A 230,686-nucleotide genomic window follows, 5' to 3' on the forward strand; every position below is an offset into this window, starting at 1 on the left:
AAGAAACTAACACATCTGCGTTATCGCTTTCTGTATAGCCTCGTATAGCCATCTGCTTTTCTATCTCTTCTTTAATCACCATTTCGTTTAACGATGACTTTGATTCCTGTGGGCGACTCACTTCTTGAACTATCGCAAAAGAACGATTTTCGGTATTTATTTCATGAAAGTCGTTATTGGCTTTCACTTGTATTACTTCCCGAGTACATGAAGTAGCAAGAAGTCCAACAATGAATGTTGTAACAACTATGCGTTTCATTAATTTTTAAGATTGTTTTTGGATATTGGCGTTTAAGCCTCTACAAATGTAGTAGAAAAAATATTTAAAATATAACTTTATTTACTTTTTTTTTAACTAATTGAATTTTAATCACAAATTTTAGCTTTAATAATTCTATAATTTACAATGTGATTTTTGTAAGTATTTTATTTTGAGGGGGTTATAAAAAAAATAAATCCCTTCCCCAAAGGAGAAAGGATTTACGGAAATATCCAAAAACAATCTCAAAAAATTAAATATTTTTATTTCTTTAAAACTACTACTGAGTTTACCAGATAACTATTTTTCTCTGTAATTAAATTATAAACTTTGTTTACTTTTCTAGTTCCAGCTTTGGTAATAAATACGTTAAACTTCTTGAACTTTCTAGTTTCATTGTCGTAAACAAATACACTTTGACCCACCTTTAAATCAGCAATTGTTGTTTTGCCATTTTCAGTAAAAATAGGATGATTAGCTGTCGCTTCAAGTTCTTTTAATCGATACTTTACTGAAACGGATGCCGTAATCATCTCACTTGGATCTACCAATAATACCTTTACAATATCAAATTCGCTGTTCTCGTGAATATCAACTTTTTGAATAATAGTAGGCTCAGCTATCTTTTTGTTGGTATTATATGATGTCACAAAATCGCCAGCTTTCACTTCGCTAATGTTTTTGATTTCTCCATTAGCCATCGTTACTTTTGCTTCCGCAGGAAAGCAGTACTCGTATTTGTCCTCTTCTTTGCCTTTTTCTCCAGCAACGCCCGAGAACTCTTTGGCTAAAACAAACGCAACACATGATGAAAATCCTGAAACTGATTTTTCGCCATCTTTCAAATCATCAATATATTTACCCCACGTTTCTTTTTCTGCTAATGGATTAGGGACAACTAAACTGATTTTCTTTCCGTCTTTTGGCGTTGTAAAAATCATTAAATTGGCAATTTCTTTCATGCCAGCTACTTCTAAAACTTTGTACAAATAAATTCTTCTTTCTAAACCATCCGAGAATTTAAAAACATACGGAGAAGTACTGTTATCTAAAATAAAATTACCATCCTTTACATAAGTATCCTTGTCTAAGTTTTTGATAGCAATTTTCTTTACTGCTTCAAATTCGCTTAGTTTAATACCCATTTTTTCGCCTTCTTGTGCGAAAACGTTAATTGATAAACAAAGTAAGGTTATAAAATATATAATTTTCTTCATGCTGAAATCTTGTTTTACGAAACAGAAACCTAAGCTCCGTTAACTCGTTTATGAATTTGTGTTACTACCGAATTTGCTGACTCTAAAGCACCAGCCATCCAAGCTGTAAGGTGAGAAGTGTGTTCACCTGCTAAATAAATTTCATCATCTGGCTTAATGAGGGAAGGGTAGAAGCGTTTTCTAGCTGAGTCGCTGTATTCTGCCCATCCTCCTTTTGAATAATTAATTTTCTGCCAAGCTAATGAAAATGAGTTTTCAAATTCAGTTTTATACTGTGGATGAATTTTTCCACCTTGTTCTAAGGCTGCTTTCTCTCTATCGGCTAAGCTTAGGTTTCCCATTCTTAATGCCCTATCGTGAAAGTTGTAATAACCTTTTAACACCCCTTTTTTACCCATAAAATTATAAGAAGGATAAAAAATTTGTGTGATATCCATATTGGTTTTAGAAATCCCTCCGAATATGTTATCGTCTTCCTCCCAGAATCTCCTTTTAAATTGTAATCCGATTTTACCAGTATTCATATAAGGTACAAAATCAGCCGCTCTACGAATATCCGATGATAAATCAGACGTAATACCTTTTAAAATAGGCAAAGGGATTGTACAAATACAGTAATCGCCTAATATTTCTTTAACAGTACCCGTTTTGTCTTTGTAAATAATTTTAACACCAGGAGAGGTTTTTCTTATTTCTTGCACCTCAGCCTGAAATTGAATTTTACCTTCTAATCTTTTGGCAAAAGCATAAGGCAAAGCATCCATTCCACCAACAGGTTGTAACATGACGGGCTGTTGATTGAAAGTATATTCACCAATATTTGAAAAAGCAGGATGAAAAAGCCCCGATTCAATAATATCATGCAATAAATGTGGTGAGGCTAACTCAGGAGTTTGTTCTCCGTATCCACCTTGACGTTTATATCCGTGACGTTCAGAACCTTTGTACTTCTTCATAATATCCAAATCGCCCTCTTCTTTTAAGTATGCACTTAATTTTTCAAGGTCTTCTTTGGTTACTTCTTCGTCAAGTGCTTTTTTATCAATTGACTTTGATAACAATTCATAAGTATATCCACGCACGTCGGCATGAATTTCTCTTATTTTAATGGGTTTGTTTGATAATTTACCAGTTCCTTCTGAATAATAATAAGCTCCTTCATTTACGTTCATGAATATCTCCAAGGGGATATTAAATTCACGGCAATAGTGTAAAGAAAGCGTATGATTATGTGGAATTCTGGCTGCTCCACCATTATAATAGAGACCTTTATCAAACTTGCAAACCTGTGTTGTGCCACCAATCTCAGTTTCTGTTGTTTCCCCTCTTACTGTCCAAACTCTTCCTCCTGGGCGACTTCTTGCTTCTAAAATGGTGACATCGTATCCTAATTTTATTAATTCATAAGCACTTGACATTCCAGCTAAACCAGCACCTAAAATAACAATCTTTTTATTAGCCTTATTCCGCTGTAAATTAAGTGGCTTTGCATTGGCTTCAGGTATTAAGCCGAAGCCGAGCATGGTTAGGTAACTGGCCGAGCCAGTTTTTTCGATAAAATCTCTTCTTGTCATCTGTCGCAAATTAGTAATTCCTTGTGAAAGGGATATTTAATGCGATTTCACAAGGAATTACAGAACTAAGAAATAACCTTGGTAAAGGCGTCGGCAAATGCCTTCATTTCGTCCATAGTTCCGATTGAAACTCTGCACCAATGTTGACGCTCAAATTCCCATTTTCTAAGCATGACACCTTCTGCTGCCATTTTTGAAAGCATATCAGAGCCTTTCATTTTTAAAGGGAAAATCACGAAATTGGCAGATGACGGTATGTATGTATATCCAGCTTTGGTTAAGAATGAATACAAGTATTGTTTTGACTCTTCAGTATTCTTTAAAGTCAATTGTTGAAATTCTGTATCTTTAAATGCTGCAATGGCTGCGGCAAAAGAAGGAACAGACATATCAAAACCACCAGAGCAGTATGGTTGAATCATTTTTAGAATCTCTGGTTTAGCAATCGCATAACCACAACGTAAGCCTGCAAAAGCATATAGCTTTGACATCGTACGCAACACTAAAACATTTTTACCTGCTTTTACAGCGGGAATCATTGATGCTGTTTTAGGGTCTTTGGCGTAATCAATATAGGCTTCGTCTGAAAGGATAGTGATTTTGTCTGAAACCTTATCAATGAAAGCACTGAATGATTCAGAAGGGAGTACCGCTCCAATTGGATTATTAGGATTAGTAACATATACCAAGCTTTGAGAACCATTAATTCTGGCAGCAGTAGCATCTAAATCGTATTGATAATCTTTGGTCAAGGGTACTTTTTCCATAGGCACTCTTTCTTCATTGCCTGAAATATAGCAAGGGTCACCAACCAGAATCTTTCCTTTTTGCCCATAAGCAACCAAAGAAGCGGTAAGTAACTCTGAAGAACCAGCACCTAATAAAATATAATTTTCAGGAACACCTTCTTTTTCAGCAATCGCTTTGATTAAATCACCACGAAGTTTGAAAGCATATCGGTTTGAATCACCGATGGCACCTATTAATGCTTGTCTAGTTTTTTCTGATGGCCCCCAAGGGTTTTCGTTAGCACTTAGTCTAACAAGCGTTTTGGCAGGTACAGGTATATTAGAATATTCTTGTTCTAGTAAAAACTCAGGGAGAAGGCTATATTGTAGTTCTTGTCTAACTACAGGATTAGCAGCAGCTTTTTGGATGAATGCACTGGCTGTACTTAAACCAGCAGTTGCAAAAAGACTTTTTTTAAGCCAGTTACGGCGATTCAGATTCGATGACATTTCACACAACGTTTAAGAGTGAATGAATTGATTTAATGATGAAGTTAATAAAGCTTATTACAATACTCAATTAAAACGCTACAAGAAAATTATCTGAACTCCTACGGGGTGATTAACCCCGTAGAATTCGGAAATTGATTTATATAAGTTGATGAAGTATGATTGTTGTACTATTTTTATTTAAAGGTAATTTAAAGTTTTTAAAATCAAAATTGATTTCGGTAATTTTTTCGTTTAAAAATGTATTGATAAATGATAATATATTTAAAAATACTTCTCTTTTCGGTGATAAAATTACTAATTATTTAAATTACTTTGCAAAAGTACATAAAATAAGTTTTTATTTAAATAGAGAGAAACACTCATTTATGTAAAAAATGTTGTACAAAAATAATATTCACGACTTCAGCCTATAGACTTTCTTGGTACGTTTTGTTATTTAACGGATGCTCTTGACAAGCGTGTAAAGGACTGACCTTTGTAACTACCACTCCAATTGAGAGGAATACTGTTGCCAGATGCTGGTGCAGAAAGCCCTAAAGCTAACCAAGTTTTCTCAACACTTATTTTACCTTTGGCATCTGTTGTTAGCTCGGCCACTACAGCGCCAGTATTACGCAAAGTGATGGTGATTTTAGTATTGGCTACAGGAAGCGAGTCAATTCCTTTTTTATAATCTAAAAGATTGGTCTTATCTAATTCAAGGATTCTTGCTGATAAAACCACATTTCCAGTTTTTGTATAACTAATGGTTGGCTCGGTAGCAAAGTCTCCAGGGGCAGTTCCATCAATAGCTACTAAAACAGGAGATACTACTCTTGGTACAAAAGGGTCGTCTACGTTTTTACAAGATACCATCGTTAACAATGCAAAAAGAGCTATTAGAATAATTGGGGGTAATTTATCTATGTGTTTCATGATTGTTCTAATTTAATGTTTAATTCAACTACTGATTTTGCCTTATTTTTCTGCCCACCAAAGTTTAGTTTTCATATCATTGGGTCCGCCGTTTAATTTTTCACCTTCTGCCACATTTTTAGCATTCAACGAATATTCAGAACCAGGATAAGGTAATCTTGTTGGAATGACTGCACTGTTTTCAAAAACAGCTCTTGGGTCAGGCGATGGCATTACAGGATACCCAGTTCTGCGATACTCCGTCCAAGCTTCAATACCTTGTCCGAATAATGAAATCCACTTTTGGTCAAGTATTTTTTCACGTGTTGCTGTGCCCAACTTTGTAATTAAATCGCTAGCACCTGTGATACCAAATTGTGAAAACGACGCCGTGATACCTTTTTCAAAATACGATTGAGCATCTCCAGTAATATCACCATCAATGCTAGCCTCTGCCAAAATAAATTGCAATTCAGAATAAGTCATGATTACTTCGGGCGAAGCCGCAGCCGTAAAAAAGGTTCCGATGGTTGAACTGCTTTCAAGATAAGTAGTAGCGATAGCATCTGGCAAGCCGTTAGCATGTCCTTCGTATTTACCTGATTTATTAGGGTTACCAAATACTTTAATTCTAGCATCACTTACACCATTCATTTTATCAACTAGCGTTTTACTTAAATTCCAGTCGGTTCTACCATCTTGGATAAGTACCTGATTCCACTCATTATTACTTGGTAAAATAGTGGTACATTTCAAGGAAGCATTATCATCGTTGCTCGTGAAGATTGGATATTTAGTAGCATCTGATAAAATCTCACGCATGATTGCTCTTGACTCAGCAGATTTTTTAGCTGCCTGACGGTTGGCTAAACGCAGACGTAAAGAGTTAGCAAATTTTTTCCATTTTAAAATATTCCCACTATAAAGAATATCCCCAGAAACGGCTGGACCAGCTACATTCAATTTTTCATTGGCAACTTTCAAATCTTCAAGCATTCCTGCATACACTTTTTCCATAGAATCGTAAGCAGGCGTATAAACAGGGTCTGATGCTGTACCTTTTAAGGCTTCACTATAAGGAATAGCGCCCCACATATCAGTGATGATAGAGAATGTCCAAGTACGCATTACCAAAGCAATACCTTCATAGTTGGCATTCGGAGCAGTTCCTTTTTCTCCAGAAATAACCATGATTCTATTGAAGTTTGATTGCGCATCATTAAAAAAGCCTTTCCAGTTGTTTAATGGTAATGCTTGCGAAATACCATAATTGTCGCCTTCGTTTGAATAAATATTTCTTGTAAGATGTTGTACCCAAAGTGCTGCACCATCTAAGTTTATTCTTTCAAAACGGGTTCTATGTCCCCAGTAGCGGTCGATGGAGCTTTCAATACCTGTTGGTAAAAGAAACTGTGGTGTAATCGACGACGGGTTGTTGGGGTCAACATTCATTTTGTCGAAAGTACTCGTGCAAGACCCTGACCCTAAAATAATGCAGGTAGCCAGAAGGTATATTTTGCTATATTTTCTCATGTTGTAATAATCTTTTTAAATGAATCCGAGCTTTGTAATTTAGATTAAATTCAATACTCAGAATGATTAAAGTTTATCGTCAGGTTTTGCCTAGAAGCTAAAAGATAAGTTAGCGCCTAAACTTCTTGTTGAAGGTAATTCACCATAGCCAAAGCCTTGTTTGTTGCCACCATTGGCATCGATTTCTGGGTCTTGGTGTGGATGATTTTTAAATATCATCAACACGTTACGACCAACTGCTGAAATTTTTGCTGATTGGAAACCAAGTTTTTTAACAAGGGCTGTAGGGAGCTTATAGCCGAATGATACCTCACGAAGTTTTACATAGCTACCATCAAAAATAGCTGCTTCATGATAACGACGAGGGTTGTTGTAGCCATAGTATTGGTTGGCACTTACGATGATGTCGTTTGGTGCATATACCTTTGTTCCATCGGGATTAGTAGATACTACCATAACACCCTTGCCAATTACGCCTTCTTCACGACCAATGGCTGTTTCTGCATACTGACCCGTCCAACGTGCATTAGACGTTCCTTCATCAAAAATATCACCACCCATGCGTACATCAATCAAAGTAGCCAATGAGAAGTTTTTATAAGAAAATGTGTTAGTGAAACCACCTATCCAATCAGGCTGAATATTCCCTAATATTTTTTGTGTTGTTGAAAGTTGTGGCAATCCATTAACCATCAATAATTGTCCGTCTGGGGCTCTCTCAAAACCATAGCCATATAATGTTCCGTAAGGCTGTCCAACCCTAGCTTCGGATGTTAAACCGCGACGCTCGTTAAGGATATAGGTAGTTAAGCCTTCTGCTAATTCAACCACTTTATTTCTGTTACGAGCAAAATTGAAGCTTACATCCCAACCAAAACCATTCGATAATTTTAATGGAGTACCAGAAAGGGTGATTTCAATACCAGAGTTGGTGATTTGACCAGCATTCAAAATACGAGTATTGTAGCCCGAAGCTTTTGAGATTTCTACGCCAAGAATCTGGTTTTTAGTTTTTTGCTCATAATACGTAAGGTCTAAATTTAATTTCCCTTTGAACAAGCGGAGGTCTAAACCAGCTTCAAGTCCAGTAGTAATTTCTGGTTTAAGGGTCGAGTTAGAAATTGTAGTGTTTTCTGCAAATTCAGGCGTCGCTCCATTCCATGAAGTACCAGCACGATAGGTTTGTGAAAGCTGATAAGGGTCTGCATCGTTACCTACTTGTGCTAAACTGAAACGAGCCTTACCGAATGAAAGTACATCGCTTTTAATACTCTCTATTAAATCAGTAAATACTACACTCAATGAAGCTGATGGGTAAAAGTATGATCTATTGTCGGCAGGTAAAGTAGACGACCAGTCATTACGCGCTGTTAAATCTAAGAAAATAGCATTCTTGAAGCCTAAGTTAACTGCACCGAAGGCACTTTGTACTTCACTTTTGGTAATAGTAGAAGCAATCGTGTTTTGACTTGGCACTGCGTTCCCTGCATTATACAATCCATCAATTACTAATTCACCTACATACAAATAATTCCTTTTATAATAGTTTGTTCTTACGATTCCTCCAACCTGTGCATTAATAGAGAAATCTTTATTAACGTTTGTGTTATACGTTAATATCGCATCTGTGTTAGTTTCTTGTCTACGCAGTACTTCCTCTGAGAAACGACCAGGTGTGCGGTTCCCATTTCTTACTCTTTCAAAGTTTACAATGTTAATACGGGTATCAGACCAAACATCTGTTCCTGTTCTTAACATCACACTCAACGAAGGCAATATTTTGTAGTTCAAAGCAATGTTACCTACTAAGCGATCTTTGTCATTAGAATAGGGAAGTTTTTCTTGCGTATAGTATGGGTTAGTAAAGAAAGTATGTTGCCAGTTTGGTGGGTCATTATCAGGTAGTTTTCCTGCAACAGCACGTTGAATATGGGTAGCAGTGTACGACTGCCAGTCACGTAGTTGGTCCCACGAAACGTGTCTATGCGACCAGATAAATTCCTGTCCAGAAGCATAACTACGGTTATCAGCCCAAGACTTAACATATTCGGCAGATAGTGTAACATTAAATTTGTTTGTAAAATTGTACCCAGAGTTGAATTTGAAGTTATTACGATGAAAATCATTGAAATACATGATTCCTTTTTGGTCAAGATGACCTAATGATAAGCGGAAATTACCTTTTTCGTTCCCTCCTGAAACAGCCACATTGTTTGTAAAAGCCGTACCAGTTTGCCAGAATTCTTGATAATTATTCGGTTGTGGTGTAAGCGGTGCCACATCTTTACCTGTCCACCATTGACGTACTAAACGACCATCCATTGGCGCACCCCAGCTTTCATCAGTACCTTCAGTGCCACTCAATGGCGAATTTGGACCATAAGCCGCTCTGTATTGAGCAGTCTCTGTAGGGTCTGTGATAGAACCACTCCAACCATCATTATACCAAGTACGGTAACCATTACCACCCCCATAAGTATTTTGAAAATTGGGTGAAATAAAGGGTCTTTCTGCTACGAAATTCGAGTTTACCTCAACCCCGATGCCTTTCATCCCAGCACCGTTTTTGGTAGTAATCAAAATAACCCCATTGGCCGCTCTTGAGCCATAAAGTGCTGCCGCATTTGGCCCTTTTAAAACTGCAATATCTTTGATGTTATCAGGATTTACTTCTGATAATCCAGAGCCAAATTGTTTGTCGAAAGATTGTTGAATAGGTACCCCATCAATAACAACCAAAGGCTGGTTATTACCAGAAACGGATGAAGAACCACGAATCTGGATAGTAGCAGCAGCACCTGGGCCTGAACTTGTATTTACCCTGAAACCTGCTATTTTACCAGAAAGTCCGTTGGCTACGTTTGAAGACCTAGCTTCTGTAACACTCTCACCTTTAAGTTGTTGTTGTGAAAAGCCCAGTGCTTTTTTATCTCGTTGAACACCTAGTGCTGTAACAACTACTTCGCTGAGTTGCATAATATCAGGTTTCATTTTTACAGAGATGGATGTCTGCGAACCCACGGGTACTTCATAAGGTGCCATGCCTACGAAAGTAAAAACCAATACATCTTTAGATTGACAAGCTATGCTAAATTTACCTTCACTACTTGTATTTGTACCACTTGTAGTTCCTTTGATTAATACGGTTACTCCTGGCATTGGAGCTCCATCTTCAGAAGAAGTGACCGTACCTGTCACACTTTGTTTTTGAGAAAAGACCGTGGACGAAACCAACAGTATTCCCCATAAGAAGAGTAAAGTTTTGTTCATAAATATTAGTTGTTATATGGTTGGTAATCTAATAATGCACTAGTGATTCAATAAAGGAAATAGAATATCAGGCCAGAGATTTTGACATCAAAGGCAATGGTAAATTGGTAGTTAAGATTTTTAAATCAATAGGAACAGCCACACCACTTTGTAAAGAAAAGTGGGGAATTGTGATTTAATAAAATTGTATAAGTTGAAGCGTTGTTTTTGGAAAGTATTATAAATAAAGGAATTAGTTAGTTTGACTTTTGGAAGTCGGGAAATGGTATTCTTTTAGTTTGTTGGTTTATGTATGAGAAATTATACTTAATGTAAAATTCAAAGAGTTTTATAGAAATGCCTAATAACAGTTTTTTATTTCGCTTTTTATTTATTTCTAAGTACGATTATAATGGATTTATTTAAAATGCCAAACATAATTCCAATAATTTTTTAAATACAGCATTAAAAAAATATTTTATTATTTAAAATTTTATAATAAATATAATGTTTCTAAGAGTGATTAAAAGTTTATTTAATAAAATGATAATTCTTATTTTTTGATTGATAGCATAAATACGCTTTTATTATTAGTGGTATATGTTAGTGTAAACTACTTAATTATCAAGAAGATATATATTGTTTATTTAACCAATTGAATTTTCGATTATATTGTATTTCGAATACAATAACAAAAACAATATTTATGGAAAATCTATCCTTAGAACAATTGCGTTATCCGATTGGAATATTTAGTAAGCCCGATGAAATTACAGATGATTTATTGAAATCTTGGATTGATGATATTTCAGAACTTCCTACATTACTTAAAGAATCAGTTGAAGGACTGACCGAAGAACAGCTAGAATTACCCTATCGCCCAGAAGGCTGGACCATCCGCCAAGTGATTAATCATGTGGCAGATTCGCACATGAATGCCTATTGTCGTTTTAAATTAGCCCTGACCGAGGATTCTCCTACTATCAGACCTTATGAAGAACAATTTTGGGCAGAACTAGAAGATGGTAAAAATGGCCCTATTGAATGGTCTCTGACGCTTTTAGAAGTACTACATAAGCGATGGATTATGATGTTAGAGTCTTTGACAGAAGAACAATTTGAAAGAATATTTATTCATCCAGCCACTATGCATGCCAATAGTCTTCGTACAGTTACGGGAATGTATTCATGGCATGGCAGACATCATACAGCCCATATTACCGAACTAAGAAAGCGAATGGAAATATAATTTTATAAGAAAAGCGAGAAGCTGAATCTTGTTAAAATACAAAAAATAACCATGACGTTGTTTTAGTTTTCAGCATTTATCGCCTTTCATCTTTTTTCTCTTATCTTTAACCTTTCATTCAACAACCACTTTAAAGATTTGGTATTAACCCTTTGTACATGGAACGTTTCACAGGACTTATTGGAATAGTATTAATTTTAGGAATAGCCTATTTGATGTCAAATAATAGAAAAGCGATTAATTACCGAACAGTCGGGGTTGGTTTAGCTTTACAGTTTGGTTTGGCCGTTTTTATTTTACGAACTGATATTGGGAAAAAACTCTTTACAAAGTTAGGAGAGATGGTAAATCAGCTCTTAGAAAAAGCTGACAAAGGAGCAGAATTCGTATTTAGTTCTTTGGTTCAACCAGAATTAATGACTAAAGCATTTGGACCAGGGCATGATTTTGTCTTCTTTTTTAAAGTAATTCCAACAATTGTATTTGTAGCCGTTTTGGTAAATATTCTTTACCATCTTGGAATTATGCAAAGAGTGATTGCTGTACTAGCTAAAGGGATGCACTGGCTGATGGGAGTAAGTGGAGCAGAAGCCCTTTCAAATGCAGCATCTGCGTTTGTGGGGCAGGTAGAGGCTCAGATTATGATTAAGCCATATTTAAAAGGCATGACCAAATCTGAATTATTAGCTTCAATGACGGGTAGTTTTGCCTGTATTGCTGGCGGTGTAATGGCTACTTATATTAAATTAGGCGTACCAGCATCATATCTGCTTGCAGCAAGTATCATGGCGGCTCCTGGGGCTTTGGTGATTTCTAAAATTGTGTATCCAGAAACTGAGAAATCAGAAACACAGGGTTTTGTTCAACTAGAAATTAAGAAAGTACATTCAAACTTAGTAGATGCTATAGCTTCGGGTGCTTCTGAAGGACTTAAAGTAGGTTTTAATGTAATTGCCATGTTGATTGGCTTCATTGCCTTAATTGCTTTGATAGATTCAATTTTGTGGCACATTGGTTTTTACGTTTTTGGAATGGCAAACTTAAGTATGAACTTTATCTTAGGAAATGTATTCTCTGTTTTTGCATGGGCAATGGGTGTACCTAGTAAAGATACGCAAGTAGCAGGTGCTTTGATGGGTACTAAGATGGTAGTAAACGAATTTGTAGCTTACTTAGATTTAGTTAAAATTAAATCAACACTTGATGCGAAGACGCTTGCTATTACAAGTTTTGCATTATGCGGGTTTGCTAATTTTAGTTCGGTAGCGATTCAGATTGGTGGTATTGGCGAGTTGGCTCCTGAACGTCGTACAGACTTAGCTAAATTAGGTTTTAAAGCATTAATTTGTGGTACATTGGCTAGTTATTTATCAGCTACTTTAGCAGGATTATTGCTATAAGAATATTGATAGGACTTCATAAAAAACCCTGACGTTTAATAAAGCGTCAGGGTTTTTATGTTATGTTTCTATTAGCTGGCGACTTAAGTCGCCAGCTAATAGAAAGAATTTGAGCAATCGTTTTTATACTTGAAATTATTTATTCATTTACTTAATATTATCAAGATTGTAATGTAAGCCTCTGTTTTCTTTTCTGGCCCTTGCATCTTTAATGACTAAATAGGCTACATTAATCATATTCCTTAATTCATTGATTTGAACTGATATTTTTGATTGTCTGTAAAGTTCTTCGTGTTCTATATAAATTAGTTCCAGACGGTCATAGGCTCTCTTCAAACGTCGGTCTGTTCTTACAATACCTACATAGTTACTCATAATTGACTCTAGCTCGCGAGCCATCTCAGTAACTAATACTAATTCCTCTGGATGCGTCGTTCCTTCATCATTCCAATCAGGAATATTCGTTGGAAGTATATTTTCTTCAAAGGTTTCTATTGATTTCAAGAAAGCTCTATGGGCATAAACAATGGCTTCGAGTAACGAATTTGAGGCCAATCGGTTAGCACCATGCAGTCCTGTAGAAGAACATTCACCTGCTGCAAAAAGGAAATTAATGTTCGTCTGTGAATGTTCGTTTACTTTAATTCCTCCGCACAAATAATGTTGTGCAGGTACTACGGGAATCATGTCATCGCCAGTAATGTCTAAACCAAGGTTATCTTTACAATAATCATAAATCATAGGGAAGTGATGCCTGAAATCCTCTTTTTCAAGATGACGAGTATCCAGATACACATGGTCAACACCATTTTTTTTCATTTCAGAGTCAATCGCTCTGGCTACAATATCACGTGGTGCTAATGACAAACGTTCATCATACTTTTCCATGAAAGTAGTCTCGTCGATATTTTTTAAAATACCACCATGACCACGTACTGCTTCCGAAATTAAAAATGAAGGCTTTTTGCCTGGTTGATACAAGGACGTAGGGTGAAATTGGATAAACTCCATGCCTTCTACAAAGCCTTTGGCACGATACGCCATTGCAATACCATCACCCGTGGCAATGGTTGGATTAGTAGTACTTTGGTAAACTTGTCCGATTCCACCAGTGGCCAATAGCGTAGTTTTAGCCAAAAAGGTTTCAGTTTTCCCAGTAAGGGTGTTAAAAATATAAGCCCCAAAGCATTTTTTGTCAGGAGTATCCTTTGTTACTTTTTCACCTAAATGATGTTGAGTAATAAGGTCGATCGCGAAGTAATGCGTAAAGAAATCAACACTTTTAAACGACTTTACTTTTTCTAATAAAGCTCTTTCAATTTCATTACCAGTGGAGTCTTTATGATGTAAAATTCGTTGGTCTGAATGCCCACCTTCTTTCACCAAGTCATAAGAGCCATCATTTTTCTTGTCAAAATTTGTCCCATAAGAAATTAACTCTTTTAGGCGTTCAGGCGCTTCAGTTACCACAATTTCCACAGCCCTTTTATTCGACATAAAATCGCCCGCAATCATTGTATCATTGATATGTTTTTCAAAAGAATCATCATCTTTCCAAACAGTAGCGATACCCCCTTGGGCATATTTTGTATTGCTTTCTTCTTCAATGGTTTTAGTGAGGATAGCAATCTTGATATCTTTCCCTTTTTCCTCAAAATAGGTAGCAATTTTTGCTGTATATGAAAGCCCTGCGATGCCTGAGCCGATAACTAGAAAGTCGTATTGGGGCATAATGATGAAAACGGCTTGCCGCCCGCATTTTATAAGTTAATGTAAATTTTTAATGTCATGAATAAACAAAGTTATTTTAAAAACTTCTTTATTTATACTTTGAGTTGGAATTTATATAAAACAATGCTTTTCGATAGATGGCTAACCCTTGTATATACTAAGTGAAATGTTAGGGAATGAACAGTAGTTTCTAAGATAGAATACATATTTTTGTAAAAAGTAGGCATCAATTTTGCAGGGAAGAAGGTAATTAGACGTTAAAATTTTAAACTTTTATTCGGTAAATCAGGATAAAAAACATAGATAAATGTAAGATATTCATGCATGTTTTAGCAGCCAAAGTACCTTAAATAGTATAATTAAAGGCTTTTTGACTGTGAACTTTCCAGTTAAAAATTTCTCTAAACCAGTCGGAATTATTAAATTCGGAAACTCAACGAAATTATTAGGTTAGCCATAGACTAGTGCTTACCAAAATTTAAATTATTTATGGAAGAGACAACAAAAGGTAGTAGCATTTGGAAAGCGGTGACGGGTTTTTTAGCTATTATAGTGGGGATTCTTGCCTATTTGTTGTTTGATGCTAACAATTTTAAGAAGAATCAGGACGTAATTATACATCAAAAAGCAAAAGAATTATCTGCAACAAGTATTCGATTAGATTCTATCGGTATTCAGTTAGATGCCAAAATCGCTCAAATAAAATCACTAGGAGGGAAGGTAGAAGATTTGGAGGCTACAAAAAAGCAATTAGAAAATGATAGAATGCTATTACGGAAAGCAAATAATGTATCGGTTGCCCACTTTGAAAGTAAGATTAAGGATTATGTAAGTTTATTAGCCAAGAAGGACACCGAAATAAGTAAATTCAAAAAGGAAAATAGCAAACTAGCAGAAAAGAATAGGAGTCTATCTGGTGAAAATGCCTTGTTGTTTACTGAAAATATCACTTTGAGGATAGAAAAACAAGGACTGAGTGATTCACTAGATGCTTATACCAAAAGAAACCAAGCCCTCACGGCAAAAGTAAGTTTGGCATCAGCCCTACAGGCTCAATCAGTAAAAGTGATTGCTATTTCAAGAAAAAATAAAGAAAGAGATAGCGGTGTTTATAGGGTATCGAAGGTTGATAAAATCAAGATAGTGTTTCAATTACAACCTAATCTGATTGCTAAACAAGATGTAAAATCTATTTATGTAAGAGTGCTAGACCCCGATGGAGCGGTTTTATACGACAGTAATGCAGGTTCTGGAAATTTTGAGTTGGCAGGAAAACAAACCAGTTATACTGTTAAGAAAGATATTTTGTATCAGAATAATGGGCAAGGAGTAGAGCTTGTGTATGCGCGAGGTGGTATGGCTAAATACCGAGTAGGACATTATACAATAGAAGTATATTGTGAAGGATATAAAATAGGAGGAGGAAGTTTTGAAATTAAATAAAGTAGCCAATAAAATATCGTATTAATATGGATAGCCCTTTCATCGCAAAGGGCTTTTTTTATGGAAATATCTTTAAAGACATACCAATTTAAAAGTGGAGAAACCATTGCTTCTATTGGGGCTAGTGGAGGTGTGTGGGAAATATACTTTGCCTCACAAGTAGAAAATCTAACGTTTTATCTTCAAGATATTGATGCAGATTTATGCAATGAGCAGGAAATAAACGAAGGAGTTTTATTCTATGAAAAAATGATGAAAAAGCCAATTAAGGGGAAATTTATCCCTGTCATTGGCACAGAACATTCAAGCTTGCTCCCTAAAAATATCTTCGACAAAGTATTGATTATTAATAGTCTTCACGAATTTTCGTTTCCTAGTGAAATGATTAAAGAGAGCTATGAAGCATTGAAAGCAGACGGATTGCTTTTTATTGAGGAACAATTAGCCACCTATTCAGGCGAAATACATGAAGGCTGTTTAAAACCATTGTTTTTGGAAAGTGCGTTAATTGAATTGGTAGAAAAGCACGATTTTGTAATAAATGAAACTGTTGATAAAGGGAATAATGTGAAGATTTTTTGTTTTAGAAAGGATAAATTTCAATATAAATGTATGCTACTTTAAATAGCTTTCCTTATCTGAGAGAAGAGAAAAGAAATAGATTATTCCAAGAAATTTACCGTTCAATAAGTTTTTTGTTACTAGAGAATGTGATGTTTTTTGTTTCTTTTTGGAATGGGTAAATTTGAGGTTGAAAATCTTGAGGCAATATGAAATTACTTTACAATTTGTGACAACGCAACTCAATAATAATCTATACATATAGCAAAATCAAATAAAATACACTATGAGAGAATATAAAATAGCTAAAGGATGGGTAATTTATATGTATGCTGGTGCTACATTACTAATTGCATTGTTTTCTTGGGTTCTAATGATGCCTTTTATCCCTTCAATGAACGAAGATATGAATTCCACTGCTTATTGGTTTATTATCTCAATTCCATTAATAATGATTGCCTTGAAGGTAGTGGGTATAATAGACACATATAGAAGTAAGTTCGTGATTGATAAGGAAAAAGTTTTTACTGTAAGTACATTTTCAAATAGAGAGTTGATGTTGAATGAAATTATGGGATATAGAATTACCGATAAATACATCATCATAGAATCAAATAATGAGCATAAAAAGCAAATCAAAATCAGTAAATATTTTGAAAATACCAATGAAATTGTAGTATGGTTATCAAAAAACTATTCAGACCTTGATGTTGTTGAATCTGAGCAAAAAAAGGAAGTAATATTGAATAATGAAGAGTTTGGATGGACTACAGAACAGAGAGAAGAGCAATTGATAAAAGCTCAAAAGACCGCAAAATACCTAAATTGGATAGGATTAATAATAGGAGCTTGGACTATTTTTTTAGCCAATCCTTATGAATATGGAATGACTGCTTCAATTATTTTTCCAGTTATTTGTGTATATGTAATAAGGTATTTTAAAGGCTTAATTAGAATTGACGATAGGAAAGATACTGCTTACCCAACAGCTTTTTTGGCAATATTTGCTCCGAGTGTAGGCCTTTGTCTAAGGGTTTTGCTTGATTATAATATTTTTGACTATTCAAATGTCTGGACACCAACTATCATAATAGCTCTAACTTACATCGCAATTATGACAATTGGAAATAAACAATTTAAGTTTAACACAGTAAAAGACTATTTGAGAATTTTTGGGTTTTCGATTTTTCTATTCGGCTATGCATACGGTGCAGTAATTGCTTTAAATTGTATATATGACCAATCGGTACCCGAAAACTTTAATGCAACAGTCTTGAGTAAAAGAATTAATTCAGGGAAAATGAAAACTTATCAATTAGAATTGACCTCTTGGGGATACCAAAAGGGAATCAATGAAGTAACGGTTCCAGAAGAATTATACAATCAACTTGGCAAAGATGACAAAGTAAATATTTATTTTATGAAAGGTCAATTTAATATTCCTTGGTTAGTAGTATCAGAATAAATAAACAGGGATACTTTTTCCTTTACACTTGTCTGTACAAGAAACCTAATCATAAGTAAATACCAAAAAGCTCCAACAGAGTCGAAAAAATCAATTTTCGATTCCGTTGGAGCTTTTTCAATATAAAGAAGCTCTTTACTTTTTACCCATTGCACTAATCCACGCAGCTATTTTCTTAACATCGCCTTTTGGTAAGTGAGCCATCGGTGGCATTGGTGTTGCGAACTCTGGCCAGTTTGAAGGCTTTGGTTCATAAATCAATGCTTCGATTTGAGCAGCCGAATATTTTCTTTTTGAGATTTCTTGATATGAAGGACCAACAGCACGTTCATTCACTTTATGGCAAGCCAAACAAGTACTTTTGCTTAAAAGCTTCATTGCTTCTGCATCTGAAATTACGCTTGATGTCATTTTTGCCTTAGCCTTTTCGCCAGCAGCCGTTGGCATCGCTTCTTTCATTTGGTTGTCTGGCGTATTTACTTTAGCACCAGCATCGATACGCTCGCGTTGTGCACGAGTTTTTGGTGTTACCAACGTAATGTTAGCTTTTGCACCTTGTGGAATACTGTTCAGCGTATAGTATGCCGACCCGTGTAATAAATTCAAATGTGAAGTTGCTGAAAGTACACCTTCTGGCTTAATGTCATGAATATAACCTTCACGTAAATTATCTACTACTATTCTTACTTTCAAACCATCTTCACTTGCTTTTGCACCTCTTACTGCATTATCTTTTCTGTCAACAATTGGGCTACCATACACAGGGTGATACTTATATGTATAGCTAGAAACATCATAATTGTTTACATTCTCAGCTGTTTTCTTATCAACTGGCAAAGTAAATTCAATCTCGAAACCGTCTGGCATCGCTCTCACAGCTTTCATTTCGAAAGGCGTTTTTCCAGAGAATACTAATCTTTCTAAACCGAAAGCTTCTTTTCCTGTTGAACCCCAACCACGGTTCGTTCCACCTACGAACATAGCTTTGTCTGTTCCCCAAGCCATTCTTAAAACACCTGAACGGAAACCACTTCTGAAATCAAATGAAGCACCTTGGAATTTACCATTTACTTTTTCTAAAAATACACGTGCAATTTTAGACATCCCTTCATCACCTACAAAAACCTGACCTGCGAAAGGGCCAAAACCACCCTGTGTGTCATCCTGAATAATTTCTGATGTAGAAACTCCCAATACACCGTGTGGTAACCAAACTGCTGGCGACTTAATGCCCATGTTTGGATATGTAGTTTTGCCCATTTCGTAAATCGTAGTCATAGGCTCATTCTTCACATATTCAGGTTTGATTTTCGGATTATCTCGTGGGTCAACTTTTGAATAAATCATGTCAGCACGCATTTTTACCGATGATTCTGGACGACCAGCCCAAGCCAATGAAGCTGGGTGACCCATAAAGTCTCCTTCTTCAACTTGTGAAATAAAACCAGAACCCATCCAGTCGCCTTGGTTATCTCCGTAGAAGAATTGGCCATCAATCATCCCAATTCCGCATGGAGAACGCATACCAGCAGCATACGGCGTCATTTTGCCATCTTCCGTAATCTTCATTGTCCAGCCTCTCCAAGGCACAAACGATTTTCCTGCCCACCAGTCAGAGTTACCAAAACCTACGTTGCCTGTTACATAAAATGAACCATCTGAACCAATTTTTGGACCAAAAGAGTATTCATGATAATGTCCAGAGATTGGCCAAGAGTAAACAGTTTCATAACGATCTGCTTTACCATCTCCATTTTTATCAACTAGCTTTGTCAATTCACCTCTTTGTGCACAATAAAGATTTCCATTTTTGTAAGCAAGTCCTAGAATCTCGTGCAAACCACTAGCAAACTTGCGAAATACTGGCGAGCTAGAATTTGGGTTTTCGATAATATATACATCTCCACGACGAGTAGAGGCTGCCAAATCACCATTTGGTAAAGTAACCAAACCACCTACTTCTAAAACGATTCCTTCTGGAATGGGAAGTTTGGCAATTTTATAATAATCGTTTTCAGTTGGACCATCCTGTGCGAAAGCTCCAGTAGTCATTGCCAAAGCTAAACCTATTTTGGTAAGTGAATGGCTGAACGACTGTGTTATATTTTTGATATTCATTTGATTTTTCAGATTAAAACCTCATTTGGTTGAGGGATTTTACCACATTACAGAATATTGTACTTTGTCTTTTACTGGTACTAATAATATTGTATCATTACCAGATTTTTCGATAGTAGCATTTGATGCTTTGATGTAATAGCTTTTGCCATTTACCTCATACGTATCATCCGTTAATTTTGTGATACTTTTTCCTACAGCCAAACGACACATTAAAGCATTGTTTGCCTCTGGATTTTTAAGCGTTAGCGAACGCGTAATGTATTTCCCGTCGATTATTCTGATTTGGTCTTCTACTTCTGTACCATAAATTTGATAACGGAAAGTTGGTAGATTGTCAGCATCTAAATCATAACCCAACGTACGGAACCCTGCATTTGTGCCCAACGCATCACTTGCTTTTGACTCTCCCGAAACGATAAGAGGAATATCTCCTAAACTTAAGATTGGTCCTCTCGGACGTGACGAGCCATCACCACGGTCATCCCACATGGGTGAAGTATTCAAGAAATCACCTTTCCAGATTTGTGCGATAGCACCATTATCTAAATCGTACGTATAATGCAATTTGGCAGGGTTACCTACATTGATGGCATGAACGATACGTTTAGCATAAGGAGTATTTCTGTTGATGTCTGAGAAAGAACGCAATAACGTTGGTTCTGTGGCATCTAATAAGATAGGGTCTGATGGAGTACCCGCTAAAACTGACCCTAAAGAATGAAAAGGAACAGCACGGAAGTTTGGTCCTTGTACTTCCATTCCTAGAATCGGAGAAACCCAACCATCAGTTTTATAAACCGTAATCTCAACAGGGATATTACCAGCTGGTAAATCCATTGATGCACTACGTTTATCACGTGAAGTCGTCCATTCGTCTCCAAGTAATTCTTTCCCGTTTACATTCACATAGTATTTACCACCCGCTTGGAAAGTAAATAAGTGTTTTCCAGCTTCAGGAACCTTTAAAGTAGCATTGAAAATCTGAGCAAAATCGTTGGTTTTAGTACCTACTTCCCAAGTAAGCTTGTCTAGTGTACCTGTAGCGTCTGGTTTTTTACTCAAGAAATCTTTAGGCTCTCTGAAATTTCCATAGAATACTTTATAGGAAATATTTGAAAGCTCTGCTGGTTTTCCGCCAAAATTAGAAACCTTTAAATTACGGAAAGCTACTGGGCCGTGGTCTCCTTGAATCATGAATGGACCAGTTGGCGCTTCTGTTTCAGAAATTGGACCGCCAGTTGGACCTGTCAGTTCTACATTTTCTTGGATAGCAATGCCATTAAGTTTGATTGAAATTACTTTAGCATTCGCAATCTTCTTACCAGTAGTATCAAAACGAGGAGCTTGGAATGAAATATCGATATGTTGCCAAAGCCCAGGAGCAAGGCAAGCATTTAAGCGAGGAGCGTGTCCATCATAAAGCACTTCTTTGCCATTTTCATAACGACGACGCTTATAGATACCTCCACAGTCACCAGTTGATGGGTTTTTCACACCCCAACTATCTAATAATTGTACTTCGTATCGTCCCATCAAGTAAAAACCTGAGTTAGAATGTACAGCCATCATAAAATCGAATGATACATCTACATCTGCAAATTCTGCTACTGATTGTAAATTAGAACGATTTTGTGCATTAGGTAAATTAGCGAGTACGCCTTTACCCGCCGTTAAGACCATTGTTTCAGGTTTTAATATGTCTGCTGTGACATCTCCAGCAATTTGCCAGTTCGTTTTGTCAGATGATTTCCAATAAGACATATCGTCTAAGGAAACACTTTGCTGAGCAGTTGCAAGCATCGGAAAACACAATGCTGAAACGAGCCAAGCTTTCTTCATAATTTGTAAATTGGACATTTTTTTAGGATAATGTTTGTAAAAAAGAGGCTAAATATAGCACTCAAAAACTATAGTTTTATCCTTTATTAAATAGATTTTGTTTCTGCTTATACTCATTGCTTACGATTTGCTTAACTTTGTTTTAACGACTTTAATCGATTTTTTATGGAAAATAAACCATTTTTTGCAGCCAATACTTCTGTAATGGGGCAGGTTACGTTTGGCAAAGATGTTTCAGTGTGGTATGGTGCTGTCATTAGGGCAGATGTAGAGGCCATTCATATCGGAGACCGCTCAAATATTCAAGATACTGCGGTGTTGCATGCTGACCTAGGCGACCCAACGATTATTGGAAATGATGTGACAATAGGACACGGAGCCATCGTTCATGGAGCAACAATTGGTGATTTTTCCCTGATAGGGATGCGAGCTACCGTATTAAATAAGGCTAAGATTGGTAAATATTGCATCATTGGAGCGAATGCGTTAGTGCCAGAGGGAATGGAAATACCAGATTATTCTTTGGTAGTGGGTATACCAGCAAAAGTGGTTAAACAAATCTCTCCTGAGCAAGCACAAAAACTACCTTTAAGTGCTTTACATTATGTAGAAATGGCAAAGAGGCATCAGGCTGGAGAGTTTCCTTTGATGGAGTAGTTATTAGCTTTGAGATTTAAGCAGTGAGATTTTTATAACCGACTGGTCTCGACTGGTCGTAAGTTTTCCTACGACCCAAAACGCAGAAGAGCGTCTCGCTCGTTCTAAGATTTGGAAATGATAAAATGTATCACCGAAGACTTAGAAAGGTATAACTAATTTCGAGCGAGACGCTCTTCTGTGTTTTATGTATTCGGACAACCAAGACTAGTAGAGACCTTTTTTTGTCATAAGAAGAACTTGTAGTTTTCAATCCAGTACTTTTTTATAAATCCCCATTTACCATCTTTGAATTTATGAACTACATCAATGGGTAATGTTTTAAATAGAAATTTTTTCCCTCCACTAAGCTTGTTGATAAAAAGACCATCTTTTATTCCGCTGTTCTCACATTCTCTTCCAGCTATATTTGCGATTTTTATTGCCTTAAAGTCTTTTATATAAAATAAGTCGCTGTCCCAATTCATGTCAGCACAACCACTTCTATGATAGGAGTAAAAATACTTTGTCCCGTGTATGTTTTCAGGAGCTGGGAAATATTCAAAATCTTTTACTTGTCTAAATAACTTTGCTGACGGAACATAAAGTAAAAGATCAAATCTTTCTGGAGTATTACCACCTTTGTCTAAATAAATGTCTTTATATCCATCTTTGTTAAAGTCTTTAAATTTCCAAGTAAAATAATCAGCTAAATGTGTCAAATAGATTTCATTTTTTGAGTTTAGTAATTGAAATCCGTTTGATGTCAAGAAACCACTATATATTTTTCCTTGAATTGTCACAACCTGTTGAGAATAGATTGTTGAAGCAATATGAAGCGACCTACTTTTTTGAGCAAATAACTGAAAGGAAGTTATCATTAAATAAATAGTTGATATTACTTGGAATCGTTGTGTCATAAAATTGCCTAAGACTCGCTAATTTGTGAAAATTTTATAGTAATTGTTGTATCGTTCAACTAATCGTAGTATTTCCTAAAATCAGTAGGAGACAAAAACAACAGAAAAACTACCATAGTTTCCACCAAGATTTTTTTAATAATTTGTTTGCTTGTTCGTGTTGTGCTTGAATGGTGGCTTCGATTATAGAGTTATCAAGCCATAACTCATACCAATTCAAAAAAGTAATAGTGTCTTCATTGCCAAGTTCGTAGGAAGGATAAATGCCATTTCCACTACCTCTATCATCTGTCCAAATGTGACCATACTCTTTCCCATTTACGACTAAATTTAAACTAACTGCACATCCATAATTGCAAATTGCAAGTACACCATTCATTTGTTCATTGTCAGAATACTTATCTTCAAATTTATTAAGTTCATGTTGATATTCTTCTTCATTTTCATCCGCGTCAACAGATGGCTGAAATTTTAAATTCCAAGGCTCTGAATGTAAAAAAGGTTTACTTGGATTAAGTAATGAGTCGGGTCTTTTATAGTGAAAATCATCAAACAAAGAGTCCTCTATTGGTTCAAGCCCATAAAATGGCCCTGCACCACCATTCCCAATATTTGTCAAGAACTCAACATAATCAGTTGGTAATTTTACTTTGTGAGCTGATTCAAATTGTCGGATTTTGTCTAATGAAATTGCTGGGTTGAGTTTATATTTATGCTTATTTGCACCAAACAATCTATAATTCTTGTCCAACTGTTTTAGTTGTTCAAGTTTGTTTTTTATGCTATTTATTTGTTCGTTCATGATTGATATACAAGGTTGTGCTTGACTCGTCGTAGTCTCTTCTACGACCCAAAATAGCAAAGAGCGTCACGCTCATATCTTGCAAGAAATTTGAAGTCTCATAAAAAAGTACAATTTTTACAATGATCTTCAAACAGAGTAAAAGGAGTATCCTGAGCGTCACGCAAACACGTTCTTACAAGTAACGATATAGTCATTCGAGCCAAGTCTCCTTTTATTTTCTTTTCAGCGTTAGGACTAAGTACACAAGGAAATAGCGCTGTTTATTATCCTGTATTAATGAGCAAAAACGATAAAAAGTTGTCTGATTTGAAGAGCTGGTTTTCAATCAATTCAAATCCTTATCGTCATGAGTAAATTCTTAAAGTATGCCGTTGGACTAGATGTTTCCAAAGACAGTTTCCATGTTTGTTTATCCGTAATTGACACGTTACAAAAAGTAACAATTAAAGCAAGTCGTAGTTTTGCTAATCAGTCAAAATGTTTTCAAGAGCTTGCACAATGGGTTAAAAATCATCGTAAAGATGAGGATATTCCTATTGTTTACCTGATGGAAGCTACTGGGACGCATAGTCTGGGGTTTACCACGAAAATTTAGCATGGTTTCTCCATCATTTAGGCTGTCATGTAACCATTATTTTACCTAAAAAAGCCAAGCACTACTTTAAGAGTCTTGGTCTAAAAAGTAAAAATGACACCATTGATGCCAAAGGTTTAGCCCAAATGGCTGCCGAACAAAATCTTGATGTTTGGAAACCCATAAGCCCTCAAATAGAGGAGTTAAAGGCATTAACTCGTCATTATTCTAATTTACAAGAACAAAAAACAGTTTATAATAATCAAATTCATGCTATCGAAAGCAGCCACCATCATGACAAATTAGTGTTAAAAGACCTTTATGAATTAGTCGAATTAATGGAAACTAAACTTGTTGCCATTAAAAAACAAATTGATGTCGTTATTGAAAAAGATCCTTTTTTAAAAGAAAAATTTGCCTTAGTTTCACCCATTCAAGGAGTAGGTACTCTTACAATAGCCACCATCGTTGCTGAAACAAATGGATTTGAGTTTTTTGACAACCAAAGACAAGTAACTTCTTATGCGGGTTATGATGTAACGGAACGGCAATCAGGTAAATTTATTGGTAAAAGAGCCATCTCAAAACAAGGGAATTCTCGAATTAGAAAGATTCTACATTTACCAGCTTTTAATGTAGTAAGATTTCAACAACAACCCTTTACAAATCTTTTTGAACGTGTTTATGAACGAACTAATATGAAAATGAAAGGCTATGTTGCGGTTCAAAGAAAAATTTTAGTGCTTATTTTTTCCCTTTGGAAAAAGAATGAAAAGTATAATCCAAATAAAGTAGCCTCGATGAACGAGGCTACACTGGATGAAGTTCAAGAACTTCTCCTTCAAGAGTAGCAAATATAAAAATAATTATATTCAAAAATTAGTTTTTTCAGACAGTACCTCGTTCTAAGATTTTGGAATGATAAAATGTGTCACCGAAGACTTGAAAATTGAAAATGTATAGCTAATTTCGAGCGAGACGCTCTTCTATGTTTTAGGTCTTAGGAGAGCCTAAGACCAGACATTTATAAAAAAATGGCTAATGCTATTTACAACATTAGCCATTTTGCGTCCCTAAAAGCGTCTATATTTTACTTCTTAAATATCCCACCAAAATTTCAAGTCCTTTTTCGAAGTGAGTATTGTTTGGAATAACAATATCAGATGTTTTACGATAAGGCTTTACATATTTTTTGAAAGCTGGCTCAACGTGATTATCCCAACGATACATTACATCTTCTTTTTCACCGTATCCTCTTTCGGCGGCATCACGCCTGATTCTTCTATCCAGTCTGATTTTGCTTTTGGCATCCACAAAGATTTTTAAATCTAATAAATCCGCAATTTCCTTGAAGTAAAAAACGAACAAACCCTCAACCACGATAATTGGCTTTGGTTGAAATGTAATTATTTGTGGAACGATATCTGGATTATTAAAGGTGTATTCTTTCCGTTGGAAAGATTGACCAGAACGAATCGTTTCAACATCAAGTGCATACTGATGTAACTCTAACGATTCGGGTTCATCAAAATTGATGTAGCCATGTTTATCGATAACTTGCTCGTGTCTGTTTTTGTAATAATTATCTTGTGAAATCAAACAAATTTCATCTTTTGAAAAAGAATGAAGTAATTGATTGAGAAATAATGTTTTACCCGAAGCACTGCCTCCGGTGATGCCTACGATAAATGGTCGTTGGTCTGGTCTCATAAAATGATTAAAGTCGTTGAAAAATTTTAGCAAAGGTCGGAAAGATTGTTACAACTTGTATTTTAATTCTGACTCTTTTCTTTTTCAATCTTAAAAAGGAGGTCTTTTTCCTGTAATAATTTTACCATCGAGGATGGCCCATACCTGATTTTTGTAAGTATCGCCCAGCGGAATATTAAGGTCTTTGTCTAAATAAATCTGATTTCCTTCAATAAATTCTATTTTACTCAAGGAAATAATATAAGAACGATGCACACGTGCGAAACTTTCTGAAGGTAAAGATTCTTCAAGGTCTTTAACATTCAAAAGAGTGATAAATTTCCCTTTTTCAGTATGAATCGTCACATAATTTCCCAAGCCTTCAATAAAAAGTATTTCAGAAAGATTTATTCTTTGGATTCTATTGTCAGTTTTTACAAAAATAAAATTGTCTGGATTGAGTGGATTATTGGTGCTTTCCTGAGGCTGACTGACCGATAACTGTGGAATCTGAACTTTTTGTAAAGCCTGTAAAAAACGTTCAAAAGCAATGGGTTTTATCAGATAATCAATAGCATTATTATCAAAACCTTCGATGGCGTATTGTCTGTAAGCAGTAGTAAGAATAAACTTGCATTTGCCTTTTACAAGTTTTATAAAACTAATTCCTGAAAGCTCAGGCATTTGAATATCAATAAAAACTAAATCTATTTTTTGAGTATTGACAATATCTAGTGCTTCTAGTGGATCAATACTAGTTGCTACAAGATTTAAGTAAGGAATGTTTTTGATATAACTTGTTAGAATATCAATTGCAGCTTGCTCATCATCAATTATTAAACAATTTATACTCATAATGGTGCTCATTCAAGGGTGTAAAAATTCATCTGTTAGGTTAGTTAAGATGAATTCCGTTGGATGTTAATTCAATTTTGGATAATTATTTTAAGTTTTTACAACCGTATAAAGCGATGTGAAAGCATGGTAAATAAATTATTTTTACTATCAATTATTGAGTTTTTCTTACAAAGTGTCAGATTAGCTTTTAAAGGCTATTTAAGCCACTTTATGCGTTTTTCAATACAAAATTACAGATTGTAATCTAGATTGTAGTGCTTGATAATGAGGATAAAAAACTGCAAAATACTGATAATTGAGTTTACCCTTGAAAAGAAGTAGTTCGTCATTTTTTAAGAGGAGTTGGTGTAAATAATTTTTGCAATCAATTGATAAGAATAAAATTTGAACTTATAAGTTCTATGCGTAAACGTCATTCTAGTAGATGGTCTGCCTATTATATTCACCTAGTTTTCATCTAATCAATGAAATGAAAGGCTCGTCTTTATGATGTGCCTTTTGTGTTTTATAAGGTGCCGATAGCCTTCGGTTACAGCTTAATAAAAAGATTTACTTGATAAAAATGAGGGTCATCGATGATGTCTAATTGATGGCATCCAGCGTAGCCTAATTGAAGTCTTTTTTTAGTATTTTCAAGTCCTATTTTTCCTGATTGAATTTCTATTGGTCCTTGGCGTTTATAATTATGAGTCATAAACCGCAATTCATCTTTGTCAACGTTTACTGTAATTTTTAGAGGTTTCAGGTTATTATTCAACTCTCCATGCTTGAAAGCATTTTCAACGAAAGTAATTAAAATCAAAGGCATGATTTGTTTATCCGAGAGGTCACCAAGAACGGTCAAAATTATTTGTAAACGATTATCATAACGTAGCTGCTGAATCTCGATATAATTTTGAATATGCTTTAGTTCAGATGCCAAAGGCACTTTTTCTACTTGATAATTATCATGAAGGGTATAGCTCATCATCTCAGAAAGCAAGGTTATTGCCCTCGAAAGATTACTGGAATGGGTCTTGGCTTGGAAATAGAAAAAGTTTAGGGTATTGAATAGAAATTCTGGATTTATTTGATTCTTGATGCTCGAAAGTTCTGACCTCACGATAATTTTCTCTAGCTCACTTGTTTGTTTGGCTATTTCTTGCTGTTTTTTTTCTTGAATGATTGTTTTTTCAGCATACCAATATACAAATGCTGTAGGAATCATAATCATTAAATACCATGACCTCACCATCACATTGATACTCCAAAAAGGAGTTACATGAATGTTGGCTTCAGTGATAGGCATTAATGTTTTATCAATCCATACACCTAGGTTCGCAATTAAAAAAATGGATAAAAAAATGATGATACTTAGCAGTATAGGCTTTTTCTTGTCTAGTAAAAAAGGAAAAATTACTTTTAATGACAGGTAAAAAGTTGCCATTTTAAGTAGAATATTATAAAGGATAATTCCGAAACTAACAAGGTTGATTTGTGTGTCGAAATTTGAATAATGTATAATGCTATGAAACAAAAAATCTAATATCCAATAGTAGTAGTGGTACTTTATTTTAATAGAATTCATAAACTTAATTTCAGGAAGATTTTATGAATATGTTCTGAATGTTCAAATTTGACGACGTGATTATTAAAATATATAATGTAAAGCCTCCTTCGTATTTCTATCAAATCATCATATACTTCACTTTCATTTACTTCTTTTCTTCTTAAATAGATAATGGTTAAAAATAAATCATTTTCCTGTGTCTCAATTAATACTTTTATCGGACGTTCAGTACTATTTAACTCTCCATTTTTTAGGGCATTTTCTATGAATGGACTTAGCGTTAAAGGATGAATACGCCTGTAATTGATATTTCCAATGATGTCTACCTGAATCTGAAGTTTTTCACCAAACTGCATTTGCTGAATGGCAAAATAGTTTTGTATATATTTTATTTCTTGTTCTAGCGGCACTTTGCCTTCATCGTCGTTTTCTTTGATGGTATATCGCATCATTTCAGATAACAACATGACCGAATCCGAGAGCCTTCTTGATACTGGTAGCGCCTGAGCGTACAGAAAATTCAAAGAATTATAAAAAAAATGAGGATTGATTTGGTTCTTGAGTGATGAAAGCTCGGCTTCTAAAATTGATTTTTCAAGGATACTTTTTTGTAATTCAGCTTTGCTTTGTTCTCTTACATTCTGAACGAAATTAGTAGCAAACCAATAAGCTAAGGCAAAATGTATTGATAAGTAAAAGTTATTTAACCCAACCGTACAGGATTTATAAAAACTAAATGTGTTATTAGTGATGAAGGGATTATAAAGATAAACAAAAAAAGCATTCCCCAATGAAGATAATGTGGCTAACGTAATTAATAAAAAAAACAGTGTTCTATATTTTTTGGTTGGTAATGTATGGGGAAGAATGCGGTGAATCAGTAAGTAAAAGCAAATAATTATTTCCGAGACTGAGATAACAACATTTTGCATCATGTCGTGTGACTGAGCAAATTTTTGAGGTATGGTAATGAATCCAGATAAAAAAAAGTAGAAAGCATAAGCTATCCAAAAAATAATATGGCTACTTGTTTTTCTCATTCAATTACGCTCCTTTTCATTTCAAATTTACCTAGGAATAGGCTTTGATTGGGTTGTTTTTGCATGAAATGGTATATTATAATGCTGAATCAGCTTTATGTCAGTTTGAAAATGTTATTTCAAAAAATCTTTTTAAGATAGAACATTCATTAAGGGGATATTTTTGATGAAAGAATAATCTGTCAGAGAAAGTAGCTTAATTACAGAATGTGGAGGGATTTACAGGCAACTATTTTATAATGAATTCACCTTTTTTAATTTCACATCTCTCAATTCCGAACTTCTGAGTTATCTTTGTCGTTCAGTTTTATTAGAAGTGTTTATATGATTTAATAAAGGATTTTCAAAAGTTAAATGGACTGATTTTTTGAAAAAGCGTAACCTTTAACACATAAGAATGGGCGATTTAAAAATAAAAAAAGAGGACATCATTAGGGCGTTATCAACGGTACAAGAACCAGATTTAAAGAAAGATTTGGTTACGCTCAATATGATTAAAGACATTGAATTAGGTATTGGTGAGGTTCGTTTTACAGTAGTATTAACAACTCCTGCTTGCCCATTAAAGGAAAGAATTCGTAGAGAATGCGTTGAAGCTATCCATGAGCATGTGGATGAAAACCTAAGTGTAGTAATTGACATGACGGCCGATGTTACCTCTTCAAGAATGGGAACAGCATTGTTACCTAATGTCAAAAATATCATTGCAATTGCTTCTGGAAAAGGAGGAGTAGGAAAATCTACAGTAACAGCCAACTTGGCGATGGCGCTTAAACTTTCAGGAGCTAAAGTTGGAATTATTGATGCTGATATTTCGGGACCTTCTATTCCTGTTATGTTTGGTGCAGAGGACATGCAACCTTTGGTGAGTCAGATTAATGGTAAAAACATGATTCAGCCAATTATGCAATATGGCATCAAAATGATTTCGATGGGCTTTCTGGCTCCACAAGATAATCCAGTGCCTTGGCGTGGACCAATGGCTACGCAAGCGTTGCGTCAGTTTTTTAGTGATACCCATTGGGGCGAGTTAGATTATTTATTGATTGACCTCCCTCCGGGAACTTCTGATATTCACCTTTCATTGGTGCAACTTGTACCAGTAACTGGTGCGGTAATTGTAACAACACCACAGAAGGTAGCATTGGCTGATGCTACGAAAGGATTGATGTTTTTCCGCCAGCCACAAATTAATGTACCCGTGTTGGGCGTTATAGAAAATATGGCCTACTTTACGCCTGAAGAATTGCCAGATAATAAATATTATATTTTCGGAAAAGATGGCGGCAAGAACCTAGCGATTAAATACGAAACAGCATTATTAGGCGAAATTCCTTTGGTACAAAGTATCAGAGAAGCAGGTGATGAAGGTAGACCAGCAGTCATGAGTGACAGCATTATTGCCACTGCTTTTAAGCAATCGGCAGAATTGTTGGCTCAGCAAGTGGCTATCAGAAATGCAACAAAAGAAAAGACTACTCCAGTACAAGTAAAAGTGTAGTTTTTCTTGTATATTTGAGATAATTATTACCATTAAAACGCAAATGAAGTATTCTTAATTTGTGTGATATATTTTATGGAAACAACATTCGAACATCCTTTACAGGAAAAAATAGAAAAAGCCTTAGATAAAATCCGTCCGTATCTCGAAGCAGATGGAGGAAATGTACGTGTCCTTGAAATAGTTAATGGCAATACGCTTCGTCTTGAATTAATAGGTGCATGTAGTTCATGTTCGATGTCTGCCATGACATTTCGCGGAGGTATTGAAGAAACAATTTTGCGTGAAATACCCGAAATTATCAAGGTAGAAGCCGTAAATATGTAATTCAATATGAATTCTCAATAAATCAAAAACCCTTGTAGCATGTAATGCTACAAGGGTTTTTTCTTACCTTTGCTTATGGTGTAGACTATTGGGATACAGTCATCAGCTTTCGGTTTTAGGTGATATCTCTTGATTTACTACTATACCATTTCCCATTTTTTATTTCATCCATATCAACATCAAAAATTAATTCCCTTTTATGAAAATAGGCATCTTCTTTGGCGGTCCTGCCCGTGAGCGTGAAATCAGTTTTGCTGGAGGTAAAACCGCAATGGAAAATATTGATAAAACGTTGTTTGAACCAATTCCTGTATTTGTGGATGGGTTAGGAAATTTTATTTTACTAAATCCTGATTTAGTCTATTCTGCTTCGATTCGGGATTTCTATCCACCAAAGTCATATCAAGGAGATTACAGTATTTATGTTGAATCTTTAGGGCAATTATCTGATGAAGCATTGAATGAAATAATTTCGAAAGTTGGTGAGCGAATTAGCCCAGAGCAGTTTTCAAAGAAATTTGATTTTGTTTTTATCGCGATGCACGGTCCAGCTTGCGAAGACGGAAGTATCCAAGGATTATTAGAATGGTATGGTGTTCCTTATTCAGGGCCAAGTTTGATGGGCTCGTCGATAGGAATTGATAAAATTGCACAGAACGATTTAATTCGTTTGTCTGTCGGATTAGATAAAAAAACGACAAGCATCAGCCGTGAATATTTTGAAAGCAAAGATGCTACAGTACTGTTTGAAGAAGTAAAGGCATCAGTAGGTTTACCGTTTGTAGTTAAAGCCCCACATCAGGGTTCATCCATCGGAGTAGCTTTTGTGAAAAAAGATTCTGTTGAGGATTTTGTGAAAGCCGTTAAACAATGCTTGTTTATCAGAGAGGTTTCTTTAGATGAATGGAATTGTACTGAGCATACAGCCTTCGTACAGACGATGGCGAATTTAGATGAAGGTATCGGTTTGCCCGTTTCGATGAATGGAGAAGTGGTGTATCATCCAGTTGAACTATTAGCAAAAATTACTGCACATTTTGAAAACTCACAGGAAAATGTAGCCTTGATTTCGATGAATTCAGAAGATGCCGTTTTGATTGAAGGTTTTGTAAAAGGGCAAGAGTTTAGTTGTGGCGTTATTCAAAATCCAGACTGTGAGTCTGTGGCTTTACCACCGACTGAAATTGTAGCCAATGTGGAGGTATTTGACTTTAAAGCCAAATATCAATCGTCGGCTACTCGCAAGAAAATCCCGATTAGAACATCTTTAGAAAATAATCAACAAGTACAAGCGGATGTAAAAAAAGCATTTGATTCACTAAAGTTTGGTGTGTGTACGCGTATAGATGGTTTTGTTACGCCAGAAGGTAAAGTGCTTTTGCACGACCCAAACACCATTCCGGGGATGTCGCCAACGTCTATTATCTTTAAGCAAATGGCCGAAATTGGTTTGAACGTAACCGATTCTATTACATATTTCATTCGCCAGTCAATTCGCGAAAGAATGCGTACAGGGAAAAATACGTTTAAGTTTCAGCAGTTATTAACTAAACTCGATACTGCAATTGCTAAGCGTCTTGAAGAGATGGAAGATAGACAGAAAGTAGCGATTATTTTCGGAGGGTTCTCGGCAGAAGAGCAAGAAGAAAGTTTTGTAAAAGCCAGAAAAGTGTATGCTACCTTGTCGGCTTCAACGGAATATTATCCAGTACCAGTTTTTGTAACAGGTGAAAACCACCTTAGCGAAGAACTATACTTGTTACCAACCAATTTGATGTTTAAAGAATTTGCTGAAGATATAAATAAAGCACTAGATGGCTCAATTCACCCATTGATTGTTGACACCAGAAAAAGTGCGGAAAAAATCACATTGCATTATACTGGAAAACTAGTAGGAACAGTAGAAGCAATTAGTAGAGAGAAATTGCATGAAATAGTAGATTTAACATCTATTTGTACAACTGATATTGCAATTGATTTACCTGTTTATTTGTAAAAGTCAATTTATAAAGATGTACCAAAAGCCAGAGAATGAAATTTTCACTGGCTTTTATGCTATTAGCAAGAAAATAATCTAAAAATAATCATTGTATTCTGATAAAATTGAAGGAAAATACTATGAAAAATACAAAATCTATTAATTTTGTACCTTCGTTTGAACAATCTTTGAGTTAATGGGTAAGTTCCTGTTGCTCAGAATCCCAAAATCATGTCTTCCAAAAAAATACAATCAGCTCTTATTTCGGTTTATTACAAAGACGGACTCGCTCCGATTGTCGAATTACTTCATCAAAATGGAGTAAAATTATACTCGACAGGTGGTACGCAAACTTTTATTGAAGAATTAGGTATTCCTGTGACAGCAGTAGAAGACCTGACAAGTTATCCTTCTATTTTTGGAGGAAGAGTAAAAACCCTTCACCCAAAAGTTTTCGGTGGTATTCTTTATCGTCGTGACCATGAAGGTGACGTAGCTACAGCGGCACAATACGAAATTCCTTCAATCGATTTAGTGATTGTTGATTTATATCCTTTTGAAGAAACAGTTGCAAGTGGCGCATCTGAAGATGATATCATCGAAAAGATTGATATCGGTGGTATTTCACTAATCCGTGGTGCTGCTAAAAACTTCAATGATGTGTTGATTGTTTCGTCTCGTACTCAATACGCAGAAGTACTTTCTATTTTAGAAGCTAAAAACTGTAGTACAGATTTATTAGATCGTAAACGTTTTGCGATGTTGGCTTTTGGTACATCTTCTCATTACGATACTGCCATTCATACTTATTTTAATGGTAATACTAATGATATTTACGATTTCAAATCTTTACCACAAAGTACGCTTCGTTATGGTGAAAACCCACATCAATCGGCTACTTTCTATGGTGACTTAGAAGCATTGTTTGATAAATTGCACGGTAAAGAATTATCGTATAATAACCTTGTCGACGTAGATGCTTGCATTACTTTGTTAGATGAATTCAAAGAAACATCTTTCGTTATCATCAAACATACCAATGCTTGTGGCGTAGCGTCTGCTGAAACGGTTCATCAAGCATATTTGAATGCTTTTTCTTGTGATACTATTTCTGCATTTGGTGGAGTATTGGCTACTAATGGAACAGTAGATAAAGCATCAGCTGAAGAAATGAATTCATTATTTTTCGAGATTTTGATTGCTCCGGATTTTACTGAAGAAGCTTTGGTAATATTGAAGTCTAAGAAAAATCGTATTTTATTAAAACGCAAACCTGTACAAAATTCAACAATGATGTTCAAAACATTATTGAATGGTGTATTGGAACAAGATAAAGATTTAGCTACCGAAACCGTTGCTGATTTTAAAACCGTAACGACCAAAGCACCGACTGATTCAGAATTACGTGCGTTGGAATTTGCTTTGAAAATCTGTAAGCATACTAAATCTAACACTATTATTTTAGCAAGAGAAGGACAGTTATTGGCTTCTGGAGTTGGACAAACTTCAAGAGTAGATGCTTTAAAACAAGCCATTGATAAAGCTGCTGAGTTTGGTTTTGATTTGCAAGGTTCTGTAATGGCTTCTGATGCTTTCTTCCCATTCCCAGACTGTGTGGAGATTGCTCATAAAGCTGGTATTACTGCGGTTGTTCAGCCAGGAGGGTCGATTAAAGACAAAGATTCAGTAGCTTATTGCGACGCTAATGACTTGGCTATGGTAATGACAGGTGTTAGGCACTTCAAGCACTAAGAATCAGCCTTTTAATATAATTTTTATAAGACCTCGTTCATGTTTTGAGCGAGGTTTTTTACATTATTTTAGTTTATAAAATCTATACTAAAATTTCATTTCATCAATTCTGTAAAAAAGCCTGTTTTTTAGCCCAAATTCTACGCAAAAATCAACAAACGTTAGATGATTTGATAGGTTTTTTGTATTTTTACTTTTTAATTGGAAATAAAGCAAATTGGGCGGATTAAACAACACGTTACAAAAATCTTCAAAAAATATAAATGAAAATGGAAGTGAGGGTTTTGTCGTTTAGTATATAAAATATTGATGACATCCAAAATCAACCTTCCAAAATCAAATAAAATATGTCAGAATATCAGGAACTAGAAGAAAATAGTAGAGCTAATTATGATGCCGATAACATTCAGGTACTTGAAGGCCTTGAGGCAGTAAGAAAACGTCCATCCATGTACATTGGGGACACTGGATTTAAAGGTCTCCACCACTTAATTTGGGAAGTTGTTGATAACTCAATAGATGAAGCCTTAGCAGGTCATTGCGATTCGATTAAAGTAACTATCAATACTGATAATTCAATTACCGTTGAAGATAATGGCCGTGGTATTCCTACAGGAATGCACACTAAAGAGAAAAAGTCAGCTTTAGAGGTTGTAATGACGGTTCTTCACGCAGGAGGTAAATTTGATAAAGATACTTATAAAGTATCAGGTGGCTTACACGGTGTAGGGGTTTCTTGTGTGAATGCTCTTTCAACTGACTTAAAAGTAACCGTAAATCGCGATGGAAAAATCTTCCAACAAGAATATAAAATTGGTGTTCCACAATACCCTGTAAAAGAAGTAGGTGAAACAGACCGTACAGGTACAACCGTTACATTCAAGCCTGATGCTACTATATTCACGGTAACTGAATATAAATATGAAACAGTAGCTGGTCGTTTGCGTGAATTGTCGTTCTTGAACGCTGGTATTCAAATTAGTTTGACCGACCTTCGTGATTTAGATGAAAATGGTACTCCTAAAGGCGATTTATTCTTCTCAGAAGGAGGTTTAAGTGAATTTGTATTGTATTTGGATGCAAGCCGAGATAAAATCATTGAAGCGCCTATCTATATGGAGGGTGACAAAAATGGCGTTCCTGTGCAAGTAGCGATGATGTACAATACTTCATATACTGAAAACGTAGTGTCGTATGTAAACAACATCAATACGATTGAAGGTGGTACACACGTGGCTGGTTTCCGTGGTGCTTTAACACGTACTTTGAAAAATTATGCTGACAAATCGGGTGCTTTAGATAAACTAAAAATTGATATTGTTGGTGATGACTTCCGTGAGGGGTTAACTGCTGTTATCTCTGTAAAAGTAGCCGAACCTCAATTTGAAGGACAAACCAAAACCAAATTAGGGAATGGTGAAGTATCAGGAGCGGTTTCGGCGGCGATGTCTGATATGTTAGAGTCGTGGTTAGAAGAACACCCGAAAGAAGCTCGTCAGATTGTGGCTAAAGTAGTATTGGCGGCTCAGGCTCGTCATGCAGCTCGTAAAGCTCGTGAGATGGTTCAGCGTAAAACAGTATTAGGTGGAAACTCTTTGCCAGGTAAACTAGCTGACTGTTCTGACAATGACCCACATATCTGTGAATTATATTTAGTAGAAGGGGACTCAGCAGGGGGTACAGCCAAACAAGGTCGTAACCGTGCATTTCAAGCAATTTTACCACTAAGAGGTAAAATCTTGAACGTAGAAAAAGCCCAAGAATATAAGATTTACGAAAGTGAAGAAATCAAGAATATGATTACGGCTTTGGGTGTAAGTTTTGGTAGAGATGGAGACGAAAGAGCCTTGAATACTGAAAAATTACGTTACCATAAAGTAATCATCATGACGGATGCCGATGTTGATGGTTCTCACATCAGAACCTTGATTTTAACTTTCTTCTTCCGTTACATGAAAGATTTACTTGATAAAGGCTATATCTATATCGCACAACCACCATTATACCAAGTGAAGAAAGGACAGCAAATGGAATATTGCTGGACAGAAACACAACGTGAGCAAGCTATCAAACGCATTGCAGGTAATGGGAAAGAAGATTCAGTAGGAGTACAACGTTACAAAGGTCTTGGAGAGATGAATGCTGAACAATTGTGGGAAACTACGATGAATCCAGATACACGTACTTTGAAACAAGTAACGATTGAGTCTGCTGTTGAAGCTGATCATTTATTCTCAATGTTGATGGGTGATGAAGTTCCACCACGTCGTGAGTTTATTGAGAAAAATGCAAAATATGCTAAGATTGACGTATAGTTATTCTTTGTTAGAAAATATAAAACCGAGATTCCTTTTGAAGAGAATCTCGGTTTTTGTTTTATAATAGAAAATTCGATTTAAAACATTCCCAACTGCTCATTACTCCCCAATTTTCCAGTATAATAATCATTTACATCTTTATATTCATCTGGAAGATTTTTTCTAGTACAAGAGATATTAAAATGTGTAAAAATCTTCTCTAATTCCTCTGCTGCCTTATGACCTGCTTTGTCGTTATCTAAATAAAAAACTACGTTCACTCTTTTAAATAATTTTGCCCATTCTTTTTTGAAGATATTAGCTGTTCCTAAACTAACTGCTGTTTTGCCTTCCTGCACCAATCGCATACAGTCGAAAGCTCCTTCTGTAATATATACCGTTTCGCCTGTTCTAGTTTTCTTTAATGTATCGGCATTAAAGAGCGTTAAAGGCTTATTATTCAAAAAACAATATCGATTCGTACCTTCAATAGGTTTATCAACCACACGGCCTTGTAAATAAACAATTCGACCTTCGCGATAATAAGGAATGATTAATGAATGGGCGTAAAAAATAAGGTTGTTTTTTGTATTATATAGCCCTGATTCTTGTAGGTCGAGGGTTGCGAAATGTTGTTTTAAATACCAAGTTACTTCGGTATAATCTTTAATGACAAACAGATTAAAATCTTTAATGGTTTTATCAGTAAACCCACGATGTTTTAAATATGCAAGAGCTGATTGAGACAATTCATTTGATTTTTGTTGCAAACAAAAATTACGAAAAGCTTCATAAATCTGAGAATGTATTTCTTCGGTTGGCTTTTCTTTTTCTTGTACTCGTCTGATGGCGGCAACATCAAACAAATTGCTAGTAGGTAGTTTTTTCTTGGTGTATGTTGAATGCTTTTCAAAACCTGGAATATATTCTACTGCCATTTCTTGAATGGTAGATTTTATATCCATTTTCTTGATTTCTGAATACAAACTAATGCTATTGCCAGTTTTGGCACAACCAAAACAATAAAAACTATTGGTATGTGGATATAGCACCAACGATGGCGTATCGTCATCATGAAATGGACAAATCATCCGCTGTCGCTTAACGTCAAGTCCTAAATCTTCTGCTATTTGCAAAATAGATATTTGGTTAAGCTCGTCTAAAATGTTCATGAGAAATATGATTCTTTTTTAAAACAAAAAACCCGTAAGAATAAGTTCTAACGGGCTCTTAGTTAATATATTTATCAATGATAATTAGTTATTACTAAATCTCATTTTCAATTCATTAAGTTTTGATTTTACAGAAGTATCAATCTGACGATCGTTTACTTGAAGGATATATCCACCAATCAAATCTTCTTCAATTTTCTCAATGATTTCTACATCTTTTCCAGTTGTATTAGCAACAATCTGCTGGAATTCAGCTTTTTGTGCTTCTGTCAGTGGAGTAGCTGTAGTAACATAAGCTTTCTGAATACCTTTGTATAATTCATATTGAATAAGGTAATCTTCAGCAATTAGTTTTAATACTGATTCACGATTTTTTTGAGTAATAATTTCAAAAATAGACATCGTTGAATCATGTACTTTACCTTTGAAAATTTTTCTAAGTATCGTCAATTTATGATAGTGAGATACGATAGGATTTTTCAACAGTAAGTAAAACTGATGGTTTTCGTCGCAGACTTGGTTGAAGAGTTTCATGTCTTCATATACCTGAGCTTCAACGTTTTTTTCTATCGCCAAATCAAGCAAAGATTTGGCATATCTGAATGCAACGGTTTGCTGGGACATTTTAATTTTGGATTTTTGATGTTGAATTTAGATAATAAGTATCCTCCTTCTTTATTCAAATCGTAATATCAACTAATCGATATTAGTTTAATTTAGCATCAGCTAACAAAGTATTTACCAAAGCTTCTTGAGCAGCACGGTCAGCTAACTGAGTACGTAATACTTTTTCTGCAATTTCAAGTGATAAAGTAGCAGCCTCTTTTCTTAATGAAGCCACAGCACTTACTTTCTCTTGGTTGAAGGCAGCACGAGCTTTCTCAATTTCTTCTGCACCAGCTTTCTGAGCTTCAGCTCTAGCTTGTACAATCATTGCTTCGCTAGCTTCTTTAGCTTCTTTTAAAACTCTGTCACGCTCAGCACGTGCTTCTGCGATTAGTTTTTCGTTACCAGCTTTCAATTCCGCCATTTCTTGACGAGTTTTTGCTGCTAAAGAAAGAGCATCTTCAATTGATTGTTCTCTTTCTTGTAAAGATGCCATGATTGGTTTCCAAGCAAATTTTGATAACAAGAAAAACAAAAGACCAAAAATTACTAATTGCCAAACTATTAGACCAAGACCAGGGGTAATTAAATCCATCGTTGTCTGTGATTTTGTATGTGAAAATTTCTATGAATGCTTTCTAAAAACGTAAACTAACTTTCTGACTTAGAGAATGTATAGTGCACATTTGATATTTTTTAAGATGAAAATCAGCAATAGCCTAATGCTTTACTTGCTGATTTTCAAATTTTGCTTTTGATTAAGATTCAGCTACCAAAAAACTAATTTTTTCAGATATGAATACTAATCAGTTGGTCTTGAATTACTTCAATGTTACCAACAAACAGATTACCGCTGCGAAAAGAGCTACGGCTTCAACGAATGCTGCAACGATCAACATAGCACCTTGGATTTTTCCAGAAGCTTCAGGTTGACGAGCGATAGCTTCCATTGCAGAACCACCGATACGACCAATACCTAAACCAGCACCGATAGCTGCAACACCAGCACCTAAACCAGCAAGACCTAAACCTAAAGAAACTTCTCCTAAGATTGACAAAAGTGACATAATTGTAATTGTTTATTTGTTAAATTAATTTGAAAAACGTTTGAAAAAATATTAATGATGGTGCTCTTCAACAGCTGAACCAATATAAGTTGATGTCAACATAGTGAAGATATATGCTTGTAATAAAGCTACCAATAATTCGATAAGGTTCATGAAAATAGAGAAACCAACGATGATTGGGCTAATTGCGATACTTTCAAAGATAAAAATTAATGAAATTAAGCTCAATAAAATGATGTGTCCTGCACTGATGTTAGCAAAAAGACGAACCATTAAAGAGAAAGGTTTCATGAACAAACCGATAACTTCTACGGGTGTTAACAATATCAATAACCATTTCGGTACGCCCGGCATAGCAAAGATGTGTCCCCAATAAGTACTTCTTCCGTTAAGGTTAGTTACAAAGAAAGCAATTACTGCTAAAACTAATGTTACTGCGATGTTACCAGTTAAGTTGGCACCACCTGGTAATAATCCTAAAAGGTTGTTAATCCAGATAAAGAAAAACAATGTTAATAAGTATGGCGTAAAGCGTCTGTAATGTTTTTCACCAATGTTATTTTTTGCGATTTCGTCACGAACAAAAATGATGATTGGTTCTAATAACGACTGTAATCCTTTCGGCGCTTTTCCTTCACGTTCTTTATAACCTTTGGCTACTGAGAAGAAAATAGTCAATAAAAGCACAGCGCTTAATAATAATGATGCTACGTTTTTAGTGATTGAAAAATCAAAAACTGGAGAACCATCTTCGGCAACAATATGGTGATGTTCTAATTTTAGTCCTTCGTAAGAAACAAGCTCATGGTGTTCATTTTTGAACTTACTTGAAGAGAATACCTTTACTCCACCTTTGTTAAAAACGATACAAGGTAAAGGGATTGAAACATGTGAATGTCCAATAGTAGCAAAGTGCCATTCGTGTTCGTCACCGATGTGTTCAAGGATAAGTTTACCTGGCTCGAATTTCGCTTCGCCATGACTTTCTTCATGCTTGCCTTCTACGGCTTCTGTGCTAGTTTCAGTAGTAGGCGTAGCTGTTGTATCAGCACTATGCTCATGCTGAGCAAAAGTTACTGAAGAGAACAAAAATAAAAAAGCTAAAATATTTGAAAAATACACTTTCTTCATCACGGCTTCTTGGAAGTATATGGTTGTTTTTTGAATATTCTTAATAATAATCTTTACTCTTGGTTGGTGATAATCAATACTTTATAAATAAAACTAATTGATTCACCTCTAAAAGTGTCGCAAGTTACGATACAATCCGTAAATTTCAAACCCTGTGTAACATAAATAGAGTACAAAAAAATTGGTAATAAAGATATAGATGTCTTTTGTACCCATATAAGCAATTACGCCAACGAAAATCAGACTTAGAATTAACCTTGTTACAATACCACCTAAATAGAATTGCACAAAGTGCTCGCGATTGTTAGCAAACCCCATTTGAGCCAGCAGATGATTCAGGTAAGAAACCGCAAAAAAGAAAGCCAATATTATCCATTTATAAGAATGAAGATATTGGGAAAGTCCTATTTGTGGCGAAAAATAAAATACCAAACCCAAGACAATCGTTAGGATAATGATTCTAAGCATAATCAATAATTTTTGCAAAGGTAGGCAAAGACTAACTTTCAGAAAAGGAGAATCATAAAAAAAGCTACTCAACGAAATACGTTAAGTAGCTTTTTTATTTTTTGAGCTAATCCTTACTTTACTTGATAAGTATTTTTAGCGATACCAATGCCTCCGCTAAATGCTGTTCCTTCTACCACAATGTTGATACTTGTCTTTGCATCTGTATTCCAGTAAGTTAAGGTAGCTTTCCCTGTTGAATCCGTTTGAACATTAGGAGCCCAATGGAGTGTAGAGCGAAAATCTGGACGAACATTTTCTGGTTTATCTACATCGTATTTAGGCGCATAGAATTCGCGGGCTACATGATAGCCAAAACGCTTTTGAAGAGCAACTCCTAATGCAGGGTCTTTTGAATAATCATAGTTTGCTCCCCCTCTTTTTGTTAAAACGGATATTACTCCATTGCCAGCTCTTGATCCAAAAATAGCAGCATCTGCGCCTTTTAAAATATCAATTTCATCTACATCACAAGGATTAATACCTGTTAAAGCATCTATAGTTGTCGCCATCCCATCTAAAACAACAAGTGGGTCATTACTTGCGTTTATAGAGCCCATGCCTCTGATTACTACACTATATCCTCCATTACCATCAGGCGAAATTTGTACGCCTGCTACTCTCCCTTGTAGCATTTGTAACACGTTGGTAGCACCAGCACATAAAATATTATCCACTTTTAGGGTATTACTGGCCCTACCATAAATTTTACGAGAATCTTGTGGCGTTTCTTTTTTAGCTTTCACTACCACTTCGTCTAACATCTGAACTTTATCAAGTTTAAATTTCTTCTCTAGTTCAATAGCATCCTTCGCTTTTTTCAAGAAATCAGCAAGTTCTTTGGCATCAAATTCAATAGGATTAAAAGGCGTTCTTATAATCTGTACTTTAGGCGGACTTTGTTGTGGGTCTATAGATACCTGAAGGTTCTTACTTCCTTTATCTTTCATGCCTTGTACAAAAACTTGCGTGCTATCATTAAAATCAATGCCATAAAAAGCATAGTTTCCTAAAGAATCTGCACTTCCCATTAAAATCTGAGGATTTTCTTTTTGCGTTTTCAACATCAATGTCAAGCTTACATTATTAGCAGGCTTGCCATTTGGACGTAATGCTTTTCCTGTTACACTCAATCCCGTTTCTAAGATATGCTGAAAATTAGGTCTTTTATTTTCAAGAATATCCTTCCATATAAATCGCCTCCAGCCTTGTGTTAACATCAATATATCTAAATGTCTAGCGGCATTCTCATTGTTAGATTCAAAATAATAAGCAGGCTGTTCTATATTACCTTTTATACTTGAATAATATTCGCCTGTTTTTTTCTCAGCAACATCTGAACTCAACAATAAATATGTTAATAAATTACCCTGAAATGCATCAGGAATTACTTGTCCAGCATCAGTTACGGCCACTGAAAAATCGCCTTTCAATGGTTTTCCTGTTTTATCTGTAGCTTCCAAATTCAGCGTTACTTTTTCTCTGTTTTTATAGATTGCCTTATCTGTACTAACTTTTAAATTTATCTGTTTGTCTTGCTGTACAAAAACAAGGCGTTCGCATCTTGGTTCGCCTTTTGCATCGAACATCGTAATTTGTATAATACCATCATCAGGAATTTTTTCCTTAGGAATGCTTACGCCAAAAGATTTTAGTTTTTCAGAACCCTTCGCCACAAAACAGATTTGTCCTCTTTGTTGTGCTATAATGACAATATCCTTGGCTTTATCGACAGGGGTGGGGGTACTATTTGAGATAAAAACTTTTATCTTTTCTTTGTTAGAAACATTATCTATCGCCATCGTGTAGCCTTGTTGATAGGCTGTAGGTAAAACAAAAGACTTTAATGTACCATCTTTTTGCTTGACGTATGCGGTATAGGTTTCTAAATTTTCTGGCGTAAAGTTAAAATATCCCATTCCTAAATGTTCAGAATTGAAGGCAGCAGCGGTGTCTTTAGTACTGCTTAGTACAAACCCCTCGTGTTCTACTCCTTTTCCTGCAATATTTACAGCCTTGAAACCTACTCGCGTTTGAAGACCCACCACTAAATTTCCGCCTTCTGGAAAAAATTGTAAATCAGCAACTTCCTGTAATTTGTTTCCTGCGGTTTCGGTCAGTTTGTTTTTTGAAGCACCTTCCCAAATTTTTATTTCTTGCCTGAAAAAAAACTCTTCTGAGAAGTTTCTCATATAATTAGTATAAGCCCTGATTTGATAACTTCCTTCTGCTAAAGAATCAGGAATAAGAATATCACCAAAGGTTGAACCATCAGATTTTAAAGTACGCTGTGCAATAATTTTGCCTTTTGACTCATCTATTAAGTCAACATATAACACTCTGCTGACAGAATCTATTCTATGATAAGTAGCATCAAACAAGTAGCCCTTGAACCAAATGGTTTCACCTGCTAAGTAATAAGGCTTGTCAAGGTGTAAATAAACTTTTTCTTGTGGGTTTTCATGATGGAATTTCTCGAATTTGGCGACTAATTTTTGAATAAAGTCGTCTCCATCTTCCATAAAAGTAAAGGCAGAGGTGATAAAGAGTGTGATAGATAGAAAAGTAAATAGCTTGCGATTCATGCGTTTAGGTGGGTTTTGTTGTAATACCTTTTAAACGATTCAAATATCTTAGTTGGTGTTTACAAACACAATTATTTTGTGATAGGTGGGGTTTAATGAGGTACAAAAAAAAGATGACCACAATTAATTAAAATTGAGGCCATCTTTTTATTTATATTTAACACTACAGTGTTGTAAGGTCGAAACCGTCCATGAAGGCAGTGGTGAAATTTCCAGATTTAAAACGTTCGTCATCCATTAATTTAATATGGAATGGAATAGTAGTTTTAATTCCTTCAATCACAAATTCTTGCAAAGCACGTTTCATACGAAGCAAAACTTCTTCACGGGTTTGTCCCGATACGATTACTTTCGCAATCATTGAATCGTAGTTTGGTGGAATAGTATAGCCAGAATACACGTGGCTGTCGATTCTCACACCACGACCACCTGGAAGGTGAAGATTAGTGATTTTCCCTGGAGACGGACGGAAGCCGTTTTTAGGGTCTTCAGCATTAATACGGCATTCTAAAGCAAACAATTTAGGGAAATAGTTTTGCCCTGAAATAGGTTCGCCCGCTGCTACTTTTATTTGTTCTTTGATTAAGTCAAAATCAGTAACTTCTTCAGTAATCGGGTGTTCTACTTGGATACGTGTATTCATTTCCATGAAATAAAAATCTCCGTGTTTGTCAAGTAAAAATTCGATTGTACCAGCTCCTTCGTAACCAATAGCCGAAGCACCTTTGATGGCAGCTTCACCCATTTTAGCTCTTAGCTCAGGCGAAAGGGCAGGTGAAGGCGTTTCTTCACACAATTTTTGGTGACGACGTTGGATAGAGCAGTCACGTTCTGATAAGTGACAAACTGTACCGAATTGGTCTCCAACAATTTGAATTTCAATGTGGCGTGGTTCCTCTACATATTTTTCCATGTAAAGCCCATCGTTCCCAAATGCTGCTGCTGATTCAGTTTTAGCATCTGTCCATAATTTATCAAATTCTTCTTCTTTGCGGATGATTCTCATACCACGGCCACCACCACCAGCAGTTGCTTTGATGATAACAGGGTATTTGATGTCTTTCGCTAAAGCTTTTGCTTCTTCTACCGTATCAATCAATCCATCTGAACCAGGAATTACAGGAACTCCTGATTTTTTCATAGTGTCTTTAGCTGTTGCTTTATCACCCATCGAATTGATTTGATCGGCGGTAGCTCCAATAAATTTGATACCATATTCAGCACAAATTCTTGAAAATTCAGCATTTTCAGATAAAAACCCATATCCTGGATGTATCGCATCTGCACCAGTAACTTCGGCAGCAGAAATAATAGCAGGAATATTTAAATAAGATTGACGACTTGGTGGTGGGCCTATACAAACGGCTTCATCAGCAAATTTTACGTGAAGGCTTTCACGATCGGCAGTTGAATAAACAGCTACCGTTTTAATGCCCATTTCTTTACAAGTCCTGATGATGCGAAGAGCAATCTCACCTCGGTTGGCAATTAATATTTTTTTAAACATGATTCAATTTGAGCATTTGAAAACTTGAGAATTTATAATTTGATAACTAAAGGTTTAGCAAATTATTCTATCTTCAAATTAAGCCAGTTCTACAACAAATAATGGTTGGTCAAATTCAACTGGCGTTGCATTTTCAACCAAGATTTCAACAACTTTACCTGAAATCTCAGATTCAATTTCGTTGAATAATTTCATTGCTTCAATGATACAAACGGTTTTACCTTTTGTGATTTCTTTGCCTATTTCAACAAAAACTGGTGAATCTGGGCCAGAAGAACGATAGAACGTTCCAATCATTGGTGATTTGATAGTAACTCTATTGGCATGAACTACTGGAGCTGCCGCAGGAGTAGCTGGTGCCGCAGGAGCTGCCGCCGCTGATGTTGCAGGAGCCGCCACTGGAGCAGCCGCAACTTGTGGAGCTGCTACTTGCTGAATTACTGGTGCTGCACCATAACGTTTAACAGATAATTTTAACTCCGAAGTTTCGATATTTACTTCATCAAGGGTTGATTGTGCAATAAAATCAAGGAGTTTCTGAATTTCTTTATTTTCCATGTTAGGACTGTTATAGGGATTACTTTACTCTTTCAGCGTACTCGTATGTACGAGTATCAACTTTAATTTTTTCGTCTGTTTGGATGAATAATGGTACGATAATAGTTGCTCCAGTTTCTACTGTAGCTGGTTTTTTCGGCGAGTTAGCTGTGTCTCCTTTGATACCTGGTTCAGTATAAGTTACTGTTAACTCAACAAATGGAGGCATTTCGCAAGAGATAGGCAATTCAGTTTCGGCGTTAATTAAAATCTCAACTTCTTGGCCTTCTTTCATCAAGTCGGCAGCTTCAACCATTTCTTTATTAAGGGTGATTTGTTCGAAAGTGATGTTATCCATGAAAGTAAAACCAAACTCTTCAGCATAAAGATATTGGAATACTCTACGTTCAACACGAACAGGGTAGATATTTACACCTGAGTTGAAGGTATTATCAATAACTTTTCCAGAAGTCAATGATTTCAATTTTGTTCTTACAAAAGCAGGTCCTTTACCTGGTTTCACGTGCAAGAATTCAATAATTGAAAATAAATCATTATTGAATTTAATTACTAAACCGTTTTTGATGTCTGCAGTATTTGCCATTTTTTATAATTGATATTAAAATAATGATTATCAGTACTGGTAATCATCTCAGCAATATCGCTATTATTATTTTAAATAAATTTTGTTACTATGAATAAAGTATCTGCAAAATTAATCTTTTATTGATAAATAGTAAAATAAATAAATACTAGAAATTTTGCGAGGTACATAGTGGTCAATTTAGGCTTAATATGCCCATTTCAGATAGATACTTCCCCAAGTAAATCCTCCACCGAATGCTGCTAATACTAAATTATCTCCTTTTTTTAATTGAGATTCATAATCCCACAAACATAAAGGAATTGTAGCGGCTGTGGTATTACCATATTTTTGGATAGTCAACATTACTTTGTCTGGTCCAATTCCCATACGGTTTGCCGTAGCATCAATAATTCTTTTATTGGCTTGATGAGGCACTAAGAAAGCTACATCTTCACCAGTAAGCTGATTACGTTCCATAATTTCAGCTGAAACATCAGCCATTCTAGTGACGGCAAATTTAAATACAGCTGGACCTTCTTGATGAATATAATGCTGACGTTGGTCAATTGTTTCGTGAGTAGGAGGATAAGCACTTCCACCAGCCTTTTGGATTAAGTGGTTAGCTCCTGAACCATCAGATTTCAATATGAAATCTTGAATACCCAAGCCCTCTGTATTAGCTTCTAATAAAACAGCACCAGCGCCATCGCCAAATAGTACACAGGTAGTTCTGTCAGTATAATCAACAATGGAAGACATCTTATCTGCACCCACTACTACTACTTTCTTATATCTGCCCGCTTCAATAAACATAGCACCCGTAACAAGGGCGTTTAAAAAGCCAGAACAAGCAGCTGCTAGGTCATAAGAACCAACATGAGGTATGCCTACTGCCTCACAAATAATATTAGCAGTAGCTGGGAAAAAATGATCAGGAGAGATAGTAGCACAAATTAATAAATCGATTTCCTCTGGCTTAGTGTTTGTTTTGGCTAATAAACCCTTAACTGCCTCTATTGCCATTACAGATGTACCTTTTCCTTCTCCACGTAGAATATGACGTGTTTTAATGCCCGTTCGGCTTACTATCCATTCATCAGTGGTATCAACAAATTTTGCAAGGTCAGCGTTGGTCAATATATCTTCGGGTACATAACCTTGTACTCCGGTAATTGCTGCAGTGATTTTGGTCATGGTTATATGGGAAATGCTCGAATAATAAAATATTTGAAAATCAACGTAGATTATCCAAAATCTTTATTCGCTCATTCTTATTACTTTAAGCAAACGCTTTTTTTATTTTTTCAGTTAGCTTAGATTCAACGATGCGATGACAAAGATGAACCATGTTTTTGGTGGCAAGTGCCGACGAAGAACCATGTGCTATAACAACGTTTCCGTTTACGCCAATAATCGGGCTACCCCCAACGGCTTCATAATTTGTTTGGTCTATGAAGTCGTCTTTAATTCCTCTTTCAGACAAAATTCCGTATAGAGATTCTCCCATTTTCAAGAGAATATTACCTGTAAAACCATCTGTTACAATAACATCGGCTTTTGCCTTGAAAAAGTCTTTGCCTTCAATGTTACCAATGAAGTTTATTTTTCTTTCTTCTTGGAGTAACTTATAGGCTTGCTGAACGATAACCGAACCTTTTTCGGGTTCTTCACCGATGTTCATCAAAGCTACTCTGGGCGATTCAATCCCCATCGTTGCTTTAGCATAAATAGAACCTAAAAGACCAAACTGTGCTAACATTTCAGGTTTTACATCAGCATTGGCACCAATATCAAGAATTACGGCCAAATTGCCGTCTATCTGTGGTGCAAAACCAGCAATAGGAGGGCGTTGAATGCCTTCTATTGTTTTGATAGAAAACAACGAACCTACCATCATTGCCCCTGTGTTGCCCGCAGAAGCAAAGACATCAATTGCTCCTGTCTTTAAAAGTTTAAACCCAACTCCGATACTGGAATTGGGTTTAGACTGTAATGCTCTTACAGGATGTTCACCCATTTCTATTGTTTCATTTGCTTCCACAATTTCAATGTTAGAACCCGTAAAATTTTGGTTATCAATTATCTGCTGAATTGCTGCCGTCTGACCAATCAAAACGATGGTTACACCAGCAGGTAATTCTTGAGCTGCCAATACTATTCCTTCAACGATAGCTTTTGGGGCGAAATCTCCACCCATTGCATCAATCCCTATCTTCATTCAATTATTATTTGGTTATTCACTAACGGAATGACAAAAATAACATTTTATGAAGTGTGAAACAGCGTTTTTGTTTGAAAATAGTTTTGAAAACTGATAGTTTTTTGTCAATTCTTCGTTTGAATGTTGATATTCAGCACATTAAGAGATAGACAATTGCCAAAATCAATTAATTATGCTTGAACAGCATAACCTTCTACAACCATTTTACCTTTGTAAAATAAATTTCCTTCAAATACGTGAGCACGGTGACGTAAGTGAATTTCTCCAGTTGTTGGATCTGTAGTGATTGTTTTTGGAGTTCCAAAATCGTGTGAACGTCTTTTATCTCTACGAGTTGTCGAGTGTCTGCGTTTAGGATGTGCCATTTGCTTATTTCTTTATTATGTTATTCTTTATTTATCTAAAAACGTAATTTGCCAGTATGGTGGCTAAATTATTAATTATTATTCAATTTCTTTAAAATAGCCCAGCGTGGGTCTATTTCAGGTTCATCTTCGTTTGTTTTTTCTTCATCGTCGTCATCATCATCTGAATCTCCTGTTGAAGTAGAATAAACAATTTCTCCTTCGTCATCATCTTCCCAAATTGAATCTTCAAAGTCTTCGTCTAAATCATCATCATCCAAACTTGATAAAAATGTTTGTTCTTCAACTTGAAAACGGGGATGAAGCTTTTTCATTGGAATCTGCAAGCCAATGAATTCATAAATATCTTGAGCTACGTTGATATACTGTGTATTTCTATCAATCAACATCAACTCATCTGTAATCTCCTCAGTGTGGTCAGAAAACTTTAAAATCATTTTCTGAGTAATATCAATAGGGAAATCAAAAGTATCCAAGCTACGGTCACAAGTGAGTTCTACAGAACCTACAATATGATATAATAATTGAATCATTACTTCCGATTTATCTAAAGTAACGGTTGCTTTAAAATTCCCTTTTTCGATTAAATCTTGCTCTAATGCCACAAAAAAGTCATCACCTCCCTCAAATTCATGCACATAATGCTTGTTTTCAAGGCGGAAGATGTCAATCTTAAATGTATTTAATACGCTCTTATTCACTTGGTTTCATCGAAAAGACTGCAAAATTAGGGACTATTTTTTACAATGACAAGTATTGAACAAAATATTACAAGTACTTATTGCCAAATATCTTTTGGATAACGACCTTTGTTCCATGAAACAGATTATAAAAAACAATCCTTTATATTTTGGCTTGTATATCGTTGTATGGCTTATAGGGCTTGTATGGGTGCTTAGTACCAACAAATTTGACCAAATGGTATTGATTAACCGATATAATGCTTTGTGGGCAGACTCCTTTTTTGTAATGGCTACACAATTGGGTGAAGGATGGTTTTTTGTGGCTATAATCCTAAGTTATTTATTTATTAGTTATGATAAAGCACTGATACTTACGGCTTCTCTGGGTTTAAGCTCTCTAGTTTCATTTTTATTAAAACTTAGTTTTGATAATCTCCGTCCCATGGCTTTTTTTGCAGATAAGCATATAAAATGGTATTTTGTTGATGGAGTAAAAATTAATATCCATCTCAGTTTTCCTTCTGGGCATACCACTACTGCCTTTGCAGTTTTTACATTGCTTACTATCTTTCTTATCAATAAAAAGTGGTCTGTACTCTTTTTATTACTGGCTTGTTTGGCAGGTTATTCAAGATGTTATCTTTTCCAACATTTTCCTGAAGATGTTTTGGCGGGCTCTGTCGTAGGAACAGTTAGTAGTATGGTAGTGTATATATTGGTTAATAAAATGCTTGAGAATAATCCCAAAGACTGGCATAGAAGAAGACTGATTCCTCCTAAGAAATCCTGATTTCTTAGGAGGAATTTAGTGATTTAGCGAATGAGTGATTTAGTGATTGGGGCATTTAAATCGTAGTAAAAGACAGCTCAAAACTCATTGCTCAAAGCTTACAGCTACTAGCTATTGTTCTATCAAATTCTTCCTTTCCAATTTCTTAAAGAAGTCATACATCGGGTTAACATCTAGTTTAACAAACTTCTGCCATAGTTTAATAGCTTTAGTAATTAATTGACTTTCTATCAAAAAACCATCGTGACCATATAGAGAATCTAAGGCTTGGAAAGTAGCTCCAGGGATATGTTTTGCCAAAAAGGCTTGTTCATTAATTGGGAAAAGGGCGTCAGACTTTATACCCATTACCAATGTTTTAGCCTTAATCTGCGATAATGCCTGAATAGCTCCGCCTCTACCACGACCCACATCCTGCGAATCCATCACCTGCGAAAGTACATAATATGAAAAAGCATTAAACCGCTGAGCTAGTTTTTCTCCTTGATAACGTTGGTAGCTCATCGCACGATGCACTTTGCCCAAAGACTCATCTTTACGGGCTTGTGTTACGCCATAGGTTTCATAATTTCTATACGAAATCAAGGCGGTAGCTCTGGCAGCTTTCATGCCTTCGATACCTGCTTGTGGGTGACTTTCTTTCCAAGTCGGGTCTACTTCAATCGACATCCTTTGCGATTCGTTAAAGGCAATTCCCCACGGTGAATGTTGCGCATTGGTAGCAATCAAAATCAGGTTTTCAATCAAATTAGGCTGAGAAATAGCCCATTCTACACATTGTTGACCACCCAAAGAACCGCCAATACACGTTTTGATTCGAGTAATTCCAAGATGCTCGCGAAGTAAATCAAAAGAATTGACAATATCGCGGATAGTAATAAAAGGGAAGGTATGGAAATAAGGTTCGCCAGTAGCTGGATTGATAGAAAGAGGGCCAGTACTGCCATAATGTGACCCTAATACATTTACACAAATGATAAAATGTTTATCAGGGTCGAATAGCTTACCTCTGCCTACTAACCCTTGCCACCAATCTTCTACATCATGACTACCCGTAAAGGCATGACAAACCCAAATTACATTAGAGCAATCAGCGTTTATCTTACCTAATGATTGATAAGCTAATGTTACTTCTGGTAAAATACCTCCTGCCTCTAGTTCAAAGGCTTGATTATATTTAAAAAGATTATTCAATGTATAAAAGACTTGAGCACCAATACTCATTTGAGTGAAACCTTTATTTAAGCAATCAAAAGCGAATGATAAGATAATTGCTTTTGTAACTCGTCGAAACTTTCTTCATATTCCCAGTACATCAATCGTCCATGCGAGCCCGTCACCAAAATATATTTTTCAGAAATAGACTGTATGCGGTTGATAGCTACCACCTTTACCATTTTCTGAGCCACGGTTACTTCTTCGATGATTTCCTTATTGTTGGCGTCGAAGCCATGAACAATGAGGTAATTGCCCGTTGTGATTTTAATAAATTTTGACATAATAGCTGACAAATTTGGTCACGACAAAATCATGACGATAAACGAAAATAAATCGTAAACCTGACGAATACTTTACAGCATGGAAAAATGACTGGGAGAGTACTTCGTAATTGGTTTATATTTCCTAAAAAATAGTCAAACGACTATACAATTTCTAGGTAGGAATTAGCACCTTGCCTTTACGAGCGGTAGGTTGCCAGAAGTTCATAGAGCCTATTCTCTCCCTTCTTCTTTATAAATCAATTACCTGTGGAGGTCGAAACCTCAGAGGAAAATTGACTTGATGATGCAAAGTAAATCGTGAAAGCTTGAAAAAGCAAATTTTTTAGGCTTTCTCCCCAAAGAATCTTCTTTACAGGGTGAAAAAATAGGTTGTACATCCTTTCTATTAGCCGGCGACTTAAGTCCTAATGATTACCCATATATCTATAAGTGCTTGATAGTTAAATTCTTATCCCTAGTGAGGGACTTAAGTCCCTCGCTAGGGATAAGAATTTAACGTAGTCAGGCTATGACAAGAGACGACCAAAGCTCGGTTTGAAAGGCGATTTAAGCCTATTTGAACCAATTTTATCAATAATTACATCTTCATTTCAACTTTTTTAAAAGATGTTGGTAATCACTTTAAGTCACCGACTAATAGAAATGGATGTTGATAATTATCTTACTTAAAGGTCAAAAATAATAACTTAACATTACTGAATACCTTTCGACAAACCATCCATTAATGCATCAACATCGTTCATGTCATTATAAAGATGTGGGGCAAGCCTGATAGATTGCCCTCGGAACGAAACAAAAACTTTGCGTTCTTGCAAGGCAGCTTGAATTTTTTGGTAATCGACATGCTCAGGAATCCTAATGCCTACTAGATGGCTACTTCTATAAGGTTTTTCTTCTACCCAATAGCCATGTGCTTGTAAAATTTCTAAAGGTTCTTTCAGCAATTCATCACAATAATTATTGATAGCATTCACTCCCCAAGCATTGATTTGTTCTATCGCCGCAGTAAGCATAGGATTTAAGATAAAATTGCTTCTTTCGCCCATGTTGTATCTATCTGCTTTGGCTCTATACTGAGTTTGATAATTAATCAAATTTTTAAAATCTTCAGAACCTACCCGATTTATCCAATTACGTTCTAAGGGATTGCCTTCATCAAAAAAAGCTCCGAAATAGGCTACTCCTGCTGAATAAGGGCCTAAAAGCCATTTATATCCGGGATTGATGATGGCATCGGGTTGCACTTTTTGTACATCAAAAGGCATCGCTCCGATAGACTGTGTGCCATCCAATACCAACAATGCACCTACCGAACGGCAACGTTGACCAATGATTTCGGTATTAAAAGAAGTGCCATCAGCCCAATGAGTAGGCGATACTACTACTAAACAAGTGTTGCTAGTGATGGCTTCCAACAATTTTTCATTCCATATTTTACCCCTATTTTCTAAGGATGCTGGTGGATGAACTACCCTCATTTTTAAACCCAAATTGATACAAACCTCTTCCCACGCATATACGTCGGAAGGGAATTCTTCGCTGACCATCACAATTTCTTGCCCTGCTCTTATATTGGGTTTTCTATACAAGTTTTTAGCTACGATTGCCATGCCGTAGGACGATGAAGGCAATAATACAATGCGTTCAGGGTCTGGACAATTAATTAATTTAGCATAAGCATTTTTAACGGGTTCAGTCGTTTCAAAAAAACTTTGTGAAGTAATGTTTTGAGGTTGCGTTTTTCGCAAAATTCCTTGAATGCCAGCTTCTTCTACTGATTTAAGATTGGGTGCCATGGTGGCACAATTGATATAATGAATACCTTCTTCAAGGCTAAAAAGATGTTTTTGACAGGATAAACTCATTTTGTTGATGTTATATTGAAAGGTTTTCAAAAATACATATTCTTGACGATTTTAAGCTATAAATGATTTGTACAACACAAAAAGGTGTAATTTTGAGTATGCGTATAGATGAATCAACCATAGAACGAATCCGACAAAGTGCTGATATTGCCGATGTAATAGGCGATTATGTTTCTTTGAAGAAGAAAGGAGCAAACCTTTGGGCTTGTTGTCCATTTCATGGAGAAAAATCACCGTCGTTTTCAGTATCGCCTGCTAAGGGTATTTATAAGTGTTTTGGTTGTGGAAAAGCTGGGGATGCTATCCGTTTTATCATGGATATTGAAGGACTGGGCTATGGAGAAGCTTTGCGGCATTTAGCCAAAAAGTATGGCATTGAAATCCAAGAAACGCACCTTACAGACGAACAACAACTAGCACAAAATGAACGTGAAAGTTTACTCATTGCCCTGAATTATGCTAAAAATTATTATCAAGAGAATCTTTTTCAGCATGAAGAAGGGAAAAATATAGCCTATCCATATTTTAAAGAAAGAGGGTTTTCTGATAAAACCATTCGTACGTTTGAATTGGGTTATAGCCTTGATAATTGGGCTGCTTTTACGAAAGAAGCCTTGAAGAATGGCTATAATGTAGATATTTTAGTAAAGGCTGGCTTGACGATTTTGAAGAGCAATGAGCATGAAAATGTTCAGCAAAATCAGAAAACCTTTGATCGTTTTAGAAATAGAGTAACCTTTCCAATCCATAATGTTTCGGGAAAAGTAATTGCTTTTGGTGCAAGAATCCTGAAAAACGATAAAACACAAGCAAAGTATTTAAATTCGCCTGAGACAGAGGTTTATCATAAATCGAATGTACTTTACGGAATTTACCAAGCCAAAAATGCTATCCGTACCAAAGACGTTTGTTATTTGGTAGAAGGTTATACGGATGTTATTTCTTTGCACCAAGCGGGTATCGAAAACGTTGTGGCATCATCTGGAACGTCTTTGACGATAGAACAGATTCGTTTGATTGCTCGTTTTTCGCAGAACATTACTGTTTTGTACGACGGTGACCCCGCTGGTATTAAGGCGTCGTTGCGAGGAATGGACATGATTTTGGAAGAAGGACTTAACGTAAAGTTGGTTGTTTTTCCAGAAGGCGAAGACCCCGATAGCTATGTTCAGAAAATAGGTTCGGATGCTTTTGTTGATTATATCCAAAAAACCGCTAGCGATTTTATTACTTTTAAAGCAGAATTATCACTCAAAGAAGCTGGAAGTGACCCTTTCAAAAGAGCTGAGTTGATAAAAGATATGGTAGCTAGTATTTCTAAAATACCTGATTCTATTAAAAGGTCGGTATTTTTTCAGAAAACTGCTAGTTTGATGCAGATTGATGAAGGGATTTTGATTGCTGAAAGCAATAAGATATCTTTAGAAAGAAGCAAGCAAAGAGAAAAGGATAACCAAAGAGATGCCAATCGTCAGCGATTACAAAACGATTTACCGTCAGGTGTAACCCTTAGCAAACCTGAACCAAATGTAAATTTTGATGATTTACCAAGCTTTTCAGAAGAAGACGAGTTTTCGGGTTTTCCAACAGATTTTACACCGAATAATCGTACAACAAATGTACAAAATATACAGCCTAATATTCCCGTTAGTTCCCCAAAGGTGCTTACTGGTATCGCTTTGCAAGAAAAAGAATGTGTACGCTTGCTGATTAGTCATGGCATTAAGGAAGTAGACCCAGGGGTTGCGCCAGGCGTTACATTGATGCAGTATATTTTATCAGAGATTGATGGAATGAATTTTGGTACGCCTATCTACCACGATATTCTGACAATGTGCCGAGAAAGATTTACGCAGGGAGTAGTATTAGATACTAAGTTTTTTATTAGTCACAGCAACCCAATTATTCAGCAAGAAGCTATTAACCTTGTTACTGAACGTTATTCAGCTTCTGAGGCTTGGTTGAAATATGAAATTATTGTTCCTACTGAAGACGATAAGCTAGCAGATTTGGCTTATCAGAATATTTTACGATTAAAAAAGGCTTTCAATGACCAACAAATGAAAGACTTGATGCAACAGCTTGCCAAAACTTCTGATGCCGATGAGCAGACTCATTTATTGGGTTTATTTATGAAAGCCAAAGAAATTGAAAAGCAAATATCCAAAGAATTAGGAACCGTAGTTGGAAGATAGAAACAAAACAAAGACAATGACAAAGACATTATATTTGGTTCGCCATGCCAAAGCATCAGAGTCAGTTAGCCCTGATTTAATCCGTCCACTAACATCAAGTGGTATGATTGATGCGGCTAGAATGGGCAGAAATTTATTGCCTAAAATCAATCCTATTGATTTAATCATTACTTCTAATGCCGAGCGTACACAAATGACGGCTAAAGTACTTTCGGAACAATTGGGTATTGCTGATGAAAAAGTACATGTGTTAAGTGATTTGTATGAAAGCTCGCCCAAACACTATTTAGATGCAGTAAATGCTATTCCTGAAAATATAAACGCTGTAATATTAGTTGGACATAACCCAAGTATCAGTTATTTCGCAGAATACCTTACCCATGCTGATATTGGCTCAATGCCTACTTGTGCAGTTGTAGGGATGAAGATTGAAAATTTGACTTGGGCAGAAGTAGGCAAAAAATCAGGAGATTTGATATTCTATGATTCGCCTGAGAGTATTTTGGGGTATAATATATAATAGTTGAAGAAGCTGTAAATAATACGATAAGTTCCTCGTGCTATATAATTCTTACTATTAGCTGGCGACTTAAGTCGCCAGCTAATAGTAAGAATTGGAGTAATCGTTTTTATACTTGAACACTATTACTCATTTACTTAACCCATATTTCAAAGATAAACTATCTCTTAATGCTACATCTTTTGGACTATATTTTGTCCAATAATCGCTGAGAAGCGTTTTCTTCAAAACGGCTTTAGTTGTCCAATTTTTTCCTTTGTTGACGTTACTTTCCGTCCAACCCATAATTTTATGTGGAAAAGCTTCTTGAAAAATAATTTCTATAGAACGATTTTTTTCTGGGTAATTGATAGAGAAAACCTTTAGCTTTTTCTCTGTAAAATCTGTTCCTACATAATCTTTCAATGCAGCTTTGGCCGACAATACTGTTGGTAATTGATGGGTTAATTGTGAATAACTTAAACTTGGAATCATCTCAATATCACCATCAGGTAAAGTTTCAGGCGAAAGGCGGATTGTATTCCAAATTTCATCTTCCAGCCAAGCTCTTTTTAATTCAAAATCTTCTTGTACTTCTTTTTCAGCATAACTTTTCCCTTCTATTTGATAAGCCCTGTTTTTATGGTTCAATTGCATATAAGCCATTCCATTCCAATCTTGTATTGAAGTCGCTACTTTCAAGGCATGGGGAAAAGCTTTTGTATCAACGCCTGAAAAAACAGAAGTCATCACACTATAATCATTAATACCTGTCAGGAATTTTTCTGTAATATTTACTTTCAGCACACTGGTAGCCTCTGATTTACTATCCGACGCTAGTTTTACTTGTTTATCAGTTCTAAAATTTTCTGTCACAAAAATCATCATGGCTTCTCCCAAAGAGCTTTGTCCATTATTATCTTTTTGCAAAGCATAACTATTGATTTCAGCTTTGTTTTTATACCAATAGTCTGCAAAAAATTTATCAGAAGCCGTAGGCATTGAAAGGCAAGTAACGTCGGGTTTTTTAGGCTCTTGTTGGTAAATAGTAGCACCTTTGGCAAAAGCATATACAACTGCTAAGGTAACACAGATGGCTAAAAAGTTATTTCTGATGAAGTGATTCATAAAATAGGAATTTCGATGATTGGAATGAGCTTCAATTTACACATTTTAGATAAATTCCGTATCTTGGAAAATGAATAATTACTTCTTACTATTTCATTCAACATTCTTCAATTATTAATTAAAATGAAAAAATATTTACAGTACTTTATTGCCTTCTCGGTTTTAATATTAACTGCTTTTCAAGCTTATTCCCAAATAGAAAAAGCACCACCGAGGGCAGAAGGCGAAGGTCAATACAATCGGATGATTATCCGTGGTGTAAACCTTATCAATGGTACAGGTTCTCCGATGCAAGGCCCTTGTGATATAGTCGTCGAAAAAAATAAAATTGTTGAAATCAGAGTAGTTGGCTACCCAGGTGTTCCGATAGACCCCAAAAGTCGCCCACAGTTAAAAGAGGGCGATAAAGAATTAGATTGTACGGGCATGTATATGTTGCCTGGTTTTGTAGATATGCACGGGCATATAGGTGGGAAATCGCAAGGGACACCTGCTGAATATGTATATAAATTATGGTTGGGACACGGTATTACTACCATCCGCGACCCTTCGGCTGGGAATGGTTTAGACTGGGTTTTAGACCAAAAAGCAAAATCTTTAAAAAATGAAATTACTGCACCTAGAATTTTGGCATATACAGCTTTTGGAATGGGAGCTAAGGAAACGATTTCAACCGCAGAACAAGCCAAAACTTGGGTAGAAGAAAATGCTAAAAAAGGTGCTGACGGTATAAAGTTTTTCGGAGCAAGACCAGAAGTAATAGAAGTAGCGATAAAAAGAAATAAAGAATTAGGCTTACGTTCGGCGTATCACCATGCACAAGTAGACGTAGCACGTTGGAATGTTTTGAATTCAGCCAGAGCAGGGCTGACTTCTATGGAACACTGGTATGGTTTGCCTGAGGCACTTTTTGAAAGCCAGACTATCCAAGATTATCCTGCAGATTATAATTATAGTAACGAACAAAATCGTTTTGAAGAAGCAGGAAAGCTTTGGAAACAAGCTGCCAAGCCGGGTTCGAAGCGTTGGAATGAAGTAATGGACGAGTTGCTCAAACTAGACTTTACTATTGACCCTACTTTTAATATCTATGAAGCCAATCGTGAATTGATGTTAGCACGCAGAGCCGAATGGCACGAAGAATATACGATGCCTCAATTATGGCGTTTCTATCAGCCTTCACGTATTTCGCATGGTTCATACTGGCAAGAATGGGGTACAGAGCAAGAAGTGCAGTGGAAAGAAAACTATAAACTTTGGATGGCATTTATCAATGAATATAAAAACAGAGGAGGGAGAGTAACGGCTGGGTCTGATTCTGGTTATATATTTCAACTATATGGCTTTGCCTACATCCGTGAGTTAGAGCTTTTGCGTGAAGCAGGTTTTCACCCTTTAGAGGTAATTAGGGCAGCAAGTTTAAAAGGTGCAGAGGCATTGGGGATGGCTGATAAAATAGGGAGTATTGAGGTCGGTAAATTAGCAGATATGGTAATTTTAGAAGAAAATCCACTAAAAAACCTAAAGAATCTTTACGGAACAGGGGCTATTAGGTTGACTGATAAAAATGAGGTAATTAGAGTAGGAGGTGTAAAATATACCATTAAAGATGGTGTAATTTATGATGCTAAAAAACTGTTGGAAGATGTCCGCAAGATTGTAGCTGATGCTAAAAAGAAAGAAAACTTTGAGATTTTTCAACCAGGATTAGAGAAGAAAACAGGAGCAAAGGTACAGGGGAGTAAGGAGTAGAGATAAGATTGTTAAATTCTAATTCTTACTATTAATGGGTAATTTAAGTCATAAATGATTATTTATATGTTTGTAAGTCTCTGATATTCAAGTCTTATCACTAGCGATGGACTTAAGTCCATCGCTAGTGATAAGACTTGAATACTAATTCTCTATTTGAGACATTTTCCTCTTTACATGCAGCTCAATCGCCCACCATCTACAGGTAAGTTAACACCATTAATATAAGCTGCTGCTGGACTACACAAAAATGCTACAGCTGCTCCAAATTCTTCTGCTTCGCCGAATCTCCCTGCTGGAATATCCGCTTGAAAAACTTTTTCCATCGCATCTTTTTCCACTCCTGCTGAATTGGCTCGAGAATTTACCACAAAATCTAAGCGTGCTGTTTTAGTATAACCTGGCAATACATTATTCACGGTAATACCAAATTGTCCCAATTCATTTGCCAAGGTTTTTGACCATGAAGCTACTGCTCCACGAGTAGTATTAGATACTCCTAAACCATTAATGGGCTGTTTTACCGAAGTAGAAATTACATTGATGATTCTACCAAAACCTGCTGATTTCATACTTGGAACACAGGCTTGCACCAAAATATGATTACAGATTAAATGGTTGGAAAAAGCTTGTGTAAACTCCTCAATCTTGGCATCTATGATAGCGCCACCTGCAGGACCTCCTGTATTGTTAACCAATATATGAACTACGGGATTGGCTTCAAGGTGTTTTTCGATACCTACTTTTACTTCATCAGGTTTAGAAAAATCAGCTACGAAATAAGAATGTTGTTGTCCTTTTGAACTATCTAGGCTTTGAAGAGTTTCCTTGAGTGTACTCTCGTTACGGGCTACTAAAGTTACGTTAGCACCTAGCAGTGCAAGCTCAATGGCCGAAGCACGACCAAGTCCTTGGGTACTGCCACAAACAATGGCATTTTTATGGGTTAAATCTAAATTCATGATTTGAGGAAATTAAATATATTAAACTATTTTTACTTTTCACTTTGCCCATGTGGCGAATACTCATGCCATGACTCAAAGTCATGGCATGAGTAGAACGATGAGTATTCACAACAAAGATATGCCAGATTTATCATTTAGAAGTACAGAAAAAGAACTGATTGACGACTTAGATTTAGATAATGATGCCCTCAGACAAAATTTGGAAGAACTGGCTATCATCAATAAATATTTAGGAGGTAATCAAGTAACGATTAGTGGACTTGAGACTGTCTTCAACAATTTGACTAATCAAAAATCAACCTATAAAATAGCTGATTTGGGCTGTGGTGGAGGCGATATGCTGATGGTAATAGCAAAGTGGGCAAAGAAGAAACAGATAAAAGCTGCATTGATAGGAATTGATGCCAATGATTTTATGATAAAATTTGCTACAAAAAGGACGGTTCAATTTCCTGAAATCCAGTATTTATATCAGAATATTTTTTCAGAAGAATTTCAGCAACATTCTTTTGATATTGTAACAATGACATTATTTTGTCATCATTTTGATAATGAAAGTTTGATACAACTATTTAAGCAACTCAAACAACAAAGTCGCCTAGCTATTGTTATTAATGATATTCATCGCCATTGGTTTGCCTATCATTCTATTGCTTGGATTACCAAACTATTCTTAAAATCATACTTGGTAAAAAACGATGCCAAGCTATCCGTTTGGCGAGCTTTCCGAAAAACAGATTTAGAAACCATTATCCATCAAGCAGGCTTTACGAATTATTCTATCAAGTGGAAATGGGCTTTTCGTTGGGAAGTGGTTTTGTTTTGTGAGGACAATAATAAATGAAATGATATTTTAACCGTTCACATTCAAAAATCAAATATTCAGCATAGAAGTAGTTTAAGCGTTAAAAAAATATCTACATTTGAAACAGTAATACGCAATGGCATAATTATTTTACCACTGTATTACATCACATATTCACATTAATTAATTAAAACTATGTCAAAAGGACTTCTTATTGGATTAGGCGTTGCTGCATTATTGTTATTCTGGGGTATTGGTGTCAGAAACGGCATGGCGACAGAAAATCAGGAGGTTGAAGCGGCTTGGGCGAAGGTACAAACTGCTTATCAACGTCGTGCAGATTTGATTCCAACTTTGGTAAATACAGTAAAAGGGGTAGCAAACTTTGAAAAAGAGACACTTACCGCTGTCATCAACGCACGGGCAAGTGCTACACAAATTAAATTAGATGCGAAGGATTTAACACCTGAAAATATGAAGAAATATCAAGAGGCTCAAAGCCAATTGTCAGGCTCGTTATCTCGTTTAATGGTCGTAGCAGAGAAATATCCTGAATTGAAAGCTACTGAAAATTTCTCTGAATTACAGTCACAATTAGAAGGTACAGAAAACCGTATCAAGGAAGAACGTGATCGTTTTAATGATACTGTAAAAGGGTATAACAACAAAATTGTTACTTTTCCGAATAGCTTAATTGCAAGCTTCTCTGGATTTACAACGAAAGGCTATTTTGAAGCCGACGCAGGTGCATCAAAAATGCCAACGGTTGATTTTAGTAAATAGTTTTTCGATGAAATAGTACAAGGCGAAAAGCAGGAAGCAATATCAATCTTCGCTTTTCGCCTTGTGCTATTTAGTGAGTTAATGATTGAGCGAATTAGTGATTGATTTAGTTGTGAATTGTCAGTTAGTGAATTGTGAATTTAATATTCATAAAATCACTAAATCATAATTCACTTATTGAAAAAATCACAATTCACTAACTCACAACTAAAAAAACAATCACTAATTCACAACTCACTCAATCACTCAATGTTATGCCTCAGAACTTTTTTAATGAAGAGCAAAAAGTACAGATTGTAAAGGCCATACAGGCGGCAGAATTGAATAGTTCTGGCGAAATTCGATTACACATCGAACAGAATTGCCCTCATCCTAATGTGTTAGACAGAGCCGCCGAAGTATTCCAAACTATTGGTATGACCAACACTGCACAACAAAATGGGGTGCTTTTTTATTTGGCCGTTGACGACCGAAAATTTGCTGTAATAGGTGATAAAGGAATTGATAAGGTTGTGCCTGACGACTTCTGGGAAACAACAAAAGAATTGTTAAGAAGCCATTTTTCACAAGGACTTTTTACCGAAGGTTTTATCAAGGCTATCCACTTGGCTGGCGAGCAATTAAAACATTATTTTCCTTATCAGAAAGATGACACGAATGAATTACCAGACGAAATTTCGTTTGGATAAATAAGCCCAAACCTTTTCTGTAAAGGGAAGGGATTTTTTTATGAAGATGTTTAAGAAACTTTCAATTTATATACTTTGTACTTTCTTTAGTTTATCACTATTGTCTGTACATTTTGTCTTGCACGCTCAGGATATACCTGCCAAACCGAGTCCACAAAGGTTGGTTAATGACTACGCAAGTATTTTAAGTAGTACCGAACGCGAATCATTAGAACAAAAACTTAGAGGATATGCAGATTCCACGTCTACACAGCTAACCATTGTCATTGTAAAAAATACAGGCGAATCTGACCCTTATGATTTTGCGATGAAAATTGCCAAAGATTGGGGCGTAGGACAGAAAGATAAAAACAATGGTCTGGTACTGTTATGGGCAACCGATACCCGTAAAATCAGAATCGTGACAGGCCGTGGCATGGAAGCGACTATTACAGATGCCATTGCCAAAAGAATTATCAACAAGATATTATCTCCAAATTTTAAGGCTGGATTATGGTATCAAGGATTGGATGAGGCTACTACCGAAATGATGAAAAGGGCTTCTGGTGAATACAAAGCCGACCCTAAAGACGATAGTGGAAGTCCTTTTGGTTTTTTAGCGATAGTTTTTGTATTGGTAATCGTAGTACTTATCATCGTTGCTCGTAATAGACGAGGTGGTGGCGGAGGTGGTGGCTTCAATAGTGGTGGCTGGGGCGGTCCAATCATCTTTACTGGAGGTGGTTTTGGCGGAGGACACTCTGGAAATAGTGGAGGCGGAGGTGGCTTCGACTTTGGTGGCTTTGGTGGTGGCGACTTTGGCGGTGGTGGTGCTGGCGGAGACTATTAAGAAAAAATAAATATGTATTCAAAAGGCTTCGTTTCGACGAGGCCTTTTCTATTTAGTAGGCTAGTACAAGAAGTTTCAAGTAATGTTTTGTAATTTTGAAAGATTAGTAAAATAAAAACAGAAAATTCGTGATTGATATTATTGCCCAAGAACTTAATGAAGCACAAATAGTACTTCAAAATTTTATTGCAAATCCAAAGAATCTTGCTGATATTCAGGAGGCTGCCGAAATAATGGCAGAGGCCATTCGTTCAGGAAATAAAGTGATTTCTTGTGGAAACGGTGGCTCACATTGTGATGCCATGCACTTTGCCGAAGAATTGTCGGGGCGTTATCGTGACGACCGCCGTTCATTAGCAGCGATTGCTATTTCAGATGTTTCCCATATTTCTTGCGTAAGTAACGATTATGGATTCGACCATATCTTTTCTCGATTTATTGAAGGCTTAGGAAATAAGGGAGATGTATTATTGGGAATTTCTACAAGTGGGAATTCTGCGAACATTATCAAAGCCGTAGAAGCTGCAAAAGCCAAAGGCATGAAAATTGTATTGCTAACTGGGAAAGATGGTGGGAAATTAGCAGGTAAAGCAGATGTTGAAATCAGAGTACCACATTTCGGCTACGCCGACCGCATCCAAGAAGTACACATCAAAGTAATTCATATTTTGATTTTATTGATTGAAAAGTTGGTAATTTAGTTTAAGATTTGAGGACTTAATGACTGTAAGACTAAAGGACTTTAGATAAGATTTAAAGACTAAATCTATATGTAATACATTTAGTCTTTAAAAATATATAGTGCTTGAGTCTTATAGTCCTTAAGTCCTCAAGTCAGTGCCAAAAGAAAAACCCTAAAGTCTATAGAAACCATGAAAAAAGTCTTAATTATTCTTCTATCAATTATTACTTTATTTTCAGTAATTCTTTTTGCTGTTCCTTTCTTTTTTAAGGATACTATCCAAGCGAAAGTAAATCAAGAAATTCAGAAAAAAGTAAAGGCAAAAGTTTATTATAACGATTTCGACTTGTCTTTTTTCAAACATTTCCCTGCCTTAACGATTTCTCTGAAAGACTTTGGTGTAGTGGGCTACTCGCCATTTTCAAGTGATACTTTGATTCAAGCAAAAGAGTTTTCATTGGCAGCAGATTTAAAATCAATTATTTCTGGCGATAAAGTAGCGATTAATTATATCGCTATTGAAAGTCCCAAAATTCTGATTAAAGTATTACCTGACGGCTCTGCCAATTATGATATTTATAGAACAGACTCACTACAGGTTCAACAAGAAGAAACAAAAACTAAAAGTAATTTTAATGTAGGAATTGACTCTTGGAAATTGACAGACGGACAAATTACGTATGATGATAGGTTGAAAAATACTTTTGTATTACTTCAAAATATTAGCCACGAAGGCTCAGGAAATATCGGTTCAGAAATCTATGATTTGACGACTAATACACAAATAGGAAAAGCCTCAATTAGCTACGGAGGAACGGAGTACTTGCATGAAAAAACGTTGTCGGCCGATATGAAGATTAATATCGACCAAGCTAAAAATAAGTACACGTTCACTAAAAACACTTGGAAAATCAATGATTTTACCCTCAATTTTGATGGCTCAGTAGCCATGCCTGATACCTCAAATATTGTATTAGATATCACCTATGGCTCACCAGAAAACACCTTTAAAAATTTACTTTCATTAGTGCCTAATATCTATACTGACAAGTTTAAAGATGTTGATGCTGATGGTAAGATGAAATTCGATGGTTTTGTAAAAGGAACCATGAATGCCACTTCGTTTCCTACCTATGCCTTCAATTTATTGGTAGAAAATGCCATGTTTCAGTATCCCGATTTACCTACTGCGGTTACAGGAATCAATCTCGATTTTAAGGCAAGTAATACCACCAACGACCTTAATAATTCGGTATTAAATATTAAAAAGTTTAACCTGAATTTGGGTAAAAATCCAATCAATGCTCGTGCTTTGATAGAAGGTTTAGTAAAGTCTAAAGTAGATGCTGACGTAGTAGCTAAAATAGATTTACAGCAAATAGGACAGATATTCCCGATGAAAGGTTTAGCAATGCGTGGTTTATATAGCATGGATTTAAAGGCTAAAGGTACTTATGATACCGTTACCAAAGCTTTTCCGCAGGTAAATGCAGTAATGAGTTTGGTAAATGGCTACATAAAGTCTGATAAATTCCCAGAACCTATTCAAGACTTGAACGTAAAAGCTAATTTAGTTAATACAAACGCTGCTTTAGCCTCTACGCGTTTGGCAATCACTGAATTGAAGATGGTATTAGATGGAGAACCTTTTACGGCTAATGGTGTGATAGAAAACTTCGAGAATTATAATTGGGATATTAAAGCCAAAGGCAAAATAGATTTAACGAAGATTACGAAAATATATCCCTTGGCTGATATGACTTTGAAGGGGAAAATCGATGCTGATATCGAAACCAAAGGAAAAATGTCGGATGTTAAAGCCAAACGTTATGCTAGCTTGCCAACTTTTGGAAAGGCTACTATGCAAGGGTTTGAATTTGTGTCAAAAGAATATCCACAAGGTGTAAAAGTTACTTCAGCTGATATGACTTTTACCCCAACGGCTATTAAAGTGACTAATGCAAAAGGCTTTTTGGGGACAAGTGATTTTGTTGCTGATGGGACATTTACCAATTACATGGACTATGCCTTAAACAATGGTACTGTAAAAGGTAAAATGAACGTAAAATCGCAGAAGTTCAATGTAAATGAATGGATGACTGATAGTCCTAAACCAGTGGCAGGTACTGCAGGAACCTCTGCCCCTTTACAAGTAGTTGAAATTCCTAAAAATATTGAATTAGTACTGGATTCTGATATTGGCGAAGCTCAATACAGTATGATGAAATTGCAAAATATCAAAGGTGCTTTAGTGGTTGGGAACGGTGCTGTAAAAATGCAAAATGTGGCTTTTCAATCATTGGGTGGAAAATTTACTACTAATGGTACTTATAATACCTCAAATTTGGCTCACCCATTATTTGACTTTGCGTTGAACCTTGAAAACGTAGAGATTGCACAGGCTTATCAACATTTGAATATTGTAAAATATTTGATGCCTGTAGCTCAATACTTAATTGGTAATGTAACCTCTAAAATGCAAATAGGAGGAGAATTGGGACAAGATATGATGCCCAAATTGAACACCTTGAGTGGAGATGGTTTGATGAAAGTGTTACAAGCAACAATTTCTGAGAGCAATCCATTAATTCAGAAATTGATTGAAACTACCAAAATTGCTAATTTAAAAAATAGTAAGCTGAGCAATTTGTTAATGCAGTTTGAAATAAAAGATGGAACATTTGCTGTAAAGCCTTTTGATATTAAGTTTGACGATTATAAAATAACAGCTAGTGGTCGTCATGGTCTGACGGGTTCAATGGATTATAATTTACAGATGGACGTACCTTCAGGGAAAATTGGCGAGGCTTTTGGGAATGTATTTCAAAAATGGACTGGCAAAAGTCTACAAGGTGCTGACAGAGTAAAATTCGATTTACAATTGGGTGGAAATCTTAAAAATCCAGTTTTTGGTTTCAATGGAAGTAGCACCGCTAATTCATTAAAGGATGTAGCAAAAGCTACTTTACAGGCACAAATTAATGAACAGAAAGATAAACTCTTAGAAAAACTAAATGTTAAAAAAGATGGTTTGCCATCGCAAGTAATTCTAGACAAAGATGCCATGGAAGCCAAAGCCAAGGCTACGGCTGATAGTATTAAAAAAGTAGCTGCTGATAGGGCTAAAAAGCTATTGGAGGAACAAAAGAAAAGTGTATTAAATGGACTTTTTAACAAAATAAAACCAGCAAAAAAAGATACTGTGTAAGTGACTGGTAATTAGTGATTGGTGATTAGAATTTTAAGTACATTAAACATGAGTATAAAACCGTCAACCCATTTTAGGCAAGCACATACTTAAACAAGGCATCGTATGTTAGGCAATGACAAATGATAATTCACAATTCATCACTCACAATTCACAACTTTTACTTAGGTCTAATCACCAATCACTAATTACCAATTACTAACAAAATGATTACTTTCTCAGCATTGCTTCAGAAGTTTGATAAAAAAGGAGAGAAAACGGGCTGGACGTACTTTGAAATCCCTGCAGATATTGCTCAACAGATTAAAGCAAATACTCGTGTGAGTTTTAGGGTAAAAGGGAAAATAGATAATTTTTCAATAAAATTGACAGCTCTTATCCCAATGGGAGAGGGTGACTTTATTTTACCAATTAACGCAACCATCAGAAAAGGCATCCGAAAAGTTGAGGGAGCGACAGTTCAAGTAAGTTTAGAAGAAGATAAAAGTGAACTGACAATTAATGCGGAGCTATTACTTTGCCTAGAAGATGACGAAAAAGCCTCAAAAGCTTTTCATGCCATGCCCAAAAGTCATCAGTTTTATTATAGTAAATGGATAGAATCGGCTAAAACGATAGAAACTAAAACAAAACGGATTGCAATGACAGTCCAGAGCCTAGCAATGGGTATGGATTATGGACAAATGTTGAGACATTTCCGTGACTTGGGAAAGTAAAATCAAGACCTAATAGGGCGATTATAGATAAAACTCCCTTCAAATCAAATCTTGACTTATACACTTTCTTAATACCATTCTTGGTCTATTCTACCAAGGTATTGTACTACTTTATTCCCTTCTAGAATAGTTTGCAAATCCTCCGCTATGTTGGGGTACATCGCTAAGCTTTTTAAGGTGGCAATCGGTTGCCAAACAACTTCTAAGGCAGAGGTTTCCTTAGGATTTAAAATAGGCGTACCATCAATAATAGTAGCCTTGAAGACACAATGAAGCACATCCGTTTTTTGCTGAGGTAATATCACTTCACCCGCTACCAACATTTCTGCCACCGCTATTTGGATGCCTAATTCTTCTTGTAATTCCCTAATAAGTGTATCTGTGAGGGTTTCTCCAGGGTCTACATTCCCACCTGGTAAATTAAACACATCTGTATCACCATAACGATAACGCATTAATAATACTCTTTCATTTTCAACAATTGCAACACTTGGGCGTACTTTCATAGGGTATTTCTTTATCAACTAAATTTGCAAATAATCATCAAAGATGAAACGGATGATTATTTTTATATCTTAACTTTCTTAGCATTGATAATTTTAATTTTGTTATCATTAAAAATTACCAAATTACCATTGTTTTTCTTCTTAGCTTCAATCATTTTAGAAGCTGATATTTTTAAGCCTTCAACAATTCTATTTTGTAATTCTAAGATTTTATACTTTTCCATGTTGGATAATTTTAAGTTTTGTGAAATCACTTATTTCTACTTCTTCATCTTTCACTTTTTTCATAACCAAAATAGGCATTTTATCTGAGTTATCAAAAAGCATAGTATTATCACACAAAGGTAAATATGTTTCAAATAAATTGTTTATACCTCTTTGATAGCGTCTTTCTATAACATCCTCAGGAATATTATGTCCACCTTCACTTACTCTAATTTTTACTCTCTGTTTTGCGAGCTCAACGCTTTCTAGCCAAAAAAATAAAAGTGTAACGAAATATCCTTTTCCCTGGGCTCTTTGAATGGTTTTAGCGTAAGCTTTTGATGAAAGAGTCGTTTCTAATGCAAAATCTAAATTCTTTTCCAATAATTCATCTATTCGATTGAGCATTATTTTCCCTGCTTCAAGGCTGACTTTTTCTGGCTGAAATGGTGACAATCCCTTGGCAATTTCATCAGCATTGACAAACTCTTTACAATCAAGCACATTTGGTAGAATATAGAATGAAGCAGTTGTTTTTCCAGCTCCATTACATCCAGCAATAATATATAGATTTTTAGGCGTCATTACTTTTATGAAGAGATTATCATTATCTAGCACTATATAGGGGTGAAAGAATATCTTATTGTCTATACTTCAACAAACATAAAACTTAAACGCTTTATTTATATGAAAACCTCGCAAAAAACTTTAATAATGGCTTTATCGCTATTTATCCTTACTTCGCTTTCGTCCTGTTTTATTCATATAGAAGACCCTTTGCCTGCTTATCGAGAACAACAAGAGTTTTTTTATTTAAAAAACTTTGATCAATTAAAGATGGGAAGTGCCTTTCACGTAAATGTTTCCCAAGGGAATAACTATGGGATACAAGCCATTGGTGATGAAGAAGACCTTAATGATTTAGATGTATATTTACGAAACGGCGTTTTGTATGTTGAGTACATAAATTATAGAAGTCGCAGATACAATATGGATATCAACATTACGATGCCAACGTTGAGAAGTGTAGATTTTTATGGTGCTTCCAATTCTTATGTTGAAGGGTTTTCTGTCAAAAACCTAACTGTTTATCTTTCTGGCGCTTCCAAATTGGAAACAGACTTGGATGCTCAGAACTTAAATTTTGACATTTCGGGAGCATCACAATTGGTAATGAAGGGAAATGGAGAAAAAGTAATAGGTTCTGTCTCAGGGGCTTCTCAGGTAAGTAACTTCAATTTTATTACAGATGAACAAACCTTAGATGTCTCGGGAGCAAGTAGGGTAAGAGTAACAGCCTTACGGTTTTTGAGAGTATCGGCTTCGGATGCTAGCAATGTAAGATACAGAGGAACACCGACACTGGAAAGAAGTGTTTCTGGGGGTAGTTCAATTGAAAGAGATTAATTTCTAACCCTAAATTATAAAAAGGGGCAATATATTGTTGCTCCTTTTCTATTTTTGAGGCTGTATCCAATTTCAATAACATAGAGCTCATGCCAAGCATCAAAGATATTACTAATTATTTAGAGCAACTCGCACCACTAGCCTACCAAGAAAGCTATGATAATGCAGGTTTAATTGTAGGGTCGCCCGAAACCACTGTTACAGGAATATTGGCTACGCTCGATTGTACCGAAGATATTATCCATGAAGCGATTAAGCGTGACTGTAACCTTATCGTAGCACATCATCCTATTGTTTTTAAAGGATTGAAACGTTTTAATGGGAAGAATTATGTGGAACGTGCTGTAATGTTAGCTATTAAAAATGACATTGCTATTTATGCTACACATACTAATTTAGATAGTGTAAAAGGTGGTGTAAATTATATGATTGCTGAAAAGTTGGGCTTAGAAAATGTAAGCATCCTTTCGCCTAAAAAGCAAATCTTAAAGAAGTTAGTCACCTTCGTTCCCATCGAAAATACCAAAGCAGTATTAGAGGCACTCCATACCGCAGGGGCTGGACAAATAGGAGAATATAAAAACTGTAGCTTTTCCACAGAAGGAACAGGAAGATTTACCCCTTCGGGTAGTGCCGACCCATTTATTGGAACCTTGAACGAAGCAGAAGAAGTATCAGAAAATAGGATAGAAGTAATTTTTGATACACATCAGGAGTTTCAAATATTGAGAGCGTTAAAAAAAGCACATCCTTATGAAGAAGTAGCTTATTATGTAAGCATTTTAGAAAACGAAAATCAAGAAGTAGGCTCAGGCGTTATCGCAACGTTGCCTGAAAGTTTATCAGAAATTGATTTTCTGAAGGTGTTAAAAACTAAAATGGATTTAAAAGTGGTTCGCCATACCCCGTTATTAGGCAAAGAAATTAAGAAAATTGCGCTTTGCGGAGGAGCGGGTGGATTCTTGCTAAAAGATGCTATCCGACAGGGGGCAGACGTGTTTATTACAGCAGATTACAAATATCACGAGTTTTTTGATGCCGAAAATCAAATTATTATCTGCGATATAGGACATTATGAATCAGAAGTTTATACAAAGGAGTTAATTGTTAGGTATTTGTCTGAAAAATTTAGTAATTTTGCGGTTCTCAAAAGTCAGGTCAATACAAACCCTGTACAGTATTTTTGAATTTAGTTATCAGTGATTTGTTATTGGGCCGAATAGATTAATTATCTTTCCGTAAAATCGACGATATTTAGTCTCGTTTCAACAATAACTTAATACCGATAGCGGTTACACAGATAAAACCGAATATAACCAATGGCAGCAGTAGCAACCGAAACAACCATTGCTCAGAAATTAGAAGCTCTTTTGAAGCTTCAAAACATAGATTCAGCCTTGGATGGCATCAAAAAGATGCGTGGCGATTTACCCGAAGAAGTACGTGATTTGGAAGATGAAGTTGCTGGTATTGAAACCCGTATTAGCAAATTCAACAAAGAAATCGCTATTTTGGAAGAAGACATTACAAAAAACCGTAATGCAAAGAAAGAAGCTGAAAAGTTGGTAAATAAATACAAAGACCAACAAATGAATGTGCGTAATAACCGTGAGTATGATGCAATCTCTAAAGAAATTGAATTGCAACAACTTGAAATGGAATTAGCAGATAAGCGTACGCGTGAATTTGAATTCAAGATTTTGAATAAAAAAGATGACGTTTCTGAAACAGAAACTCGTTTGAATACTCGTAAAAAAGACCTTGATGCAAAAAGAAAAGAACTAAGTGTTTTGATTGCAGAAAGCGAAGAAGACGAGCAAAAATTGATGAGCAATCGTGAAAAGGCTGTAAAATTCGTTGAAGAACGTTTATTACGCCCTTATGATAAACTACGTGGAAATTATCCAAATGGTTTAGCCGTTGTTTTAGTAAAACGTGGTGCTTGTGGAGGTTGTTTTAGTGCAGTACCACCACAACGTCAGGCTGATATTAAAGACAAGAAAAGAATTATTGTTTGTGAACACTGCGGCCGTATTTTGGCAGATGTTGAAGACATCGTTTTCATTTCTAAAAAATAAGCCCTTAGGTTTGCTATCAAAAAAGCCCGTAACATAGTAGTTATGGGCTTTTTTCATATTCATCAACCAATGATTATTGAGTATAATAGCAGACAAAGCCATTAAATATTATTGCATAAATTTCGTTTGTACGATAATAAACTTATTTATTACAATGATACAAGCCTCTTTGAACCTCCCTAATATTATTGCCAATAGGTTTGCTAAACTTATTTCCAAAATCATTTATCTATGTTTTGGAATATATACTTTGTTGTTTTCTTTTCAAGGTAAATCCTCGGATTTCAATATGAATGCATCTATGCAAAAGGCGTATTCAGAAATTTTGAAATTGAAGCTTGCCAGTGGTAGAAGTATTTTGGCCAATGATAAGACTGTCAATGGCGTGAATCCCTATTTAAAGAGTTATGCAGATTTGATAGAGTTGATGATAACAGAAGACAAATCGCTCTATGAAAAATTCATTGACAATCAAGACCAACGATTAGACTTTATCGAAAATCTAGATAAAAAATCTCCTTATCAACGTTTTCTAAAAGCAGAAATACACCTACATAGCGCTTTTGTGAAATTAAAATTCGGACATGAAACCAAAGGCAGTTGGGAAATAATCAAAGCCTACAAGCTTTTGGAAGCCAATGCTAAAGAATTTCCAGACTTTCTGTCCAATCAAAAATCATTAGGTTTACTTCATATTTTAATTGGCTCGACTCCTGAAAATTACCAGTGGGTTATTAAACTAATTGGACTAAAAGGCAATGTAAAATTAGGGTTAAGTGAAATCCAGCATGTTGTTCAGAAAGACAGTATTTTTGGTGCAGAAGCACAGTTGGTTGATTATATTGTTCATGCCTACATTTTAAAATTCAATTCAAAAAAACTCAGTGAGTTCCAGCACTTTATCCATCACCATCAAGATAATTTATTATTTCAGTTTTTGGGAGCAACTACTTTAATGAAAGAAGGTAAAAGCGAGGTAGCTTATAATGTCATCGAAAACTGCCCTGAAGGAAACGAATATGTAGCATTTCCATTTCTGGAATACCTCAAAGCAGATATTTTACTGCAAAAGGGGCAATACCAATTAGCATCAAAAGGCTTTCAAAGTTTTTTGCCTCGATACAAAGGCTTTAACTTTGTAAAAGATACTTATTATAAAATATTTCTTTGTTATTGGCTGAATAATGAAGATGCGAAAGGACGAGCTTTTTTAGAGCGAGTAAAGGGTTCTGGAGAAAATATTGTGGAAGCAGACAAAGCCGCTACTAAATTTGCTGAGAATTTTTTAACAGATAATCCTAAAAAACCTATTAGTCAGAAAATCCTGATGAAAGCTCGTTTGGCTTGTGATGGTGGTTTTTACGACAAAGCTTTGGTAATTTTAGAAAAATATTCTGAGGGCAATTTTGAACTAATTCAAGACCGAATGGAATTTAACTACCGAAAAGGAAGAATTTTGCAGTTATCAAACAATATTCAACAAGCAATTCCTTTTTATGAACGTACTATTGTATTATCTGAACAACAGAACGTATCTTTTGGCGCTAGTTCAGCTTTGCAATTGGGCTATATTTATCAGGCAAAAGGAGAGAAGACAAAGGCAAAAAGCTATTTTGAAAAAGCTATTTCTTATAAAAAACACGAATATAAAAATTCTATAGATAACAAAGCAAAAGCTGCTTTGAATGAATTAGGGTATTGAGGAGTGGGGAGTTTCAAATGATATATTAGCTGTAAAGATTATACCCGCTGATTTTCGCTGATAAGGCGTATCAGCGAAAATTAGCGAAGAAATCTGCAATATCTGCGGAAAATAAATAAGAAAATAAAATATACTAACAGAATAAATAATCAAAACCTAACAATCAAATTCATGAAACTATTAAAGCTATTTTTAATAATCTTTATTTTACAATTTTTTACTCAAAAAGTTAGTGCACAAGCTATCAGCTATTATCCATTCAGTAATCAACTTTCTGTGGCTACCAATCCTACAAAAGTTATTTGGATGGATTTCCGTTTTCAGATGAATTCTTTTATTTCATCTTTGAATACAGAACCTGCTTTGATGGTTAATCTTGGCTATACTAAAAACACCAATATTTATGCTGGTGGCGGAGTGAATTTAGGAATTGTAGCAGCCATTGTCGACAAACAGGATGTCGTAAAAGGCTATTTTGGAAGTGTCGGTATGCGTTCGTATCCTTTTGAAAAGACACCTAAAGTAAGCATTAACTTTGAATTAAGCCCTTATGTGAATTATGACGGAACAGCGGGTACTTTTAGGGCATGGTTAGGAGTAGGATATCATTTCGGAGGAGGCAATAAATAATTTTAAGGTCAACAGAATGGTAAAAACAAAGTCCCTAGCATGATCAAATATGCTAAGGACTTTATTTATAAATAGCGATAACAATTAATTGATTTTAAATTGTACCCTTCTATTTTTTGCTTTATTTTCATCAGTATCATTCGGCACTAGCGGTTGGGTTTCACCATAGCCTTTGGCAGTCATGCGGTCAGCCTTGATACCTTTTGCTGTTAGATAATCCACGACAGCCTTTGCTCTTTTTTCTGAAAGCTTTAAATTAGTATCATCATTTCCAACATCATCTGTATGAGCCGAAATTTCTACTTTGATAGTTTTGTTGCCATCCAATAACGTCACCAAACGATCTAATTCTTCGCCTGATTCAGGCTTTAAGTCAGCCTTGCCAGTCTCGAAAGTAATATCTTGCAATTGTACTACTACATCTTTCTTCAATACTGCCAAAGGCACTTTCTTTAAACGGTCGCGGAAAGCATCCAATGTATCAGGCTTGAACGCACGAGAGAAAAAGGCATATCCCAAAGCATTTGCAGCAAATTTATAAGGCTTTCCAATTTCAAGCGTCACACTAGCAATATCCTTATCTACTTTTACCTCTAATAGTTGTTTCGTTTCGGCATCCATTACTTTTACTTTCGGCTCTTTCAGAATAGCCTTCGTGTCTTTGTCTAGTAATTGGAATTGGAAAACCAGTTTCTTCGGAATTAGCTCAATGTTCTTCTCGATGTTATCCGTTTCTTTAGCATTAGTCATATCCATTTTACCACGATAAGGCAAATAATCAGCCAATGGCGATGTAGTAATATCATATTTGCTTCCTACGCGATAAATAATAGAGAATAGACCGTTGGCATCCACCACCGTATTAATAGCTCTTTCTTTTACATTAGAACTCTTTGAAGTCAACTTTGTAGCGATTGGCTGTTTTGTAATCGCATCTATTACTTTTCCATCAACTGTTACTAATTTATATTTTCTGTATTTATCAGGAATCGTTACGGTATAAATATCACCAGCAGTATGATAATACATTAAATCTCCAGCCGCAGAAACTGAGGCAAATTGATCATCTTCCTCAGTATTGATGTATTCCAAGTTGATAGGCGTACTCCAAGAACCATCATCTTCTTGAAAAGATTGGTACAAATCAAAGCCGCCTACACCCTCTTTACGAACAGAACTAAAAATCAACGTACGATTATCAGCCATTATTCTAGGGGCTTTCTCGCAATCCATATTGATAGGTGCAGGAAGTTTCTCGGCTACACCCCAAGTATCATCATCTTGTTTTTTAGATACCCAGATGGTATAACACAATGCTTTATCCTTTCTTTTTGAGAAATTATCACGGATAAAATACATTGATTTTCCATCAGACGAAACAGAAGGAAAACCTTCATAAGCTTTAGTATTGATATTCGTACTGGCAGGTTTTGGTTCAGACCAATCTGTGCCATTCCATGAAGAAGAATATATGTCCATATCGCCTTGACCACCTTCAAAAGAGGCAAAGAAATATAAAGTCTTACCATCATAAGTAATAGAAGGGCCACCAATTAAATCATTGTCTTTCCCTATTTTATTAATGTTGACAATAGGCTTTGGTGGAGTCCATCTATTTTTTTCATTTTTTGTGGTATAATACAATTCCCATTTTCCTTCCCCAGCACGGTCGGTTTCAAAAATCATCGTTTTGTTGTTGGCGCTGATAGAAGGGGCATATTCATTAAAGGTTGGATGGTTTACAGGAGGGCCTAATGAGCGACGTACTTGGGCAAAATTTATAGAGATATTGCACAGTAACAACATCATAGAAAATAGTAATGAGTTAAGACGATTCATTGAAATTTTTGGTTTGGTTGTATGAAACTTTCTAGGCTTAAGGGCAAAATCCAAAGATTTAAAAATACCAAATGTGCGGCATATCGGGGCTGGATTTCTAAACAAAAAACATGGATTAAAATATATAAAAAAGCACTGAATAAAGCACAAAATGCAAATACTTCTACTGTATTTAAATGCTTTTTTCTCAATAGTTTAACAAGATAAATGCCATTACTGAGATAACTGACCAACACCGTAAGCGTTGATAGCATAAAAATGGCTTTGAGTAATAAATTCCAAATGGGATTCGTATTAGGCGGAATGCTTTTCGCAAAAAACCAGTAAGAGGTAAAATAAGGGACTAACAAACGCATTGCTCGCTGTGGAGATTGACGAATGTTTTCTAGCCAATTAGCCTTTACTCTTTCAATAGCTTTTGGTTTTAATATTGTTCGTAAAGTTTCACCATTCCAGTCAAATGGTTCCGCAATTTTCTTAAATTGAATAATGTCTTCAGCATTATAGCTTCCTTTGGCTTTGGCATTAAACCCTACATAAATGCTCCAAAGACCATTTTGCGGGGGTTGATAAGCCCATTTTTTCGATATATTGTGATATAAGCCTATCGAAACAATCAAGAATACTATAAAGACAAGTACATATTGCCAAAGTGTTGCTTGTATCACAGAAAGTTTCGTTTTTGGACTAAACCACTTTAGGTAAGCTAGTCCTATTCCAAAAAAGAGTAAATAATAAAAACTTAGTGGACGGACAAACTGAGCTATTCCAAAAACTAAAGCAATTGATAAAAGTAAAAAAGTTATTGGTAAAATACCAAAAGAATTTCCTTTTTGCAAATACTTAATTAATAGAAAATTACCCAGTACAAAAAAGAATAAAAAATTAAACTCTGCTGCTAAAAAGCCCATTAAGCTTAGATAGGATACACAGATGGAGAGACTGATGGTTCCAAGGTATTTTATCCATGACAACTGCGTTTTAAAGCTTAGGTATGTAAGAACAATGGCAGTAAGGTATTGGCAAAGATTAAGGAACTGTATCAGAGAAGGGTTGGATGAATGAAATATACGAAAAACCTCACTTATCAGAAATGGGTGCCCAGGGGCTTGAAAGAAAAGAAACTGTTTAGACATCTTGCCCATTGTTAGAAACAAAAGTGCTTCGTCATAATAGTTTTTAAAATCTGAGATTTGTGTGTAATTCCATTGAGTTATCAATAATGTATAAAAGACAGAAATTATAATAAAAAAAACACCAAAAGGTTTAAGTTCAAAAGAACTCAAAAAAGGTTTGTCTTTAGAAATTTTCATTAGTGATTGATGGAAAATATTACAATAGTTACGTACAATAAAAAACTATCTTACTAGCAAGATAGCACCTTTAAATATTAAATCATTATTTGATTTTACCACATAAGCGTATGTTCCTTCACTGAGTGGGCTATTTTTGTAAGTACCATCCCAGGGAGTTGAATATCCCTTAGAATAGAAAATTAATTCTCCCCAACGGTCATATATTTCTACAATTACATCAGCATTGTTTTTAATTCCATATATCTCCCAAGTATCATTAACACCATCGCTATTTGGGCTAAAGGCACTAGGAATCAATATTTTATCAGATGATATACACTCTTTTATGGTAAACGTTTGTTCGTTTTTTGAGGGCTTTTGAGGAAAGCAAGGCTCACCATCAGTTACCTCAACAGCTACTTTTACTTGATAATCTCCCGTTTTTTTAGTGAAAATATAATCTAAGGTCTTTGATTTTGATGATTGGTTTACATCATCTATCTTCCACAGATATGTAGAAGTAGCACTACCTCCATTTGCTGTAAAAGTTATTTTGTCTCCTCCACAAGGAGAAGCACTATTGTTAGTAATCATAATTGTTGGAGGTGTATTGCCATCATAAAGAGCCTTTACTTCGGCAGCATTAAGTGGTCGATTGTAAAGGTGGATGTCGTCTAATGCACCTTTGAACCCTTGTACTCCACCATTTCTTATTCCAAACCTCGCTTTTTCAATAGCATCACATCCATAATATGGTTTTGTATTATTTGAAGAAACGCTCTTGGCAAGCACTCCGTTAATATATAGATTTAAAGTAAAATCATCTCTTACGGCTGTAAGATGATACCATTTGCCAATTTCAGGAAGTGTGCCTATGGCTAATGGAGTATTAGCAAGAGCTGGTTTATTATAAACGCCAAAATCAAAACCGACAGCATTAAAATAATTATAGCTTAAAGCTAATGTTTGGTCTCCGCATGCTCCTCCAATAGCAATCATTCTATACGAATTTCCACTAGTTGGAATATCAGTTACATAAACCCACATTGCGTAAGAATAATTATCAAAAGAAAATTTATTATCTGGGAGGTCAATAGAACTATTTCCATCAAAACGATAAGCACTATTAGCATTGCCAAACCTATCAACTGTCAAGGTGGCACCATTTACAATTCCATTATTATTATTTCCAGATTCGTCTTTTACATTTGCGTTGAAAGGGTAACAGCCTACCAAACCATTTTTTAGATTGACTTGACCAATAATTGAGGTTGAAAATAAAATTAATAAAAGTAGAATACGGTATACTTTTTTCATATTAGGGGTTGAAGTTTTTTAATACTCTCAAAATTAGTAATTTTGTATTTTAAAACAATTCTAATGAACGAAAGAGAAGCAGGTTCCGAGCGTCTATATCCTTCTATTTTTGGTAAAATGGCAACGAGATATTATTATTTACGCCAACTTCGCCAAAAAATAGAAGAAGTAATCCATCTTTTTGTTGCTAATAATTCTCATAAATTAATTTTGGCAGATTATGGTTGTGGTAATAAACCTTATGAGATTTTAATCAAACCCTTTGTAGACCAATATATTGGAATAGATTTACCCGAAAACACTGTTGCAGATATACATATATCACCAGAAGGGAGAATTGATTTAGCAGATAATACTTTGGATGTAGTGTTATCTACACAAGTACTTGAACATGTTGTAAATCCCACATCGTATTTAGCTGAAGCTCAAAGAGTATTAAAAAAAAATGGGAAATTAATATTAAGTACTCACGGTTACTGGATGTTTCACCCAGACCCCACAGATTTTTGGCGTTGGACATCTACAGGATTACAAAAAGTAGTATCAGAATCAGGGTTTGAAATTATTTATTTCAGAGGAATTATTGGACGTTCGGCTATGGGCTTACAGTTGTTTCAAGACGGAATAATGTTTAAACTTCCAAAATTCCTACGTCCTGTTTTAGCTTTATTGATGCAACCTCTAATTATATTTTTTGATAAAACTACTGCTCAAGTAACCAGAGATAAAGATGCTTGTACGTTTATACTAGTTGCTAAAAAGAAATAGAATTTTATGAATTTATGTATTACCCGTTCTAATAAGTATTCATATTCAGAAACATTTATTGATAATCAAATAAAAGCACTGAATCCAAAGGTGTTACTATGGGAAGGATGGTATCCTTCTATTTTACCAAATGGAAAGTCTTTTTTACGATTTCCATTAAATTACTTATTAGTAAGAGGAAGCTTAAGGAATCTATTACCTAGCTTATATCATAAATTATATACAAAGTCTTTAGCTTTATATTTACAAAAAAATCAAATCAATGTTCTATTAGCAAATTATGGACCAATGGGGGTAGCTCTGTGTGATGCTTGTTTAGAAGCCAATGTTAGACTTTTCGTCCATTTTCATGGGTTTGATGCTAGTGAGAAAAAAACGCTTGATAAATATCAAGAAAAATATAAAATACTTTTTGAGAAAGTTACTGGTATTATTGTGGTATCTAATGATATGAAAGAGAAGATACAGCTTTTAGGTGCAAAGCCAGAAAAAATATTTTTGAATCCTTATGGTGTAAACTCAGATGAGTTTTTTGGAGCTAATCCTACAATAAAACAACCTGTTTTCATCGCAGTAGGTAGATTTACAGCGAAAAAAGCACCTCAATTGACAATTAGAGCATTTGCAGAAGTATTAAAAAGACAACCTGATGCTAGGCTTATTATGATTGGAGATGGTGAGCTATGGGAGGAGTCTCAACAATTAGCTAAAGATTTAGGTGTTGATTTAAATATAGATTTTAAAGGGAAAAGAACACCTGAACAAATTTCAGAGTTGTTGCGAAATGCTCTGGTTTTTGTTCAGCATTCCCAAATTGCTCCCAATGGTGATTCAGAAGGTACTCCGAACACAATTTTAGAAGCTTCGTCATCTTGCTTACCTATTGTAAGCACTCGTCATGCGGGTATCAAAGACGCTGTTGTTCATGGTGAAACAGGTTTTTTAGTAGAAGAGGGAGATTGGGAATCTATGGCAGACTACATGATTAAACTAATTGAAGACTCAGCGCTTGCAGGAAGGATGGGGAGAGCTGCCCGTAAACATATTGAAGAAAATTATGAGATGAGTAAACGAGTACAAACTTTGAGAGAAATTTTAGAAAAATAATTATATGTCGATTATCAGTAAATATATATTGAAACCTTTGGGCTTAAAAATTTCAAAGATTCAGGAAGATGAAGAATTTGTTCAAGATTCTGTTTTTTTGAATATCTATAAGCAATGTAAACCCTATACAATGACAAGCATTGAGCGGATGTATGCACTTTATAATGCTGTTAGATACACTGTTCATAATAATATCGAAGGTGATTTTGTCGAATGTGGTGTTTGGAGAGGAGGGAGCTCTATGATGATAGCACTCACTCTGTTATCACTAAAGGTAAATGATAGAAAAATTTTACTTTATGATACTTTTGAGGGAATGTCTGAACCAACAGAGAATGATGTAGATTTCAAAGGGGGAGATGCCGATAGTTTACTTAAACAGAATATCCAGAATAAAGAAAATTCTGTTTGGTGTTTAGCGGATTTACAAGATGTTCAAAATAATATGACTCTAACACAATATCCGCTTGAAAATATTCAATTTATAAAGGGTAAAGTAGAAGAAACCATTCCTAAAAATATCTCAGAAAAAATCGCTGTTCTTAGGTTGGATACAGATTGGTATGAATCAACTGCTCATGAATTGAAATATCTTTATCCTATTTTAGCTAATAAAGGCGTTTTAATTATTGATGATTATGGACATTGGGAAGGATGTAAAAAAGCTGTAGATGAATATTTTTCTCAAAACACTTTACTATTGAATCGTATAGATTATACTGGTAGAATAGCAATTAAATCATAATGGGCATCGTCATACGTCAAAGCATCAAAAGTTCAATCGTTACTTACGTTGGAGTAATAATTGGAACGGTCAATGTTTTGTTTCTTTATAATAAGTTTTTATCACCTCAGCAATTAGGGCTATATACTGCCTTGATTGGTTTTCCACAGGTATTTGCTGCTTTTTCAAATTTAGGTACGCCCCATGTAGGAGTAAGGTTTTTTAGTAGATTTTCTGACCCAGACAAACAGCATAATGGCTTTTTGGGCTATCTGTTGCTCGCTCCATTAGTAGGCTTTGTCTTATTTTTAATCGCTTATGTAGGTGTAAAGAGTGTCTTTCAGTCTGTTTATATGGACAACTCACCTTTGCTGATTCAGTATTATTGGTATTTGCCCTTTATTACCTTTTTTCTTTTATATACCTCTACCTTAGAGACCTACAGCAAAGTACATTTGCGGATTGTAGTACCGACTATTCTAAGAGAAATTTTCCTGAAATCTTCCAACTCAATTTTAGCACTACTCTTTGGCTTTAAATTTATTACTTTCGACCAATTGATTAATGGAATCATATTAGTCTATTTCTTGAATATCTGTTTCTTATTAATTTATATCAAAATCTTAGGTAAGCTTTACCTTCATTTCGACTTTAGTTTCTTGAAAAAACCAATATTCAAAGAAATGTATATGTATGGCTTATGGACGATTTTGGGTGGAGCAACAGCAACTATTTTACCCAACATTGAAAAATTAATGCTTCCTGCTTACAAAGGTGGATTAGATAGCACAGCCATTTTCTTTATAGCCTCAAGCATTGGTATGGTGATAGCTATTCCCCGCAATGCCATTGCTTCTATCAGTGAACCCCTTTTAGCGGAATCTTGGAAGAATAATAATCTAGCACATATTGAAGAAATTTACCAAAAGTCAGCTCTGAATTTATTGATTGTAGGAGGCTTTTTATTTCTTGGTATTTGGACGAACATCGATGCAGTTTTTCAAATTATTCCTAATGCAGCAACGTATAGTCAGGGGAAATTTGTCGTGTTGATGGTGGGTTTATACAGCGTTTTCGATATGGCAACGGGACTCAATTCTGAAATTTTAAAGAACTCCCCTTATTATAAATACGACTTTGGGTTTTATATCATTCGCTTTGTAGTACTCTTGTTAGTCAACCTTATTTTTATCCCCATTTACAGTTACAATGGTGCTGCCTTAGCAATGTTAGTTTCCGTAGTAGTATATAATTTGGTAAAGTTTTTCTTTATCAAGCACAAGCTTCAACTACAGCCTTTTAGCTTAAATACCGTAAAAACTATGTTGTTAGGATTACTTACGTATGGCATTACTTTATTGATTCCGAGTTTTGAAGGGGATATTTGGATGAGCTTTGTAAACATTGCTATCAAATCAATTTGTATAACGATTGTTTTTGGCGGAGGAGTTTTATTTTTTAGAATTTCAGAAGATTTAAGTAGAACAGTAGAATCTTTGTTTCGTAAAGTGATTGGTAATTAGTGATTAGATGTGCTTGCCTAAAATAGGTAAACTAAATATTGACTTATTGCTAGTATGTCTAATCACTATTTACCAATCACTAATCACGTCTTAAAAAATGAAAATATTATTTACTTTCGGTGGCTTGCCACATTATTATAACTTGGTGCTCAATCGTTTGAATCGTATTGAAGGACAAGAAATCGTTGTGATTGCTCCAAAAAGTGGTGGAAAAACCGTTGGCTCTGGCGTACATCAAACCTTAGATGGCATAGAATTCAAAGTACATTTCTTAGAAGAATACAAAACACTTTGGGGAAAACCATTCTTTAAAAACTTTATCGAAACGATAGAGGCTGAACGTCCCGACGTAATCGTTACGATTTGGCCATATATCTTGGCTTTTGTGTATAATCCATTCTTGCTTTGGAAGATAAGAAGCATGGGAATCAAATTGATTTTGAAAGAGATTCCATTTAATATCCCCAAGTTTAAAGAAGCATTAGACTATTATGCCAATGGTGGAGTAGCCTCTGAAACGATGCAGACTAATTTAAAGCCAGATAGTTTGGCTTTTAAATTAAAATATACCTTGCTAAAATATTCCTACAAAAGAGCTTTTAATTTGGTAGATGCTCATGTAGATTATACCGAGGAGGCTTATGAAATATTTGGTAGCTATGGCGTGCCTAAAGAGAAAATTTTTGTTATTTATAATTCCCCAGATACCGATTTGATTTTAGCAGACAAGGCTAAAATTGAAGGAGTTAATACTGTTTTGCCAGAAAATCCTTTACGATTGCTACATGTAGGTAGATTAGTAAAGTGGAAAAGGGTAGATATGCTCATTGATGTTTTTAAAAGATTGCTAGTACAGTTTCCTACTGCTGAGTTAGTCATTGTGGGAACTGGTCCTGAAGAAGAAAATCTCAAACAACAAGCCATTGCTTTAGGCATTGAAAAGCAAGTTGTTTTTACGGGCGGTGTGTATAAAATGACAGAACTCGGACAATACTTTAATGCATCTTTAGTGTATGTGTTGGCTGGGATGGGCGGTTTGTCAATCAACGATGCCATGTGTTTTAATAAACCAATCGTCTGTGCCGTAGCAGATGGAACAGAAAAGAAATTAGTACGAGATGGCTACAATGGTTATATTTTTGACGATGGGAATGCAGATGATTTATTTGAAAAATTAGCCGTACTTTTGTCAGACCCAGCAAAAACTCGTCAAATGGGGCTAAACTCTGGACAAATTATTAGGGATGAAGTCAACATTCATGTAGTAATTAAAAATTACCAAAGAGCGTTTGAGAGCTGTCGGCCATCGGCTGTCAGCAATCGGATTTAAGTCGTTTTTAATTTTATGCTACTGAATTAATTGAATTGACAAATCTGCGTAAATCAGCGGTTTTTAAATCTCTGAAAATCAGCGGGTAAATAGTTAGTCCTATATTAAAGACATAGAGTTGATAAGCTGTTTTAACGAATCACCGTAAATCAGCGATTTTAAATCTCTAAAAATCTGCGGGTAAAAAACTATACGTAAAAATCAAAAAAGCTGAAAGCCCAAAGCCGACCGCTGATGACCATATTAAAATGTTTGTTTTAAAATACATATTAAAAGGACCATATCATGCTTTCAGGACGCCTGAAAGTCGTGAATTACTTAGACTTTTTAGGAAATATGGTGATGTAAAGCGTTACGAAGCACGTGAAATAACCTTTCAAGGAATGACATTCCAAGTGCCAGACTGTATGTCTTTCCTTTTCCAATTCCAAGAAATTTTCGTTGAACAGTTTTATAAATTTAATACTACTTCTGCGCAGCCAGTGATATTAGATTGCGGAGCGAATATTGGTTCTAGCTGTGCATTTTTCAAAAGAGAATACCCCAATGCAAAGATTACGGCCTTTGAAGCAGATGCGAAAATTGCACAAATCTTACAAACTAACCTTAGCAAAAATGGTTTCTCAGATATAAATGTAGTTAACAAAGCAGTTTGGATTGACGATAAAGGCATTGAATTTGCTTCTGAAGGTTCGGATGGTGCGTCTATTTATGGCGAAGGTACTAAAGTAAAAGTAGCATCTTTTCGTCTGAAAGATGTGCTTAATGCCACACCAAGTATCGATATGCTAAAAATGGATATTGAAGGGGCAGAAACAGCCGTTTTGAAAGATTGTGCCGACTCGCTAAAGCATGTGAAAAACATCTTTATTGAATATCACGCGTTTCCAGAACAAGCTCAGGAATTAGGAGAAATATTGAATATCATGGCTAACAATGGTTTCAGATATTTTATCAATTCAGCCCAAGACCGTACAAAACCCCTCATTAATCATCGTTATAAAGGCAATGATTTAATGGATTTGCAATTAAACATTTTTGGGTATCGTCCATAATATGAAAATCACGATTTTAAGCACATTTGATACTTTTGGCGGAGCATCTATCGCAGCCTCTCGCCTGAACAAAGCCTTAAATGGCAATGGCTTATTATCAAAAATGCTTGTACAGGACAAAAAAGGAAATGCATCTAATGTTGAAACAATAGCTCCCAATTGGTTTTTAAAGAAAGTTGCCTTAGCTAGATTTGCTTTAGACCGCTATCAGTTTGCTTGGTACGAAAAATCAAAAGCAGTAAGGTTTATCTTCTCTCAGGCAAAGATTGGCGTTGATATTAGTCAACACACGTTGATTAAAGAAACAGATATTATCCATTTGCATTGGATAAATTTTGGGTTTCTTTCGCTGAACTCTATCCAAAAACTTATTGAATCACAAAAGCCTATTGTCTGGACTTTGCATGATATGTGGGTTTTTACGGGAGGCTGTCATTATTCAAGAGACTGTCACAATTATGAAAATAGTTGTGGTAATTGTTTTCAATTTCTCAAAAACTCATCTTCAACCGACCTATCACATCAGATTTGGCAAGCCAAACAAAAGATTTTTCAAGATGCCAATATTACCATCGTTGCTTGTAGTAATTGGCTAGCAGACATAGCACGTACAAGTACTTTATTACAAGGCAAAAGAATTATATCCATTCCCAATCCAATTAATACCGATTTGTTTAAGCCTACGCCCAAAGCTGTAGCACAAATGCATTTTGAATTGGATAACAACAAGCGGTATATCCTTTTTGCTGCTGCAAAAATCAGTGATGTTCGAAAAGGGTTTATATATTTTAAAGAAGCCTTAGAGATACTCAATGAAAAGTATGCGGTTGATAAAACCAATATTGAATTAATTATTTTTGGACAAGCGCAAGCATCCGATTTTGAAAACCTTCCCTTCAAAGTAAATGTGTTGGGCAAGTTATCAGATTTATCTACGATTGCCTTAGCATATTCAGCAGCATCGGTTTTTGTCGTTTCTTCTTTAGAAGATAACTTACCTAATACAATTATGGAATCGATGGCTTGTGCTACGCCCGTAGTTGGTTTTGCCACAGGAGGTATTCCAGAAATGATTAATCACCAAGAAAATGGCTATTTAGCAACATTCAAATCTGCGGAAGAACTTGCTCAAGGAATTTATTGGACATTATTTCAAGCTGATTATGCTACTGTTTGTGAAAAGGCAAGGCAAAAAGTAGTAGAGCATTATGCCGAAGAAGTAGTTGCCAAACAATATAGAGCCTTATACGAATCATTACAATGAAACTAAGTATTATCACGATAACTTATAATGCTGAAAAATTTCTGACGAGGACAATTGAAAGCATTTTAGCACAAACCAATCAAGATTTTGAGTATATCATCATAGACGGAAAATCTAAGGATAATACTTTGACTATTGCAAAATCTTATGGCGTAAGAGTAAATCTTTTGGTGTCTGAGCCTGATAAAGGTTTGTACGATGCCATGAATAAAGGTCTGCGACTAGCTACAGGAGATTTCGTATGGTTTATGAATGCGGGGGATGAAATTAATGATAGTCGAGTAGTTTCAACTTTTATGCAGGCGTTGGAAGATACTAAAGCAGATGTATTTTATGGAGATACTTATTTTGTAGAAGAGAATGGGAATATTCAAGGGTTACGCTCAGAAATCACACCTCATCGTTTGCCTAAAAACCTCAAATGGCAGGATATGAATTTGGGTATGTTGGTATGTCATCAAGCTTTTATAGCTCGTAGGAGCATTGCTCCATTTTATTTAGAAAACAACCTCAGCGCTGATGTTGACTGGGAAATAGAATGTTTAAAAAGGGCTAAAAAGATACAATATTTAGATACCGTCGTAGCTAAATACTTGGTAGGAGGGATTTCTAATAAGCAATTAAAACGTTCTTTGTTAGATCGCTATGATGTACTCAAAAAACATTTTGGACTATTGGGGGCCGTTTGGGCTCATGTACTGATTACTATCCGTGGCGTAAAGTTAATCCTTAAAAAGAGAGGGAAGTATTGGTAGGCATTACCAAAAAAGTTCTGGCTTCTAAGGATAATATTTCTTCTTTTTGATAAAATAACAAAGCTCTGTCACGGAGAGCATATTCACTGATTAAAAAGGCATTGCAGGTTTCTATTAATGTTTTATCTCTACCAAATCTATCTAGAAAAGCATCTACTGTCTTGAGCCAAAACCATGTAAGGGTTTCGTGATAACCTCTTTCAAAGCCGATAGGCCCTCCCACTGAACTATTGAATAGAATAATCCTTTGACGCACTAATAACATTGCCTGTGTAAGGTTGTATTGACGCAAATACCATACGCCCATTGCTAGATGAGCTTCATGAGTCCAAGCCTCTGCTGGCAAAGTACAGGTATTGAATTTTTCTATTAGGGTTTCGATGTCGGAATCAGATTGGAAAAGTTTCATAGGATTTAAACTTTTTACTGGCGACTGAAGTCGCCAGCTAATAGAAATGAAATATATTTATTCAGCTAGCAAATTAATCATTTCAAGGAGTTCATCGTCTATATTTTTAACCTTATGATGATTTTCTTGATTAAAAATATATCTTTTTACTTTTCCTACATTTTGTGGACTTACCGAAAATACTCCATAGCCATCTTGCCATTGAAAATGATTATTCACAAATCCAGATTCATTTATCCATTTAGAAGATTCTCCTTTTAAAACTTTGATTATTTCAGCTACTGTTTGAGTCGATTTCATCTTGAAAAGACAGTGTAAATGGTCTTCCACTCCATTGATTATTTCAAGTTGGATGTTTTTATTATGAGCATGGTTTCTGATATGCTCAAATAGTTTGTACCGAAAAGATTTGTGTAAACAGGGTTCTCTGTGTTTTGTTGTCCAGATAGTATGGACATAGATGTAGATTAAATTTCCTGTCATAGGATAATGTTTTTGAGGTGTATCTTTTACTGGCAAAATAAATTTCTATTAGCGTGCGACTTAAGTCGCACGCTAATAGAAAAGAGGAATTAAATACCTAAAATTTTCTTATTCAATTCCACATCAGCACCACCGCCAGCAAAATCATCAAATACTTTCGATGTTGCCTGAATAATGTGTGAATCAATAAATGGAGCACCTTCAGTAGCACCTTGAACAGGATCTTTAATAGCACATTCCCATTCTAACACTGCCCAACCATCATAACCATATTGTGTTAATTTAGAGAAAATAGAGCCAAAATCAACCTGACCATCGCCTAAAGAACGGAAACGACCAGCACGATTTACCCATGACTGATAACCACCGTAAACACCTTGTTTTCCTGTTGGATTAAACTCAGCGTCTTTTACGTGGAACATCTTGATTCTTTCGTGATAGAAATCGATGTATTGTAAATAATCCAAGCATTGCAATACAAAGTGAGATGGGTCGTAAAGCAAGTTAGCACGTTTATGATTGCCTACTTTTTCTAAGAACATTTCGAACGTAACGCCATCATGCAAATCTTCACCTGGGTGGATTTCGTAGCAAAGGTCAACACCTGCTTCGTCGAAGGCATTCAAAATTGGTAACCAACGATTTCCTAATTCTGTAAAGCCTTGATCAACTAAACCAGCAGGACGTTGTGGCCAAGGATATACTGTATGCCACATCAAAGCACCAGAGAAGGTAGCATGAGCATTCAAACCTAGGTTTTGAGAAGCTTTCGCTGCCCATTTCAATTGCTGAACTGCCCACTCTGTACGTGCTTTAGGGTTACCTTTTACTGAATCTGGAGCAAATCCATCGAACATCACATCATAAGCAGGGTTTACTGCTACTAGCTGTCCTTGTAAGTGTGTTGAAAGCTCAGTGATTTGGATACCCTTATCAGCCAATTTACCTTTCAGCTCATCACAATACGTTTTTGATTCTGCCGCTAATTGTAAATCAATCGCACGAGCATCCCAAGTAGGAATTTGTACACCTTTGTATCCCAAATCAGCTACCCAAGAAGTAATTGAATCAAGGGTATTAAAAGGTTCTGTATTATCTAAAAATTGAGCTAAAAATATAGCTGGTCCTTTGATTGTTTTCATGTGTTTATTGAGTGATTGAGTGAGTTGTGATTGAGTGATTATTATTAATAAACACAAAATCGGCAAGTCATTAAAACCTAAAAACAGAATTTTATTTACTATTTATGCTAACAGTTTTTCTAGCCTTAGCGAGTATTTTCAAAATTTCATAACCTTCATTTATTAGACTTCTAACTCGTTGATCTTCATAAAACTTGGCATCTACTGCATATTCCAACCAAAATAGCTTTCATCAAGCTCTTCAATGACAATGCTAATTTTAGCATAGAACTCATTTTTACTTCTAGCTCTTCTTACAGCCCTATAATTTGCCACTGATGAAGAAGAACTACGAATAAGCTGTTTGGCAATATTTTTAGCAGAAACAGTTTTTGAAAATAAATTATCACACAAAGTCATACAGCGTAATCCAAATGCTTTTATGCGTGTAAAGACGAGTTCTGCAAATTCGTCTTTTGGAAGATAATCATTATTGTCCATAAGTTTGAAGGTGTAAAATAAGATTGGTGATTCAGTTAATCACTAAATCACCAATCACTCACTCACTAAATACTAAACCTTCACCCAGCTTTGGCTTCTGTGGCTATCAAGGATTCTTTCGCAGATTAATAATTCTCTGTAACCGTCTGCAAAAGTAGGATAGTTTGGTTTTTCTGGTTGTTTGCCCTCGGCAATGGCAGCATATACTTCTTTGAACAATTGTTTAGAAGTATCAGGGAAGCCCTCGTTGTGTCCACCAGGGAAAGTCATCAAAGCACTAGCTTCTGGATAAGCTAAAGAAGGGTCACGCATTAACGATTGGTTGTAACCATCACGGTTACCAATCCAAAGCTCGTTTGGTGCTTCTGAATTGAATGCAAATGTTTTTTTGCCACCAGAAATTTCTAATTTCAATTGGTTTTTACGTCCCGCTGAAACTTGTGATACCGTTACTGAACCACGATTTCCGTTGTCAAAACGCAATAATACGTTGGCGTGGTCTTCAGTAGTGATAGGTACATCAGCATAATCTTCTGGCTGAAGCATTTTACCTGAATAGGTTTCTACTGGCTTCAATGGCTTCTTACGAGTTTTGTGGATAGTATTAAAATCAGCCATTACTTCAACTGTTTTTAAGCCAGTAATATACTCGATAATATCCATTAAGTGCGAACCAATATCAGCAATAGCACGCGAATCACCAGATTTGTCTGGTTCTAAACGCCAGTTATAATCTGTTTCATAAAATAACCAGTCTTGTAAATAAGAACCGATTACTGAATATACTTCACCTAAATCACCTTTTTCACGCATTGTTTTCATTTGGCGAACCAAAGGATAATAACGCAAATTGAAGTGAACCGCATTTACCAAGCCTGTTTCAGAAGCTAATGCTACTAATTCTTCTGCTTCGTGTAAATCTTTGGCTAATGGCTTTTCGCAAACAACGTGTTTCCCTGCCAATAAAGCAGCTTTAGATTGCGAATAATGTAAGAAGTTTGGCGTACAGATATGAACACAAACAATGTCTTCCATTGCTAATAGTTGTTCAAATGTACAAGGACGTTCGATGCCTAATTGTGTAGCCTTGGCAGTAGCTAATTCGATATTTACTTCACAAAGAGCAGTTACTTCCACATTCGGAAGTCTTCTAAGAGCTTCGATGTGCGCGGGTCCAATAAAACCGGTACCGACTACACCAACTTTAATTTTTGACATGAGTTAAATATTTGGATTTGGGGATAATAAATTTATTTTGATTGTTTTATATGTGTGTTTCTCGTGAATATATCCACAAAAAATACTTTTATTATTTAGAAATTAAATTGGAAACATCCCAAAGTTGCCACTTTTTCTTTTTGATATTACCTTCATTTTTTTTCAGAAGTGATAGAAAAAGAGATAAACCCAGAGGCTCATTACCATTTGCATGCACTAATACTAAACTTCCCTGTTTTATCAACTGACCTTTCGCAAGCCATGCGTCACTACCGAGGGGCAATAGTCCATAAGAAAGAATCTGGTCAAAGATAGGCTTGCTAGAAACCAAACCCGGAAATCTAAAATATATTGAGGGAACAAGACCGTTTATTAGCATGGCTTGTTCGTTTAAAAATACTTCGTTGGCAATGACTGTTCCTTTTTCAAGTAAGAAATTATCTATCAACGGTAATTTTGGGTCATAATGATGATTGAAGCTATGGTTAACCCAAGTAATCTCTAAATTCCCAGCAGTTTCCTGACTAATCAACCATTTCAAATCATCCTGATGGCTTTTCATCCATAATCCTGTTACGGTAATCGTAATAGGCACAGGGCGTTCGGACACTTCAAAACCTTTGATGACACTCGTGAAAAAGTTTCTTGCCAGAGGTTTGGTAGAAGGACATAAATCTACAGTCAAACTAAACCCATTGAGGGTTGAATCGCTTTTTTCGATGCCAGCATCTTGTAGTCTATAATCCTTTCCCTTTTCAAAATTCCACGCTTGGATATATTTACTTTTTTGATACCCTTGCAATATCTCTTCCCATTGGAGGGGTTGTACAGCTACATTTCTAACAATACTGGTTTTTAATGTATTAGAGTTAATACCCAGATACATCACATTACCATTTTGCACCCATTTCCGCACAATCAAACCTTCTGAGTATTTCCCAAAAAACACTTGATAATCAGCAAGCTGAGCCAATGATTTTGTAAAACATACAACTGTAAGCGTAAAAATTAAGCAATATTTCATCTTAAATAGAGATAGATTTTCTTCAATTTCAGATTGCGTTCACACAAAAATAGAAAAGACTTTAAATAAAATTATGTTGTTTTGTCTGTTCAGTTTTATGAATAATTTTCAAATTTACAGAATAAATAATACCCTGCTAATATTTTTTAGAATTAGCAGGGTATATTAATGTATCAAAACGATAAAATGATTTTTCTTCCTTAATAAAGCTAGTCTAGCATACTTCAACCAAAACGCTAGCTATTACTTTATTTCACCAATATTCCTCTTTTTATTTCTACTCTGTCAGGCAAAATCATGGCTGAAGGATAGCTTTCTTTGATGTTTACAAAGTATCTTTCGGCATCCATTCTATTGAGGAAATCGCCAATTTTTACTTTATAAATGGGTTGTTGATAACTAAGGTAAGGGAATATCTCTGGGTAAGTTTGGTAAGTATAAATTTTAGCATCATCAGCCGCTTTTCTATCGTTACCCACATAAATTTGAATGCGGAAACCATTAGCATAGCGTACTCCTTTGTTTCTGACTGAAATAGTATCTAAAATAGCATCCAGTTTCTTATTGATGTGCATGGGTTGTTCTGTTAAATAACCCTTTTTTGACTTATTTTTATCATCACTTAAGGTATCCCCAGCTTCGTTTAGTTTTTTATACTTGGGTAAATATTCCGACAAATCCTCCTCATAAATTTTGTCTAATTTTTTATGAGATGTTTTTGAATTAGAAGCACCCGAGGACGACCCTTTGCTAGAAACTACCTTCGAAGAACAAGCACTTAGAATGACTAAAAATATGTATAAACAAATTGAAAGGAAACGTTGCATATAAAATTGAGTTTTTCAAATAGACTTTTGGTGGCATTAGAAAAGAAGAATTCATCAAAGATACAATTTTTGACAAAAACTTGAAATACCCTTTACTCATTGTAACTTTGTTTGCTGTATTGTACTGAGTTAATCCTGATTTTTGATTTATAAATACCCATGAATATTCAACAAAATATTTCTTTAAAACCCTTCAATACTTTTGGTCTGGAAGCTTCTGCACAATATTTCGTTGAAGTAAGTACAGTACAGGATTTAAAAAATATACTTCAAAATCCTGATTTCAAGAAACTTGATAAATTATTCTTAGGCGGAGGAAGCAACCTTTTACTGACTAAAGATTACGAAGGATTAGTAGTAAAAATTGCCTTGAAGGGTATAGAAAAAGTTTTTGAAGATGAAAACCACATTCATATCCAAGCTGGTGCTGGAGAAATTTGGCATCAATTTGTGATGTATTGTGTTGAAAATAATTATGCAGGCATTGAAAATCTTTCTTTGATTCCTGGTACGGTAGGAGCGGCTCCTATGCAAAATATCGGTGCTTATGGGGTGGAAATAAAAGATGTTTTTCAAGAATTGCAGGCACTTAATTTAGAAACCCTTGAAATAGAAACATTTAATTTAACCGATTGCCAGTTTGGTTATCGTGAAAGTGTGTTTAAACATACTTTAAAAGGTAAGTACGTCATTACATCTGTTACTTTCAAACTAAACAAAGTACCAACTTTTAAAATAGCCTATGGTGATATTCAGAAAACTTTAGCGGAAATGAATGTCACTGAACTGTCTATCAAAGCTGTCAGCGATGCCGTAATAGCTATTCGTAAAAGCAAACTGCCAGACCCTGCCGAAATTGGTAATTCTGGAAGTTTCTTTAAAAACCCAGAAATTCCGCTAACGCAATATCAAAAATTATTGATAGATTTTCCGACATTGCCAAGTTATCCAATTAACGAAACCACTGTAAAAGTACCAGCAGGTTGGTTGATAGAACAGGCAGGTTGGAAGGGCTTTAGGGATGGACAAATTGGCGTTCATGTTCGTCAGGCTTTGGTTTTAGTAAACTATGGTGGCGGAAATGGGAATGATATTAAAGCCCTTGCCGAAAAAGTACAGCAATCAATTGTGGATAAATTTGGTATCAAATTGAGTCCAGAAGTAAATTATATATAATAATATCTCAAAACATGAATATCCCAAAATTAAAACATACCGAAACCAATAATTTTTTCTTAATGGCAGGAAGTTGTGCTATCGAAAGCCGTGATTTAGCCTATGAAATTGCAGAAAAAATTAAAGGACTGACAGACCAATTTGGTATTCCTTATATTTTTAAAGGGTCGTACCGTAAAGCTAACCGTACTAAATTAGATTCTTTTACAGGGATTGGTGATATCGCTGCTTTAGAGATTTTACAGGAAATTGGTAATCATTACGACTTACCAACGGTGACAGATATTCATGAGTCGCAAGAAGCTGAAATGGCTGCGAAGTATGTAGATGTATTGCAGATACCTGCTTTTTTATGTCGCCAGACAGATTTATTGGCTGCTGCTGCACGTACGGGCAAAGCAGTAAACATCAAAAAAGGACAATTTATGGCAGGTATTTCTATGAAATTTGCGGTTGAAAAAATCCTTCATGAAAACCCTTCAGCACAGGTATTTTTAACAGACCGTGGTAATTCTTTTGGTTATGGCGATTTAGTCGTAGACTACCGTAATATCCCAGAAATGCAAGCACATGGTGTGCCTGTAGTGATGGACTGCACACACTCTTTACAAAGACCCAACCAAACAACGGGCGTAACGGGTGGTCAACCAAAAATGATTGAAACTATTGCGAAGGCGGCTATTGCTGTAGGAGCAGATGGTATTTTTATCGAAACACACCCGAATCCTGCTATCGCAAAATCTGATGGGGCAAATATGTTGCCTTTGGATAAATTAGAAGAATTATTAGAAAAATTAGTGAGAGTACGTCAAGCAGTGATTTAAGTGATGAGTTGTGAGTTTTGAGTGATGAGCTAGTGTATTAAAGTGTTGATATGCTGTGATTTATATTAACATTATAACAATGTTTATTTTACATTGACCACTTAATTATTAAATTAGGGATTGTTTGATTATTTTTATCTAAGGTATATAAGTCGAATCATAAGAAGAGCAATGAGTATGGATTACTCTTGCTCTTTTTAGATTAGGTATATTCAATTCATTCAAGTTATTTTGTTTTTCAACGCTTATTCTTCAAAAACAATGTTCAGAAAATCCTTTTTACTAGCTTCTATTAGTGTTTTCCTTTCTTTTTGCACCATCAGTGCTACGATACCTCATGGCTTAAATAGCAATTTTCAAGAGCCTGTAACCAAAACCGCAAAAGACTTTCCAGAGAAGTTTGAAACTGCCTCAAAAGGTCGTTATGAAACTGATGTAATAAGTACTGCTGCGGGTGAATGGAATTTGGATAATGCCATGATTGGTAGTGCCGAAAACGACTTGAAAAATGGGGAAAAGTCTGTCAGAATGAAAGAGAATGCCAAATTGACGATGAACTTTGATATTATAACAGGTATTCAGCTAGTGAAATTCAAGTATGGCGTTTATGGAGCAGATGAGGAGGCAAGTTTTGAGCTTTGGATTTCGACCAATGCGGGTAAGACTTGGATGAAAATGGGAAAGGCTATCAAGACTAAGGATAAGAAGTTAAAATCAGTATCTTTTGAAGTAAATTTCACCAAGCCAAGTAGGATTGAAATTAGAAAAACAGATGGTACAGCCAATCGATTAAATATTGATGATATTAGCATTGTTACCTATTCAAGCACTGCTAAACCAAGTAATGTTGCTCCTGTTGCCACGACTACAGTTCAAGAACCAGTTACAGTTAATGTAGTTTCTAAGCCTACGCGTGATGATAATTTAGCGTTAGGTAATCCTTCAAAAGCGGTGACTAATACGTCATCCCCTAATAATTATTTATTGTCAAAAAATGCCTACACACTTTCGTATAATAAAAGTAAAAACATTGCTAATTGGGTTTCTTGGCATTTAAGCAAAGCTTGGAAAGGCGATGCCGCTCGCCAAAATAATTTCCGACCAGATAATACTTTGCCAACAGGATGGTATCAAGTTACTCCAAGAGACTACTCGGATGCAGGATTTGATAGAGGTCATTTATGTCCTTCGGACGACCGTGATGGAAGTCCAGAAGAAAACCAAGAAACCTTTTTCATGACAAATATGGTTCCACAAGCGCCTGAGAATAACCGTGGTATCTGGAAACATTTAGAAGAATACACACGGACTTTAATTGACCAAGGCAATGAATTATACATATTAGCAGGTACTTTAGGTGAAGGTGGTACTGGGAGCAACGGAAGTGCCAAAGCAATTGGTAAAAATAATAATATATTGGTGCCAGCGTCTATCTGGAAAATAATTGTGGTATTGCCTGTTGGGGATAAAGATGTGGCTCGTATCAATGCTAAAACTAGGATAATTGCTGTAAATATGCCCAACCATAATGCAATAGGGGCAGACGACTGGAAAAAATATAGAACATCGGTAGATGAATTAGAACGCCTTACGGGCTATGATTTTTTGTCTAATGTACCAACGAGCGTCCAAGCAGTTATTGAAGCAGGAGTTGATAAATAATGATTGTTAGCTAGATAATTGAAATAAAATGCCAAAAATCACATTAGAAACCATCATACAATCAGATATTGAAATCTGTTTTGATTTATCTAGGAGCATAGATTTACACAAAATTTCTACTGCTCATACGAATGAAAATGCGATTGATGGAACAACGACAGGTCTTATCAATTTGGGAGAGACTGTCACTTGGGAGGCAAAACATTTTGGTATCAAACAACAATTGACATCAATCATAACAGCATTTAGTTATCCAAATCATTTTAGAGACGAACAGCTTAAAGGTATTTTTAAATCATTTGTTCATGAACACTTGTTTGAGGTAAAAGGGGAAAACGTTATGATGAAAGATGTTTTCACCTTTGAATCTCCTTGTGGAATATTGGGTGAAATTGTCAATAAGATAATACTCACAAAGTACCTTACTAAATTACTGGAAGATAGAAATAAAGTTATTAAAGAATACGCTGAAACAGATTTGTGGAAATTAGTGTTGAATAGAAAATAATATTTCAAAGATGCCGTATAAATTCCTTCAAGTAAATAAAATATTTTAAGTTTTTTTAAGAAAAAATCAGGGGAAAAGTATTTTAAATTGTCGTGATTTTAACAATTAAAGAATTAATTTTGCGTTTGTATTTAATTGAGAAAATTATATCTCATTATTGCCATTGTTATATGAAACGATTTATACTTTTAACCACCATAATATGCGGTTCATCTTTGGGTGTTACTGCCCAAACTGTTGATAGCCTGAAGTTTATCACAATTACGCCGACTGGTGCAATAAGAAATGTAAATTGGTTAGAAAAAAATACAATAGGCGAAATAGGCGTTGAATTAAAGCTTAAACCAACTAAAAAATTAAACGTTAGTTTTGGTACAGCTATTTTTAAAACAATAGGCCAGAGCATCATCAACCCATCACCACCGCTTGCTTTTACTTCTGTTTTTGATAAACCTGGAAGTGGTAGCTTTCTTTCTTCTTCTCCTAAAACAGCCTATAGTGGCGGTTTTATCAATGTAGACGTAGGAGTTCCTTTTAAACTAAGTGATAGCTCTCATGTTTCTATTGAGCCTTTCTTAGGACTTGAAGCTAAAATATGGGGACGTTCTACCGATTATGGTACAGAGACCAGTCCTTTGCTAGTTGAAGAAAAATACAAATTTCTCTCTCCCTCTTTCGGAGCTAAGTTGAATTATGCTACTAAATCTAAAGTGAAACTTTCTTTAAGAATATCAGGTAGCTATCCACTTATCTCAAAATTGAAATTGGATGAAAAGAATCTTAACTTGCCCAATGCAGAATTAGACTTAAAAAGACAATTATCTCCATCCGTAGAAATTGGGGCAAAAATCAAAAAGCTAACGATTAAGCTTCGTTATGAACGAATCAATTTTGGTTCGTCAGATTCTTTAAGAGGTTTTGCTGCACCTGCTTCAAAAGCCAATGTGTCTGGCGTTTCGGTTAGTTATGATTTCTAGCTGTTTTAGCTTTAAGCTATCAGCAATGAGCTTTGAGCTTTTAAAAGAGCATAAACTCAATACTTAAAGCTAAAGGCTCATTGTTCCTTTTTAGCTTTTTATTAAAATAGCAAGAATTAAAATGAAATTTACCCATGAGTCTAAACGCTCATAGCTCATAGCTCATAGCTCATAGCTCATAGCTCATAGCTCATAGCTAGTTCTGCGTTCCCTGCTTAATCGACTCATAATCAGTTTTCAAGCGACCCATTTCTCTAGCAATAAATGTTTGCAATTGTGTATTAAATGTCTTTTTGTCTTCCTCGTTCAAAGAAGCATAAAAATCTTTTAATTCTTGATTGATAGCGGCACGTTCCTCTGCTGAAGCAGCATTAATTGAACGCATGTGATATTGTTTGAAATTAAAATCCATGAAGGTTAATTTGAAAATTTGAGATATGTTGATTTGAAATAGTCAAAACCAACAATTCTGAAACGAGTTAGCTTAATTTTTCGAACTACAAAGTTAGAATATTCACTGTAAATAAAAGAGATTATTGAACGATGATTTCGAAACAGAGGTATTCCTTACCCAAAATATGAAGCCTAAATCCTCCTCTTATTGCTCCCAAACCAAAAGAAAAGCTAGAACCTCTCTCTTTAAAGCTTAATGCTGATAAATTTTGTTGTAAATTGCAGGCTAATTCAGAAAATGGCTAAAAATATATCTTGTATCATCTTTTGAATAAAGGGCTGACGCTTATTTAGATAACAGCTTGCTATTAACCGACAATCCGTGCCAAAGCACACATAATTTCCCACTGAATTTGGGTTCGTTGAAATGAAAACTAAAACATTACGTAAGAATAAAGTAAATATAGTAACACTGGGTTGTAGTAAAAATCTAGTGGATTCAGAAGTAATTTATACGCAATTAAAAGGCAATGGCATGAATGTTACGCATGAGTCTAAAAAAGACGATGCCAACGTTGTAATTGTAAATACTTGTGGATTTATTGATAATGCCAAACAAGAATCTATTGATACTATTTTAAGATATGTTGATGCCAAAGAGTCAGGTATTATCGATAAATTATATGTAACTGGTTGTTTGTCACACCGTTACAAAGATGAATTAGAAGCTGAAATTCCTATGGTTGATGCTTTCTTTGGTACAAATGAATTGCCACGTTTACTAAAAACATTAAAGGCAGATTATAAGCATGAATTAATTGGCGAACGTTTATTGACTACGCCAACACACTATGCTTATCTGAAAATTGCGGAAGGTTGCGACCGCCCTTGTTCTTTCTGTGCTATTCCTTTAATGCGTGGTGGACACGTTTCTCGTTCTATCGAAGACTTAGTAATTGAAGCTAAATCATTGGTAAAACGTGGTACGAAAGAATTGATTTTGATAGCCCAAGATTTAACCTACTACGGATTAGATATTTACAAAAAGCGTAATCTTTCTGAATTATTAGAACGATTTGCTGATATTGAAGGGCTTGATTGGATTCGTTTACAATATGCTTATCCAGCAGGCTTCCCAATGGATGTATTGGATACGATGGCGAAATATCCAAACATCTGTAAATACTTGGATATGCCTTTGCAAAGTGGCTCAACAGAAGTATTAAAGAGAATGCGTAGAGGAATTACCCGTGAAAAAACCGAAGATTTAATCAATATTATTCGTGATAAAGTGCCTGGAATTGCTTTAAGAACGACTTTGATTTCAGGACACCCAGGTGAAACAGAAGCTGATTTTGAAGAAACATATCAGTTTGTAGAGAAAATGCGTTTCGACCGTCTGGGCGTATTTACCTATTCGCATGAAGACGACACACACTCACATTCTTTTGAAGATGATGTACCTGCTGAAGTAAAACAAGAACGTGCTGATGAGATAATGGCTTTACAACAGGATATTTCGATGGAACTAAATCAGCAGAGAATCGGGAATACTTATAAAGTATTGTTTGATAGAAAAGAGGGTGGATACTTTATCGGAAGAACACAATTTGATTCACCAGAGGTAGATAATGAAGTATTAGTTCCTGCTAGTCAATATGTACGTTTGGGTGATTTTGCTAATGTAAAAGTAAATCGTGCCGAAGAATTTGATTTGTACGGGGAAGTGGTTTTATAATTTGAAAATTTGAGGATTTGAAGATTTGAAAATATTATAAAGTATGGATGTTTGATTTTTATCATCTTTCCTCGCATTTACAATTTTCAAATTTTCAAATCCTCAAATTTTCAAATTTTCAAATTTTCAAATCAAGTATTTATCCTACCAAGTTACGATAATCTTCACGAGATTTGATGATGATTTGGTGAGCAACTTCTGCACCATATACCTCATCAATATCAACCGCTACTTGCTCTTCACCTGGAATATTTTTATACGTCAAGAAATAGTGAACCAAACGATCAATAATTGGTTTTGGGCATTGAGAAATGTCTGTCCAACTTCCATACAATGAATCGCCTTTCAATACCGCAATAATTTTATCATCAGCTTCTCCTTTATCAATCATTCTGATTCCACCGATTGGAATAGCCTGACAGATGATATCTCCATGCGTAATAGTACGTTCAGAAAGCACCAAAATATCTAATGGGTCACCATCGCCAGATTCAATCACTTTTCCTGATTGCTCACGAGCAAACTCTGCTGTGTGTTCTCCACAATAAGTCTGAGGAAGGAAGCCATACAAGGCAGGAACGATGTTAGAGAATTTTTGAGGACGGTCGATTTTCAAATAACCAGTCTCTTTGTCGATTTCATACTTTACAGTATCAGTCGATACAATTTCGATGAAAGCAGTCACTACTTTCGGCATGCCGTCTCCAATCTGGATACCATGCCACGGATGGGCTTTATAAAAGTTTCTTTGCATACTAATGGGTTGGTAGTGGATGGATGGTGGTGTGTGAGGAATACCTGTTTTAATCACTTTCTCAACCGGCTTTTTAACTCTTGGTTTTTTTTTCATACCACGCTCGAATCGGCACTTACTACTTTTTTGAAATTTTGTAATATTTGTTCTTGTAAAACTTCAACAGGTTGCGTTAAATAGGTTGAAGCATGGGCAAATATAGTCGAAATAAAACAAATTTTGTCGTCTGTTTCTAAAAATAACTGTTCAATTGGAATAGATGAAATGTTTTTACTAGCGTTGGATTGAGAATTCAATAAGGCACTTCCTAAGGAAATATAAAATTGATGCTGAACTAGTTGAGCACAAATCTGGCTATTATTATTAAATCCATGAACAATGAGTGGAACTTTGGGCTTTAATCTCTTTTTCAAGGTAATTAACTCAGAAAATGCCTTTACACAATGGATAATCACAGGTTTTTGTAACGTTTCAGCCAAATGTATTTGCCGGATAAAAACCTCCTCTTGAATATTCATATCCAAATCTATTAGCCTATCCAGCCCGCATTCGCCTATGGCTAATACATTGGGGTGCTTTGCTAATTGTGTTAACTCTTCAAAATCTTTATCTATACTTTCTTTTTTTATATACCATGGATGTAAACCTACCGAAAACTTTCCCTTAGATAAATCTAGCCAACCCGAGTCTGTTTGAGCATTTACAACAGATAGCGTATCCTTTTCTTCGGAAAAATGGTGAGTATGGATATTAATACAGGTTGGCATTTGAAAAATTGAGAAGGATTAATTATGCAGAAAGTAAAAAATAATCTCTGTAAATCTGCTAAAACAATCAGCGTGAATCTGTGGGTAAAAATACTATATAAATACAAGAGAATACCCATTTTTTACATGTAATCAATACATTCTATTTCAAAGAGGGGTAAGCATTCACAATTTTTCATTTAACAACGAAGAAAGAAAAAATAAACCTTTTCCGTAACTTTGTAAGAAGATTTGGAAATGCAAATCACATACATAACCAAACGACGTATTTCGTCGCATTCAGAAAACTCAGAAAATGATTTATCCTATAGTTGCTTACGGTGATTCCGTGCTTAGAAAAGTTGCCGTTGATATAGAAAAAGGCTCGATTGATGTAAAGAAGTTATCAGAAGATATGTTTGAAACCATGTACAATGCTTCTGGTGTAGGCTTAGCTGCTCCGCAGATTGGTCTAGCCATCAGAATGTTTGTAGTAGATGGTCGTCCTTTTAATGAAGGAGAAGATTTAGACGAAAGAGATAAAGACCCATCATTGGTGGATTTCAAAAAAGTATTTATCAATGCCGAAATCTTGGATGAGGATGGTGACGAATGGGCTTTTGAAGAAGGATGTCTGTCTATTCCAAATATCAGAGAAGACGTATATCGTCCAGAATTTGTTAAAATTAAATACCTAGATGTTGATTTTAAGGAGCATATCGAAGAATTTGAAGGCTTAGCTGCCCGTATTATTCAACATGAATACGACCATATTGATGGCGTACTTTTTACAGACCATTTAAGCCCTGTAAAGAAGAGAATGTTGAAAAATAAACTTGCTAATATTACAAAGGGTAATGTAAAAGTGGATTATAAGATGAAGTTCCCTAAGTAATCAAGTAGTGAGTTAAGAATTGTGAGTTGTGAATGACAAGCTGTCATTGCCTCTGTTCAGTGTTTATTTTATATAGATTACTTAAATTAACAAAGGTCTCATGAGAATAAAATCATGAGACCTTTGCTATTTACAATAGTTGCCTGTATCATTTCAAAAAATGGGCTTTCCTAATACAGAACAGGATTATTTATTGATTAGTTTTTGTTAATTTGTTAAAAACAATCAGCTTTTCATCCTTAATCATCCTGTAATGAGAAAAATATTTATTCTCCTCTTCGTCAGTTTTCAATTGTTGGCTCAAAAGCCAGTTGTTCTTCCAAGAAGTACGCCCGAAGCAGAAGGCGTTTCATCTGAAGCCATTATTAATTTTCTGGATGCTGCTTCAAAGAGCAAACACGAATTTCATAGTTTTATGATGCTTCGCCATGGTAAAGTAGTGGCCGAATCTTGGTGGAATCCTTATGCCAATGATTTAAAACATACGATGTATTCGGTCAGTAAAAGTTTTACGGCTACCGCTATAGGCTTTGCGGTAACAGAAAAAAAATTGAGTGTGGATGATAAAGTAATCTCTTTTTTCCCAGAAGATTTACCAACACAAATTAGTCCATATCTAGCAGAGCTAAAAATAAAAGATTTACTGACCATGAGCGTCGGACACGCAACTGACCCTACAGGCGAAATTGCTGGCAAAAATGAAAACTGGGTAAAAGCTTTCCTACGTACACCTATTGCCAATAAACCGGGGTCTAAATTTTTGTATAATTCAACGGCTACGTATATGCTATCAGCTATTGTACAGAAAGTAACAGGTCAAAAAGTCATTGATTACTTAAAGCCAAGACTTTTTGAACCTTTAGGCATTAGTGGGATAGATTGGGAAGTGGACCCTAAAGGCATCAATACGGGTGGGTGGGGATTACGCCTCAAAACAGAGGATATGGCTAAATTCGGTCAATTATTTCTACAAAAAGGAATGTGGAAAGGGAAGCAGGTCTTGCCAGCATCATGGGTTGAGGAGGCGTCGACTATGAAAATTATGCAAGACCCTAATGCCACACAAGCTAAAAAAGACTCTAGTGATTGGTTACAAGGATACTGCTATCAAATGTGGCGTTGTAGAAACAATGGTTTTAGGGGTGATGGAGCCAATGGACAGTTCATTATCGTTTTGCCAGAACAAGATGCCGTAATCATTGTTACAGCCGAAGCACCCGATATGCAAGGCGAATTTAATTTATTATGGAAGTACCTTTTACCTGCTTTCAAGGACAAAAAATTGCCAGCTAACCCTACGATGTTAGCTAAACTGAAAGAAAAAGCAGCGTCTTTGGCATTGGCTATCCCTAATAAAAGTAATAGTTCTGGCATAGAAGCGAAGGTTTCGGGCAAAACATTTGGGATGATTACGGGCGATAGAAGCTTTGAAAATATACAATTTAATTTCAGTGACGGTATTTGTAAGGTAGCTTTTAAAACTGATTCAGCAACTCATCAAATTCCTTTTGGTGCTGGAAAATGGGAATTGTCTGAAACTACCAAATTCGGGCCATATTTAGTAGCAGGAGCAAAAGCCAATAGGGTAGGATTGCCAGCCTTCAAAGTAGCAGGAAGTTATACATGGAAAGATGAAAATACCTTGATATTAACGCTACGCTATATCGAAAGTCCGCATACTGAAACCATCGTTTGTATTTTTGATGGCGAAAGTGTATCGGTTGATTTCCAGAGCATATTTACCATTAACCGAAAAAGAAGTATCTCTAAAGGCATTTTATTCAATAGTAGGGCGAATGCACCTAAGTTAATCGTCAGAGGTGATGATATGGGTTATTCACATTCAGGCAATGAAGCGTTGATAAAATCTTATAGAGAAGGTATCGAAACATCCATTGAAGTGATTGCGGCGTCGCCGTGGTTTCCAGAAGCTGTGAAATTATTAGCGGAAAATAAAACTGTGGACGTAGGATTGCATTTTGCCATTACCAGCGAATGGGATAATGTAAAATGGAGACCCCTCACTGAGGCAAAAAGCTTACGAAATGAGGATGGATATTTTTACCCAATGCTTTCTCATAATAATAATTACCCTAAACAAGCGGTATTGGACAACGATTGGAAGCTTCAAGACATTGAAAAAGAACTAAGAGCCCAAATTGAAATGGCATTGAAATATATTCCACGATTGAGTCACGTTTCTGGTCACATGGGTAGCACAGGCTTTACTCAGGAAGTAAAAAACATGGCAAGACGTATAGCCAAAGAGTATAAGCTGACGATGGTAGATGTAGACTCGATGAAGGATATTAATGTGGCTTATACTGGTTTTGACTTTAATAATAAAAGCACTGAGGATAGAATTGAAGCCTTTATTGCTATGCTAGATAAGCTACAAGATGGCAAAACCTATGTGTTTGTGGAACATCCTGGACTTGATAACGACGAACTTCGTGCTGTATATCATATCGGTTATGAAGATGTAGCCAAAGGGAGACAAGATGTGACGACTATTTTTACGAGTGAAAAAGTAAAAATGGCTATTCTAAACAAGGGGATACAATTGGTAAGTTATAAAGACGTAATTGAGGGAAAAAAATAAATAATAATCAATATTAATTTCCCTATATATACGATTTTAGCATCAATAAGGTACACTTTTACGCTAAAAAGATTCAACTTTGAAACTGATTTAGCCTAGTATGGCTTATTAAAGTATAAGAATCGTATTGAATGAAAAATATTATTATAGGGTTGCTTTTTGCAATGCTTTGGGCATCAGCATCAGCAGCCACCAAAATAGGGCTTTTATCAGCCCAACCTTTCGTAATCGGTAGTTGTAGATTTTTCTTGGCAGGCATTTTAATGTTAGGTTATAGCCACATTGTCAAGAAAAATCCCCTACCAAATACCCAAGAGTGGAAAAAAATCGCCATTTATGGTTTTTTGAATGTCACGGTATATTTAGGATGTTTTGTTGTAGCACTCAAACATGTGTCAGCAGGCATCGGAAGCTTAGCTGTGGCCACAAATCCACTCATTATTAGTGTTTTATCTGCCTTTTGGCTTGGTCGGTCTGTAAAAAGAACAGAAGTTTTTGGTTTAATACTGGGTATTTCAGGGGTAGCTATCGCTACTTACCCACTTTTGCAACAGAGTTTTGCCGATGTTGAGGGATTACTCATTCTTTCAGCCAGTATGATAGCCTATTCAGTAGGGACAGTTTATTATTCCGCTCAAACATGGCATCTGTCATTATCTACCATTAATGCTTGGCAAGTATTAATAGGAGGGTTTTTCCTATTGCCAATTACTTATTTCTTTACTGACTGGTCGCAGAATGTATATGACTTTAAATTTACGATGTCTGTGCTTTGGTTGGCTATTCCTGTATCCATCGGTGCAGTACAATTGTGGTTATATCTCCTCAAAATAGACCCCATAAAAGCCTCACTTTGGCTTTTCCTCAATCCGATTTTTGGTTTTATTTATGCATCATTGATTTTAGATGAACCTATTACCAGTTATACTTATATCGGAACGTCGTTAGTGATTGTTGGGTTATATTTAGCCCAGCGTGATAAACTAAATGCTTGAATTAATTGCCTGATTAGCTATTTTCTTGTATTTTGGTATAAATATTCCTTAATACTTTATGATCATATCTGCCTTACTCTTAAGAAATCTTTTGAAAATACTTTTTGCCTCGGTTTCCTTATTTGCTTGTAATTTGATTGATAATACATCAAATCTGTTTAAAAATGACTCTTGGCAAGATTTAACTTGTGATACAACTCAGTATGTAGATCAGTTGAGGGTGTATACACTTACCCAACCATTCTATTTAGCAGATACTTTGCTGAAACAAAATCTGAAAGCGAGGAATATTTATGTCGCCTTTGTCGACACATTGGGCAATATTCAGGCTACTGCGCTACAGGCAGGAGATGATGATGAAGATTCGGAAATTATCAATATGACGGGTTTCCCTGACTTGAATATTACTTGGCAAGAACAAGCTTATCTGTGGGCATTAGTAAAACAGCCTAGTTATTTATATAACCGATGGGAAAATATGCTTGGCGACGAACGTAAAACCTTTCTTGAAAAAAGAGATTCTGTATTGTCTATCATGAAACGCAAGTATCGCTCTATCAAAGTAGTTTCTGATTTGCGTTCTACAAGCCGTCAATTACATTATTTAGGGAAAAACAAAACGGCTACGCCAGTTTCAATGCACAATTTCGGTCTAGCCGCTGATTTTGCAATTTATAATCGCAAAGGACGGATGTCGAATAACTTAGTTTTTTATCGTCCTTTAGATAGCTTAACAGAAGCATTTGGTCTTACATGGGGAGGTAATTTTGTGGGCTTTATCGATTCAGGGCATATACAGTTGTATAAAAACGGAGCGGAATTACTAAGAAAATATCCTGATTTAGTATTTGAATTTGAACCTTTCAGACCAATGTACAACACATGGATGAACAAAATGATAGGCTGGGGCAAAGAAGAAAAAGCAGGGGATACGAAGGAACTATTGCAGGAACTGAATAAATTAAAGCAAGATAAACCATGCCAATGTATGGATAGCCAAAGTGATTTGCCTAATATTTTGATTGATAAAATACAATTACAATTGGCTACTTCGGATGGCTATCAGACAGAAAACGACTTATTATTGATTGGGGATTTATCTTCACAAACTGTAAGTTTAATTACGGCCAAAAGTAAAATTGCTTATCCTTTGGGTTTGTGGAAGTAGGGTTATTCAGGTTTAGAGATTAAACGGTAATAATAGGTAATATATTGAGGTTTAGAGAATATTAAGGTTTAGAGATTAAACAGAGGTAGAAAATAATTGGCAATAAGGGAATATCCTATGCCAATCATAGTAAAATATATTCTTACAAAGAAAGAGATTTCTCGATTTTAGTGAAATCCAAAGGCTTTTCTATAAATGAATCTGCACCTACACTCGTAGCAATTTCAAATAAATTCCCCATCGCACTAATCATAATAATTTTAGACTCGGGTGAAAGAGATTTTATCTCTTTTACACGGTCAATTCCATACCCATCTGGCAAATTGTTATCTAAGAACAACCAGTGAGGTTTTACCTCCAAAGCTTTTCCAATCCCTTCTTGGAGCGTCAAAGCATAAAATGAGGAAATACCTTTTCTTTTAAGAAAGTGTTTTAATAAAAGGCAGGTGTCTTTTTCATCATCGATAATTAAAGCTACGTTTTTCATGGCATTTGGCAGTCCAAATTTTAGTCTTGTCAGCCTTTTAAACACTAATGGTTATAGGAAACAGCATAAGATTTATGTTGAACTTTTTAAGTTTTACATATATGTTGAACAATAATAAAAAATCATGCCAGTGTAAAATAGTGATTATTAAAGTCAAAAGATAAATTCCACAATTTGAGGATTGTGTACCTCAAAACTATCCAAAAAAATAAGCATTTGATTGAGGTATGAAAATTTTAAGATGAGAAAGAAGAATAACGTTTTTATAGCTTTTACTATAGTCTATAAGACGAAGATATTAAAGATTCACACTAAAACAATTTTTATCATGTCAAACAACGCAAAAATTATTGTTGGAATTGCAGCGGCCGCAGCGGTTGGTGCAGCAATTGGGTTAGTATTCGCTCCTGAAAAAGGTTCTGATTTAAGAAAAATTGTAAAGAAAAATGCTAACACTTGGGCTGATGAATTATTAAGCATGATTCAGACAAGAGGAAATCAAGCTAAAGCCCTAGTTGAAGATGCTGAAAGCAGAGCTAAAAGTTGGAAGAACAAAGCTAAAGATGAATTTGAGCAAATAGCAGATAATACTGTTAACACTGTTAAGACGGCACAAAGAGATGTAGCAGGAGCTTAGTAGGATGTGAGCTGACCAAAAAAATACCTTTGGTAATTCCTTTTGGTCAGCTCGAACTTATTTAGGAGCTGTAATGCCATCGCATTACTTGTCAATTATTATCTCTAATCAAGTTTTACTCAATAAAATTATGACAGTTTTCGAACAAGTTAAAGATACTTCTGAAGACATCTTTGAACACGCTAAAGAATATATTGAGGCTCAGTGGAAGTTAGGTGTATTGAACGCGTCTTATAAAGCGGCAGATGGCATTACTAGTGCTGCTACAGCTTTGATTTTTATCGTAATAGGTATGATTGTATTATTGTTTATGAGTTTTTCTCTGGCGTTTTTTATTGGGCAACACTTCAATAGTTTCGCTCTTGGTTTTTTATACGTCGGAATTTTATATGTTGTGGTAGCTATTTTATTGTGGCTTTTGAAAGATAAGTATATAAAAGTGCCTTTAATAAATTCTTTTTTAAAGAAATTTTCTAGCGGAGATGAAAATACAAAACATTGAACAATATAGAGCTGAAAAGCTACGTCTTGAAAACCAAATAGTTGTTTCTAAAGCTCAACTAAGCCAGAGTTTTGAAAATCTTAAAGCTGAAATAAACCCAGTTCGTCAGATTGCAGGTGCTTCTCAGCAACTATTTGCTCAGAGTAATAAAAATAATGCACTAGTCAGTTTTGGGCTTAATATAGGCGTAGATGCCATATTGAGGAATTTAGTGTTGCGCAAAGCATCATGGATTACTCGTTTGGTCATTCCTTTTTTTGCCAAGAATCTGTTAAGTAATTACGTGGCCAACCACAAAGGCAATTTGGTGGAGGAGTCTGTTACATGGATTAAGGAAAAAGTAGCTCCAGCACATAAAGCCATAGAAATTCCATCAAAGCCTCGAAGAGGTTTGTTAGAAAAAGCATTAATGTGGGTTAAGGATGTTACTAGTGAAAAGCCTGAACCTGTGTTAAGAACAATATCAATAGATAACGTACCAATAAAAAAGAATAATCACCACGTAAGGAAAACTGTTTAGCTATTGACAGAAGGAAGTGTCGCGATTTCTAGCCAAAACTTTGTGAGGACTGTAATAATATCAGTAAGCTCAGTAAACGAGTTTGGTTTAACGATGTATGCATTGGCTCCATAAGAATAGCATAAGTTGATATCTTCTTGGGCCTTTGATGTTGTCAATATTATTACTGGTATATTTTTTAATAATGGATTTGCTTTTATTTCTTTAAGCGTTTCACGACCATCTTTTTTGGGCATATTCAAGTCCAAAATAAGGACTGAAGGCCTTGGAAATTCATGCTTATCAGAAAATTGACCTTCATTTTTTAAATACTCCAATACCTCTATACCATTTTCAACAAATTGAATAGGGATGTGTGATGCACAGTCATCAAAAGCAGATTTTACTAAAAACTTATCATCGTCATCGTCGTCAGCAATTAAGATTTCGTATCTTTTTTTCATTTTATAAATTATTAAGCAGTAATTGGGAAATAAATACTAAAAGTTGCTCCATCATACGATTTGCCCTCGGCAAAAATAAAACCGTTGTGATTATTCATCACTCTTCTGCAAATCGCTAAGCCAACTCCAGTACCCTGATAGGCATTGCGGTTATGTAATCGCTGGAAAATTACGAAAATTTTCTCACAATATTCCTCTTCAAAACCAATTCCGTTATCCTGTACTGTAATTTTATGGAAAAAACGGTCTTCATGCACGCTTGAGAGTTGTGCAATGCTAGTTCCTTGGACAGTAGAATATTCAATATTTATTTGAGGACGAACCCCTTCTTTAGTATATTTTAATGAGTTGCTGATAATATTTAAAAAAAGCTGTCTCATTTGAAAACTATAAACTTTTATTTCTGGCAATTTAGCAATTGAGAAAGTTGCATTTTTTTGATTAATTACTTCTGAAAAATCACTCAAAACATCCTCAATAATTTTATTTAAATTAACATTCCCCAGTTCCTGTCTTTTAGGGCTTACCAATCTTGAAAAATTCAATAAGTCATCTATCAATATTTGCATACGGGTAGCCGATGCCGAAATCTTATCAAGTGTTTCCTGGCCATCTTCGTTTAAGAACATTTTTTGTCGTACCAATAGTTTATCACAAAAAGCCCTGATTTTTCTGAGGGGCTCTTGCAAATCATGGGATGCCACATATGCAAATTGTTCTAATTCACTATTGGAACGATTGAGCTCTTCAATTTTATTTTCCAAAGCAAGTTGAAACTTGAATCGATTTTTAAGCTCTGAATAAATTAAGTAGAATGAAATAAATAGCAATGTGAAAGAGGCAACCGCAAGCATGATTTGATAAATGGGTAACAGTGACTGCCCGTGAGTCTTTGAGCGTACCCTAGTGTCAAGCAGAGATTTTTCATTGCTTTGAAAAGTAGTAATCCATATCCTCAGATTATCCATGGCTTCTCTACCTTTTTCAAACACGCTCATCTCTATAGGTTGATTGTTGCTTACAGTATTAATGCTATAATCTACATACTTTATTTTCTCTTTAACCATCCCCTCTATTTTATACAAACTTCTTAATTGCACTGGATTATCAGCTACTAATAATTTAAGGGTATCTATCCTGGCAAAAACCTTTGATTTACCCTCTCTATACGTCTCTAAATGAGTGGCATTCCCACTGATAATATACCCTCGCTGACCCGTCTCAATATCTTTCATAGAAGAGATAAGTTCTTCGCTCAGCCATAGTACAGATTGGGTATGTTCTACTAGTTGTGCATACTCTTTATTTAAAGAAATTTGTTCAAAAGAAATCCACGATAGACCACCTAACATAAAGGCAAATCCTATAAATGAAGCTATGATGAATTGTAGGGTCTGAGATTTTTGCATAGTTAACAACCTGTTATAACTTATAACAAATTTTTAAATAAAGAGTTATGAAAACTGAAAAATAACTTCAATAATTTTTTTAATAAATTAAAAGCGTTTCTACAAACTGTGGAATATTTTTCACAACTTGTGCAAAAGTATCTCGAGCCAATAAGTCCCAAAATAGTTTTATACTTTTTTAGAATATTTATATTTAATATTTATACTTATTTAACTTACTGATAATCAATTAATTGATTGTTTTATTTATAACTTTTCTAAAAAAAATAAATAAAAACAAATTTACGGCTCATTAATTGAAAATAGGTAGTCGTCACTCCTAAAAACCATATCACCATGATGAATTTATCTCAGAGCCAGAGACAGACTTTCAAAATTACGCCTTTGCAAATACAAATGCTTAATTTTTTGCAATTATCAACACTTGAGTTGGAAGAACGTATCAAAAATGAGTTGGAAGAAAACCCCTTGTTAGAAGAAGGAGCTGTAGCTAATGAGGACTCTTCAGAGGATTTTGATAAAGATGGCGAAGTAGATGATTTTCAAAGTATTGTTAAACCCGACAATGACTATGCAGACTGGGATGAGTATGCCCATGACGATATTCCTGATTATAAAACAAAGGTAAATAATCATAGTGAGGACGACGAACTATATAGCTTGCCCATCGCACAAAATACCGACTGGCGAGATGAATTAAAAAGTCAAGTTCATTTTTTACCATTAAATGAAAAGCAATCTGTTTTAATAGATTATATCATTGATTCTTTAACAGATGAGGGATTTTTGACTTACTCATCAGAGGAAATAGCAGATGATTTTTCTTTTGCTAACGGACTTTTTGTAGATACCAGCGATGTAGAACAATTACTAAAGGTATTGAGAATGATGGAGCCTGTAGGCATTGCTTCGGCAGATTTACAGGAGTGTTTGATGAGACAGCTTCAATATAAAAAAGAAAGAGGACAAGACGTATCTTTAGCGATTGATATTGTAGCGTTTAATATGGACGAATTGGCGGTGCGTAATTATGAAAAAATTATGCGTTTAAGAGAAGTAAGTTCGGATGAATTGAAAGCTGCCCTCGCACAAATTACTGCCTTGAATGCTAAGCCTGTGATTGATGGAGAAACATCTTCTATTGCTGTAAAAGACAATATCATTCCAGACTATATTATTACTTATGAAACCAATATGTATGGAGATACTCAGATAGATATCGCCTTAAATAATAGTAGAATTCCGTCCTTGAAAATTAATCAGGATTTTGCCAATGCTATCACTTCAAATAAAGATAAAGCGGCAAATCAGTACATAAGCAATAAAATAAGCTCTGCTAACTGGCTTATTGAAGCGATTCAACAAAGAGAAATGACGATGCTCAAAACGATGCAATCGATTGTTTATCTTCAAAAAGATTTCTTTAAAAACGGAGATGTTAGCAGTTTACGCCCAATGATTTTGAAAGACGTTGCTACTCAAATTAGCATGGATATTTCAACTATTTCAAGGGTAACAAGTGGTAAGTATGCTCAGACACCTTTTGGAATTATTAATTTAAAAGATCTTTTTTCTGAAGGAATTCGTATGGATTCTGGAGGGGAAGTTTCAAACCGTGAGATTCAGCAGGCTATTGCTAATTTAATATCGAATGAAAATAAGAAAAACCCATTTAATGATTTTCAATTAATGGAATTATTAGCACAACAGGGATACAATATTGCAAGAAGAACTGTAGCTAAATATCGCGAAAATTTGAATATTTCTTCGGCACAACTAAGAAGACAACTATAATAAACTAGAGATTCTAATAATTAAGAAGTACACACACTATCTATCTTAATATTACTTTTTATCTCTTTACTTAACAATAGAACTATGCAACGGATTTTAGTAATTGACGATGATATTGATATATGCTTACTACTTCGTCGTTTTTTGACAAAAAACAATTATGAAGTAGCCATTGCGCATGATGGTAATACTGGGTTGAATTTATTACAGGAGTTCAGACCAGATTTAATCATGACTGACTTTAGATTGGGCGATACTGATGGTAGTACGATACTCGTGAAAATCAAAGAGAAATTTCCCTTTGTACCTGTATTAATTATCACGGGTTATTCGGATATAAAGGTTGCCGTAAATGTGATGAAAATGGGGGCTTATGATTATATCACAAAGCCACTATTCCCTGATGAAATCTTGCTGACAATCAAGAAAGCCTTAGAAAGTGTAGAAACTGAAAAAGGTAGCATGCAAGATTTAGGAGAAGAAACCGAAGGAGCAGCAAGCACATCTACGAAAAAGAAAACTTCTAAACCAGCCAACTATATTTTTGGAGATGGCGCTGAATCAAAATTCTTGATTCGTCAGATTGAATTGGTAGCACCCACTAATTATAGTGTGTTGATTTACGGAGAAAGTGGTTCAGGAAAAGAAGCGATTGCTCAAGAAATACATTTGCATAGTAAAAGAGCTAACCAGCCATTTGTAGCAATGGACTGTGGGGCTATTTCTAAGGATTTAGCAGGGTCAGAACTGTTCGGACATGAAAAAGGAGCCTTCACTGGAGCCTTGAATCAGAAGATTGGTCACTTTGAAATGGCTAATGGTGGAACAATTTTTTTAGATGAAGTTGCTAATTTACCTTATGAAGTCCAAGTACTTTTGTTAAGGGTTGTGCAAGAGAGAAAAATGAAACGAATTGGAGGGACCAAAGAGATTCCTTTAGATGTCAGAATTTTAGTGGCTTCAAACGAAAAACTGATTGAGGCATCAAAAAAAGGAAAATTCAGAGAAGATTTATACCATCGTTTTAACGAATTCAGCATTGATGTACCGCCATTACGTGACCGTAAGGCGGATATTATGGTTTTCGCCAAGTTTTTCTTAGATCAAACCAATGCAGAACTAGGGAAAAAGGTAAAAGGATTCAGTCCTGATGTAATTGATAATTTTATGAATTATGCATGGTATGGCAATCTTCGTGAAATGAGGAATGTAATAAAAAGAGCCACTTTGCTAACTGATGGAGAATGGATTGAATCAAAAACGCTTCCTTTTGAAATCTCAAATTACGCTAAATTATTATTTACTGAAACCTCAACCCCAACACCCATTGCAACACCAGTACAACCTGTTGAGCCTGTTCATGAGATTCAAGAAACTACATCACCAGCAGAAATATTTTCAAAACCTTCGTTAAAATCAGCGGCTATTGAAGCTGAATATGATATGATATTGAAGGTGTTGAAAGAAGTAAACTTTAACAAAAGTAAAGCTGCCAGGATTCTAGGGATTGATAGAAAAACCCTTTATAACAAAATGAAGGTGTTTGAATTATAAGTACTTCTTATTATATCTATTTTAACAATGCCCTAAATACGAATAAATTAATGGATGTACCCAAATATTTGTTAGAAGTATTTAAAACTGATACTGATAGCCAATCAGATATCTTTAATGGCTTTTTACAAGCCATTCCTAGTTTTGTATATCTGTTAGATTTAACAGATAAAAAGGCTATCTATTTAAATACCCGAAATAACGTTGTTTCAGGCTATTCTGCTGAAGAATTATTCTCTAACGATACGGAGGTATTCCCAATCATAAATTTCACCTCTGTAGAGCATTTATTCCAATTTTTGAAAGACTCTTTTAACGAAGCTTCCGTTAATGATAGCCAAACGCTTGTATTGAAAATAAAAACACAAGATGGACAAAAAATTACAGTTAGCAATAAAATTACCTTAACCAAAAAGGATGATAAAAATATACCAAGTGTATTAATGATTTTGGCAGATGATATTACTGTTCAGAACGAACTGGTTGAAAAAACAATACAAGTACAAAATCAATTAAATGACGCCGAAAAGTTATTTAACTATGGCAGTTGGGAATGGTGGGTAGGTGATAATTTTGTGATTTGGTCTGATGGCCTTTACGAAATGTTTGGGTATGACAAAAAAGATTTTAAAGACTCATTAATGCCTTATGGGTTTTATCAAAAACATATTTCACCAAAAGATATCACTAGGGTGATTAAGGTATCTATGGATGCCTTAGATGAGAGAAAAGAAATCTATGAGTACGAGCATGAAATGACAGATAATAAAGGCAATATCAAGCAAATGGCAGTGCGAGGTAAATGCTTTTTAGATGAAAAAGGAGAAATAATTCGTGTTCTAGGTACTTCGCATGACATCACCGAAATAACAAAAATTAAGCAAGAGCTAGAATCAAAGGTAGACGAGTTGTCTAACGCTTATGATGAACTTAGAAAAAGCAAAGACTTATTCAAAGAGGCGGAAGCTATGATGAGTTACGGAAGTTATGAATGGAATGTACAAAAAGATGAAGTACAGTTTTCTGATGGATTAAAAAAACTATATGCTGGAAGTGATATTACTAAACTTCCTGCTAGGCTTAATGTGGAATTTTGTTACACCCGAATGCCAAGTGAGGATTTAGTAAATGTTAAAAATGTTCTTCACAATGCCATAGCTCATAAAGAACCTTATTCTTTTGAACATAAAATCGTTGATTTAGATGGAGTATCGAAAGATGTACATACCAAAGGGTGGGTAACGGTTGATGAAGAAGGAAATGCCCTGAAATTAATCGGTAATACGGTTGAAGTAACAGAGTTGAAAGCGTATGAAAAAGAGCTTGAAAAGAAATTAGACGAGCTTAATCAGACCAATCAAGAATTAGAACAATTCGCTTATGTAGCATCACATGATTTAAAAGAGCCTCTTAGAAAAATAACAGCTTTTGGCGATAGACTCAAACAAAAATACGGTCATCAGCTTGATGATGATGGGCGTTTTTATCTTTCAAGAATGATTGATTCTGCCCATAGAATGGAGGCATTGATGGAGAACCTTCTTTCATATTCTCGTTTATCAAGAAAGATGGTAACTTTTGAGCGTTTAGACCTCAACAAAACGTTTGAAAATGTGTTGAGTGATTTAGAAATAAAAATTAATGAAACCAATGCAAATGTATCTGTAAGCAAGATGCCGATTTTGGAAGCCTCTGTGCCGAAAATGCACCAATTGTTTCAAAATTTAATCAGTAATGCATTGAAATTTGTTAAACCGAACCATACTCCAGAAGTACGCATTGAAGCAAAAGAAGCAAACAAAGGAGAATTAAGCAAGTTGGGTTTAGACTACAAGAATAAGGACTATTATAAAATTACGGTAAAAGATAACGGGATTGGTTTTGAGCAGGAATATGCTGAAAGAATTTTTGTGATTTTTCAGCGATTACATGGTAGAGCGGAATTTGATGGAACAGGATTAGGGTTGGCCATTTGTAGAAAGATTGTAGAAAACCATCAAGGAATAATTATGGCTGAAGGTAAGCCAAACGAAGGGGCTACTTTTACAATATTTTTACCTACCCACCCAGATAGTTTAACGAAAAAATTATGAATCACAAAAAAAGTATAGTTATTCTAATCGCAGATGATGATCCAGACGATAGAATAATGACTCAAGAAGCTTTAAATGATTATAATGTAATAAATCAAGTAAAGTCTGTAGAAGATGGTATTGAACTACTGGACTATCTAAAGGGTAATGGCAAATTTAAAGATCCAATTGAAAATCCACGCCCCGACGTTATCCTTTTAGATTTGAATATGCCCAAAATGGATGGGAGAGATGCCCTTAAAGTTATAAAAGCTGACCCTGATTTATGTAGAATACCCATCATTATATTAACTACTTCTAGGTCAGACATAGACGTCATCGAAAGTTATGATTTAGGTGTGAATAGCTTCATATCTAAACCCGTAACTTTTACGCGTTTTATAGAGGTCATTCGTACCATTGGAAAGTATTGGTTTGAAATTATTCAGTTGCCAAGTTGATAAAATAAAATATGAGAGAGAATACTACGATTAAATTATTGCTAGTTGATGATGACGAAGATGATTTTGTGCTTACAAGAGATTATCTAAGAGATATTGAAACTCAAAAATTTGAAATTGATTGGGCTTTTTCATTTGAGAATGCCGTAGAAAAAATCAAAAATAAGCAATATGATTTATGCTTTTTCGACTTTTTGTTGGGTTCTAAAACAGGTCTTGATTTACTAAAAGCTGGTACTGATCATGGCTTAAAAGCTCCTGTTATCTTATTGACAGGGAAAGGCGATAAACGCATTGATGTAGAAGCAATGTCACTTGGTGCATTTGATTACTTAGTAAAAAGTGATTTAGATGCTGACAAGCTAGAACGATGCATCCGTTATGCCCTGGAAAGAGCTAATACACTTTCGACCCTGCGTGAAAGTGAGCGTAAGTATAGAAATATCTTTGACCAAACCAAGGAAGCCATTTTTACCGCTCGGTTAGATGGCACTTTCAATTATTTTACCCCTTCAACTGCTGAACTTTTCGGCTATACCGAAGAGGAGCTCTATCGCCTAAAAAGCTATTCTGTCTTTGTTCATGCAACAGACCGTCGCCAATTTATTAATAAGTTGGAATCTCAAGGGGAAATCAGCGACTTTGAAGTACTATTAGAAACTAAATTTGGAGAGAAAAAACAATGTTCTATTCACTGTAATCGTCAGTTAGATAGCGATGGTAATCCGTATTACCTCGGAATCATTCATGATATTACGTCTAGAAAGAAAGATGAACGCGATTCTTTACTCTATCAAAAAATGGCAGCTACTGGGCGTTTAGTACGCACTTTGGCCCACGAAGTTCGTAATCCTTTAACAAACATCAACCTTTCGATTGAACAAATGGAAGTTGATTTTGATGAAGATGCCGAAGATGCCAAATTCTTTATTGATATTATCCGAAGAAACAGTCAGCGAATAAATGATTTAATTTCTGAATTATTGAATACTTCTAGGCCATCAGAAGTAACCTTTAGTAGATATACTTTACAGGAAATTTTAGATAGCACTATTGAACAAGCAATAGATAGAATTAACTTAAAGAATATTCAATTAATCACCGATTACTCTTCAGATATTTGGATTGATGTTGACAAAGCCAAAATTCAAATAGCCCTACTCAACATTATTATTAATGCGGTAGAGGCTATGAAAGAAGGAGAGGGCATTTTGAAAATTAAGGCTACCCAAAGGAGTAAATTTGCTATCGTTACGATTGAAGATAACGGAGTGGGTATTAGTCAAGAACATATTGACCGCCTTTTTGAGCCTTATTTTACTTCAAAAAACAATGGTATTGGCTTAGGTTTGGCCGCTACCCTCAACATTATACAATCTCATAAAGCGAGGGTAGAGGTGGAATCTGAATTAGAAAAAGGTACAAAATTTACGGTTACCTTTACTCAGGTATCGTAGTATTGTGAGTATTGTGATTGTGTGGTTCTGGGAGTTTCTTCCTAGAAGAAAACAATAGAATCGTTGACGCCATTACGATACTCACAATGATGATTACAATCCCTAAAACAGCGCTAAAAACAATGTATTGATAGAAGATGGTATCATCATAACGAGCGAGGATGATACCACACAACGCCCAAATGCCTGCGAATCCTACATAACTATTTCTCAAATCAATTACCAGCAAGAAAGTAATAAAGCTCCCTGCCAAAATCATGATACTTGCCCATGATTGTCCTAAGATATAACCATCTGTCCAACCAAAACCTACGAAGCAAGCCGTGGCGTTGGCGATTGTAGCAATGCAAATCCAGCCTAAGTATATGCCAAACGATGCTTTTATGATAAATCTTGTAGCACCTCTAAGATACGACTGAGTGGCTTTTATATGGTAATTGATTTTGATTAATGAAACCAGAATACCAAGCATAATAACCATTGATACTATCAAATACTCGTAATGCCAAGCTAAAATCCATAGCGAATTAAGAAGAGCATTGATGATAAACCAAAAGCCAATTTCGTCTACTACGAAACCAATGGTAGCATCTGGCTTTTTCTGGAAAAGGCTTTTTGACTGCACAATGCAAAAAAGCAATAAGAGAAAATAAATTACTCCCCAGATAGAAAAAGTAATACTAGCAGGCACAAACAAATTAGGATATTGATCTGACAATTCCTTAGTTGTTTTACCATTGAGTGGTAGAGCATTGGCTAAACCATTCATGATTACCATTACAATAAAGAAGATAAAATTCAGTACTTGTAATGATTTTATTTTTATAGGATTTAATGATACAGCTTCCATAACTTTTAAGATTTATTAGTTAACTACTGGTGGGTGTTTTACTTCAAGCTCTTTTTTTACGATAAATACAGCATTGCTATTAGGTTCTATTGGCGTGCCATAACGGCGGGTATATACTTTGGTGAATTCTGCCCCAAAATATAGAATGATAGACGAGTAGTACACCCATAATAGAATTAAAACAATTGAGCCAGCAGCGCCAAAAGTAGAACTAACTGCCGATTGCCCTAGATAAACACCAATCAAAAACTTGCCTCCCATGAATAATAAGGAAGTAAGACCAGCTCCAATCAGGGTATCTTTCCAAGAAATTTTACCGTCGGGCAATACTTTAATGATTACGCCGAAGAGGAGGGTGATGATTCCCCAAATGACTATAACATTGATTAAGCTGAAAAGAAATACGGTAAAGCTACTCTCAAAATACCGCTGTAATTGTGTGTCAAACAAACCTAATAGGGCATTGATTGTTAAGGAAATCAATAGAAGGAAACCTAGTGTGATGATGAGTGAAAAAGATAAAAAACGATTGACAAGATATTTTACCCAACTATTTTTAGGTTTGGCTTTCAACGACCAGATATAATTGATAGAATCTTGAATTTCTGCAAAAACCCCTGTTGCTCCTAGTAGTAGTGTGACAAAACCAATAATGGCAGCAAAACCCGATTGATTCGACTTTTCTGCATTTTTCAACAATTCTTGTACTTGCTTAGCTGCTGAGTTTCCAATCAGTTGGTTTATTTGTCCAAAAAGTTCTCCTCTTATGGCATCTTTGCCAAAAAAAATGCCTGCCACTGAAATAACAATGATAAGCATGGGAGCAAGCGAAAAAATAGTATAATAAGATAAAGAGGCACTCAGCTTGGTAGCATTATCATTGGAGAACTCACCAAAAACTTCTCCCGCAAAACTAGTATATTCTTTGAATTTATCTTTTAAGGTATATTTCATAGTTGTGTTATTTTGATGTTACTAATCTGCTAATATTATAATGCCATTATATGTTGTATAAAAATGTAGATATTTTTCCACATTTTTAGCCTTTTAAAAGGGGATTTTGCCTTTTATTTGTGGCATTAAAATTTAATTAATGAAAATGCTTAACAAATGTTACCTTTTAACGATTAATTACGTATTAAGTAATTGAAACCCAATATGTAATTGTCTGTATGTATAATTTAATTATAGCCCCCTTAGCGAAAAATGTTTTTTCCATGATTGCCTTTTTACTATTAATGAGTTGGGCAATCAGCGTTTTTATGTTTAGCATAAATGGATTAATTCACGTTTTTTTAGTATTTGCTTTAATTACAGTGCTGATATCAATTATTCGCGAAGAGATGTGATTATTGTAATGTTCTTTAGAATTAAAATTTCTCTTTTATTTCTTCTTTGCTAGGAAATTGAGTGCTTCTATTGAAAATATAAATACGTAAATAGTACTACTAAGGTTAAAATGCTAAACATTGCTGTATTTTAAAGAGTTTACATGTTAATAAGTTATAAATGTTAAGAATTTCGCTAGCTAAACAGTTATATGTTAAAAACATATAAGGATTGTATTATCTTACAATCCTTTTTTTTTGCGAGTAATAAAATGATTTAACTTAAGACATTAAATTCAAAAATCAGCTAGATTGGCTGTATTAAATAAAACCTATTCCGATGGCTCAACGATTTCCTTTCATTATAAAATTTGCTTTTTCACTGATATCTGTAACCATATTGGTGTATTGGCTAGTGGTTCTACAAGATATTTTAGTGCCTTTCTATGTGGCAGTTATTCTGGCAATGGCTTTGTTCCCAATATCTAACTGGTTAGAAAAAATTGGCTTGGGCAGAGTCGCAGGCGTAACAATAGCCTTGCTTCTTTTTCTAGTAATTTCTGCTGGCGTTATCTGGTTGGCCTCTACACAAATTGCTAGTTTTACAGAAATGTTTCCACAATTAGAAAAACGATTTACGGATTTATTCTTGCAATGTCAAAGATGGACAGAACAACACTTCCATGTAGGACGGAAAATCCAGAATGACAAACTACGTCAGTATGCAACGGGGATGTTATCAAGTGGAGGTGTTGTATTTACCTCGGCGCTTTCAATGACAGGAAATATGCTTGGTAATCTGTCTTTGATTCCGATTTATATGTTCTTCTTATTGTATTATCGAGATTTCTTTAAACTGTTTTTCTATAAAGTATTTAAAAATGCAAGTAAGTATGCGATAGATACTGTTCTGACAAAGATTTATGAAGTAGTACATAGTTATCTAAAAGGCCTTATTACGGTTACCTTCATTGTAGGAAGTTTAAATACGGTTGGGTTATTGGCTTTGGGGATAGACTATGCCATATTTTTTGGCTTTTTGGCAGCAGCTTTATTGATTATTCCCTTTATCGGTATTCTAATAGGTTCTATTTTGCCAATTATCATCGCATTAATCACCAAAGACTCGCCCATGTATGCAGTAGGAGTAGCGGGCGTTTTTATATTTGTTCAGTTTCTGGAAGGCAATTTTATTACGCCACAAGTAGTAGGGTCTAAAATAAGTATCAACGGCTTAGTAGCCATTGTTGCTTTATTACTTGGGTCGGCTCTCTGGGGCATTGCAGGGATGGCTCTTTCTTTGCCTACTATAGCAATCTTAAAAGTATTATTCGATTCTATCACAGACTTGAAGCCATTTGGGTTTTTATTAGGAGAGCCAGATCACAATCGGATTATGGAAGAAAAGAAAAAGAAGATGAGAGAATTTGTGCCAGAATTAGTGGAAACAATCAATGAAACCACTGAAGATGTAAAATCGTTGGTGAAGGGTAAAAAAAAGAAGGTAGATAAAGAAAATTAGCGTGAAGCTTTTAGCAATATAATAGAAACGAGTATCATTATGATATTCGTTTTTTTTTGTAAAACGGGTATGCAAAGAGACAAAATTCTCCCACATTGTAGCAATTTAACCTCACCTGTATAAAAAATTAACCTCAGATTTATCATAAAAAGGGATGGTATATAATTTTTATATTTTTTAGTACAACACAAAGATTAAATGTTAAAATCTTCTGATGTTTTACCAATAGAACCTAAAAGTTCGCAAAAAAAATTAATATTGTGTAGAATTCTCTACATAATTCCCCAAAATTACCTTAATTTGTGGCTTTTAATACACAGTTTATTTGAAGGCTCAATTTTTTTTAGATTGGTATATTTTTTTTGTTCAAAAAAAAATCAAGATACAATGAGAAATTCAGTAATTGCTTTAATGATTGTTTCGGTATTTTTTTCTTGTTCTAGAAGCGAGAAACAAGATATAGCCGATAAAGCTCAAGATGCTCAAGAGTCAGTCAAAGAAAAAACAGATAGTACTGTTGAGGGGTTGAAAGAAGAAGCTAAAGACGTGAGTAAGAATATTGAATCTGAAAAAGATGCTTTGGTTTCAAAGATTGACTATAGCAAAGAGCAAATCAATATCAAGCTTAAACAAGCTGACGAAGACATAAAACATGCTTCAGCGCAAGAAAAAGCTCGTATTGAAAAAAAGAAAAATGACTTGAAAAATTCACTTGATGAGTTAGATAAATCATTAGAAGAGTTAAAAAGTGAAAAGAAACGTGACTGGAAAGAATTTAAGAAAGATTTGAATAAGCAAATTGATAAAGTTCAAGAGAAAATTCAATAAGTCTTTCAGACTAGTCATCAAAGATATTTTGTCTTTTTCATAGTGGTTAGATTGTGATAAATGGGGAGTGGAACTCTACTCCCATATTTATATCAAAATACAAACCAGTATGAATAAGTTAAAAGTGGTTATAGCATAGTTAAACAGGGAGATTGTATGGATTTCCCTGTTTCTTGAAAACTTAGCATTAACTACTTTCAAAGATTATTAATTTAGTAATGGTTAGGTATTCGATAAAGGATAGGGAGAATCCTCCCTTTGCCTTTTTACTTAATCAATAAGTTTGTCGATAGGATTGAGATGTGAAGTTGGTTCGACTATTTTAAAGAGAAATCTATGATTAGATAACAATACTAATTAAGCAGTTAGGGTTTTTGGTTAAAGGAACAGCTTTTATGAGCTATTCCTTTTTTGTTTTATGGGTAAAAAGTTTTTTGAAATAGCTAACAACAATTCATTATTAATATTTATCTTACCTCATAATAGGAATAAAATTACCCTAAATCACATGATTTTACCTTGGTATAGTTTATGTAATGTTTAAATAGGAAATTTATAAACGCTAAAACTTATGAAAAATTTACTCGCCTTTAAAGCTCACTTATTGATTATTTCATTAATATCAATATCGTTCTCAATTCATGCACAAAAGACTGATACTGTTAAACGAACGGTAGTAGTAGAGGTCGATACCGTTTTAAAAGGAACAAAACCGAATGTTGTTACACAAGAAGAAATTCAACCACCAGTATTCTATAGAGGATTATTGGTCGTAGAAGGCGGTATTGTATATAAGGATAATTTATTGCCTGTATTGTTGGCCGGAGAATTCGGCTTAGCCCGAAACTTTGGTTTAGAAGCCAGAACATGGTATGGTAAAAATGGCATTTATGAAGATGGTTTTTTGGGAGTAGGTTTAAATTACCACTTTTCAGGAGAAGATAGCAAGCAGCCAAGTAAATTTGACCCTTATGTAGGTGGTCTCTACGGGAAAATTCTGGAAGCTTCTGGAACTGCCTTTTATGCACAAGCAGGAGGTAGATTGTTCCTCTTCAAAAGTTTAGGCGTGTTTGCCAACTTAAATGTTGGTATTGTTGGGAAGCGAGGAACAAATTTATCTTTTGGTCTTTCTTATAAAATACATTAATACGCTTTTTTTATTGAACTAAGGCTTGCGCTGATTCCATTGTGTACTTACACATTGAAATCAGTGCAAGCCTTTCTTTTTTGAGCTTGTTTCCCTTATAACAAGGATAAACTTTATATTTATAGTTAATATATTTACTTGCTTGAAAGTATCTGAGCAAACATTAACCTCTAGAACATATTCTGTGATAATAGTTGACTAATTTATAACTCATTCAATAAAAAGATGAATGTTAAAGAACATATTCAAGACGTTGAACGCCAATTGAGTCGTCGAGAGTTTCTATTCAAATCTGGTTTAGCCTTGGGTGCTACCGCTTTGGGTTCTATCATCAATCCTTTAGAGGCTTTGGCTGGCAATGGCACACCCCATTTCGCTCCAAAAGCCAAGCGAGTTATTTATTTATTCCAATCGGGTGCCCCTTCGCAACTAGAACTTTTTGATTATAAACCCAAGCTTAAACAAATGTTTGGGCAAGAATTACCCGCATCAGTACGTGGAGGACAACGATTGACAGGAATGTCATCCAGTCAGAAATCTTTTCCTTTGGCCATGGGCAAATTCCAGTTTGCTCAATATGGTAATTCACGTGCTTGGATGAGCGATTTATTGCCTTATCATCATCAGATAGCAGACGAGCTTACCTTTATAAAATCGATGCATACTGAGGCCATTAATCATGACCCTGCCGTAACCTTTTTCCAGACAGGTAATCAGCAAGCTGGGCGTCCGTCAATGGGTTCTTGGGTAAGTTATGGGCTAGGTTCTGATAATAAAAATTTACCCACTTTCTGTGTGTTGCTTTCGCGTTCTAATAATTACGACCAACCGCTGTATGCTAAATTATGGGGAAATGGCTTTTTACCTTCTGAACACCAAGGAGTAATGTTTCGAGCAGGTAAAGACCCTGTTTTATATTTAAACGACCCTGACGGTATGGACAGAACTTCAAGAAGAAGAATGTTGGATTATCTAGGGAAATTGCATCAAGAGCAGTTTAAGCAAGAACAAGATGCTGAAATTAATTCAAGGATTAGTCAGTATGAAATGGCTTATAGGATGCAAACGTCTGTACCCGAAACCTTGGATATTTCAAAAGAGCCCGACTATATCTATCAAATGTATGGTGAGGATGCACGCAAACCTGGTACGTTTGCTGCCAACTGTTTATTAGCTAGAAAGTTAGCAGAAAAAGATGTAAAATTCATTCAATTGTACCATCAAGGGTGGGACCATCATGGAGGCTTACCTGAAAATATCAAGAAAATTACTAAAGATGTTGACCAAGCTTCGGCAGCCTTGATTAAAGATTTAAAACAACGGGGAATGTTAGAAGATACCTTAGTAGTATGGGGAGGGGAATTTGGTAGAACGAATTATTCACAAGGAAAACTGACAGTAGATAATTATGGAAGAGACCACCATCCTAGATGTTTTACCATTTGGATGGCAGGAGCAGGGATTAAAAAAGGAATGACTTATGGCGAAACTGACGAGTTTGGATATAATATAGTTCGAGACTCCGTACATGTACACGATTTTCAAGCTACCCTACTACATTTAATGGGGATAGACCATGAGAAAATGGTCTTTAAACATCAAGGAAGGCGTTATCGACTAACAGATGTTGCAGGAAAAGTTGTTAAGCCGATTTTGGTTTAGAAGTATCCTATTTTCTAGATAAAATCGTAAGCTTATGTGCTAAAGTAGCCTAAAATCGTTTGTCTATATTTATATTTAAAATCTTTTGAAGCATTTCAGCGTTACTTATCAAAAACGCATTCAAAAAAAATATCAAATGTCTTATCTAAAAATTACTTTATTAGCTCTAATGGTTTTCTGTACAACTTTTTCTTGTAAAAAAGATGACCCTTTAGTTGTTAAAACCAAAACAGAATATATCACAAGCACAATCTGGCAAGTACAATCAGCCTCCGCTTCTGGCGGTTTAGTGGTTGTTTATACAAGAGACCAAGCTAATAATGGCTATGACTTATCTAAAGTAAGATTAAGTTTCAAAACTGACGGTAAAGTTACAGCCATTGATACTAATGGGAATACCTCAAGCAATGGTACTTGGAAATTCACTAATAATGAAACTGCCATCGAAGTTACAGATGTTAGCATTGCAGGAATCAGTTCTGGCACTTTAACCGTAATTCAACTTACTGATAAAAACTTCGACTTTAGCAGTAAAGCATCTTTCCCACAATTAGGTATTTCAAATGTTGACGCCACTGTAAAAATGACGCCAGCACCATAATTTATAAATCGCCTAATTGCGGACGCATTACAATTTCTTCTAAAACAGTTGTTGAAGGTAAACTATAGGCAGTCCAGATAACTGTTGCAATATCATCAGAAGCGATAAATCTTTCGGTGGGCAATTCAACACCAGCCCAAGAATTGGTAAAAGTTGCCCCCGGAAGAATGCTCGTGACCCTGATGGCATAAGGTTTTAACTCTTCTCTCAAAACCTTACTCATACCCAACATGGCAAATTTTGAAATACAGTATGAACCCCCATTAGTGTAGGCAACGATACTGGCTACCGAGCAAATATTGAAAATATAACCAGCTTTTTGGGTAATCATATCACCTACCAAAGCCCTTGTGAGGTTATAAGCACTGTAGAGATTGGTCTCAATCATGGTTTCTAAAGTACCTTCCTCTTCATTATGAATTTGTCCTGGTAAAAAATAGCCAGTATTATTTACCAATACATCAACGCGTGGGGTGGAAGATTTTACAAAATCAGCAAAAGCCAATACTTCTGCTTTTTTGGATAAATCAGCTTGGAAGAAAAGTACATTATCAGGTAAATCATCATCAGTACTTCTGGCACAAGTGATTACTAAAAAGCCTTCTTTTGCAAATTTTTCAACGATGGCTCTACCAATACCTTTTGTGCCACCTGTTACTACTATCGTTTTGTTCATTATCTTTGTCTATTATATCTTAACTTAAAGTCGTTTAATCTGTAAAAGGTTTAAATTCTTTTCTAATCCTAGAAGTATTCATACTTCAATAATCTCAGAAAGAATGTCAATAATAGGTAAATATTTTATTTTCTTAGGAAAACTGTTCTCGAACCGCGAAAAGTTCAAAGTATATACAAGGCTAACCGTAGATGAAGCCGTACAGATTGGAATTGGCTCATTATTAATTGTATCAATTGTTTCTTTCTTTTTAGGAGCTGTTACTTGTGTACAAACCGCTGCCAATTTAGACAACCCTTTTGTTCCACATTATATTATTAGTTTAATTGTTCGCGATTCAACCATTCTAGAATTTGCCCCAACCATCACAGGTATTGTATTGGCAGGGAAAGTAGGCTCCAACATCGCTGGTGAATTAGGAACGATGCGTATTACGGAACAGATTGATGCTTTAGAAGTAATGGGTATTAATTCTACCTCATATTTGGTACTACCCAAAGTAGTAGCTTCTATCATTGTTTTCCCGATGTTGGTTACTCTTGCCGCTTTCCTTTCTATATATGGCGGTTATTTGGCTGGCTGGTTAACAGGTGCAATCTCACCTCAGGAATATATTCAAGGTATTCAATTTGAATTTAATGCATTCAATGTTCCTTTTGCCTTGATTAAATCAGTTGTTTTCGCTTTCCTGATTGTTTCGATTTCTGCTTTTAAAGGATATTTTACAAGTGGAGGAGCTTTAGAAGTTGGTCAAGCCAGTACAGCAGCCGTTACCAACAGTTGTATCGCTGTATTGATTGCAGATTACTTATTGGCTCAATTACTTGTTACAGCTTAGTTTATCCCTCCACGTCCTAACGAGTTGCTTAATAATAATTCGTTAGGACGTCGGTAGTTAATTCTCTTCTACTGATAGCATATCTACCAATTTTACGGCTTCTATTGCTTCTTTAACATCATGCACTCGGAGGATATTAGCTCCTTTCATCAAAGCAATGGTATTCAGTACTGTAGTAGCATTCAATGCATCATTGGGTGATATATCCAGTTTGCGCCAAATCATTGATTTTCTGGAAACTCCCACAAGCATCGGACATTCCATCACTTCAAAGTCTCTCAGATGATTCAACAAAATATAGTTTTGATTGATGGTTTTTGCAAAACCAAAGCCTAAGTCTATAATAATATCCTTTTGCCCTAATTGGCGTAGGTGAAACACTTTTTGTTGTAAATCATCCAGTACATCCATCACCAAATCATCATAATCAGTCATTTGTTGCATCGTTTCTGGAGTACCCCTGCTGTGCATCAAAACATAGGGTACGTTTAAACTGGCGACAGTTTCAAACATTTTGTCATCTAACAAGCCTCCAGCGACGTCATTTACCATGATAGCGCCAGCTTCCACACATTTTAGTGCTACCTCAGATCTAAAAGTATCAATAGAAATCAATGCTTCTGGAAAATGCTTGATAATAATTTCCACTACAGGCAGTACTCTTGATAATTCCTCCTCTTCATCAACAGGCCTAGACCCCGGTCGGGTAGAATGTCCACCAATATCTAAAAAGGTAGCACCTGCTGAAAGCATCTTTTCAACTTGTATAAGTACTTTCGATAAGTCATCATAGCGACTATTAGCATAAAATGAATCAGGTGTAATATTTAATATACCCATGATTCTGGGAATAGATAAGTCGATAAGTTTACCCTTGCAATTGATATTCATACATTTTTATTAAACTATTTAAGGATATAAGTCACCAAAGATAAATAAAATTGTAAAGTCATTTTGTCTAGTACTGGTAAAGTACTCCAGATAAAATTTATCAAATACTAAATTTGGAGAGAATAGTAATTCAAAAAATATATTTTATCTTGCTATCCTTAAGAAATCTTACCATCATGAAACTAAAAATATTTACGGCTCTTTTTCTAGGAATTATTAATGTTACACTTGCTCAAACGAAAGTTAAAGCAATAAAAGCGGGTAGACTAATTGACGTAGTATCTGGAGAAGTCCTAAAAAATCAAATTATTCTGATTGATAGCAATATCATTGTGAACATTGGCGCAAACCTAACCATTCCTAAAAATGCTGAAATCATTGATTTGAGCAATGCTACTGTTTTACCAGGATTGATAGACTGTCATACGCATATTACTACTCAACCAAGTGGTGATTATTATGCAGATATTTTTAGAAAAACACCAATGGACTATGCCGTAACGGCTCATATTTTTACTAAAAGAACACTTGAGGCTGGTTTTACGGCTTGTAGAGATGTTGGTGCTGCCGCCTTTGTTGATGTCGCGGTCAGAAATGCTATTAATAATGGGGAGATAGTCGGACCAAGATTAAAAGTAGCCACCTTATTTATTGGTTCAACGGGCAGCCATGGAGATTTGAATGGTTTTTCTCCCTTTCTATCATGGCAATTTCCTAAACAAATGAGTGGCGTAGCCGATGGAGTGGATGAATTAAGAAAACAAGTACGATATAATGTTAAATACGGAGCAGATGTCATAAAATTCGGTGCTAGTGCGGGTGTTTTATCAGAAGAAGAAAGTGTGGGAGCACCTCAATTTACGCAAGAGGAAATGAATGCTATTGTAGATGAAGCAAAAATTTGGGGACGTAAGACTTGTGCGCATGCTCATGGCACGCAAGCCATCAAAATGGCTATTAAAGCTGGCGTAGCATCTGTCGAACATGGCAGTTTTATTGACGAAGAAGGAATTGAGCTTATGAAACAACATGGTACGTATTTGGTAGCTGATATTTACAATGACGACTATATCTTGAGCGAATATGGCAAACTGGGTTATCCTCAAAAAATTATTGAAAAAGAAAGATTGGTAGGCAGACTTCAACGTGAAAATTTTGAGAAAGCCGCTAAGGCAGGCGTAAAAATTGCTTTTGGGTCGGATGCTGGCGTGTACCCTCATGGGTGGAATGCCAAACAATTTTTTTATATGGTCAAATTTGGACTAAGCCCCCTTCAAGCTATTCAAGCAGCCACTATCAATGCGGCAGATTTGCTAGACTGGAAAGATAAAATTGGATCTATTGCAAAAGGAAAATTTGCAGATATCATTGCCGTAGAAGGCAACCCTTTGGAAAATGTAACAATTCTGGAAAAAGTGAAATTTGTGATGAAGGATGGAATTACTTATAAAAATGAATTAAAGAAGTAAAATACTTTATAAAAGGGTAATATATGTCATCTATACTAGTGCTTTTTACTCAAGTATTTGTATTTAAGTTGAAATAATACAAATTTTGTTGTAATATAGTACCAATTACAATAATTTAGCATATTACTTAAGAAAAGCGATAATTTATTTCTGTTATTTTTAGTTTTCAGCACAAGAATTCTTTTTAATCTGACAGGATTTCTGATAATTTAACATGCATAATCTCGATTACTTAATAAATGAAATATGCAAAAACCTGTCTGCGATTGGTATTATCATTGCATTAATAACCTTTCCTTATCTAAAAAGTAAAAATAAATCTAATATTTTCTTGTCGTTATATTTCCTTATTTCAGGTATTTATGCGCTATTGCATTATAATCTTTTGAATAATGGAAATCCTAAAATTGTTGCATTATTATATGCCACTACAGCTCCGTTAGTATATTTGTTCAGACCTGTTTCTTATATATATGTCAGATCTATGCTTACTAAGAAAATCGAATTTAAGAAATGGGATTATCTTTTAATACTACCCGCAGTACTCTATGTGTTTGATGTAATGCCTTATTTATTGACATCCTTCGATAATAAAATCAGATTAGCTTATCTGCTTATGGAGGATCAAAATAATATATTTAGATACCCCGTCACGTATTTTAGCACGCCTAAATTTCATTTTAATTTTAGACCTTTGTTTAGCTTGGCTGTTTCTTTTGCAGAATTAGCGATGCTTTATAAATATTTTAAAAATAACCCACAGCAAAAAATCGATTATCCTACCACCTATAATTGGCTTTGGACTTTTTCGTTAATTGGTGCTACCTTAACGCTAGCATTATCTGTAGTTTCTCTATCTATCAATACCCTTGACCATCACAGTAAGCTAACTTATGATGGAACGCTTGTATTTATGAATATTTCTAATTCCCTTTTCTTGTGTTTAAATATTTCAGTATTCTTATTCCCAAGAATGCTATATGGCTTATCTGCAGAACCAGAAACCAATACTTCTTTTACATTTAGACCAGAAATCATTGTAAATAACAAAGTAGAAGAGCAAATAAAACCATCATTTAAATTAGAAGAAGCTAGGGTATCAGAAATAGAGATAATGATTCAAGAGTATTTTATTCAAGAAAAACCTTATCTGGATGATAGCTTTACGATTAACAAGCTTTCGGAATCTTTAGATATTCCGATACACCACCTTAGCTATTACTTTAATTATCATCTGTTAAAAAAATTCTCAGACTTCAAGAACGAATGTAGAATAAATTATGCCATTCAGTTATTGAAAGAGGGTATTTTGAAAAAGTATACTATCGAGCAACTATACCATGAAGCAGGCTTTTCTACAAAAAGCAACTTCTATCGTGTATTTCGGTTACATACTGGTAAAACTCCTATTGAATTTCTGGAAGAAATTAATGCCTGAATTTCCTTCATTCCTACAAAGTAATTATAAATATTCATCCAAAAGTATTTATTTTACAGTCCCAACTGCTGACGTACCCTTCAAGACAAGTTATTTATTGAAATTAAATTGTGTTAAATTGCAATATTTTAATATACTTAAGACCTATTTCTTCTTTCTTGATTAAGAGATATATTCGATATTAAGTTAACAAATGTGTTATGCTAGAATATTTTAAATCTGAAATTATCAGAATTGTGTACGTTATCGGCATAATTGTGGGAGTATTCAGCTTTCCCTATTTAAAAAATAAAAACAAAGCAAATATCTTTTTATCCCTTCATTTCCTTTCAATGGGTATTTTTGCTTTGTATTATTTAAGTACTTTAAAGAATAAGAATGAATTTTTTGTTGCTTTGTTATATGGCATTATTATTCCATTATCATTGCTTGTTCGTCCGTTTGCTTACTGGTATGTAAAATTTATGCTTTTAAAAAAAATAAGTTTTACTAAATGGGATTTTCTGATAATCTTACCTGCACTTGTAAGTTTAATAGATACTTTCCCATCCATTATTGCTCCTATGGATGAAAAGCTTAAAATAGCAAAGCTTATTACCCAAGATATCAATAATATATTCGTATACGCACCAACTTACTTCTTTAACTTCCAATTTTATTTTGTTTTAAGGCCCATTTTTAATTTTACGATATGCCTTGCACAAATACATCTGCTCTATAAGTATTTTAAAGGGCATTCGCGTCAAAAAACTATTTTCCCTACCACTCTTCAGTGGCTATGGGTGTTTTCAATACTCAGCATTGTTTTAACAATTACATTAGTAACATTATCACTTTTAGTTACCCATAATTTTGACATTTCATTAAACGCTGGGTTGTTCATGAATGACTTAATGGACTACGCAATTTTCATCTATTTTTTATTAAATGTGTCAATATTCTTTTTCCCCAAAATTTTGTACGGAATTTCAGATGAGGGCGAAGAGTTTTTTATTGAAGACAAATTGGCGGAGGTTAAAATAGAGAAACCTAACAAACCTAACTTTAAATTAGAGGACGCACGTTTAGCTGAAATTAATATGATTATTGAAACCTACTTTTTACAAGATAAACCTTACCTAAACGATAACTTTACTATCATCGAATTATCAGAAACTTTAAACATTCCCATACACCATCTTAGTTATTACTTTAATTATCATCTTTTAAAAAAATTCTCAGATTATAAAAATGAGTGGAGGGTAAACTATGCCATCCAATTATTAAAAAATGGTATTCTTAAAAAGTATACAATTGATCAATTATACCACGAAGCGGGCTTTTCTACGAAGAGTAATTTTTATAGAGTGTTCAGGTTACACACAGGAAAAACGCCTATTGAATATATGGAAGAAATTAAAAACTAATCTTCAATCTCGAGCATTTTATGAGAAAGATAATAATTATACTACCCTCGGAAGATAAAATATATTTTTTCGGTAGTAGTATTATTTGTCTTTATTAGCTCAAAAAAGCATTAAAAAGTGCTTAAAAAACCTCAAATCTTCTCCAAAAAGCCAAAAATTGGTTCTTTTTTCTAAAATACTACTAAAATAGAACCCAAACGTTAACATATTGACGCTAGTTCTCTCAATATTTGTAACGGTATATTTACCCAATGTTAACTACTACTTCCTTTGCTTCCTTGCTTTACCCGAACTTAAAGAGAATTTAGCTAACCATTAATAAAATTGACCTAACATATTACTAACATACCCAACCCATAATTTTTTTCGATGCCTTTTGATTAATATTTTGAACAGATACATCTTTCCTTAATAATGATTTACTGTCTATGTTAAGCACTATAACCACTTTAGATATCGAAGCAGTTGAAATCCTTGCGGTTAATATTACTGAGGAACTTTTGAGAGGAAGAAATACTCTCAAGTCTGAAACTATGGCTTTAAAAGTAAGAATTAAGGTAAGAATGTTGAGAACAATTTCACATCAAAGGCTTACAATGAATCAGCAAAAGCTTAAAAAACACCTAAGAACACCTAGTTTTACGCCACATTAAACATTTGTTCATACAACTACTATACGAAACAAAAACAGTCCGTCTAAGAAAAAAAGCCCTCCGTTTTTTAAAACAGAGGGCTTGTTATTTTAAGACTAAATGATTCTAGTACGATTTAGCAAAAATCACTCTTTTAGTAGAAGGATTACCCGTCAGAATACATTTACCTTCCTCTTCCACGGCATCCAAAGGAATACAGCGAATAGTGGCTTTGGTTAGTTCTTTAATTTTCTCCTCTGTCTCAGAAGTACCATCCCAGTGTGCTGCAATAAACCCAGGGTTTTCTTCTAAAATTTTAGTGAATTCATCCCACGTATCAACCTTATGGGTATTTTCAGCCCTGAAAGTTAATGCTCTTTGATAAATGTTTACTTGAATATCTTCTAGCAAATTACTTACCGTTTCTACAATGTCAGCAATAGCGTAGGTCTTTTTCTCTTTAGTATCTCTACGAGCTACTTCTACTGTTCCGTTCGCTAAATCTCTTGCACCAATCGCTAGCCTTACAGGAACTCCTTTTAGTTCATATTCTGCAAATTTAAAGCCAGGCGACTGTTTATCAGAATGGTCAAACTTAACAGAAATGCCTTTTTTCTTCAATTCAGCTACAATTGGCAAAATCGTTTCAGAAATTAAATTCAATTGTTCTTCGCCTTTAAAAATAGGCACAATCACTACTTGAATAGGCGCTAATTTTGGAGGAAGTATCAACCCTTCGTCATCTGAATGAGCCATAATCAAAGCACCCATCAAACGAGTTGAAACGCCCCAAGAGGTACCCCAAACATAATCTTGTTTGTTTTCTTTAGACACAAACTTTACATCAAAAGCTTTGGCAAAGTTTTGTCCTAAAAAGTGTGATGTACCTGCCTGTAAAGCCTTGCCGTCTTGCATCATGGCTTCTATGCAATACGTGTCTTCTGCCCCTGCAAAACGCTCGTTAGCAGACTTTTTACCACGAATTACTGGCACAGCCATAAATTCTTCGGCAAAAGTGGCATAAACGTGTAGCATTTGCTCTGTTTCGGCTATTGCTTCTTCCTTCGTAGCATGAGCAGTATGCCCTTCTTGCCATAGGAACTCAGCCGTACGTAGAAACAAGCGTGTACGCATTTCCCAACGAACTACGTTTGCCCATTGGTTAATTAGTAAAGGTAAATCGCGATATGACTGAATCCAGTTTTTATAAGTACTCCAGATAATCGCCTCACTAGTAGGACGAACGATGAGTTCTTCCTCAAGTTTAGCTTCAGGGTCAACCATTAATTTTCCTGGCTTATCAGGATTATTTTTTAAACGATAATGCGTTACAACGGCACATTCTTTGGCAAATCCTTCTGCATTTTTCTCTTCGGCCTCAAACAAACTTTTTGGAACAAACAAGGGGAAATAAGCATTGGTATGACCAGTCTCTTTAAACATATCGTCTAAAGCACGTTGCATTTTTTCCCAGATAGAATAGCCATAAGGTTTTATTACCATGCAACCACGGACGGCAGAGTTTTCGGCTAAATCAGCCCTTTTCACGAGTTCGTTATACCACTCAGAATAATTTTCGCTACGTTTTGGTAGGCTTTTGCTCATTTCGTATAAATTGGTAATTAAAAAATAAAATAATTAATAATCATTATTTACGTTCTTTAGATAGGGGTAATGGTTTTATAAATTGTCTTACCTATAAATGGCAGACTTTATAAATTATAATCTCAGTATCAATATTTTATATTGCAACTTTCCAAGAAATAATTTTGTTAATGACGTGAATAACTTGTTGCAAAGATAAGTTTTTGTTGTAAGTTTGACACAAAAATTAAGCCGATTGTTTCTTGATTTTAATTTCTGGTCTGGTTTTCCAGTATTTAGCAATTAAATCATCTACCAAATCATTAACAAGAATCTTAAACGATACAAGAACATGAACACTCTAAAATCCATCAAACTCTTCTCAGCCATAGTGCTGGTAAGTGCCGTTTGGGGATGTAGCTCTCCAAAGCAAGTCGCCAAATCGTCTTCTTCTGGGGTCTATGATGATCTCTACGCTTCTGCTAGTGACGCTCGTCCTGCTTCATTACTTAGCCGAGAAAGTCTCTATGCTTCTCAAAATGAAGAAGAATATGCTACACGTAACCCAGAATATAGAGGAAACGATAATACTTCGCAAAGTACTGATGAATACTATTCACAGAACTGGATGAATTCTCGTAGCTATTATCAAAACCAAACACCATATAGCAATTACAATAACTACAACAGTTATGGTGTAAATAACTGGTATACAAACCCAGGTATTTCGTTTGGTCTTGGTTATGGATATAATACTTGGAGCCCATACGGTTATAGTCCATATTATTCTCCTTATGCCTACGATTCGTGGGGTAGTAGCCGTTGGGGATATGGTTCTTATTCTAGCTTTGCTTTTGGCTATAGTCCTTTTGGTTACAGTCCTTGGGGTTACAATTCATACGCCTACAGTCCATTTGGTTACAGCAGCTATTACGACCCTTGGGGATACAATTATTACGGTGGTAGAGGCTACTATGGCAATACTTATGTGTATAATAATTATGGCTATGGTTCGGTGGTTACTGGTGCGAATGGTGGTTACTCAAATGGCGGATATACAGCTCCTGTAAAACGTACTCGTGATAATTATTCACAGTCGGCTTATAACGGTAACTTCAATAACGGAAGTACAGCTACTGGTAGCCAAAGAGGTGCAAGAACAAATTCTAGCTACTCGAATGGTAGCGATGGATATTATTCTCGCCCACAAAGAGCAACTTCTGCTTATAGTACTAATGGCACTAATACTACTACTAATCGTAGCAGCACTACTAATAATAACGCTTGGAATTGGTCTAACAACAATTCGTCGACCAACAATAGCAGCAGAACAACTACAAGTTCATCGTGGGGTGGTTCATCTAGCGGTGGCTCAAGCAGTGGCGGTGGTGGCGGAGGATCTAGCTCAAGCGGCTCACGTGGTCCACGTTAAAAATATTCAAAATTTTAATATAAACAATAAGCCTCACAGAGAAGTACTTTGTGAGGCTTTTTAACGTTTTCTTGTAAAGATTCTTTAAAAACAAATGAGGGCATTTGGTGTTTTGAATGTCTTAGTCTAAATTACAAATTGCTTTGCTCACAGGCTAACAATGTTGTGTTTATTCAATAAACCCATAACATTATTTAAAATTTATTAGATATGAAAATTCCTATTCGTCTAATTTCTGCATTTTCGATATTATCAATTGTATCTGCAAATGCCCAAGACAATAACTTCGACGCTTTAGCAAAATTATTTAGCCAAACAGCTCCCACAGGATCAGCACGTTTTCAGGCCTTAGGAGGCACTCATGCAGCCCTAGGAGCAGACATTAGTTCGGCCATAGGTAATCCAGCGGGCTTAGGCTTTTATACGCGTTCAGAGTTCAATTTTACGCCAGCTTACCAAAGCACTTCAAACACTTCAAATTACATTAATGTAAATACTAAAGCGAACGAAACCAATTTCAATATTGCCAATATCGGTGTAGTATTTGGGGGTAGTCAGCCTCAGTATAAAGAGGGATGGCGAGGGTCGTGGTCAATTAATTACTCTCGACAAAATACTTTTTATAATAATATTCAGTTTGCTGGAAGAAACAATGTAAGCTCTATTGCAGATGCTTTTGCTAATCAGGTAAACAGAGAAGTGAGTGATTATAATTTAGGCTCGAGCGACTTTGTGAATGCTTTGTCTCAAGCTCCTAATTTTGATTTAACCAGACACCTTTATAACTGGTCGTTCTTAATTGGCCCAGTGACAGATGCTCAGGGTAATACAAGCTATCAGGTTACAGAACGTTCTCTACAATCGAACCAAAAATATTCTTTTGAATCGACAGGGCGTTCAAGCCAATGGACAATTGCTTATGGAGGTACTCCTAATGAAAAAACCTATATTGGATTTTCTTTAGGCATTCCAAGCTTTAGATACGAAACACGCTCGCAATACAACGAACAGTATATTGATAATACTGCTTTTAATGGAATGACTCAATCTAAATTTTATTCAACAAGCGGAAGCGGGATTAATTTGACATTTGGGGCAATCGTAAAGCCGAACGAAATGATTCGTTTTGGAGCATCAATTACAACGCCTACATGGTATGACATCGATGAGACATTGAGCTCTAGCTTACAAGCAAATGTAAACAGTGCGAATGCAGGTCAACCTAATGTTGGTATCGAATTGCCCAACGGAACTGATAATGCTACGGTGAGTACTGTTAATCGTTTGAAACAATTAGGATATGGAATTCTTGAAAAAAATGGTTCTCGGTATTTAACAGGAGTGCCTACGTTGAATACTACTCCGTTTAGTGATAATTACCAACTCAGAACTCCCCTAAAATTAAATATAGGAGCGGCGATTTTCTTTGCTAAAAAAGGTTTCATTTCTGCTGATGTAGAATACCTAGCTTATGGCGGTACAAAAATGAGTACTACTGCCAATGACCAGTACCTTGCTGATGATTTGAATTACTATACCCAAAAGGTACAAGGTGATTTAAAGAATGTGTTTAATGTAAAAGTAGGTGGAGAATACAGAGTAGGGTTGTTAAGTTTGAGAGCAGGGGTAAATTACCAACCTAACCCATATTCATTTAATTATGACCAAGGCTCTAATGCAGTCAATCGTTCTACGCTAATTTACTCATCAGGTATTGGCATTAGAACAGGTGATTTTTATGTCGATTTGACAGGACTTTATGCAAAAACGCAACAAGCTTATAGTCCATACGTATTAAATAATACAGCAGATTATAGCTCTGCCATTATTAGTAATAGTTATGTGAAGGGCGTAGTTAGCTTTGGTATTTTCTTCTAGGCTATCCACGTTACAAGCATACTTTTGAGGTTTGTCATAAAAAAAGCCAGTCGCTCAATGAGCAACTGGCTTTTTGTGTAACTAAGCATTCTTAAAATTTAACATTCAAACTTGCATTGAAAATGGTACCTAATTGACTGAATTGAGAGCCATCATAAGTAACATTTGAATAACGACCGTTGAAAGTAATCAAATTATATTGTTCATAATATTTAGCAGATGGTACATTGTTATTTACATCATAACGTGTTTTAGCACCTGTTTTAACATCTACAAAATCCCATTTAGGCATTATGTTCAAAATGTTGTTTACATTAAATGTAAAAGTAACTTTTGAAGAGAAAGGAACACTAACTGATAAATCTGACACTACTGCTGGCGTAAATTCAGTATCTGTATCAGCATCTAACCCATTTTGGTGGAAATGTGTTTTTCCGAACAACGTATTGTTTAAGTTGAAGCTTATTCCTTTGATTAAATAATCGAAGCCAAGAATCACTTTATATTTTGGACGAGATGAGAATAATAAAGCGTCTTGCGTTCTATCAAAAATAGATTTACCTGCATCAGCAATTACCTTAGGGTTATTGATAGAAGTGTATTCATTTACGAATGTATAGTTACCTGCTAAATTGATACCTAATTTACCCATTCCTAATTCAAGGTTTTTCTGAGAAACCACGAAATCAAGACCAGAAGTAGTAGTATTCAATGCGTTAGCAAAGAAACTTACCGCAACGATACCATTAGATGTCAAGATATTATCTAAAGCCGTATTCCCAGCTGGAGTACCTGAAATTTCAGAACCTAATACGATACGGTCTTTAACTTTAATGTTGTAATAGTCAAAAGTAACACTTAGGTTCTTTGTAGGATTTAAGCCTAAACCAAGCGTAAAGTTAGTCGATTTTTCAGGTGTTAATTTTGGTACTCCCAACGCAAAAGCTTGTGGACTTACGTTATTAACAACACCCTTTGTTTGAATACCTTGTCCTGGTACAAAACTAGCCTGAGCTTGTTGTTGATAGATTTGGTGCAATAATGGTGCACGGAAGCCCGTAGAATACGAACCACGCAATGTAATTTGATCGCTTATTTTATAACGTGAACTGATTTTGTAAACAGTAGCATCACCAAAATCGCTATAGTGTTCAGAACGTAACGTTCCGTTTACCAAGAATTTATCAGTGAAATCATAAGCTACGTCAATATATCCACCAAAGTTAAAACGGCTGTTTGAACCAGCATTGTTAGGCGTTGTTCCAGGGAATGAATCAGCACCCGTACCTACATAAGAAGAAGTATCACCTACAAAAACAGTGAATGTTTCAGCACGGAATTCTGAACCAAAAGAAAGGCTTAGTTTATCACTTACTTGTTTTGAAATATCAATGTTTCCAACGTTATGGCTAAACTCATATCCACCCGGTTTGAAATAAGTTGGAGAGTTCTTGCCTAAACTACGGTTTACTGTATTCGAAACAGTGTACAATTGTTTGTTACCACCCGTTGTAAAGCTTAAATCTGTTTTCCAGCCATTAGTTTCACTTTTAACCCCTATCGTAGCAGTATAGTCATTCAAATCTCCTTGGAAAGTAGGTACATAACCAAGATATGCTTGACCAGCAGGTGTTAATAGTCCGTTATCAGTAGGTCTCCAATAAGGCGTACGATAGTTGGCAAAGCTGTTTACTCTTTTATAAACATACGCAGCGGTATAATAAAACTCAGCTTTTTCACCTACTGAATATCCACCATTTACCAAGAATTTAGCTGCAGTATTTTCTGGCTGACCGTTGATGTTACCTGCATCTGGTTTAATGGCTAAGAAGCTCTTAACTTGTGCCAAAGGGGCATCAAAACCAAGACTTGCATCAGCTTCAGCATCAGCACTCACTACACCCGGACGATTAGCCAAAGTAGTACGGCTAAAATCAATGGTATAATTGATATATCCTTTTTCAAAATTAGAACCATTGTTTACCGCAAAGCCAATGTGTTTTCCATCTCCTTTACCAGTAACTCCCATCGTTAACGTAGCCGAGCCGTAATCAAATTTATCTTTTAAGATAATGTTCATTACACCCGCAATGGCATCTGAACCATATTGTGCAGAAGCTCCATCACGTAAAATCTCCACACGTTTAATCGCCTGTTGAGGAATGGCAGAGATGTCGGCACCAGATTCACCACGACCAGGCGAAGTCTGAATGTACATCAAAGCACTTGTGTTTTTACGTTTACCATTAATCAAGATTAAGGTACGGCTAGGACCCATGTTACGGATTTCGTAAGGGTCAAGCAATGACGTAGCATCGTTTACAGGAGTGTTCACTGTGTTGAAAGATGGCACACGATACTGAAGGGCTTTGTCGAATGATGTTTGGCCCGTAGACTTCAAATCAGCAGCAGAGAGGATATCAAGGGGTAGGGGCGTATCAGTCATCGTTCTTTTAGAGTTTCTACTACCAGTAGAGATGACAATTTCATCTAACTGATTAGTAGAAGCGACAAGAGCCACCTTTAAAACACCTGTACCCACGGGTACTTCCTGAGTTATGTAACCAATAAATGAAACCGTTAGCGTAGTTACAGAAGTAGGTACTTTTAATGTAAATTCTCCTGTACTAGTTGCAACCGTTCCAAGTTTAGTACCCTTTACTACGATAGAAGCTCCAGCTAGGGCTATACCATCTTTAGCATCTGTTACTTTACCAGTAATCGTTTTGTCTTGGGCATAGATTTGCCCCTTAAATCCAAGCACCGCAAGGATTACAAGCAGAAAAATTTTTTTCATGTGTTTTTTAGAAAAGATTAATATTAATTTGGTTATTTTAACAAAAAGTTAAATAACTATTTGCAATATAGCATAAAAAAAATATTATTGTGTATCACTTATTTTTAATTTATTTACGTCTAAAATGCAGAATAATTATTTTTCAAGGAAAAATATGACTAAAAAAAGAGTGAATGATTTTAATCAATTTTAACTTGCTAAAATCACCGATAAGGTGTTGATTAAATAGATTTTTATTCTAATTTTATGAATAGGTAAACGTCAAGAAAACGTTAATTTTTCTTTCTAAATTATCACATATTCATTTGTTGAGAAGCGAAATTGTTTTTAGAATTTCCCATTAACGTATTAAACCCAAATGTATGCTTAGCAGAGTAGCAAATTCTATCTATTGGATGAATCGGTACATCGAACGTGCCGATAATTATGCCCGTTTTATTTCGGTAAACTTCAATTTAGCACTTGACTTACCTCCTGACGTACCTGAACAGTGGGAGCCGCTGATTGTTGCTACGGCAGATAATTTTATCTTCCAGAAACACTATGATGCCCCAACTCGTGAAAATGTTTTGTATTTCATGGCTTTTGATGTAAAAAATCCAAACTCGATTTTGTCTTGTTTGCTTGAAGCCCGTGAGAACGCAAGAACTATTCGCGAGAGTATTTCTCGTGAAATGTGGGAGTATGTCAATCAAATTTATTGGACGGTAAAAGATGCCGCTGCCGAAAGTAAGTCGTGGGAGTTAGCAAGGTATCAAGGATTCTTGGAAAATATCAAAACTGGTAGCCAGTTGTTTTATGGAATTGTCGATTCTACTATTACCAGAGGCGAGGCTTGGCATTTTGGGCGTTTAGGCAGACTGATTGAGCGTGCTGATAAAACAACAAGATTTTTGGATGTAAAATATTTTACGCTTTTACCAGAAATTGGAGCCGTAGGTTCTCCGCTCGATTTAATGCTTTGGTCGTCTGTATTAAAATCTGTAAGTGCCTACAATATGTTTCGTCAGCAATATCAGGTAATGAACCCCTCGGCTATTGTTGATTTCTTATTGCTTGATAAAAAATTCCCACGTTCAGTAATGCACTGTATTCGTCAGGCTGAATTATCATTATATGAAATATCTGGAACAGCCATTACGGCGTCTTATTCAAACCAAGCCGAGAAAGCCCTGAGTAAGTTACGTTCGGAAGTAGAGTTCACCGAAATCAAAGATATATTTGACACAGGTTTACATCAGTATCTTGATGAATTTCAACAAAAAAATAATGCAGTAGGTAAAGCAATCTTTCAAACCTATTTTGATTTAAAACCAGTAATCAACGAAGAAATTACCCTAAATATGGTACAACAATAAGTAGTTTTTTTACTTTTGTATGTTAGTTATTTTTACTTATAACTATATAACCACTTTTTACAAAAAGGCTGGAATCATTGGTTTCATATATAACTGATTTTGTACGATTAAACCCGCAATTTAACAATTGCCTGTTTTAGTATAAAAACACTTGATTGAGCCAGTGATTCGAATAAATTATCGACTGTGCAAATGACATATTGTTTAGGGATTAAAGTGCGTGGCGGTTTAGTAGCTATTGCAGATACTAGAATTACTGCTGGAACGGAGGTTTACTCCAACAAAAAGGTATCTATCCACGAAGTAGGTAACCATTCTCTTTTTATAATGACAGCTGGATTAAGATCAATCCGTGATAAATCTGTGATTTATTTTAATAGACTCACCGAAGAAAAAGGCTGTAAGTTTGATTATATGTTTGAAGCTGTAAATGCTTTTGGAGATATGATTAGGAAAGTTGCTGAAGAAGATAAAGCAATGTTGAAATCAGAAGGGTATAATTTCAATTTACATTCAATCGTGGGGGGACAAATGCCTCATGATGACGAACATAAATTGTTTTTGATTTTTCCAGAAGGCAATTGGATAGAAATTAACGAAGGGTTGAAATACCAAATCATTGGTAATTCAAATTACGGAAAACCATTGTTAAACCGTACTTTATCTTATGAAACATCCTTGGAAGATGCCCTTAAACTAGGTTTTCTGTCATTTGATGCTACCCAAGTAAGTGCCAGTGATGTTGATTACCCAATTGATGTAATCGTTTATCAAAAAGATAGTTTCAATGTAATTGAACATAGACTAACGAAAGATGATATGAGCGATGTGACCAAAAAATGGAATGCATTGTTGAAAGAATCTGTTGATAATTTGCCTAATGAATGGCTACAAAATATTTTAGAAAAAAGCTGTGAAGTTTAATAGATAATTCGAGGCTTGGTATTATTCAGCAATATCAAGCCTTGTAATTTATCCAATTTCCAAGCTAATCTTCATGTATTCTCCTTCCCTTATAACCTTGGGTTACTCCTAATCCATAGGTTTTTCTAAATCCATCTTTCATTAATTTTCGAATATGAGTATATTTTTAACTAAATATTACTAAAACTCGACATACTGTAAGGATGATGAGTTATAAATTTCAATTCTTTTCATTAACAACAAAATGCAAGAGTATATTTATTTAAACGGACAGATTGTTCCCGCAGAAAAGGCAAATATTCATGTAACTGATCTTGGATTGCTAAGAGGGTATGGTATTTTTGATTTTTTTCGGTCAATTGATGGAAAACCTATTTTTATTGAAGACCATCTGGATAGGTTCGAAAACTCTGCAAGAATGATGGGGTTAACTATCCCAGCTTCTCGTGAAGAACTCAAAAAAATCATTTTAGAGATTATTAATCTACATCCGCGAGCATTGTTAGGTGTAAAGATGGTGATGACTGGCGGTTATTCTCTTGATGGATATACGCCTGCTGAGCAATCAAACTTAATCGTAATGGGCAAACCCTTCGAGTTTAAGCCCGCTGATGTGGGGATGAAACTGATGAGTGTTGAATACAGAAGAGAAATTCCTGAAATAAAAACGCTGAATTATATTGTACCGATTAGGGCATTATCCAAAATGAAAGAGAACGGTGCCGACGATGTGTTGTATCATCAAAACGGGTTGATTTCAGAGTCGTCCAGAAGTAATATTTTTATCATTAAAAACGAAAAAATCATTACTCCCGTAGACGGAGCATTGTTTGGTGTGACCAGAAAGCATATTCTTAATTTTGCTAAAAGATATTTTGTTGTGGAGGAAAGAGACCTCACTACCCAAGAATATTGGGATGCGGACGAAGTTTTTACGACTGGAAGCACAAAAAGAATTGTAGCCATTACCCAAACCGATAACAAAGTATTTAGTGAAGGCAAAGTGGGGAAAATCACGAAGAAACTTCAAGATTTGTTTTTAGAACATGAAAAGAATTTTGGATAAAGAAAAAGGCCATTGTCATCGTGACAATGGCCTTTTTGTTATTTATTCGTATTCCTCTTTTTTTCTAATTCTTGTTGTTTCTTTTCTCTGCTAGCCAAAGCTTTTAACTTCTTTTCCATCTCGATAGGAAATCCTAGTAAGTCCCTTAAAACAACAGAAGCACACACCCCTCCGAAGGCAGCTGGCATATAAGAAATAGTACCATAGGCAGATTTTTTAAAGTTTGAGCCATCAGTCAACATCAATGATTCTTCCATCATTTTTTCTGTAGAATAAACTGCCTTTATTCCCGACCGAATGCCAAGTTTACGCAAACGCTTACGGATAAGGGAAGCCAGATAACATTCACGGGTATCAAATAAATCGGCTGTCCGAATTTTTGTAGGGTCAACTTTACCGCCAGCTCCCATAGAACTTACGATGCGTAAATTTTTGTGATGAGCCGTTGTTAATAAAGTTAATTTCGGAGTGATAGAATCGATACAGTCCATCACGTAATCAAAGTGATTATTGGTTAGTATTTCTTCTACAGCTTCTGGTGAAAGAAACTCACGGATACTTGTCAACTTCAATTCGGGGTTAATTGCCAATAAGCGTTCTTCCATTAAGTCAGCTTTGGGCTGTCCATGCGTTGTTGAAAGAGCAGGCAATTGCCTGTTTCTATTAGACGGGTCTACCACATCACCATCTACGATTGTCATCGTTCCTACGCCCGAACGGGCTATAAATTCCGCGGCAAAAGAACCAACGCCACCAAGTCCAACAACTAATACATGGGCATTCTGTAGCTTCTGAATACCTTCGTCGCCTATTAATAATTTGGTTCTGCCAAGCCAAGCTAAATCACTCATTGTTCAAGAATTATGCTCATAAACTACGTTGTTATGAGTCTGTAAAAGGGTATTTTCCCCAAGTTGACAAAATTACAGAACTATCATTAATTTTTCAGATAAGTAAAGAAATCCTTGATAGAATTGTAGAAAAAAATTCACAGTTCTAAGGATATGTGTAGAATTTGTATAAGAAATTCACGCACTTTATAAATATTTAACTGGCATATAAATTTATATATGAAGACTATATCACTAATAATTTCCAAAACTTGTTCAACTATTAACCAACATGGGAAGCCAGAATAATATTGTAGAGAATGAAAAAATTCTTGTTGACGGAATGGGCGCAATCATTCACGAAAATGGAGTGTTTTTTAGAGTATGGGCACCGAATGCTCAAGAAGTAAGTGTTTTTGGCTCATTTAATGACTGGGATTCATCGGAATTCCCACTTGAACATGAAGGAAATGGCTATTGGGGCGGTAATGTCTTTGGTGCAAAAGCCGGAGATGAATATAAATTCTTTTTGAAAACTCCTTCTGGAGATTTACAAAGAAACGACCCTTATGCTCGTAAACTAACTAATTCCATAGGGAATTCAATAATATATGACCAAAATAATTTTGACTGGGAAGAAGATGATTTTCAAATGCCAACTTGGAATAAGCTGGTTATCTATGAACTGCATGTGGGTACTTACCATGTAAAAGCCAAAGGTAAAGTTGGTGATTTCTATAGCTTAATTGAAAAACTTGATTACCTACAACAGCTAGGAATCAATGCGATAGAAGTAATGCCTCCTTTTGAGTTTCCTGGAGATTTTTCATGGGGTTATAACCCTTCTTATCCATTTGCTATCGAATCAAGCTATGGTGGGCCAGATGCCTTCAAGGCATTTGTTAAAGCTGCTCACGAACGTGGTATAGCCGTGATTTTAGATGTAGTCTATAATCATTTCGGACCAACAGATATGGATATGTGGCAGTTTGATGGCTGGCAAGAAAATGGACTAGGTGGCATTTATTTCTACAACGACTGGCGTTCGGCTACTCCTTGGGGAGATACTCGTCCAGATTATGGCAGACCAGAAGTACGCCAATATATTCGTGACAATGCAATTATGTGGCTTGAGGAATTCAGGGTAGATGGACTCAGAATGGATATGACGCCTTATATCAGAAGTGTAAAAGCTAATGAAGATTTAGGTACTACTATTCAAGAAGGCTTAAGTTTAATCAGGAGAATTAATGCAGAAGTTGCAGAAAAATTCCCTTGGAAAATTGTCATTGCAGAAGATTTACACGGATTAGATTCCATCACCGACCATTTAGGCAACGAATGTGGTTTAGGCTTTGGAAGTCAATGGGATGCCAATTTTGTACATCCAATCAGGAAAATTTTAATTACGCAAGAAGACGAACACCGTAGTATAGAAAGTGTCTGTATCGCGCTGTTAAATAAATATTCAGGAGATACTTTTAAAAGAGTAGTCTATACAGAGTCACATGACGAGGTAGCTAATGGTCAGGCAAGAGTGGCGGAAGAAATAGCCTTTGATAATGTTAATAATTGGTATTCAAAGAAAAGAGCCTCATTAGGCATTGCGTTGGTAATGACAGCAGGAGGAATCCCAATGGTATTTCAAGGACAAGAACTATTAGAAGATAAGTGGTTTTCGGACACTGACCCTATTGATTGGAGCAGAGCCGAGAAGTTTAAAACTTACACCAGTTTACACCGTGATTTAATTAAACTACGCCTTAATTATGACGATAATACAGAAGGCTTAACAGGGCAGAATACTCAGATTATTAAAACTGATGAAACCCATAAAATTATTGTATTTCAGCGTTGGAGCAAGGGTGGACCTGGTGATAATACCGTTGTTGTGCTTAATTTTTCTAATAAGTCTTATGAAGATTTTTCAATAGGCTTTCCACAGCAAGGAATATGGAAATTGAGGTTTAACAGCGATTGGGAGGGCTATGATAAAGGTTTTGATAACTTTGATTCTAGCAGTATTAGTACAGAGCAAGGTGAATATGACGGAATGCAACATCATGCATCTATTTCTATTGCACCATACACAGCATTGATTTTTTCTCAGGATAAGATGAATTACTAGCGGTGGGCAGAGGGTATATATTCACAAGGAATGTCACGGCATTCCTTGTGTTGTTTTAAAAAGAATGATATTTTTCCGTAAAAAAACATTAATATTTTACTTATCTCGAAAAAAAAATCATTTATAATTGACAACACTGTTTATATAAACAATATACCTGAGTATTTTAGAGTTCCATAGACAAAAAGTAGTTAAAAACATTAATTTCAAATGTATCTCATGAAAAAAATAAGCATTATTACATTGATAATGAGTTTTCTTGTTATCAATTCTTTTGCACAATCACCCGATTCTATCTTCAATAAATTTTATGAAAGTACCGGTGGTTTGCCACTTTGGAAGAAAGTAAAGACTTATACATTAAAACAATCGTTTGTTGCCAATGCAGCAACTGATTATGACATGGAAGTGAAGGCATCATTACCAGATAATTCTATGCTAAAAACAAAAACTATTATGAAACGTAGTTTTATTTATGGTACAGGTACATCAGATGCTTTTTTGAAAATCCCGACAGGAAGTCGTGATAAGGCCATTATTTATGATGTAAAAGACTTGAGTGCAAAAGAACAGTCTAATATGAAGAGAGAAGTAGGCGATTTCTTATTACCATTCTTGAATTATGAAGAAAAAGGATATATCGCTACGTATGTAGGTTTAGAAGTAATCGGAGCCCAAAGATTACACCATATTGAGTTGAAGGGCAAAGAAATCAAGCACGATTTGTATTTTGATAATATCACAAATTTTCTTACTAAGGCTAAATATAAATTGCCTACTGGTGAAGAAATTACACAAGATTATAACGTTTATACAACATCTGATTTTGGATTAAAATATCCATCAGCAGGTACTTATTACAGTAGTATTGATAAAAAAGTGGTTAAGTTGACGAATGTCTTCATTTTTAACCCAGTTTTTGAAGCCAATACTTTTAAACGCTAAACAATTAAACAGTAAATATCAATCCAATTGAACAGATTGGATTGATATTTTTTTGTAACACACATACCATGGATAAATAATTACCTATTTGCATTAGCTTTAAACCATATGAAATAATAATAATGAAACAATTTTTAAAAATAGCGGGCATTATTTTACTAAGCTTAGTACTTGTTATTATAAGTCTATTCTTGTATTTCAGAACACCCGCCGGTGAACTATTTTTAACTGAAAAAGTAGTTTATTACCTACAGAAAAAACTCAAGAAGCCATTTACTATTAAAAGAATTAGCTACAGTCTTCCAGATTGGATTGCCCTTGAGGGAGTCTACCTGCCTGATGATAAGAACGATACCTTAATTTATGGCAACAAAATTCATATAGATATTGATATGCTTGCCTTATTACGCAATAAAGTAAGCATTAATAAACTTGAATTAGAAAACATCAACATCAACATAAAGCGTACCCTACCTGACACAGCCTTTAATTTCAACTATGTTCTAAAAGCATTTGCAAGCACTGACAACAGTATTACTGTAGATACTACAGCTAAGAAAAGCACTCCTTTAGATTATTATTTAACCAATATTTTACTTAATAAAGTAAGAATAACCTATCTGGATGATGTTACAGGGGTAGATGCTAAGGTTAGATTAGACAATGTTGAGACATCCTTCAAAGACATAAATCCTACTACTTCTCAATATCATTTAGATAAATTAGCTTTAAATGGTGGAAACTTATCGCTACGATTATATCAAGCTTTACCTAAAAAAACAATTCCAGAACCAACTTCACCATCTGATACGCTAGATTTAGCTTTTGGAGAATTTGATGCCAAAAACTTTCAATGGAAAATCGTTGAAGAAAGTGCAGGCTTAGTCAATACGGTAAAATTAGGTGCCTTGAATGTGAAGGGAGATAAAGTATATTTAGCAGGCGAGCAAGTTCATTTAAAATCTGTCAATTTATATAATACAGACGCTAAAGTTAGTTTCCTGAAAAAAGCTAAGAAGGACAAAGCCAAAGTCCCTGTAAAGGCTGACACTACAGCACCTAGTAACTGGAAAGTATTGGTAGATAAAATTATCTTCGATAAGAATAATATTGAATATCAAGACCAAAATCAAGTTGCTTTAAAGAAAGGACTTGACCCCAATAATTTAAAAATCAATAACTTGAAAATGAACGCAGAGCGTTTCTATTTCTCTCCTGATAATATTTCAGGGTGGTTATACTCAAGTTCATTTAAAGAAAAATCTGGTTTTGAACTCCAACGATTCCAGACAGATTTTGCCTATACCAATCGTCAGGCATTTTTGAAAAAACTCTATATCAAAACGCCTAATACGCTTATCAGAGACGAAGTGTCGTTGAGTTATGCTTCTTTTGACCAGCTAAGTAAAAATATAGGGGCTTCAAAAATTAAATTGAGCCTTAAAAATAGCCAAGTTGCTTTTCAGGATATTCTATTATTGATGCCTGAATTTGCCAAAATGCCTCCTTTTAAAGGCAATGAAAAAGCTTTAGTGAAAGTGGATGGACTAGCTACAGGATATGTCAATAATTTAAACATTAGTAAGTTTTCATTGACAGGGTTTGGTCAGGCCAGAGCCAACTTACAGGGAACTATTACGGGGTTACCAGATGTAAACAAAGTTGCTTTAAAATTAAATATTAAAGAGGTTTCGCTTACTAAGAGCGATATACTAAAATTAGCGCCTGCTAATACTATTCCCAACAGTATTGAACTGCCTAACAAGGTAAATTTAGTAGGGACTATTAATGGCAAAATCCAGAATTTGGCAATTAATGCCAAAGTAAAAACCGATATGGGAGCCGCCGCCTTTAATGGTAGATTGGTTAACATTACAGCCGATAAAAATCAGCAATACGAAGGTACGATGAGCTTGACTGCTTTTGATGTAGGCAAGTTTATCAAACAAACAGAAAACGTAGGGAAACTAACACTGAATGCGAAAGTAAAAGGCCGAGGATTAGACTTAAAAACAATGAATACTGCTATTCAAGGGACTATTCAGGAGGCTCAAATAAAAGGGTATAATTATAAAAATTTAGTTTTTGAAAGTACCATCGCACAGCAAATTGCTCAGTTAAAAGCTCATATAACTGATCCAAATATTACGCTAAGAATAGATTCAAAGGTTGATTTATCGAAAGAATTTCCGGGCATACAAGGAAACATAGTAATTGCAGAATTGAATTTAAAACCATTGGGTTTTTATGCTGATAACATTGGTATTCATGGGAACATAGATGTTGATATGCCATCTACCGACCCGAATAATCCTAATGGAAAAATCACGATTCACGAAGCGACACTTTTCCAAGATGGAAAGCCAATCAAGATTGAAAATACCATCGTAACGGCACAGAATACCGCAGCAGGAAAAAGTTTTGATATTCAAGCACCTTTTTTAAAGGCTACCGTAAAAGGGAACTTCAATTATTTACAGTTGTCTGATATTTTGCTTACGAATATCAATCGTTATTTCACGATTCCTGATATTGCTTATAAGCCCATTACTGAGCCTTATAATGTATCAATTGAGGCAAAAGTGGTAAAACACCCTCTTTTCAAGGCTTTTGTGCCAGGCTTAACTAGACTAGATACTGTTCGTCTATCGGCAATGCTTAATAACAAGGCTGATACGGTAATGAAGATAAGTTTAGTTTCACCTAATCTGGAATATGACACCATTAAAGTGTTAAATTTTAGGGCTAACGTATATGCCAACGTTCAAACGTTGACCTATCAAGCTGGTCTTTCAGGGGTAGAAATGAGTGCTTTCAGGCTCAGAAAAACTTTTTTGAATGGAACTGTTGCTAACAATACAGCCACGTTTAAAGCTATTTTCAAAGATTCTATCGACCAGAATAGAAACGAAGTGGCTGGATTGGTTCAGAATGCTGATAATCAATACAAAATTCGCTTAGTGAAAGGTGGACTAAAATTAAATTATAAAGATTGGTCAGTTGACTCTACAGGTTTTATACAATATGGCAAAGCGGGCTTGTTGATTAATAATTTTCAGATAGAACAAGAAAAACAACGCTTATTAGTCAATAGTACAACTAGCGAGCCGAACGGTCCAATCAATGTGACGGCTGAAAACTTTAGGATTGAGAATTTTGTCACGCTTTTTGTGCCCGATTCTACAATGGCAAGTGGGAAAATTGATGGAAAAGTCCTGTTAAGTAATTATATGGTTTCGCCATCATTTACGGGAGATGTAAAAATAACTGATTTCTTTTTCCAAAAGACTTCTATTGGTAATTTAGACATCAATGTCTTCAACGAAACAGCTGACAAGATAACTGCCAAAGCTACCTTAATTAATGCCAATAATGACTTACAAATAACAGGGAATTACTACCTCAACAATGAAAACCCTTTTGATTTGAGGTTAGAAATCAGAAAGCTAGGGGCAGAAACAGTACAAGCCTTTAGTTTTGGACAGTTAAAACAGGCTAAGGGATGGTTGCAAGGGCAAGCTACGATAAAAGGTTCAACAACAAATCCACAGATTGTAGGCGACTTAGGCTTTAACAATGTTGGTTTCAATGTTTCGCAACTAGGTAGTAGATTTTTGGTAGATAAACAGCAATTGTTTTTTGAAGGGACTACTATCCGCCTCAAGCAGTTTACAATGAGCGATACCTTGAATCAACCTTTGAAGATTGATGGTACGGTCTCGTTAGCAGATATTCCTAACGTAAAATATGATTTGACGATTGATACCAAAAACTTTATGGTATTGAACTCTAATAGAAAAGATAATGACTTCTTTTACGGAACAGGCTTTATAGATGCTCGTTTAGCAATCCAAGGTATTTCGTCAGCTGCTAAAATTGAAGGAGATATTAAGGTTAGGGAAAACAGTAATATTTCTGTGATTGTACCAACCAGTTTAGATGAACAGAGTGAAAGCGAAGGGGTGGTTATTTTTGTAGACCATAACAACGAAGCACTGGCTAAAGAAGATACTGCCCAGTTATCAGCGGTAAATGATTTTTTCTCAGAGATGTCACTCAATATAGAAGCAGATGATAAATCAGAATTCACGATTGTAGTAGATGAACTGAATGGAGATAATTTAAAAGTAAAAGGAAATGCACGATTGAATGTGGGTATAGGCCCAGACGGACAACCATTTATTTTAGGTTCTTATGACCTTACAGAAGGAAGTTATGGCTTAACGTTTGAGGTACTTAAACGTCAGTTTACAATCCAAAAAGGTAGTAGCATTATTTGGTCTGGCGACCCTATGAATGCCGATGTAAATATTACTGCGATATATACTACAGAAACAGCACCGTTAGACTTGATGTCGAATGAAACGGAAGATGTTGCCCGTTTCAGGCAAAAAGTTCAGTTTGATGTATTATTAACGATGGCTGGACGTTTGACCAAGCCTGATATTACTTTCAAGATTCGTCCTTCTGAAACACAGAAATTAGTGAGCACTACAGTTATCAGCGATATTCAAGCTCGTTTGAATAAATTAGATGCCAATGAAGTAAACAAGCAAGTATTTGCTTTATTGATTCTGAATAGATTTTTCTCTGAAAAATCATCCGACTTTTTCTCAAGTAGTGGTGGTGGTAGTGGTACAGAAGCTTTAGCACGTCAAAGTGTAAGTAAGTTACTGTCAGACCAACTTGATCAACTCGCTTCTGACCTAATTAAAGGTGTTGATTTAGACGTAAATTTATCGTCAACCCAAGATTTTTATGGTGGAAAATCAAGTGCTAGAACAGATTTAAGTCTTGGACTTTCTAAAGCATTTTTCAATGATAAGATTCAGATTAAAGTTGGGCGAAATTTTGAATTAGAAAATCAAACGAATATCAGTAGGGGCTCTTCAGAAGTATTTGATAACCTTCTAGTCAACTATAAATTGACAAATGATGGACGTTATCTCTTTAAGGCTTTTCGTAAAAACCAATTTCAGTCTGTTTTAGATGGCTTTGTAGTTGAAACAGGTATTGGTTTTACATTAACGATAGAATATGGCACTTTTAAAGAAATTTTTAATAAGTCCAAAAAGTAAATAGCTTATCTCTATAAGGAAATCAACATGAACGATAACACATTTATATATTCCTCAAAACCTCGGAAAATATCCTCCTCTAAAGGGATGTTATTTGTCACATTTGCATGCTTAATATTATTCATTACAAGCTGTTCGGTTACTAAAAAATTGCCAGCTGGCGAAAGCCTGTATGTGGGAGCAAAAATTAAGATTCAAAAAGATTCTGTTATTAATAAGAAAGAAGCTAAGACGGTTCAAACACAGCTTGAAGCGTTTGTTAAGCCTAAGCCAAATGCCACAATTTTTGGTTTTCCATACAAGGTTTGGCTTTACTATTTATTTGGTGAACCCAAAAGCGAAAAAGGATTTAAGAGTTTCTTTAGGAAAAAATTTGGCGAACCTCCAGTGTTGGCAAGCAAAAGTGTAGTAGGGGCTAATTCTAAACAAATAGGACTATTATTAAATAACCAAGGGTACTTTAGGTCGTCTGCATTTGGGGTATTAACTGAAAAAGACAGAAAAGCTACTGCCGAATATACTGTTAGTTTACACGAAAGATACATCGTTGATACTGTTGTATTTTCAGTAAAAGATACCAGTGCTTTCAGTAAAGCCTTTGTGGCTTCTCAGCCAAGGTCACTAGTTAAAAAAGGAATGCCTTATCAGTTTGATGTGATAACGGCTGAACGCGAACGCATTGATAGAGTATTGAAAAGACGAGGTTTTTATTATTTCAGACCAGACTTTATTATTATCAAAGCCGATTCTTCGTTTGCTACTCATAAGGTAAATTTAACTTTTGAGATAAAGCCTTCTACATCACAAGTAGCCAGAAAGCTTTATTCGATTAGAGAAGTACACGTATTATCAGATTATGGTGAATCTACAGCAACAGATACCCTAAAAAACCAAGAAATCAACTTTGATGGTATAAAAGTATTTGATAGAACAGAGTCATTCAAACCAAAAATCTTTGCTGATGCGATTGGGTTTCGCCGTGGAGTAAAATACAGTAGTAATGTTCAAGATGTGTCCTTGTCGAGATTAATCAACTTGAATGGAAACTTTAAATTTGTAAAAAACACATTTGAATTAGTCCCTCGGTCAGACTCAGCACTTTTAGACGTATTTTATTACTTAACACCGCTAAAAGCAAAATCAGTGGTAGTTGATTTGAATGGAACGACTAAATCCAACAACTATACTGGTTCTAATATAAGTATCTCGTGGGTGAATAAAAATGCTTTTAAAGGGGCCGAATTATTGAAAGTTACTGCCAATGCTGGTATTGAATTTCAAGTGGGAGGAGCAAGCAGTACACTCGGAGCATTGAATACGACCAGATTTTCGATAGAAAGTAATTTGACCTTACCAAGGTTTACGATTCCTTTCGTTACTATTAACCCAACTAAAAATCAGTCTTTACCTAAAACAAGTATCAATGTTGGTTATGAGCAACTAAAAAGAGGAGGACTGTATGACCTTACATCACTCAGGACATCGCTTACTTATGCATGGAAACAAAGTACTGCGATAGAACATTCTGTTACGCCTATTTTAGTTAACTTAGTAAAGGCTTCTAATTTCAGTGAAGACTTTGCTTTGGAGTATTTTAGAAATCCAATTTTATACGAAGAGATTTTAGATAATAAAATCATCATTAGTACGGCTTATACGTTTTCGTATATGCCTCAAAATAAAGCTAATGCTACGCACAACTTTTCATTTACAGGTGGCGTAGAAGTAGCAGGTAATTTGGCAAGTTTATTATCTAAACTAACATCAAGTGATGGGTCATCAACAACACTGTTTGGAGTAACCTATCCACAATATGCAAAATTTGATGCTGACTTTAGATATAGTTATCGTATCAACCAATCACTTCGTGTAGCCAATCGTTTCTTAGTAGGCTATGGTTTACCTTATGGCAATTCGTACTTTTTGCCAACCGTAAAACAATATGTAGCAGGTGGAAATAACAGTATTCGTGCTTTCCCTGCAAGAACTATTGGGCCAGGAAGTTATTTAAGAACAGGGTCGCTACTAGAACAAACCATCGGTGGGCAGTCGGGTGATATTAAATTAGAATTTAACACTGAGCTTAGAGCCAAATTTAACCAATACATCCACGGAGCCATCTTTATTGATGCAGGAAATGTTTGGATGCAAAATGATGCAGATATTTATGGTCCTGATGCTGTATTTGGCAAAGACTTTTATAAACAAGTAGCGATAGGTACGGGGATAGGATTAAGATTAGACTTTAACTATTTAGTACTTCGTTTCGATTTAGCAACACCAGTACGCAAACCATATTTGCCAGAGAACGAGCGTTGGGTCTTGAAAGATTTTAATTTAGGAAGCCCTGACTGGAGAAAAGAGAATTTAGTATTAAACATTGCCATTGGTTATCCATTCTAACCAATGGCAATTGGGTTAATACCTTATCGTTTAATGAGCGTACCATCAAAATTGATTAGCGTCATAGCTAATATAGTATTAGCCGCTAATTCTTTTTGATTAAGGGATTGATCAATGGGCGATTCACCAACGCTTAAAAGTTCCTTTATTTTGGCAGGTTTTTTATTTAAATCTGCCAATTCTTCTTGATAGAGTGCTTTTAACACATTGATTTCTGTAGGACGAGGATACCTCGAAATCATGGCTTTATAAGCGAAAGTAATTCTGGTTTCTGGGCTTTGCCCGCCTTCACGCATCATTCTTTCGGCTAGTTTTCTAGCAGCTTCATTATATTGCGGGTCATTCATCATTATCAACGACTGCAACGGCGTTGATGTCTTTTGTCGTTTTACTACACAGAAATATCTTTCTGGGGCATCAAATGTAATTGAGGATGGAGGAGGAGAGGAGCGTTTCCAAATAGTATAAAGCCCCCTACGATATAATGAATCTCCATGTTGCTGGCGATACGAAGTAGCATTTCTAGTAGCCAATGCCTCCCAGATGCCACTTGGTTGATAAGGATATACACTTGGACCACCAATTTTATGCACCAACAAACCACTGCCTTCTAAAACGGCATCTCTGATTTGCTCATGCGCATAACGATAACTTGGTCCTCTGGCGAGCAACCGATTTTCGGAATCTATTTCCATTAAATCTTTACGTTTTTTTGAAGATTGCTGATAGGTAGCAGACATTACTATCAATTTTTGCATGGCTTTGATATTCCAACCAGACTCGCGGAAAGTAGTAGCCAACCAATCTAACAAAGCTGGATGTGAGGGCATCTCGCCTTGATTTCCAAAATCATCAGAAGTTTTGCAAAGACCAAAGCCAAAGTAGTTTTGCCAAAAACGATTTACAGCAACCCTAGCAAAAAGCGGATGGCGTTCATCTAAAAGCCATTGAGCTAAGCCTAATCTATTTTTTGGCAAATCATCATCAAAAGGTAGCAATTTATTAATAACGCCATGAGTTACTTCTGTAGAGGGGGCATCATACGCACCACGACTTAGGATGAAAGTTTTTCTAGGAATCTTTCGTTCGCTCATTATCATTACCTCCTTGATGTCAGTCGCCAAGATATTTTCTTTTTCTCTCAGTTGGAGGAGGTTTCTGGAATAGGCAGAAAAATAAGGGTCAAAATTCAGTCTGTAATAATCAAAGAGCTGTTGCTTTTGTATCACAGTCCATTCATTACGAGGCGTTTTCAGAATGTCAGAAACCTGTTGTTTATTTTTAGCGAGACCTAGTACTTCTATAGGAGATAACTGACGTGTATAAATTTTTAATTCATCTACCGCAAAATTTTGCATTGTTTCATGAAATTCTTTCCCCATCATAAAAGGTAAACTCGACCAATTGGTATGATGTTCGCCAAATTTCATTGACTTTTTTAAATTATCAACCAATACAGTCGTCTTCATTTCTTGACCGTTCTGATAAATTTTCACTCCCGATGCTTTACTGCTTCCATCATAAGTGAGTGTAATATTTTGCCATTGTTTGTAAAGCACTTTATCAGTCGTAATGATATCAATACAGTTGGCAGGCCAAACATAGCTAAGGCTAACTTGTAAAGAGCCATCTGACAATAGCCAACACTTATAGCCTCTTTGTCCTTCAAACTCGCCATTAGAAGAATTATAAATAGGACCATGTTCACCTCTTTTCAGAGGATTTATCCAGAGACTTATAGAAAATGGCTGTACTCTTTCAAAATCCAAGACTCTGTGGAAATCAATACCACAATCACCTCTAAATAAAATTCCATTGCCTACTTTCCCTTTGATAAACTTGGGTCTTCTGTCCATATCACCAGCAATCCATCCACCAATAGAATCCACTGCTGTGTTTTGATAAGCAATGTTTTTTACTTCAATTACTTCCTTTTTAAGGGTGTTATCAAAGCGTTTATTTGTTTTAGGAATGATGCGTTCAAAAGAGAAATTAGCGACAAGGTCTTTATTGCTAATGGCAAATTTTGAAGGGTCTTTTTGGGCAGATAATACCCATTGGTCAAAATTCTTACGATAGATTGGGTAGGCAGGTTTAATAGCCTCCTCAAAAGGAGCTATTTTCTTTTTAATAAAATCGATTTTAGCCTGAATATCAGCAGTAGGAAGCATTACAGTTGGCGAAGCTTCGCCATTATAAGGAATAATGCCTGATTCGTTGTTGTTATTGAAAAATGCTGATAACTGGTAAAATTCCTTTTGAGCAATTGGATCATATTTATGGTCATGACATCTGGCACATTCTACAGTTAATCCTAAAAATGCTTTACCGAAAGTACTTACTCGGTCAATCACATATTCAGTACGATATTCTTCATCTACCACACCGCCTTCTTGTGTCTGTGGATGATTCCTTAGGAAACACGTAGCCATCAATTGTTCTTGTGTAGGGTTTGGTAGTAAATCACCTGCTAGTTGCCAAGTAACAAATTTATCATAAGACAGGTTTTTATTAAATGAATTAATTACCCAGTCACGCCAAGGGAAAGCATTTCTCATGCCATCGTCCTGATAACCGTGCGAGTCGGCATAGCGGGCAATGTCTAGCCATTCAACACCCATTTTTTCGCCATAATGTGGCGACTTTAATAATCTATCTACTACTTTTTCGTAAGCATTCGGAGAAGTATCTTTTAAAAAGGCATCTAATTCTTTAACAGTAGGAGGTAGCCCCGTAATATCCATACAAACTCTGCGAAGCAAGGTAGCTTTTTCTGCTTGTTGTGAGGGCTTAATGTGTTGTTCTTCTAGCTTTTGTAGAATAAAATTATCGATAGGATTTTTAACCCATTCATGCTGTTTTACGGTTGGTACTTCGGGTTTTTCAATCTCTGTGAAAGCCCAATGTTCTTTGTATTCAGCCCCTTGCTTTACCCATTTTATCAATAAGGCTTTTTCTACATCTGTTAGTGTTAAATTGGATTTTGGAGTAGGCATCACCATGTCGGGGTCATGCGAAAGGATTCTTTTAATGAGTTCACTTTTATCAATATTGCCTTCAACAACAGCCCTATTGCCACTTTTTAGTTTTTCAGTAGCTCCTTCAAAATTTGTTAATTGCAAACCTGCCTCTACTTTACTTTTATCAGGACCATGACATTTAAAGCACCTATCTGATAGAATAGGTTTGATATGAATATTATAATCAATTTTATCGGGGAGTTTACTTTCAAGAGTGGCTAACTCAGCAGGTGTTTCTGAGCTACCACAAGCCAGTAAGAGCATGCAGAATAAAAATATTGCTGATTTTTTAAACGTTGTGATTACCATAACTTTACTTTCGTTGTTAAAAGTATAAGTAAATATAATCTTGAAATACTTAAATTTAATAAGGTGTTGTAGGGTATATTTTACAGAGGCTTGATGATGTTTTTCTTTGAGGTTTAGATACAAAAAAAGCACTTCCGAAGAAGTGCTTTTTTAAAAAGAATATTTTAATAATTACTAGAAGAATTTAGCTCTGTTATCAACAACTTTAGCATTTTCTTTGATTGCTTCGTTGATATAGAATGATGTTCTTTGAGCAGCCATCATTTTTGCTGAATTCTTATAAAGTGTTAAGTCTGCAATAGCTGGTGCTGGAGTAGACTTGGTAGTTTCCATAATGAAAACACCACCTTCACCTTTGAAAGGCTTAGATCTTTTTCCAACTTTTAAACCAAATGCTTTACCAATCGCAGTTGGGTCTGCACCTGCACTACTTAATACACCTTGTGCTAACGTAATGTCTGTAGCTGTTTCAACTAAAGCTCCTGCACCGTATTTTTGAGCAATTTGGTCTAAAGTACCTGTAATACCAGCTAATTTTTTCTCAATTTGCTCTGCTTTCAATTCGCTTTTTACTCTTGCAGTTAATTCCTCTCTGAAATCATCCACTTTTACTTCATCCTTATCAGTACTTCCTGTTACTAAAGCAACGATATATTGATTATCATTTTGGAATACTTCTGATACATCACCTACTTTAGTATCGTCGTTGAATGCCCAACGAACAATGTCACGTGCGTTCTGTAAGTTGTTAAAACTATTAGCTCCTTCAGGGATTCTGTCTCCACGAAGCATCAATAAAGATTTATCTTTTTTCAAGCTTGCTTGAAAAGCTTCTTTTGTCGTATTGGCTACCGCAAAAGCATCTGCTTTACGCAAAACTTCGTCCATAGTAGATTGACTTGGAGAAATCGTACGATTGATTGCCGCTAATTTATAACGAGTATTCGTTTTAGCTTCTGTTACTTTTACGATATGGTACCCGAAATCAGTTTCAACAATATTTGGTAATAAACCTGTTCCAGAGAAACCAAAAACTGCGTTCTCGAAAGGTTTTATCATTCCACCATTGTTTTTGAAGTAACCTAAATCTCCACCTTGTTGAGCCGTTCCATCAGTACCAAATTGTTGTGCCATTGCTTCAAAGCTTGCACCACCTTTAATTTGAGCTAAGATACCTTCAGCACGCTTACGAGCAGCCGCTTTTACAGAATCAGAAGCATCTTTTGGTGCATTGATTAAGATATGGCTAGCACGAATTGTGAATAATGAATCTTTTTGGATACCACCGTATTTGTAAATAGAATATGTTAAGCCATTTTTGAATGGACCATAAATACCTCCTGGGGTCATGTTTGCTAATTGTCCTTTTACTGCTTCTGGAATTTCAGCTAACGTAGAATAATAAGGAGTTTTAATGTCCGAATTCATCATTGCAAAAGCTGAATCGTTTTTAGCAATTGCTAATTCTTTCGCCAAACGTTTGATATCGTTGTAGAAAGAAGCTGTGTCTAATTTCGAAGGAATAATTGGGAAAGTAACATATTCAATAGAACGAGTAGTTTGTCCTTTAAACAACTCTTTGTGAGACGACAGATAGTCTTCTAACTGAGATTCTGTTACTTTAATCGTAGAATCTGCTACTGAATAAAAAGGAACATATAAATAACGAGCATCTACTTTAGAAGTTTGAGCAGTATAGTCTTTTTGAGCTTCAACATTGGTAGTATATGTTGACATTCTTAAAAGGTTTTCATACTTCGTTCTTAAACGGTCTTGGCTCAATGATTTCTCAAAATTTACCCAAGCTTGTTGTTGAGCAGGAGGCAAAGTTTTGAAGTTTTTCAAGAATTGAATAACGTAATTCTTATCGAATTGACCAGTCTGTGGATTAGTGAATTGCTGACGAACTGATGGGTGAATGTTTGTTCCTTGTACCATGTCAACCAATTCAGCAGGAGAAACCGCTAAACCTAATGCCTCATATTCTTTGCCATAGGCCAAATCCATGATGTACTGATTCCAAACTTGGTCACGAATCATCGCTAATTCCTGTTCTCCAGGACCACGACCAGATTGCTGTGTGTATTGTTGCGTAATTTCGTCAACTTTCTTTTGAAAATCTTGATTTTTGATTTTTTCTCCTCCGATTTCACCAACTACATCTTTTGGAGTGCCGAAAAAACTCGAACGACCTTGAAAAATGTCTCCACCGACAAGGAAGAGAATTAAACTGATGGCGATTGCCGCCGCCGCAATCCCCGACTTTTCTCTGATTTTGGTAATTAATGCCATTTTTAAATATTAAGTTATTGATTTTCGCTATCTATCAGCTCCAAAGCATCAAAGACAAGGTTTTTGATAATGAAATAATAATGTGATACTAATCTTCTGATAGACTCTATAGAACCCAAAAGAAACGCAAAATAATTACTTTATTGGCTAATATCAAAATCTGAATTATGTTGGATAAGCTCTATCAATTCATAAATGGTAGTATTGTGTCTTAATATTCTCTTAAATAAGGGGTGAGCTTTGTAGATACAATTTGATGATTATTGATATAAGTATTTGATAATCATGCTGTTTGTTGCTATTCTGCTACGCAATTTTGTGTAACGGTATTGTTTTTTTTTACTTATTGTATTTATAATACTTTTAATAATTTTTGTTCAAATTTTGTTACTTATTAATTAATACTAAGTCTATTGATATAGATAGCATCTAATTAACTTACAATAGTTTAATAACAGTTTGTTATTTTTCGTTTTCATCCGTTTTATGAAAAAGATTGATTACATATCCTTATCGAGACATTTCAGTGGCGAAGCAACTGATGCTGAAAATTGTGAGGTTTTTAGATGGAGAGATAGTTCTAATACTAACAAGCGAACGTATAAGCGATTATCTGCTCTTTATGATATTAACAAGAAATCATCAAACAATATCGATTCAAAATACGAGACGTTTGTCTGGAATAAGATTATTGGCAAAGTCTTGTCAGAATAAAAATTTTTTCTCTACATAGTAAAATGACTTCAATATTGAAGTCGTTTTACTATGTAGAGAAAAAATTATTTTACTTTAAAGCTTACTTTAACATTTTCCCAAAGCAATGATATTTCATTTTTTGAGGAAACTTCATAAGTGAGTCTTTCATAAAACTTTTTAGCTTTCTTCACAGGTACAGTAACACGCAAAACATCCTCATCTTGTTTGTAACTGAAAGCTCCCCACTTTATCGTTTTGTTAAAAATAATAACCCATTCTTTTTCATTGGGAATAACAAAGAAGGCATATTTTCCAGCCGATAATGCTTTGCCTTCTACTTCGATGTCATTTGAAGTAGTAAAAGCCGTTGTCTCGTTAGCACCAGCACGCCATACTTGGCCATACGGAACTAGTTTTCCCCATATTTCTCTTCCATTTACAGCAGGTTGACTGTAATCAATAACGATGGATTTGCCGTTGATGCTTGCGGTTAATTGTGCAGGAGGGCTAGGGCGTGTAGCTTTATCTTGTGCAAAAAATTGGATACTCAACAAGAGTAAGGTCAATAACAAAATAGTCTTTTTCATTTTTTTTGTACTTTTGAGTGAATAAGTAAATTTATCGCCTCAAATTTGACGATAACTTGTTGAAGCTACTTGTTCATCAGTTGTTCAAGTTTATTCAAAATGTATCACGCTGATTAGTAATGACTAACGAAAAATTTTATATTGATAAATGTAAAGAGCTAATTGAAAAACAATTAGAATGGGGTGATAGCGAACACTGGCAAAATCAAGATTTTGATGTATTAAGCGAAAGAATATTTGAAGCAACTAAAGTATCGCTGAGTAATAGTACCTTAAAAAGGTTGTGGGGGAAAGTCCGTTATGACAGTACCCCGAATCTGACGACACTGAATGCTTTAGCTCAATTTATTCATTATGAAAATTGGCGCGCTTTTACCTCAAATGGGTTTCAACCTAAAATAGACGTCCGCGAAGAAATTCCTCACAAAATAGAAGTTGTTACGAATACTCCTCAAAGAAGTATTTCAAAAGGATATTTTTGGGTGATAGGCTTTTTTATGATGGGGCTATTATTAGGTATTTGGGCATTTCAAAATAAAGCTAGACCTCTTACTTATGGTAAAGTATTATTTAGTAGTATGCCTATCACTTTAGGTGTGCCTAATACTGTATTGTTTTATTATGATGCTACAGATTCTAATGCTGATAGTGTATTGATACAACAAAGTTGGGATAGTAGACTTCGTGTTAAAGTCGATAAAAACAAGCATCAATTTGCCAATACCTATTATTTGCCAGGTTATTATAAAGCTAAACTGGTGCTCAATGATTCGATTGTCAAAGAACATGATTTGTATATTGAAACTGATGGTTGGCTAAGGACAATAGATAAAGAATCAATGCCTGTATTCTTGCCAAAAAAACAAGCTACCAAAGAAAATGTGATAGGCATTAGTGAAGAAGATTTAACAGATCAAAAATTTGATTTGGAAAAGAACATTCCTTGGGTAAGTATTTTTAAAGTGCAAAAAGATTTACAAATACCTAGTGATAATTTTGTTTTTGAAACTGATATTAAAAATACATTTAATCGTGGAGATGGTATTTGTCATAAAACTAAAATAATTTTAATGTGCATGAACGGAGCACACGTCATTCCGCTTTCAATTAAAGGATGTGTTGGTGAATTGAATGTTGTTTTAGGCAATGAATTACACGAGGGAAAAACGTTAGATTTATCTGGGTTTGGAGTAGATTTTTCTGATTGGGTACATGTTAAGATGGAAGTAAAAAATAGTGAAGCTAAGATATTTATTAACCAAAAACTGGCTTTTGAGGGTAATTTTAAACAAAGTTTAGGTATGCTTGTCGGTCTGCGGGCATCTTTTAAAGGAGCAGGAGAGATAAGAAATGCCAAATTTTATGTGAAAAATAATTTAGCTATAGCCCTATAATCAAAAAAGCTGAAATAAGAAACTATACCTTATTTCAGCTTTTTATTTGTGCTCCTATTAAATTATGCCACTACAGAAATTACTTCTTCTAGGGCTTGCAAAAACGTATCGCATTCTTTTTGTGTAATCGCTAGACTTGGTAACAAACGCAAAGTATGTTTGCCAGCGTACCCACAGAAAATATGATGGTCAAATAATAATGAATCTCTGATTTTATCAACAGGTTGTTCAAACTCAATACCAATCATTAATCCACGGCCCCGTAATTCTTTGATACCTTCTAGCTTGCTAAGCTTTTCAAATAGATATTCACCCATTTTAGCAGCATTTTCTATCAAAGCTTCTTCTTTCATCACATCCAAGACTGCCACAGCCGCCGCACAAGCCAAGTGATTTCCGCCAAACGTTGTACCTAGCATTCCATGCTTAGCTTTGAATTTGGGCGCAATAAATACACCACCAATAGGAAAACCATTGCCCATCCCTTTGGCAGTGGTGATTAAGTCTGGTTTGATGCCAGAGAACTGATGTGAAAAGAATTTACCCGAACGTCCGTAACCACATTGTACAGAATCTAAGATTAAAATCGCTCCTGTTTTATCACAAGCCTCACGAGCGGCTTTTAAAAATTCATCTGAGGCAACATTGATACCACCTACTCCTTGGATACCTTCAATAATTACAGCACAGGTTTCTTCTGTTACGTTTGCTGTAAGCGTTGCCGCATCGTTAAATGGTAGGAAAGTAACGTGCTCATCATAGTTTATAGGGGCTACAATGGCTTTATTATCTGTCACGGCAACAGCACCTGCCGTTCTACCATGAAAAGCCTTAGAAAAAGCAATTACTTTTTTTCTTCCATTGAAGAAGGAAGCTACTTTCAAAGCATTCTCGTTGGCTTCTGCACCAGAATTACAAAGAAATAAATCGTATTCTTCGCAACCCGAAAGCTTTCCTAATTTCTCTGCTAATTCACTTTGAATAGGGATGTTGACAGAGTTTGAATAAAAACCAATGTTTTGTAATTGTTCTGTCAGTTTTTCAACATAATATGGATGTGCATGACCAATAGAAATAACAGCATGCCCTCCGTAAAGGTCAAGGTATTCAACACCATTTTTGTCCCAAAGGTAGCTACCTTTTGCTTTTACAGGAGTGATGTCGTAAAGTGGATAAACATTGAATAAGTTCATTATTATATTTTTAAGTCGATTTTGCTATAAATTATTAATCATAGATTTCTTTTCTGTGACCAATATCTAAGACAACTATCGTTATGATTTCTTCATTAATTGAATATATGGCTCGATAATTTCCTATTCGTAAACGATAAAGGTCTTTAAAACCCACTAACTTTTTTGATTGTGGAGGTCTTGGGTTTTCCTCTAAAGTTAAAAGAGCATTTTCTATCTTTTCTGCGACTGAATTAGGTAATTTAGAAAGAGCTTTGAAGGCAGATTTTGAAATTTCAACAGTATACATAACTATTTCCTTCGCCTTTGTTGAATTGCTTCTCTCAAAGAAATCGTTGGCTCATTACGTTTGGTCTCAGCACTGAGACCATCTATTAAATCTTCAATACGGTTTTTATGAAGTTTCATATCAATAATGACAGCAGTTTTCACTCCTTTGTCATTTGTTATGTAGTTTACTCCTTTCATTTTCTTGAAATTTATTTGATTCACTAAAAATACTAAAAAAGAACATATTAGCTCAATACTTAGTGTTAATCTCAATAGCTATTTTACCCTATTCTTACCAAATTTATAGCCTAAAGCGCCATAAAATTCACCAAACCAGATACTTTGTTGGGCTGAATCAGAATCTCTTCCAGTGGTATGAACGTGATTAAGTCTTGTAAAGCCTCCTTTGACGTCTGTCTGGAGGAAAAACCTTCGTGATAAATCAAAGCGTAATCCAGTTTTCAATGAAACACCATAACCAGCAAAATTAAAGTGGTTGTTTCGACCAATACTAAACAAATGTGAATCTGTTCTTGGAATAAGGGTTCCAGCACCAATACCCACTAACCAATCTACACCCTGAACATTATTTTTTGCTTTCCATATTCGGTCGTAGCGGTCAAGTTCTACGTGTAAATAATTAAAACCGTCCGTATGTTCATAATGTAAAAAATCTTCTGGTCGAACCAACTTTGAAGTATGATTGAAATCTCCGACATATTCAGGGTTTACAATAATGGCAGGGTCTGATACTTGTGCTGAAATATGCCCTGATACTTCTAAGGTTTGGTTATCATCCATTACATATTTCATGTGGTCTGAACCAATTGAAATACTCCAGTGGTCACTAAAAAAGTAACCATAGCGGATATTATATTGAGGAATTGATAACTTAGTAATATCAAAGTAAGCAGCTGGGCTAAATGCAATCGGTAAATCTTTTGCTGTAGCATTGTACAAAGTAAAGTCATAGCCAATTCCTTTGAATCGTATGTCAGAATTAGCATACTCCGAACGATTATACCCCCAGAAGAAAAAATACTCGCCCTTACGGCTATATGGTTTTTTGTCTTGCGCTGAACTTGAGAATATAAATGATATAGTGGTTAAAAAAACAGTAAGGAATTTATACATTTTAAAATGTTTTATCAATAAAGTAACGATTTTGGATAATAATATCATTAATCAATTATGGATTAACTAGCATGATTAACGAGAAGCATCTTAATTAAGTTCAAGGTGTAGTAGCTTATAAACCAGGACGTAATGTTTTATTTAAACCATTAAAACCCAACAGATTTTAAGCCTAATCCAGTTTTTTCATCTAAGCCAAACATCAAATTCATATTTTGAACAGCTTGTCCAGAAGCTCCTTTTGTTAAGTTATCAATAATACTTGAAATCAATAAATTACCATTGTGTACTTCTAATGAAATAAGACATTTGTTCGTATTTACCACTTGTTTTACGTCCACAGGTTTATCACTAATGTGTGTAAAAGGATGTGTTTCGTAATACTTTTTGTATAATTTCTTAGCATCTTCCAACGTTCCATCAAAGCTTGTGTAAACATTTGCCATAATACCACGCGTAAAGTTTCCACGGTAAGGAATAAAGTTGAAATTTTGGTCAAAGCCATTTTGCAAAGTGTTTACTACCATCCCTATTTCTTGTAAATGTTGATGGGTAAAAGCTTTGTAAATAGAAATGTTATTGCTTCTCCAAGAGAAATGACTAGTAGTAGAAAGACTTTGTCCTGCACCTGTTGAACCCGTTACAGCAGAAATATGAATATCATCCGTCAAAATGCCAGCAGATGCTAAAGGTAACAAAGCCAACTCGATTGAAGTAGCAAAACAACCCGGATTGGCGATATGCTTAGCCGTCTTTATTTTTTCTCTTTGTAACTCCGCTAATCCATATACAAAGCCTTCTGACTGGTCACGGTAATCTGTGCTTAAATCAACAATGTTAATATTCTTAAAAGAAGCGTTTGCTTCCAAGAACTTTTTGGATTCTCCGTGTCCTGAACAAAGAAAAGCCACATCTATATCTGTATGAAGGTCGTCTGAAAAGAGTAAATCAGTATCTCCTAATAAATCAGTATGCGTACTATAAACAGGCTTACCTGCTTGTGATTTTGAATTAACAAAAACGATTTCTACTACTGGGTGATGAATCAGGATTCTTAACAATTCTCCTCCTGTATATCCTGCACCACCTATTATACCTACTTTTATCATGTTATTTTTTATAGTAAGGGCTCTTCTTAAAGTTCTGCCACAACATATTATCAATTACTTTTTCTGCAGAATTAAATATTCCGACTTCAAATGCCAGTGAAAATTCCTTAATTATTTCTCCAGAAATTCCATCCGAAATCCTTATTTTAGAATATACAGCTTTATCATCCCTATTGTCGGTATAATTACGTTGCTTTCTAACACCTCTTAATAATCCTACTGCATTTACAGGATTTAGTATAATACTCGTTATTGCCATTGCTTGAAGATTAGATCTTTCAGTATCTGTTAAATGAGTATTAAGTCTAATTTCATATTGAATAATCCCATCTACTTTTAAGGCTTCACAAATAAAATCAGCAGGTAAATCTTTTATATCTTGTAACGTTATTTCATTTTCTGCTAGGAGTCCATTCGTTTCATTGAATGATTGAACATCAACTAAAATAACGTCTCTTTTTAATGCTAAAAATTCATTGAATTTTTTTTGAAGCAAAAAACCATCCTCATATTCTTTATTTCTAATATCCTGCATGCTTAATCCATCAGGCATTTTTTTATAATTGTAGATTACCCTTACAGGCAAAACAGCAATTTTTTTATGTTGCTTCGCTAATGAATCAAGGCTAACTTCTTGAGAGAAAGCAGTTTTAGTAATAATTAGTAGAATAATAAAAAAAAGGTGCTTAGGTAGATGGCTAGTCATTATAATATTTTATTTTCAGCGCTATTTTATTTGCTATCTATGCTTCGATAAGATTAATTATCGAGGTGTAATTTTTGAATTTTTCATCTGCAGAGATGATAGTAATTTTCTCACTCAAAGATATAGCTAATAGAAGTCTATCAAAAGGGTCTTTATGATTAGCAAGTAAAGAGATATCTTTGTAAGAAATTATATGAACATTCTTGAGATTGAGTATCTGAAAACCATCCATCTTTACTTGATTTAGTAAGTATTCAATCGAAACAGTAAATGTTTCAAACTTCCCGAGCGTTTTTTTGATAGCGATTTCAAAAAATGAAACCTGACTAACCCAAATTATATTTTCTCGTTTACTCAAAATCTCATGAATCTTGGGAGATAGTCTTCTGTCATCTTCAAGATACCAAATAAGTATTTGTGTATCAATTAAATATTCCATTACATATAATCTTCTAGGTCCTCTAATGGTTCGTTAAAATCGTCGGAGATGTGAATTTTACCTTTAAGACTTCCAGGGACTCTTTGATTTAAAGGAGGAGTACTGATATCCTCCTCCAAAAATGTGACGATTACGTTCACTTTCTGGTTTGAAATGGGCTTTTCAGCTAAAGTGATTTGCCCATTTTCATAAGTTCCTTTGATGGTTGTGAGCATATTATTCCTTGATTTAGGTTTAATGAAATGATTAGACCTCTTTAAAATACTAAAAAAAGTAATGTTTACTACGCAAATGCTTTATTTTCTCACAAAAAGGCTCATAACTGATAGCTCAGTGCTGAAAACTTCCTACAATCCCGCCTCCGTAACTTTTCTATGAATCATTGTTTGGTTAGAAACAATTTTAGAGAAACCTCTTACATCATCACCCGTCCAAGTATTGTTCATTTCGCCGTACGAACCGAAAATAGAAGACATTAAATCGAACTTAGATTCAATGCCTAATAATTGATAACGATATGGAGCCAGATGAATCTGTACTGTTCCAGAAACATTAGATTGAGTATCTGCTAAGAAAGTCTCGAAATTACGCATTACTGGCTCTAAGAATTGCCCTTCGTGAAGCATCGTTCCGTAAGTCTCTCCTAAAGTTTGTTTCCAGTACAATTGTTGTTTCGTTAGCGTATGTTTTTCTAACAAGTGGTGTGCTTTGATGATTAATAAAGGAGCAGCAGCTTCAAAACCAACTCTTCCTTTAATACCAATAATCGTATCACCCACGTGTATATCGCGACCAACCCCATAAGGAGCAGCAATATCTGTTAATTTACGAATAGACTGAACAGGGGTTAATGTCTCATCATTAATACCTACTAACTGTCCTTTTTCGAAATGTAACTTTACTGTTTCTTCACCCGTTGCAGTTACCTGTGTTGGCCAAGCAGATTCTGGTAAATATCCATAAGAAGTAAGGGTTTCTTTACCGCCTACTGACGTTCCCCAAAGTCCTTTGTTGATAGAATAAGCAGACTTTGTCCAGTCGCGAACAACGCCTTTTTCTTTTAAATATTCAATTTCCGCTTCACGCGATAATTTCATATCACGGATTGGCGTAATTACTTTACAGTCTGGTACCATAATCTGAAAAACCACATCAAAACGAACTTGGTCATTGCCTGCACCAGTACTTCCATGAGCAATCGCTTTTGCGCCTATTTTATTCGCATATTCTGCTACAGCAGTTGCTTGGAATACTCTTTCTGCGGATACTGAAAGGGGATAAGTATTGTTTTTCAATACGTTTCCATATACCATATAGCGGATACAATCATTGTAATATTTTTCAACTACATCTAATGTTACGTGGCTTGTTACGCCCAATCCATAAGCTTTTGCTTCAATGTCTTTTAGCTCCTCAACGGTAAATCCACCTGTATCAACAAGGGCTGAATGTACTTCATAACCACAATCGTCTGCTAAATATTTTACACAAAAAGAGGTATCAAGCCCTCCACTAAATGCTAGAATTACTTTTGGTTTACTCATTTTTTGCTTTAAGCAATGCGCTTTAGGCGATATGCTAAATAGTTAAATTTATAATGGGAAAAAGGCTAAGCCTTATACAAATACACGGTTATTTTATAACAAGTAATGTAGTTGACTACATTACCTGTCTTGATGCTCTTCTCTCAGCCATTTTCAAAAACATTTTTTCTTTAATGTTTTTTAGGCGTTCTAATACTTTTACGTCTTTCAGAAAATTCCATTTTTCATGTGTATTCTCTTCAGCCACTTGCGTATCAGTTTCGTTTTCTTCTTGTTCTTTCAAGGCTTTTTTACGTTCCCACTCAGGGTCGAAAATCATTCCTGTACATAAGCAATGCTTGCGGTCTGTACGGCTAAGTACGTCGTAATTTACACACGACTGACAGCCTTTCCAGAAAGCATCGTTTACTGGCAACTCACTAAACGTAGTTGGTTCATAACCCAGTTCAGAGTTAATTTTCATTACTGCCAACGAAGTAGTAATACCTATAATCTTAGCATCAGGATAACGTGTTCTCGAAAGCTCAAAAGCTCTTGCTTTTACAGCTTTTGCTATGCCGTATTTTCTCCATTCTGGTTTTACGATTAATCCAGAATTGGCTACAAATTTTCCGTGTTCCCACGTTTCAACGTAACAGAAACCAATAAAATCGCCTTCCGAATCGGTGGCAACGATGGCTTTGCCTTCTTTGATTTTGTCACGAAGGTATTCTGGCGAACGTTTTGCAATGCCCGTACCACGAGCTTTTGCAGACTCTTCCATTTCATGGCAAATTGCCTCAGCAAGATGCAAGTGTTCAGTTGTAGCAACCTGAACAGTATAATTGTTAGTTAAAACCTCAGAAGCTGATAATTTTTCCACTTTAAGACTTAGCTTGGAAATTGTTTTTAGTTAGAAAAACAAGGTGATAATAAACCTTGGCTCAGAAATGAAAGCCTAAGAATTATCGATTAAAAAAAACAAATGGGATGTCGAAAAACTCTACCACATGGGTAAATAGAAATACGTTAGGGATCAGACCCTACGGAAGAACGTACGCCTAAAGATAGGCATAGGAGAATACGAATATGATATGAATTTTACTTCGTAAACCATTTTTGGTTGATGAATTATCCGAGTTGAAAGTGAGTGAAAACGAATAATCGTGCAAAGTTTACCAAAACTAAATTTAAGATGCAATATATTTTTTCAATTTTATATAAACTTAACAGAAAAAAACCACAATATCGCTTTTTAGCCCTTTTTATAAGGGGTGATGCTCACATTTTTACTGATGATATCTACCTCCATTTTACTAATCACTATGAGTGTAAATAATCATCTATATTTGGATTATTGAGTTTATTTAATTAAAATTGATTACCAATAGTGATATCACTTAACAAAAAATATCATATAGCAAATTGCGTTATTAGTTTGATAGTAATATAACACTAACTTTTGAGTTAAAGTTTTACTAAACAAAAATAATTCGAAAACGTTAACAAAGAGAAAGAATAAGCAACATGTCTATTTCTCCCAAAATAAATACAAGTAAATTAACTGCCGATGATTTGATTTATGGGTATATGAACGGGATTTTCCCAATGGCAGATACCGATGGTACTTTATATTGGTATTCACCAGATCCTCGAGCAATTATTCCTATTGATACCTATAAACCACCAAAATCCCTCAAACCTATTCTGAATAAAAAGCATTTTGAAATTAGAATCAATGCTGATTTTGAGGGAGTAATGCGCAATTGTGCTTTGCCTAGAAAAGGTGATGATGAGACTTGGATTTCGGAAGAAATTATTGAAGCATACAGCGATTTAAATAAAATGGGTTTGGCACATTCTGTAGAAACGTATATTGATAACCGTGTCGTTGGAGGGTTGTATGGGGTTTCAATCGGAGGAGTTTTCTTTGGCGAATCAATGTTTTATAAAGAGCCTGAGGGCTCGAAAATAGCATTTCATTATTTAATTGAAATCTTGAAAATGCAAGGTTTTACTTTGCTAGATACCCAATTTATTAATGATAATGTTAGACGCTTCGGAGCAATTGAAATTTCAAGAGCTGATTATGTGAAGTCACTAAAAAAAGCGTTAGAGAAGCATTGCGATTTTGCTGATGTTGATTTGAAACATTTATTTAAGTCATAAAAGTAAAGATATTTTTTGGCTATAATTTCTTACCTAAATTGTTAAAGATTCAGAATGTTGTAATTTTGTCGCTGTATTACCTCAGTTTATAAATTACTCATTTAGCATAAGCGATTTCCGCTTACATTTAAAATGTCCAAACCAATTATTGTTATCAAATTCGGAACGGCTTCAATTACACATAAGTCTGGAGAATTGAACGAGGAAATTTTGCAAGAAATAGCTCGCCAAGTTTCTATCTTACATCATGAATATCAGATTGTTATGGTTTCTTCTGGAGCAGTAGGAGCAGGCAAAAGTTTTATAGGAAATTATAAAGGAACCATTGCCGAGCGTAAGGCTGCTGCTGCAATCGGTAATCCGCTATTGTTAGCCAAATACACCCAGTATTTTTCAAAGTATGGTATTACGGTAGCACAAAGTTTGTGCGAAAGACATCACTTTGCTCATAGGAATCAATTTCTTCAATTAAAAGAGACCTATCAGGAACTTTGGAAAAATGGTATAATCCCGATTGCCAATGAAAATGATGTTGTCAGCAATTTAGAGTTAAAATTTTCTGATAACGATGAATTGGCCACTTTAATCGCTACAGGTTTTGGGGCTGATACTTTATTGCTTTGTACCTCTGTTGGAGGCTTGCTAGATGCCGAAAAAAATATTATTCCATACATCGCCAAAGTAGATGCTTCGGTCTTAGGACTAGCCAATGATGATAAATCTTCTTTGGGTTTAGGGGGTATGATTTCAAAACTAACCTATACTCGTTTGGCAACTAGCATGGGTACTAAAGTTGTCATTTTTGGCATGAAACCAGAAGACGGAATTTTAAAGGCTTTGGTCAATAAAAACGGAACCAACTTTGCATCACAAAAAGTAAGTTTAAATGCTCGTCAGAAATGGCTGGCTTCTGGAAGTCTCATTGCAGGGAAAGTACAGGTAGATTCGGGAGCAAGCTTGGCCCTTGAAAACAGGAAAAGCCTGTTGGCTGTAGGTATCAAAAAAGTAATTGGTGTTTTTGAAAAAGGAGAGGTATTTGAAATTATAGACGAAAAGAAAAATGTAATTGCTATTGGTCGTGCGAGAGAATCTTCGGAAGTAATCATTGCTAATCTGAAAACGCAGAATTTTGAAGTGGCTAATGCCGACGATATTGTGATTTTATAAGATAATGATATAAATTCTACCGATTATCCACATCATCATAAGTGCTTAGTAATATTCTCCTTATCACTAGGGAGGGACTTAAGTCCCTCCCTAGTGATAAGGAGAATTGAAAGTTTTGCAGGATAATTAGACAACCCATCTTCTTTAAATGTCCACAAAAAGAAAGCCACCCCGAATATCGGAGTGGCTTTGCTATGAAACCTCTTTAAACTTCTCAATTAAGATATATAAAATGCTCATGTGCTGAGCGTCTCGTCGAATTGAATATTTTCAAGATATTAAAAGGCTGTATCTGTTTTTATACTTTTAATAGCTGAATACTGACAATTAAAAACAACCCCTTTTCTATTAATCATTGCAATGATGCTTAACAATGATTTTTGTTATCGCTAAGGAATAATATTTCTGTTGTTCTGGGTTAAAATTATGTCCCTTTCACGACAAAATTTTGATAATGAGACGAAAGGGTAAAAAAAAAAGACGAAAATCTTAATTGTCAATTTTTATAGCTAGTTTTTGTAAAACGCACATTTTTTCTGATAAAACCTTAAAATATTAAACCTGAGCTCTTTAGCTTAAAAAAAGACGCTTTTTAACCATAAAAAGTGTTTTTCTGCAAAAAAGACATTTCTATAATCATCTTTTTCAAAAAAAGAACCTCCTTTTTATAAAATACCATTCCTGATAATCACTTTTTTAAAATTGTACTTTTTTGATTGATTTTTATTTTAAACCTCATTTCGGGGGAATCATCTTTTTTGCTCAAATGTCAATTTTATGCTTTTTTGTAGCCAGCTTGTCTTTGAAAAAAAATAAGTAGAAATACTTGTAAATGTTGTAGTAAATAGTAAAATTCAACTATTAATTAAGAATAAGTATATAAATAAACAGCGTAAATACTTAAAAACATGATGTTAGAAGAGCAAACTCAGCAGGTTACTGAAAACCTATATATTACCAATAATGAAGTAGAAATCCTAGATTCTTTGGTTGATTCAAAAAATATGTTTTATGATTTTTCTAAGAATAAGGTGGTTTCATTTATCAAAGAAATGGACTTTAATTTAATACTCTACAATTCTAGCGAAAGTGATCGGGGCTTTACAATGTATGTAGTTAAAAACTTCTGTGAGCACGAAGAGGAATTGGTATTATTACGTAATGTATTTAATAGCATTATTAGTAATGGCGTAAACCAATACATGATGAGAATAGCTAAGAGTAAAGTAGAAGATATTTTTTACATGGCTAACACCTTCAGAGCTTTGTTTAAAAAACCAAGACCTGACCAAGACTATGATGTAATTCATCCGTCTTTGCCTTCGTCTTTTACATATTAAAAGTGTATTAATATAAATTGGGATAGTGTTTAAATAAAAAGCGATTGAGGACAGTTTGTCTTCAATCGCTTTTATTTTGTAGCTGTACTTATTTTTCTGTCATTTCATCCAAAATCCATAGAAGCTGGTCTACATCAATGTTCCCGTCTATTTGTATGTCCGCACGGTGATAGTATGGTAAACGAGCAGCACAGCGTTCTTGAAGGCTTTTTAAGAGGGTATCCTCTGTAGTATTTCTATTAATTAATGGTCGATGATTAACATCCGACTTCTGTATCCTCTTCAATAAATCTTCTGGCTGAACATTCAAGAATATACTAGTGCCGTTGGCTTTGATAAAATCCATATTATCAAAAAAGCATGGAACACCTCCGCCTGTAGCAATGACTAGTTTTTGTGCTGCCTGGATAGTCTTTAATACCTTGCTTTCAACCTGTCTGAAATAATCTTCTCCTTTGTATTTGAATATTTCTGGAATAGTCATTAATTCTTGCTTTTCGATTAATTCATCCATATCTACGAACTGAAAATCGAGTCTTTTAGCAAGATGTCTTCCTAGAGTACTCTTTCCTGAAGAGGGCATTCCTATTAAAAAAATATTTTTCATGCTTAAAATCCTTCTTTCTTGAAGGTGCTTGCAAATTTTACTGTAAAGATTTTATTACTTCATTTTTATCGGGCAGTGCATTATGCGACCACTTCCCTTTAACGATACCGTCTTTCAACAACCAAAGCGTAGGATTAGCCCTACCGATGGTTTTTAGAACCTTGGTATCAGCACTATAGTTTGGAATGGCTAACTGGTGTTCGTGTCTGAAATTATTTACTTCTTCTTCGTTAGATGCACTAATTAACCAAACTTGTGTGCCAGACCCTTCCAAGCTCTTAGCTAATTCACGAATTTCGTTAATGTGATTAATATTTGCTTTTTTGATGACAGGAATCACCACCATCAATTTATTACCGACAAAACTTTCAGCTTTATAATCAGTAGAGTCGCCATCTTTCCAAATATTATAGTCGGTTATTTTAGCTTTTGCCTCATCTTGGTTCAGCGTAATCATTTCCTTAAAATGATAGGTAGTATCGGTCGGCATTTGGTCTAATTCCAAGGTTTCTCCGCCTTTTTCATAAATATATTTGAATTGCAAAGGAGCAGAAGGCTTCATGTTTTTAGGAATATCTTGCCCAACAGCATAAGGAAGTCCGTCATAAGGAGGTAAATATTTAACAGCATAAATCCCTAGAAATAATGAGAATACTGCCGAAATAGCCACAATAAGTCCCGTTTTCCTATCTGCAAATATTTTGCGTTGCCACAGGATTATCAAGATAAAGAATAGCAAAACCATGTCCTTGATAAAAGACGTCCACGGTTTCAACTTGATAGTTTCGCCAAAACAACCACAATCTGTGACCTTATTGAAATAGGCTGAATAAAAAGTAAGGAAGCCAAAGAAAATAACCGTAGCTAATAATATCCAAGAGGCTGTTTTTAACTTGTACTGTACTAGCAAACATACACCCAACACTAATTCTAATGCACATAGAAAAACAGAGATGTATAGTGCATAAGGAATCCAGAACTCCCAGAAACCTGCCATAAAAGGAAAGTCTGTAGCAAATACATCAAAATATTCTTCTAATTTAATCTCCGTACCAACAGGGTCATTGAGTTTAATTAGACCAGAAAAAATAAATATTATTCCGACAAAAAGTCTAGAGAAATGTGCAATTAACTTCATGGATATAGTTGTGATTGAGTGAATTAGTGATTGATAAACTAAATTATCCCAAAGCTACTCTTATTACGCCTCAAATTTTAGATGAATCATACAAAAAATAGCATAGTTCATCATGTCTTGATAATTGGCTTCAACACCTTCTGATACCAATGTAACGCCTTGATTATCTTCTATTTGTTTTGTCCTAAAGATTTTAGTTAATATCAAGTCAGTCATAGAGCTTACACGCATACTCCTCCAAGCCTCGCCATAATCATGGTTTTTATCTTTTTGTAATGCCAATGTTTTCTCTACTTGAATATCGTACAAATCGCTAAGTTCTTGTTCTGTAAACTCCATTTTAGTAGCATCACCCAATTCTTTTTGAATCAAAGCAATGATACAATAGTTGATGATTCCGATAAATTCGCCTTCGATGCCGTCCTCAATTTTTTGTGTTCCTTTTTCTTGGATTGAACGTATTCTTTGGGCCTTGATAAAAATCTGGTCGGTCAAGCTAGGCAATCTTAAAATTCGCCATGAGGTACCATAATCTTTATTTTTTTGTTGAAATAATGTTTTGCAAATAGCAATAATCTCTCTGTATTGAGTTTCAGTTTGATTCATTGTATGGTTTAAATTTGTGCTAATCTTACAAAATTATTGCTTTTCGATGGTAAATGGTAATTTACAAAAATAATCCCGCAAAGTTCTTTACAACTTTGCGGGATTATCATGATAAAATATACACCTTATTTTAATACATAAGTGCTAAGTGCCTTATAAACATCGTTAATATTTTCACCTTTTCTAAACTCTCTTTGGATAGGCTGTGCCGAACCTTTTATCCAAATCAAAATCTCGGCATCAAGGTCTAGTAAGCTAGCACTGCGTTTTGAAAAGTAATTAATAGAATGATATGGAATCGTCATAAAATCTGTCTTAGTACCAGTAAGCCCTTGTTTGTCAACCAGAATTAGACGCTTGTTAGTAAAAACAAACATATCTCTAATCAGTTTAAATGATTTTACAATCACTTCTCCTTCAATCAAAATTGGCTCGAATTCGTGAGCGATTTTATCAGCAGAAACCTCTGATGAATTGCCCATCAATGCATTTAAAATTCCCATGTTTAGGTTTATTTATTGGTTGTAATAATGTTTATCAAAACTAAAAGTAATTTTTCTATTGACCAATAGAAAAACTTTAATAAAGTCATGACTAATAACGTGATTTTTATTGATTTATGATAGGATTTATTACGTATAGTGCTATTTTGAGTGAGTTTTATATGGCATATTCTACTCTTTCGAAATGTTAACCTTTACTTCAAACTATCAAATTCAATAAACTTGTATTCTGGGGAAGATTCTAATAATTGCCTTAATACAGCGGCATGTCCGTTTCCAAAGATTACTAATATCCTATCTTTACTACTTTCGGTTATTTGTTGTAGTTTTCTGAATATTCTCAAATTTCTATTGTACCACCATATTGATAAGATATCGGCACCTCTTTGATTATCTAGTTTGAAATCACCTACTAGATATGCTCCATAACCTAATTTGTGGGATTCGCTGGTATTAATACGTTTGATATATTTCAATAGATTTGTCATGACTGGTAATTTTTCTTCATAATCAAACCATTTCATATACATTGCATTGAACTTGTCGTCATTTTGAAAATCAAAATCCTTGAATAACTTTTGAAAATATACTGAATCTAATTTTATCAAATCTTCATCAAAAGAACCAGCATCAATACCATAAATAGTATCCATTTTCATTTCACTAGCAATCCTCAACGCTATTTGATAGCGTTCGTCTCTTTCATTTCTTAAATTTCCTGCGTTGTATTGTCTGAGTTTTTCTGTAGCATTCCATTTTGGAGTGGCTTCAATAGCAATCTTTGTAGGCTTAAATTTTTTAATATAATTCACCAATGCTGTAATTTCAGATTTCTTGGGTTCCTTCAATACATCAATTTTGTCGCTATCATTAACTTTATTGATGTCTAAATTGGGATAATCAAAATGAAAAGTACCAACTACTAAAACTTGTGCTTTTTCTGTGGGGAAGAATGAAGAAGGTTGTTTGATTTCACTTTTTTGTGCGAAGATGTTTAATGTATTAAAACAAATTGCTACGAGTATAATTAGGTTTAGTTTCTTCATCTATTGAAATATGAGAATATTATTTAATATATGTTTAATTGCTTTTACAACTTCTTCACAAAATGATAGCTACTAATCTGAAACCCTTTATTCAAGTACAAACGATGTGCAGTATGGCGTGTGGGACCAGAATCCAAAGTGACGCAATCATAATTTCTGTCTTTGGCAAGTTCGATTACATAGTCCAATAACGCTGTGCCATAACCTTCACCACGAACTTTGTCTGAAGTAGTGAGGTCGTCGATATAGATTTGCTTGCCATTGTAAAGCATTTGTAAATACCTAAAACCAATAGCAGAAACTACTTCATCATCTTTTTCGATATAAGCTAATTGATAACCTTCACTCAACATTTCGATTACTGTTTCTACAAATACATCTTCGGTAAGATGTGGACGAAGTAAACTAATTACATACCAACATTTTCGAACCTCTGCTTCAGTGTTTGCTGTCTTTATGATCATATTTATTGAGTGATTGAGTGAATTGTGATTGAGTGAGTTGTGAGTTAGTGAGTTATTAAATCATCAATATAATAAGCCTTTACATTTTCAAATCTTCAAATCCTCAAATTTCCAAATCCTTTCATTCTCAAATTTTCAAATCAAAAATTTATTCCTCCTGAAAGTCTTCAGAAATTAATTTACGTAATTGCTGATGAGGGCGGAGGTTTGGACGTTTAGAGAACATCGCTTTATCGCCAGATGAAGCCTTTGCTTTACTTGCCAAAGTAGCCGTATCAAAGTAATTACCTCTTACAAACTGGTTTACTTCATCTTCATTGATTACTGCTCTTACCATCGAACCTTTACCAAAGCCATCGTTATAAGCACCAATTCTTGAATCTGTTTCGGCTAAACGAGTTTCTCTTTCAATATCCTTAATTTCTTCTAAAAGACTTTTCTTTTGTAATTCTAACGATTCAAAAGAAGGGAGCAATTGTAAATCGTTCTCAAAAATATTTTTTTGAGTGATATTGTCTGCTAAGTCTTTTTCAACGCCTTCTAAAGTAGTAACTAATTGTGTCTTCTCTTTCTTAAGTTGTTTTAGCTTAGGGTCAATTTGTAACCATTTAGTCCAGTAGCATTGTAACACAGGGAATGCAATACCTAAACAAATTGCTCCAGCTAAAGCAAATAATACACCCGAAAGTACAAAAGAAGCTAAAGCCCAAGGACTATTTACTAGTTTTTCATTTAGTTGGTCAAAAATCCGTAATTTTTCATCAATTTGTCGGGTAACCGCTACGGGTAGTGGAGCTGTTGGATTAAGAGGGTCAAAACTTTGATTTTGTAGCTGTTTGATAGATTTGTTAACACCTTCTTTCATTTTGTCGGTTTTATAGGCCTCATACCTGAACCAACCCAAAATAAACAAAGTAACTACTGCAAAAACTACTGTAATACTTTTGAACCAAACGTATACTTTTTTAGAATTTAAAGAAGAGGCAGACGTATAAGGAGACTCAACCAATCTTTCATAGGCAGGTTTCAAAAGGATGGACAACATGGCTAAACCAACAGCAAATGACCATGCTTCAACATTATTACGAATATTAAGGGCATAAGCAACGATTTCGTGCGAAATAATTAAATCACCCGCCACAAACGATACACCCGCCAGAAAGTAAATAATACCTGCAAACAATGAGTATTGATGCGAATTGATTTTTCTTTTTTCAAGTAGGGTAGAGGAGGTTTCTTGATTTTCAGCCAATTGATTTTCAAGACGGTCACGATTTTTTCCTGCAAGATTTACCTTTAACATTCTTTCTTGAAGAGCGTCATAGGCTTCTTTATAGCGAGTTTTGATGTGTTCCGTAACTTTTTCTAATTCAGTAAGTTCCTGTTTTTTCTCACTAAGCTGACGGCTTAACCATTCGAAATTTACTTGAGATGACAAAAAGCCTTCATAAGTATTTCTATCAACAGATTCTAGTCCTCCATGATAGCCATGTTGAAAATCGTAATTTTCAGTATGTATTTGCTCTGTGTTTTCGTTATTCATTGTAGTATGTTATGGCTAAGCACCTAATTACAGCGTGTTTATGTTAAGACATGATAAATATATTCATTCCACTTTTTCTATATGTGTGTAGTCGGTCTAATATTTTAGAAAATTTATTTTTATTTTCTATATAGAATTGATACTCAAATTCATGTCCTTCCAGTGGAATGAGTGTTATTTTATTATATAAATTGGTACTATTTAATCCTCGTCCACGACTTGGAGTATAATCCCAGATATCTACAATTATTTTTTTTGTATTCACGATTGAATACTTGATTCCTTCAGCTATGATGTAATCTTCTTCAAAAACAATTTCTCCTTTTTGTTCATAACTTCTTATGTCATTGATGTCGAGCATAGAACCTATTATTAAAATAAAAAATAGACAACAGGCGATAAGAGTTATTACTATTGAAAAATAATCAGGAATGTCTAAGAAAAATGCTAGAATAATTAATAATAGCGTAATGAATATCAAAATTCTCTGGTAAGTGCGATTGCGTTTATACTTTTCTGTAAAATCATTAAAAATAATGCACGAGAAATAATCCTTCATTGAATTATCTTTTATTGGAAAAGAACTTTAAATATCATCACTATCTAAAATTCCCTTCATTTGCTTATTATCCAAACGATTACGATAATTAATTGCCAAATGATACTCACTTTCAAATACTTTAATCAGCATATCTCTTTGGGCATTTAATTTCAAATTGATAGTGCTTAGTTTCGTGAGTTCAGGTAAAATATCTTGTTTTCTTTGTCGATATTTTTCGATTTCGGCTTTATGTTTTTCAATGTCTGTTTCCCATTCTGCTACTTTCTTGATTTTATCTTTATAGAGTTGGTTTCGCTTTTGGAAGATGGTAAAATCATCCTTGAAAATGGTTAGATTTCCTAAGAACAGTTTGCCCGAAAACATAAATAAAAAGAATATAAAAGCGAACAAAGCCCATGCTTGAAGGGGAGGTTTTGAAGAATAAATTTGGGCAAATACAAAGAAAGATGCCGCCAAAGGCATGCCTATTTCTTCTAATAGTCTTTTCCAAGTGCTTACTTTACTTTCGTCGTGGAGGAATGAAATGCGCCCGAAAAGATTAAACATCCCCGCTCCAAATACTCCTAAAGCAATAAAGGTAGTTTCTTGGAATTGTCCTTGTAGTGATTCTTTGATTAAGAAATAATTGCCTACTGCAATACCTATAGCTAGTGCTAAACCAACTACTGTTCTTAATAGATGATGTTGTTCGGTAAATTCTTGATTTTTAAGAGCCTGAATTTGCTGTTCAATATCTTTAACCAAACTTTCCTTTTCATTAATCCAATAATTCAACTCACCAATTTCTTCTTGGTGTTGGGCCATTACTTTTTCCGTTTCGGCTGTTTGCTGAGAAAAGTAGTGACGGATGATAGAGATTTTTTCGTCTGGATTAGAACCCGACAGCCCAAAGATAACGCCTTCATCTCTTAGAATATCTTCATTGATAAGCCAGTCGGGTTGGTCATTGACAGGACTAGAAAACGTTGGTGCAATATTATTTACTTGCACTAACGCATCGTCGTTTGATAATACCTCCTCTGTGATAGGTATTTCTATATTTGTATTCTCAATGGTAGAATTATTGCCACGGAAAACATTTTTCAACTTGTCGAAAAAAGACATAAGCGTCGTGAATAATTAGTTTCAATAAAAACCGAAATTGTAAAAAAATATTTTATTCGACAAAGAAATTATGAAGAATGGCAGATTTACACCGATTATACCTCTTGAAGTAAGCCTAAGATGACAAATAACAACCCAATGAAGGCTGATATACCACCTACGACGCCTAATCCAAAGATGGCTAATACAATACCAACCCCTAAAAGAACGGCACCAATTTTTAAGTTTGGATTCCAACTATGAAAATCAGCAGATTGTACTCCACTTTTTTTCATCTTCTTCTCTAACTTTTTAATAATTAGTTTCTCTACAAAATTAGCCTTGCGAGTAGTAGCGATAGTCTTACTTTCATTTTTTTGTAAAACTACTTTGTCTAACATGGCGTTGATTTTTTCTTTTTTTAATTCAACGGCTGTTTCATTGTTTGCCTCATCAATATGGATAACCTCTGATGCTGATGCATATAATACAGGGGCTGTCTTTTCATGGGCAGCTTCGATCATCAATGTTGAACTTGGCTTTTCTTCTACTTTCGCCACTTCGACAGCCTTTTGTGTCTCATGCTGATTTTGAGAAATAATTGTTTTCTGAGAAGTACAAGATACTCCTACCATTAAAGCAAAAATGCTTATGAAAGTTAGTTTAATTGTTTGCATATTATTAGGTTTTAGTTTTGTAAAGAAACGTTGAATACTTAAATTAATTGCCAAAGAAAAAGCCCAAAATCATCATTTGGGCTTTTTCTTTGAGTACTAAATATGAGTTAAGCGGCTTTTTTCATTTGATGAAAAACGGTTCGCTCAAATTTTTCACGGGCATAAGCCAGCGAAACTTTAAATTCTTTGATTTCTTCTTGTGAAGGTAGTTCAAACATGGCATCTGTAATGATTGATTCGCAGATTGAACGTAACCCTCTTGCTCCTAATTTATATTCCATTGCCTGACTAACGATATATTCTAACGCTGGTGGTTCGAACTGTAAGTCAATACCTTCCATTTCGAATAATTTATGGTATTGTTTAGTAATGGCATTTTTAGGCTCTGTCAAGATAGATAACAGCGTCTGATGGTCTAATGGGTCTAAATAAGTCACCACTGGCAAACGTCCTAACAGTTCTGGAATCAAACCGAATGATTTTAAATCTTGCGAAGTAACAAATTTCATTACATTCTCTTCTTCAAACATATCCAAGAACGTATCGTCTGAACTAAAACCAATTGGACGAGTATTCAAACGTTTTGAAATATGACGTTTGATACCATCAAAAGCACCACCACAAATAAAAAGAATATTCTCTGTATTTACGGCTATCATCTTTTGGTCTGGGTGCTTTCTACCTCCTTGTGGTGGACAGTTTACTACAGCCCCTTCTAATAACTTCAATAAGGCTTGTTGGACACCTTCGCCCGATACGTCACGTGTAATAGAAGGATTATCAGATTTACGAGCGATTTTATCAATTTCATCGATAAACACAATGCCCATTTCTGCTTTCTCTACGTCGTAGTCAGCAGCTTGTAATAAACGTGTTAAGATACTTTCTACATCTTCGCCCACATATCCTGCCTCAGTAATTACCGTAGCATCAGCAATACAAAAAGGTACTTCCAACATTCTAGCAATGGTTTTTGCCATATATGTTTTACCTGTCCCTGTTTCGCCCACCATGATGATGTTTGATTTTTCAATCTGAATATCATCAAAGTTTGTTTTTACATCATGTTGCATCAAACGCTTATAGTGATTGTAAACGGCTACGCACAGGTGTTTCTTCGCTTCGTACTGACCAATTACATACTGGTCAATATATTTCTTCATTTCAATTGGCTTTACCAGATTGAATTTAGGAGATACAGCTTTATTGTTTTTACCTTTTTTATTCTTTTCAGTACTTAGTTCTTGCTGAACTACTTGGTAGGCTTGGGTTACACATTCGTTACAAACGTGGCCATCCATACCCTCCATCAATAATGGTACTTCGTTTTGCTTACGTCCGCAAAGAACGCAATGGGCTTGCTGTTGTCTCATATCTTTACACACAAAATTGTGCCTTCATTATTTCCTTCGTAAAATTACAGATTTAAAAATAAAAAATGCTTACTACTTCTATGGAAGTAATAAGCATTTTTAGTTATACGCTCATTTAATTTACTTATTGTATCAAGAAAATTTTATACTCTTGTCAATACTTCGTCAATTAAACCGTATTCTTTTGCTTCTTCTGCACGCATCCAGTAGTCACGGTCTGAATCTCTTTCGATTTCTTCAAATGATTTTCCTGAGTGTTGTGCTAAGATTTCGTATAATTCTTTACGGATTTTAACGATTTCGCGCGCTGTGATTTCAATATCACGTGATTGTCCCTGAGCACCACCTGAAGGTTGGTGAATCATGATACGTGCATGTGGTAAAGCCGAACGCTTACCTGCCGTACCACCCGCCAACAATACTGCACCCATCGAGGCTGCTAATGAAGTACAAATGGTAGAAACGTCTGGACGGATATAGTGCATCGTGTCATAGATACCTAAACCTGCATATACAGAGCCACCTGGCGAGTTGATGTACATCATAATGTCTTTTTTGGCATCCGTAGATTCCATAAATAACATCTGAGCAACAATGATATTAGCCATATAATCATCCACAGGTACACCCATGAAGATAATTCTATCCATGATTAAGCGTGAAAAAACATCAATTTGAGCAAAACGCATCGGACGTTCTTCAATGATGTACTGTGTCATATCTTCAATGAATGGACGACTAGTACCACCAATATTATTTGCCTGATTCATGTACTGGTCTACTGCCAAACCGTTCAAACCTCTATGGTGTACGGCGTATTTTCTGAATTCTTCTGAACTTAATTCTTTTGGAAACATAACGGTAATTTATAAAATTGAAAATATGTCGATTGGTAAATTAAATCAAATAAACCATTTTAGCAATTGCATGCCAAGGAATTTAATGAGATTGCCCTTTAATAACTTTTAAAACCTTCAAATAGTTCTCTCTATAATTTTGAAACTAATCGAAGTATTTTTGGTGTTATTCAAAAAATCTTCGACAGCAAAGATGCAAAAACTATGAAATAATCCTAATCAGTTTTACAGAGAATTTATCAGAAAAGGTGATAATTATGAAAATTGGAGAAAAAATACGACAAGCTCGTCTGCTAAAAGGATACTCACAAGAGAACATGGCAGAACTTTTACAAATCTCAACAACTGCCTTTGGTGACATCGAACGCAGTAAAACTGAATTGACCATTAGTAGGGCTCAAAAAATAGCCAGTTTGCTAGACATTAATGTATTAGAGCTTTTTGGGGAGGAAGTAATCACACCCAAAATAATGCTTAATTCAGAAAATGAAATGGAAAAATTGCAAGTTGAAATAGAAAGACTAAAAAGAGAATCAGACTACTGGAGAGGTAAGTTTGAGGAACGTGTTTTGGTAGAAGCTTATAGACTTATTCAAAATCAGCAACAGCGAGAAAAAATAGGCTTTTAAGAGTTTATGAGTTTAATGCATACATTATAAAAACAAAAAATCCCGCAGAGGTTGACCTTACGGGATTTTTTGTTGAATTGATCTTTGAGAGACTAAAATCACTCAATCACAATTCACTAATTCTACAATAGATTACGCTCCTACAACTTGTTTGAACTCATCTACACTAATATTTTTGCTTTCAGTCTTAACGTTTGCTAAAATCACGTCAGAAACTTTGGCTGCATATACTTCATTGAACATTTTCATGAAGTTATCTTGCTTATTTTTATCAGTTAAATATCCATTAGCAATACGCTCAATCATTTCGTCCATGCTATTATCAGCAGATGCATACATTCCGAATTGACCACGAATCATTTCTTTCGTTCTTTCAAGCACTTCTGGATATTCTACTTTGATTTCGTTTTGAGTAGCCACTTCGTTTTTGATTAAGTTCAAACGAATGTCTTTCTTAACATTTTCGAAATCTTGGTCAATTTGCTCAGGAGTGAATTTTCCTTCGTTTACTTGGATTAACCAACTACGCAAGAAATCCTCTGGCAATTCGATAGCAATGTTTTCTAATAAAGCTTTTTCAGCATCAATTCTCAATAAATATTCAGCTTCACGCTTATAGTTAGTTTTGATGATTTCAAGAATCTCTTTACGGAATTCCTCTTCAGAACTTACTTTGCCTTCGCCTAATACTTTATCAAAAAATGCTTGATTCAATTCAGCAACACCATTACGAGTGATATCTTCAATCGTGAAAGTTACTTCACCTACTAAACCAGTTTTGTTGCCAGTAGCCAATTCGATTGATTTTTCGTCAACAAAAGTAGCTTGAAGATCGAATGTCAATGTGTCTCCTTTTGCAGCACCAATGAAAGTAGCTTTAGCTTCTTCTTTGATAGCTTTGAAAGGGATAGCAGATTTTTCAGTCCATTCTCCTTGTGTGAAAACACCGAAAAGCATATCGCCTTCTTCTACTGTATCAGCGTGAATTTGCTCTCCAGAATTTTGTTTCAAATTCTCGATAGTTTCTTCTACTTCTTTTTCAGTAGCTTCAATTTCGTAAGTATTGATAGCAGGAAGTTTAGCAAAATCAAGGGTGAATTCTCCAGCTAGACCAATGTCATAAGTAAAGCTAAATTCTTTTTGAGTATCCCAATCGATTGGATTTTCCAATTCGTTTAATGGCATTGGGTCTCCAACTAAGCTTAAATTATTTTCTTTGATATAGTTAGGTACGGCTTTGCCTAAAACAGAATTGATTTCGTCGATTAAAACTGATTTACCGAACATCTTTTGTACCATTTGCATAGGTACCATTCCCGGACGGAATCCTTTGATGTTAGCACGCTTACGGTAGTCTTTAAGATTTTTATCGACTTGTGGCTTATAGTCAGCTTCAGAAATAGATACGACCAAACGGGCGTTCACTGGGGTACTTTTTTCGAGAGAAATGTTCATCTTTATGAATTCGGATTTTGGAATGCGGATTTCGGAATTTTTATTTTGCTAAATCTCAGTTTGTCTGACTTTCGTAAATCCGCATTCCGAAATCAACAATCCGAAATCAAAAAAGCCCTCAAAACCGTAACGGTTAAGAGGGCTTTGAATGAGTACGGGCGGAGGGACTCGAACCCCCATGCCTCGCGGCGCCAGATCCTAAGTCTGGTATGTCTACCAATTCCACCACGCCCGCTTGCGTTTTGGAGGTGCAAAATTAGGAAGCCGTTTTTCTTTTTGCAAGCTTTTCCGAAAAAAAAATACAAAAAAAGTAAAATATTTTTTCTTGAAAATTTAAGTATTTGAATATCAGTTGTTTATTGTTTTGGGATGTGGATAATTATTTTCAGATAGTTTTCAGCAATTTTGTGAGAAGTATCTTTTTAGACTATGTTTAAATTTCGATGAGATTTATTACTTAAAGTTTTATGCTATTTAGGTGTAAGCATTTAGTGAAATTCCACTGTTTGAGCGATAGCGAGTCGGTTCGCCGATGCGATTGGAATTTCTTGACTTTCTTTTGTTACTTTTCTTGCGTCAAGGCAAGAAAAGTAAGACGTGAAGAAAGGAAAGCTGTCTTTTTCGATGCAAACCAAATAAATAAATAAACTTTCAAATATGTTTAGCTGGTTTATGAAAATCATTTTGTCTTTATATATCAAGAGATATTCAGTTTTACTTGATTGGATCTGCTGAGTTTAGGAAACAATAGTATAAAATTTTTAATTCACAATAATACAATCCTTCAATCATCAATTGCAATATCCTTTGTTTGTCCTTAATTTTAATCCTCAAGCATTCATGAAATTATTACGACCTTTGTAAATGTTCTTTCATAAAGAAGTCAGGCAACCAAAACCAATACAATCATATAATCATGCAAGAAAAAGATAAATCACTACCGCCTTTTATCAAATCATGGAAACAACTTTACTGGATAGTTGTCGGTAATTTGGTGCTGATGATTATCCTATTTTATCTCTTTAGCGAATACTTTAATTAAGTCGAAATTGTCGACTTAATTTGTCGTTTTAGCATTCGTACGAATTGTTTTATAAGATAAAACGGTTTCGGATCCTCTTTTAAACTGCTAATTATAAAATTTTAACATGGAAAATATCGACTGGCTGGTATTACTTTTAACATTAGGAACAATTATTGGCTTTGGACTATGGAAAGGAAGAATTCAAGAAAAGAATATTGAAGGCTATTTATTAGCCGACAGACAGATGCCTTGGTATCATGTTACGCTTTCGGTAATGGCGACCCAAGCCAGTGCCATTACTTTTTTATCTGCCCCTGGCCAAGCTTATATAGACGGAATGCGCTTTGTACAGTTTTATTTTGGCTTGCCTTTAGCGATGATTGTACTCTCAATCACTTTTATTCCCATCTTCAAAAAACTAAACGTATTTACAGCGTATGAATTTCTAGAAGGTCGCTTCGACCTTAAGACCAGAGTAATGGCTTCTTTTCTTTTTCTAATTCCCAGAGCCTTATCAACAGGCGTGACCATTGCGGCACCATCTATTATTTTATCAACCATTTTAGGCTGGAATTTATACTGGACCAATATCATTACAGGCATCGTAGTAACGATATATTGTATGTATGGAGGTTCAAAAACGATTTCCTATACGCAAATGCAACAAATGTTGGTAGTGATGATAGGGATGTTTTTGGCTGGCTATATGGTAGTACATTTATTGCCTACTGAAATGGGGTTTGTGGATACGCTGAAAGTAGCAGGTAAAATGGATAAACTTGATGCCATTGATTGGAAGTTCGACTTGAATAATCGGTATAACGTTTGGTCGGGATTGATAGGTGGATTTTTCCTACAATTATCCTATTTTGGTACAGACCAGTCACAAGTAAGTCGTTATTTATCAGGAGAATCCATTGGCGAAAGTCGTTTGGGATTATTAATGAATGGTATCTTTAAAATTCCGATGCAATTCTTGATACTATTGATTGGCTCATTGGTTTTTGTATTTTATCAGTTTCATGAAGCTCCGCTATTTTTTAATAAAACAGAATTAGGCAAAGTAGAACAAACGGTAGCGTATAAGGCATTAATGAAGAAAAATTCTGAGGTCTTTATCGAGAAGAAGAAAGTCGTAGAAGAGCTTTATGCCGTCATCAAAGCAGATGAAAATACAAGTACTTTAAAAATCCAAGTACTAAATGCCCAAAAGCTTGAAACCTTAAAATCAAAAGCTTTAGCAGCCGACAAAAAAGCTAATGACCTTAGGAAGGAAGTGAAAGATTTGATGTTGAAAACCAATCCAGACGCTAATGTCAACGATACCAATTATATATTTCTATCTTTTGTAACCAAGTATATGCCTCAAGGAATGGTAGGCTTATTAATTGCTGTTATTTTACTAGCTTCTATGGGAGCTATGGCTTCGGCTTTTAGTTCGCTTACATCTTGTACTATTGTCGATATTTATCAAAGAATGATTCATCCACAGGATACTGAAAAACATTATGTAAATGCTTCAAAACTAGTTACTTTAGGTTGGGGAATTGTTTGTATTATTGTTGCCCAATTTACAGCTAATATCGGGAGCTTGATAGAAGCTGTAAATATCTTAGGGTCATGGTTTTATGGAACTATTTTGGGCGTATTTTTAGTAGCTTTCTATATCAAATCTATCAAAGGTGATGCTGTTTTTTGGGCGGCTTTATTAGCAGAAGTATTCGTTATTTATGCTTGGTGGATAGACTTAACAGCTTTCCTTTGGCTCAATGTGATTGGCTGTGTATTGGTAGTTGGTTTTGCTTGGATAATAAGCCAGTTTAGTAGAAGAGTTGTGAGTTAGTGAGTTGTAAATATTTCATTAAGAGATGATTTAAATATTATTGATTATCTACAAGTTCATAAGTGTCTGGTATTTAATCCTTACTATTAGCAGGTGACTTAAGTCACCTGCTAATAGTAAGGATTGTTTTACTTAATTCGAATCAGTCATTACATCTTTATTTTAACTTCTTAAGTGTCTTCAAAAGATACGGTAATTAATCACTGCTTTATAATGTTTGTTATCTTGTGTGAATATTGTCTTTATTTCCATAATCTATCAAACCATGAAAAGAATATTACTACTGTTTTTACTGGCAACCAGTATCTTCACTTCCTGTAAAACCTCTCAAAGTTCATCTAGTAAGTCATCTGAAAATGTAGTTAACATTACATTCTTGCATCTAAATGATGTGTATGAAATTTCGCCTTTAGAAGGAGGGAAAGTAGGAGGGATGGCTCGTTTAGGAACATTGAGAAAAGAATTAATCCAGAAAAATCCTAATACTGTTACCATTCTTGCTGGAGATTTCCTGAACCCTTCTTTAATTGCCACTTTTAAATACGAAGGGAAAAGCATAAAAGGTCGCCAAATGGTAGAGGCTATGAATGTTGTAGGCTTTGATTGGGTGGGTCTGGGCAATCATGAATTTGATATTGATGAAGCAGATTTGCAGAGGAGAATTGATGAATCACAATTTAATTGGCTGGCATCAAATGCTCTCCAAAATAATAAAGGTACGCTAACTCCATTTGCAAAAAATGTAAATGGCACAAAAATTCCCTTCCCTAAAACTACTATTCTTACTTTCAAAAATACTGCTGGAAAAGTAGTAAAAATGGGTATGTTTTCGGTTGTATTGCCATCAAACCAAAAGGATTATGTGCATTATGACGATTTCTTTGAATCGGCTAAACAGGCTTATGAAGTATTAAAACCTCAATGTGATTTTGTAGTTGGGATTACGCATATCAACAAAGTAGATGATGCAAAATTGGCAAAGCTTTTACCTGATGTAAAACTTTTGATGGGCGGACACGACCACGATAATATGTTGTTTAAAGAAGGTAACGTTATTATTGCCAAAGCAGATGCTAATGCTAAAACAGCCTATATACATAATTTATCTTTTGATACCCAAACCAAATCTTTAGAGATTAATAGTGAACTCCGTAAAATAAACGAGCAAATAAAAGATGATGCCGAAGTAGTATTAGTAGTTAAAAAATGGGAGGAAATCATGGATGTTGCCATGAAAAAAGCAGGGTTAGATAAAAATGATGTGGTAACAGAAATCTCAACGCCTTTAGACGGCCGAGAAAGTACCATGCGAAATGGACATACTAATTTGGGTGATTTAATAGCCAAAGCTATGTCGGCGGCAGCAACAAAACCTGTGGATTGTACGGTTTTCAATAGTGGTTCTGTCAGAATAGATGACCAATTGGTTGGAAAAATTACACAACTGGATATTATGAGGATATTACCTTTTGGGGGAAAAATCGTTGAAGTGAGTCTAACAGGAAGCCTACTCGCCAAAATATTAGCAACTGGTTTACAGAACAAAGGCAATGGAGGATTTTTGCAATGGGATAAAATCAGCTATGATGAGACCAAAAAACAATGGCTGATTAATGGAAAACTATTAGATATTAACCAAGATTACCATGTAATGATGCCGAAGTTTTTAATAGAAGGTAAGGAAACCAATTTTGGCTACTTGACTGCCCAAAACCCTGAAGTTAAAAGCATTGTAGAATCAGATGAAAAAGATATAAACGACATCCGTAATGATATTAGAAAAGTACTGATTACGTATTTGAAGAAGTAATATTATCAGTAGCACGACTTTTCAAGTCGTGTGAGGTAAAAGGACTAAAGATTGTTCTCCCTCACGACTTAGAAAGTCGTGCTACTAAAAATCGTGCTACTAATGATATACTACATTGCTTTCTTCTTCTTAGTAGTAACAGGCGCGGCTACTGGTAATTTAGCCCTATAATCTACAATGCCTTTTTCGATAGCATCTTTAAAGAAGCTGAAAGAACCAGAAGTATCTGCATTACCCAATGCCAAAGCTTTTTGAGCTAATGGAAAAGCCTCGGCATAGTTTTCAGATTTGCTTAAAATCTGTGCTTTTACCCATACATTACGGAAAGTTTCGCCACCCGCAATCGATGCATTTACTGCTGTTAAAGCTTGGCTCAATTTCCCTTTTCCTAAAAAGAACTCAGCAGCAGTACGCATAGCATTGGCATTATCAGCAATTGCTTTGCTAATAGCTAGTTCAGCCATTTTAGAAGTTTCGATAGTGATAGGAGCAGAGATTTTTCTATCTGCCCAATAGATATTCAAACTAGCAGTGCTATCAGTAACATCACTGAAATCAATTGTGAAAGATTCTGTTTTTGCATTCGTAACTGCTTTTACAGTAGTACGCAAAGCATCCTTTTCGGGCGAATAAGTTTGCTCTGTAGCAGTGATGTCTTTGTTTAAAATCAACGTCCAATCTCCTTTAGTAGGGATAGAAAAAATAGCATACGAACCTGCCGCGACTTTTTTTCCACCAAGAGAAATTTCGTTGGATAACGTAATTTGGGTTGCAGCATTTGCTCCTGTACGCCAAACTTTGTCGTAAGCTACTACTCCGCCAAAAATCTCACGTCCTTTGATACTTGGGCGAGAATATTTAATGCTAATATCAGTTGTTCCGACGGTTTGAGCAACTGATGCCGCAGGGCTAGGTTGAGGTAAACGTATTTGTGCATTGGCAGTAAGGGAAAGTCCTAGGATAAGGCTTAAAAATAGTTTTTTCATGGTGATTTTTTTGATTAATGCTGAATTGAGATTTTCATATAAAAGTAACGAAGGAATAAACCAACAATTTAATTTTTCGCTCAATGGCTTTTTTTAAAAGATATTTTTTAGACCTTTGACCTCTGAAACATTACCATAATCATACAATACTATGCACAGAAATCAATTGCTCCAATTGCTTGAAAAGCATCGACCATTTAATGCAACAGAGACAAAATTTCATCAAGAAATCACCTCTTTTGTACAAGCGTACCCTACTTGTTTCGAGCGTTCTTTAATGATTGGGCATGTAACGGGCTCTGCTTGGATTCTGGATAAGTCTCGTCAATATACTTTGCTAACCCATCATAAAAAGCTTAATCAGTGGTTTCAAACGGGAGGGCATTGTGATGGTGACTCAGATGTATTGAATGTTGCTTTAAAAGAAGCAGAGGAGGAAACAGGATTGAATAATATTGGAGTATTGACTAATAATATTTTTGATATTGATATTCACGTAATCCCTGAACGAAAAGGAGTACCAGTACATTTACATTTTGATGTTAGGTTTCTATTGGAGGCTGACATGAATCAACAATTAATCGTGTCATCAGAATCCACTGCTTTGAAATGGATTCAGCTTTCGGAAGTAGCTGACCTAAACGATAGTGATTCAATTATGAGAATGGTAGAGAAAAGCTTTAAGCTATAATGGTCGTCGGGTATCGGCTTTCGGTCTTCGGATTTTATGCTGTTGGCGGTGGTCGGGTATCGGCTCTCGGTCTTCGGGAAACTATCTCTTAACACCGAAAGCCGACATCCGATTGCCGAAGACCGAAAGCTGATACCTATTCCCAAATATCAATGCTAAAAAATACAGGAATGGCTGGACGTTCGTAGTATTCTTTCCCAGCTTGAATCGCATCTACTACATCCATGCCTTGAATTACCTCTCCGAAAACTACATAATTACCGTTAAGCTGTCGAGCTTCTCTTTCATTAGTAATGATATAAAATTCAGTAGGAGAAGAAGCCCTGTCGGGATTGCCTTCGTCATAACGGGCCATTGCTACAGCACCACGCTTATGGGTAAATTCTGGGCGATATTCAGGAGGGACTAAAAAATCTAATTGATCCATATATTCGCCTCCGCCTTGTATACCCATTCGATAAATATTTCTATAGAACATCCTATCAACGTAATAACCCGCCTTTACATTTCTAATAAAATTAGCACGATGCAAAGGCGTTTCAGCATGGAGTTTTATGATAAAATCTCCTCCAACAGTATGTACTCTCACTTTATCTTCTGGATTTTCTTTACCGTATTGCGTCAAAAAAGTCTTTGGGTCTTGGTCGTACAAACGCAAATCTTTTTTGCATGAAAATAAAGAAATACAAAATAAGAAGAAGATGATACGTTTCATCGTTTTTATAGCTGTTATCGGTTTAATCGTTATTTGTTATCTATATAACCGTTATCTGTATGGTTAAAATTATTGCTCAATACCACAGAGGATAAAAAATCTGCAAAGTAAATAAAATCCGAAAGCTGAATTCTGATGACTGAAAGCGATAGGACACAACCCTAGCTAGCACGATAATACATCGTCGAGCAGTTTTCTTTCGTTAAAATACTTTTTGCTTGGTCGCTAATATCATCAACCGTCACGGCTTGGATTTTACTTGATTCGTCATTAGCGTATTCTACATTTCCAGCATTAGCAGCAAAAGCTAAATTCATAGCACGATTTAGTAATTCTACTTCTGAGAAAACCAATGTAGATTCCGCTTGATTTTTCACTTTGGTCAATTCTTCCTCTGAAACAGGATTCTTTATGAAATCATCTAATACATGCTGAATGGCTGCATCGCCTTCTTCAATACTAATGCCTTTGTTGAGGTTTCCTTGTAAAACCATCAAGCCAGGGTCTAGTGACGAAGAAACATAAGCATTGATAGAATTAAAGATAGATTGCTCCTTTACTAATTTATCATATAATCTCGATGATTTACTTCTTCCTAGAATATCGCTAGTCAAATCCACGGCATTATAACCAACATCATGTCGCCCTTGAGTATGGTAAATTTTATAGATAGCATCTAGCGGTACTTTTGCTTCTACTTCCAAAAATCTAGCACTAGTCTGAATAGGCTCTTTCGGTAAATTTCTAGGAGTAACGTTGCCAGCAGGGATAGGTTCAAACCATTTTTTGGCTAATTGTTTTACCTCTTCCACACTGATTGGCCCAGCTACTACTAAAATAGCATTGTTGGGTAAATAATGTTTGTAGAAAAAATTACGGACATCATCCATTACTGCATCCTCGATATGAGCAATTTCTTTCCCAATAGTAGCCCATTTATAAGGATGCACTTGGTAGGCTAAAGGACGAAGTTTCAACCAAACATCACCATAAGGCTGATTTAAGTATCTTTGCTTGAACTCTTCAATCACTACTTTTTGTTGTACGTCCAAAACCTTTTGGTCAAAAGACAAAGACAGCATTCTATCGGATTCCAACCAAAAAGCCGTCTCAATGTTGACTGCTGGTAGCGTAATATAATAATTAGTAATATCGGGTGACGTAAAAGCATTATTTTCACCGCCTACTTTCTGAAGGGGAGTGTCGTAAGAAGGAATGTTTTTTGAACCACCAAACATCAAATGTTCAAACAAATGAGCAAAGCCAGTTTTGTGTTCTTCTTCATCACGAGAGCCAACATTGTAAATAATGTTAAGAGCAGCAATAGGGGTGGAATAATCTTGGTGAACATAGACTTTGAGTCCGTTGTCAAGTATAAAATAATCGTATGAAATCATGTATGGATGTTATGTAACAAATAAACGTCTATATTAACAAATATTTAAAAAATATCACGACAAAAGTAAGTATTTACCGCTTGCAATGTGTGACAATCAGCAAAAAACTCGGTCCGCTTTATTTATTTAAACTTCCAATATGAAAAAAGTATTCATTTTTGTAACATTTTCGTTTTGCATTTTTTTTAAAAGTAATGCTCAAATATTAAACGATGCTAGTACTCGCCAATTAATTTCTCAAGGGTTGGATAAAATGTATTCGTACGATTTCAAAGAATCAGCTGATATTTTCCAAAAGATAAAAGCCAAGTATCCACAGCATCCAGTGTTTTATACCCTAATGGCTATTCAAACTGAATTACAGTATTTCCCCTTAAAGGATTTCCCTAATCAGCAAAAAATATATTTGACCTACCTTAATCAAAGTAGGGCTTTGGCGGAAGTAATGTTGGATAAAAACGATGAGGACGTAGAAGCTAATTTCTTTGAATTAGCAACGCTAGGCTATTTAGCGGCTTACGATGCCGACAATCAAGAGTTTATGAAAGCCGTAGGCGTAGCTAAAAAGGCATATTCTCATTTAAAGAAAGGATTAGAGCTGACAGATAAGCAACCAGAGTTTCTTTATTCGTCAGGTATTTATAATTACTATCGCATTGAATATCCAGAAACGCATCCTGTTATTAAATCGGTTATTTGGATGTTTAAGGATGGTAATAAAAAACTAGGCTTACAGCAATTAGATTTGGCTACCAAGAAGACAATCTTTGTAAAAACAGAAGCCGCTTTTTATGCAGGATATGTTTATATGAAATATGAGGCTAATCCTGCCAAAGCGTTGTATTACAACAGTATGCTGTCAGAAAAATATCCAGATAATTTACTTTTTCAAATGCAAAGAATGGACTTCCTGACCGCCCTTGGAAAGTACGATGATGCTGATGCAATTTCCGATAAAATTTTAAAACAAAAGGGCGTAATGTTCCAATGTGCGGGAACAATTTTCAAAGGATTGATTGCTGAAAAAGATAAAAAGGACGATAAACTTGCGGAGGCTTATTTGCTAAAAGGCGTAAAAATGCCCTATGACGAACGTTTTACTAAGGATTATCATGCTCTTGCTTATGTGGCTTTGGCACGTATTGCTAAACGTTCGGGACAACCAACTAAAATGAAAGAATATGCTAAAAAGGCTTCTAAATTAGCAGAATATAAAGCAACTTTAGCGGAAGCTGAGGCTATTTTGGATTGATTTTTTCTGGAGACTTTAGGACTTGTGGATTTAAGACTTGAGGACTAAGGACGCTAGATGTAAGACACTAGACGCTAGATGAAAGACTTTAGGACTTAAGACTAAAAGATGAAAGATGCTAGAGTTAAGACTTTTTGAAATAAAAAATATAGAAAGATAATTGTATAGGAGAGAAAGGAAATAAACCTGTAGTTATCCCCAATATTTATAGATTAGCCAAGTAGCGGCAACCCTTGTGGTTGCCGTTTTTGTTTCGTAAATCCATCAAATCAAAACGGCAACCGCAAGGGTTGCCGCTACAAATACTGATATCTTTTTTGATTTTTATTTCAAAAATCTCATTGTTTTCAAGTCCTAGCTCCTCTAATCCTAAAGTCTTGTATCTAGTATCTTCCATCTAGCATCTTTTAGTCTTCAAGTCCTACAGTCCTATCTCATCAAGTCCTAAAGTCTAAAAAAACTATCTCCCCTCCTGCAAAAGTTTGTTAGCAAAAATAAACTCATTCAACTCAGGCACTGATGAAGTGCGAATGTTTTTACTATCACCTTCCCAGAATTTTTTGCCCTTATATAAAAACATGATTTTTTCGCCAATACCAATTACCGAATTCATATCATGCGTAATTACAATCGTAGTAATGTTAAATTCATCCGTGATTTCCTTGATTAAATCATCAATTTTTACAGATGTCAATGGATCTAAGCCCGAATTGGGTTCGTCACAAAATAAATATTTCGGATTCATCACAATCGCTCTGGCAATACCAACCCTTTTTTTCATCCCCCCCGAAACCTCAGAAGGCATTCTTGAGCCAGCATTTTCCAATTCTACACGCTTTAAACAAAACTGAGCTCTTTCTATTTTCTCCTCCTCGCTCATGTCTGTCAGCATATCTAAGGGGAATTTAACATTATCTAATACCGTTTTAGAGTCAAACAATGCACCACCTTGGAATAAAACGCCCATTTCGCGACGGATAGTTTTTCTAGTTTCTTCATCAGAATTATGAAAATCTCGCCCATCATACAGTATTTGCCCGTGTTCTGGTTTTACAATACCAATCATACACTTTAGCAATACACTTTTTCCTGTACCGCTACCACCAATAATTAATGAAGTATCGCCAGGCTTGAATTCGCCATCGATTCCGAGTAGAATATCGCGCCCATTAAAGGCTTTTCTAATGTCTTTTATCTCAATCATAGATTCAAATCTTTCCCGAATTTACAAAATTCGTTGCTATACGCTATCAATTTTAAATATCTCTTCAATAAATCTTTACCTACTTTATCAGAATGAACATACGACGATAAAGTAAAATTCCTTTTTAGAAGGTGGGATTTAGAGGATTTGTCTTATTCCCCTAACCCTTTCCGATACTCCGTCGGACTTTTACCTTTATATTTTTTGAAAATTCGGTTTAGATGACTTTCGTCGGTAAAGCCAAACTCAAAAACAATTTCATTTATTCGCATATCAGTAAATCTCAAACGTGTTTCAATTAACTTGATTTTATAATCTGTAATATATTCTTGTAAGCTTACACCCGTATATTTTTTAAAATACTCGCTAATATAAGTAAGCGAAATATTAAAATGGCTGGCTATTCTCTCAGCTCTTAAGTCTTCGGGACTATAAATATGCTGATGAATATAATTGACCAATGTAATAGTGGTATCTGCACTGGCATTTTTTAGTGATACCTTATCCATCAATGTAATATTTCTGGAAGCAATGGTAATAATAGTATTGATTAATTGTGTAATTACTTCATTCTGTTGTGGAAAAGAGTTGTTTTGTTCCTTCATTAAAGCTTCGACTAATGCCCTAATCAAGGGTTTATCTGCAACGTTTTTCAGAATACAACCAGGAAGATGATTATGATTGTTAAAAATGTATTCCACTTTTTTAATCCACTCTTTACTTTGGGTTTTTAAGTAGCTATCATTAAACCTAATAAAGAAAAACTTGGTAGGTTGATGTACTTCAAATCCATGTTTATCCTGTGGAAAAATCAGAAATAGTTTATTGTGACTATAAGGCAATTTATGGTCATTAATCATCTGTATTCCTTGGCCTTCCAAGATAAAAACCATTTCAAAAAAACTATTTTTATGTTCTTTCGCAACGTATTCACTTGCTTCCAAAAAGTTGATTTCAAAAGGAGAGAGTAAATTCTTGATTTCCATACCAGTAAATGTACAAACAAAACCAATGATTGTACAGAAGAAAGATAATGAATTATAAGAGCTTTGTATCATAAACTCAACAATAAAAAAATGAATACAATAACCTTTCTTTTATTAAGACTTGCCATTGGTGCCAGCATGTTTGGACATGGACTTGTTCGTTTGCCTAAATTAGCAGGCTTTAGTGCTTGGATGGTAAAAAGTTTTGAAAATGCCATGATTCCATCCTTTTTAGTAACTCCTTTTAGTTATGCATTGCCTATTGCAGAATTTATGGTGGGACTTTTGTTAATAATAGGGGTGTTTACTAAACCTGCATTAATTGGTGGAGGAATTGTGATGATAGTGTTGATTTTGGGTACTTGCTTGATAGAAAACTGGGGAGCTTTACCAAGTCAATTAATTCATGTGGCATTCTTTGGCGTGTTATTACAATTTGTAAACAATAGCAATGTTTGGGCATTAGATAACTTATTCTTTAAAAAATAATCATGAATCCTAGAAGAAACTTTATCAAACAAGGAAGCCTGTTAGGACTAGCAGGTTTTCTACAAAATAATACATCATTTGCTACTTCATCGGAACTAAGTCATCCTGACCCACTAAAAGAAAAAACGACATGGGCAGATGGTTCAAGGCTAGTAGTATCAATATCCATGCAATTTGAAGCAGGTGGACAACCAGAAAATGCAGAAAGTCCGTTTCCACAAAATTTACCAAAAGGCTATCGCGATTTACCCGCCAATACTTGGTATGAATATGGTTATAAAGAAGGTATTCCTAGAATGTTAGACAATTGGGATAAGCTAGGCGTTAAGGTAACTTCGCACATGGTAGGCACAGCGGTAATCAAGAATCCAGCATTGGCTAAAGAAATTGTAGATAGAGGACATGAAGCCGCTGCTCATGGAATGAACTGGTCTTCTCAATATAATATGAGTTATGAGGAGGAGAAAAAGTTTATAAAAGATGGTGTTGATGCTATCAAGAATATTATAGGTTTTACTCCCGTAGGTTATAATGCCAATTGGTTAAGGAGAGGCGAAAATACCCTTAATATCCTACAAGAGCTTGGCTTTATTTATCATATTGATGATTTAAGCAGGGATGAACCTTTTATTATACAGGTAAGCAAAAAGGATTTTGTAGTAGTCCCTTATACACTTAGGAATAATGATATTGTACTAATTGAAGGAAAAAACTTTTCAGTCGACCAGTTTATTAATCAAGTAAAATTAGAGTTTGACCAACTGTATGAAGAGTCAGCTTTTAAAAGAAGGCAAATGTCTATCAGTTTTCATGATAGGATAGGAGGGACACCTCAAATGGTAAAAGCTACTAGCGAACTAATCCACTATATGCAACAACATAAAGGCGTAGTGTTTAAACAAAAGAAAGAAATTGCTCAAATGGCGTTGTCAGATAAGACGATTATTAGAGAATAGGGACGGGTAAATTTATAGTTTTGTTATTCTTATCATTAGGGGCTGACTTAAGTCCTACTGATTACCTATAAGTTTTTAAATTATTAATAATCAGGTAATTATCTCTAGCGAGGGCTTAAGCCCCTCGCTAGAGATGAGGGCTTCAACGCTTTGTTTTAAAGACTATTTATGTACATTTAAGCTAATTTGATCAATAATAACATTTCCATTTCAACTTTTTAAAAGATGTGGGTAATCAGTAGGACTCAAGTCACTTGCTAATGATAAAAATAATATCAACTCCTTAAATCTCCCCCAAAAACTCCTCAATACATCCATAAACATACACCAAATCCTCCTCAGCGATACAATAAGGTGTTAATAGGTAAATTACATTGCCTAAAGGACGCATCAAAATACCTTTTTCTAAAAAGAAATTGTAGGCAATATCTCGTATATTACTAAAATATGAAGTGCCTTCTTCTACCTTGATTTCAATCGCTAAAATTGTTCCTTTGAGCCTAATGTCTGCGATTTTGTGGTGGAATGTCTGAGTAACTTGCTGAATAAAGCCTTGATGTAAACTATTTATTTTTTTGATATTGTCTTGTGTTTCATCACTCAGTAACAAATCTAAACTGGCAAGTCCTGCGGTACAAGCCAAAGGATTTGCCGTGAAAGAATGACTATGAAAAAGCGTTTTCCTTCTATCATCCGAAAGAAAAGCATCATAAATTTCTTGAGTACATGATGTAACCCCTAAAGCCATAGCACCACCTGTTAATCCTTTTGAGAGACAAAAAATATCTGGTTTTTCTGTTAAATAATCCGTCGCAAACATTTTACCAGTACGATAAAAGCCCGTCATGATTTCGTCAGCAATGGTCAATATTCCATTTTCTTTGGCTAGTTTTATTAAGCTTTCCAAAATTTCAGGTTCATACATTACCATACCGCCTGCTCCTTGAATGAGGGGTTCAAAAATAAAAGCTGCTATTTCATCTGCTTGACTCATCAGGCTTTTCATGGTAGCTAGTGCCAATTGCTCTTCACCTTTTACTGGAATCGGTAGATAAATTACCTCAAAAAGAAAAGGGTCGAAAGGAGCGGTGAATGCACTTTTAGCCCCTACCGCCATTGTACCAAAAGTATCGCCATGATAACCATTTTCAAGGGCTATTATTTTGGTTTTCTTTCTAATTCCTTGGTTATGAAAATACTGAAATGCCATTTTCATCGCCACTTCTACTGACGTAGAACCATTATCAGAATAGAATATTTTTTGTTGGTTTGGTGGTAATACTTCTAATAATCTTTCTGCTAATCTTACAGCAGGCTCATGGGTGAATCCCGCAAAAATTACCTGTTCTAATTTTAGAAATTGCTCTGCTACTTTCTGGGCAATGTATGGATGCGAATGCCCATGTAAATTCACCCACCATGATGCGATAGCATCTATATATCTTTTACCATTTTCATCAAAAAGATAAACCCCTTCTGCCCGAACAATCGGGATGGAAAAAGGCGCCGTTTGGTGCTGTGTAAAAGGATGCCACAATACTTTTGCATCTCTTTTGCTCAAATTAGTAATTACTGGATGCTGTATATTTTCTACTGGATATTCCAGGTGTTCATCAATGACAAAGTGTTTTTCTGAAGCTTTCTGCATATTTTTTTACGGTTTCCTGAGAGATGTTTTGTTCTTGATTTACCCTGCCAATCAATGTTATTTGTGTGTAATCCAAGATATACTCTTCAGATGAAGGGTTACTTTCGCCATTAAAAATAATTCCTTTGATGTCGATATTGCTACTTTTTAGTACTTCAATTGAAAGTAAAGTATGATTGATGCTCCCCAAATAATTTTTAGAAACTAAAATGACGGGGAGATTTAATTGCTTAATTAAATCAAGATTGGTTGTGTCTTTATTCAACGGAACCATTAATCCACCCGCTAATTCAACAATTAAATTGTTGTCAGTAATTGGCAATTCAAAATTTGATAATTGAATCTCTACACCATCAATAGCTGCAGCTGCATGAGGGGAAAGAGGTTCAGTCAATCGATAGGCTTCTGGATGGAAAATGGTTTTATGATTACTTATTAAGCTTTGAACGGCATACGTATCTGTAAAGTCTAATGCTCCTGATTGGATTGGTTTCCAGTAATCAGCTTCCAAGCTTTCAGTAAGAATACTGGCAATAAATGTTTTCCCGATTTCTGTACCAATGCCAGCAATGATATATTGTTGTTTCATAATAAATTTTAAAGCTTGTTTAATACTTCAAAAATCTGCAAAATCTCTTCTTCTGTATTAAAATCATGTAAGCAAATTCTTAATCTCTCTTTACCTTTTGGTACCGTTGGCGACACAATAGGGCGAATATCTAAGCCTTTACTTTGTAACGTATGAGCCACAGCCCTACAATTTTCATTGCCCGAAATAATAATACATTGAATCGCCGAAGTACTTTCTATCAAATCGATTCTAGGATTTAAACCTGCTTGACTTTTGAAAAAATCAATCAAATAATGTAAGTTTTTATTCGAAAATGTATCTGATTGAAGTAAATCATAAGCACATTGTACACTAATATGGCTATGCATTGGTGCAGAAGTTGTATAAATAAATGAACGAGCAAAATTGACTAAATAGTCTCTTAGCGTATTACTCCCTAAAATAATGGCTCCGTGACAGCCCAATGCTTTGCCAAAAGTAATAATGCGGGCAAAGACTTTGTCTTGTATCTGTAATTCGTTCACCAAACCTTCGCCATGCTTTCCAAAAACACCTGTTGCATGAGCTTCATCGACGATAAGATTTGCTCCGAACTGAGTACAAGTATTAGCAATTTCTAACAGTGGAGCCAAGTCGCCATCCATGGAATAAACTGATTCAATTGCTACAAATACTTGAGCGTCTTTTAAACTAGGATTTGTTGTTTTATCTTCTTCAATTTTAGCAAGCTTTTTAGTTAAATCGTCGACGTCGTTATGTCTGAATTTATAACGAGTGGCATAGCTTAATCTTGCTCCATCAATCATACTGGCATGAATGAGTTCGTCGGTAATAAGGAAATCGTTTTTCTGCGGGATTGATGAAAGTAGACCAACATTGGCATCATAGCCAGAATTAAAAATTAAACCTGCTTCGGCTTGATGAAAATGAGCAATGCGTTTTTCTAAATTTTCTACGAAGGAGGTATTACCTGCTAATAGCCTTGAGCCTGTTGCACCAGACCATAAATGTCCATTATTGCTTTGCTGGTGAATTGCATTTTGCAACTTTTCGGAACGAGCAAAGCCAAGATAATCATTAGAACAAAAATCGATTAAATTTTCGGTAATGCGAAGTGTACGAAAGAGTGATTGCTCTTTTCGTTGTTCAAGTATGGTATCCAGACGTTTTTTTAAAGAAATCACTAATGTTTATTGTTTATTTCTGCAAAGATAGTTACAAAAGTTTTAAGCCCTTATTGTTTTGATATTTGATACAAGATTGAATTTTTTTAAGATTTTTTAAAAAAATGCTTGACATCATACCATTTTTTTATCTAACTTCGCACTTAATAGGTGTAGAACTATTTACTAAGTTTGCCCAGATGGTTTCCGTCTGGGCAACTTTCTTTTTATAGCCTTTTGAAAAATAAAGAATAACTAAAAAAAAGCATGACAATTTCCATTGCCATGCTTTTTTAATTATAAGCCTATAGTAGACTTTTATGTTTTTCACATTTCTAAAACGTGGATAAAAAAATCAGTATTAATTTTTAGCTCCTTGAACAGCCCCAGCTTTTTGTTGTTGTTGCATTGGGTTTTGCTGAACTGGGCGTTGTGCTTTAAATACTTGAAAGCGGTTTGGCTGTTCAGGCTCTCTTGGAAAAGCATTATCTTCTGTTTCGATATCAGCAATTTCCATGTATGGGTCTAACGTCCATTTCGCTACTTTTTTATCTGTAGGAATTACTTTCTTAATTTCTTTATCATTCAAACGCCATATTTCAGCAGGGTATCTAAATACTTCTTCTGTACCATCTTCATAGTTTGCTTTCACAATCACTGGCATTGGCAAACCTCCTTTGTTTTTAACATTTAATACATAGAAGTTTTTGTTTGAGTTGACCAATTTTTTCTCATCTTCTGCTAACGAAGCCATTGTTTGCTCAAATTTCTTTTTGTCTGCCTCAGTCGTAGCAAAACGGTCATAAGTATTGTAGAAGTCTCTCATATCTGGGTTTTCTTCTACTACTGTTTTAGGAATATCCGTTTTATTGCGGATGTTACTCATTGTTTGGCGTTTAGCATCAGCTTCTTTTTTAGCAGTTGCATTTTTTGCTAATGGGTCTATATTATCAATACCGAACCATTCTACGTTTTCAAGTGACTGGTTTACTGGCTCAACACCATAGAACCAACCTTTCCAGAACCAATCCAAATCAACGCCTGATGCATCTTCCATCGTACGGAAGAAATCAGCAGGATACGGCTGTTTGAATGCCCAACGACGAGCATACTCTTTGAAAGCATGGTCAAATAACTCACGTCCCATCACTGTTTCACGAAGAATATTCAATGCTGTAGCTGGTTTTGCATAAGCATTAGGCCCGAATGCCATGATGTTCTCTGAATTAGTCATAATCGGCACTTGTTGCGTTGGGTCAGTTTTCATGTAAGGAACAATGTACTGAGGTTCGCCACGACGAGAAGGAAAATCTCTATCCCACTCTTGCTCTGCTAAATACTGACAGAAAGTATTTAATCCTTCATCCATCCATGACCACTGACGTTCGTCTGAGTTGATAATCATTGGGAAAAAGTTATGACCTACTTCGTGAATGATTACACCAATCATACCTGCTTTTACTTGTTCAGAATAAGTACCATCAGCTTCTGGACGACCACCATTGAATGAAATCATTGGGTATTCCATACCTCCACCTGATGTAGAGTGACACGAATAAGCTACTGGGTAAGGATATGCCACCGTATGTTTTGAATACGAACGAAGTGTATGTGCTACAACCATCGTAGAGTATTGCCCCCAAAGTGGATTTCCCTCTTTTGGATATAATGACATTGCCCATACTTTTTTGCCTTCTACGTCAACTTGCATTGCGTCCCAGATAAATTTACGAGAACTTGCAAAAGCAAAGTCACGTACATTATCAGCCTTGTAAATCCAAGTTTTTTTACCTGTAGGCTTTCCTTTTTCAGCCTTTTCAGCTTCTTCTTGAGAAACGATTAATACGGGGCGAGTAGCAGTTTTTGCTTTTTCCCAACGTTTTAATTGCTCCGAAGAAAGTACTTGTGTAGGGTTTTGTAATTCACCAGAAGCACCCACTACGTGGTCGTTTGGTACTGTTAAAGCTACTTTATAGTTTCCGAAAGTAAGGGTAAATTCACCTTGTCCTAAAAACTGTTTATGTTGCCAGCCATACACATCATTATAAACTGCCATACGAGGAAACCAGTGAGCAATAAAATAATTGACGTTGCCATCTTTGGCAAAATATTCATAACCCGAACGGCCGTAATATTCAGTAATTAAATAATTCCAGTCGATAGAGAAAGAAACCGAAGCACCAGATTTAAGAGCAACTGGTAAATCGATTCTCATCATCGTATGGTTAATCGTATGCTTCAATGGGTTTCCCTTAGCATCTTTCACTGATAAGATATTGTATCCATACTTTTTAGGGTCGGTCAAATCCTTGAATTGTGCAAAAGACGCTTGTCCTCCAATACTACCAGTTTTACTAGTAGCACCGATAGCATCTTTCTGGAATAAGTTTTGGTCAAGTTGTAACCATAAATAAGGCAATTCGTCAGGAGAATTATTGAAATAAGTAATGGTTTCAGTACCTGTTATTTTGCGTTCTACATCATCCAATTCCGCTTTGATGTCATAGTCAGCACGTTGTTGCCAATATTCTTTTCCCGGACTACCCGAAGCAGTACGATAAGTGTTGGGCGTAGGTAAAATCGTTTCTAACTGTTCAAAACGTTTGTTACCATTGTAAGGATTGGTGGTGGGTGCTTGCTGTGCTGTTGCCATTTGGGAACAAGCAGCAACTAACAAACCTGTAATGAGCTTTAAGCTACCTCTCATGTTGATTTTTAGATTGAAGTGAATAGATTTACTGTACGAATTTAGTGAATTTAGTAAAATAAATCTCCTTGATGATAAGTTATCAATCAAAATTAGCATTAAACAATCTAAAAAAGAATCATTATACTTAGTAGAATGGCTAAGAATAGATAAAAGGAGCGTTTGTAAAGGTAAACATGGGATTTTGATAGTTGTAATTGTGCAATATAGCACAAGCATCAACCTCATTTAATAAAGCTACTAGAAGAGAATAATCATAATGTAAGGGCTCGGGAATATCCGAGCCCTTTTGTTTTAGGTAGTGTAGAACAGTATGGGCAGAACTATGTAATTTTTTTTGATACAACTTTCAATTTTTTTAGGTAGAACTTTTAACTTTTTCTTAGGTGTAACTTTAATTTTCTTAGGTGTAACATTATTTTTTTAGGTGTAATTTGTATTTATCATAGGTAGAACTGATTTTTTATGGGTAGAGCTTATAAGTTTTTAGCACGATTGGGATAATCCGTAATTAGACCATCTACGCCGATGGCTTTTATATTTTTCATATCCTCTAGATTATTCACTGTCCATGGCACTACTTTTACATTTTTGTCATGGCAATACTGTACTTGCTCTTGTGTCAAGAGTTTATAATATGGGCTATAATAGCTTGGTAAAAACCCTAAAGCCTCAAATGTTTTTTCGGGATTCTCTTTCTCGACTAAAGCAGATAGAGAGATGTTTTTATATTGATTAGCTTCAATTTGTTTGTGCCAATAAATCAACACGTTAAAATCGAAACTTTGTAAAATAACCCTATTGGCGGGTAGGGTTTTGATGATTTCCTGATAAACTAAGTCAGAAAATTCTTTAATTGTTGCAGGTTGATAGGTGCCATAGTCTTTTTCTTCAGATTTAATTTCGATATTATATTGAACAGCCCTTAGGCCTTTTTCTTTTATATATGCTTCACAAGCCTTTATCGTTTCCGAAAGTAAGGGCTTGTAGGTAGGTGTTTTTTCTTGTTCTGGAAACAAGGCATTTCCTCGTTTCCCTGTATCAAATTGTTTTATTTGCTTATAGGTCATCTGATACAAATTCAAAGTAGCTTCTTCTACTTTGCTTACTGGTGTACCGTCGGGTTTGGTTACGTACAACGCATTCATATAAGGCTCGTGCGAAACCACTACTTTTTTGTCTTTAGAAATACACACATCCATTTCTAAAGTGGTAACTCCCAAGTCCAATGCTTTTTTAAAAGCAGGAATACTGTTTTCGGGCATTAAGCCTCTTGCTCCACGATGCCCTTCAAGGTCAAAGCCTTGAGCAAACATATTAGTGGTATATGTAAATAGTAATAATAAAAGGATAGACTTTTTCATCAGTTTGTTAATCATTGATGTTTAAGAAACACAAAAGTACTTTAATTTATGCTCCTTATTTGTCTAACACATATTATGATTGAATTAATAAAAAAGCGATTAATTACGAGCGAAGGAGTGATATTTAATCGTTACTCTATACCCTCTTTTATCAGGTAATACTTCTGATTTATCTAACACGACTTGATGATTACCGGCATCAATAAAATTGGCTGCTCTTTCTATGGCTTTAATTAAATCATAAGAAGTAAAAAGTTTTGTTTTCGTTTTCATGGTCTTTGGAAGTTATATCTCTTACAAGATGTTTATGAATTCATTAAAAAAAATGATCGTTTAATCAGTACTCAAAAACCTTAACACTTTGGTATAAAAATCTTATACCTGTCCAATTTTTTCCCTATAAGACTTATAGCATATATTTCTTCGAAAACTCATTTGAATATATATGTCAAAAAACTTAAAGATTAAAAAAAGTATTCTTTTTGAACTTTTGACTAGTTTTTGTATATTTACAAAATACATCTTCGTTAATTCAGTGAATAAATTTACTCAAAATTAAAATTAAAAACCAAATTTATGGATACTTTTTTTAGTCAAAATCTACAATTTTTACGCAAAAGCCTAGAAGGTAAGGTTTCTCAGGAGAAAATGGCTGATGAATTAATGATTAAGAAGTCAACTTTGGGTTCTTATGAGAGCGGTAGGGCAGAACCGCGTTACACAGATTTGGTCAAACTGGCAGAATATTTTAATGTGAACATAGACGAATTATTGAAAGAAGACCTTTCAGTAAAGTCGCCTAGCCCTAAACAAGAAGAACGATTACGAATTTTAACTACTACTGTTAATATAGATAATGAAGAAAATATCGAATATGTGCCCATCAAGGCAGTAGCAGGATATGTAAATGGCTATGGAGATTTAGAATACATCAGTAATCTACCAGTGTTCAATGTGCCTTTTTTGGCAAAAGATAAAAAATATAGGGTGTTTCCAATTCAAGGTGATTCTATGTTACCCCTGCGCGAAGGCTCTTTGGTTTTTGCTGAATATGTTGAAAATTGGAAGAATGTGAAAGATGGAACAGTTTGCATTGTAGTAACCAGAAGTGAAGGCATCGTACTTAAAAAAGTTTTTAATTATTTAGCCGAAATGAATGTACTAGTTTTGAAATCAACCAATGAACATTATGCACCTTATCCAGTTTTAGGGGACGATATACAGGAATTATGGAAGTTTGTGGGCTATTATTCTTCTAAATATCCATTATAAATAGCATAGATGACCAACTATTATAGTCAAATTGACTTTATTGGGCATGCTTTTTTTAAAATAATGTTTAGTTTTAAACTAAACATTAATGGTTAATTTAATTACATTAAATGTATGTACATTTAGGTATAAATTAAATAGAAAATGCTCATGAACCTAATAGAAAAGTTAAATTGGCGATATGCCACCAAAAGAATGACTGGGGAAGTAGTTCCTCAGGAAAAAGTTGATAACATCCTAGAAGCCATCCGTTTATCAGCTTCTTCTATGGGCTTACAACCATTTAATGTGATAGTAATTGATAATCCAGCATTGAAAAGTAAAATTCAGCCAGTGGCTAATAATCAACCACAAATAGTTGAATCTTCACATTTGTTGATATTTGCGGCTTGGGCAAACATCACACAAGAGAAAATAGATGCTTACTTAGATTTGATTGTGTCTGAGAGGGGAGTGGCTCCAGAATCATTAGCAGGTTTTAGAAAAAGTCTTGAAGGATTGCTAAAACATAGCAAAGAAGAAAACTATCATTGGGCTGCGCGTCAGGCTTATATCGCTTTAGGAACAGGACTAGTTGCTGCTGCCAATGAACAAGTAGATGCTACACCGATGGAAGGCTTTAAACCCGCAGGTGTAGATGAACTATTAGGCTTGGAAGAAAAAGGACTAAGAAGTGTTGCCTTCATGACACTTGGCTATCGTGATACAAGTAAAGACCCTTTGGCATTTGCTAAAAAAGTAAGAAGAAGCTCTGAAGATTTCTTTATTAAATTATAAGGTTTCAATAAAAAGAGAGGAGCTAGTAAATCAAATATTTGATTTACTAGCTCCTCTCTTTTTATTGACTAACACCCACAAAAACCTTTGTATTGATAAAAGTAGTTTTTACCTTGATAAATCACCTTAATCTTAAAACGATAATATTCTAAACAGCTATCAGGCTCTTTCTTGATAAAAGTTTCATGAATCAATATTTTATATCTTTTATTGGCAAAAGCTTCTGGATAATACTTTGTACCTTTTATAGCTTTAAAAGCTTCATCTTTTCCTGTTAGATTAAACAACGCTATATTATCTTCCTCATCAGATTCTGACAAATTAGCAATCGTTTTATTATTTCCTTTTTCAATATAACAGCCTGCATGGTGTTTTGGGTCTTTTAAGGCATGGAAGACTGGCTTTTGTGTTAAAGCCTGCCATGTAATCAAATGCATCCCAAGCATCATTACGATTTTCATCTTAGTATTAGTTAAGGACTAAACTTATTTCCTTTGCTGAACTTTCAATGCTATCCGATTTACCATTATTAATAGGTACTACAGCCTTTCCATTCAAGACAAAGTGTTGATATTTTCCCGTTGGAAAAGTAATGATAATTTTCCAATCTGGTTTTGTTTGTTCTATTTTCAAGGTCGTCCTATTGTTAGCACTATCATAATGAATATTGATGTCATTATCGCCAACTTTTACATTTTCTAAACTCGCTTTATTCCACGTACTAGGCATTTGTGGTTGAATCACAATCGTTTTCTCCGAAGCCTTGGGCTGTATTCCGAAAAATTGTTGCACGATAGGAACACCATAACTATATAAATTCCAAGCCTGTGCTACCATGCCATAGTCAGGCGAGACTTCGTAAATAGAACCGGGTAAGGCAAAACTAAACGATTTGGTCATTGCGTTTAAATAATGTAATGCCTTATCTGGGCGACCGTAATTGTTTTCAGCGATGGCTAATACGCCCGTTGGTAAGGTCATTACGGCTCCTGTATAAGTAAATATCTTCCGATTCAGCGATGTTGGCATTTCGTCTTTTCCTGCTGTTTCGTCGCGGTCGATGCCCGTTACAAACACACCAAACGGACTTACAAATTTGCTGGCAGTATTCAAGGCAACAATGGCTTTATCAGTATCAGCAATGCCCATTTCCATAGGAGTATTCACTACCCAATTATGATGAAGCACAAAACCTTGGGAAGTATTAGCAGGCAATGCTGAGATTTTATTTTTAGTAATGTTGAGTTCTTCTACAGCCCACGGTTTTTTTAGGGTATCGGCTCTGATGATGGCATCATCAATTAAATGTAAGGCTTGTTCTTTAGTACCAATAAAATCAGCAAAGGAATTTGCATCGGCCACCCAGAAATCTTTATTGATTTTCTGACGGATTAATTGTGCCTTAGCGGAATACGTTGTTGCCAAGGCATTATCATTCATTGCTTTTGCCATTTCAGCAGCATCTGCAAAGGCTTTTTGTGTATAAACAGCTACGTCAATCATTTCTGAATTCATCCCATGAATTTCCATCATGCCAAAACCATCTGGAAACAAATTGCCGTTGGCATCATTCTTAGTCATTAGCCAGTCTAACCCCTTTTTAATAGTTGGGAAATATTTTGCTAGAAACTCCTTATCGCCTGTCCATTGATACACTTTATAAATAAGCGAAGCAAATTGTGGTGTTTCGTTGATGTTACCCTCATTATAAACCGCCCCGTTTGTTGAAACTTCGTGGAGGATTCTTCCATTGCCACTGGTTTTTTCTGAAAGCTTAAGGATTAAGTCTATCGTACTATAAACTACATCTTTTCTACCTGTAGCAATTAGTCCTTGCAGGGCATACTCGCCATCTACCCCAAACCACCAAGGATAGTCGGGTAAACCAGCTGATAATCCGCGCCCGATTTCAGGCACATTGCGAATCAACCAATCAGTATCATACTTAACCCAACGAAAAGCTTGTTCTAATTTTTTATCAGGAATTGTCAACCGTGTTTGATTATCAATACCTTCATAGCGTATTCGTTTTTCAGCCAATAATTTTGAAGCATTCGTTTGAACAAACTGATAGGTATCTTTCATCTGCTGAGAAGATTGATACGACCCTGCAATGGTAATAGGAATGGTTTTGGCGCTATTCGCAGGAACAGTGAGGGTAAAACTTAAAGCTGCCCTACAGCCTTTTCCTTGAGGTTGATAATGACAAACAGGAGTAGTATTTGCCTTCTCAGCATTTAGTCCACCAAACATGACAAACCAAGGATTTAAGGCATCTTTAGCTATCCAAGTATTGGTGGCTTCATCCCATGTGGCTTCATCAGTGCCATCCATCATTCCTGTTCTTTCGCCTAACCAAACAGGTCGTAAATCAGTGTAGGTATCAAATAAAAAGGTAAACGTTTTGTCAGTAGCTTCTGTATTGTTGAACGTATATTCTATTACTATGGCTTCTTGTCCGTCAGGCACAAACTGAAAGCGTTCGATGGATAAACCTTTTATGGTTGATTGATAGGTATGTTTGTTCGCAAAGGGATAATTAACGAATTCATCAGCTTGAGATAAGCAAGTAGATTGCCCATTCATCATAATTGTTTCTGTAAAGCCATCTATTAATTTGATGGGATGGTCCCAAATACCCCCCATTTCGCCCGCTACGTGCCAACCCAAATCAGGAAACTGACCGTTCTGATGACCAATCATATATAACCTGTCGCCCGCAGTAACATAAGGAGAATTTAGGTATTCAGTTCTTCCTTTAATACTTTCAACATTGGATAATGATTTTTCTAGGTTTAGCTTTGAGGAAATTTTTTGAGTACAGTTGGTCACTAAAACGCTTATCAACGCAAGACCAAGTACACTAAATCGTTTTTTAAGGATATTCATAGATTGTTTATTTATAAAAATGGAGTTGATAATCAATTACAGTAGTAACAATATTTTTATTTATCTACAGGTAATTCAGGGTATTTTCTTGTATAAATATCAGAAAATTTGTGAACAAAATAAGGGAAAATTTCCAAGCAAAATACCATCATTTATGTTGAATCATTATTTAAAATAGTATTATTGCAGTTAAGTAGTGATTAGTAAATAGTGATTGGTGATTAGCTGTGCTTGCCTAAAATAGGTTGACATAACTTTCAACATATATATGATTAAATCGAAATTAGATTCTAAAAAAAAGTACATGTGTTTCAAGTTGCTAGTTATCAATTGTTTACGATAAATAGAAACGTTACTTTAATTTTATTGATTACTTAACAAAAACTTTGTCCAATTAAAAACTAAAAGACCAAATGAAAAAAACACTGTTTATTGTATTGCTCTTGGCAAGCTTTTCAGGCAAATCCCAAAAAAGTAGTTTAAATATTATTCCTCAGCCAGTAGAAATTGAACAAACTGCTGGTTTATTCACCCTTACTAAATCAACTGTTATCAGCTACAATAATGCTTCGGCACGTTCGGTAGCTGATATGTTAGTACAGAAACTAAATACACCCACAGGGTTTTTATTGAAAACACAAGAAGGCAAAGGCGGTGCGATACAATTGATTCTTAATGAAACCACCAACGATAACATAGGTAAGGAAGGTTATACCATTGTATCAACCACTAAAAGCGTGATTGTTAGTGCTAACACTACGGCTGGTTTATTTTATGGTATTCAAACACTTGTTCAATTATTACCAAAGGAAATAGAAGCCAAAGCTGTTGCAAAATCTTCATGGACGATTCCTGCAGTAAAAATTACAGATTATCCAAGATTTGCTTGGAGAGGCGTAATGTTTGATGTTAGTCGTAATTTCTTTTCAAAGGAAGATGTGAAAAAATACATTGACCAATTGGCCAAAATGAAATACAATACTTTCCATTGGCACTTAACAGATGACGAAGGATGGAGAATAGAAATAAAATCGTTACCAAAACTTACACAGGTAGGTGCCTTCAGAGTACCTCGCTCAGGACACTTTGGCGACCGTGCTATTCCTAAAGATGGTGAAGCTGCTACGGTAGGAGGATTTTATACACAAGACGATATCAGAGAAATAGTGGCTTATGCACAAGACCGAAACGTAACGATTGTGCCAGAAATTGATGTGCCAGGTCACAGCATGGCAGCTATTGCTGCGTATCCAGAATTAAGTTGTAACAAGAATCCAAAAACTTTTGTAAACCCTGGGGCTGCGATGGCCGATTGGTACGGAAACGGTACATTTAAAATGTTGTACGAAAATACGTTGAACCCTTCGGATGAAAAAGTGTATGAGTTTTTAGATAAAGTATTTACAGAAGTAGCTGCGCTTTTTCCTAATAAATATATCCATGTGGGTGGTGATGAATGTTACAAAGGTTTTTGGGCAGCAGACGAAGGTTGTCAGACATTGATGAAGCAACTCAACATTCGCCATGTGGAGGATTTACAGGGCTATTTTATGAATCGTCTAGAAAAAATCTTGAAAGCAAAAGGAAAAAAACTGCTTGGTTGGGATGAAATTTTAGAAGGAGGTATTTCGCCAGAAGCTACCGTAATGAGTTGGAGAGGAATTAAAGGAGGTATTGAAGCGGCTAAAATGGGTCATGATGTAGTAATGACGCCTACAACTTTTGCCTATTTAGATTATAACCAAGGAGAGGCTACTATCGACCCACCGATTTATGCAGGTTTGCGTGTCAGTAAAAGTTATAGCTTTGAACCTGTGCCTGATGGGGTAGATGCTAAATATATTTTAGGTGGACAAGGAAATATGTGGACAGAGCAAATCCCATCATTGAGATATGCTGAATATATGTCGTATCCAAGAGTATGGGCGCTAGCAGACGTGTATTGGTCACCGAAAGCATCTAAAAATTGGGATAATTTTGCTAAACGCATGGAGGCACATTTTGAAAGAGCGGAGTTAGCACAAATAAATTATTCTCGTGCTGTATATGACGCCATCGTAAAAACGACACTAAAAGATAGTAAACTTAGTTTGGAGCTAGGAACAGAGTTGTCTGATTTGGATATTTATTATACCATTGATGACACCATGCCTGACAGTTTTTCACCTAAATATAGCAATATCGTAGAGTTGCCTGAAGGCCCTATTACGTTAAGAGTAATTACGTACCGTAATGCAAAACCAATTGGTCATTTGATTACCCTTAAAAGAGCAGATTTAGAAAAGAGAGCTTCAAAGAAGTAGGGTTATATTTTTTAGAAGAATAGTATAAAAAACAATGTTTCATTATTCAAGTTTGTTTATTTTCTCAGGAAAAAGGCTTAACTTGAATAGTGAAACATTATTTTTTTACAGGATAATTGGTCTTTATTTGTTTGTACAAATGCTACTTTATTTCCTTCTAATTGCGCTATAGGTATTGTTTATCAAGGTGAAAGAAATTATTTACGCTCTAAAAAAGAAAAAATAATATTTTTTAACGTATTCAACATACTTTAGCCCGATTATTGTTTTAAGAAATACAAGATATTTTTCCTCTTATTGATGTATGTTTTGACAACCTACAAGAGAGGAAAATATGATGCTGGCAACCACACACACTTTCTAAAATTATGATATTGTCTAGACTTAATATAACTGCCCTTTTGATAATTACTTTTTGGATACCCTTAACTGGGCAAATACAAAAACCGCATTTCAAAAGATTTTCAAATACTGAGGGGCTTTCTCAGAGCCACGTAAGGGCTATACTAAAGGATAGCAAGGGATTTATGTGGTTTGCAACGGGCGAAGGACTTAATAAATTCGATGCTTATAATTTTACAGTGTATAAACATGCTGCAGATAACTCCAAAACCATCAGTGATAATTTAGTATTTGATATATTAGAAGATGACGAAAACAATATTTGGGTAGCTACGGGCATAGGATTGGATAAGTTCGACCGTAAGAAAGAGGTCTTTACACATTGTATTAATGTAGATAAAAGATTAATCGTAAGAGATATTTTTCAGGATAGCAAGAAAAGAATTTGGTTAGGTACCAATTTCGGGCTTGTGCTATATAACCCAACAACAGGAAAATATATTACTTATAAACACGAAGAAAATAATAAGAATAGTTTAAGTAACGATTTTATTTTCAAAATCTGCGAAGATAAAAATCATGAAATCTGGATTGCTACCCAAGATGGATTAAACAGGTTTAACCCAGAAACAAAGCAATTTGTAAAGTATTTTCATGACCCTAAAAATCCTACCAGTATTTCTTCAAGTTTTATCAAAGCTGTTTACCTAGATTCTGAAAATACTATTTGGGTCGGTACACTTGGAGGAGGCATCGCCAAGTTTAATGATAACACTAACAACTTCACTATTTTTAGACATAATCCTAAGAACCCTAATAGCCTAGCCCTTGATGATATTTTATCTTTTATGGAAGATGAAGAGCATAATCTGTGGATAGGTACGGAAAATGGAGGAATCAGTGTCTTTAATAGAAAAACGAATGTTTTTACTACCATTGAAAATGACCCTAACGATAATTCTAGTTTGAGTAATAACTCTGTTTATAGCATATACCTTGATAATATCGGGAATATGTGGATAGGGACTTATTCAGGAGGGGTGAGTTATTTGCCAAAATCAGGAAGTAAATTTCCTCTTTTTAAACATCGAATAGGTGAAAACAGTTTAAACAATAATATTGTACTAGCTATTGAAGATGATTACAAAGGGAATGTCTGGATTGGTACTGATGGAGGTGGTTTAAATAAGTTCAATCCAATTACAAATCAATTTTCGTATTTAAAACATGACCCCAAAAATATCAATAGTCCTAGTACAGATTACATCATTTCGGTGTTGGAAGTAGAGAAAGACATATTGGCTTTGGGATATCATAGAGGTGGATTTGATTTATTTAATACTAAAACGGGAGTATTTACGCATCACATTCCTGAAGAAAACAATCCCATTTCTATCTCATCCAAGAGTGTAAATATTATTATCAAAGATAAACAAGCGAACTTATGGCTAGGTACTTGGCGAGGAGGACTAAATTTCTATGATAGAAAGAACAATACTTTTACTCGTTATATCAATAACCCGAAGGATAATACAACCCTTTGTGATAATGTTGTAACGACCCTTTGTGAAGACAAAAAAGGAAATATCTGGATTGGTACTGAAAATGGACTTGATAAATTTGATATTCGTACCAAACAATTTGTCCATTACAAACACGACCCTTCAAATCCTAATAGCTTAAGTAATAACCTAATTTATGTTATTGAAGAAAATGAACAAGGAGAAATCTGGATTGGTACTGGAAGTGGATTAAATATTTTTAATCCTAAAACCAATGTTTTTACCAAACTGAAAGAGAAGGACGGACTACCAAATGAAGCAATCAATGCCATTGTAAAAGACAATGATGGTTTCTATTGGTTAAGTACTAATAAAGGCGTTTCGAGGTATGACCGTAAGCATAAAGTATTTAAGAACTATGATATTTCTGATGGTTTGCAAGGCAATGAATTTAAAATACACTCGTCTTTAAAAACACCAGATGGAAAAATTTACTTTGGAGGTTCTAACGGATTTAATGCTTTCTATCCTCAAAAAGTAATAGATAATGCATTTGTTCCACCGATTTATATTACTAATTTTTTCATTTTTAATAAGGCTGTAGAGATTGGCAATAAATCTCCGCTTACAAGCCACATTAATGAGACGAAGAAAATAGAACTTGATATGAAACAATCAGTGTTTTCATTTGAATTCGCTGCATTGAATTATACTTTAGCTGAAAAAAACCAGTATGCTTATAAATTAGAAGGTTTTGACAAAGATTGGAATTATATAGGTAATAAACGAGGAGCAACCTATACTAATTTAGACCCTGGCCATTATATATTCAGAGTAAAGGCATCAAATAACGATGGCTTATGGAATGATGAAGGAATAGCCATTGATTTGATTATTACGCCACCATTTTGGATGACGCTTTGGTTTAGGGTATTGATGAGTTTTGTCATAATAGGGGGAGCTTTTGCTTTTTATCGTTATAGAATAGGGCTAGTAAATGTAAAAAAAGCATTGCTAGAAAAAGAGGTGAAACTCAGAACAGCCCAATTGATGCAATCGACGATTGAAGAAAGAAAAGCTAGAAAAGAGGCTGAGCAGGCAAACCGTGCCAAAAGTATTTTCTTGGCAACAATGAGCCACGAAATCCGTACGCCTTTAAATGGTATCATTGGTGTGGCATCGCTGTTAGAAGAAACTCAGCTAGACGAAGAACAACGCAATTATTCTAAAACGATTCATGCTTGTGGAGATGATTTGTTAACGGTAATTAATGATATCCTTGATTTTTCTAAGATTGAATCTGGGAAAATGGAGCTTGAAGAAAAAGACTTTAATATACGTGTTTGTACAGAGGAGGTTCTTGATGTTTTTGCAGTAAAAGCGGCCTCATTGAAATTAGACTTACTTTGCCAAATAGAAGCAGATGTGCCTAACCAAGTAGTTGGAGATAGCCTCAGATTAAGGCAAGTACTGTTGAATTTGATAGGAAATGCTATTAAGTTTACACAGCAAGGAGAAATTTTTGTCAGAGTATTTATGATTAAAAATGAAAAGAATGCTCCTTTAGAAATAGGTTTTCAGGTAATAGATACGGGAATAGGTATTCCAGCGGATAAAATAGACAGGTTGTTTAAAGCATTTTCTCAAGTAGATTCTTCAACAACCCGTAGATACGGTGGAACTGGATTAGGATTGGTAATTAGTGAAAAATTAGTGTCTTTGATGGGAGGAACGCTTGGCGTAGAAAGCGAGTTTGGTAAAGGAGCTACTTTCACATTTTCAATACTGGTAGCTGAAAGTACTGCCCCTGAAATTGTAAATACTATTCTGCCTAAAGCTGAATTTTTAGAACATAAAAAAATACTAGTGGTGGATGACAATTCAACCAATAGAAGTATTTTGAAAGCGCAATTAGAGCAATGGAAAATGATTCCGTTGATTGCCTCCTCAGGGACAGAAGCATTAGCTTTTATTGAGAATGAACAGGAAATCTGCATGGTGATTTCAGATATGCAAATGCCTGAAATGGACGGAATACAGTTATCGTTAAAAATAAAGTCCATTAAACCGAAACTACCCATTATGTTGCTTAGTTCTATTGCTGATGATCAACATAAGGCTTATCCAGATTTATTCTGTTCGGTACTTACAAAACCTGTAAAACAACATACATTATATAAGAATATCCTTACAAATTTAACAATAAAAGAAAATAGAACTTTGACAGATAAAACATTCACTCAACCCGTCGTTCAAAAATTAGCAAATGATTTTGCTGAACGATTCCCCGTATCAATATTGGTTGCAGAGGATAATCCGATGAACCAAAAATTTACCCTTAAAGTATTAAGTAAATTAGGATACGAAGCCGATTTGGCTGAAAATGGACTAATAGCATTAGAAGCATTTGATAAAAAAGAATACGATATCGTTTTGATGGATTTACAAATGCCCGAAATGGATGGTTTGGAAGCATCGATGAAAATAAGACAAAATACGACTATCAAACAACCTGTTATTGTTGCGATGACTGCCAATATGATGAACGATTGTCAGGCCGACTGTGATGCAGCAGGCATGGATGATTACATCGGTAAACCTTTTCAATTAGAGGCTTTTGTGAAGTTACTAGAAAAATGGGCTGGGCGAATCAAAGAGAATAGGACGCAGGTAGCTAACTAGGCGGGCTTAAAATATGGAGGGTTATTTATCTAATAATAACCCTCGTTTACTATTTCTTGAAAAACAAAAGGGGTAAATTTCCTTTTTGAACGAAGTGTTTTGTAACGCTATCATTGAAAAACTTATCTAATAAAGACTTTTCATGGATAGCCAAGACAATTACATCTGGTTGATGATTCTTGATGTAAGTTTCTAGTCCTTCAATAATTTCAGCACGATTGATGCATTTTACTTCTAAGTTATTCCCTTGAAACTTGTCTTCTAAAAAGCCCTTCATTTCTTGAATGGCATATCCTGCATTAGGCTCAAAATAATCATGAATATGAACAACCTTACATTTCACGCCTAATGGCTGAGTAGTTGTTAATATTTTTTGAATAGCCGCTACTTCATCTCCTTGAAAATCTGCCGCATACAATAAGTGTTGAGGATAGTTGATTGGAGCATTTGCTGGTATAACCCAAACAGGGCAACTAGCAGTTTTCATTACTTCTTGAGAATGAGTGCCCAACCAGCGTTCAAAAACATTACTAGCCCCTTTTGTACCCATCACAATTAAGTCTGCTTTAATCTGCTTGGCAATACTTACAATTTTATCCGTCGCTAAGCCATATTCTACTTTTTGAGTTATCCTTTCAGGAACTAAACCTGTTTTTTTAATAAAATCTATCGTAAAGTTTTCAAGGTTTTGTTCTGCTTCTTGTCTATTTCTGATGATGAAATTCTCAATATCAGAGGGCAATTGGTACTCAGAAATAATAGGAATACTATATATGTTCAGTAAAACTACTTTTGCATTAAATAATCTTGCTAGCATACCTGCATATTGTGCTGCATGTTTCGCATTATCACTAAAATCAGTAGGAAAAAGGATCGTTTTCATAAAATTGAAATTTTAATTTATGTTTTAAAGTTCCTTTATTAATGATTAGGAAATTATGACTGTACTTTGAATAAAAAATGACATTCATCAGCTTGTCAGTTTTATTCAAAAACAGTATTTTTTTCATCTATTTGATTACAGATACTCATCATAAAATACCTACGAATATCTGTATGCTCGTGGATGAGGGCATCGATTAAAGATTTTTCAAAAATCAAAAAGATAGAATGCTCTAATACTTTTACTGAGTAAGGATGGTCTTTTTCTAAAAGCATTTCTTCTAACCCCAAAAAATACCTTTTGTTTTTAAGGACAACTGCCTCTTTTAAACCGTCTCTTAATTCTACACTTCCATCTTTGATATAAAAAACGTAGTCGGGGTGTTGTCCTTTTCTATACAAATAATCACCTTGTTTAAAACTCAGTTGAATACCACTGGACAATATTACTTTCTCTGCTTTATTCATGTAAATGTTTATTAATCTGTCGCCAAGTTAGCTCTTTTACTTACTTCGCTGAAATGATTTTTATCAATACAATTAATGATAAAATAAGTCTAGCACTAGCTTATAAATAATTGTACCTCATGTATGTACTGGCGTATTAATTAATCGTATAAACTGCTTATTTGTAATAATTTATCAGCCCTCAGAATCGTAATTTCGCTTCCACGGGTGCTTACGATACCCTCCTCCTTAAATTCAGAAAGGAATCTGATGACGGTTTCTTTGGCCGTACCTACAATGGAAGAAAGGTCTTCGCGCGAAATGGAAATCGAAAAATGTTCCGTTTTTTTATCATCATAAGTGCTTTTTAATAAAAGTAATGCCTCCGCCAAACGTTCTCTGACAGGTTTCATCGCCAAGTGTACCAACTTATCTTGGGTGTCGCCTAATACCCTGGCAAGCATCTTCATCAAATCACTAGCTACTTTGACATTGGTATCGATAAGATGGTTAAATTCAGTGGCAGATATAAAACAGGCCTGCGTATCATCCAAGGCAATGGCTGAAGCACTATACTTGGTGTTTTCAATCAAAGAGCGATAGCCTAATGTATCCCCTTTTTTGACAAGTCTTATTACCTGTTCTTTGCCGTCAGAGCCTAGCCTGCTTACTTTTACTTTTCCATTGAATACACAAAAGAGCCCTAAAGGACGATTCCCCTCATGAAAAATAACCTGTCCTTTTTTATAAGTATTGAAGCATTTGCTATCGTTGAGATGATTTAATTCATCATGTGAACAATTTTTGAAAAGTGACGAATTCTTAAATTCGCAAGTATTACAGTTGGGATTCATAAATTTTCTGGATTATTATCTTCGAAATTCCCTATTTATATCTCTTTTGTAAATGACTTTAATCAGTTTTCCCAATCGCTTTACTCATGTTTTACAAATTGTTTAAAGATGAACTTTGATTCATCAAAAATCAATTTTGCATTTTCACAACGCTACTCACATGATTACCACTACCGATACTGCTCAACTATGTTTTCATTGCGGAAACGAATGCCCCGACGATTATATTCATATTGAAGAGAAGTATTTTTGTTGTGATGGATGCAAGACAGTTTACGAGATTCTAGACCAGAATAACCTTTGTAATTATTACGAAATAGAGCAGAAATCTGGTAATACCCCTCAAATTTCACGGTTCGATTTTTTAGATAATCCTGATATTGCCAAAACACTATTAGATTTTCAGAATGAAAGCATCTCAAAGGTTACTTTCTATATACCCACCATCCATTGTAGTTCATGTTTGTATTTACTTGAAAACCTCTTCCGTTTGCACGAAGGCATTGAGCGTTCGCAGGTAGATTTTTTAAAAAAACAAGTAGCCGTTACATTCAATCATCGCGTAAATAAAAACGGTATCACATTTCGTCAATTAGCCGAATTGTTGAGTTCAGTAGGTTACGAGCCTTTGATGTCGTTGAATGATGTAGTGAAGGAAAAACAACAACCCAATGATAGAAAATTACTTACGCAGTTAGGTCTTGCAGGTTTTTGTGCAGGCAATATTATGCTTTTTAGCTTTCCTGAATATTTAGGGCTACAAGACGATACCTATAAATTACTTTTTGGATATTTAAACATCGTGTTAGCAATACCCGTAGTATTTTATTCAGCCTCTGGCTATTTTGAATCTGTGTATAAAAGCCTTCGGAAAGGCATGGTAAACATAGATTTTCCTATTTTATTAAGCATATTGGTCGCTTTTTTCAGAGGAACTTATGAAGTTATTTTCAATCATGGCGCTGGTTATTTTGATTCTCTTACAGGCTTAATATTCTTTTTATTAATCGGGAAATGGTTTCAACAAAAAACATATCATTTCCTGTCTTTTGAACGCGATTATAAATCCTATTTCCCTTTAGCAGTTACTCGTTTAGTAACTGGGAACAGCGAATCTGTTTCAGTAAGTGCCTTGAAAAAAGGAGATAAAATTTTAATAAGAAACGGAGAGTTAATTCCTGCAGATTCATTGTTGTACAAAGGTGAAGCTAGAATAGACTACAGCTTTGTAACAGGAGAAGCCGCCCTAGAGAAGAAACAGTTGGGCGATTTTCTATTTGCGGGAGGCAGACAAATAGGAGGGACGATAGAGATGGAAGTGCTGAAGGATGTATCCCAAAGTTATTTAACACAGCTTTGGAACAATGATACATTTCAGAAAGAGCAACAAAGTCGTATTAAAGTATTTTCAAATTTAGTAGGTAAATACTTTACTTTTGGTGTGTTGACACTGGCATTTTCAGTGGCTACTTATTGGTATTTTCAAGATTCAAGTAAAATGTTGAATGCTTTTTCAGCGATATTAATTATTGCTTGTCCCTGCACGCTGTCGTTGAGTTATCCCTTTGCACTGGGCAATGGTTTAAGGATATTGGGCAAACAACATTTCTATTTAAAGAATGGGGATGTTATTGAAACAATGGCTAATTGCGATACCATCGTTTTTGATAAAACAGGAACCATCACGACCTCAGAAGGAGCTAAACCTCAATTTCAAGGAAAACGTCCGCTGTCAGTTTTTGAAGAAATGTTAGTGGTCTCTTTAGCTCATAACTCATCACACCCTATTTCGCAGAAGATAAAAGAAATATCATCAGAAAAACAGTTTTTAGCGATTGAAGACTTTAAAGAAACTCCTGGGAAAGGAATTGAAGGAAAATATCATAAACATTTAGTAAAGTTAGGGTCTGGTAATTTTGTTAAGTCATCCCTTGAAACAGAGACTAATTCTTTCTCTGCTTCGGTAGCTCATGTATCAATTGATGGTGAATACTTAGGCTATTTTGCCTTGCCTAATCATTACAGAGCAGCCATTGAAATGACTATTAAAAATCTTGGTAAAAATTATGAAACGTATTTGTTGTCAGGAGATAATGAAAATGAGAGAACATATTTAGAAAGCTGGTTTAAATCAAAAGAGCATTTGCGGTTTGAGTGTAGCCCTCATGAAAAATTATCTTTTATCCTTAAGTTACAAGCCCAAGGCAAAAAAGTAATCATGATAGGAGATGGCTTGAATGATGCTGGGGCTTTAAAACAGGCAGAAATAGGCATTGCCGTAACGGATGACACACTGAATTTCACCCCAATGAGTGACGGTATTCTATCAGGAGAGCATTTGAAAGATTTACCAACCTTTTTGCAATACAGCAGATTTGCGTTGAAGCTTATACGTTTTAGTTATATATTTTCATTGATGTATAACTGCGTAGGATTAACTTTTGCAGTACAAGGAACACTCTCGCCGATTGTAGCAGCGGTATTAATGCCTTTGAATTCAATTACATTAGTAGGGATAGCTTCAATAGGAATGGTTTTTAAAGGGGAAAGCCTTTTTAAAGAGAAATAGTTTTTTGTAAAATACCTATGAAATTAAAATTCTTTGGTACAACTGTGCCTACCTTAAAAAATATTTCAATTCGGATTGTTGAAAACATCAACCCAACATATTTGAACAATTTGTACAAAATAACTGGATTGTCGTAATTATTGTATTCTGAAGCTGCATAAATCCAAACCATATCCCTGAACAACAGTAAAACTAAGGTTAACAGTACCTTGCACATTGTTGTTCCTTCTTATACTATTACATATTGAAAATAGCCCTTTTTTAAAACGGATATTTATACCTGATTTGAAGAAAATGACGGGTATAAATACCTGTTTTTAGGACTATACCAATGGTCTTTTGTAGTTTGTTGAGATGCTTTATTTATTATTGTATTGTATTAAATAAAGCACTATTCAGCAGGCCTGCGGAAAGTGGCAATTATTATAAAACACTAACTAAAAAATAGCTATGAAGACTAAAAACTTATTAACTGCTGCAATGCTGTGTGCGATTACCATGACTGCTTGTAAGAAGCCAGAAAATGATACCGTGAAAGAAACCTCTGTACCTCTAAGTACCTTGCTAATACCCAAAGACAGTGCAATTGCTGATATAGATTCCTATGATTTATTATGCCGTAAGACACTCGGTGATGTGCCTGTTAGGGCTTACACCATTAGGTCTCAAGAATTATTAGTTGCCATGGGTTTAGACTCAGCATTACTTAACAAAGCCACTTATAAAAATATTCGTGTTTATTTAGCCTATCAGCCAAAGGCGCAAAATGGAAGTACAGGAAGTTTTAAATTATATGTAGTACCAGTAGAAGGAGCCAATTTGGATGTTAGTCCTGCTATCGGTGGAAAAGATGTTATGCTTGATAAAAACGGACATGGAATTAAACCATCAGAATTAGCAGGTTACCCTAATGATGACCAATATATGCTCGATTTAAATACCCCTTGCCCTAATACGTGTGCATCTAATGGAGACCTTTTAACTAAGAAAAAGCTGTAATAGAGAATGAATATAGCCAAGACGATACTTATGCTATCGGATTTACCGATACTCCTAACACTACTGTATACTATTGCTTGTTTTAATGAATTAAGAAAAGAACTACGTGTATTTTCCTATTTTATCATTTTTTCAAGCTTTATACAGTTGTTATCTTTGGTATTTTGGCTATATCGTATGAACAATATGCCTTTATTACATATATTCGTTTTAGTAGGTTTTATTTTACAAGCTTGGTTTTATCGAACAATCTTAGGTGATTTTATTAATAAGAGAATAATATGGTGTATGACCATATTATTCTCTATCTTTAGTATCATCAATTCGCTAGCCTTACAGAATATCTATACCTTCAATTCTAATGCATTAACAATTGAATCTATCCTGATTATCATCCTCACGCTTTTTTCATTTATGGTTTTTTTAAACGATATCGTTAAACAAAATGCTTATAATGATATCATCAGCTTAAACTGGATAAACTCTGGATTATTTATTTATCATACGTCCAATTTGTTGATATTTTATTTTGGGGCTACTATTGTAAGTAAATTTTCGGTAGATACTAATCTTTATACGTGGATACTACATGCGTTTTTCTCTTTTATAATGTACGGTTGTTTTTTTATTAGCCTATGGAAGCGGTCACGCAATTGAACATTGTAGAAACCATATTACCTATGACTATTATAGTTTTTATAATAGCCATAGGTGTTGTGCTTTTAAATCAGCACTTTCAAAAAAACTTATTTGAGCAAAAACTCAAGCAAGAATCCTTAAAAATACTCTACCAAAATGAATTGCTGCGTTCTAGCATCCATATTCAGGAAGAAGAACGTAAAAGAATTGCCCAAGATTTACATGACGAACTCGGTGCTGTGTTGTCTATTATGCGGATGCATTTAATGGTGATAGAACAACAAATTATAGAAGACGATACCAAAATGCGTGGAGGTATTGAGAACGTCCGTCAACTTTCAGAAGCCGCCCTTAGTAGTATACGCAGTATCAGCCATCAATTAATGCCACCTCAATTGGAGAAATTTGGATTAATAAAAACCTTAGAGGCAGTTACTGAGCAAATTAATAGAACAGGAAAAATACAGATTCGTTTGATTACCTTGTGCGATATGCCTATCGTCACGTGGGTTATTAGCTTAGGCTATTATCGAATTATTATGGAATTAATCAACAATACCATTAAGCATGCAAATGCTACGGTGATTGATTTAAACATTGTGTGTAATGCTTTTGATATACAGTGTAAATACACTGACGATGGGTGTGGAATAAACATAGAAAATGGCTCTGATGGATTAGGACTTAAAAGTATTGAAGGTAGGGTAACAGCACTTAATGGGATTTTTAAGTGGGGTAATAATGAAAATGAGAAAGGTTTTTATGCCTTTATTGAAATACCAATTAATAATAGTGTAAATCCTTTATAATTATTATTCTACAAGATTTTTAACAAAACATCACCTCAACAATCGTTTAACAATGGAAGACAAAATAAAAGTAGGCTTGGTAGAAGACCAGCTACTTTTCAGGGAAGGAATGAAAGGTATATTGAATTATGCTGGCAATAATAAATTTGAAGTAGTGTTTGAATCTGGAGATGGATATTCGGTAATTGATAAATTAAATAAGAGTAAAGTTATTCCAGATGTAATGTTGGTAGATATTTCACTTCCACCACGGCCTGATAACAAAGGATTTAATGGCTTGGATGTAACGAATGCACTGTTAGCCTCTTTTCCTAAAGTACGTATCCTTATTCTTTCAGTGCATGAGGATGAAAATTTTATAACAGATTTAATCGAACATGGCGCACATGGCTATTTAGTAAAAGATAGCGACCCTCAAGAAGTATTTGATGCTATTCAATCGGTTCATTCCAAAGGCTCTTATATTAACGAACGTACTTTGAAGGCAATTCAAGGGAGAATGTGCAAAAAAGTGAAAGCTAAAAAAATGAATATTGTCATCACTAAAAGAGAGGAGGAAATATTACAGCTTGTGTGTCAACAATATACAGCCGAGGAAATAGCCGAGAAACTTTATATTAGTGTAAAAACTGTGAATGGTCATAGAAATAATCTATTACAAAAAACAGGTTCCAGAAACGTCACGGGCTTGGTGTTGTATGCTATTAAAAATAGCATCGTTTCCTTGATTTAAAGGATAGCCTATTAAATACAAAAGCTCTGTTAAGAATAAATCCTAACAGAGCTTTTATCATTATCTGTATTATTACAATGCTAACGCTGTTCTTTGAATAAAGGCAGTTAAATCAGCACCAGTAAGCATATTTTGAGACAACAAGGCCAAATCATATACTTGTTTAGCTAATTTTTTCTGTTCTTCTACATCCGAAGTTTGAAGGATTTTAGCAACCGAAGCATGGTTTGCATTGATAGAAACAATATAATTGTTTGGCAGTGAACCGAACATATTCATGCCTCCGCCACCAGCACGAGACATATCGCTCATTCTGCGCATGAATTCGTTTTGAGTAATTACAGCAGGTAGTTCGTCAACAGGCATTGCTTCTAAAGCAACAACTTTGCTTGTATCGTTGATTACCTCTTCAAAAATCTTTTTCACTGATTCTTTCTCTGTTTCCGAAAGTACGACATCTACCGCAACACCTTTGTCGATAAGTTTTTCAATGGTATCAGCATCAACTCTTTTTAGGCTAGTTTTTACCAATTTCGTTTCTAACTGATTGATAAAATGGCTATCTAATACAGAATCTAATTTCAATACATCATATCCACGTTTTTTGGCAGATTGGATAAAACTGTCTTGTGCTTTTACAT

Annotated in this window: 199 protein-coding genes, 1 tRNA gene and 1 riboswitch (2 of these 201 cut by a window edge); of the genes, 94 read left to right on the forward strand and 106 right to left on the reverse strand. The window is 35.1% G+C overall.

The window, feature by feature from the left end; all coding sequences use genetic code 11:
• The 7 genes from AC1RNE_RS15100 to AC1RNE_RS15130 all read right to left on the reverse strand — a co-directional run.
• Positions 1-259 carry the beginning of a DUF4136 domain-containing protein gene (locus tag AC1RNE_RS15100; protein WP_492801905.1) on the reverse strand. The gene continues 287 nt to the left of window position 1, outside the view, so the window shows 259 of its 546 coding nt (coding positions 1-259); the start codon lies at positions 257-259; its stop codon lies off the left edge, out of view.
• A 263-nt stretch (positions 260-522) separates the two neighbouring features.
• Positions 523-1,476: a Hint domain-containing protein gene (locus AC1RNE_RS15105; protein ID WP_492801906.1), complete on the reverse strand. Its 954-nt coding sequence runs from the start codon at positions 1,474-1,476 to the stop codon at positions 523-525.
• Positions 1,477-1,505: 29 nt separating this feature from the next.
• Positions 1,506-3,050, reverse strand: a complete 1,545-nt coding sequence (locus AC1RNE_RS15110) for a flavin monoamine oxidase family protein (protein WP_492801908.1) — start codon at positions 3,048-3,050, stop codon at positions 1,506-1,508.
• A gap of 65 nt (positions 3,051-3,115) precedes the next feature.
• A complete protein-coding gene (locus AC1RNE_RS15115; protein WP_492801909.1) occupies positions 3,116-4,288 on the reverse strand; it encodes a pyridoxal phosphate-dependent aminotransferase in 1,173 nt (390 codons plus the stop codon).
• Between the two features lie 435 nt (positions 4,289-4,723).
• Positions 4,724-5,206: a hypothetical protein gene (locus AC1RNE_RS15120; protein WP_492801911.1), complete on the reverse strand. Its 483-nt coding sequence runs from the start codon at positions 5,204-5,206 to the stop codon at positions 4,724-4,726.
• 42 nt (positions 5,207-5,248) lie between these two features.
• The gene (locus AC1RNE_RS15125; RefSeq protein ID WP_492801913.1) at positions 5,249-6,718 is read right to left on the reverse strand and encodes a SusD/RagB family nutrient-binding outer membrane lipoprotein; all 1,470 of its coding nucleotides are present in this window, start codon (positions 6,716-6,718) and stop codon (positions 5,249-5,251) included.
• Positions 6,719-6,808: 90 nt separating this feature from the next.
• Positions 6,809-9,988: a SusC/RagA family TonB-linked outer membrane protein gene (locus tag AC1RNE_RS15130; protein WP_492801915.1), complete on the reverse strand. Its 3,180-nt coding sequence runs from the start codon at positions 9,986-9,988 to the stop codon at positions 6,809-6,811.
• A gap of 685 nt (positions 9,989-10,673) precedes the next feature.
• Here AC1RNE_RS15130 and AC1RNE_RS15135 point away from each other — a divergent pair.
• Both AC1RNE_RS15135 and AC1RNE_RS15140 read left to right on the forward strand, forming a co-directional pair.
• Entirely contained in the window at positions 10,674-11,216 is a 543-nt protein-coding gene (locus tag AC1RNE_RS15135) for a YfiT family bacillithiol transferase (protein ID WP_492801917.1), read from the forward strand.
• 158 nt (positions 11,217-11,374) lie between these two features.
• Positions 11,375-12,616 (forward strand): NupC/NupG family nucleoside CNT transporter, encoded by a 1,242-nt coding sequence (locus AC1RNE_RS15140; protein WP_492801918.1) that lies wholly within the window; start codon positions 11,375-11,377, stop codon positions 12,614-12,616.
• Between the two features lie 147 nt (positions 12,617-12,763).
• On the opposite strand, the gene nadB is transcribed toward AC1RNE_RS15140, so the two are convergent.
• Positions 12,764-14,347 (reverse strand): L-aspartate oxidase, encoded by a 1,584-nt coding sequence (gene nadB / locus AC1RNE_RS15145; protein WP_492801919.1) that lies wholly within the window; start codon positions 14,345-14,347, stop codon positions 12,764-12,766.
• A 489-nt stretch (positions 14,348-14,836) separates the two neighbouring features.
• Here nadB and AC1RNE_RS15150 point away from each other — a divergent pair, with 489 nt between their 5' ends.
• From AC1RNE_RS15150 to AC1RNE_RS15160, 3 genes are all read left to right on the forward strand, one after another.
• Positions 14,837-15,790: a DUF8428 domain-containing protein gene (locus AC1RNE_RS15150; protein ID WP_492801921.1), complete on the forward strand. Its 954-nt coding sequence runs from the start codon at positions 14,837-14,839 to the stop codon at positions 15,788-15,790.
• Between the two features lie 60 nt (positions 15,791-15,850).
• Complete coding sequence (locus tag AC1RNE_RS15155; protein WP_492801923.1) at positions 15,851-16,414, forward strand: class I SAM-dependent methyltransferase; 564 nt, start codon at positions 15,851-15,853, stop codon at positions 16,412-16,414.
• 223 nt (positions 16,415-16,637) lie between these two features.
• Positions 16,638-17,816, forward strand: a complete 1,179-nt coding sequence (locus AC1RNE_RS15160) for a hypothetical protein (protein ID WP_492801924.1) — start codon at positions 16,638-16,640, stop codon at positions 17,814-17,816.
• Between the two features lie 135 nt (positions 17,817-17,951).
• On the opposite strand, the gene AC1RNE_RS15165 is transcribed toward AC1RNE_RS15160, so the two are convergent.
• Both AC1RNE_RS15165 and AC1RNE_RS15170 read right to left on the reverse strand, forming a co-directional pair.
• Positions 17,952-19,934, reverse strand: a complete 1,983-nt coding sequence (locus tag AC1RNE_RS15165) for a c-type cytochrome (RefSeq protein ID WP_492801926.1) — start codon at positions 19,932-19,934, stop codon at positions 17,952-17,954.
• A gap of 39 nt (positions 19,935-19,973) precedes the next feature.
• The gene (locus tag AC1RNE_RS15170; RefSeq protein ID WP_492801927.1) at positions 19,974-21,794 is read right to left on the reverse strand and encodes a 3-keto-disaccharide hydrolase; all 1,821 of its coding nucleotides are present in this window, start codon (positions 21,792-21,794) and stop codon (positions 19,974-19,976) included.
• Positions 21,795-21,941: 147 nt separating this feature from the next.
• Between AC1RNE_RS15170 and AC1RNE_RS15175 the strand changes: the two genes are divergently transcribed.
• Positions 21,942-22,433 carry a gamma carbonic anhydrase family protein gene (locus AC1RNE_RS15175; protein ID WP_492801928.1) on the forward strand — a complete coding sequence of 164 codons (492 nt, stop codon included), beginning with the start codon at positions 21,942-21,944 and terminating at the stop codon, positions 22,431-22,433.
• A gap of 227 nt (positions 22,434-22,660) precedes the next feature.
• On the opposite strand, the gene AC1RNE_RS15180 is transcribed toward AC1RNE_RS15175, so the two are convergent.
• Entirely contained in the window at positions 22,661-23,332 is a 672-nt protein-coding gene (locus AC1RNE_RS15180; protein ID WP_492801929.1) for an XAC2610-related protein, read from the reverse strand.
• Positions 23,333-23,441: 109 nt separating this feature from the next.
• Positions 23,442-24,134, reverse strand: a complete 693-nt coding sequence (locus AC1RNE_RS15185; protein ID WP_492801930.1) for an SMI1/KNR4 family protein — start codon at positions 24,132-24,134, stop codon at positions 23,442-23,444.
• A 349-nt stretch (positions 24,135-24,483) separates the two neighbouring features.
• Here AC1RNE_RS15185 and AC1RNE_RS15190 point away from each other — a divergent pair, with 349 nt between their 5' ends.
• Positions 24,484-24,732 (forward strand): hypothetical protein, encoded by a 249-nt coding sequence (locus AC1RNE_RS15190; RefSeq protein WP_492801931.1) that lies wholly within the window; start codon positions 24,484-24,486, stop codon positions 24,730-24,732.
• A gap of 38 nt (positions 24,733-24,770) precedes the next feature.
• A complete protein-coding gene (locus AC1RNE_RS15195) occupies positions 24,771-25,562 on the forward strand; it encodes an IS110 family transposase (RefSeq protein WP_492803654.1) in 792 nt (263 codons plus the stop codon).
• A gap of 232 nt (positions 25,563-25,794) precedes the next feature.
• Here AC1RNE_RS15195 and AC1RNE_RS15200 read toward each other — a convergent pair whose 3' ends face one another.
• From AC1RNE_RS15200 to AC1RNE_RS15215, 4 genes are all read right to left on the reverse strand, one after another.
• A complete protein-coding gene (locus AC1RNE_RS15200; RefSeq protein ID WP_492801932.1) occupies positions 25,795-26,421 on the reverse strand; it encodes a uridine kinase family protein in 627 nt (208 codons plus the stop codon).
• Positions 26,422-26,511: 90 nt separating this feature from the next.
• Positions 26,512-27,255 carry a LytR/AlgR family response regulator transcription factor gene (locus AC1RNE_RS15205; protein ID WP_492801933.1) on the reverse strand — a complete coding sequence of 248 codons (744 nt, stop codon included), beginning with the start codon at positions 27,253-27,255 and terminating at the stop codon, positions 26,512-26,514.
• 532 nt (positions 27,256-27,787) lie between these two features.
• On the reverse strand, positions 27,788-28,684 hold the full coding sequence (locus tag AC1RNE_RS15210; protein ID WP_492801934.1) for a sensor histidine kinase: 897 nt from the start codon (positions 28,682-28,684) through the stop codon (positions 27,788-27,790).
• Between the two features lie 137 nt (positions 28,685-28,821).
• Entirely contained in the window at positions 28,822-29,847 is a 1,026-nt protein-coding gene (locus AC1RNE_RS15215; protein ID WP_492801936.1) for a sensor histidine kinase, read from the reverse strand.
• Between the two features lie 397 nt (positions 29,848-30,244).
• On the opposite strand from AC1RNE_RS15215, the gene AC1RNE_RS15220 reads away from it, so the two are divergent.
• From AC1RNE_RS15220 to gyrB, 5 genes are all read left to right on the forward strand, one after another.
• The gene (locus AC1RNE_RS15220) at positions 30,245-31,348 is read left to right on the forward strand and encodes an Mrp/NBP35 family ATP-binding protein (RefSeq protein WP_492801938.1); all 1,104 of its coding nucleotides are present in this window, start codon (positions 30,245-30,247) and stop codon (positions 31,346-31,348) included.
• A gap of 75 nt (positions 31,349-31,423) precedes the next feature.
• A complete protein-coding gene (locus AC1RNE_RS15225) occupies positions 31,424-31,675 on the forward strand; it encodes a NifU family protein (protein ID WP_492801939.1) in 252 nt (83 codons plus the stop codon).
• A 199-nt stretch (positions 31,676-31,874) separates the two neighbouring features.
• The gene (locus tag AC1RNE_RS15230; RefSeq protein WP_492801941.1) at positions 31,875-33,671 is read left to right on the forward strand and encodes a D-alanine--D-alanine ligase; all 1,797 of its coding nucleotides are present in this window, start codon (positions 31,875-31,877) and stop codon (positions 33,669-33,671) included.
• Positions 33,672-33,884: 213 nt separating this feature from the next.
• Entirely contained in the window at positions 33,885-35,405 is a 1,521-nt protein-coding gene (purH, locus tag AC1RNE_RS15235) for a bifunctional phosphoribosylaminoimidazolecarboxamide formyltransferase/IMP cyclohydrolase (protein ID WP_492801943.1), read from the forward strand.
• 347 nt (positions 35,406-35,752) lie between these two features.
• Positions 35,753-37,720: a DNA topoisomerase (ATP-hydrolyzing) subunit B gene (gene gyrB, locus AC1RNE_RS15240; protein WP_492801945.1), complete on the forward strand. Its 1,968-nt coding sequence runs from the start codon at positions 35,753-35,755 to the stop codon at positions 37,718-37,720.
• Positions 37,721-37,800: 80 nt separating this feature from the next.
• Here the strand turns inward: gyrB and AC1RNE_RS15245 are convergent, their stop codons facing one another.
• The 14 genes from AC1RNE_RS15245 to AC1RNE_RS15310 all read right to left on the reverse strand — a co-directional run bounded on the left by AC1RNE_RS15245 (position 37,801) and on the right by AC1RNE_RS15310 (position 50,687).
• A complete protein-coding gene (locus AC1RNE_RS15245; RefSeq protein WP_492801946.1) occupies positions 37,801-38,874 on the reverse strand; it encodes a CHC2 zinc finger domain-containing protein in 1,074 nt (357 codons plus the stop codon).
• 84 nt (positions 38,875-38,958) lie between these two features.
• Entirely contained in the window at positions 38,959-39,498 is a 540-nt protein-coding gene (atpH, locus tag AC1RNE_RS15250; protein ID WP_492801948.1) for an ATP synthase F1 subunit delta, read from the reverse strand.
• 82 nt (positions 39,499-39,580) lie between these two features.
• A complete protein-coding gene (atpF, locus tag AC1RNE_RS15255; RefSeq protein WP_492801950.1) occupies positions 39,581-40,075 on the reverse strand; it encodes a F0F1 ATP synthase subunit B in 495 nt (164 codons plus the stop codon).
• 226 nt (positions 40,076-40,301) lie between these two features.
• Entirely contained in the window at positions 40,302-40,547 is a 246-nt protein-coding gene (gene atpE / locus AC1RNE_RS15260) for an ATP synthase F0 subunit C (RefSeq protein WP_184129022.1), read from the reverse strand.
• A gap of 51 nt (positions 40,548-40,598) precedes the next feature.
• On the reverse strand, positions 40,599-41,678 hold the full coding sequence (gene atpB / locus AC1RNE_RS15265; protein WP_492801952.1) for a F0F1 ATP synthase subunit A: 1,080 nt from the start codon (positions 41,676-41,678) through the stop codon (positions 40,599-40,601).
• 108 nt (positions 41,679-41,786) lie between these two features.
• Entirely contained in the window at positions 41,787-42,146 is a 360-nt protein-coding gene (locus AC1RNE_RS15270; RefSeq protein WP_323251021.1) for a hypothetical protein, read from the reverse strand.
• Between the two features lie 113 nt (positions 42,147-42,259).
• On the reverse strand, positions 42,260-44,770 hold the full coding sequence (locus tag AC1RNE_RS15275) for a TonB-dependent receptor plug domain-containing protein (RefSeq protein WP_492801954.1): 2,511 nt from the start codon (positions 44,768-44,770) through the stop codon (positions 42,260-42,262).
• Between the two features lie 163 nt (positions 44,771-44,933).
• Positions 44,934-46,277 (reverse strand): acetyl-CoA carboxylase biotin carboxylase subunit, encoded by a 1,344-nt coding sequence (gene accC, locus AC1RNE_RS15280; RefSeq protein WP_323251025.1) that lies wholly within the window; start codon positions 46,275-46,277, stop codon positions 44,934-44,936.
• 78 nt (positions 46,278-46,355) lie between these two features.
• A complete protein-coding gene (accB, locus tag AC1RNE_RS15285) occupies positions 46,356-46,835 on the reverse strand; it encodes an acetyl-CoA carboxylase biotin carboxyl carrier protein (protein ID WP_492801956.1) in 480 nt (159 codons plus the stop codon).
• A 19-nt stretch (positions 46,836-46,854) separates the two neighbouring features.
• Complete coding sequence (gene efp / locus AC1RNE_RS15290; RefSeq protein ID WP_492801958.1) at positions 46,855-47,418, reverse strand: elongation factor P; 564 nt, start codon at positions 47,416-47,418, stop codon at positions 46,855-46,857.
• 186 nt (positions 47,419-47,604) lie between these two features.
• Entirely contained in the window at positions 47,605-48,594 is a 990-nt protein-coding gene (locus AC1RNE_RS15295) for a beta-ketoacyl-ACP synthase III (RefSeq protein WP_492801960.1), read from the reverse strand.
• Between the two features lie 85 nt (positions 48,595-48,679).
• A complete protein-coding gene (plsX, locus tag AC1RNE_RS15300; RefSeq protein ID WP_309912726.1) occupies positions 48,680-49,618 on the reverse strand; it encodes a phosphate acyltransferase PlsX in 939 nt (312 codons plus the stop codon).
• Positions 49,619-49,791: 173 nt separating this feature from the next.
• The gene (rpmF, locus tag AC1RNE_RS15305) at positions 49,792-49,986 is read right to left on the reverse strand and encodes a 50S ribosomal protein L32 (protein WP_184129002.1); all 195 of its coding nucleotides are present in this window, start codon (positions 49,984-49,986) and stop codon (positions 49,792-49,794) included.
• A 71-nt stretch (positions 49,987-50,057) separates the two neighbouring features.
• On the reverse strand, positions 50,058-50,687 hold the full coding sequence (locus AC1RNE_RS15310; protein WP_492801963.1) for a YceD family protein: 630 nt from the start codon (positions 50,685-50,687) through the stop codon (positions 50,058-50,060).
• A gap of 115 nt (positions 50,688-50,802) precedes the next feature.
• Here AC1RNE_RS15310 and AC1RNE_RS15315 point away from each other — a divergent pair, with 115 nt between their 5' ends.
• A complete protein-coding gene (locus tag AC1RNE_RS15315) occupies positions 50,803-51,459 on the forward strand; it encodes a phosphatase PAP2 family protein (protein ID WP_492801965.1) in 657 nt (218 codons plus the stop codon).
• A 111-nt stretch (positions 51,460-51,570) separates the two neighbouring features.
• Here AC1RNE_RS15315 and AC1RNE_RS15320 read toward each other — a convergent pair whose 3' ends face one another.
• From AC1RNE_RS15320 to AC1RNE_RS15330, 3 genes are all read right to left on the reverse strand, one after another.
• Positions 51,571-52,683, reverse strand: a complete 1,113-nt coding sequence (locus AC1RNE_RS15320) for a homoserine O-acetyltransferase family protein (protein WP_492801967.1) — start codon at positions 52,681-52,683, stop codon at positions 51,571-51,573.
• A gap of 17 nt (positions 52,684-52,700) precedes the next feature.
• Entirely contained in the window at positions 52,701-52,958 is a 258-nt protein-coding gene (locus tag AC1RNE_RS15325) for a hypothetical protein (RefSeq protein ID WP_492801969.1), read from the reverse strand.
• Between the two features lie 112 nt (positions 52,959-53,070).
• A riboswitch (SAM riboswitch) is annotated at positions 53,071-53,199 on the reverse strand.
• 454 nt (positions 53,200-53,653) lie between these two features.
• Positions 53,654-54,826, reverse strand: a complete 1,173-nt coding sequence (locus AC1RNE_RS15330) for an aminotransferase class V-fold PLP-dependent enzyme (RefSeq protein ID WP_492801971.1) — start codon at positions 54,824-54,826, stop codon at positions 53,654-53,656.
• Positions 54,827-54,924: 98 nt separating this feature from the next.
• On the opposite strand from AC1RNE_RS15330, the gene dnaG reads away from it, so the two are divergent.
• Positions 54,925-57,021, forward strand: a complete 2,097-nt coding sequence (gene dnaG, locus AC1RNE_RS15335) for a DNA primase (protein ID WP_492803655.1) — start codon at positions 54,925-54,927, stop codon at positions 57,019-57,021.
• Between the two features lie 16 nt (positions 57,022-57,037).
• Positions 57,038-57,541, forward strand: coding sequence for a SixA phosphatase family protein (locus AC1RNE_RS15340; protein ID WP_492801972.1), 504 nt, complete (start codon positions 57,038-57,040; stop codon positions 57,539-57,541).
• Between the two features lie 129 nt (positions 57,542-57,670).
• Here AC1RNE_RS15340 and AC1RNE_RS15345 read toward each other — a convergent pair whose 3' ends face one another.
• A complete protein-coding gene (locus AC1RNE_RS15345) occupies positions 57,671-58,648 on the reverse strand; it encodes a hypothetical protein (RefSeq protein WP_492801973.1) in 978 nt (325 codons plus the stop codon).
• Between the two features lie 243 nt (positions 58,649-58,891).
• Between AC1RNE_RS15345 and AC1RNE_RS15350 the strand changes: the two genes are divergently transcribed.
• Complete coding sequence (locus AC1RNE_RS15350; RefSeq protein ID WP_492803657.1) at positions 58,892-60,400, forward strand: amidohydrolase family protein; 1,509 nt, start codon at positions 58,892-58,894, stop codon at positions 60,398-60,400.
• 173 nt (positions 60,401-60,573) lie between these two features.
• Here the strand turns inward: AC1RNE_RS15350 and AC1RNE_RS15355 are convergent, their stop codons facing one another.
• On the reverse strand, positions 60,574-61,362 hold the full coding sequence (locus AC1RNE_RS15355; protein ID WP_492801974.1) for an SDR family oxidoreductase: 789 nt from the start codon (positions 61,360-61,362) through the stop codon (positions 60,574-60,576).
• A 70-nt stretch (positions 61,363-61,432) separates the two neighbouring features.
• Between AC1RNE_RS15355 and AC1RNE_RS15360 the strand changes: the two genes are divergently transcribed.
• The 7 genes from AC1RNE_RS15360 (at position 61,433) to AC1RNE_RS15390 (ending at position 69,077) form a co-directional block, all read left to right on the forward strand.
• The gene (locus tag AC1RNE_RS15360; RefSeq protein WP_492801975.1) at positions 61,433-62,209 is read left to right on the forward strand and encodes a methyltransferase domain-containing protein; all 777 of its coding nucleotides are present in this window, start codon (positions 61,433-61,435) and stop codon (positions 62,207-62,209) included.
• A 156-nt stretch (positions 62,210-62,365) separates the two neighbouring features.
• Entirely contained in the window at positions 62,366-62,953 is a 588-nt protein-coding gene (locus tag AC1RNE_RS15365) for a LemA family protein (RefSeq protein WP_492801977.1), read from the forward strand.
• Between the two features lie 254 nt (positions 62,954-63,207).
• Entirely contained in the window at positions 63,208-63,642 is a 435-nt protein-coding gene (locus AC1RNE_RS15370; protein WP_492801979.1) for a TPM domain-containing protein, read from the forward strand.
• 46 nt (positions 63,643-63,688) lie between these two features.
• The gene (locus AC1RNE_RS15375) at positions 63,689-64,471 is read left to right on the forward strand and encodes a TPM domain-containing protein (protein WP_492801980.1); all 783 of its coding nucleotides are present in this window, start codon (positions 63,689-63,691) and stop codon (positions 64,469-64,471) included.
• A 128-nt stretch (positions 64,472-64,599) separates the two neighbouring features.
• Positions 64,600-65,172 (forward strand): D-sedoheptulose 7-phosphate isomerase, encoded by a 573-nt coding sequence (lpcA, locus tag AC1RNE_RS15380; RefSeq protein ID WP_492801981.1) that lies wholly within the window; start codon positions 64,600-64,602, stop codon positions 65,170-65,172.
• 171 nt (positions 65,173-65,343) lie between these two features.
• Positions 65,344-68,361, forward strand: coding sequence for a hypothetical protein (locus AC1RNE_RS15385; RefSeq protein ID WP_492801983.1), 3,018 nt, complete (start codon positions 65,344-65,346; stop codon positions 68,359-68,361).
• A gap of 206 nt (positions 68,362-68,567) precedes the next feature.
• On the forward strand, positions 68,568-69,077 hold the full coding sequence (locus AC1RNE_RS15390; protein ID WP_492801984.1) for a DUF1905 domain-containing protein: 510 nt from the start codon (positions 68,568-68,570) through the stop codon (positions 69,075-69,077).
• A gap of 68 nt (positions 69,078-69,145) precedes the next feature.
• Here the strand turns inward: AC1RNE_RS15390 and AC1RNE_RS15395 are convergent, their stop codons facing one another.
• The 3 genes from AC1RNE_RS15395 to AC1RNE_RS15405 form a co-directional block, all read right to left on the reverse strand.
• The gene (locus tag AC1RNE_RS15395; RefSeq protein WP_492801985.1) at positions 69,146-69,583 is read right to left on the reverse strand and encodes an NUDIX domain-containing protein; all 438 of its coding nucleotides are present in this window, start codon (positions 69,581-69,583) and stop codon (positions 69,146-69,148) included.
• Positions 69,584-69,645: 62 nt separating this feature from the next.
• Entirely contained in the window at positions 69,646-69,807 is a 162-nt protein-coding gene (locus tag AC1RNE_RS15400; RefSeq protein ID WP_492801987.1) for a DUF8506 family protein, read from the reverse strand.
• Entirely contained in the window at positions 69,794-70,372 is a 579-nt protein-coding gene (locus AC1RNE_RS15405) for an ATPase (protein WP_492801989.1), read from the reverse strand. The genes AC1RNE_RS15400 and AC1RNE_RS15405 overlap by 14 nt, the downstream gene beginning before the upstream one ends.
• Before the next feature lie 102 nt (positions 70,373-70,474).
• Between AC1RNE_RS15405 and AC1RNE_RS15410 the strand changes: the two genes are divergently transcribed.
• The 5 genes from AC1RNE_RS15410 to AC1RNE_RS15430 all read left to right on the forward strand — a co-directional run bounded on the left by AC1RNE_RS15410 (position 70,475) and on the right by AC1RNE_RS15430 (position 75,604).
• A complete protein-coding gene (locus tag AC1RNE_RS15410) occupies positions 70,475-71,194 on the forward strand; it encodes a head GIN domain-containing protein (RefSeq protein WP_492801991.1) in 720 nt (239 codons plus the stop codon).
• 89 nt (positions 71,195-71,283) lie between these two features.
• Positions 71,284-72,381 (forward strand): Nif3-like dinuclear metal center hexameric protein, encoded by a 1,098-nt coding sequence (locus AC1RNE_RS15415; RefSeq protein WP_492801992.1) that lies wholly within the window; start codon positions 71,284-71,286, stop codon positions 72,379-72,381.
• Positions 72,382-72,513: 132 nt separating this feature from the next.
• Positions 72,514-73,272 (forward strand): zinc ribbon domain-containing protein, encoded by a 759-nt coding sequence (locus tag AC1RNE_RS15420; protein WP_309912671.1) that lies wholly within the window; start codon positions 72,514-72,516, stop codon positions 73,270-73,272.
• Positions 73,273-73,426: 154 nt separating this feature from the next.
• Complete coding sequence (locus AC1RNE_RS15425) at positions 73,427-74,974, forward strand: tetratricopeptide repeat protein (RefSeq protein ID WP_492801993.1); 1,548 nt, start codon at positions 73,427-73,429, stop codon at positions 74,972-74,974.
• Positions 74,975-75,145: 171 nt separating this feature from the next.
• The gene (locus tag AC1RNE_RS15430) at positions 75,146-75,604 is read left to right on the forward strand and encodes a hypothetical protein (RefSeq protein WP_492801995.1); all 459 of its coding nucleotides are present in this window, start codon (positions 75,146-75,148) and stop codon (positions 75,602-75,604) included.
• 84 nt (positions 75,605-75,688) lie between these two features.
• Here the strand turns inward: AC1RNE_RS15430 and AC1RNE_RS15435 are convergent, their stop codons facing one another.
• From AC1RNE_RS15435 to AC1RNE_RS15445, 3 genes are read right to left on the reverse strand one after another with little or no spacing between them, the layout of a single operon-like run.
• A complete protein-coding gene (locus AC1RNE_RS15435; RefSeq protein ID WP_492801996.1) occupies positions 75,689-77,443 on the reverse strand; it encodes an OmpA family protein in 1,755 nt (584 codons plus the stop codon).
• The gene (locus AC1RNE_RS15440; RefSeq protein WP_492801998.1) at positions 77,440-78,756 is read right to left on the reverse strand and encodes a hypothetical protein; all 1,317 of its coding nucleotides are present in this window, start codon (positions 78,754-78,756) and stop codon (positions 77,440-77,442) included. The genes AC1RNE_RS15435 and AC1RNE_RS15440 overlap by 4 nt, the downstream gene beginning before the upstream one ends.
• A 45-nt stretch (positions 78,757-78,801) precedes the next feature.
• Entirely contained in the window at positions 78,802-80,055 is a 1,254-nt protein-coding gene (locus AC1RNE_RS15445; protein WP_492802000.1) for a LamG-like jellyroll fold domain-containing protein, read from the reverse strand.
• A 63-nt stretch (positions 80,056-80,118) separates the two neighbouring features.
• On the opposite strand from AC1RNE_RS15445, the gene AC1RNE_RS15450 reads away from it, so the two are divergent.
• The 8 genes from AC1RNE_RS15450 (at position 80,119) to AC1RNE_RS15485 (ending at position 88,581) form a co-directional block, all read left to right on the forward strand.
• Positions 80,119-80,823 (forward strand): class I SAM-dependent methyltransferase, encoded by a 705-nt coding sequence (locus AC1RNE_RS15450; RefSeq protein ID WP_492802002.1) that lies wholly within the window; start codon positions 80,119-80,121, stop codon positions 80,821-80,823.
• 6 nt (positions 80,824-80,829) lie between these two features.
• Positions 80,830-81,930 carry a glycosyltransferase family 4 protein gene (locus AC1RNE_RS15455; RefSeq protein WP_492802003.1) on the forward strand — a complete coding sequence of 367 codons (1,101 nt, stop codon included), beginning with the start codon at positions 80,830-80,832 and terminating at the stop codon, positions 81,928-81,930.
• A 4-nt stretch (positions 81,931-81,934) separates the two neighbouring features.
• On the forward strand, positions 81,935-82,675 hold the full coding sequence (locus tag AC1RNE_RS15460) for a TylF/MycF/NovP-related O-methyltransferase (protein ID WP_492802004.1): 741 nt from the start codon (positions 81,935-81,937) through the stop codon (positions 82,673-82,675).
• Positions 82,675-84,177 carry an oligosaccharide flippase family protein gene (locus tag AC1RNE_RS15465; RefSeq protein WP_492802006.1) on the forward strand — a complete coding sequence of 501 codons (1,503 nt, stop codon included), beginning with the start codon at positions 82,675-82,677 and terminating at the stop codon, positions 84,175-84,177. Before AC1RNE_RS15460 ends, AC1RNE_RS15465 begins: the two co-directional genes overlap by 1 nt.
• A gap of 97 nt (positions 84,178-84,274) precedes the next feature.
• Complete coding sequence (locus AC1RNE_RS15470) at positions 84,275-85,507, forward strand: glycosyltransferase (RefSeq protein WP_492802008.1); 1,233 nt, start codon at positions 84,275-84,277, stop codon at positions 85,505-85,507.
• 248 nt (positions 85,508-85,755) lie between these two features.
• Positions 85,756-86,562, forward strand: a complete 807-nt coding sequence (locus AC1RNE_RS15475) for an FkbM family methyltransferase (protein ID WP_492802010.1) — start codon at positions 85,756-85,758, stop codon at positions 86,560-86,562.
• Position 86,563: 1 nt separating this feature from the next.
• A complete protein-coding gene (locus AC1RNE_RS15480) occupies positions 86,564-87,826 on the forward strand; it encodes a glycosyltransferase family 4 protein (RefSeq protein ID WP_492802012.1) in 1,263 nt (420 codons plus the stop codon).
• Positions 87,823-88,581 (forward strand): glycosyltransferase family 2 protein, encoded by a 759-nt coding sequence (locus AC1RNE_RS15485; RefSeq protein WP_492802013.1) that lies wholly within the window; start codon positions 87,823-87,825, stop codon positions 88,579-88,581. Before AC1RNE_RS15480 ends, AC1RNE_RS15485 begins: the two co-directional genes overlap by 4 nt.
• Here the strand turns inward: AC1RNE_RS15485 and AC1RNE_RS15490 are convergent.
• From AC1RNE_RS15490 to AC1RNE_RS15520, 7 genes are all read right to left on the reverse strand, one after another.
• Positions 88,556-88,990 carry a hypothetical protein gene (locus AC1RNE_RS15490; protein WP_492802014.1) on the reverse strand — a complete coding sequence of 145 codons (435 nt, stop codon included), beginning with the start codon at positions 88,988-88,990 and terminating at the stop codon, positions 88,556-88,558. The genes AC1RNE_RS15485 and AC1RNE_RS15490 overlap by 26 nt on opposite strands.
• Positions 88,991-89,047: 57 nt before the next feature.
• Positions 89,048-89,473 carry an IS200/IS605 family transposase gene (gene tnpA, locus AC1RNE_RS15495; RefSeq protein WP_492802016.1) on the reverse strand — a complete coding sequence of 142 codons (426 nt, stop codon included), beginning with the start codon at positions 89,471-89,473 and terminating at the stop codon, positions 89,048-89,050.
• 89 nt (positions 89,474-89,562) lie between these two features.
• Positions 89,563-90,615 carry a sugar phosphate isomerase/epimerase family protein gene (locus AC1RNE_RS15500; protein WP_309912641.1) on the reverse strand — a complete coding sequence of 351 codons (1,053 nt, stop codon included), beginning with the start codon at positions 90,613-90,615 and terminating at the stop codon, positions 89,563-89,565.
• A 201-nt stretch (positions 90,616-90,816) separates the two neighbouring features.
• Positions 90,817-91,095 carry a four helix bundle protein gene (locus tag AC1RNE_RS15505; RefSeq protein WP_492802018.1) on the reverse strand — a complete coding sequence of 93 codons (279 nt, stop codon included), beginning with the start codon at positions 91,093-91,095 and terminating at the stop codon, positions 90,817-90,819.
• Positions 91,096-91,167: 72 nt separating this feature from the next.
• Entirely contained in the window at positions 91,168-92,313 is a 1,146-nt protein-coding gene (locus tag AC1RNE_RS15510) for a Gfo/Idh/MocA family protein (RefSeq protein WP_492802020.1), read from the reverse strand.
• Positions 92,314-92,404: 91 nt separating this feature from the next.
• On the reverse strand, positions 92,405-93,337 hold the full coding sequence (locus AC1RNE_RS15515) for a polysaccharide deacetylase family protein (RefSeq protein ID WP_492802021.1): 933 nt from the start codon (positions 93,335-93,337) through the stop codon (positions 92,405-92,407).
• 248 nt (positions 93,338-93,585) lie between these two features.
• Positions 93,586-94,164 carry an SPOR domain-containing protein gene (locus tag AC1RNE_RS15520; RefSeq protein ID WP_492802022.1) on the reverse strand — a complete coding sequence of 193 codons (579 nt, stop codon included), beginning with the start codon at positions 94,162-94,164 and terminating at the stop codon, positions 93,586-93,588.
• Between the two features lie 159 nt (positions 94,165-94,323).
• Between AC1RNE_RS15520 and murB the strand changes: the two genes are divergently transcribed.
• The 5 genes from murB (at position 94,324) to AC1RNE_RS15545 (ending at position 99,311) form a co-directional block, all read left to right on the forward strand.
• Positions 94,324-95,340 carry a UDP-N-acetylmuramate dehydrogenase gene (gene murB, locus AC1RNE_RS15525; RefSeq protein ID WP_492802023.1) on the forward strand — a complete coding sequence of 339 codons (1,017 nt, stop codon included), beginning with the start codon at positions 94,324-94,326 and terminating at the stop codon, positions 95,338-95,340.
• A 14-nt stretch (positions 95,341-95,354) separates the two neighbouring features.
• Positions 95,355-96,164, forward strand: coding sequence for a 3-deoxy-8-phosphooctulonate synthase (kdsA, locus tag AC1RNE_RS15530; protein WP_492802024.1), 810 nt, complete (start codon positions 95,355-95,357; stop codon positions 96,162-96,164).
• Between the two features lie 261 nt (positions 96,165-96,425).
• Positions 96,426-97,826: a DNA/RNA non-specific endonuclease gene (locus AC1RNE_RS15535; RefSeq protein ID WP_492802026.1), complete on the forward strand. Its 1,401-nt coding sequence runs from the start codon at positions 96,426-96,428 to the stop codon at positions 97,824-97,826.
• A 28-nt stretch (positions 97,827-97,854) separates the two neighbouring features.
• Positions 97,855-98,334 (forward strand): SRPBCC family protein, encoded by a 480-nt coding sequence (locus AC1RNE_RS15540; RefSeq protein ID WP_492802027.1) that lies wholly within the window; start codon positions 97,855-97,857, stop codon positions 98,332-98,334.
• Positions 98,335-98,504: 170 nt separating this feature from the next.
• On the forward strand, positions 98,505-99,311 hold the full coding sequence (locus tag AC1RNE_RS15545) for a hypothetical protein (protein ID WP_492802029.1): 807 nt from the start codon (positions 98,505-98,507) through the stop codon (positions 99,309-99,311).
• A gap of 196 nt (positions 99,312-99,507) precedes the next feature.
• Here AC1RNE_RS15545 and AC1RNE_RS15550 read toward each other — a convergent pair whose 3' ends face one another.
• Positions 99,508-99,696: a hypothetical protein gene (locus AC1RNE_RS15550; protein WP_492802030.1), complete on the reverse strand. Its 189-nt coding sequence runs from the start codon at positions 99,694-99,696 to the stop codon at positions 99,508-99,510.
• 435 nt (positions 99,697-100,131) lie between these two features.
• On the opposite strand from AC1RNE_RS15550, the gene rimO reads away from it, so the two are divergent.
• Positions 100,132-101,442 carry a 30S ribosomal protein S12 methylthiotransferase RimO gene (rimO, locus tag AC1RNE_RS15555; protein ID WP_492802031.1) on the forward strand — a complete coding sequence of 437 codons (1,311 nt, stop codon included), beginning with the start codon at positions 100,132-100,134 and terminating at the stop codon, positions 101,440-101,442.
• A gap of 139 nt (positions 101,443-101,581) precedes the next feature.
• Here rimO and AC1RNE_RS15560 read toward each other — a convergent pair whose 3' ends face one another.
• On the reverse strand, positions 101,582-102,196 hold the full coding sequence (locus tag AC1RNE_RS15560) for an inorganic pyrophosphatase (protein ID WP_492803658.1): 615 nt from the start codon (positions 102,194-102,196) through the stop codon (positions 101,582-101,584).
• A 92-nt stretch (positions 102,197-102,288) separates the two neighbouring features.
• Positions 102,289-102,963, reverse strand: a complete 675-nt coding sequence (locus tag AC1RNE_RS15565) for a TatD family hydrolase (protein WP_492802032.1) — start codon at positions 102,961-102,963, stop codon at positions 102,289-102,291.
• Between the two features lie 295 nt (positions 102,964-103,258).
• On the opposite strand from AC1RNE_RS15565, the gene def reads away from it, so the two are divergent.
• The 4 genes from def (at position 103,259) to AC1RNE_RS15585 (ending at position 108,602) form a co-directional block, all read left to right on the forward strand.
• Entirely contained in the window at positions 103,259-103,837 is a 579-nt protein-coding gene (gene def, locus AC1RNE_RS15570) for a peptide deformylase (RefSeq protein WP_492802034.1), read from the forward strand.
• Positions 103,838-104,090: 253 nt separating this feature from the next.
• On the forward strand, positions 104,091-106,439 hold the full coding sequence (locus AC1RNE_RS15575; RefSeq protein WP_492802036.1) for a ChbG/HpnK family deacetylase: 2,349 nt from the start codon (positions 104,091-104,093) through the stop codon (positions 106,437-106,439).
• Between the two features lie 131 nt (positions 106,440-106,570).
• Complete coding sequence (locus tag AC1RNE_RS15580) at positions 106,571-107,434, forward strand: DMT family transporter (protein WP_492802038.1); 864 nt, start codon at positions 106,571-106,573, stop codon at positions 107,432-107,434.
• 58 nt (positions 107,435-107,492) lie between these two features.
• Positions 107,493-108,602 (forward strand): M15 family metallopeptidase, encoded by a 1,110-nt coding sequence (locus AC1RNE_RS15585; protein ID WP_492802040.1) that lies wholly within the window; start codon positions 107,493-107,495, stop codon positions 108,600-108,602.
• 142 nt (positions 108,603-108,744) lie between these two features.
• On the opposite strand, the gene AC1RNE_RS15590 is transcribed toward AC1RNE_RS15585, so the two are convergent.
• Positions 108,745-109,089: a response regulator gene (locus AC1RNE_RS15590; protein ID WP_492802041.1), complete on the reverse strand. Its 345-nt coding sequence runs from the start codon at positions 109,087-109,089 to the stop codon at positions 108,745-108,747.
• 328 nt (positions 109,090-109,417) lie between these two features.
• On the opposite strand from AC1RNE_RS15590, the gene AC1RNE_RS15595 reads away from it, so the two are divergent.
• The 3 genes from AC1RNE_RS15595 to AC1RNE_RS15605 all read left to right on the forward strand — a co-directional run bounded on the left by AC1RNE_RS15595 (position 109,418) and on the right by AC1RNE_RS15605 (position 110,748).
• A complete protein-coding gene (locus tag AC1RNE_RS15595) occupies positions 109,418-109,726 on the forward strand; it encodes a YtxH domain-containing protein (protein ID WP_492802043.1) in 309 nt (102 codons plus the stop codon).
• Between the two features lie 130 nt (positions 109,727-109,856).
• Complete coding sequence (locus AC1RNE_RS15600) at positions 109,857-110,228, forward strand: hypothetical protein (protein ID WP_492802044.1); 372 nt, start codon at positions 109,857-109,859, stop codon at positions 110,226-110,228.
• Entirely contained in the window at positions 110,209-110,748 is a 540-nt protein-coding gene (locus AC1RNE_RS15605) for a hypothetical protein (RefSeq protein WP_492802045.1), read from the forward strand. Before AC1RNE_RS15600 ends, AC1RNE_RS15605 begins: the two co-directional genes overlap by 20 nt.
• Here AC1RNE_RS15605 and AC1RNE_RS15610 read toward each other — a convergent pair.
• Positions 110,745-111,191, reverse strand: coding sequence for a response regulator (locus AC1RNE_RS15610; protein WP_492802047.1), 447 nt, complete (start codon positions 111,189-111,191; stop codon positions 110,745-110,747). The two genes, AC1RNE_RS15605 and AC1RNE_RS15610, sit on opposite strands and share 4 nt — an antisense overlap.
• 11 nt (positions 111,192-111,202) lie before the next feature.
• Positions 111,203-112,600, reverse strand: a complete 1,398-nt coding sequence (locus tag AC1RNE_RS15615; protein ID WP_492802049.1) for a sensor histidine kinase — start codon at positions 112,598-112,600, stop codon at positions 111,203-111,205.
• A gap of 336 nt (positions 112,601-112,936) precedes the next feature.
• Between AC1RNE_RS15615 and rpoN the strand changes: the two genes are divergently transcribed.
• The 5 genes from rpoN to AC1RNE_RS15640 all read left to right on the forward strand — a co-directional run bounded on the left by rpoN (position 112,937) and on the right by AC1RNE_RS15640 (position 119,938).
• The gene (gene rpoN, locus AC1RNE_RS15620) at positions 112,937-114,394 is read left to right on the forward strand and encodes an RNA polymerase factor sigma-54 (RefSeq protein WP_492802051.1); all 1,458 of its coding nucleotides are present in this window, start codon (positions 112,937-112,939) and stop codon (positions 114,392-114,394) included.
• Positions 114,395-114,478: 84 nt separating this feature from the next.
• On the forward strand, positions 114,479-115,948 hold the full coding sequence (locus AC1RNE_RS15625) for a sigma-54-dependent transcriptional regulator (protein WP_492802053.1): 1,470 nt from the start codon (positions 114,479-114,481) through the stop codon (positions 115,946-115,948).
• A 50-nt stretch (positions 115,949-115,998) separates the two neighbouring features.
• Positions 115,999-118,041: a PAS domain-containing sensor histidine kinase gene (locus tag AC1RNE_RS15630; protein ID WP_492802054.1), complete on the forward strand. Its 2,043-nt coding sequence runs from the start codon at positions 115,999-116,001 to the stop codon at positions 118,039-118,041.
• Complete coding sequence (locus tag AC1RNE_RS15635; RefSeq protein ID WP_492802056.1) at positions 118,038-118,481, forward strand: response regulator; 444 nt, start codon at positions 118,038-118,040, stop codon at positions 118,479-118,481. Before AC1RNE_RS15630 ends, AC1RNE_RS15635 begins: the two co-directional genes overlap by 4 nt.
• 11 nt (positions 118,482-118,492) lie before the next feature.
• Positions 118,493-119,938 (forward strand): two-component system sensor histidine kinase NtrB, encoded by a 1,446-nt coding sequence (locus tag AC1RNE_RS15640; RefSeq protein WP_492802057.1) that lies wholly within the window; start codon positions 118,493-118,495, stop codon positions 119,936-119,938.
• On the opposite strand, the gene AC1RNE_RS15645 is transcribed toward AC1RNE_RS15640, so the two are convergent.
• Both AC1RNE_RS15645 and AC1RNE_RS15650 read right to left on the reverse strand, forming a co-directional pair.
• Positions 119,922-120,788 (reverse strand): TspO-related membrane protein, encoded by an 867-nt coding sequence (locus tag AC1RNE_RS15645; protein ID WP_492802059.1) that lies wholly within the window; start codon positions 120,786-120,788, stop codon positions 119,922-119,924. The genes AC1RNE_RS15640 and AC1RNE_RS15645 overlap by 17 nt on opposite strands.
• 15 nt (positions 120,789-120,803) lie before the next feature.
• Positions 120,804-121,742: a YihY/virulence factor BrkB family protein gene (locus tag AC1RNE_RS15650; RefSeq protein ID WP_492802061.1), complete on the reverse strand. Its 939-nt coding sequence runs from the start codon at positions 121,740-121,742 to the stop codon at positions 120,804-120,806.
• A gap of 263 nt (positions 121,743-122,005) precedes the next feature.
• On the opposite strand from AC1RNE_RS15650, the gene AC1RNE_RS15655 reads away from it, so the two are divergent.
• The 6 genes from AC1RNE_RS15655 (at position 122,006) to AC1RNE_RS15680 (ending at position 127,876) form a co-directional block, all read left to right on the forward strand.
• Positions 122,006-122,137, forward strand: a complete 132-nt coding sequence (locus tag AC1RNE_RS15655; protein ID WP_492803660.1) for a lmo0937 family membrane protein — start codon at positions 122,006-122,008, stop codon at positions 122,135-122,137.
• A gap of 319 nt (positions 122,138-122,456) precedes the next feature.
• A complete protein-coding gene (locus AC1RNE_RS15660; protein ID WP_492802062.1) occupies positions 122,457-123,638 on the forward strand; it encodes an AI-2E family transporter in 1,182 nt (393 codons plus the stop codon).
• Between the two features lie 387 nt (positions 123,639-124,025).
• Positions 124,026-124,466: a hypothetical protein gene (locus AC1RNE_RS15665; RefSeq protein WP_492802064.1), complete on the forward strand. Its 441-nt coding sequence runs from the start codon at positions 124,026-124,028 to the stop codon at positions 124,464-124,466.
• Between the two features lie 571 nt (positions 124,467-125,037).
• Entirely contained in the window at positions 125,038-125,613 is a 576-nt protein-coding gene (locus tag AC1RNE_RS15670) for a hypothetical protein (protein WP_492802066.1), read from the forward strand.
• A gap of 225 nt (positions 125,614-125,838) precedes the next feature.
• Positions 125,839-127,275 carry a DUF1501 domain-containing protein gene (locus tag AC1RNE_RS15675; RefSeq protein WP_492802068.1) on the forward strand — a complete coding sequence of 479 codons (1,437 nt, stop codon included), beginning with the start codon at positions 125,839-125,841 and terminating at the stop codon, positions 127,273-127,275.
• A gap of 136 nt (positions 127,276-127,411) precedes the next feature.
• Positions 127,412-127,876 (forward strand): hypothetical protein, encoded by a 465-nt coding sequence (locus tag AC1RNE_RS15680; protein ID WP_492802069.1) that lies wholly within the window; start codon positions 127,412-127,414, stop codon positions 127,874-127,876.
• 1 nt (position 127,877) lies between these two features.
• Here the strand turns inward: AC1RNE_RS15680 and AC1RNE_RS15685 are convergent, their stop codons facing one another.
• Positions 127,878-128,552: an SDR family oxidoreductase gene (locus tag AC1RNE_RS15685; RefSeq protein WP_492802070.1), complete on the reverse strand. Its 675-nt coding sequence runs from the start codon at positions 128,550-128,552 to the stop codon at positions 127,878-127,880.
• 103 nt (positions 128,553-128,655) lie between these two features.
• On the opposite strand from AC1RNE_RS15685, the gene AC1RNE_RS15690 reads away from it, so the two are divergent.
• Entirely contained in the window at positions 128,656-129,390 is a 735-nt protein-coding gene (locus AC1RNE_RS15690; RefSeq protein WP_309912564.1) for an MlaE family ABC transporter permease, read from the forward strand.
• Positions 129,391-129,447: 57 nt separating this feature from the next.
• Here the strand turns inward: AC1RNE_RS15690 and folP are convergent, their stop codons facing one another.
• Positions 129,448-130,281 (reverse strand): dihydropteroate synthase, encoded by an 834-nt coding sequence (gene folP / locus AC1RNE_RS15695; RefSeq protein WP_492802072.1) that lies wholly within the window; start codon positions 130,279-130,281, stop codon positions 129,448-129,450.
• A gap of 176 nt (positions 130,282-130,457) precedes the next feature.
• On the opposite strand from folP, the gene AC1RNE_RS15700 reads away from it, so the two are divergent.
• The 3 genes from AC1RNE_RS15700 (at position 130,458) to AC1RNE_RS15710 (ending at position 134,594) form a co-directional block, all read left to right on the forward strand.
• On the forward strand, positions 130,458-131,750 hold the full coding sequence (locus tag AC1RNE_RS15700; protein ID WP_492802073.1) for a Xaa-Pro dipeptidase: 1,293 nt from the start codon (positions 130,458-130,460) through the stop codon (positions 131,748-131,750).
• Between the two features lie 214 nt (positions 131,751-131,964).
• Positions 131,965-133,188 (forward strand): helix-turn-helix domain-containing protein, encoded by a 1,224-nt coding sequence (locus AC1RNE_RS15705; protein WP_492802075.1) that lies wholly within the window; start codon positions 131,965-131,967, stop codon positions 133,186-133,188.
• A gap of 332 nt (positions 133,189-133,520) precedes the next feature.
• Positions 133,521-134,594: a helix-turn-helix domain-containing protein gene (locus AC1RNE_RS15710; RefSeq protein WP_492802077.1), complete on the forward strand. Its 1,074-nt coding sequence runs from the start codon at positions 133,521-133,523 to the stop codon at positions 134,592-134,594.
• Between the two features lie 758 nt (positions 134,595-135,352).
• Here the strand turns inward: AC1RNE_RS15710 and proS are convergent.
• On the reverse strand, positions 135,353-136,831 hold the full coding sequence (gene proS, locus AC1RNE_RS15715; protein ID WP_492802079.1) for a proline--tRNA ligase: 1,479 nt from the start codon (positions 136,829-136,831) through the stop codon (positions 135,353-135,355).
• Between the two features lie 331 nt (positions 136,832-137,162).
• Here proS and AC1RNE_RS15720 point away from each other — a divergent pair, with 331 nt between their 5' ends.
• Together AC1RNE_RS15720 and AC1RNE_RS15725 are read left to right on the forward strand one after the other, a co-directional pair.
• Positions 137,163-138,242, forward strand: a complete 1,080-nt coding sequence (locus AC1RNE_RS15720) for a hypothetical protein (protein WP_492802080.1) — start codon at positions 137,163-137,165, stop codon at positions 138,240-138,242.
• Positions 138,243-138,452: 210 nt separating this feature from the next.
• The gene (locus AC1RNE_RS15725) at positions 138,453-140,120 is read left to right on the forward strand and encodes a hypothetical protein (RefSeq protein ID WP_492802082.1); all 1,668 of its coding nucleotides are present in this window, start codon (positions 138,453-138,455) and stop codon (positions 140,118-140,120) included.
• 91 nt (positions 140,121-140,211) lie between these two features.
• On the opposite strand, the gene AC1RNE_RS15730 is transcribed toward AC1RNE_RS15725, so the two are convergent.
• A complete protein-coding gene (locus AC1RNE_RS15730; protein WP_492802084.1) occupies positions 140,212-142,917 on the reverse strand; it encodes a TonB-dependent receptor in 2,706 nt (901 codons plus the stop codon).
• Between the two features lie 362 nt (positions 142,918-143,279).
• Between AC1RNE_RS15730 and AC1RNE_RS15735 the strand changes: the two genes are divergently transcribed.
• The 3 genes from AC1RNE_RS15735 to AC1RNE_RS15745 all read left to right on the forward strand — a co-directional run bounded on the left by AC1RNE_RS15735 (position 143,280) and on the right by AC1RNE_RS15745 (position 146,265).
• Positions 143,280-144,275: an alpha-E domain-containing protein gene (locus AC1RNE_RS15735; protein ID WP_492802086.1), complete on the forward strand. Its 996-nt coding sequence runs from the start codon at positions 143,280-143,282 to the stop codon at positions 144,273-144,275.
• 192 nt (positions 144,276-144,467) lie between these two features.
• Entirely contained in the window at positions 144,468-145,199 is a 732-nt protein-coding gene (locus AC1RNE_RS15740; protein ID WP_492802088.1) for a proteasome-type protease, read from the forward strand.
• A 244-nt stretch (positions 145,200-145,443) separates the two neighbouring features.
• The gene (locus AC1RNE_RS15745) at positions 145,444-146,265 is read left to right on the forward strand and encodes an aminotransferase class IV (RefSeq protein ID WP_492802090.1); all 822 of its coding nucleotides are present in this window, start codon (positions 145,444-145,446) and stop codon (positions 146,263-146,265) included.
• A gap of 38 nt (positions 146,266-146,303) precedes the next feature.
• On the opposite strand, the gene AC1RNE_RS15750 is transcribed toward AC1RNE_RS15745, so the two are convergent.
• Positions 146,304-147,116 (reverse strand): tRNA threonylcarbamoyladenosine dehydratase, encoded by an 813-nt coding sequence (locus AC1RNE_RS15750; protein ID WP_492802092.1) that lies wholly within the window; start codon positions 147,114-147,116, stop codon positions 146,304-146,306.
• A 271-nt stretch (positions 147,117-147,387) separates the two neighbouring features.
• On the opposite strand from AC1RNE_RS15750, the gene AC1RNE_RS15755 reads away from it, so the two are divergent.
• The 4 genes from AC1RNE_RS15755 (at position 147,388) to tamL (ending at position 157,649) form a co-directional block, all read left to right on the forward strand.
• Positions 147,388-149,223 carry an alpha-amylase family glycosyl hydrolase gene (locus AC1RNE_RS15755; RefSeq protein ID WP_492802094.1) on the forward strand — a complete coding sequence of 612 codons (1,836 nt, stop codon included), beginning with the start codon at positions 147,388-147,390 and terminating at the stop codon, positions 149,221-149,223.
• A gap of 219 nt (positions 149,224-149,442) precedes the next feature.
• Entirely contained in the window at positions 149,443-150,168 is a 726-nt protein-coding gene (locus tag AC1RNE_RS15760) for a hypothetical protein (RefSeq protein WP_492802095.1), read from the forward strand.
• Positions 150,169-150,290: 122 nt separating this feature from the next.
• Positions 150,291-155,246 carry a translocation/assembly module TamB domain-containing protein gene (locus AC1RNE_RS15765; RefSeq protein ID WP_492802097.1) on the forward strand — a complete coding sequence of 1,652 codons (4,956 nt, stop codon included), beginning with the start codon at positions 150,291-150,293 and terminating at the stop codon, positions 155,244-155,246.
• Positions 155,247-155,273: 27 nt separating this feature from the next.
• Positions 155,274-157,649, forward strand: a complete 2,376-nt coding sequence (tamL, locus tag AC1RNE_RS15770; RefSeq protein WP_492802099.1) for a translocation and assembly module lipoprotein TamL — start codon at positions 155,274-155,276, stop codon at positions 157,647-157,649.
• Positions 157,650-157,672: 23 nt separating this feature from the next.
• Here tamL and AC1RNE_RS15775 read toward each other — a convergent pair whose 3' ends face one another.
• Positions 157,673-160,933 carry a DUF1553 domain-containing protein gene (locus AC1RNE_RS15775; RefSeq protein ID WP_492802101.1) on the reverse strand — a complete coding sequence of 1,087 codons (3,261 nt, stop codon included), beginning with the start codon at positions 160,931-160,933 and terminating at the stop codon, positions 157,673-157,675.
• 219 nt (positions 160,934-161,152) lie between these two features.
• Complete coding sequence (locus tag AC1RNE_RS15780) at positions 161,153-163,270, reverse strand: peptidylprolyl isomerase (RefSeq protein WP_492802103.1); 2,118 nt, start codon at positions 163,268-163,270, stop codon at positions 161,153-161,155.
• Between the two features lie 486 nt (positions 163,271-163,756).
• On the opposite strand from AC1RNE_RS15780, the gene AC1RNE_RS15785 reads away from it, so the two are divergent.
• Positions 163,757-163,984, forward strand: coding sequence for a hypothetical protein (locus AC1RNE_RS15785; RefSeq protein WP_492802104.1), 228 nt, complete (start codon positions 163,757-163,759; stop codon positions 163,982-163,984).
• 65 nt (positions 163,985-164,049) lie between these two features.
• Here AC1RNE_RS15785 and AC1RNE_RS15790 read toward each other — a convergent pair whose 3' ends face one another.
• Entirely contained in the window at positions 164,050-164,553 is a 504-nt protein-coding gene (locus tag AC1RNE_RS15790) for a DUF2911 domain-containing protein (RefSeq protein ID WP_492802105.1), read from the reverse strand.
• A gap of 119 nt (positions 164,554-164,672) precedes the next feature.
• Between AC1RNE_RS15790 and AC1RNE_RS15795 the strand changes: the two genes are divergently transcribed.
• The gene (locus AC1RNE_RS15795) at positions 164,673-165,947 is read left to right on the forward strand and encodes a hypothetical protein (protein WP_492802107.1); all 1,275 of its coding nucleotides are present in this window, start codon (positions 164,673-164,675) and stop codon (positions 165,945-165,947) included.
• Between the two features lie 62 nt (positions 165,948-166,009).
• Here AC1RNE_RS15795 and AC1RNE_RS15800 read toward each other — a convergent pair whose 3' ends face one another.
• The 10 genes from AC1RNE_RS15800 to AC1RNE_RS15845 all read right to left on the reverse strand — a co-directional run bounded on the left by AC1RNE_RS15800 (position 166,010) and on the right by AC1RNE_RS15845 (position 173,204).
• Positions 166,010-167,143: an aspartate aminotransferase family protein gene (locus tag AC1RNE_RS15800; RefSeq protein ID WP_492803662.1), complete on the reverse strand. Its 1,134-nt coding sequence runs from the start codon at positions 167,141-167,143 to the stop codon at positions 166,010-166,012.
• 31 nt (positions 167,144-167,174) lie between these two features.
• A complete protein-coding gene (locus tag AC1RNE_RS15805; RefSeq protein WP_323250118.1) occupies positions 167,175-167,429 on the reverse strand; it encodes a type II toxin-antitoxin system RelE family toxin in 255 nt (84 codons plus the stop codon).
• Between the two features lie 2 nt (positions 167,430-167,431).
• Complete coding sequence (locus tag AC1RNE_RS15810) at positions 167,432-167,608, reverse strand: hypothetical protein (RefSeq protein ID WP_492802109.1); 177 nt, start codon at positions 167,606-167,608, stop codon at positions 167,432-167,434.
• Positions 167,609-167,686: 78 nt separating this feature from the next.
• Positions 167,687-168,544 carry a hypothetical protein gene (locus AC1RNE_RS15815; protein WP_492802110.1) on the reverse strand — a complete coding sequence of 286 codons (858 nt, stop codon included), beginning with the start codon at positions 168,542-168,544 and terminating at the stop codon, positions 167,687-167,689.
• A gap of 149 nt (positions 168,545-168,693) precedes the next feature.
• Positions 168,694-169,653: an N-acetyl-gamma-glutamyl-phosphate reductase gene (gene argC, locus AC1RNE_RS15820; protein ID WP_492802111.1), complete on the reverse strand. Its 960-nt coding sequence runs from the start codon at positions 169,651-169,653 to the stop codon at positions 168,694-168,696.
• A 1-nt stretch (position 169,654) separates the two neighbouring features.
• On the reverse strand, positions 169,655-170,359 hold the full coding sequence (locus tag AC1RNE_RS15825) for a hypothetical protein (protein ID WP_492802113.1): 705 nt from the start codon (positions 170,357-170,359) through the stop codon (positions 169,655-169,657).
• Between the two features lie 37 nt (positions 170,360-170,396).
• Positions 170,397-170,798 carry a type II toxin-antitoxin system VapC family toxin gene (locus AC1RNE_RS15830; protein ID WP_492802115.1) on the reverse strand — a complete coding sequence of 134 codons (402 nt, stop codon included), beginning with the start codon at positions 170,796-170,798 and terminating at the stop codon, positions 170,397-170,399.
• Positions 170,798-171,013 (reverse strand): DUF2281 domain-containing protein, encoded by a 216-nt coding sequence (locus tag AC1RNE_RS15835; protein WP_492802116.1) that lies wholly within the window; start codon positions 171,011-171,013, stop codon positions 170,798-170,800. The genes AC1RNE_RS15830 and AC1RNE_RS15835 overlap by 1 nt, the downstream gene beginning before the upstream one ends.
• 132 nt (positions 171,014-171,145) lie before the next feature.
• Positions 171,146-172,342, reverse strand: a complete 1,197-nt coding sequence (argG, locus tag AC1RNE_RS15840; RefSeq protein ID WP_492802118.1) for an argininosuccinate synthase — start codon at positions 172,340-172,342, stop codon at positions 171,146-171,148.
• 115 nt (positions 172,343-172,457) lie between these two features.
• Positions 172,458-173,204, reverse strand: coding sequence for a GNAT family N-acetyltransferase (locus tag AC1RNE_RS15845; protein ID WP_492802119.1), 747 nt, complete (start codon positions 173,202-173,204; stop codon positions 172,458-172,460).
• 644 nt (positions 173,205-173,848) lie between these two features.
• Here AC1RNE_RS15845 and aat point away from each other — a divergent pair.
• The 3 genes from aat (at position 173,849) to AC1RNE_RS15860 (ending at position 176,997) form a co-directional block, all read left to right on the forward strand.
• The gene (gene aat, locus AC1RNE_RS15850) at positions 173,849-174,490 is read left to right on the forward strand and encodes a leucyl/phenylalanyl-tRNA--protein transferase (protein WP_492802120.1); all 642 of its coding nucleotides are present in this window, start codon (positions 173,849-173,851) and stop codon (positions 174,488-174,490) included.
• A 132-nt stretch (positions 174,491-174,622) separates the two neighbouring features.
• On the forward strand, positions 174,623-175,657 hold the full coding sequence (proB, locus tag AC1RNE_RS15855) for a glutamate 5-kinase (RefSeq protein WP_492802121.1): 1,035 nt from the start codon (positions 174,623-174,625) through the stop codon (positions 175,655-175,657).
• Between the two features lie 908 nt (positions 175,658-176,565).
• Positions 176,566-176,997, forward strand: coding sequence for a hypothetical protein (locus AC1RNE_RS15860; protein WP_492802122.1), 432 nt, complete (start codon positions 176,566-176,568; stop codon positions 176,995-176,997).
• A gap of 88 nt (positions 176,998-177,085) precedes the next feature.
• Here AC1RNE_RS15860 and AC1RNE_RS15865 read toward each other — a convergent pair whose 3' ends face one another.
• From AC1RNE_RS15865 to AC1RNE_RS15920, 12 genes are all read right to left on the reverse strand, one after another.
• Complete coding sequence (locus tag AC1RNE_RS15865; protein WP_492802123.1) at positions 177,086-177,604, reverse strand: shikimate kinase; 519 nt, start codon at positions 177,602-177,604, stop codon at positions 177,086-177,088.
• 37 nt (positions 177,605-177,641) lie between these two features.
• The gene (locus tag AC1RNE_RS15870; protein ID WP_492802125.1) at positions 177,642-178,742 is read right to left on the reverse strand and encodes a BT_3928 family protein; all 1,101 of its coding nucleotides are present in this window, start codon (positions 178,740-178,742) and stop codon (positions 177,642-177,644) included.
• Positions 178,743-178,805: 63 nt separating this feature from the next.
• Positions 178,806-179,348 (reverse strand): DUF1599 domain-containing protein, encoded by a 543-nt coding sequence (locus tag AC1RNE_RS15875; RefSeq protein ID WP_492802127.1) that lies wholly within the window; start codon positions 179,346-179,348, stop codon positions 178,806-178,808.
• A gap of 125 nt (positions 179,349-179,473) precedes the next feature.
• Complete coding sequence (locus AC1RNE_RS15880; protein ID WP_309912494.1) at positions 179,474-179,851, reverse strand: PH domain-containing protein; 378 nt, start codon at positions 179,849-179,851, stop codon at positions 179,474-179,476.
• Positions 179,852-180,045: 194 nt separating this feature from the next.
• The gene (locus tag AC1RNE_RS15885) at positions 180,046-180,897 is read right to left on the reverse strand and encodes a DUF5694 domain-containing protein (RefSeq protein WP_492802128.1); all 852 of its coding nucleotides are present in this window, start codon (positions 180,895-180,897) and stop codon (positions 180,046-180,048) included.
• A 44-nt stretch (positions 180,898-180,941) separates the two neighbouring features.
• Complete coding sequence (locus AC1RNE_RS15890; protein ID WP_492802130.1) at positions 180,942-181,361, reverse strand: GNAT family N-acetyltransferase; 420 nt, start codon at positions 181,359-181,361, stop codon at positions 180,942-180,944.
• A gap of 148 nt (positions 181,362-181,509) precedes the next feature.
• A complete protein-coding gene (locus tag AC1RNE_RS15895; protein WP_492802132.1) occupies positions 181,510-182,904 on the reverse strand; it encodes a hypothetical protein in 1,395 nt (464 codons plus the stop codon).
• A gap of 43 nt (positions 182,905-182,947) precedes the next feature.
• Positions 182,948-183,463, reverse strand: coding sequence for a hypothetical protein (locus AC1RNE_RS15900; protein ID WP_492802134.1), 516 nt, complete (start codon positions 183,461-183,463; stop codon positions 182,948-182,950).
• A 27-nt stretch (positions 183,464-183,490) separates the two neighbouring features.
• Positions 183,491-184,570: a hypothetical protein gene (locus tag AC1RNE_RS15905; protein ID WP_492802136.1), complete on the reverse strand. Its 1,080-nt coding sequence runs from the start codon at positions 184,568-184,570 to the stop codon at positions 183,491-183,493.
• 95 nt (positions 184,571-184,665) lie between these two features.
• On the reverse strand, positions 184,666-185,226 hold the full coding sequence (locus tag AC1RNE_RS15910; protein WP_492802137.1) for a hypothetical protein: 561 nt from the start codon (positions 185,224-185,226) through the stop codon (positions 184,666-184,668).
• Between the two features lie 107 nt (positions 185,227-185,333).
• Entirely contained in the window at positions 185,334-186,599 is a 1,266-nt protein-coding gene (gene clpX / locus AC1RNE_RS15915; RefSeq protein ID WP_492802139.1) for an ATP-dependent Clp protease ATP-binding subunit ClpX, read from the reverse strand.
• A gap of 143 nt (positions 186,600-186,742) precedes the next feature.
• On the reverse strand, positions 186,743-187,456 hold the full coding sequence (locus tag AC1RNE_RS15920; RefSeq protein WP_309912480.1) for an ATP-dependent Clp protease proteolytic subunit: 714 nt from the start codon (positions 187,454-187,456) through the stop codon (positions 186,743-186,745).
• Positions 187,457-187,713: 257 nt separating this feature from the next.
• Here AC1RNE_RS15920 and AC1RNE_RS15925 point away from each other — a divergent pair, with 257 nt between their 5' ends.
• A complete protein-coding gene (locus AC1RNE_RS15925) occupies positions 187,714-188,085 on the forward strand; it encodes a helix-turn-helix domain-containing protein (RefSeq protein WP_492802141.1) in 372 nt (123 codons plus the stop codon).
• Between the two features lie 132 nt (positions 188,086-188,217).
• On the opposite strand, the gene tig is transcribed toward AC1RNE_RS15925, so the two are convergent.
• Together tig and AC1RNE_RS15935 are read right to left on the reverse strand one after the other, a co-directional pair.
• A complete protein-coding gene (tig, locus tag AC1RNE_RS15930) occupies positions 188,218-189,540 on the reverse strand; it encodes a trigger factor (protein WP_492802143.1) in 1,323 nt (440 codons plus the stop codon).
• Between the two features lie 153 nt (positions 189,541-189,693).
• Positions 189,694-189,775, reverse strand: a tRNA-Leu gene (locus AC1RNE_RS15935).
• A 913-nt stretch (positions 189,776-190,688) separates the two neighbouring features.
• Here AC1RNE_RS15935 and AC1RNE_RS15940 point away from each other — a divergent pair.
• Together AC1RNE_RS15940 and AC1RNE_RS15945 are read left to right on the forward strand one after the other, a co-directional pair.
• On the forward strand, positions 190,689-192,407 hold the full coding sequence (locus tag AC1RNE_RS15940; RefSeq protein ID WP_492802145.1) for a sodium:solute symporter family protein: 1,719 nt from the start codon (positions 190,689-190,691) through the stop codon (positions 192,405-192,407).
• A 265-nt stretch (positions 192,408-192,672) separates the two neighbouring features.
• On the forward strand, positions 192,673-194,217 hold the full coding sequence (locus tag AC1RNE_RS15945; RefSeq protein ID WP_492802147.1) for a bifunctional metallophosphatase/5'-nucleotidase: 1,545 nt from the start codon (positions 192,673-192,675) through the stop codon (positions 194,215-194,217).
• A 110-nt stretch (positions 194,218-194,327) separates the two neighbouring features.
• Here AC1RNE_RS15945 and AC1RNE_RS15950 read toward each other — a convergent pair whose 3' ends face one another.
• Positions 194,328-195,203 (reverse strand): DUF2911 domain-containing protein, encoded by an 876-nt coding sequence (locus tag AC1RNE_RS15950; RefSeq protein WP_492802148.1) that lies wholly within the window; start codon positions 195,201-195,203, stop codon positions 194,328-194,330.
• Positions 195,204-195,354: 151 nt separating this feature from the next.
• On the opposite strand from AC1RNE_RS15950, the gene AC1RNE_RS15955 reads away from it, so the two are divergent.
• Positions 195,355-195,894 (forward strand): NUDIX hydrolase, encoded by a 540-nt coding sequence (locus AC1RNE_RS15955; RefSeq protein ID WP_492802150.1) that lies wholly within the window; start codon positions 195,355-195,357, stop codon positions 195,892-195,894.
• 136 nt (positions 195,895-196,030) lie between these two features.
• Here the strand turns inward: AC1RNE_RS15955 and AC1RNE_RS15960 are convergent, their stop codons facing one another.
• Together AC1RNE_RS15960 and AC1RNE_RS15965 are read right to left on the reverse strand one after the other, a co-directional pair.
• Positions 196,031-196,609 (reverse strand): peptidylprolyl isomerase, encoded by a 579-nt coding sequence (locus AC1RNE_RS15960; RefSeq protein WP_492802152.1) that lies wholly within the window; start codon positions 196,607-196,609, stop codon positions 196,031-196,033.
• Between the two features lie 161 nt (positions 196,610-196,770).
• Positions 196,771-198,006 carry a M16 family metallopeptidase gene (locus AC1RNE_RS15965; RefSeq protein WP_492802154.1) on the reverse strand — a complete coding sequence of 412 codons (1,236 nt, stop codon included), beginning with the start codon at positions 198,004-198,006 and terminating at the stop codon, positions 196,771-196,773.
• 139 nt (positions 198,007-198,145) lie between these two features.
• On the opposite strand from AC1RNE_RS15965, the gene AC1RNE_RS15970 reads away from it, so the two are divergent.
• Positions 198,146-199,258 (forward strand): ABC transporter substrate-binding protein, encoded by a 1,113-nt coding sequence (locus tag AC1RNE_RS15970; protein WP_492802156.1) that lies wholly within the window; start codon positions 198,146-198,148, stop codon positions 199,256-199,258.
• A 205-nt stretch (positions 199,259-199,463) separates the two neighbouring features.
• Here AC1RNE_RS15970 and AC1RNE_RS15975 read toward each other — a convergent pair whose 3' ends face one another.
• The 3 genes from AC1RNE_RS15975 to AC1RNE_RS15985 form a co-directional block, all read right to left on the reverse strand.
• Entirely contained in the window at positions 199,464-199,655 is a 192-nt protein-coding gene (locus AC1RNE_RS15975) for a hypothetical protein (protein WP_492802158.1), read from the reverse strand.
• A gap of 63 nt (positions 199,656-199,718) precedes the next feature.
• Positions 199,719-200,462: an ABC transporter ATP-binding protein gene (locus AC1RNE_RS15980; protein WP_492802160.1), complete on the reverse strand. Its 744-nt coding sequence runs from the start codon at positions 200,460-200,462 to the stop codon at positions 199,719-199,721.
• Positions 200,463-200,614: 152 nt separating this feature from the next.
• Positions 200,615-201,520, reverse strand: a complete 906-nt coding sequence (locus tag AC1RNE_RS15985; RefSeq protein ID WP_492802162.1) for an AraC family transcriptional regulator — start codon at positions 201,518-201,520, stop codon at positions 200,615-200,617.
• An 18-nt stretch (positions 201,521-201,538) separates the two neighbouring features.
• Between AC1RNE_RS15985 and AC1RNE_RS15990 the strand changes: the two genes are divergently transcribed.
• Positions 201,539-201,937 carry a DoxX family protein gene (locus AC1RNE_RS15990; protein ID WP_492802164.1) on the forward strand — a complete coding sequence of 133 codons (399 nt, stop codon included), beginning with the start codon at positions 201,539-201,541 and terminating at the stop codon, positions 201,935-201,937.
• Positions 201,938-201,939: 2 nt separating this feature from the next.
• Complete coding sequence (locus AC1RNE_RS15995; RefSeq protein WP_492802165.1) at positions 201,940-202,893, forward strand: polysaccharide deacetylase family protein; 954 nt, start codon at positions 201,940-201,942, stop codon at positions 202,891-202,893.
• A gap of 283 nt (positions 202,894-203,176) precedes the next feature.
• Here AC1RNE_RS15995 and bioA read toward each other — a convergent pair whose 3' ends face one another.
• The 6 genes from bioA to AC1RNE_RS16025 all read right to left on the reverse strand — a co-directional run bounded on the left by bioA (position 203,177) and on the right by AC1RNE_RS16025 (position 210,619).
• Positions 203,177-204,541, reverse strand: a complete 1,365-nt coding sequence (gene bioA, locus AC1RNE_RS16000) for an adenosylmethionine--8-amino-7-oxononanoate transaminase (RefSeq protein ID WP_492802167.1) — start codon at positions 204,539-204,541, stop codon at positions 203,177-203,179.
• A complete protein-coding gene (gene bioD / locus AC1RNE_RS16005; protein WP_492802169.1) occupies positions 204,507-205,130 on the reverse strand; it encodes a dethiobiotin synthase in 624 nt (207 codons plus the stop codon). The genes bioA and bioD overlap by 35 nt, the downstream gene beginning before the upstream one ends.
• Positions 205,131-205,138: 8 nt before the next feature.
• Positions 205,139-206,296: an aminotransferase class I/II-fold pyridoxal phosphate-dependent enzyme gene (locus AC1RNE_RS16010; RefSeq protein ID WP_492802171.1), complete on the reverse strand. Its 1,158-nt coding sequence runs from the start codon at positions 206,294-206,296 to the stop codon at positions 205,139-205,141.
• 340 nt (positions 206,297-206,636) lie between these two features.
• On the reverse strand, positions 206,637-208,982 hold the full coding sequence (locus AC1RNE_RS16015) for a M1 family metallopeptidase (RefSeq protein WP_492802173.1): 2,346 nt from the start codon (positions 208,980-208,982) through the stop codon (positions 206,637-206,639).
• A 476-nt stretch (positions 208,983-209,458) separates the two neighbouring features.
• On the reverse strand, positions 209,459-210,346 hold the full coding sequence (locus AC1RNE_RS16020) for a glycerophosphodiester phosphodiesterase family protein (RefSeq protein WP_492802175.1): 888 nt from the start codon (positions 210,344-210,346) through the stop codon (positions 209,459-209,461).
• A gap of 99 nt (positions 210,347-210,445) precedes the next feature.
• Positions 210,446-210,619, reverse strand: a complete 174-nt coding sequence (locus tag AC1RNE_RS16025; protein WP_309912448.1) for a hypothetical protein — start codon at positions 210,617-210,619, stop codon at positions 210,446-210,448.
• Between the two features lie 303 nt (positions 210,620-210,922).
• Here AC1RNE_RS16025 and AC1RNE_RS16030 point away from each other — a divergent pair, with 303 nt between their 5' ends.
• On the forward strand, positions 210,923-211,618 hold the full coding sequence (locus AC1RNE_RS16030) for an XRE family transcriptional regulator (protein WP_492802177.1): 696 nt from the start codon (positions 210,923-210,925) through the stop codon (positions 211,616-211,618).
• Between the two features lie 150 nt (positions 211,619-211,768).
• Positions 211,769-212,395 carry a nitroreductase family protein gene (locus tag AC1RNE_RS16035; RefSeq protein WP_492802178.1) on the forward strand — a complete coding sequence of 209 codons (627 nt, stop codon included), beginning with the start codon at positions 211,769-211,771 and terminating at the stop codon, positions 212,393-212,395.
• A 68-nt stretch (positions 212,396-212,463) separates the two neighbouring features.
• Here the strand turns inward: AC1RNE_RS16035 and AC1RNE_RS16040 are convergent, their stop codons facing one another.
• Both AC1RNE_RS16040 and AC1RNE_RS16045 read right to left on the reverse strand, forming a co-directional pair.
• Positions 212,464-212,856: a hypothetical protein gene (locus tag AC1RNE_RS16040; RefSeq protein ID WP_492802179.1), complete on the reverse strand. Its 393-nt coding sequence runs from the start codon at positions 212,854-212,856 to the stop codon at positions 212,464-212,466.
• Positions 212,857-212,863: 7 nt separating this feature from the next.
• Positions 212,864-215,284 carry an alpha-L-rhamnosidase-related protein gene (locus tag AC1RNE_RS16045; protein ID WP_492802180.1) on the reverse strand — a complete coding sequence of 807 codons (2,421 nt, stop codon included), beginning with the start codon at positions 215,282-215,284 and terminating at the stop codon, positions 212,864-212,866.
• Positions 215,285-215,697: 413 nt separating this feature from the next.
• On the opposite strand from AC1RNE_RS16045, the gene AC1RNE_RS16050 reads away from it, so the two are divergent.
• Positions 215,698-217,587 (forward strand): beta-N-acetylhexosaminidase, encoded by a 1,890-nt coding sequence (locus tag AC1RNE_RS16050; protein ID WP_492802182.1) that lies wholly within the window; start codon positions 215,698-215,700, stop codon positions 217,585-217,587.
• A 374-nt stretch (positions 217,588-217,961) separates the two neighbouring features.
• Positions 217,962-222,113 carry a hybrid sensor histidine kinase/response regulator gene (locus AC1RNE_RS16055; protein WP_492802184.1) on the forward strand — a complete coding sequence of 1,384 codons (4,152 nt, stop codon included), beginning with the start codon at positions 217,962-217,964 and terminating at the stop codon, positions 222,111-222,113.
• 49 nt (positions 222,114-222,162) lie between these two features.
• On the opposite strand, the gene AC1RNE_RS16060 is transcribed toward AC1RNE_RS16055, so the two are convergent.
• The 3 genes from AC1RNE_RS16060 to AC1RNE_RS16070 form a co-directional block, all read right to left on the reverse strand.
• Complete coding sequence (locus AC1RNE_RS16060; protein ID WP_492802185.1) at positions 222,163-222,996, reverse strand: universal stress protein; 834 nt, start codon at positions 222,994-222,996, stop codon at positions 222,163-222,165.
• Positions 222,997-223,097: 101 nt separating this feature from the next.
• A complete protein-coding gene (locus AC1RNE_RS16065) occupies positions 223,098-223,463 on the reverse strand; it encodes a Crp/Fnr family transcriptional regulator (RefSeq protein ID WP_492802186.1) in 366 nt (121 codons plus the stop codon).
• A gap of 140 nt (positions 223,464-223,603) precedes the next feature.
• A complete protein-coding gene (locus tag AC1RNE_RS16070; RefSeq protein WP_492802187.1) occupies positions 223,604-224,296 on the reverse strand; it encodes a Crp/Fnr family transcriptional regulator in 693 nt (230 codons plus the stop codon).
• Between the two features lie 160 nt (positions 224,297-224,456).
• Between AC1RNE_RS16070 and AC1RNE_RS16075 the strand changes: the two genes are divergently transcribed.
• The 4 genes from AC1RNE_RS16075 (at position 224,457) to AC1RNE_RS16090 (ending at position 230,045) form a co-directional block, all read left to right on the forward strand.
• Positions 224,457-226,865 carry a heavy metal translocating P-type ATPase gene (locus AC1RNE_RS16075; protein ID WP_492802189.1) on the forward strand — a complete coding sequence of 803 codons (2,409 nt, stop codon included), beginning with the start codon at positions 224,457-224,459 and terminating at the stop codon, positions 226,863-226,865.
• 450 nt (positions 226,866-227,315) lie between these two features.
• Positions 227,316-227,864 (forward strand): hypothetical protein, encoded by a 549-nt coding sequence (locus AC1RNE_RS16080; protein WP_492802191.1) that lies wholly within the window; start codon positions 227,316-227,318, stop codon positions 227,862-227,864.
• A 635-nt stretch (positions 227,865-228,499) separates the two neighbouring features.
• Positions 228,500-229,312, forward strand: coding sequence for a sensor histidine kinase (locus AC1RNE_RS16085; protein WP_492802193.1), 813 nt, complete (start codon positions 228,500-228,502; stop codon positions 229,310-229,312).
• Positions 229,313-229,364: 52 nt separating this feature from the next.
• Positions 229,365-230,045, forward strand: coding sequence for a response regulator transcription factor (locus AC1RNE_RS16090; protein ID WP_492802195.1), 681 nt, complete (start codon positions 229,365-229,367; stop codon positions 230,043-230,045).
• Between the two features lie 72 nt (positions 230,046-230,117).
• Here the strand turns inward: AC1RNE_RS16090 and htpG are convergent, their stop codons facing one another.
• On the reverse strand, positions 230,118-230,686 hold the end of the coding sequence (htpG, locus tag AC1RNE_RS16095; RefSeq protein ID WP_492803664.1) for a molecular chaperone HtpG. 1,249 nt of this gene lie beyond the right edge of the window; 569 of the gene's 1,818 nt are visible here — the last part of the coding sequence; its start codon lies beyond the right edge, outside the window; the stop codon is at positions 230,118-230,120.

It is taken from the genome of Arcicella sp. GW822-FHT02H01 (genome assembly GCF_058802005.1).

Bases quoted from the DNA above. Each gene is read 5' to 3' on its own strand.
- AC1RNE_RS16085 (WP_492802193.1), top strand. From the start codon at position 228,500: ATGGAAGCGGTCACGCAATTGAACATTGTAGAAACCATATTACCTATG.
- AC1RNE_RS15365 (WP_492801977.1), top strand. From the start codon at position 62,366: ATGTCAAAAGGACTTCTTATTGGATTAGGCGTTGCTGCATTATTGTTA.
- AC1RNE_RS15700 (WP_492802073.1), top strand. From the start codon at position 130,458: ATGAAACTAAAAATATTTACGGCTCTTTTTCTAGGAATTATTAATGTT.
- AC1RNE_RS15805 (WP_323250118.1), bottom strand. From the start codon at position 167,429: ATGTATACTGTTGAAATTTCAAAATCTGCCTTCAAAGCTCTTTCTAAA.
- AC1RNE_RS15980 (WP_492802160.1), bottom strand. From the start codon at position 200,462: ATGATTGAGATAAAAGACATTAGAAAAGCCTTTAATGGGCGCGATATT.
- AC1RNE_RS16030 (WP_492802177.1), top strand. From the start codon at position 210,923: ATGGATACTTTTTTTAGTCAAAATCTACAATTTTTACGCAAAAGCCTA.
- AC1RNE_RS15500 (WP_309912641.1), bottom strand. From the start codon at position 90,615: ATGAAAACAATCAAAGGACCAGCTATATTTTTAGCTCAATTTTTAGAT.
- AC1RNE_RS15480 (WP_492802012.1), top strand. From the start codon at position 86,564: ATGAAAATCACGATTTTAAGCACATTTGATACTTTTGGCGGAGCATCT.
- AC1RNE_RS15390 (WP_492801984.1), top strand. From the start codon at position 68,568: ATGATTACTTTCTCAGCATTGCTTCAGAAGTTTGATAAAAAAGGAGAG.
- accB (WP_492801956.1), bottom strand. From the start codon at position 46,835: ATGGAAAATAAAGAAATTCAGAAACTCCTTGATTTTATTGCACAATCA.
- AC1RNE_RS15545 (WP_492802029.1), top strand. From the start codon at position 98,505: ATGAAACGATTTATACTTTTAACCACCATAATATGCGGTTCATCTTTG.
- tig (WP_492802143.1), bottom strand. From the start codon at position 189,540: ATGAACATTTCTCTCGAAAAAAGTACCCCAGTGAACGCCCGTTTGGTC.
- AC1RNE_RS15600 (WP_492802044.1), top strand. From the start codon at position 109,857: ATGACAGTTTTCGAACAAGTTAAAGATACTTCTGAAGACATCTTTGAA.
- AC1RNE_RS15360 (WP_492801975.1), top strand. From the start codon at position 61,433: ATGACTCAAAGTCATGGCATGAGTAGAACGATGAGTATTCACAACAAA.
- AC1RNE_RS15270 (WP_323251021.1), bottom strand. From the start codon at position 42,146: ATGCTTAGAATCATTATCCTAACGATTGTCTTGGGTTTGGTATTTTAT.
- AC1RNE_RS15630 (WP_492802054.1), top strand. From the start codon at position 115,999: ATGGATGTACCCAAATATTTGTTAGAAGTATTTAAAACTGATACTGAT.
- AC1RNE_RS15750 (WP_492802092.1), bottom strand. From the start codon at position 147,116: ATGAGTGATTTAGCTTGGCTTGGCAGAACCAAATTATTAATAGGCGAC.
- AC1RNE_RS15205 (WP_492801933.1), bottom strand. From the start codon at position 27,255: ATGAGTATAAATTGTTTAATAATTGATGATGAGCAAGCTGCAATTGAT.
- AC1RNE_RS15910 (WP_492802137.1), bottom strand. From the start codon at position 185,226: ATGCAAACAATTAAACTAACTTTCATAAGCATTTTTGCTTTAATGGTA.
- AC1RNE_RS15720 (WP_492802080.1), top strand. From the start codon at position 137,163: ATGAACACTCTAAAATCCATCAAACTCTTCTCAGCCATAGTGCTGGTA.
- AC1RNE_RS16040 (WP_492802179.1), bottom strand. From the start codon at position 212,856: ATGAAAATCGTAATGATGCTTGGGATGCATTTGATTACATGGCAGGCT.
- aat (WP_492802120.1), top strand. From the start codon at position 173,849: ATGTCTATTTCTCCCAAAATAAATACAAGTAAATTAACTGCCGATGAT.
- AC1RNE_RS16045 (WP_492802180.1), bottom strand. From the start codon at position 215,284: ATGAATATCCTTAAAAAACGATTTAGTGTACTTGGTCTTGCGTTGATA.
- AC1RNE_RS15575 (WP_492802036.1), top strand. From the start codon at position 104,091: ATGAGAAAAATATTTATTCTCCTCTTCGTCAGTTTTCAATTGTTGGCT.
- AC1RNE_RS15140 (WP_492801918.1), top strand. From the start codon at position 11,375: ATGGAACGTTTCACAGGACTTATTGGAATAGTATTAATTTTAGGAATA.
- AC1RNE_RS15520 (WP_492802022.1), bottom strand. From the start codon at position 94,164: ATGCAACGTTTCCTTTCAATTTGTTTATACATATTTTTAGTCATTCTA.
- AC1RNE_RS15730 (WP_492802084.1), bottom strand. From the start codon at position 142,917: ATGAAAAAAATTTTTCTGCTTGTAATCCTTGCGGTGCTTGGATTTAAG.
- AC1RNE_RS15880 (WP_309912494.1), bottom strand. From the start codon at position 179,851: ATGGGAATTTTAAATGCATTGATGGGCAATTCATCAGAGGTTTCTGCT.
- efp (WP_492801958.1), bottom strand. From the start codon at position 47,418: ATGGCAAATACTGCAGACATCAAAAACGGTTTAGTAATTAAATTCAAT.
- AC1RNE_RS15160 (WP_492801924.1), top strand. From the start codon at position 16,638: ATGAGAGAATATAAAATAGCTAAAGGATGGGTAATTTATATGTATGCT.
- AC1RNE_RS15780 (WP_492802103.1), bottom strand. From the start codon at position 163,270: ATGGCATTAATTACCAAAATCAGAGAAAAGTCGGGGATTGCGGCGGCG.
- AC1RNE_RS15790 (WP_492802105.1), bottom strand. From the start codon at position 164,553: ATGAAAAAGACTATTTTGTTATTGACCTTACTCTTGTTGAGTATCCAA.
- argG (WP_492802118.1), bottom strand. From the start codon at position 172,342: ATGAGTAAACCAAAAGTAATTCTAGCATTTAGTGGAGGGCTTGATACC.
- AC1RNE_RS15400 (WP_492801987.1), bottom strand. From the start codon at position 69,807: ATGGAAAAGTATAAAATCTTAGAATTACAAAATAGAATTGTTGAAGGC.
- AC1RNE_RS16035 (WP_492802178.1), top strand. From the start codon at position 211,769: ATGAACCTAATAGAAAAGTTAAATTGGCGATATGCCACCAAAAGAATG.
- AC1RNE_RS15110 (WP_492801908.1), bottom strand. From the start codon at position 3,050: ATGACAAGAAGAGATTTTATCGAAAAAACTGGCTCGGCCAGTTACCTA.
- AC1RNE_RS15370 (WP_492801979.1), top strand. From the start codon at position 63,208: ATGCCTCAGAACTTTTTTAATGAAGAGCAAAAAGTACAGATTGTAAAG.
- AC1RNE_RS15860 (WP_492802122.1), top strand. From the start codon at position 176,566: ATGATGTTAGAAGAGCAAACTCAGCAGGTTACTGAAAACCTATATATT.
- AC1RNE_RS15210 (WP_492801934.1), bottom strand. From the start codon at position 28,684: ATGGCAACTTTTTACCTGTCATTAAAAGTAATTTTTCCTTTTTTACTA.
- atpB (WP_492801952.1), bottom strand. From the start codon at position 41,678: ATGAAGAAAGTGTATTTTTCAAATATTTTAGCTTTTTTATTTTTGTTC.
- AC1RNE_RS15425 (WP_492801993.1), top strand. From the start codon at position 73,427: ATGATACAAGCCTCTTTGAACCTCCCTAATATTATTGCCAATAGGTTT.
- AC1RNE_RS15190 (WP_492801931.1), top strand. From the start codon at position 24,484: ATGAGTAAATTCTTAAAGTATGCCGTTGGACTAGATGTTTCCAAAGAC.
- atpH (WP_492801948.1), bottom strand. From the start codon at position 39,498: ATGTCCCAGCAAACCGTTGCATTCAGATATGCCAAATCTTTGCTTGAT.
- AC1RNE_RS15275 (WP_492801954.1), bottom strand. From the start codon at position 44,770: ATGAATCGCAAGCTATTTACTTTTCTATCTATCACACTCTTTATCACC.
- AC1RNE_RS15745 (WP_492802090.1), top strand. From the start codon at position 145,444: ATGCAAGAGTATATTTATTTAAACGGACAGATTGTTCCCGCAGAAAAG.
- AC1RNE_RS15175 (WP_492801928.1), top strand. From the start codon at position 21,942: ATGGAAAATAAACCATTTTTTGCAGCCAATACTTCTGTAATGGGGCAG.
- AC1RNE_RS15540 (WP_492802027.1), top strand. From the start codon at position 97,855: ATGCCAAAAATCACATTAGAAACCATCATACAATCAGATATTGAAATC.
- AC1RNE_RS15925 (WP_492802141.1), top strand. From the start codon at position 187,714: ATGAAAATTGGAGAAAAAATACGACAAGCTCGTCTGCTAAAAGGATAC.
- AC1RNE_RS15350 (WP_492803657.1), top strand. From the start codon at position 58,892: ATGATTATCCGTGGTGTAAACCTTATCAATGGTACAGGTTCTCCGATG.
- AC1RNE_RS15965 (WP_492802154.1), bottom strand. From the start codon at position 198,006: ATGATTTCATACGATTATTTTATACTTGACAACGGACTCAAAGTCTAT.
- AC1RNE_RS15795 (WP_492802107.1), top strand. From the start codon at position 164,673: ATGACTAACGAAAAATTTTATATTGATAAATGTAAAGAGCTAATTGAA.
- AC1RNE_RS15590 (WP_492802041.1), bottom strand. From the start codon at position 109,089: ATGAAAAACGTAGCTTTAATTATCGATGATGAAAAAGACACCTGCCTT.
- AC1RNE_RS15185 (WP_492801930.1), bottom strand. From the start codon at position 24,134: ATGAACGAACAAATAAATAGCATAAAAAACAAACTTGAACAACTAAAA.
- bioA (WP_492802167.1), bottom strand. From the start codon at position 204,541: ATGCAGAAAGCTTCAGAAAAACACTTTGTCATTGATGAACACCTGGAA.
- AC1RNE_RS15245 (WP_492801946.1), bottom strand. From the start codon at position 38,874: ATGAACATTTTAGACGAGCTTAACCAAATATCTATTTTGCAAATAGCA.
- AC1RNE_RS15865 (WP_492802123.1), bottom strand. From the start codon at position 177,604: ATGAAAAATATTTTTTTAATAGGAATGCCCTCTTCAGGAAAGAGTACT.
- rpmF (WP_184129002.1), bottom strand. From the start codon at position 49,986: ATGGCACATCCTAAACGCAGACACTCGACAACTCGTAGAGATAAAAGA.
- AC1RNE_RS15385 (WP_492801983.1), top strand. From the start codon at position 65,344: ATGAAAAAAGTCTTAATTATTCTTCTATCAATTATTACTTTATTTTCA.
- AC1RNE_RS15165 (WP_492801926.1), bottom strand. From the start codon at position 19,934: ATGAATATCAAAAATATAACACAGTCGTTCAGCCATTCACTTACCAAA.
- AC1RNE_RS15465 (WP_492802006.1), top strand. From the start codon at position 82,675: ATGGGCATCGTCATACGTCAAAGCATCAAAAGTTCAATCGTTACTTAC.
- AC1RNE_RS15560 (WP_492803658.1), bottom strand. From the start codon at position 102,196: ATGCAAAGAAACTTTTATAAAGCCCATCCGTGGCATGGTATCCAGATT.
- purH (WP_492801943.1), top strand. From the start codon at position 33,885: ATGTCTTCCAAAAAAATACAATCAGCTCTTATTTCGGTTTATTACAAA.
- AC1RNE_RS15585 (WP_492802040.1), top strand. From the start codon at position 107,493: ATGATCATATCTGCCTTACTCTTAAGAAATCTTTTGAAAATACTTTTT.
- AC1RNE_RS15565 (WP_492802032.1), bottom strand. From the start codon at position 102,963: ATGCCAACCTGTATTAATATCCATACTCACCATTTTTCCGAAGAAAAG.
- AC1RNE_RS15460 (WP_492802004.1), top strand. From the start codon at position 81,935: ATGTCGATTATCAGTAAATATATATTGAAACCTTTGGGCTTAAAAATT.
- AC1RNE_RS15415 (WP_492801992.1), top strand. From the start codon at position 71,284: ATGCCAAGCATCAAAGATATTACTAATTATTTAGAGCAACTCGCACCA.
- def (WP_492802034.1), top strand. From the start codon at position 103,259: ATGATTTATCCTATAGTTGCTTACGGTGATTCCGTGCTTAGAAAAGTT.
- AC1RNE_RS15625 (WP_492802053.1), top strand. From the start codon at position 114,479: ATGCAACGGATTTTAGTAATTGACGATGATATTGATATATGCTTACTA.
- AC1RNE_RS15640 (WP_492802057.1), top strand. From the start codon at position 118,493: ATGAGAGAGAATACTACGATTAAATTATTGCTAGTTGATGATGACGAA.
- kdsA (WP_492802024.1), top strand. From the start codon at position 95,355: ATGAATATCCCAAAATTAAAACATACCGAAACCAATAATTTTTTCTTA.
- folP (WP_492802072.1), bottom strand. From the start codon at position 130,281: ATGAATATCAATTGCAAGGGTAAACTTATCGACTTATCTATTCCCAGA.
- AC1RNE_RS15660 (WP_492802062.1), top strand. From the start codon at position 122,457: ATGGCTCAACGATTTCCTTTCATTATAAAATTTGCTTTTTCACTGATA.
- AC1RNE_RS15890 (WP_492802130.1), bottom strand. From the start codon at position 181,361: ATGATCATAAAGACAGCAAACACTGAAGCAGAGGTTCGAAAATGTTGG.
- AC1RNE_RS15945 (WP_492802147.1), top strand. From the start codon at position 192,673: ATGAAAAGAATATTACTACTGTTTTTACTGGCAACCAGTATCTTCACT.
- AC1RNE_RS15155 (WP_492801923.1), top strand. From the start codon at position 15,851: ATGGAAATATCTTTAAAGACATACCAATTTAAAAGTGGAGAAACCATT.
- AC1RNE_RS15515 (WP_492802021.1), bottom strand. From the start codon at position 93,337: ATGAAATATTGCTTAATTTTTACGCTTACAGTTGTATGTTTTACAAAA.
- AC1RNE_RS15875 (WP_492802127.1), bottom strand. From the start codon at position 179,348: ATGAATCAAACTGAAACTCAATACAGAGAGATTATTGCTATTTGCAAA.
- AC1RNE_RS15905 (WP_492802136.1), bottom strand. From the start codon at position 184,570: ATGTCTTTTTTCGACAAGTTGAAAAATGTTTTCCGTGGCAATAATTCT.
- AC1RNE_RS15725 (WP_492802082.1), top strand. From the start codon at position 138,453: ATGAAAATTCCTATTCGTCTAATTTCTGCATTTTCGATATTATCAATT.
- plsX (WP_309912726.1), bottom strand. From the start codon at position 49,618: ATGAAGATAGGGATTGATGCAATGGGTGGAGATTTCGCCCCAAAAGCT.
- AC1RNE_RS15330 (WP_492801971.1), bottom strand. From the start codon at position 54,826: ATGAGTTTATCCTGTCAAAAACATCTTTTTAGCCTTGAAGAAGGTATT.
- AC1RNE_RS15775 (WP_492802101.1), bottom strand. From the start codon at position 160,933: ATGCTCTTACTGGCTTGTGGTAGCTCAGAAACACCTGCTGAGTTAGCC.
- nadB (WP_492801919.1), bottom strand. From the start codon at position 14,347: ATGCCCCAATACGACTTTCTAGTTATCGGCTCAGGCATCGCAGGGCTT.
- AC1RNE_RS15810 (WP_492802109.1), bottom strand. From the start codon at position 167,608: ATGAAAGGAGTAAACTACATAACAAATGACAAAGGAGTGAAAACTGCT.
- AC1RNE_RS15975 (WP_492802158.1), bottom strand. From the start codon at position 199,655: ATGGAAGATACTAGATACAAGACTTTAGGATTAGAGGAGCTAGGACTT.
- AC1RNE_RS15355 (WP_492801974.1), bottom strand. From the start codon at position 61,362: ATGAATTTAGATTTAACCCATAAAAATGCCATTGTTTGTGGCAGTACC.
- AC1RNE_RS15135 (WP_492801917.1), top strand. From the start codon at position 10,674: ATGGAAAATCTATCCTTAGAACAATTGCGTTATCCGATTGGAATATTT.
- AC1RNE_RS15940 (WP_492802145.1), top strand. From the start codon at position 190,689: ATGGAAAATATCGACTGGCTGGTATTACTTTTAACATTAGGAACAATT.
- AC1RNE_RS15740 (WP_492802088.1), top strand. From the start codon at position 144,468: ATGACATATTGTTTAGGGATTAAAGTGCGTGGCGGTTTAGTAGCTATT.
- AC1RNE_RS15610 (WP_492802047.1), bottom strand. From the start codon at position 111,191: ATGAAAAAAAGATACGAAATCTTAATTGCTGACGACGATGACGATGAT.
- AC1RNE_RS15225 (WP_492801939.1), top strand. From the start codon at position 31,424: ATGGAAACAACATTCGAACATCCTTTACAGGAAAAAATAGAAAAAGCC.
- rimO (WP_492802031.1), top strand. From the start codon at position 100,132: ATGAAAACTAAAACATTACGTAAGAATAAAGTAAATATAGTAACACTG.
- AC1RNE_RS15825 (WP_492802113.1), bottom strand. From the start codon at position 170,359: ATGACTAGCCATCTACCTAAGCACCTTTTTTTTATTATTCTACTAATT.
- argC (WP_492802111.1), bottom strand. From the start codon at position 169,653: ATGATAAAAGTAGGTATAATAGGTGGTGCAGGATATACAGGAGGAGAA.
- AC1RNE_RS15960 (WP_492802152.1), bottom strand. From the start codon at position 196,609: ATGAAACGTATCATCTTCTTCTTATTTTGTATTTCTTTATTTTCATGC.
- AC1RNE_RS15995 (WP_492802165.1), top strand. From the start codon at position 201,940: ATGAATCCTAGAAGAAACTTTATCAAACAAGGAAGCCTGTTAGGACTA.
- AC1RNE_RS15595 (WP_492802043.1), top strand. From the start codon at position 109,418: ATGTCAAACAACGCAAAAATTATTGTTGGAATTGCAGCGGCCGCAGCG.
- AC1RNE_RS15435 (WP_492801996.1), bottom strand. From the start codon at position 77,443: ATGAATCGTCTTAACTCATTACTATTTTCTATGATGTTGTTACTGTGC.
- AC1RNE_RS15375 (WP_492801980.1), top strand. From the start codon at position 63,689: ATGTTTAAGAAACTTTCAATTTATATACTTTGTACTTTCTTTAGTTTA.
- AC1RNE_RS16025 (WP_309912448.1), bottom strand. From the start codon at position 210,619: ATGAAAACGAAAACAAAACTTTTTACTTCTTATGATTTAATTAAAGCC.
- AC1RNE_RS16060 (WP_492802185.1), bottom strand. From the start codon at position 222,996: ATGAAAACGATCCTTTTTCCTACTGATTTTAGTGATAATGCGAAACAT.
- AC1RNE_RS16070 (WP_492802187.1), bottom strand. From the start codon at position 224,296: ATGAATCCCAACTGTAATACTTGCGAATTTAAGAATTCGTCACTTTTC.
- AC1RNE_RS16015 (WP_492802173.1), bottom strand. From the start codon at position 208,982: ATGAGAGGTAGCTTAAAGCTCATTACAGGTTTGTTAGTTGCTGCTTGT.
- AC1RNE_RS15580 (WP_492802038.1), top strand. From the start codon at position 106,571: ATGAAAAATATTATTATAGGGTTGCTTTTTGCAATGCTTTGGGCATCA.
- AC1RNE_RS15605 (WP_492802045.1), top strand. From the start codon at position 110,209: ATGAAAATACAAAACATTGAACAATATAGAGCTGAAAAGCTACGTCTT.
- AC1RNE_RS15440 (WP_492801998.1), bottom strand. From the start codon at position 78,756: ATGAAAATTTCTAAAGACAAACCTTTTTTGAGTTCTTTTGAACTTAAA.
- AC1RNE_RS15485 (WP_492802013.1), top strand. From the start codon at position 87,823: ATGAAACTAAGTATTATCACGATAACTTATAATGCTGAAAAATTTCTG.
- AC1RNE_RS15675 (WP_492802068.1), top strand. From the start codon at position 125,839: ATGAATGTTAAAGAACATATTCAAGACGTTGAACGCCAATTGAGTCGT.
- proB (WP_492802121.1), top strand. From the start codon at position 174,623: ATGTCCAAACCAATTATTGTTATCAAATTCGGAACGGCTTCAATTACA.
- AC1RNE_RS15710 (WP_492802077.1), top strand. From the start codon at position 133,521: ATGGGTATTTTTGCTTTGTATTATTTAAGTACTTTAAAGAATAAGAAT.
- AC1RNE_RS15665 (WP_492802064.1), top strand. From the start codon at position 124,026: ATGAGAAATTCAGTAATTGCTTTAATGATTGTTTCGGTATTTTTTTCT.
- AC1RNE_RS15985 (WP_492802162.1), bottom strand. From the start codon at position 201,520: ATGATACAAAGCTCTTATAATTCATTATCTTTCTTCTGTACAATCATT.
- AC1RNE_RS15170 (WP_492801927.1), bottom strand. From the start codon at position 21,794: ATGTCCAATTTACAAATTATGAAGAAAGCTTGGCTCGTTTCAGCATTG.
- AC1RNE_RS15835 (WP_492802116.1), bottom strand. From the start codon at position 171,013: ATGCTCACAACCATCAAAGGAACTTATGAAAATGGGCAAATCACTTTA.
- AC1RNE_RS15345 (WP_492801973.1), bottom strand. From the start codon at position 58,648: ATGAATCACTTCATCAGAAATAACTTTTTAGCCATCTGTGTTACCTTA.
- AC1RNE_RS15120 (WP_492801911.1), bottom strand. From the start codon at position 5,206: ATGAAACACATAGATAAATTACCCCCAATTATTCTAATAGCTCTTTTT.
- AC1RNE_RS15670 (WP_492802066.1), top strand. From the start codon at position 125,038: ATGAAAAATTTACTCGCCTTTAAAGCTCACTTATTGATTATTTCATTA.
- murB (WP_492802023.1), top strand. From the start codon at position 94,324: ATGAATATTCAACAAAATATTTCTTTAAAACCCTTCAATACTTTTGGT.
- AC1RNE_RS15115 (WP_492801909.1), bottom strand. From the start codon at position 4,288: ATGTCATCGAATCTGAATCGCCGTAACTGGCTTAAAAAAAGTCTTTTT.
- AC1RNE_RS15615 (WP_492802049.1), bottom strand. From the start codon at position 112,600: ATGCAAAAATCTCAGACCCTACAATTCATCATAGCTTCATTTATAGGA.
- AC1RNE_RS15970 (WP_492802156.1), top strand. From the start codon at position 198,146: ATGAAAAAAGTATTCATTTTTGTAACATTTTCGTTTTGCATTTTTTTT.
- AC1RNE_RS15470 (WP_492802008.1), top strand. From the start codon at position 84,275: ATGAAAATATTATTTACTTTCGGTGGCTTGCCACATTATTATAACTTG.
- AC1RNE_RS15230 (WP_492801941.1), top strand. From the start codon at position 31,875: ATGAAAATAGGCATCTTCTTTGGCGGTCCTGCCCGTGAGCGTGAAATC.
- AC1RNE_RS15405 (WP_492801989.1), bottom strand. From the start codon at position 70,372: ATGACGCCTAAAAATCTATATATTATTGCTGGATGTAATGGAGCTGGA.
- AC1RNE_RS16075 (WP_492802189.1), top strand. From the start codon at position 224,457: ATGATTACCACTACCGATACTGCTCAACTATGTTTTCATTGCGGAAAC.
- AC1RNE_RS15550 (WP_492802030.1), bottom strand. From the start codon at position 99,696: ATGCGTTCAATTAATGCTGCTTCAGCAGAGGAACGTGCCGCTATCAAT.
- accC (WP_323251025.1), bottom strand. From the start codon at position 46,277: ATGTTTAAAAAAATATTAATTGCCAACCGAGGTGAGATTGCTCTTCGC.
- tamL (WP_492802099.1), top strand. From the start codon at position 155,274: ATGAACGATAACACATTTATATATTCCTCAAAACCTCGGAAAATATCC.
- AC1RNE_RS15885 (WP_492802128.1), bottom strand. From the start codon at position 180,897: ATGAAGAAACTAAACCTAATTATACTCGTAGCAATTTGTTTTAATACA.
- AC1RNE_RS15395 (WP_492801985.1), bottom strand. From the start codon at position 69,583: ATGAAAGTACGCCCAAGTGTTGCAATTGTTGAAAATGAAAGAGTATTA.
- AC1RNE_RS15130 (WP_492801915.1), bottom strand. From the start codon at position 9,988: ATGAACAAAACTTTACTCTTCTTATGGGGAATACTGTTGGTTTCGTCC.
- AC1RNE_RS15200 (WP_492801932.1), bottom strand. From the start codon at position 26,421: ATGAGACCAGACCAACGACCATTTATCGTAGGCATCACCGGAGGCAGT.
- bioD (WP_492802169.1), bottom strand. From the start codon at position 205,130: ATGAAACAACAATATATCATTGCTGGCATTGGTACAGAAATCGGGAAA.
- gyrB (WP_492801945.1), top strand. From the start codon at position 35,753: ATGTCAGAATATCAGGAACTAGAAGAAAATAGTAGAGCTAATTATGAT.
- AC1RNE_RS15180 (WP_492801929.1), bottom strand. From the start codon at position 23,332: ATGACACAACGATTCCAAGTAATATCAACTATTTATTTAATGATAACT.
- AC1RNE_RS15705 (WP_492802075.1), top strand. From the start codon at position 131,965: ATGCATAATCTCGATTACTTAATAAATGAAATATGCAAAAACCTGTCT.
- AC1RNE_RS15900 (WP_492802134.1), bottom strand. From the start codon at position 183,463: ATGAAGGATTATTTCTCGTGCATTATTTTTAATGATTTTACAGAAAAG.
- dnaG (WP_492803655.1), top strand. From the start codon at position 54,925: ATGCGTATAGATGAATCAACCATAGAACGAATCCGACAAAGTGCTGAT.
- AC1RNE_RS15475 (WP_492802010.1), top strand. From the start codon at position 85,756: ATGTTTGTTTTAAAATACATATTAAAAGGACCATATCATGCTTTCAGG.
- AC1RNE_RS15815 (WP_492802110.1), bottom strand. From the start codon at position 168,544: ATGTATAAATTCCTTACTGTTTTTTTAACCACTATATCATTTATATTC.
- AC1RNE_RS15295 (WP_492801960.1), bottom strand. From the start codon at position 48,594: ATGACCAAAATCACTGCAGCAATTACCGGAGTACAAGGTTATGTACCC.
- AC1RNE_RS15340 (WP_492801972.1), top strand. From the start codon at position 57,038: ATGACAAAGACATTATATTTGGTTCGCCATGCCAAAGCATCAGAGTCA.
- AC1RNE_RS16090 (WP_492802195.1), top strand. From the start codon at position 229,365: ATGGAAGACAAAATAAAAGTAGGCTTGGTAGAAGACCAGCTACTTTTC.
- AC1RNE_RS15150 (WP_492801921.1), top strand. From the start codon at position 14,837: ATGGAAGAGACAACAAAAGGTAGTAGCATTTGGAAAGCGGTGACGGGT.
- AC1RNE_RS15105 (WP_492801906.1), bottom strand. From the start codon at position 1,476: ATGAAGAAAATTATATATTTTATAACCTTACTTTGTTTATCAATTAAC.
- AC1RNE_RS15410 (WP_492801991.1), top strand. From the start codon at position 70,475: ATGAAAACCTCGCAAAAAACTTTAATAATGGCTTTATCGCTATTTATC.
- AC1RNE_RS15690 (WP_309912564.1), top strand. From the start codon at position 128,656: ATGTCAATAATAGGTAAATATTTTATTTTCTTAGGAAAACTGTTCTCG.
- AC1RNE_RS15445 (WP_492802000.1), bottom strand. From the start codon at position 80,055: ATGAAAAAAGTATACCGTATTCTACTTTTATTAATTTTATTTTCAACC.
- AC1RNE_RS15955 (WP_492802150.1), top strand. From the start codon at position 195,355: ATGCACAGAAATCAATTGCTCCAATTGCTTGAAAAGCATCGACCATTT.
- AC1RNE_RS15450 (WP_492802002.1), top strand. From the start codon at position 80,119: ATGAACGAAAGAGAAGCAGGTTCCGAGCGTCTATATCCTTCTATTTTT.
- AC1RNE_RS15510 (WP_492802020.1), bottom strand. From the start codon at position 92,313: ATGTCAAAAATTAAAGTTGGTGTAGTCGGTACCGGTTTTATTGGACCC.
- AC1RNE_RS15990 (WP_492802164.1), top strand. From the start codon at position 201,539: ATGAATACAATAACCTTTCTTTTATTAAGACTTGCCATTGGTGCCAGC.
- AC1RNE_RS15685 (WP_492802070.1), bottom strand. From the start codon at position 128,552: ATGAACAAAACGATAGTAGTAACAGGTGGCACAAAAGGTATTGGTAGA.
- AC1RNE_RS15655 (WP_492803660.1), top strand. From the start codon at position 122,006: ATGATTGCCTTTTTACTATTAATGAGTTGGGCAATCAGCGTTTTTATG.
- AC1RNE_RS15455 (WP_492802003.1), top strand. From the start codon at position 80,830: ATGAATTTATGTATTACCCGTTCTAATAAGTATTCATATTCAGAAACA.
- atpE (WP_184129022.1), bottom strand. From the start codon at position 40,547: ATGTCACTTTTGTCAATCTTAGGAGAAGTTTCTTTAGGTTTAGGTCTT.
- AC1RNE_RS16020 (WP_492802175.1), bottom strand. From the start codon at position 210,346: ATGAAAAAGTCTATCCTTTTATTATTACTATTTACATATACCACTAAT.
- AC1RNE_RS15950 (WP_492802148.1), bottom strand. From the start codon at position 195,203: ATGAAAAAACTATTTTTAAGCCTTATCCTAGGACTTTCCCTTACTGCC.
- AC1RNE_RS15735 (WP_492802086.1), top strand. From the start codon at position 143,280: ATGCTTAGCAGAGTAGCAAATTCTATCTATTGGATGAATCGGTACATC.
- AC1RNE_RS15785 (WP_492802104.1), top strand. From the start codon at position 163,757: ATGAAAAAGATTGATTACATATCCTTATCGAGACATTTCAGTGGCGAA.
- atpF (WP_492801950.1), bottom strand. From the start codon at position 40,075: ATGGATTTAATTACCCCTGGTCTTGGTCTAATAGTTTGGCAATTAGTA.
- AC1RNE_RS15645 (WP_492802059.1), bottom strand. From the start codon at position 120,788: ATGGAAGCTGTATCATTAAATCCTATAAAAATAAAATCATTACAAGTA.
- AC1RNE_RS15830 (WP_492802115.1), bottom strand. From the start codon at position 170,798: ATGGAATATTTAATTGATACACAAATACTTATTTGGTATCTTGAAGAT.
- AC1RNE_RS15215 (WP_492801936.1), bottom strand. From the start codon at position 29,847: ATGAGAAAAACAAGTAGCCATATTATTTTTTGGATAGCTTATGCTTTC.
- rpoN (WP_492802051.1), top strand. From the start codon at position 112,937: ATGATGAATTTATCTCAGAGCCAGAGACAGACTTTCAAAATTACGCCT.
- AC1RNE_RS15505 (WP_492802018.1), bottom strand. From the start codon at position 91,095: ATGGACAATAATGATTATCTTCCAAAAGACGAATTTGCAGAACTCGTC.
- AC1RNE_RS15650 (WP_492802061.1), bottom strand. From the start codon at position 121,742: ATGAAATATACCTTAAAAGATAAATTCAAAGAATATACTAGTTTTGCG.
- AC1RNE_RS16080 (WP_492802191.1), top strand. From the start codon at position 227,316: ATGAAGACTAAAAACTTATTAACTGCTGCAATGCTGTGTGCGATTACC.
- AC1RNE_RS15430 (WP_492801995.1), top strand. From the start codon at position 75,146: ATGAAACTATTAAAGCTATTTTTAATAATCTTTATTTTACAATTTTTT.
- tnpA (WP_492802016.1), bottom strand. From the start codon at position 89,473: ATGACAGGAAATTTAATCTACATCTATGTCCATACTATCTGGACAACA.
- AC1RNE_RS15920 (WP_309912480.1), bottom strand. From the start codon at position 187,456: ATGTTTCCAAAAGAATTAAGTTCAGAAGAATTCAGAAAATACGCCGTA.
- AC1RNE_RS15325 (WP_492801969.1), bottom strand. From the start codon at position 52,958: ATGTCAAAATTTATTAAAATCACAACGGGCAATTACCTCATTGTTCAT.
- AC1RNE_RS15895 (WP_492802132.1), bottom strand. From the start codon at position 182,904: ATGAATAACGAAAACACAGAGCAAATACATACTGAAAATTACGATTTT.
- AC1RNE_RS15320 (WP_492801967.1), bottom strand. From the start codon at position 52,683: ATGAGTATTGGTGCTCAAGTCTTTTATACATTGAATAATCTTTTTAAA.
- AC1RNE_RS15760 (WP_492802095.1), top strand. From the start codon at position 149,443: ATGAAAAAAATAAGCATTATTACATTGATAATGAGTTTTCTTGTTATC.
- proS (WP_492802079.1), bottom strand. From the start codon at position 136,831: ATGAGCAAAAGCCTACCAAAACGTAGCGAAAATTATTCTGAGTGGTAT.
- AC1RNE_RS15220 (WP_492801938.1), top strand. From the start codon at position 30,245: ATGGGCGATTTAAAAATAAAAAAAGAGGACATCATTAGGGCGTTATCA.
- AC1RNE_RS15420 (WP_309912671.1), top strand. From the start codon at position 72,514: ATGGCAGCAGTAGCAACCGAAACAACCATTGCTCAGAAATTAGAAGCT.
- AC1RNE_RS15680 (WP_492802069.1), top strand. From the start codon at position 127,412: ATGTCTTATCTAAAAATTACTTTATTAGCTCTAATGGTTTTCTGTACA.
- AC1RNE_RS15765 (WP_492802097.1), top strand. From the start codon at position 150,291: ATGAAACAATTTTTAAAAATAGCGGGCATTATTTTACTAAGCTTAGTA.
- AC1RNE_RS15125 (WP_492801913.1), bottom strand. From the start codon at position 6,718: ATGAGAAAATATAGCAAAATATACCTTCTGGCTACCTGCATTATTTTA.
- AC1RNE_RS15490 (WP_492802014.1), bottom strand. From the start codon at position 88,990: ATGAAACTTTTCCAATCTGATTCCGACATCGAAACCCTAATAGAAAAA.
- AC1RNE_RS16050 (WP_492802182.1), top strand. From the start codon at position 215,698: ATGAAAAAAACACTGTTTATTGTATTGCTCTTGGCAAGCTTTTCAGGC.
- AC1RNE_RS15315 (WP_492801965.1), top strand. From the start codon at position 50,803: ATGAAACAGATTATAAAAAACAATCCTTTATATTTTGGCTTGTATATC.
- clpX (WP_492802139.1), bottom strand. From the start codon at position 186,599: ATGAGACAACAGCAAGCCCATTGCGTTCTTTGCGGACGTAAGCAAAAC.
- AC1RNE_RS15635 (WP_492802056.1), top strand. From the start codon at position 118,038: ATGAATCACAAAAAAAGTATAGTTATTCTAATCGCAGATGATGATCCA.
- AC1RNE_RS15755 (WP_492802094.1), top strand. From the start codon at position 147,388: ATGGGAAGCCAGAATAATATTGTAGAGAATGAAAAAATTCTTGTTGAC.
- AC1RNE_RS16065 (WP_492802186.1), bottom strand. From the start codon at position 223,463: ATGAATAAAGCAGAGAAAGTAATATTGTCCAGTGGTATTCAACTGAGT.
- AC1RNE_RS15870 (WP_492802125.1), bottom strand. From the start codon at position 178,742: ATGAAGTTAATTGCACATTTCTCTAGACTTTTTGTCGGAATAATATTT.
- AC1RNE_RS15535 (WP_492802026.1), top strand. From the start codon at position 96,426: ATGTTCAGAAAATCCTTTTTACTAGCTTCTATTAGTGTTTTCCTTTCT.